The sequence below is a fragment of the Stenotrophomonas sp. 116085_Sma genome, from assembly GCF_056479585.1.
On record NZ_CM151057.1, the window covers coordinates 3,594,291 to 3,820,689 of the forward strand.

At 67.1% G+C, this 226,399-nt stretch carries 191 protein-coding genes, 2 tRNA genes, 1 pseudogene and 2 riboswitches (2 of these 196 only partly in view); of the genes and pseudogenes, 77 read left to right on the forward strand and 117 right to left on the reverse strand.

The annotated features are described in order from the left end of the window. The 3 genes from ACZK0Z_RS16845 to radA all read right to left on the reverse strand — a co-directional run. A protein-coding gene (locus ACZK0Z_RS16845) for a tetratricopeptide repeat protein (protein ID WP_197632046.1) crosses the window boundary here: on the reverse strand, positions 1-1,571 show its 5' portion. It extends 736 nt beyond the left edge of the window; 1,571 of the gene's 2,307 nt are visible here — the first part of the coding sequence; it begins with the start codon at positions 1,569-1,571; the stop codon falls past the left edge of the window. Between the two features lie 49 nt (positions 1,572-1,620). Next, entirely contained in the window at positions 1,621-3,477 is a 1,857-nt protein-coding gene (locus tag ACZK0Z_RS16850) for an ATP-binding protein (RefSeq protein ID WP_197619861.1), read from the reverse strand. A 202-nt stretch (positions 3,478-3,679) separates the two neighbouring features. Beyond that, on the reverse strand, positions 3,680-5,056 hold the full coding sequence (gene radA / locus ACZK0Z_RS16855) for a DNA repair protein RadA (RefSeq protein ID WP_005408586.1): 1,377 nt from the start codon (positions 5,054-5,056) through the stop codon (positions 3,680-3,682). 149 nt (positions 5,057-5,205) lie between these two features. On the opposite strand from radA, the gene ACZK0Z_RS16860 reads away from it, so the two are divergent. After that, positions 5,206-7,263, forward strand: coding sequence for an EAL domain-containing protein (locus ACZK0Z_RS16860; protein ID WP_197632047.1), 2,058 nt, complete (start codon positions 5,206-5,208; stop codon positions 7,261-7,263). A 219-nt stretch (positions 7,264-7,482) separates the two neighbouring features. Here the strand turns inward: ACZK0Z_RS16860 and cyoD are convergent, their stop codons facing one another. The 4 genes from cyoD to cyoA are packed head-to-tail and all read right to left on the reverse strand — an operon-like array spanning position 7,483 to position 11,499. Next, positions 7,483-7,824, reverse strand: coding sequence for a cytochrome o ubiquinol oxidase subunit IV (cyoD, locus tag ACZK0Z_RS16865; RefSeq protein ID WP_197632048.1), 342 nt, complete (start codon positions 7,822-7,824; stop codon positions 7,483-7,485). Then, on the reverse strand, positions 7,824-8,462 hold the full coding sequence (gene cyoC, locus ACZK0Z_RS16870) for a cytochrome o ubiquinol oxidase subunit III (protein ID WP_005408583.1): 639 nt from the start codon (positions 8,460-8,462) through the stop codon (positions 7,824-7,826). Before cyoC ends, cyoD begins: the two co-directional genes overlap by 1 nt. Further along, a complete protein-coding gene (cyoB, locus tag ACZK0Z_RS16875; protein ID WP_005408582.1) occupies positions 8,459-10,456 on the reverse strand; it encodes a cytochrome o ubiquinol oxidase subunit I in 1,998 nt (665 codons plus the stop codon). The genes cyoC and cyoB overlap by 4 nt, the downstream gene beginning before the upstream one ends. A 2-nt stretch (positions 10,457-10,458) precedes the next feature. Then, positions 10,459-11,499: a ubiquinol oxidase subunit II gene (gene cyoA / locus ACZK0Z_RS16880; RefSeq protein ID WP_049431185.1), complete on the reverse strand. Its 1,041-nt coding sequence runs from the start codon at positions 11,497-11,499 to the stop codon at positions 10,459-10,461. Positions 11,500-11,851: 352 nt separating this feature from the next. Between cyoA and ACZK0Z_RS16885 the strand changes: the two genes are divergently transcribed. Continuing rightward, on the forward strand, positions 11,852-12,487 hold the full coding sequence (locus ACZK0Z_RS16885; protein ID WP_049428525.1) for a GyrI-like domain-containing protein: 636 nt from the start codon (positions 11,852-11,854) through the stop codon (positions 12,485-12,487). 70 nt (positions 12,488-12,557) lie between these two features. On the opposite strand, the gene ACZK0Z_RS16890 is transcribed toward ACZK0Z_RS16885, so the two are convergent. The 3 genes from ACZK0Z_RS16890 to ACZK0Z_RS16900 form a co-directional block, all read right to left on the reverse strand. Further along, a tRNA-Thr gene (locus ACZK0Z_RS16890) sits at positions 12,558-12,633 on the reverse strand. A 50-nt stretch (positions 12,634-12,683) separates the two neighbouring features. Further along, complete coding sequence (locus tag ACZK0Z_RS16895; protein ID WP_049428528.1) at positions 12,684-13,688, reverse strand: 2-hydroxyacid dehydrogenase; 1,005 nt, start codon at positions 13,686-13,688, stop codon at positions 12,684-12,686. Positions 13,689-13,785: 97 nt separating this feature from the next. Further along, positions 13,786-16,656, reverse strand: a complete 2,871-nt coding sequence (locus ACZK0Z_RS16900; RefSeq protein WP_197632098.1) for an autotransporter domain-containing protein — start codon at positions 16,654-16,656, stop codon at positions 13,786-13,788. A 285-nt stretch (positions 16,657-16,941) separates the two neighbouring features. On the opposite strand from ACZK0Z_RS16900, the gene ACZK0Z_RS16905 reads away from it, so the two are divergent. From ACZK0Z_RS16905 to ACZK0Z_RS16925, 5 genes are read left to right on the forward strand one after another with little or no spacing between them, the layout of a single operon-like run. Beyond that, positions 16,942-17,421 carry an RNA polymerase sigma factor gene (locus ACZK0Z_RS16905; protein ID WP_238378640.1) on the forward strand — a complete coding sequence of 160 codons (480 nt, stop codon included), beginning with the start codon at positions 16,942-16,944 and terminating at the stop codon, positions 17,419-17,421. Continuing rightward, a complete protein-coding gene (locus tag ACZK0Z_RS16910; RefSeq protein WP_049428532.1) occupies positions 17,418-18,386 on the forward strand; it encodes a FecR family protein in 969 nt (322 codons plus the stop codon). The genes ACZK0Z_RS16905 and ACZK0Z_RS16910 overlap by 4 nt, the downstream gene beginning before the upstream one ends. A gap of 14 nt (positions 18,387-18,400) precedes the next feature. Continuing rightward, on the forward strand, positions 18,401-21,187 hold the full coding sequence (locus ACZK0Z_RS16915; RefSeq protein ID WP_049428534.1) for a TonB-dependent receptor: 2,787 nt from the start codon (positions 18,401-18,403) through the stop codon (positions 21,185-21,187). A gap of 46 nt (positions 21,188-21,233) precedes the next feature. Beyond that, the gene (locus ACZK0Z_RS16920; protein WP_049428536.1) at positions 21,234-22,190 is read left to right on the forward strand and encodes a hypothetical protein; all 957 of its coding nucleotides are present in this window, start codon (positions 21,234-21,236) and stop codon (positions 22,188-22,190) included. Further along, complete coding sequence (locus ACZK0Z_RS16925) at positions 22,187-22,906, forward strand: hypothetical protein (RefSeq protein ID WP_197632099.1); 720 nt, start codon at positions 22,187-22,189, stop codon at positions 22,904-22,906. Before ACZK0Z_RS16920 ends, ACZK0Z_RS16925 begins: the two co-directional genes overlap by 4 nt. A 52-nt stretch (positions 22,907-22,958) precedes the next feature. Here the strand turns inward: ACZK0Z_RS16925 and ACZK0Z_RS16930 are convergent, their stop codons facing one another. From ACZK0Z_RS16930 to murJ, 9 genes are all read right to left on the reverse strand, one after another. Continuing rightward, a complete protein-coding gene (locus ACZK0Z_RS16930) occupies positions 22,959-23,624 on the reverse strand; it encodes a lysoplasmalogenase (protein WP_197632100.1) in 666 nt (221 codons plus the stop codon). Further along, positions 23,621-25,504, reverse strand: a complete 1,884-nt coding sequence (locus ACZK0Z_RS16935; RefSeq protein WP_049428541.1) for a M61 family metallopeptidase — start codon at positions 25,502-25,504, stop codon at positions 23,621-23,623. The genes ACZK0Z_RS16930 and ACZK0Z_RS16935 overlap by 4 nt, the downstream gene beginning before the upstream one ends. Before the next feature lie 205 nt (positions 25,505-25,709). Beyond that, positions 25,710-26,288, reverse strand: a complete 579-nt coding sequence (locus ACZK0Z_RS16940) for a hypothetical protein (protein WP_152906559.1) — start codon at positions 26,286-26,288, stop codon at positions 25,710-25,712. Beyond that, the gene (locus ACZK0Z_RS16945) at positions 26,269-26,865 is read right to left on the reverse strand and encodes a hypothetical protein (RefSeq protein ID WP_197632101.1); all 597 of its coding nucleotides are present in this window, start codon (positions 26,863-26,865) and stop codon (positions 26,269-26,271) included. The genes ACZK0Z_RS16940 and ACZK0Z_RS16945 overlap by 20 nt, the downstream gene beginning before the upstream one ends. 610 nt (positions 26,866-27,475) lie before the next feature. Beyond that, positions 27,476-28,426, reverse strand: a complete 951-nt coding sequence (gene ispH / locus ACZK0Z_RS16950; protein WP_049428543.1) for a 4-hydroxy-3-methylbut-2-enyl diphosphate reductase — start codon at positions 28,424-28,426, stop codon at positions 27,476-27,478. A gap of 27 nt (positions 28,427-28,453) precedes the next feature. Next, positions 28,454-28,978 carry a signal peptidase II gene (gene lspA, locus ACZK0Z_RS16955; protein ID WP_049428546.1) on the reverse strand — a complete coding sequence of 175 codons (525 nt, stop codon included), beginning with the start codon at positions 28,976-28,978 and terminating at the stop codon, positions 28,454-28,456. Continuing rightward, complete coding sequence (ileS, locus tag ACZK0Z_RS16960) at positions 28,978-31,809, reverse strand: isoleucine--tRNA ligase (RefSeq protein WP_197632102.1); 2,832 nt, start codon at positions 31,807-31,809, stop codon at positions 28,978-28,980. Before ileS ends, lspA begins: the two co-directional genes overlap by 1 nt. Continuing rightward, positions 31,806-32,753, reverse strand: coding sequence for a bifunctional riboflavin kinase/FAD synthetase (locus tag ACZK0Z_RS16965; protein WP_049428550.1), 948 nt, complete (start codon positions 32,751-32,753; stop codon positions 31,806-31,808). The genes ileS and ACZK0Z_RS16965 overlap by 4 nt, the downstream gene beginning before the upstream one ends. A gap of 75 nt (positions 32,754-32,828) precedes the next feature. Next, entirely contained in the window at positions 32,829-34,433 is a 1,605-nt protein-coding gene (gene murJ / locus ACZK0Z_RS16970) for a murein biosynthesis integral membrane protein MurJ (RefSeq protein ID WP_336339834.1), read from the reverse strand. Between the two features lie 117 nt (positions 34,434-34,550). On the opposite strand from murJ, the gene rpsT reads away from it, so the two are divergent. Then, complete coding sequence (gene rpsT, locus ACZK0Z_RS16975) at positions 34,551-34,820, forward strand: 30S ribosomal protein S20 (RefSeq protein ID WP_005408560.1); 270 nt, start codon at positions 34,551-34,553, stop codon at positions 34,818-34,820. A gap of 217 nt (positions 34,821-35,037) precedes the next feature. On the opposite strand, the gene cgtA is transcribed toward rpsT, so the two are convergent. The 3 genes from cgtA to rplU all read right to left on the reverse strand — a co-directional run bounded on the left by cgtA (position 35,038) and on the right by rplU (position 36,874). Then, positions 35,038-36,090: an Obg family GTPase CgtA gene (gene cgtA, locus ACZK0Z_RS16980; protein WP_100443651.1), complete on the reverse strand. Its 1,053-nt coding sequence runs from the start codon at positions 36,088-36,090 to the stop codon at positions 35,038-35,040. Positions 36,091-36,283: 193 nt separating this feature from the next. Beyond that, on the reverse strand, positions 36,284-36,547 hold the full coding sequence (gene rpmA, locus ACZK0Z_RS16985; RefSeq protein WP_005415704.1) for a 50S ribosomal protein L27: 264 nt from the start codon (positions 36,545-36,547) through the stop codon (positions 36,284-36,286). 18 nt (positions 36,548-36,565) lie between these two features. Further along, complete coding sequence (rplU, locus tag ACZK0Z_RS16990) at positions 36,566-36,874, reverse strand: 50S ribosomal protein L21 (protein ID WP_006424709.1); 309 nt, start codon at positions 36,872-36,874, stop codon at positions 36,566-36,568. A 318-nt stretch (positions 36,875-37,192) separates the two neighbouring features. Between rplU and uvrA the strand changes: the two genes are divergently transcribed. The 3 genes from uvrA to ACZK0Z_RS17005 all read left to right on the forward strand — a co-directional run bounded on the left by uvrA (position 37,193) and on the right by ACZK0Z_RS17005 (position 41,417). Continuing rightward, the gene (gene uvrA, locus ACZK0Z_RS16995) at positions 37,193-40,186 is read left to right on the forward strand and encodes an excinuclease ABC subunit UvrA (protein WP_197632103.1); all 2,994 of its coding nucleotides are present in this window, start codon (positions 37,193-37,195) and stop codon (positions 40,184-40,186) included. Continuing rightward, positions 40,186-40,593: an acyl-CoA thioesterase gene (locus ACZK0Z_RS17000; RefSeq protein WP_049427655.1), complete on the forward strand. Its 408-nt coding sequence runs from the start codon at positions 40,186-40,188 to the stop codon at positions 40,591-40,593. Before uvrA ends, ACZK0Z_RS17000 begins: the two co-directional genes overlap by 1 nt. 98 nt (positions 40,594-40,691) lie before the next feature. Continuing rightward, positions 40,692-41,417, forward strand: a complete 726-nt coding sequence (locus ACZK0Z_RS17005; protein ID WP_049427656.1) for a hypothetical protein — start codon at positions 40,692-40,694, stop codon at positions 41,415-41,417. Positions 41,418-41,488: 71 nt separating this feature from the next. On the opposite strand, the gene ACZK0Z_RS17010 is transcribed toward ACZK0Z_RS17005, so the two are convergent. Beyond that, entirely contained in the window at positions 41,489-41,935 is a 447-nt protein-coding gene (locus ACZK0Z_RS17010) for a copper chaperone PCu(A)C (protein ID WP_049427658.1), read from the reverse strand. A 34-nt stretch (positions 41,936-41,969) separates the two neighbouring features. On the opposite strand from ACZK0Z_RS17010, the gene ACZK0Z_RS17015 reads away from it, so the two are divergent. From ACZK0Z_RS17015 to ACZK0Z_RS17030, 4 genes are all read left to right on the forward strand, one after another. Then, positions 41,970-42,746 carry an enoyl-CoA hydratase/isomerase family protein gene (locus ACZK0Z_RS17015; protein ID WP_197620193.1) on the forward strand — a complete coding sequence of 259 codons (777 nt, stop codon included), beginning with the start codon at positions 41,970-41,972 and terminating at the stop codon, positions 42,744-42,746. 176 nt (positions 42,747-42,922) lie between these two features. Continuing rightward, positions 42,923-43,843, forward strand: coding sequence for an acyl-CoA thioesterase II (gene tesB / locus ACZK0Z_RS17020; RefSeq protein WP_005408551.1), 921 nt, complete (start codon positions 42,923-42,925; stop codon positions 43,841-43,843). Between the two features lie 4 nt (positions 43,844-43,847). Next, on the forward strand, positions 43,848-44,357 hold the full coding sequence (locus ACZK0Z_RS17025) for a pathogenicity-like protein (RefSeq protein WP_100443652.1): 510 nt from the start codon (positions 43,848-43,850) through the stop codon (positions 44,355-44,357). 224 nt (positions 44,358-44,581) lie between these two features. Further along, the gene (locus ACZK0Z_RS17030) at positions 44,582-45,799 is read left to right on the forward strand and encodes an RNA polymerase sigma factor (RefSeq protein ID WP_049427811.1); all 1,218 of its coding nucleotides are present in this window, start codon (positions 44,582-44,584) and stop codon (positions 45,797-45,799) included. A gap of 51 nt (positions 45,800-45,850) precedes the next feature. Here the strand turns inward: ACZK0Z_RS17030 and ACZK0Z_RS17035 are convergent, their stop codons facing one another. Then, on the reverse strand, positions 45,851-46,417 hold the full coding sequence (locus tag ACZK0Z_RS17035; RefSeq protein ID WP_049427813.1) for an EF-hand domain-containing protein: 567 nt from the start codon (positions 46,415-46,417) through the stop codon (positions 45,851-45,853). 157 nt (positions 46,418-46,574) lie between these two features. Between ACZK0Z_RS17035 and ACZK0Z_RS17040 the strand changes: the two genes are divergently transcribed. Both ACZK0Z_RS17040 and ACZK0Z_RS17045 read left to right on the forward strand, forming a co-directional pair. Further along, a complete protein-coding gene (locus ACZK0Z_RS17040) occupies positions 46,575-47,330 on the forward strand; it encodes an arginyltransferase (protein ID WP_049427815.1) in 756 nt (251 codons plus the stop codon). A 37-nt stretch (positions 47,331-47,367) separates the two neighbouring features. Next, the gene (locus tag ACZK0Z_RS17045) at positions 47,368-48,576 is read left to right on the forward strand and encodes an endonuclease/exonuclease/phosphatase family protein (RefSeq protein WP_049427817.1); all 1,209 of its coding nucleotides are present in this window, start codon (positions 47,368-47,370) and stop codon (positions 48,574-48,576) included. 141 nt (positions 48,577-48,717) lie between these two features. On the opposite strand, the gene purT is transcribed toward ACZK0Z_RS17045, so the two are convergent. Then, the gene (gene purT, locus ACZK0Z_RS17050; protein WP_197632917.1) at positions 48,718-49,905 is read right to left on the reverse strand and encodes a formate-dependent phosphoribosylglycinamide formyltransferase; all 1,188 of its coding nucleotides are present in this window, start codon (positions 49,903-49,905) and stop codon (positions 48,718-48,720) included. A 137-nt stretch (positions 49,906-50,042) separates the two neighbouring features. Here purT and ACZK0Z_RS17055 point away from each other — a divergent pair, with 137 nt between their 5' ends. The 7 genes from ACZK0Z_RS17055 to ACZK0Z_RS17085 all read left to right on the forward strand — a co-directional run bounded on the left by ACZK0Z_RS17055 (position 50,043) and on the right by ACZK0Z_RS17085 (position 56,430). Next, a complete protein-coding gene (locus ACZK0Z_RS17055; RefSeq protein WP_019659308.1) occupies positions 50,043-50,924 on the forward strand; it encodes an SPFH domain-containing protein in 882 nt (293 codons plus the stop codon). 44 nt (positions 50,925-50,968) lie between these two features. Next, on the forward strand, positions 50,969-51,148 hold the full coding sequence (locus ACZK0Z_RS17060; RefSeq protein ID WP_005408543.1) for a type II toxin-antitoxin system antitoxin: 180 nt from the start codon (positions 50,969-50,971) through the stop codon (positions 51,146-51,148). After that, on the forward strand, positions 51,145-51,324 hold the full coding sequence (locus tag ACZK0Z_RS17065) for a DUF4177 domain-containing protein (protein ID WP_106549423.1): 180 nt from the start codon (positions 51,145-51,147) through the stop codon (positions 51,322-51,324). Before ACZK0Z_RS17060 ends, ACZK0Z_RS17065 begins: the two co-directional genes overlap by 4 nt. A gap of 2 nt (positions 51,325-51,326) precedes the next feature. Then, a complete protein-coding gene (locus ACZK0Z_RS17070) occupies positions 51,327-52,616 on the forward strand; it encodes an alpha/beta hydrolase (RefSeq protein ID WP_336339832.1) in 1,290 nt (429 codons plus the stop codon). Next, positions 52,613-53,206, forward strand: coding sequence for a PH domain-containing protein (locus tag ACZK0Z_RS17075; protein ID WP_197632916.1), 594 nt, complete (start codon positions 52,613-52,615; stop codon positions 53,204-53,206). The genes ACZK0Z_RS17070 and ACZK0Z_RS17075 overlap by 4 nt, the downstream gene beginning before the upstream one ends. 9 nt (positions 53,207-53,215) lie before the next feature. After that, positions 53,216-54,025 carry a M15 family metallopeptidase gene (locus tag ACZK0Z_RS17080; RefSeq protein ID WP_197632914.1) on the forward strand — a complete coding sequence of 270 codons (810 nt, stop codon included), beginning with the start codon at positions 53,216-53,218 and terminating at the stop codon, positions 54,023-54,025. A gap of 440 nt (positions 54,026-54,465) precedes the next feature. Beyond that, positions 54,466-56,430, forward strand: coding sequence for a M2 family metallopeptidase (locus tag ACZK0Z_RS17085; protein ID WP_197632912.1), 1,965 nt, complete (start codon positions 54,466-54,468; stop codon positions 56,428-56,430). Positions 56,431-56,554: 124 nt separating this feature from the next. Here ACZK0Z_RS17085 and ACZK0Z_RS17090 read toward each other — a convergent pair whose 3' ends face one another. The 3 genes from ACZK0Z_RS17090 to ACZK0Z_RS17100 form a co-directional block, all read right to left on the reverse strand. Further along, positions 56,555-56,947, reverse strand: coding sequence for a hypothetical protein (locus tag ACZK0Z_RS17090; RefSeq protein WP_008265644.1), 393 nt, complete (start codon positions 56,945-56,947; stop codon positions 56,555-56,557). A gap of 69 nt (positions 56,948-57,016) precedes the next feature. Next, positions 57,017-57,913: a siderophore-interacting protein gene (locus tag ACZK0Z_RS17095; RefSeq protein ID WP_197620197.1), complete on the reverse strand. Its 897-nt coding sequence runs from the start codon at positions 57,911-57,913 to the stop codon at positions 57,017-57,019. A 139-nt stretch (positions 57,914-58,052) separates the two neighbouring features. After that, positions 58,053-59,279 carry a multidrug effflux MFS transporter gene (locus ACZK0Z_RS17100; RefSeq protein WP_049429961.1) on the reverse strand — a complete coding sequence of 409 codons (1,227 nt, stop codon included), beginning with the start codon at positions 59,277-59,279 and terminating at the stop codon, positions 58,053-58,055. A 301-nt stretch (positions 59,280-59,580) separates the two neighbouring features. Next, positions 59,581-59,683: riboswitch (glycine riboswitch) on the forward strand. A 62-nt stretch (positions 59,684-59,745) separates the two neighbouring features. Between ACZK0Z_RS17100 and gcvP the strand changes: the two genes are divergently transcribed. Further along, positions 59,746-62,613 carry an aminomethyl-transferring glycine dehydrogenase gene (gene gcvP, locus ACZK0Z_RS17105; protein WP_049429962.1) on the forward strand — a complete coding sequence of 956 codons (2,868 nt, stop codon included), beginning with the start codon at positions 59,746-59,748 and terminating at the stop codon, positions 62,611-62,613. A gap of 92 nt (positions 62,614-62,705) precedes the next feature. On the opposite strand, the gene ACZK0Z_RS17110 is transcribed toward gcvP, so the two are convergent. From ACZK0Z_RS17110 to ACZK0Z_RS17120, 3 genes are all read right to left on the reverse strand, one after another. Continuing rightward, positions 62,706-63,116 carry a VOC family protein gene (locus tag ACZK0Z_RS17110; protein ID WP_005418291.1) on the reverse strand — a complete coding sequence of 137 codons (411 nt, stop codon included), beginning with the start codon at positions 63,114-63,116 and terminating at the stop codon, positions 62,706-62,708. 140 nt (positions 63,117-63,256) lie between these two features. Then, positions 63,257-64,624, reverse strand: coding sequence for an amino acid permease (locus ACZK0Z_RS17115; protein WP_197632910.1), 1,368 nt, complete (start codon positions 64,622-64,624; stop codon positions 63,257-63,259). An 82-nt stretch (positions 64,625-64,706) separates the two neighbouring features. Next, a complete protein-coding gene (locus ACZK0Z_RS17120; RefSeq protein WP_049429965.1) occupies positions 64,707-65,429 on the reverse strand; it encodes a helix-turn-helix transcriptional regulator in 723 nt (240 codons plus the stop codon). A gap of 105 nt (positions 65,430-65,534) precedes the next feature. On the opposite strand from ACZK0Z_RS17120, the pseudogene ACZK0Z_RS17125 reads away from it, so the two are divergent. Continuing rightward, positions 65,535-65,744: pseudogene (locus tag ACZK0Z_RS17125) on the forward strand (hypothetical protein); the annotation flags it as partial. Positions 65,745-65,906: 162 nt separating this feature from the next. Next, a complete protein-coding gene (locus ACZK0Z_RS17130) occupies positions 65,907-66,542 on the forward strand; it encodes a hypothetical protein (RefSeq protein ID WP_197620203.1) in 636 nt (211 codons plus the stop codon). Between the two features lie 59 nt (positions 66,543-66,601). Here the strand turns inward: ACZK0Z_RS17130 and ACZK0Z_RS17135 are convergent, their stop codons facing one another. Next, positions 66,602-68,731, reverse strand: coding sequence for a methyl-accepting chemotaxis protein (locus tag ACZK0Z_RS17135; RefSeq protein WP_197632906.1), 2,130 nt, complete (start codon positions 68,729-68,731; stop codon positions 66,602-66,604). A 235-nt stretch (positions 68,732-68,966) separates the two neighbouring features. Here ACZK0Z_RS17135 and ACZK0Z_RS17140 point away from each other — a divergent pair, with 235 nt between their 5' ends. After that, positions 68,967-69,926, forward strand: coding sequence for a L,D-transpeptidase family protein (locus tag ACZK0Z_RS17140; RefSeq protein WP_197620205.1), 960 nt, complete (start codon positions 68,967-68,969; stop codon positions 69,924-69,926). Positions 69,927-69,930: 4 nt separating this feature from the next. Then, a complete protein-coding gene (locus tag ACZK0Z_RS17145) occupies positions 69,931-70,605 on the forward strand; it encodes a M23 family metallopeptidase (RefSeq protein ID WP_197620206.1) in 675 nt (224 codons plus the stop codon). Here ACZK0Z_RS17145 and ACZK0Z_RS17150 read toward each other — a convergent pair. The 5 genes from ACZK0Z_RS17150 to hflK form a co-directional block, all read right to left on the reverse strand. Continuing rightward, the gene (locus ACZK0Z_RS17150) at positions 70,541-71,203 is read right to left on the reverse strand and encodes a hypothetical protein (protein ID WP_197632905.1); all 663 of its coding nucleotides are present in this window, start codon (positions 71,201-71,203) and stop codon (positions 70,541-70,543) included. The genes ACZK0Z_RS17145 and ACZK0Z_RS17150 overlap by 65 nt on opposite strands. A gap of 127 nt (positions 71,204-71,330) precedes the next feature. Further along, entirely contained in the window at positions 71,331-72,623 is a 1,293-nt protein-coding gene (locus ACZK0Z_RS17155; RefSeq protein ID WP_142806544.1) for an adenylosuccinate synthase, read from the reverse strand. Positions 72,624-72,941: 318 nt separating this feature from the next. After that, positions 72,942-73,127 carry a DUF2065 domain-containing protein gene (locus tag ACZK0Z_RS17160; RefSeq protein ID WP_049427618.1) on the reverse strand — a complete coding sequence of 62 codons (186 nt, stop codon included), beginning with the start codon at positions 73,125-73,127 and terminating at the stop codon, positions 72,942-72,944. 69 nt (positions 73,128-73,196) lie between these two features. Then, positions 73,197-74,060, reverse strand: a complete 864-nt coding sequence (hflC, locus tag ACZK0Z_RS17165; protein WP_010482785.1) for a protease modulator HflC — start codon at positions 74,058-74,060, stop codon at positions 73,197-73,199. Next, positions 74,057-75,190 (reverse strand): FtsH protease activity modulator HflK, encoded by a 1,134-nt coding sequence (gene hflK, locus ACZK0Z_RS17170; protein ID WP_197632903.1) that lies wholly within the window; start codon positions 75,188-75,190, stop codon positions 74,057-74,059. The genes hflC and hflK overlap by 4 nt, the downstream gene beginning before the upstream one ends. 153 nt (positions 75,191-75,343) lie before the next feature. Between hflK and ACZK0Z_RS17175 the strand changes: the two genes are divergently transcribed. Continuing rightward, positions 75,344-76,339 carry a YhdH/YhfP family quinone oxidoreductase gene (locus tag ACZK0Z_RS17175; protein WP_049430077.1) on the forward strand — a complete coding sequence of 332 codons (996 nt, stop codon included), beginning with the start codon at positions 75,344-75,346 and terminating at the stop codon, positions 76,337-76,339. A gap of 88 nt (positions 76,340-76,427) precedes the next feature. Continuing rightward, positions 76,428-76,799 (forward strand): twitching motility response regulator PilH, encoded by a 372-nt coding sequence (gene pilH, locus ACZK0Z_RS17180; RefSeq protein ID WP_005410644.1) that lies wholly within the window; start codon positions 76,428-76,430, stop codon positions 76,797-76,799. Between the two features lie 88 nt (positions 76,800-76,887). Here the strand turns inward: pilH and ACZK0Z_RS17185 are convergent, their stop codons facing one another. Further along, entirely contained in the window at positions 76,888-77,781 is an 894-nt protein-coding gene (locus ACZK0Z_RS17185) for a DnaJ C-terminal domain-containing protein (RefSeq protein WP_043399085.1), read from the reverse strand. Positions 77,782-78,042: 261 nt separating this feature from the next. On the opposite strand from ACZK0Z_RS17185, the gene ACZK0Z_RS17190 reads away from it, so the two are divergent. Beyond that, positions 78,043-78,525: a peroxiredoxin gene (locus ACZK0Z_RS17190; RefSeq protein WP_049430076.1), complete on the forward strand. Its 483-nt coding sequence runs from the start codon at positions 78,043-78,045 to the stop codon at positions 78,523-78,525. 29 nt (positions 78,526-78,554) lie between these two features. Next, positions 78,555-79,130 (forward strand): ferritin-like domain-containing protein, encoded by a 576-nt coding sequence (locus ACZK0Z_RS17195; protein ID WP_049430075.1) that lies wholly within the window; start codon positions 78,555-78,557, stop codon positions 79,128-79,130. Between the two features lie 154 nt (positions 79,131-79,284). On the opposite strand, the gene pbpC is transcribed toward ACZK0Z_RS17195, so the two are convergent. The 9 genes from pbpC to prpB form a co-directional block, all read right to left on the reverse strand. Then, positions 79,285-81,666 (reverse strand): penicillin-binding protein 1C, encoded by a 2,382-nt coding sequence (gene pbpC / locus ACZK0Z_RS17200; RefSeq protein WP_197632901.1) that lies wholly within the window; start codon positions 81,664-81,666, stop codon positions 79,285-79,287. Positions 81,667-81,715: 49 nt separating this feature from the next. Continuing rightward, entirely contained in the window at positions 81,716-86,623 is a 4,908-nt protein-coding gene (locus tag ACZK0Z_RS17205) for an alpha-2-macroglobulin family protein (protein ID WP_049430073.1), read from the reverse strand. Between the two features lie 178 nt (positions 86,624-86,801). Further along, complete coding sequence (locus ACZK0Z_RS17210) at positions 86,802-88,262, reverse strand: bifunctional 2-methylcitrate dehydratase/aconitate hydratase (RefSeq protein ID WP_197632899.1); 1,461 nt, start codon at positions 88,260-88,262, stop codon at positions 86,802-86,804. Between the two features lie 124 nt (positions 88,263-88,386). After that, entirely contained in the window at positions 88,387-89,565 is a 1,179-nt protein-coding gene (gene prpF, locus ACZK0Z_RS17215) for a 2-methylaconitate cis-trans isomerase PrpF (protein ID WP_197632898.1), read from the reverse strand. Between the two features lie 3 nt (positions 89,566-89,568). After that, complete coding sequence (locus ACZK0Z_RS17220; RefSeq protein WP_049430070.1) at positions 89,569-89,931, reverse strand: type II toxin-antitoxin system RelE/ParE family toxin; 363 nt, start codon at positions 89,929-89,931, stop codon at positions 89,569-89,571. Further along, entirely contained in the window at positions 89,928-90,170 is a 243-nt protein-coding gene (locus tag ACZK0Z_RS17225) for a type II toxin-antitoxin system ParD family antitoxin (RefSeq protein WP_049430069.1), read from the reverse strand. Before ACZK0Z_RS17225 ends, ACZK0Z_RS17220 begins: the two co-directional genes overlap by 4 nt. Before the next feature lie 100 nt (positions 90,171-90,270). Then, complete coding sequence (acnD, locus tag ACZK0Z_RS17230) at positions 90,271-92,889, reverse strand: Fe/S-dependent 2-methylisocitrate dehydratase AcnD (protein WP_197632896.1); 2,619 nt, start codon at positions 92,887-92,889, stop codon at positions 90,271-90,273. Positions 92,890-92,986: 97 nt separating this feature from the next. Next, on the reverse strand, positions 92,987-94,144 hold the full coding sequence (gene prpC / locus ACZK0Z_RS17235; protein ID WP_008265338.1) for a bifunctional 2-methylcitrate synthase/citrate synthase: 1,158 nt from the start codon (positions 94,142-94,144) through the stop codon (positions 92,987-92,989). A gap of 36 nt (positions 94,145-94,180) precedes the next feature. Next, entirely contained in the window at positions 94,181-95,074 is an 894-nt protein-coding gene (prpB, locus tag ACZK0Z_RS17240; protein WP_010482769.1) for a methylisocitrate lyase, read from the reverse strand. A gap of 153 nt (positions 95,075-95,227) precedes the next feature. Here prpB and prpR point away from each other — a divergent pair, with 153 nt between their 5' ends. After that, complete coding sequence (gene prpR, locus ACZK0Z_RS17245; RefSeq protein WP_197632894.1) at positions 95,228-96,811, forward strand: propionate catabolism operon regulatory protein PrpR; 1,584 nt, start codon at positions 95,228-95,230, stop codon at positions 96,809-96,811. 74 nt (positions 96,812-96,885) lie between these two features. On the opposite strand, the gene ACZK0Z_RS17250 is transcribed toward prpR, so the two are convergent. Together ACZK0Z_RS17250 and pdxH are read right to left on the reverse strand one after the other, a co-directional pair. Continuing rightward, positions 96,886-97,347 carry a DoxX family protein gene (locus ACZK0Z_RS17250; RefSeq protein ID WP_049430066.1) on the reverse strand — a complete coding sequence of 154 codons (462 nt, stop codon included), beginning with the start codon at positions 97,345-97,347 and terminating at the stop codon, positions 96,886-96,888. Between the two features lie 187 nt (positions 97,348-97,534). Beyond that, the gene (gene pdxH / locus ACZK0Z_RS17255; protein WP_049430065.1) at positions 97,535-98,134 is read right to left on the reverse strand and encodes a pyridoxamine 5'-phosphate oxidase; all 600 of its coding nucleotides are present in this window, start codon (positions 98,132-98,134) and stop codon (positions 97,535-97,537) included. A gap of 40 nt (positions 98,135-98,174) precedes the next feature. Here pdxH and ACZK0Z_RS17260 point away from each other — a divergent pair, with 40 nt between their 5' ends. After that, entirely contained in the window at positions 98,175-99,002 is an 828-nt protein-coding gene (locus ACZK0Z_RS17260) for a kinase (protein ID WP_049430064.1), read from the forward strand. Between the two features lie 6 nt (positions 99,003-99,008). Here the strand turns inward: ACZK0Z_RS17260 and ACZK0Z_RS17265 are convergent, their stop codons facing one another. Beyond that, a complete protein-coding gene (locus tag ACZK0Z_RS17265; protein ID WP_005410663.1) occupies positions 99,009-99,212 on the reverse strand; it encodes a dodecin family protein in 204 nt (67 codons plus the stop codon). 98 nt (positions 99,213-99,310) lie between these two features. Here ACZK0Z_RS17265 and ACZK0Z_RS17270 point away from each other — a divergent pair, with 98 nt between their 5' ends. The 5 genes from ACZK0Z_RS17270 to mdtD all read left to right on the forward strand — a co-directional run bounded on the left by ACZK0Z_RS17270 (position 99,311) and on the right by mdtD (position 103,932). Next, positions 99,311-99,853, forward strand: a complete 543-nt coding sequence (locus ACZK0Z_RS17270) for a shikimate kinase (protein WP_049430063.1) — start codon at positions 99,311-99,313, stop codon at positions 99,851-99,853. Next, positions 99,850-100,962, forward strand: coding sequence for a 3-dehydroquinate synthase (gene aroB / locus ACZK0Z_RS17275; RefSeq protein ID WP_197632893.1), 1,113 nt, complete (start codon positions 99,850-99,852; stop codon positions 100,960-100,962). The genes ACZK0Z_RS17270 and aroB overlap by 4 nt, the downstream gene beginning before the upstream one ends. 119 nt (positions 100,963-101,081) lie before the next feature. Then, positions 101,082-101,321: a WGR domain-containing protein gene (locus tag ACZK0Z_RS17280; protein WP_032127800.1), complete on the forward strand. Its 240-nt coding sequence runs from the start codon at positions 101,082-101,084 to the stop codon at positions 101,319-101,321. Positions 101,322-101,347: 26 nt separating this feature from the next. Continuing rightward, the gene (gene hemE, locus ACZK0Z_RS17285) at positions 101,348-102,430 is read left to right on the forward strand and encodes a uroporphyrinogen decarboxylase (protein WP_197632891.1); all 1,083 of its coding nucleotides are present in this window, start codon (positions 101,348-101,350) and stop codon (positions 102,428-102,430) included. A gap of 92 nt (positions 102,431-102,522) precedes the next feature. Continuing rightward, the gene (gene mdtD / locus ACZK0Z_RS17290) at positions 102,523-103,932 is read left to right on the forward strand and encodes a multidrug transporter subunit MdtD (RefSeq protein ID WP_197632889.1); all 1,410 of its coding nucleotides are present in this window, start codon (positions 102,523-102,525) and stop codon (positions 103,930-103,932) included. Between the two features lie 505 nt (positions 103,933-104,437). Here the strand turns inward: mdtD and ACZK0Z_RS17295 are convergent. Both ACZK0Z_RS17295 and ACZK0Z_RS17300 read right to left on the reverse strand, forming a co-directional pair. Beyond that, positions 104,438-107,965: a hybrid sensor histidine kinase/response regulator gene (locus ACZK0Z_RS17295; protein ID WP_459018357.1), complete on the reverse strand. Its 3,528-nt coding sequence runs from the start codon at positions 107,963-107,965 to the stop codon at positions 104,438-104,440. 95 nt (positions 107,966-108,060) lie between these two features. Next, positions 108,061-111,603, reverse strand: coding sequence for an ATP-binding protein (locus ACZK0Z_RS17300; RefSeq protein WP_197633360.1), 3,543 nt, complete (start codon positions 111,601-111,603; stop codon positions 108,061-108,063). Positions 111,604-111,767: 164 nt separating this feature from the next. Between ACZK0Z_RS17300 and ACZK0Z_RS17305 the strand changes: the two genes are divergently transcribed. Genes ACZK0Z_RS17305 through ACZK0Z_RS17315 form a run of 3 tightly spaced genes read left to right on the forward strand, consistent with a single transcriptional unit; the run spans position 111,768 to position 113,559 of the window. After that, the gene (locus tag ACZK0Z_RS17305; protein ID WP_106551025.1) at positions 111,768-112,400 is read left to right on the forward strand and encodes a YceI family protein; all 633 of its coding nucleotides are present in this window, start codon (positions 111,768-111,770) and stop codon (positions 112,398-112,400) included. A gap of 10 nt (positions 112,401-112,410) precedes the next feature. Further along, on the forward strand, positions 112,411-112,983 hold the full coding sequence (locus tag ACZK0Z_RS17310; protein ID WP_197633361.1) for a cytochrome b/b6 domain-containing protein: 573 nt from the start codon (positions 112,411-112,413) through the stop codon (positions 112,981-112,983). A gap of 3 nt (positions 112,984-112,986) precedes the next feature. Further along, positions 112,987-113,559: a YceI family protein gene (locus ACZK0Z_RS17315; RefSeq protein ID WP_197633363.1), complete on the forward strand. Its 573-nt coding sequence runs from the start codon at positions 112,987-112,989 to the stop codon at positions 113,557-113,559. Positions 113,560-113,664: 105 nt separating this feature from the next. Here the strand turns inward: ACZK0Z_RS17315 and ACZK0Z_RS17320 are convergent, their stop codons facing one another. Further along, positions 113,665-113,892 carry a glutaredoxin family protein gene (locus tag ACZK0Z_RS17320; RefSeq protein ID WP_197620555.1) on the reverse strand — a complete coding sequence of 76 codons (228 nt, stop codon included), beginning with the start codon at positions 113,890-113,892 and terminating at the stop codon, positions 113,665-113,667. Positions 113,893-113,992: 100 nt separating this feature from the next. Here ACZK0Z_RS17320 and ACZK0Z_RS17325 point away from each other — a divergent pair, with 100 nt between their 5' ends. Beyond that, positions 113,993-115,375 (forward strand): L-serine ammonia-lyase, encoded by a 1,383-nt coding sequence (locus tag ACZK0Z_RS17325; RefSeq protein ID WP_024956918.1) that lies wholly within the window; start codon positions 113,993-113,995, stop codon positions 115,373-115,375. Positions 115,376-115,567: 192 nt separating this feature from the next. Then, a complete protein-coding gene (locus ACZK0Z_RS17330; protein ID WP_197633365.1) occupies positions 115,568-116,563 on the forward strand; it encodes an alpha/beta fold hydrolase in 996 nt (331 codons plus the stop codon). Between the two features lie 105 nt (positions 116,564-116,668). On the opposite strand, the gene ACZK0Z_RS17335 is transcribed toward ACZK0Z_RS17330, so the two are convergent. From ACZK0Z_RS17335 to metX, 3 genes are read right to left on the reverse strand one after another with little or no spacing between them, the layout of a single operon-like run. After that, on the reverse strand, positions 116,669-117,736 hold the full coding sequence (locus tag ACZK0Z_RS17335; protein WP_197633367.1) for a homoserine dehydrogenase family protein: 1,068 nt from the start codon (positions 117,734-117,736) through the stop codon (positions 116,669-116,671). Then, the gene (locus ACZK0Z_RS17340; RefSeq protein ID WP_197633369.1) at positions 117,733-118,968 is read right to left on the reverse strand and encodes an O-succinylhomoserine (thiol)-lyase; all 1,236 of its coding nucleotides are present in this window, start codon (positions 118,966-118,968) and stop codon (positions 117,733-117,735) included. The genes ACZK0Z_RS17335 and ACZK0Z_RS17340 overlap by 4 nt, the downstream gene beginning before the upstream one ends. After that, entirely contained in the window at positions 118,965-119,996 is a 1,032-nt protein-coding gene (gene metX / locus ACZK0Z_RS17345; protein WP_197633371.1) for a homoserine O-succinyltransferase MetX, read from the reverse strand. Before metX ends, ACZK0Z_RS17340 begins: the two co-directional genes overlap by 4 nt. Before the next feature lie 77 nt (positions 119,997-120,073). Continuing rightward, a riboswitch (SAM riboswitch) is annotated at positions 120,074-120,192 on the reverse strand. Between the two features lie 148 nt (positions 120,193-120,340). On the opposite strand from metX, the gene ACZK0Z_RS17350 reads away from it, so the two are divergent. The 4 genes from ACZK0Z_RS17350 (at position 120,341) to ACZK0Z_RS17365 (ending at position 125,780) form a co-directional block, all read left to right on the forward strand. Then, positions 120,341-121,237, forward strand: a complete 897-nt coding sequence (locus ACZK0Z_RS17350) for a peptidoglycan DD-metalloendopeptidase family protein (protein ID WP_197633372.1) — start codon at positions 120,341-120,343, stop codon at positions 121,235-121,237. Positions 121,238-121,303: 66 nt separating this feature from the next. Beyond that, a complete protein-coding gene (locus ACZK0Z_RS17355; RefSeq protein ID WP_049428108.1) occupies positions 121,304-122,908 on the forward strand; it encodes a peptide chain release factor 3 in 1,605 nt (534 codons plus the stop codon). Between the two features lie 177 nt (positions 122,909-123,085). Next, the gene (gene trhA, locus ACZK0Z_RS17360; protein ID WP_010482744.1) at positions 123,086-123,724 is read left to right on the forward strand and encodes a PAQR family membrane homeostasis protein TrhA; all 639 of its coding nucleotides are present in this window, start codon (positions 123,086-123,088) and stop codon (positions 123,722-123,724) included. 82 nt (positions 123,725-123,806) lie between these two features. After that, complete coding sequence (locus ACZK0Z_RS17365) at positions 123,807-125,780, forward strand: AsmA family protein (protein ID WP_197633374.1); 1,974 nt, start codon at positions 123,807-123,809, stop codon at positions 125,778-125,780. Between the two features lie 492 nt (positions 125,781-126,272). Here ACZK0Z_RS17365 and ACZK0Z_RS17370 read toward each other — a convergent pair whose 3' ends face one another. From ACZK0Z_RS17370 to mtgA, 3 genes are read right to left on the reverse strand one after another with little or no spacing between them, the layout of a single operon-like run. Next, on the reverse strand, positions 126,273-126,704 hold the full coding sequence (locus ACZK0Z_RS17370) for a CBS domain-containing protein (RefSeq protein WP_012511858.1): 432 nt from the start codon (positions 126,702-126,704) through the stop codon (positions 126,273-126,275). Beyond that, positions 126,664-127,683, reverse strand: a complete 1,020-nt coding sequence (locus tag ACZK0Z_RS17375; protein ID WP_197633376.1) for a glycosyltransferase family 2 protein — start codon at positions 127,681-127,683, stop codon at positions 126,664-126,666. Before ACZK0Z_RS17375 ends, ACZK0Z_RS17370 begins: the two co-directional genes overlap by 41 nt. Before the next feature lie 46 nt (positions 127,684-127,729). Then, on the reverse strand, positions 127,730-128,479 hold the full coding sequence (gene mtgA / locus ACZK0Z_RS17380) for a monofunctional biosynthetic peptidoglycan transglycosylase (RefSeq protein ID WP_197633378.1): 750 nt from the start codon (positions 128,477-128,479) through the stop codon (positions 127,730-127,732). 77 nt (positions 128,480-128,556) lie between these two features. On the opposite strand from mtgA, the gene hslO reads away from it, so the two are divergent. After that, positions 128,557-129,450, forward strand: a complete 894-nt coding sequence (gene hslO / locus ACZK0Z_RS17385) for an Hsp33 family molecular chaperone HslO (protein WP_099555274.1) — start codon at positions 128,557-128,559, stop codon at positions 129,448-129,450. A 150-nt stretch (positions 129,451-129,600) separates the two neighbouring features. Continuing rightward, the gene (locus ACZK0Z_RS17390) at positions 129,601-130,413 is read left to right on the forward strand and encodes an XOO1806 family protein (RefSeq protein WP_024956328.1); all 813 of its coding nucleotides are present in this window, start codon (positions 129,601-129,603) and stop codon (positions 130,411-130,413) included. A 188-nt stretch (positions 130,414-130,601) separates the two neighbouring features. Here the strand turns inward: ACZK0Z_RS17390 and ACZK0Z_RS17395 are convergent, their stop codons facing one another. Then, positions 130,602-133,559 (reverse strand): TonB-dependent receptor domain-containing protein, encoded by a 2,958-nt coding sequence (locus tag ACZK0Z_RS17395; RefSeq protein ID WP_197633380.1) that lies wholly within the window; start codon positions 133,557-133,559, stop codon positions 130,602-130,604. 231 nt (positions 133,560-133,790) lie between these two features. Then, positions 133,791-134,390 (reverse strand): TetR/AcrR family transcriptional regulator, encoded by a 600-nt coding sequence (locus ACZK0Z_RS17400; RefSeq protein ID WP_005410690.1) that lies wholly within the window; start codon positions 134,388-134,390, stop codon positions 133,791-133,793. A gap of 141 nt (positions 134,391-134,531) precedes the next feature. Between ACZK0Z_RS17400 and ACZK0Z_RS17405 the strand changes: the two genes are divergently transcribed. The 5 genes from ACZK0Z_RS17405 (at position 134,532) to ACZK0Z_RS17425 (ending at position 140,065) form a co-directional block, all read left to right on the forward strand. Next, positions 134,532-135,449, forward strand: coding sequence for an alpha/beta fold hydrolase (locus ACZK0Z_RS17405; RefSeq protein ID WP_049428119.1), 918 nt, complete (start codon positions 134,532-134,534; stop codon positions 135,447-135,449). After that, on the forward strand, positions 135,446-137,923 hold the full coding sequence (locus ACZK0Z_RS17410; RefSeq protein WP_049428122.1) for an acyl-CoA dehydrogenase: 2,478 nt from the start codon (positions 135,446-135,448) through the stop codon (positions 137,921-137,923). Before ACZK0Z_RS17405 ends, ACZK0Z_RS17410 begins: the two co-directional genes overlap by 4 nt. Positions 137,924-137,999: 76 nt before the next feature. Further along, on the forward strand, positions 138,000-138,467 hold the full coding sequence (locus ACZK0Z_RS17415; RefSeq protein WP_197633382.1) for a hotdog fold domain-containing protein: 468 nt from the start codon (positions 138,000-138,002) through the stop codon (positions 138,465-138,467). Positions 138,468-138,941: 474 nt separating this feature from the next. Further along, positions 138,942-139,235 carry a transposase gene (locus ACZK0Z_RS17420; protein WP_019338990.1) on the forward strand — a complete coding sequence of 98 codons (294 nt, stop codon included), beginning with the start codon at positions 138,942-138,944 and terminating at the stop codon, positions 139,233-139,235. Further along, positions 139,232-140,065, forward strand: a complete 834-nt coding sequence (locus tag ACZK0Z_RS17425) for an IS3 family transposase (RefSeq protein WP_404830271.1) — start codon at positions 139,232-139,234, stop codon at positions 140,063-140,065. The genes ACZK0Z_RS17420 and ACZK0Z_RS17425 overlap by 4 nt, the downstream gene beginning before the upstream one ends. A gap of 135 nt (positions 140,066-140,200) precedes the next feature. On the opposite strand, the gene ACZK0Z_RS17430 is transcribed toward ACZK0Z_RS17425, so the two are convergent. Together ACZK0Z_RS17430 and ACZK0Z_RS17435 are read right to left on the reverse strand one after the other, a co-directional pair. Further along, positions 140,201-140,551 (reverse strand): DUF1304 family protein, encoded by a 351-nt coding sequence (locus tag ACZK0Z_RS17430; protein WP_197633559.1) that lies wholly within the window; start codon positions 140,549-140,551, stop codon positions 140,201-140,203. Positions 140,552-140,627: 76 nt separating this feature from the next. Continuing rightward, the gene (locus tag ACZK0Z_RS17435) at positions 140,628-141,956 is read right to left on the reverse strand and encodes an MFS transporter (RefSeq protein WP_197633558.1); all 1,329 of its coding nucleotides are present in this window, start codon (positions 141,954-141,956) and stop codon (positions 140,628-140,630) included. Positions 141,957-142,242: 286 nt separating this feature from the next. Here ACZK0Z_RS17435 and ACZK0Z_RS17440 point away from each other — a divergent pair, with 286 nt between their 5' ends. Continuing rightward, the gene (locus ACZK0Z_RS17440) at positions 142,243-143,643 is read left to right on the forward strand and encodes a serine hydrolase (RefSeq protein ID WP_197633557.1); all 1,401 of its coding nucleotides are present in this window, start codon (positions 142,243-142,245) and stop codon (positions 143,641-143,643) included. Positions 143,644-143,808: 165 nt separating this feature from the next. Here ACZK0Z_RS17440 and ACZK0Z_RS17445 read toward each other — a convergent pair whose 3' ends face one another. Then, on the reverse strand, positions 143,809-144,567 hold the full coding sequence (locus ACZK0Z_RS17445) for an SDR family NAD(P)-dependent oxidoreductase (protein ID WP_049431750.1): 759 nt from the start codon (positions 144,565-144,567) through the stop codon (positions 143,809-143,811). A gap of 114 nt (positions 144,568-144,681) precedes the next feature. On the opposite strand from ACZK0Z_RS17445, the gene ACZK0Z_RS17450 reads away from it, so the two are divergent. Continuing rightward, positions 144,682-145,575, forward strand: a complete 894-nt coding sequence (locus ACZK0Z_RS17450; RefSeq protein WP_197633556.1) for a LysR substrate-binding domain-containing protein — start codon at positions 144,682-144,684, stop codon at positions 145,573-145,575. A 120-nt stretch (positions 145,576-145,695) separates the two neighbouring features. Here ACZK0Z_RS17450 and ACZK0Z_RS17455 read toward each other — a convergent pair whose 3' ends face one another. The 10 genes from ACZK0Z_RS17455 to nudE form a co-directional block, all read right to left on the reverse strand. Continuing rightward, a complete protein-coding gene (locus ACZK0Z_RS17455) occupies positions 145,696-146,349 on the reverse strand; it encodes a histone (protein WP_197633560.1) in 654 nt (217 codons plus the stop codon). Positions 146,350-146,961: 612 nt separating this feature from the next. Continuing rightward, complete coding sequence (gene gcvH, locus ACZK0Z_RS17460; RefSeq protein WP_005410701.1) at positions 146,962-147,357, reverse strand: glycine cleavage system protein GcvH; 396 nt, start codon at positions 147,355-147,357, stop codon at positions 146,962-146,964. 93 nt (positions 147,358-147,450) lie between these two features. Continuing rightward, positions 147,451-148,563: a glycine cleavage system aminomethyltransferase GcvT gene (gene gcvT / locus ACZK0Z_RS17465; RefSeq protein WP_049431756.1), complete on the reverse strand. Its 1,113-nt coding sequence runs from the start codon at positions 148,561-148,563 to the stop codon at positions 147,451-147,453. A 144-nt stretch (positions 148,564-148,707) separates the two neighbouring features. After that, positions 148,708-149,151, reverse strand: coding sequence for an NfeD family protein (locus ACZK0Z_RS17470; protein ID WP_049431759.1), 444 nt, complete (start codon positions 149,149-149,151; stop codon positions 148,708-148,710). A 1-nt stretch (position 149,152) separates the two neighbouring features. Then, entirely contained in the window at positions 149,153-150,112 is a 960-nt protein-coding gene (locus tag ACZK0Z_RS17475) for an SPFH domain-containing protein (RefSeq protein ID WP_049431762.1), read from the reverse strand. 67 nt (positions 150,113-150,179) lie between these two features. Then, on the reverse strand, positions 150,180-150,482 hold the full coding sequence (locus tag ACZK0Z_RS17480; RefSeq protein ID WP_049431766.1) for an Mpo1-like protein: 303 nt from the start codon (positions 150,480-150,482) through the stop codon (positions 150,180-150,182). A gap of 137 nt (positions 150,483-150,619) precedes the next feature. Continuing rightward, entirely contained in the window at positions 150,620-150,949 is a 330-nt protein-coding gene (locus ACZK0Z_RS17485; protein WP_049431769.1) for a YnfA family protein, read from the reverse strand. After that, the gene (gene mazG / locus ACZK0Z_RS17490) at positions 150,946-151,785 is read right to left on the reverse strand and encodes a nucleoside triphosphate pyrophosphohydrolase (protein WP_197620583.1); all 840 of its coding nucleotides are present in this window, start codon (positions 151,783-151,785) and stop codon (positions 150,946-150,948) included. Before mazG ends, ACZK0Z_RS17485 begins: the two co-directional genes overlap by 4 nt. Before the next feature lie 13 nt (positions 151,786-151,798). Next, positions 151,799-152,602, reverse strand: a complete 804-nt coding sequence (cysQ, locus tag ACZK0Z_RS17495) for a 3'(2'),5'-bisphosphate nucleotidase CysQ (protein WP_049431778.1) — start codon at positions 152,600-152,602, stop codon at positions 151,799-151,801. Further along, positions 152,599-153,162 (reverse strand): ADP compounds hydrolase NudE, encoded by a 564-nt coding sequence (gene nudE, locus ACZK0Z_RS17500; protein ID WP_005418435.1) that lies wholly within the window; start codon positions 153,160-153,162, stop codon positions 152,599-152,601. Before nudE ends, cysQ begins: the two co-directional genes overlap by 4 nt. A gap of 77 nt (positions 153,163-153,239) precedes the next feature. Between nudE and bioA the strand changes: the two genes are divergently transcribed. Together bioA and ACZK0Z_RS17510 are read left to right on the forward strand one after the other, a co-directional pair. Continuing rightward, a complete protein-coding gene (gene bioA, locus ACZK0Z_RS17505) occupies positions 153,240-154,631 on the forward strand; it encodes an adenosylmethionine--8-amino-7-oxononanoate transaminase (RefSeq protein WP_478449207.1) in 1,392 nt (463 codons plus the stop codon). After that, complete coding sequence (locus tag ACZK0Z_RS17510) at positions 154,622-155,359, forward strand: 16S rRNA (uracil(1498)-N(3))-methyltransferase (RefSeq protein ID WP_197633555.1); 738 nt, start codon at positions 154,622-154,624, stop codon at positions 155,357-155,359. The genes bioA and ACZK0Z_RS17510 overlap by 10 nt, the downstream gene beginning before the upstream one ends. A 212-nt stretch (positions 155,360-155,571) precedes the next feature. On the opposite strand, the gene ACZK0Z_RS17515 is transcribed toward ACZK0Z_RS17510, so the two are convergent. The 7 genes from ACZK0Z_RS17515 to pilG form a co-directional block, all read right to left on the reverse strand. After that, complete coding sequence (locus tag ACZK0Z_RS17515; protein WP_005410712.1) at positions 155,572-156,036, reverse strand: chemotaxis protein CheW; 465 nt, start codon at positions 156,034-156,036, stop codon at positions 155,572-155,574. Continuing rightward, entirely contained in the window at positions 156,033-157,367 is a 1,335-nt protein-coding gene (locus ACZK0Z_RS17520; RefSeq protein WP_197633554.1) for a chemotaxis protein CheB, read from the reverse strand. Before ACZK0Z_RS17520 ends, ACZK0Z_RS17515 begins: the two co-directional genes overlap by 4 nt. Further along, positions 157,354-163,941, reverse strand: coding sequence for an Hpt domain-containing protein (locus ACZK0Z_RS17525; RefSeq protein WP_197633553.1), 6,588 nt, complete (start codon positions 163,939-163,941; stop codon positions 157,354-157,356). Before ACZK0Z_RS17525 ends, ACZK0Z_RS17520 begins: the two co-directional genes overlap by 14 nt. Positions 163,942-164,041: 100 nt before the next feature. Next, positions 164,042-166,078, reverse strand: a complete 2,037-nt coding sequence (locus ACZK0Z_RS17530) for a methyl-accepting chemotaxis protein (protein ID WP_197633552.1) — start codon at positions 166,076-166,078, stop codon at positions 164,042-164,044. 41 nt (positions 166,079-166,119) lie between these two features. Beyond that, on the reverse strand, positions 166,120-166,650 hold the full coding sequence (locus ACZK0Z_RS17535) for a chemotaxis protein CheW (RefSeq protein ID WP_049431795.1): 531 nt from the start codon (positions 166,648-166,650) through the stop codon (positions 166,120-166,122). After that, positions 166,650-167,012: a response regulator transcription factor gene (locus ACZK0Z_RS17540; RefSeq protein ID WP_014648093.1), complete on the reverse strand. Its 363-nt coding sequence runs from the start codon at positions 167,010-167,012 to the stop codon at positions 166,650-166,652. Before ACZK0Z_RS17540 ends, ACZK0Z_RS17535 begins: the two co-directional genes overlap by 1 nt. 18 nt (positions 167,013-167,030) lie before the next feature. Further along, positions 167,031-167,432, reverse strand: a complete 402-nt coding sequence (gene pilG, locus ACZK0Z_RS17545; protein WP_005418455.1) for a twitching motility response regulator PilG — start codon at positions 167,430-167,432, stop codon at positions 167,031-167,033. Positions 167,433-167,672: 240 nt separating this feature from the next. Here pilG and gshB point away from each other — a divergent pair, with 240 nt between their 5' ends. Further along, on the forward strand, positions 167,673-168,620 hold the full coding sequence (gene gshB / locus ACZK0Z_RS17550; protein ID WP_012511876.1) for a glutathione synthase: 948 nt from the start codon (positions 167,673-167,675) through the stop codon (positions 168,618-168,620). After that, positions 168,620-169,504, forward strand: coding sequence for an energy transducer TonB (locus tag ACZK0Z_RS17555; RefSeq protein ID WP_049431798.1), 885 nt, complete (start codon positions 168,620-168,622; stop codon positions 169,502-169,504). Before gshB ends, ACZK0Z_RS17555 begins: the two co-directional genes overlap by 1 nt. Positions 169,505-170,079: 575 nt before the next feature. Here ACZK0Z_RS17555 and tsaB read toward each other — a convergent pair. The 8 genes from tsaB to ACZK0Z_RS17595 all read right to left on the reverse strand — a co-directional run bounded on the left by tsaB (position 170,080) and on the right by ACZK0Z_RS17595 (position 182,324). Beyond that, complete coding sequence (gene tsaB / locus ACZK0Z_RS17560) at positions 170,080-170,793, reverse strand: tRNA (adenosine(37)-N6)-threonylcarbamoyltransferase complex dimerization subunit type 1 TsaB (protein ID WP_049427805.1); 714 nt, start codon at positions 170,791-170,793, stop codon at positions 170,080-170,082. A gap of 9 nt (positions 170,794-170,802) precedes the next feature. Further along, positions 170,803-172,863, reverse strand: coding sequence for a DNA repair helicase YoaA (locus ACZK0Z_RS17565; RefSeq protein WP_197633806.1), 2,061 nt, complete (start codon positions 172,861-172,863; stop codon positions 170,803-170,805). Between the two features lie 566 nt (positions 172,864-173,429). Beyond that, positions 173,430-173,966: a hypothetical protein gene (locus ACZK0Z_RS17570; RefSeq protein ID WP_049430084.1), complete on the reverse strand. Its 537-nt coding sequence runs from the start codon at positions 173,964-173,966 to the stop codon at positions 173,430-173,432. Beyond that, the gene (gene mrcB / locus ACZK0Z_RS17575) at positions 173,963-176,401 is read right to left on the reverse strand and encodes a penicillin-binding protein 1B (protein WP_197620740.1); all 2,439 of its coding nucleotides are present in this window, start codon (positions 176,399-176,401) and stop codon (positions 173,963-173,965) included. Before mrcB ends, ACZK0Z_RS17570 begins: the two co-directional genes overlap by 4 nt. A gap of 84 nt (positions 176,402-176,485) precedes the next feature. Next, on the reverse strand, positions 176,486-177,538 hold the full coding sequence (locus tag ACZK0Z_RS17580) for a glycosyltransferase family 2 protein (protein ID WP_049430082.1): 1,053 nt from the start codon (positions 177,536-177,538) through the stop codon (positions 176,486-176,488). Positions 177,539-177,612: 74 nt separating this feature from the next. Then, complete coding sequence (locus ACZK0Z_RS17585) at positions 177,613-178,503, reverse strand: NAD-dependent epimerase/dehydratase family protein (RefSeq protein ID WP_049430081.1); 891 nt, start codon at positions 178,501-178,503, stop codon at positions 177,613-177,615. A gap of 62 nt (positions 178,504-178,565) precedes the next feature. Then, positions 178,566-180,137 (reverse strand): tetratricopeptide repeat protein, encoded by a 1,572-nt coding sequence (locus tag ACZK0Z_RS17590; RefSeq protein WP_100443657.1) that lies wholly within the window; start codon positions 180,135-180,137, stop codon positions 178,566-178,568. Positions 180,138-180,167: 30 nt separating this feature from the next. Further along, positions 180,168-182,324 (reverse strand): RelA/SpoT family protein, encoded by a 2,157-nt coding sequence (locus ACZK0Z_RS17595; protein WP_197633716.1) that lies wholly within the window; start codon positions 182,322-182,324, stop codon positions 180,168-180,170. A gap of 130 nt (positions 182,325-182,454) precedes the next feature. Here ACZK0Z_RS17595 and ACZK0Z_RS17600 point away from each other — a divergent pair, with 130 nt between their 5' ends. Further along, on the forward strand, positions 182,455-182,991 hold the full coding sequence (locus ACZK0Z_RS17600; protein WP_005410728.1) for a hypothetical protein: 537 nt from the start codon (positions 182,455-182,457) through the stop codon (positions 182,989-182,991). Positions 182,992-183,102: 111 nt separating this feature from the next. Here ACZK0Z_RS17600 and hrpA read toward each other — a convergent pair whose 3' ends face one another. Beyond that, a complete protein-coding gene (hrpA, locus tag ACZK0Z_RS17605; RefSeq protein WP_197633718.1) occupies positions 183,103-187,185 on the reverse strand; it encodes an ATP-dependent RNA helicase HrpA in 4,083 nt (1,360 codons plus the stop codon). Positions 187,186-187,271: 86 nt separating this feature from the next. Here hrpA and ACZK0Z_RS17610 point away from each other — a divergent pair, with 86 nt between their 5' ends. The 6 genes from ACZK0Z_RS17610 (at position 187,272) to ACZK0Z_RS17635 (ending at position 194,269) form a co-directional block, all read left to right on the forward strand. After that, positions 187,272-187,820: a DNA starvation/stationary phase protection protein gene (locus ACZK0Z_RS17610; RefSeq protein ID WP_197633719.1), complete on the forward strand. Its 549-nt coding sequence runs from the start codon at positions 187,272-187,274 to the stop codon at positions 187,818-187,820. 570 nt (positions 187,821-188,390) lie between these two features. Continuing rightward, positions 188,391-190,196 (forward strand): DNA helicase RecQ, encoded by a 1,806-nt coding sequence (recQ, locus tag ACZK0Z_RS17615; RefSeq protein WP_295547137.1) that lies wholly within the window; start codon positions 188,391-188,393, stop codon positions 190,194-190,196. A gap of 165 nt (positions 190,197-190,361) precedes the next feature. Then, positions 190,362-190,745, forward strand: a complete 384-nt coding sequence (locus ACZK0Z_RS17620; protein ID WP_197633798.1) for a CopL family metal-binding regulatory protein — start codon at positions 190,362-190,364, stop codon at positions 190,743-190,745. Positions 190,746-190,820: 75 nt separating this feature from the next. Further along, positions 190,821-192,629 carry a copper resistance system multicopper oxidase gene (locus tag ACZK0Z_RS17625; protein WP_197633797.1) on the forward strand — a complete coding sequence of 603 codons (1,809 nt, stop codon included), beginning with the start codon at positions 190,821-190,823 and terminating at the stop codon, positions 192,627-192,629. Beyond that, the gene (locus ACZK0Z_RS17630) at positions 192,626-193,675 is read left to right on the forward strand and encodes a copper resistance protein B (protein WP_197633796.1); all 1,050 of its coding nucleotides are present in this window, start codon (positions 192,626-192,628) and stop codon (positions 193,673-193,675) included. Before ACZK0Z_RS17625 ends, ACZK0Z_RS17630 begins: the two co-directional genes overlap by 4 nt. An 81-nt stretch (positions 193,676-193,756) precedes the next feature. Then, positions 193,757-194,269 carry a GNAT family N-acetyltransferase gene (locus tag ACZK0Z_RS17635; protein ID WP_197633795.1) on the forward strand — a complete coding sequence of 171 codons (513 nt, stop codon included), beginning with the start codon at positions 193,757-193,759 and terminating at the stop codon, positions 194,267-194,269. Between the two features lie 88 nt (positions 194,270-194,357). Here ACZK0Z_RS17635 and ACZK0Z_RS17640 read toward each other — a convergent pair whose 3' ends face one another. Further along, on the reverse strand, positions 194,358-194,687 hold the full coding sequence (locus ACZK0Z_RS17640) for a zf-TFIIB domain-containing protein (RefSeq protein WP_197633019.1): 330 nt from the start codon (positions 194,685-194,687) through the stop codon (positions 194,358-194,360). Positions 194,688-194,837: 150 nt separating this feature from the next. On the opposite strand from ACZK0Z_RS17640, the gene ACZK0Z_RS17645 reads away from it, so the two are divergent. Beyond that, positions 194,838-195,605: a CPBP family glutamic-type intramembrane protease gene (locus ACZK0Z_RS17645; RefSeq protein ID WP_197633021.1), complete on the forward strand. Its 768-nt coding sequence runs from the start codon at positions 194,838-194,840 to the stop codon at positions 195,603-195,605. A 92-nt stretch (positions 195,606-195,697) separates the two neighbouring features. Next, positions 195,698-196,120: a response regulator gene (locus tag ACZK0Z_RS17650; protein WP_049428703.1), complete on the forward strand. Its 423-nt coding sequence runs from the start codon at positions 195,698-195,700 to the stop codon at positions 196,118-196,120. Positions 196,121-196,135: 15 nt separating this feature from the next. On the opposite strand, the gene ACZK0Z_RS17655 is transcribed toward ACZK0Z_RS17650, so the two are convergent. From ACZK0Z_RS17655 to ACZK0Z_RS17665, 3 genes are all read right to left on the reverse strand, one after another. Then, positions 196,136-197,074, reverse strand: a complete 939-nt coding sequence (locus ACZK0Z_RS17655) for an alpha/beta hydrolase-fold protein (protein WP_197633023.1) — start codon at positions 197,072-197,074, stop codon at positions 196,136-196,138. Between the two features lie 86 nt (positions 197,075-197,160). Next, positions 197,161-198,012: an alpha/beta hydrolase-fold protein gene (locus ACZK0Z_RS17660; protein ID WP_197633025.1), complete on the reverse strand. Its 852-nt coding sequence runs from the start codon at positions 198,010-198,012 to the stop codon at positions 197,161-197,163. A gap of 193 nt (positions 198,013-198,205) precedes the next feature. Then, positions 198,206-198,502 (reverse strand): hypothetical protein, encoded by a 297-nt coding sequence (locus ACZK0Z_RS17665; protein ID WP_152906565.1) that lies wholly within the window; start codon positions 198,500-198,502, stop codon positions 198,206-198,208. A 266-nt stretch (positions 198,503-198,768) separates the two neighbouring features. Between ACZK0Z_RS17665 and ACZK0Z_RS17670 the strand changes: the two genes are divergently transcribed. Further along, positions 198,769-199,125, forward strand: coding sequence for a hypothetical protein (locus ACZK0Z_RS17670; protein ID WP_049428708.1), 357 nt, complete (start codon positions 198,769-198,771; stop codon positions 199,123-199,125). An 83-nt stretch (positions 199,126-199,208) separates the two neighbouring features. Then, positions 199,209-199,526 (forward strand): hypothetical protein, encoded by a 318-nt coding sequence (locus tag ACZK0Z_RS17675; protein WP_049428710.1) that lies wholly within the window; start codon positions 199,209-199,211, stop codon positions 199,524-199,526. 71 nt (positions 199,527-199,597) lie between these two features. Here the strand turns inward: ACZK0Z_RS17675 and ACZK0Z_RS17680 are convergent. After that, positions 199,598-199,673: transfer RNA gene (locus ACZK0Z_RS17680), tRNA-Lys, on the reverse strand. A 178-nt stretch (positions 199,674-199,851) separates the two neighbouring features. Between ACZK0Z_RS17680 and ACZK0Z_RS17685 the strand changes: the two genes are divergently transcribed. Beyond that, positions 199,852-200,850 (forward strand): DUF2268 domain-containing putative Zn-dependent protease, encoded by a 999-nt coding sequence (locus ACZK0Z_RS17685; RefSeq protein ID WP_049428711.1) that lies wholly within the window; start codon positions 199,852-199,854, stop codon positions 200,848-200,850. Positions 200,851-200,914: 64 nt separating this feature from the next. Here the strand turns inward: ACZK0Z_RS17685 and queC are convergent, their stop codons facing one another. The 18 genes from queC to aspS form a co-directional block, all read right to left on the reverse strand. Continuing rightward, on the reverse strand, positions 200,915-201,580 hold the full coding sequence (queC, locus tag ACZK0Z_RS17690; RefSeq protein ID WP_043400548.1) for a 7-cyano-7-deazaguanine synthase QueC: 666 nt from the start codon (positions 201,578-201,580) through the stop codon (positions 200,915-200,917). A 78-nt stretch (positions 201,581-201,658) separates the two neighbouring features. After that, the gene (gene queE, locus ACZK0Z_RS17695) at positions 201,659-202,360 is read right to left on the reverse strand and encodes a 7-carboxy-7-deazaguanine synthase QueE (RefSeq protein ID WP_100443661.1); all 702 of its coding nucleotides are present in this window, start codon (positions 202,358-202,360) and stop codon (positions 201,659-201,661) included. 206 nt (positions 202,361-202,566) lie between these two features. After that, positions 202,567-203,385: a tol-pal system protein YbgF gene (ybgF, locus tag ACZK0Z_RS17700; RefSeq protein WP_033832980.1), complete on the reverse strand. Its 819-nt coding sequence runs from the start codon at positions 203,383-203,385 to the stop codon at positions 202,567-202,569. 3 nt (positions 203,386-203,388) lie between these two features. Next, positions 203,389-203,907 carry a peptidoglycan-associated lipoprotein Pal gene (pal, locus tag ACZK0Z_RS17705; protein ID WP_005410748.1) on the reverse strand — a complete coding sequence of 173 codons (519 nt, stop codon included), beginning with the start codon at positions 203,905-203,907 and terminating at the stop codon, positions 203,389-203,391. A gap of 64 nt (positions 203,908-203,971) precedes the next feature. Continuing rightward, a complete protein-coding gene (gene tolB / locus ACZK0Z_RS17710; protein ID WP_032128528.1) occupies positions 203,972-205,291 on the reverse strand; it encodes a Tol-Pal system beta propeller repeat protein TolB in 1,320 nt (439 codons plus the stop codon). A 284-nt stretch (positions 205,292-205,575) separates the two neighbouring features. Next, on the reverse strand, positions 205,576-206,631 hold the full coding sequence (tolA, locus tag ACZK0Z_RS17715; protein ID WP_049428717.1) for a cell envelope integrity protein TolA: 1,056 nt from the start codon (positions 206,629-206,631) through the stop codon (positions 205,576-205,578). Further along, positions 206,621-207,049, reverse strand: a complete 429-nt coding sequence (gene tolR, locus ACZK0Z_RS17720; protein ID WP_005410751.1) for a protein TolR — start codon at positions 207,047-207,049, stop codon at positions 206,621-206,623. Before tolR ends, tolA begins: the two co-directional genes overlap by 11 nt. 24 nt (positions 207,050-207,073) lie before the next feature. After that, positions 207,074-207,853 carry a protein TolQ gene (tolQ, locus tag ACZK0Z_RS17725; protein WP_006438802.1) on the reverse strand — a complete coding sequence of 260 codons (780 nt, stop codon included), beginning with the start codon at positions 207,851-207,853 and terminating at the stop codon, positions 207,074-207,076. Positions 207,854-207,863: 10 nt separating this feature from the next. Further along, positions 207,864-208,295 (reverse strand): tol-pal system-associated acyl-CoA thioesterase, encoded by a 432-nt coding sequence (gene ybgC, locus ACZK0Z_RS17730; RefSeq protein WP_049428719.1) that lies wholly within the window; start codon positions 208,293-208,295, stop codon positions 207,864-207,866. Further along, complete coding sequence (gene ruvB, locus ACZK0Z_RS17735) at positions 208,285-209,325, reverse strand: Holliday junction branch migration DNA helicase RuvB (protein WP_005410754.1); 1,041 nt, start codon at positions 209,323-209,325, stop codon at positions 208,285-208,287. The genes ybgC and ruvB overlap by 11 nt, the downstream gene beginning before the upstream one ends. Before the next feature lie 482 nt (positions 209,326-209,807). After that, on the reverse strand, positions 209,808-211,658 hold the full coding sequence (locus tag ACZK0Z_RS17740; protein WP_180848865.1) for a potassium transporter Kup: 1,851 nt from the start codon (positions 211,656-211,658) through the stop codon (positions 209,808-209,810). A 118-nt stretch (positions 211,659-211,776) separates the two neighbouring features. After that, positions 211,777-212,370 (reverse strand): Holliday junction branch migration protein RuvA, encoded by a 594-nt coding sequence (ruvA, locus tag ACZK0Z_RS17745; protein ID WP_010481591.1) that lies wholly within the window; start codon positions 212,368-212,370, stop codon positions 211,777-211,779. Positions 212,371-212,383: 13 nt separating this feature from the next. Beyond that, on the reverse strand, positions 212,384-212,905 hold the full coding sequence (ruvC, locus tag ACZK0Z_RS17750) for a crossover junction endodeoxyribonuclease RuvC (RefSeq protein WP_006386268.1): 522 nt from the start codon (positions 212,903-212,905) through the stop codon (positions 212,384-212,386). A 105-nt stretch (positions 212,906-213,010) separates the two neighbouring features. Next, positions 213,011-213,742, reverse strand: coding sequence for a YebC/PmpR family DNA-binding transcriptional regulator (locus tag ACZK0Z_RS17755; protein WP_049429571.1), 732 nt, complete (start codon positions 213,740-213,742; stop codon positions 213,011-213,013). Between the two features lie 174 nt (positions 213,743-213,916). Further along, positions 213,917-214,549, reverse strand: coding sequence for an esterase/lipase family protein (locus ACZK0Z_RS17760; RefSeq protein WP_043035110.1), 633 nt, complete (start codon positions 214,547-214,549; stop codon positions 213,917-213,919). A gap of 75 nt (positions 214,550-214,624) precedes the next feature. Next, the gene (locus tag ACZK0Z_RS17765; protein WP_005410760.1) at positions 214,625-215,146 is read right to left on the reverse strand and encodes a GNAT family N-acetyltransferase; all 522 of its coding nucleotides are present in this window, start codon (positions 215,144-215,146) and stop codon (positions 214,625-214,627) included. A gap of 31 nt (positions 215,147-215,177) precedes the next feature. Next, on the reverse strand, positions 215,178-215,504 hold the full coding sequence (locus ACZK0Z_RS17770) for a DNA primase (protein ID WP_197633027.1): 327 nt from the start codon (positions 215,502-215,504) through the stop codon (positions 215,178-215,180). A 16-nt stretch (positions 215,505-215,520) separates the two neighbouring features. Next, complete coding sequence (aspS, locus tag ACZK0Z_RS17775) at positions 215,521-217,272, reverse strand: aspartate--tRNA ligase (RefSeq protein ID WP_197619932.1); 1,752 nt, start codon at positions 217,270-217,272, stop codon at positions 215,521-215,523. 158 nt (positions 217,273-217,430) lie between these two features. On the opposite strand from aspS, the gene ACZK0Z_RS17780 reads away from it, so the two are divergent. Next, positions 217,431-218,174: a DUF3011 domain-containing protein gene (locus ACZK0Z_RS17780; protein ID WP_049429568.1), complete on the forward strand. Its 744-nt coding sequence runs from the start codon at positions 217,431-217,433 to the stop codon at positions 218,172-218,174. Between the two features lie 134 nt (positions 218,175-218,308). Here the strand turns inward: ACZK0Z_RS17780 and ACZK0Z_RS17785 are convergent, their stop codons facing one another. The 3 genes from ACZK0Z_RS17785 to blaL2 all read right to left on the reverse strand — a co-directional run bounded on the left by ACZK0Z_RS17785 (position 218,309) and on the right by blaL2 (position 221,217). Next, a complete protein-coding gene (locus ACZK0Z_RS17785) occupies positions 218,309-218,950 on the reverse strand; it encodes a hypothetical protein (RefSeq protein WP_197633029.1) in 642 nt (213 codons plus the stop codon). A gap of 54 nt (positions 218,951-219,004) precedes the next feature. After that, positions 219,005-220,219, reverse strand: a complete 1,215-nt coding sequence (locus ACZK0Z_RS17790) for a cation:proton antiporter domain-containing protein (RefSeq protein WP_197633031.1) — start codon at positions 220,217-220,219, stop codon at positions 219,005-219,007. An 86-nt stretch (positions 220,220-220,305) separates the two neighbouring features. Next, complete coding sequence (gene blaL2 / locus ACZK0Z_RS17795; protein ID WP_197633033.1) at positions 220,306-221,217, reverse strand: L2 family extended-spectrum class A beta-lactamase; 912 nt, start codon at positions 221,215-221,217, stop codon at positions 220,306-220,308. A 175-nt stretch (positions 221,218-221,392) separates the two neighbouring features. Here blaL2 and ampR point away from each other — a divergent pair, with 175 nt between their 5' ends. After that, positions 221,393-222,256 carry a LysR family transcriptional regulator AmpR gene (gene ampR / locus ACZK0Z_RS17800; protein WP_197633035.1) on the forward strand — a complete coding sequence of 288 codons (864 nt, stop codon included), beginning with the start codon at positions 221,393-221,395 and terminating at the stop codon, positions 222,254-222,256. Positions 222,257-222,370: 114 nt separating this feature from the next. On the opposite strand, the gene ACZK0Z_RS17805 is transcribed toward ampR, so the two are convergent. Further along, positions 222,371-224,236, reverse strand: coding sequence for an ABC-F family ATP-binding cassette domain-containing protein (locus tag ACZK0Z_RS17805; protein WP_043400521.1), 1,866 nt, complete (start codon positions 224,234-224,236; stop codon positions 222,371-222,373). Positions 224,237-224,571: 335 nt separating this feature from the next. Here ACZK0Z_RS17805 and ACZK0Z_RS17810 point away from each other — a divergent pair, with 335 nt between their 5' ends. After that, a protein-coding gene (locus ACZK0Z_RS17810) for a TonB-dependent receptor domain-containing protein (RefSeq protein ID WP_197633036.1) crosses the window boundary here: on the forward strand, positions 224,572-226,399 show its 5' portion. It continues 560 nt past the right edge of the window; only the first 1,828 of its 2,388 coding nucleotides appear in the window; the start codon lies at positions 224,572-224,574; the stop codon falls past the right edge of the window.

Below are 226,399 nucleotides of genomic sequence, written 5' to 3' on the forward strand. Positions count from 1 at the left end.
TCGCTGAAGCGGCCGGTTTCCATGTACATCCGCGCCAGCGTGCCACGCGCGCCGTGCGAGCCCGGAGACAGCTCCAGAAGCGATCGGGCCGCCTGCTCCAGCGCCGGCCAGTCGGACACACGGCGTGCACGCTGCACCTCGCACCAGTGCGCGAACACCGGCACGCTGCCGCGATAGAGATCGGCCAGCTGGCGCAGTCCGTCGTCATCGCCCTGTTCGGCCAGCCAGCGCATCAGCGTGTAGGCCGCGGGGCCATCGTGCTGGGTATGGCCGCGTACGAACCGCCACAGCAGCGACCGCGCCTCGGCCTGCGCGCCGCAGGCATTCAGTGCCGAGGCGGCCATGTCAGCCAGCGCCTCGTCATCGGGCAGCTCGGCATGCGCCTGCAGCAACCACTGCGCTTCGCGCTCGGGATCGCGCGACTGGTTCTGTTCGCCCTGCGCGTCCAGCCATGCCAGCAGCTCGCCCGCCGGCACCGGTAGCGGCGCGACGTCCGGTAATGCCTCGATGCGCGCGGCCAGGCCTGCCACCAGCGCCGCAGCACCCCGATCCTGGCGCAGCTGCGCCAGATGGGTGCGGGCAAGTTCCAGCTGCCGCAGTGCCACCCAGCGCGCGCCACGCTGCAGCGCCAGCTCCAGGCTCAGCGCCGCGACTTCGATCAGCAGGCGGTGCGAACCGACCCGTGCGAAGTGCTCGATGATGGTGTTGAAGCGCGTGCCCAGATCCCAGGTGTTGCGCGCAGGATCCCGCTGACAGAGCGCGGCGGCGGTGTTGGCCCACAGGCGCCAGTAGTTCGGGGTCAGCTCGCTCCACGGCACCAGCTGCTGCAGCGCCTCTTCGTCGCGGCCCAGCTGGGCCAGCGCCCAGGCCTTGGACAGGCGGCGCGGCACCGTGCAGTTGGCCGGCTCGTACTCCCCGGAGGCTGCCACTTCGGCCTCGCGCTTCTCGATCAGCGCCAGTGCCTCGTCGGCACGGCCGACAGCGAGCAGGATCTTGATCTGCATCTCGGGGAAGCTGTCGAACACTTCCTTGCCACAGGCTTCCACGGCATCGGCCTGCACCTGCAGGTAATCCAGCGCCTCCTGGCCACGGCCATCATCGAGCAGCGCATCGGCCTTCTCGCAGCTCAGGCACTGGAAACAGGCCCAGCTCGGGTCGATGCGGCCAAGGGTTTCGTCGCAGACCTCGATGCGCTCGGGCACCCAGCCCGGGCCGTCGATGTTGCCGTAGCAGGCGGCCAGGTCCTGGGTCACGCAGATCGACTGCGGGCATTCCAGGGTGTCCTCGCGGTGCGCGCGCTCGAACAGCGCTACGGCTTCGCCGAGTGCGCTCTCGCCTTCCACGCGGTTGCCGACGCGGTTGCGCAGCGCCCAGTGGCCGACGTAGACGTCAACCCAAGGGTTGTCCAGCGCCTTGCCCAGGGCGCGTGCTTCGGGCAGCAGGGCATCGACGCGGTCGATCTGCAGTTCACTGACCTCGTCGGCGAGACGGTTCAGCAGGTGCGCGTTCTGCGCCTGGCCGGCCTGGCGCAGGTCACCCTGCAGCTTTTCGACCCAGTTCCAGATGTCCATGGGGGTAATTGCTCCTGTCTAGCGAAGGCTGGATGAGAGGGTGCGGTGCTCAGCGCAGCATCTGCTGCAGGGCACCGGCGATATCGGTGAAGGCACCATTGAGATCCGGGCCCGGCGTAGCAGTCGCGCGTGCCAGCGGGCGGCCCTGCGCGGCGACGATGACTTTCAGCGAGCGCAGCAGGCGGGCTGCGGCCTCGGCCTGTGGGTGGCCCTCGCGCTGGGCGCGCAGCAGTGCCTGCACCGCCGGGTTGTCGAGGTTGAGGTACAGCCGCGACGGTGCACGCGATTCGATGCGTGCGGTGAACTGCCGGGCCAGGCGCAGCGCGGCCATCGAGACGCGCTTGTCGTTCTCGTCGTCTTCCAGCCGCTGCTTCAGCTCGGCCTCGCGGTCGGGCACCACCACCACCGGCAGCGCCTCCGGGCTGAAACGTGCGGGCAGCAGCTGCTCGCCGTCGCCCAGTTGTTCGCGCAGCCACGCCAGCTGCGCCTCGTCGAGGCTGTCATCACTGCGGAACAGTGCGCGGTTGCCCTGCTCGGTGCCGAGCTCGACCAGGCGCAGGCCCTTGGCCTGGGCCCAGCGCCGCAGGAATGGCACCACCGCATAGCGATGGCCGTGCGCGACCGGTACGCCCATCGCGCGGAACAGCATCTCTTCAAAACCACCGCCGTTGTCGAGGATGACATGCACGGCACCGCGCGCCGGCAGCGCACTGGCCGGCAGGTCGCCCTGCGAGGTCGGTACCCGCACATGCTCCATCAGCAGTTCGAACAGGCGGTCATCACACAGCGCCGCGCCCAGCAAGGCCTCATTATGGCGCGTGAGAACGCGTCGCCAGGCTTCCGGCTGCTGCTTCGCAACGTCGGCCAGGCCGTCGATCAGCGCTTCCAGCAGTGCATGCTGCACGGCTCGGTACTGGTCGTCGCGCTGCAGGTCTTCGCGGCTGGCGGTAGGCGTGAGACGCGAGGATTCGATCACCCCGCCGATGAAGCCGGCCCAGGGCGGCAGCAGGTCGCGGGCGTCGTCGTCCAGCAGCATGCCGCGCACGAACACCGACAGGTTGCGGTTGTCGCTGGTGCCGTAGGTAGCACCGTCCTGCACCCACAGCAGGCCGGTGGCATCGCTGTTGCCATCCGCGCGCAACGGCACGGTGACGATCGGCTCGAAATCGTGCTCGAAGCGCGCTGCGAACTGCAGCGCCTGGCGCCGCGCCTGCACCGGATGCACAGCGACGTCGCCCTGGCCGCGCCACGGCGGCGGCTCGGGGTTGAGCGCCTCGGCCGCAGCACCGATGAAGATCGGTTCGGACAGCAACGCGCAGTAGCGGCCCAGCACCTCATGCAGGCGCGCCTCGTTGGCCAGCGGCAGGAAGTCCGGATGCAGCTCCAGCTCCACCTCGGTACCGACCGACCGCGCCGGCACTTCACTGACGGTGTATTGCTCGGCATTGCTGGACACGTACAGATGCCCCAGCTCCGGCGTCTGGTACGAGGTGGTACGCACGCTGACCCGGCGCGCCAGTACGAAGGCCGACAGGAAGCCGAGGCCGAACATGCCGATCAGGCCTTCGTCGTCCTCGCCGCCCTGGCGCAGGCCACGGGTGTAGCCGACGCCGACGGTGGCCAGGTAGTCGTGGATTTCCTGGCGGGTCAGGCCGGCACCGGTATCGGTGATGCGCAGCACGCCGGCAGCGGCATCGACCTGTACCGAAATGCGCGAAGGCACTTCGATGCCCGGCTGTTCGATGCGACGGCGGATGATCGAGTCGTGCGCGTTCTGCACCAGCTCACGCAGCGCCACCACCGGGGTGGAGTACAGGTGCTTGCCCAGCACCGTCATCAGTCCATTGAGATCGACCCCGGCACGACGGATTTCGGCGTTGGGGGCGGTGAGCGCGTTGTCCTGCATGTAATCGTTTACTCCTGGGCACGGAAAGACGCCAGAGGGTGTCTTCGTCGAGCGGGAAAAACTAGCACAAGGAAGCTGACCGTTACTGCATTGGACACGTGTAGAGCCGAGCCGATGCTCGGCTGCTGTTCGACCACCCGTCGAGCATGGCTCGACTCTACAAGAAGCAGCCGAGCGTGGGCTCGGCCCTACAGGACGGGCATCACGCCGCGTCGATGGCCTCGGACAGGCGTTCCACCGCAATCACTTCCATGCCCTTCACCGAACCACCCTTGGGCGCATTGGCCTTGGGCACGATGGCGCGCTTGAAACCATGGGTGGCGGCCTCGCGCAGGCGGTCCTCGCCATTGGGCACCGGGCGGATCTCGCCGGACAGGCCAACCTCGCCAAAGGCAATCGTCTTTTCCGCCAGCGGCCGGTCCTGCAGCGAGGACAGCACCGCCAGCAGCACCGGCAGGTCGGCCGCAGTCTCCTGTACGCGGATACCCCCGACCACATTGACGAACACGTCCTGGTCGCCGACCAGCACGCCACCATGACGGTGCAGCACGGCCAGCAGCATGGCCAGCCGGTTCTGCTCCAGGCCGACCGCGACACGGCGCGGGTTCGACAGCGGCGAAGCATCTACCAGCGCCTGCACCTCCACCAGCAGCGGCCGGGTGCCCTCGCGGGTGACCATCACGCAGCTGCCCGGCTGATGGGTGCTGCCGCCGGACAGGAAGATCGCCGAGGGGTTGGAGACTTCCTTCAGGCCCTTGTCGCCCATCGCGAACACGCCCAGCTCGTTCACCGCGCCGAAGCGGTTCTTGAACGCGCGCAACAGGCGGAAGCGGCTGCCGCTCTCGCCTTCGAAATACAGCACCGCATCGACCATGTGCTCGAGCACGCGCGGGCCGGCGATGCCGCCCTCCTTGGTCACGTGGCCGACCAGGAACACGGCGGTGCCGGTCTCCTTGGCAAAACGCACCAAGCGCGCCGCGCTCTCGCGCACCTGGCTGACCGAACCCGGCGCGGCGGTCAGGCTCTCGGTCCACAGGGTCTGCACCGAATCGGCCACGATCAACCGCGGGCCGGCCCTGGAGGCATGCTGCAGGATCGACTCGACGCCGGTCTCGGCCAGCGCGTTGACGCCATCCAGTGGCAGTTCCAGCCGGTGCGCGCGGCCGGCCACCTGCGCCAGCGACTCCTCGCCGGTGACGTACAGCACCGGCAGTTCGGCCGCCATCTTCGCCACTGCCTGCAGCAGCAGGGTGGACTTGCCGATGCCCGGGTCGCCGCCGACCAGCACCACCGCGCCCTCGACCAGGCCGCCGCCCAGCACGCGGTCGAACTCACCGATGCCCGTACTGACCCGTCGGTGCTCGGTCTGCTCCACGTCCTTCAGGGCGGTGATCTTCGGCGGATCGATCTTGCCCGCCCAGCCCGCCCGCCGCGACGCCGGCGCCTTGGCCGCCGCCGCGCTCTCCAGCACGATTTCCGACAGCGAGTTCCAGGCATTGCACTCGGTGCACTGGCCCTGCCACTTGCTGAATTCGGCGCCGCATTCATTGCAGACGTAGGCGGTGCGGGCTTTTGCCATTGGATGATTTCCAGCAACGGGAACAGGCGTGGCAGGATAGCCGAGCCGGGTCGCAGGTGCTGCGACCGCTCAAGTCCCACCCACCCGCGCCGATAGGGGTCGCGGGCGTGCGCCTTGCGGGCGCCCCTCCCTCCCCCACTGGATTCAACATGACTGGCAGTTACAGTCAGAGCCTGGTCATCATCTCCCTGCTGGTGGCCATTCTTGCTTCGTACACGGCGCTGGACATGGCCGGACGCCTGGCCACGGCCGAGGGGCGCGTGGCCCGCTGGTGGCTGGCCGGGGGTGCGGCGGCAATGGGCCTGGGCATCTGGTCGATGCACTTCATCGGCATGCTCGCCTTCGACCTGCCGATCCCGGTCGGCTACGACCTCGGCATCACCCTGTATTCGCTGGCGGTCTCGATTGGCGCTTCGGCCTACGCACTGTGGCTGGTGTCGCGACCCAGCCTGCCCTGGCGGCGCTTGCTGGCTGGCGCGGTACTGATGGGGCTGGGCATTGCCACCATGCACTACCTGGGCATGGCCGCGATGCGCATGCAGCCGGGCATCGACTACCACCCCGGCTGGTTCGCCGCCTCGATCGCGGTGGCCATCGGTGCCGCCGGTGCTGCGCTGTGGATCGCCTTCCGCCTGCGTGCCGAACAGCGCAACACCCTGCGCCTGCGCGTGCTCGCCTCGCTGGTGATGGGCGTGGCCATCGTGGGCATGCATTACACCGGCATGGCTGCGGCGCGTTTCCCCGCAGGCAGCATCTGTGGCGCGGTGGGCAGTGGCGGCATCGATACGCGCTGGCTGGCAGTGCTGGTGATCGTCACCACCGTGGCGACCCTGGGCATCGCCCTGGTGGCCTCGCTGTTCGACCGGCAGATGCGCGTGCGCACCGGGCTGCTGGCCGACTCGCTGGCGCACGCCAACGACAAGCTGATCCAGGCCGCCCTGCACGACCCGCTGACCCAGCTGCCCAACCGCATGCTGCTGCAGGACCGCATCGAGCAGGCCATCGAGAAGGCGCGGCGGCGCAACCAGGCGGTGGCGGTGATGTTCTGCGACCTGGACGGCTTCAAGGCGGTCAATGATGCCTATGGTCACCAGCTCGGTGACCGCCTGCTGGTGGCGGTGGCACAGCGTATCGGCGGCCTGCTGCGCCCGCAGGACACCTTCGCCCGCCTCGGCGGCGACGAGTTCGTGATCGTGCTGGCCATCGACATTCCCGACGATGCCGTGGTCGTGGCCGAGCGCATCATCGCTGCTGCGGGCGAGCCGTTCACCCTGGACGCGGCCGAACTGCAGGTCAGCGCCAGCCTCGGCATCGCCCTGTATCCAGATGATGCCGTCAACGAACGCGAGCTGATGGCACACGCCGATGCGGCGATGTACCACACCAAGGAAACCGGCCGGAACGGCTATACCTTCTTTACGCCGTCGATGCAGCTGAGCGCCAACCGCCAGCTGCGCCTGCTGCAGGACCTGCGCAAGGCGATCACGCGCAACGAACTGGTACTGCATTACCAGCCCAAATTCCCCGCGGCGGGTGCACCGGCCACCGGCGCCGAGGCCCTGCTGCGCTGGCAGCACCCGGAGCTGGGCCTGCTGGCACCGGATGTGTTCATTCCCATCGCCGAGCGCAGCGGCCTGATCCTGCCGATCGGCGACTGGGTACTGGACCGCGCCTGCGCGCAGCTGCGTGCGTGGCACGATGCCGGACATGCCGAATGGTCGATGGCGGTGAACCTGTCGCCACTGCAGTTCTCCTCGCCGGCCCTGTTGGACAGTGTGCGCGAGGCACTGGAGCGGCACCGCATCAAACCGGCGTGCCTGACCCTGGAGATCACCGAGACCACCGCGATGAAGGACGTGGACGCCAGCCTGGCGATTCTCAACGACCTGACCGCGATGGGCGTGCACATTGCCATCGACGACTTCGGCACGGGCTATTCCAGCCTGCTCTACCTGAAGCGCATGCCCGCCACCGAACTGAAGATCGACCGTGCATTCGTGCACGACCTGGAGTGCAACGCCGAAGATGCCGCCATCGTCTCGTCGATCATCGCGCTGGGCCGCACCCTGCAGTTGCAGGTGGTGGCCGAAGGCGTGGAGACGCAGGCGCAGCGTGAATACCTGAGCGAGCTGGGCTGCGACCAGTTGCAGGGCTACCACCTGGGCCGGCCGATGGACGCCGACGAGTTCCTGCGCCGGGTGGGGTGAGGTCCCGGTTTCGAGGTCGGGCCCCTTGCCGCAGGCAAGGGCTCTGCCCCCGGATGGATCGTGCGCGCGGTTCATCCACGCATGGCGTGGATCTACGGGTAGAGCCGGCCGCTGGCCGGCTTCCCGCGGTTGCCGGCCAGCGACCGGCACTACCGGACGACGGAAAAACAGAAAGGCCGCCCGAGGGCGGCCTTTCTGCGTGGCAACGTCGCGAAGACGTCAGTGCATCATGTGCACGTTCATGTTGTGCATGACCCACAGGGTGCCGACCACGATGATGCCGATCACCACCACGGTGAAGGCCGCAGCGTTGACGTTCCAGCGGCTTTCCGAGGAGCGGTCCAGGTGCAGGAAGAACACCAGGTGGACCAGCATCTGCAGCACCGCGGTGATGGCGATGACCACACCGTTGACGGTGCGCGAGAAATCGCCCGACATCACCATCCAGAACGGGATGACGGTCAGCACCACCGCCAGCCCGAAGCCGATCAGGTACGACTTCACGGTGCCATGGCTTTCGCCGCCGGTGCCGTGGTCGTGTGCATGGTTGTCATGTGCCATTACAGGGCTCCATTGAGGTAGACGACGGAGAACACGCCGATCCAGATCAGGTCCAGGAAGTGCCAGAACAGGCTCAGGCACGCCATGCGGGTCTTGTTGGTCGGGGTCAGGCCGTACTTCTTCAGCTGCACGAACATCACCAGCAGCCACAACAGGCCGGCGCTGACGTGCAGGCCGTGGGTACCGACCAAGGCGAAGAATGCCGACAGGAAGGCACTGCGGTCCGGACCGTAGCCTTGGTGGATCAGGTGCTGGAACTCCCACACTTCCATGCACATGAAGCCGAAGCCCAGCAGCCAGGTGATGCCCAGCCACAGGTACATCTGGCCCATCTGCTTGCGGTGCATGGCGATCATGCCCAGGCCGAAGGTCAGCGACGAGGTCAGCAGCAGCGCGGTTTCCCATGCCACGAACGGCAGTTCGAACAGGTCCTTCGCGGTGGGGCCACCATCGGTGCCGCCTGCCAGCACCACGTAGGTGGCGAACAGCGAGGCGAAGATGAGGCAGTCGCTCATCAGGTACACCCAGAAACCGAAGACGGTGTTGCCGCCGGTGTCGTGGTGCTCGTGGTCGTCATGGCCATGGGCCGCCGCATGCGCGGCGTGCCCGTGGCTCAGGGTCGAGGTATTGGTGCTCATGCCTTCAGCTCCGACTTCACCAGGCCCTGGGCTTCCAGGTGCTTGCGGTGTTCGTTCTCGATGCGTTCCACCTCGGCGGCCGGGACCCAGTAGTCCACGTCCTGGTCGAAGGTGCGGTAGATGAACGTGGCGATCATGCCGACGAAGCCGACGATGGCCAGCCACCAGATGTGCCAGATCATCGCAAAGCCGAACACCAGGCTGAAAGCACCGATGACAACGCCCGTGCCGGTGTTGCGCGGCATGTGGATGTCGGTGTACTTGGCCGGCTTCGGCCAGGCTTCACCACGCTGCTTGCGCTCCCAGAAATCGTCCAGTTCGGTGACTTCCGGCAGGGTGCCGAAGTTGTAGAAGGCCGGCGGCGAAGAGGTTTCCCACTCGAGCGTACGGGCATCCCACGGGTCGCCGGTCAGGTCGACGGTCTTCTTGCGGTCGCGGATCGACACGGCCACCTGGATGATCTGGCACAGGATGCCGGCACCCACGATGAAGGCACCTGCGGCGGCGATCAGCAGCAGCGGCTCATAGGCCGGGTTGACGGTGCTCTGCAGGCGGCGGGTCATGCCCATGAAGCCCAGCACGTACATCGGCATGAAGGTCACGTAGAAGCCGATGAACCAGCACCAGAACGCGCACTTGCCCCAGAACTCATTGAGGCGGAAGCCGAACATCTTCGGCCACCAGTAGGTGATGCCGGCGAACATGCCGAACACCACGCCGCCGATGATGACGTTGTGGAAGTGGGCGATCAGGAACAGGCTGTTGTGCAGCACGAAGTCGATGGCCGGGATTGCCAGCATCACGCCGGTCATGCCGCCGATGACGAAGGTGACCATGAAGCCGATGGTCCACAGCACCGGGGTGGTGAAGTGCACGCGGCCGCGGAACATGGTGAACAGCCAGTTGAAGATCTTCACGCCGGTCGGGATCGAGATGATCATCGTCGTGATGCCGAAGAAGGCATTGACGTTGGCACCCGAGCCCATGGTGAAGAAGTGGTGCAGCCACACGATGAACGACAGCACGCCGATGCAGGCGGTGGCGTAGACCATGCCCTTGTAGCCGAACAGCGCCTTGCGCGAGAAGGTCGCGATGACTTCGGAGAACACACCGAACGCCGGCAGGACCAGGATGTACACCTCCGGGTGACCCCAGATCCAGATCAGGTTGATGTACAGCATGGCGTTGCCGCCACCGTCATTGGTGAAGAAGTGCGTGCCCAGGTAGCGGTCCAGGGTCAGCAGCACCAGGGTGATGGTCAGCACCGGGAAGGCGGCGACGATCAGCACGTTGGTCACCAGGGCGGTCCAGGTGAACACCGGCATCTGCATCAGCTTCATGCTGGGGGTACGCATCTTCAGGATGGTGATGAAGAAGTTGATACCGCTCAGCGTGGTACCCAGGCCTGCGACCTGTAGACCCCAGATGTAGTAGTCCATGCCTACGCTTGGACTGTATTCGATGCCTGACAACGGCGGGAACGCCAGCCAGCCGGTGGCGGCGAATTCACCGATCCACAGCGACAGCATGATCAGCACCGCGCCGGACACGAACAGCCAGAAGCTGAGCGAGTTGACGAACGGGAACGCGACGTCGCGAGCACCGATCTGCAGCGGCACGGCCAGGTTCATCAGGCCGGTGATCAGCGGCATCGCCACGAAGAAGATCATGATCACGCCGTGGGCGGTGAAGATCTGGTCGTAGTGGTGCGGCGGCAGGTAACCCTCGGACCCGCCGACGGCGAGCGCCTGCTGGGTACGCATCATGATGGCGTCGGAGAAGCCGCGCAGCAGCATGACGAAGGCGACGATGAGGTACATCACGCCGATCTTCTTGTGGTCCACCGAGGTGAACCACTCCTTCCACAGATAGCCCCACAGCTTGAACTTGGTGATCAGGGCCATGACGCCCAGGCCACCCAGCACCGCGCCGACCAGGGTGGTCAGCACGATCGGATCGTGGGGGATCGACTCAAGAGAGAGTTTTCCCAACATGTTCATTCTCCCGAACCCGCATGGCCAGCATGGCCAGCGTGTTCGTGTTCGGTGGCATCCAGGTTTTCACCCGATTCCTTGGAATCATGCGCGTCACTGGGGGCGTGGCCCTCGTGCGCTTCATGGCTGGCGGCATCGGCAGCGGCGGCACCGGCATGTTCGTGCTTCATGCCGTAGTGCTTGTTGTCGCCCATGTGCTTGGCGATGACCCAGTTGAACAGGCCTTCTTCGGTCTTGCCGAAGTAGGTGACCGGGTACCACTCCGCGTTGCGTGCTTCACCCAGCGCCTTGAACGAGGTCTTGTCCAGGGTCTGCTCGCCGGCACGGACCTGGTCCAGCCACTGGCGGTATTCGGCATCGGTGACCGAGTAGGCAGTGAAGTGCATCTTGGCGAAGCCCGCGCCGCTGTAGTGCGAGGACATGCCCGGGAATTCACCGGTCTCGTTGGCGATCAGGTGGAGCTTGGTCTCCATCGCAGCCATCGAGTAGATCATGCTGCCCAGGTGCGGGATGAAGAAGGCATTCATCACCGAATCGGACGTGATCTTGAAGTTCAGCGGCGTGTTGACCGGGAACTTGATTTCGTTGACGACCGCCACCTTCTCTTCCGGATAGATGAACAGCCACTTCCAGTCCAGCGAGATCGCCTCGATGGTGACCGGCTTGACGTCCGATTCCAGCGGCTTGTACGGGTCCAGCGCGTGCGACGAACGCCAGGTCAGGACCGCCAGCACCAGCACGATCATGCAGGGAATGGACCACACCACCACCTCGATCGCCGTCGAGTGGGACCACTTCGGCTCGTAACGGGCCTTGGTGTTGGAGGCGCGATACTTCCACGCGAAGGTCAGGGTCATGATGATGACCGGGATGACGACCAGCAGCATGAGCACGGTGGCCGTGATCAGCAGGGTCTTCTCATCCTGGCCGATCTGGCCCTTCGGACTGAGGATGGCCACGGCATCGCAGCCGGTGAGCATCACCAGCAACGACAGCAGCAGGCCCGGGCGCAACCAGCGCCCAAGGGTTTTCAACGGAATCATCGGTCGATCCAATTGCGAGGGAATGCCGTTCCCCGTCCTGCCTGTTCCGGCAAAAGCCGGTCCCGCCGGTCCGGAAGACAGGCAGGGAGGTGGGGTCGAGTCAGCCTTTCAATTTTAGGCCGTCACCCACCATTTAAGAAAGGCATTGACAATGATCAGGCGCAGGAAAGGCCCGTTTCAGGCTGCGACACGTTGTCGCAGTGCGCGGCCACGGCGGGCAGAGCGCTCGCGGGCGGCATCCTGGCATCGGGCGATGGCGGCTGCTCCGCCCGTGCCCGGAAAGGTCGCCTGAACATGTTCAGGCATGCCCGCGAAGGTAATGCATGGGATGCTTGGCGTTGGAGGAAGCCCCATGGACAAGATCAACTTCAAGAAGCGTGATCGCGCGTTGTACCAGCCCCCGGCGGGCCGGTTCGTAACGGTGGACGTACCGCCCCTGCCCTACCTGATGATCGACGGCCGCGGTGACCCGAACACGGCCCCGGCCTACCAGCTGGCCGTGCAGTGGCTGTACGCGGTGAGCTATGCGCTGAAGTTTGCACTGAAGAGCGAAGGCCAGGACTACGTGGTGCCACCGCTGGAAGCGCTGTGGACCGCCGAGGATCCGTCGAGCTTTGTGGCACGCCGCAAGGATGAGTGGAGGTGGACGGTGATGATCCGCACGCCGGACGGGATCAGTCCAGCGCAGTTGGAGGCTGCCATTGCCAAGGCAGTGAAGAAACTGGGCGACGTTCCGGCCAGCCTCCGCCACGAAATTCTCGAAGAAGGCCTCTGCCTGCAGACCCTGCATATTGGTGCCTACGATGAGGAGGGCCCGATCCTGGCGAAGTTGCACGATGAACTGATGCCTTCGCTGGGCTACACCTTCGCCGGCCCCCATCACGAGATCTACCTGGGCGACCCGCGCAGGACCGACGCTGCGCGGTTGAAGACCGTACTGCGGCAGCCGGTGCGGGCGCTTGAGCCTGTTAAGGGTTCGCGCTCATGACACAAGGCCCGTGATTGCTTCAAATGCCCAAACAAAAAGCCCCGACCAAGGCCGGGGCTTTTCATGCAACTGGTGCCGGAAACAGGAGTCGAACCTGCGACCTACGCATTACGAATGCGCCGCTCTACCAACTGAGCTATTCCGGCGTAGCCCGCGATTTTAAGGGCTTGACGCCCCGGCGGTCAATCCATCCGACTCAGCTAACCTCTACCCGGTTGGCGCACACCCGCCCGGCGGCGAAATCCTGCAGGTTCCCCAGCGTGATCGCCGAGATCTCCTGCAGCGCCTCCACGGTGAAGAAGCCCTGGTGGCCGGTCACCAGGACGTTGGGGAAGGTCATCAGGCGCTGGAAGGCCTCGTCGTCGATGATCTCGCCGGACAGGTCCTGGAAGAACAACGCGCTTTCCTGTTCGTACACGTCGATGGCCAGGTGGCCGAGCCGGCGCGACTTCAGCGCGCGGATCACTGCATGGGTGTCCACCAGTGCGCCGCGTGAGGTGTTGACCAGCATTGCACCGGGTTTCATCCGCGCCAGAGAGGCGTCGTTGATCAGGTGCTGGGTACCGGGTGTCAGCGGGCAGTGCAGCGAGACGATGTCGGCGCGCGCCAGCAGTTCATCCAGCTCCACCATCTCGCCGACACCCGCGAAGGCGGCCGACGGATACGGGTCATGCCCCAGCACGGTGCAGCCTATGCCCTTGAATATGCGCGCGGTGGCCAGCCCGATCTTGCCGGTACCGACGATGCCGACGGTGCGTCCATGCAGGGTGCGCCCCAGCAGGCCATCGAGCATGAAGTTGCCTTCGCGCACGCGGTTGTAAGCGCGATGGGTCTGGCGGTTGAGGGTCATCACCAGCGCCAGTGCATGCTCGGCCACGGCCTCGGGCGAATACGCAGGCACCCGGGCGACGAACAGGTCCAGTGCTTCCGCAGCGGCCAGGTCCACATTGTTGAAGCCCGCACAGCGCAGCAGCACCGCACGCACGCCCAACACGTGCAGCGCGCGCAGCACCGCCGCATCCAGCCGGTCGTTGACGAACACGCAGACGGCGGCGCAATCCTGTGCGAGTGCTGCGGTATGCACATCCAGCGCGGCATCGAAGTAGACGAACGTGTAACCCTGCCCCGCTGCATCGCGCAGGTTGGCGTCGTCCAGGAAGCGACGGTCGTAGGGTCGGGCGCTGAAGACGGCGATCTGCATGGAAGAACCTGGGTGGAATGCCATGCCGACCATACCGCAGCCACGCGTCCGTGGGGATGGCACCGGCGATGCGAACGTCGCCGGTGCCCTGTACCACTTAGAACCGGTAGCCCAGGCCCAGCATCACGCCGTTCTGGATCTGCCCGTCACGACGCTCGCCCACGTAATCGGCCATGATCGACAGGCGTTCGCTGGCGCGGCTGGTCACGCCCAGGTTCCAGGCCAGTACCTGCTCGCCCACGGCCTGGCTGCTGGCGCCGAACACCAGGTCCGGTGCTGCGGCGAAGCCGGTGCTGTAGCGGGCCTGCGAATCGCCCAGCTCCTTCTGCCAGACCACGCGCGCACGCGGGGTGATGCGCTCGCCGTTGTTGCCCTCGAAGGTCCTGAACAGCTGCAGGCCCGCACCCACGCGGATGCTCTCCAGGCTGCCGCTGCGACCCACCAGCGCACCCGCGCCCTGCCCTTCATTGAAGCGGGTGGCCGAGGTCCGCGCGTAGTCCACCACCGGCAACAACGGCTGGATCACCAGGCCCTTGCCAGTGGTGAACGAGAACGCGTGTTCCACCCGTGCCGAGATCGCATCGTTGTTGTACTTGGCGCGCAGCGGCTGCTGCAGGCCGTCGATGCCGCTCACGCTGCGCCGGGTGTCATGACGCAGGTCGGTATAGCGCACCGCCGCCGACAGATAGCCGCGCGAATAGGTCGCGTCCAGATAGCCGCCCACGTCCAGCGCGCGCACGTCACCGCTGAAGTCGGAACCATCGCGGCCCTTGGTCGACATATCTGCCGCTGCCACGCTGACGCCCAGGGTGACGCGGTCATCGGCAACGCGGGTATCGGCACCGACGACGACGCCGCCGATGTTATGGCTCAAGCCGGCCACGCCACCGTCGGCATCGATGCGGCCGTGGCTGGCGAAACCTCGCGCCCACAGGCCATGGTTGCGACCAGAGCCACTGCCTTCACCGCCACCCGCCGCCGGCTCGACCAGATGCATGGCCAGCTGGTTGAACAGGCTGCCGTGGCGCATGCCCGGCTGCGCCGAGACCGACTGCGCGGCCTGCGAGGCCAGGCCGTCGGCATCGCCGCCACTGCGCATCGCCGCCTGGTGCTGCTGCACCACGTTGCCAATGCTGCCCACCAATGCATTGTCGGCCAGGCGCAGGCTCGCGTGCGCGTCACCGCGCAGGGCACCGGCCTGCTGTGCGATCACATCACGGTCGGCGAACTGCAAGGCGCCGAGCAGCGACTTCAGGCCACCATCCTTGCGATCGGAAGCGGTCGCCAGCGCACGGCCAAGGGCATCGCCCGAAACAGCATTGGCAAACAGCCCCAGCTGGTCGAAGCCCGGGTTGGCGGTCAACCACAGGCCGTCCGCGGTCTGTTTCACGTTGAAGCTCAGCAGCGAGTTGTGGCGTGGGCGGAACACTTCGCCGCCGGTGATGTTGGCGCTGTAGCCGGTGTCGCCCAGGCGCACGACGTCTTCGAAGCCGCCCTGGTAGATCGGGCCCTGCACGAGATCGCGACGGAAATCCTGGCCGTAGTAGTCCTGCGCCACGTTCAGTTCAAGGAAGGCACCCTTGGAGATCACCAGCGCGCCGTCGGTCTGCTTGCTGTCGAAGAAACTGCCTACGCGCAGGCGGCCACTGCCGGCGCCGCCGTTCTCTGTCACGTCGAACAGCACCTTGCCGCCCGGCATGATGTTGACGTAGCCATGGGTGACCAGGTCGCCACCGCGCGGCATCAGCGTGCCGTAGACGCGCAGGCGGTTGAAGCCATCCTCGCGCCAGGACGGGCGGGTGCCGCTGGCCAGCGCACTGAGATCCATCGCGGTGCCCGCCACATCACCATTGCCGACCAGCATGCCTGCGCCCATCACCCGCACCTCCGAAGCGCGCAGGGCGCCGCCTTCCAGCGCGATGGTGCCGTTGTCGACCAGCATGAAGTCGGCACCGGTGGTCGCGGAGGTTCGCCAGGTGGCACCGTTGGTCACGCGGATCACGCCCATCGAGTCGTCCAGCGTGGACACGTCCAGGTCGCCCAGGCGCAGCTTCGACAGCAGCAGGGCCTTGTAGTACGGATCTTTCTGGTAGTCCTGTACCGAGTTCGCGCCGATGCCCTGCGGACCATTGCTGGACGCGTTGTAGATGCTTTGCGCCAGGTTGATGTAGCTGGACTGCCAGTTGGTGTTCCACCGCGCGAAATCATCATCGACGAAGGTCTGCAGCTGGCGACCGGTGCGCAGGTAACCCGGGTTGATGTCGCCGCTCACGTTGGCGGTAACACTCAACGTATCGCCCGGATCGCGGTAACCCTTCGCAGTGATGATCCTGTTGTTGTAGATGTCCTGGCCCGGGAACGACTCCAGCTTGCTGCCGCTGCCATCAGGGTCGAAGGTGACCGAGGTACCCGTGGTGCGCGCCGGATCTCGGAATACCAGCAAGCCGTTGGGTTGCACGACTTCATACATGGCCTTGTGCAGCAGCCCGGCGTCCATGCCGCCGCCGTAGTTGCCGGTGTAGATCTGGGTCATCCGTGGCGACGGCGTGTAGATCACCTTGCCACTGTTGCTGGCCGCATGGATCTGTACCGAATCGACGATTGGCAGATCACCGGCCAGATAGCGTTCGACGCCACCGGACTGCATGATCGAGCAGGACGAAATGCAGTGGCCGGACACGATGGTGTTCAGGCCGGATGTGCGGATGATGCCCTGCAGCCACTCGCCGGCGATCAACGCGCCGCCATTGGAGGTGCGCAGCACCACTTCGCGGATCGGCCGGCCCTCGGCCTGCGCCTTGGCCAGCAACGCTGGCAGCGATACCACGTCGGCGTAGGTCACCCCGCCGCTCAGGAAGATGCGATCCCCCTGCACGTGATAACTCATTGCCATGACGTCATCAGCCGCCGCGATGGCGCCAACGCCGATCAGCCCGGCCAGGGCCAGGCTCAACTTCGAATGCTTCATACGTTCTCTCTCTCCACCCGCAACACGCGGGTAAGGAGTCAAACGGCAAAGCGCCGGAATCTCCCCCAGCCCGGCAGGCCGGGAAAAATGAATGCATTCACAATGAGAGAGGAGCACCACACACTCTTCCCCATCCGGTCATCGTCGCGTAAAACTCGAAGGCGGATCCGCCAACGTCAGCCGAGGCCAGCCCTGTCCGTCCCGTCCCCCCTGATCCACCACGCGCCGGAGCCACCCGCGCCTGCGGACGCCTTCATCGCGTTCGTACGCGAGGAACGCGCGCCACTGTGTGCGTTCCTGCGCACACGGGGCGTCGGGCCGGAGGATGCAGAGGACATCGCGCAGGACTGCATGGAGCGGCTGATCCGCTATCGCGCGCACGGCACCGACGAACTGCGCCTGCTGCTGTATCGTATCGCGCGCAATCGCCTGGCCGATCGCGGCCGATCGCCGCAGTCGCGACCTCACTTGTCACTGGCCGAGCATGATGGTCACGACGAGCCCACCAGCCCGTCGCCGGACCCCTTGCGCCAGGCAGAGTCCGGGCAGATGTTGTCCCTGCTGCGGCAGGCCCTTTTCAAACTGCCCGAGCGCGCGCGCGAGGTGTACCTGCTCAACCGGATCACCGGCATGAGCTATACGCAGATCGCGCGGCACTGTGGAATTACAGCCAAGACCGTGGAAAAACATATCGCCCGCGCCCTGCAGGGCCTGCGCCAGGAGTTGGGACCGGATCCGCTGCACAACGACAGGGATACCGAATGAGCAGCCACCGGCATAGGGAAGACGCCTCGCTGTTCGCACGCGCCAGCACCTGGGTGGCGCGTCTGGAAGCTCCGGACTGCACCGCAGCCGAACGCGAGTCATTCGAAGACTGGCTTGCTGAAGACCCTGCCCATGTCAAAGCCTGGGTGCAGGCCGAAGACCTTTTCCAGCAGGGCCAGGGCCTGGCTGCGGACCCGTGGCTGCGGACGGCTGCGGCGCGCGCGGCACGGCCTGCCCGGCGCCGCTGGCTGCCTGCTGCGGCCGCAGCCGCGGGTATCTGCGTGGCCATCGGCGTGGGCTGGATGGTAGCGGTGGATGGCAACCCTGCCCCGCAACACTTTGCCAATGACACGCATCAGGCACAGCGGCTGACCCTGCCCGATGGCAGCGTGGCCATGCTCGATGCCGGCACGACGCTGCATGCGCGCTTCGGCTGGCGCCACCGCGAGCTGGACCTCGAACGCGGCCGCCTGCAGCTGCAGGTCGCGCCATCGAGCAAGGCATTGCAGCTGCGCGCCGGCACCAGCACGATCCGCGATATCGGCACGACCTTCCAGGTTGAGCGCCTGCACGATGGACTGGTCGAGGTCGCGCTGCTGGAGGGCGCGGTGGAAGTCAGCAACGGCGCCGCCCAGCACACGCTGGCCCCTGGCCAGCAACTGCAGGTACTGCCCTCCGGGCGCATCCAGCCCGGTCCAGCGCTGTCCTCCACGGCAGCCGCCGAGGGCTGGCTGCATGGGCAGCTGGTCTTCGATGCCACCCCGCTGTCGATCGTGGTCGAACGCATGAACCGCTATGGCCATGCACCGCTGGTGATCGCTGACCCTGAGATCAGTGATCTGGCGGTCAGCGGCACGTTCCGCGCAGGTGACGCACAGGAGTTGCTGTCCGCGCTGGAACTTGGCTGGTCCATTGCTGGCCAGACGCGCCCGGATGGCGCGCTGGAACTGCGCCGCACGTACTGAGGAGGCCTGCGGTGATGGCAGGACCAGGCACGCTGCAGTGGGGGCTGCTCCGCCCTCTGCTGTGCCTGGCGCTGCTGGTCGCCGCGCCGCCTGCCGCCATCGCAGGCGATTCCGCTGCGGCCCATGACTACCGTATCGACGCCGGCCCGTTGCCTTCAGCATTGCAGCAATGGGCACGGCAAAGCGGCATCGCCCTGGTGTTCGATGCCCGGGAACTGGCGGGGCTCCGTGCCAACGGCACCCACGGCCTGGCCGATCCAGCATCGGCCCTGAAACGGCTGGTCGCCGGCATGCCGGTGACCATCCTTCGAACACCGTCCGGAGGCTTCGTGGTCCGCCGCATCCGCGTCGCGCCCGCGGCCGCCCCGCCGGTTCCGGCAGCAGTCGCGCCGCGCCCACGCACGCCCCCGCCATCGCCGCGCCAGGTGGACCTGGCGCCGATCCATGTCACCGGCAGCCGGTTGCCGCGCACCTCCGTGCAGACCACCCTGCCGGTGACTACGATCGATCGCGCAGATATCCTGCGCAGCGGCTACGGCAGCCTGTTCGACCTGCTGCGACACCTGCCCGGCATGAACGGACTGCCCGCGATGAGCAGCGCACGCAGTGGCGATTCGCAGTACCTGCCTGTCGGTGCTGCCGCCACCACCAGCCTGGATGGCATGGGACCACGCGCCACGCTGTTCCTGGTCAATGGCCGGCGCCTGCCCCGCTACCCGATGGTGTCGCTGGAGCAGGGCGGGCTCACCGATCTGGGCGGCATTCCACTCAGCTTTGTCGAACGCATCGAACTGGTTCGCGGCGGTGCTTCAGCCATCTACGGCGCCGATGCCATGTCCGGCGTGGTCAACATCATCCTGCGCGACCAGGCCGACGGCCCGGAGGCGACGCTGCAGACCGGCCTGAGCAGCCGTGGCGACGCTGGCCAGTACCGCGTGCAGGCCGCCACCGGAGGCCTGCGCGGGAACGGGGACCGCTGGTTCGCAGGCATCGACCTGCATCGCGTCGATCACCTGGCGGGGGACCAGCGTGACTGGCACGCAGAGACGTCGCAGTACCTGATCGGCGCCTTCCGCGATGGCGACTACTGGCCCGCTACGCGCTGCGACGGGCCATTGAAACGACGCAATGGCGCCTGCTGGTTCGACAGTTCGCGCCCTCGTTCACTTCAACCGGCCTCCGATACCGCCTCGGCCTATCTGCGCTACCGGCATGAGCGTGGCCAGGGGCGCTACGTCTATGCCGAAGCCCGCGCCAGCCACAACCGGCAGCGCTTCGATCTGGGCCCGACCGCCGTCGCCCTCGGCCTGTACGGCTACACCTTCAACAGCGTCCTGCGGGAAGCCGGCAATGTGCGTCCCCAGGTACGTGCCACCGACGCCGATCTCACCCTGGGCATCGGCCGGGACCAGGGCAGCCACAGTTGGGACGCCGGCATCAGCGCGCAGCGCAGCGACGTCACCCTGTCCACGCCGGGCACCGTGCGCGCCGAACCCTTCATCGAGGCTGCGCAGTCACTCAGGTTCCTGCCAGGCTTCAATGCATTGCCCGCGGATGAAGCAACATCGCTGTTCCCGTCGATCCGCAACCGTGGACTTACCGAGCAGTGGCAGGGCTGGTGGGGCGTACAGCGGATGCTGGTGCCGATGCAGGGCGGCAATGCGCAGCTGGCTACCGGCATCGACCTGCGCCATGAACGCTGGACGTCCCACCCGGACACCCTGCTGAGCCAGGGCGATCTGGCACTGGGGCTGCCGCAGCAGCAGCGGCGCCTGTCGCGGCAGAGTGGCGGCGCGTATGCGGAACTGGGCCTGCCGCTCACATCGGAGCTGCGCATGGACGTGGCCGCGCGCTGGGACTACGACGGCGACTACACGGCATTCTCGCCCCGTGCCGGCCTGCGCTGGACACCCACACCGCACTGGTCGTTCCTGCTGGCCAGCGGCCGCGGCTATCGCGCGCCCAGCCTGTTCGAACAGCGCCGGCCGCCAGGACAGTTCGGCACCCTCACCCTGCCCGCCTCAAGCGCACTGCCGCCCTGTGCACAGAGCGAGCCCGACGGCCGCTGCGTGGTCACTGTGGACGTGGAAGAGAACACCACGCTCAAGGCCGAGAGCTCACGCAGCCATTCGCTGGCGGCGACCTGGTCACCCAGCGATGCGTTCTCGCTGTCGCTGACCCACAACATCGTCGAGCTGCGCAATGAGATCCTTGCGCTGCAGCCGGCCGATGCCGTGTGGAACCGTGACACCTGGCAGCTGGATGAGAATGGCAACCTGAGCAGCCTGCGGCTGTCGTTCGACAATATCGGCCGTACCACCTCACGCAACTGGGTACTGCGTGGCGAATACCGGATCGACACCGGCAGCAACGGCCAGTGGATGTTCTCGCTGGACGCGCTGAAGCAGCAGGAGCTGCGCCGTCGTCGCGACCACGAACCGGCGATCGACCTGCGCGGGCATGTCACCCCCGAGATGGCGGCGGTCCTGAACGTGCAATGGCAGAACAGCAACTGGGACATCGCCCTGCGCGGCAACCAGGTGGGCCGCACCCGTGCATGGCTGCCCGGCGCCGAGTGCCCGCAGCGGCAGATCGAACAGAACCACTGCATGAATCCGCGCCAGCTGCGCTGGAACCTGCACCTGGCGCGCCGCCTGGGCCCGCGCGTCATCGCGGCGCTGGACGTGCACAACGTGCTTGATGCGCAGCCGGTGAACTACCTGGACGGCAATGGCGGGCAGATGCCGGGACTGGACGATCCACTGGGCCGTTACTACCTGCTTACCCTGCAGTTCCGCTGAGCGTAGTACGCTACGCGGCCTGTTCCACCGGCCTGCCACCTCCCCCATGAAAGCCTATCTCTGGTTCTGGGGCGCGTTCCTGCTGTTCTTCGCGTTGCCCTTCCCCTGCATCCTCTATTTCGGCACCTCCTGGCCGGTAGCGCTGGCTGATCGCAGCGCGCCGTGGCTGTCCCTGCTGCTGCTTGTACTGTCGCTGGCTGCATGGCTCTCTCTGCTGTTCGCCTTCCTGCATTTCCTGCTGCTCGGCCCACCGCGCGCCCTGCATCGCGTTCGCTCGATCCTCGCCGATGGCGAACTGCGTGATGCGCTGATCGAACACGCCGAGCAGACCGGTGTGCACGTGCGTGGATTCGCACAATGGAAACTGCAGCTGTCCTTCCAGAATCTGTCGGGCACGCCGATCAGGGAACAGCTGCTGGTGGTCGACAGCAAGCCGCAGCTGCAGCGTTTCGTTGCCGGCCAGCGCCTCGAGGTTCGCCTGAGCCGCGAACCGGGCGCGTTCCCCAATGTGGTGCTGGAGGGGGCGCAGCCCGAACTGGATGTCGCCAGCCTCTGGCGTCGTGGTGTCGGCGCAGCGATCGGCATCGTGGCGGTGGCCAGTGCCTATGTGTTTGCCTACCGGCTGCAGAGCGAGGGGCTGGGCTGGACCTTCCTGTCGTTCGGCCATCCCCTGCTGGTGTGCCCGCTGGTGCTGTGTGGCTATGCGCTGGGCCTGCGCCTGCTCGGCCGGCTGCTGCAGGCCGATGCCCGCGGTGACGCATTGAAGTACCGCGGCATCGGCGTGGAGGCCAGGGTACTGAAGGTGCGCCAGACCGGCACCTACCTCAACGAACAGCCGCAGGTGGAGTTCCAGCTGGAGTACACCGATCGTGACGGCCGCCTACAGCAGGTGAGCGTACGCCGATTCATCCCGCTGATCGACCTGGCCAACATCCCGCGCGAACACGTGACCCTGCTGTACGACCCGGATGACCGCGGCAACGTGCGCCTGGAGGGCATGTGAAGCGGCCTCCTTCCACCCGACGGGTGTTTTCGCTGGTGCTGCTGGTGCTGGCCGGCGTGGCCGTAGCCGGCGGTGCACTGGGAACGATCGCCGAAACGCTGGGACATCCGCTGCAGCCCGACCGTCCGCCGAGGCCATCTGCATCGCAACCGCCGCGCGAGCAGGCCGACTCACTGGCAACGGCGCCCGGACTGCAGTCCGACCCGATACCCCACCGCAGCAACCGGCTGTTCGATTCGGAGTACCTGCTGGGCGCACGCCAGGCACTGGAGCAGTTGCCTGCATTGTCCGGACACCGGCTGACGGTGTTCCACAGCATCCACTTCTACGACGATGGCCGCATCAATCTGGACCTGGTCGATCCGCAGCAGCCGGACCACGTCGACAGCTACCACTTCGAACGTGGCCAGTGGCGCAAGGGCAATCCGGTGAACCCGCAGCAGTTCGCGCCGACCATCAGCCTGCATCGCAGCAGCACACCCCTGGCCAACATCGATTTCGATGCCGTACCACGCGTGGCCAAGGCACTGCAGGAACAACGCAACGCATTGCAGAACCCGGCCTCGGAAGTCGGCCACGTCTACGTGATCGTGCGCAAGGCCGGCAAGCTGGCATGGCTGCCGGACGAGGTTGCAGGCGACCGCGAATCGGCACGCCTGCAGTTCGATGCACAGGGCATCGCGCGCAGCGTCAAAAAAGGGGACGGAGGGAATTAAGTCGCCATCGGCATCAAGGCAGTTACGACTTAATCCCCTCCGTCCCCTTTTTCTATTTTACCGAGCGGGCGATGGCGTACTGCGCGGCGTAGTAGGTGGACAACACCAGCAGGCTGGCCAGCGGCAGGCCGCCAGCAAAGCGGTCCCAGGCCAGCAGTGAATCGCTGGCCACGAACAGCAGGGCACCGGTTGCCGCCCAGCGTGCACTGCACGGTTCCGGCGCGGCCGCCTGAGGACGCGTCCATGCGCGCGCCAGCGCCAGCACCGCCATCGAGGCGAGCACCACCACGTAGGCCAGCACCGGAATGCGCATCGGCGCCGGCAGGTGCGGCCACAGGCCCATCACGTTGAGCACGGCGAAGGCACCCAGCAGCATGCTGGCGCCAACCAGACCACGACCGGCGCGCAGGCCAGCGCGGAAGGCGACGATGTAGCAGACGTGGGCCAGCAGGAAGGCGACCAGGCCCGGCACGAACGCGTCGATCGGCAGCATCAGCGCGATGTCGCCCACGCACGACAGCAGCATGCCGGCCAGCACCGCGCGGCGGTAGAACGGCTGCGCCGGATCACGCACACACCAGGCGATGGCGGCGATCAGCAGCGTGGTTGCCGGCTTGGCCAGCCAGTGCAGCCAACGCCCCTCGCCATCCAGGAACGCGCCGACGATGGCGAGGACCGCCATCAACAGGATCACGCCATCGCGCACCCGCGGCTTCATCGCGCCTTCCACAGGTCGGCCAGGCGGTCGGGCTTGCCGGCAATGCGCTCCAGCACCGGGTACTGCAGGCCACCGCGGTAGTCGATGTTCATCGTCTCGATCCGGTCGAACTGCTTCACCAGCAGCACGATCGGTGCCTTGTCCTTCGCCGCGCCGGCCACCGCGTCCTTCAGCCGCTGGCTGCTGTATTCGCGGCCACCCACCGCGATCACCTTCATGCCCGGCGCGAGCCCAGCGTTGAACGCTGGGCTGTCCCAGATCACGTCGCCGACCACGCCGCTGTCGAGCACGGTCGCGCCCAGCGAGTAGGCCAGCAGCGCCCCCTTGGCGCGCTTTTCCTGCGCCTTGTAGGCATCGTTCGGGGTATCGCGGTAGACCAGCTTCCAGCCGGCCAGCTCCAGGCCTCCGTTCAACGAACCGTGGCCATCCAGGCGGCCGCGCAGGAAGCTCGACCAGTCGTACGGCGCGATGCCGTTCAAGGTCGCCACCACATCGTCGAAGGTGTACGGATTGACGTCCCAGTCGCCCTTGCCGACGCCGAAGAAGGCACGCGCGAAGTCATCCAGGCTGCGGCGGTTGCCGCTCAGCTCGCGCAGTTTGCCTTCCACCTCCAGCCACAGCATCTGGCCGCCGGAGTAGTAGTCCTCGCTCATCTGGTAGTTGCGGTACGGCAGGGTGCGGCGCTGGGCGATGGTCGGGTCGTTGGTGGTGTCCTGCAGCGGGCGCCAGGCGAGGCCCGGGCGACCGCGATCATAGGTGGCGGCCACGTTGGCCAGCATGTCGCGCGCCTGCGCGACCGACCACAGCCCCGAGCGTGCGGCCAGCACCTGGCCCCAGAACTGGGTCTGGCCCTCGTACACCCACAGCAGGCTGTCGCCCATCGGCACGTTGAAATTGGCAGTAGCCAGATCGGCGCCGCGACGGTACTTGCCGTTCCAGGAATGGGTGTACTCGTGCGGCAGCAGGTCGCGCATCCACGCGTTGCTGTCCCACTCGGTGAAATAGCCCGGATCGGCGCTGTTCTCGCTGGAGCGGTGATGCTCCAGGCCGATGCCGCCGAGACGGTCGGTCAATGCCAGCAGGAACTCATAGTGGTTGTAGTGACGCGCACCGTAGAGCTTGTCGGCCTGCTGCACCAGCGCGCGGTGCAAGGTGATCTGCGCGTCGGTGGGCTTCAACGACTTGGCCTCGTCGGCGAACACGTTGAGGTGCACCGGCACCTTCGCACCCGGGTCGAGATCGATGCGCTGGTAGTGCTCGCCGGCGAACAACGGCGAATCGACCAGGTGATCATAGGAGATCGGCTTGAACACCACGGTATCGCCGTCACGGCGCGCAGTCTCCAATGCGGTGGCGAATGACCAGCCCTTGGGCAGCGTCACGCTGGCCTGCGCCTGCAGCTGGCGCGCATCGACACCGGCCGGATACAGCGAGTTGGCGTTCCACTGCAGGTTGAGCATCTCCGGGGTCATCACCACCCGGCCCTGGCTGCCACCCTGCGAGGACAGGAAGTCGAAGTGCGCGACGATCTCGCTGACGCCCTCGGGCACGTTCACCTTGAACGCATAGACGTTGTACTGGTCACGCTGCCAGGCCAGCGGCTTGCCGTTGGCGGTCACGCGCAGGCCGGCCAGCTTGTCGATCGGGCCGGTGGGAGAATGGTTGCCGGGAATCCACTGCGGGTACAACAGGGTCATCGGGCCGGGCTTGGCCGGCACGGTGGCAGTCACCTTGAAGATGCGCCGGGCCAGGTTGCGCGCGTCCACGTCGATGCGCAGCAGGCCGGGCGCCGCCGCGTTGGCCGGTGGCGAGGTCTGCGCCAGTGCAGGCGAGGCCGCCAGCGCGAACAGCAGGGACATCACCAGGGCTCGGGTCTTCATCGGGCAGCATCCAACAGCGGAGAATCCTCCGATGCTAGGCCTGTAGAGTGCCCTGCCCCATGGCCAAAGGTCATGGGAGAGAGGCTTGCTGAAGGCCTCAGGCAGGGAACCCCTCTAGAATCTCTCGGCACCATTGATGCACGTGCCTTCGAGAGTTTGCTTGCCAGGCCCATCGTCGGCTTGGCAAGCCCTCTGGATTGGGAATCTACTTCGACGCTTCTTGCTTGTAAGCGGCTTCAATGGCCCCCTTTAATCTCGCCGGATCCTCGATCCTGACGCCTGTCAAACATCTGGAACCCGTTGCGTCAAAAAATACCGTGGATGCCGAGCCCCCTTGGAAATGTGCGTAACCGAAAACCGGTGCCGGTGAATCGGCCAGCGGCGCCCATACGATCTTGCCAAGTACCAGTTTTGCCTTCGCAAGGTCCCGATCGATACACCCACCCGATGCCCTTACAACGATCGTAGTCTGGCCTGATCGTTGATCAAGTTCGGTAGCTAGCTCAATACCGCCGAAATTCCGGACAGTCCCGAAAGCAGTCGCGACCTCAGCAAGCGAGCCGTTTTTGATGCCCAAAGCATCAGCGGCGGCATCCGGCCCCGCACTTCGCGCCAACTCCAGCTTCTCGATGTAATCGAGTGCCTCGAGCTGCGAAGCTTTTGCCGCGGAACTCCATGCCTGAGGGGGCGAGGTTGCCGCTACAGCGGCGAGCGGAACAATCATAGGCAAGGTCAGCAATGATTTCACTGACGCCCTAGCAAAATCACCAAGGATAGTTGGCATCGTAGTAGTCCTCGTGCTGCTTGGTATACGTTTTTCCCGACGCGACATGATTGTTATCGCAGAAAACTTTCCCGATATCCACCAACGACTCACCACCCGACCACATGCTCCATAGCTTAGCGGAGTTCTCGGAAATCAACGGGACTTCAACAAATCCTTCAGATGCCACGCGAATCTGATCACTCACTACCGCGTTGTTAACTACGGCCTTAGCCTCCCACACGCAATTCCTTTCAACATACTGGGCTTTGGTGATCGGAGCATCAATATTGGGAACACCTGCCTCGTGGTGACCAAGCTCATGACTCAGATAGCCCACAGTTTTATAGAGACCAGGCCAGTCATTGCTTTCGCAAGAGTATGGTGGCACCAATATTTTCGCCGTCAGCGGGTCGTAACTAGGTGGAAGACCGTATGCCCTTACCCCCACATGTGCCTGGATCTGGGAGGTGAGCGTGGTGGAAGCAGCGGAGATGAAGTCTACGCACTGGCCCAAACCAGTTACAGGGAAGGCCTGCGATTTCGCGTAGGTCGGACAAAGAAGTGAGATGATCAAAATCAGGTATTTCCATACCATTTGTTTACCCCTTTCCTTGGATCGCAGCGATCCGACTCAAAAAAATAGCGCCAACAGTCCTTTTTCATCATAGGAAAATTCCTAAAGACTCCGCCATTTGCAGTCAATCACACCCGAAACGAGAACGCGTTAAAACTTTTCGGCATCAGGGCCAAGCGTCGGATTTTGAAGAAAAACCGCCATGCGTTCGCAGAGTGAAAGCCCCCGGGCGAGGCCGTTGATGGAACAGCGCATCAAAGCTCGGAGTGTTCAAGTCGCATGATCGCTCATCTGCTCATCTGCTCAGCCAGCAGTGAGCTGAGTATGGGTCGCGTGTTTATTTGGCAGCTTCCAGCGATGGTACCCTCGATAATCACCATCGCTGCGCCCATCTACTCATGGCGTGAACCTATTTGCGATGCGCAAGCGGGAAAAAGGTCACGCGCGGTGCGCCCATCCACGCATGGCGCGGATCTACTGGGGTGCGTGGGCGGACAAGGTCATGGTCGGTGCCCATCCACGCATGGCGTGGATCTACGGGTGTGCCGACCGGATGCAGTAGATCCACGCCATGCGTGGATGACATGCACCCGGTAGCGCCGGGCCATGCCCGGCGAACAAGCTGCCGCGGTCAGTCGACCAGACGCAGGCGCAGTTCCTTCGGCAGCGCGAATACCATCGATTCCGGCTCGCCATCCAGCTCGCCCACGCCGCTGGCACCCAGCTCGGCCAGGCGTGCCAGCACGCCATCGACCAGCACCTGCGGCGCCGAGGCACCGGCAGTGACGCCGATGTGCTGCTTGCCCACCACCCACGCCGGGTCGATTTCATGCGCGCCGTCGATCAGGTACGACTCCACGCCTTCGCGGCGGGCCAGCTCACTCAAGCGATTGGAGTTGGAGCTGTTCGGCGAACCGACCACCAGCACCAGGTCGCAGCGCTTGGCCAGGTCGCGCACCGCATCCTGGCGGTTCTGCGTGGCGTAGCAGATGTCGTCGTTCTTCGGGCCCTGCATCGCCGGGAAGCGCTCACGCAGCGCATCGATGATGCCGCGCGTGTCGTCCACCGACAGCGTGGTCTGCGTGGTGTAGGCGAAGTTTTCCGGCTGGTTGATGTGCAGCGTGGCGACCTGCTCCACGTCTTCGACCAGGTAGATCTGGCCGGTACCGGCTTCGCGGTTCCACTGGCCCATGGTGCCTTCCACTTCCGGGTGGCCGGCGTGGCCGATCAGCACCACGTCGCGGCCGGCACGGCAGTGGCGGGCGACTTCGAAGTGGACCTTGGTCACCAGCGGGCAGGTAGCGTCGAACACCTTCAGGCCACGGCGCTCGGCTTCCTGGCGCACGGCTTGGGACACGCCATGCGCGCTGAAGATGACCGTGTTGTTGTCCGGCACTTCGTCCAGTTCCTCGACGAAGATCGCGCCGCGCTGCTTCAGATCGTCCACCACGAAGCGGTTGTGCACCACTTCATGGCGAACGTAGATGGGCGCGCCCAGCGTTTCGATCGCGCGCTTGACGATCTCGATCGCACGATCGACACCGGCACAGAAACCACGCGGGTTGGCGAGCAGCACATCCATCAGTTCAATCTCCCGGCAGCGGCCGGCTTACGGTTTCGGGTTGGCATTATCCGCCTTTTTGGCGGACTTGCCTTCGAACAGGCCAAACAGGGCGATGCCGATGGCACCCACCACGATGGCCGAATCGGCGATGTTGAACGAGGGCCAGGTGTAGCTGCCCACGTACCACTGGATGAAATCGACCACGTGGCCGTGCACCTGGCGGTCGATCACGTTGCCGATGGCACCGCCGATGATCAGCGCATACGGCACCGCGGCCTTCCAGTTGCCGCGGGCGGTGCCGCGCAGCCACCAGGCCATCAGGCCGCTGATGGCGATGGCCAGCGCGGTGAAGAAGTACTTCTGCCAGCCACCGGCGTCGCTCAGGAAACTGAACGCGGCGCCGGTGTTGTAGGTGCGGTACCAGTTCCAGAAGCCGTCGATCACAACCACCGGCTGGAACTCCGGCAGGCTCGACAGGACCCAGGCCTTGGACCACTGGTCCAGGCCGATGATGGCGGCCGACAGCAGCAGCCAGACCAGGGCGTTCGGGTGCGGACGGGGCGCGGCCATCAGAACCAGCTCCGCACTTCACCAGCGCCGGTGATGTTGCTCACGCAGCGGCCGCACAGTTCCGGATGGTCGGCGTTGCTTCCGACATCGGCACGGTGGTGCCAGCAGCGCACGCACTTGGCCTTGGTGGTCGGCTGGGCGCTGACGAACACCTCGTCGGTGGTCGCCGGGCGCACCTGCACGTCGCCGCTGATGAACAGGAAGCGCAGTTCATCGGCCAGCGGCTGCCACTTCGCGGCCTGCTCCTCGTTGGCGGCAATGGTGATTTCCGCTTCCAGCGCGGCACCGATCGCGCCGTTGGCACGCATCGGCTCCAGCACCTTGGCCACCTGCTCGCGCACGGCCAGCAGCTGATCGAAGTCGGTGGCGTTGAGCTGGGCATCGGCCGGCAGCGGCGCCAGGCCGTCGTACCAGGTGGTGAACAGCACGTGGCCGGCGCGTTCGCCCGGCAGGTAGCCCCACAGCTCGTCGGCGGTGAAGGTCAGGATCGGCGCGACCCAGCGGGTGAACGCTTCGGCGATGTGGTACATCGCGCTCTGTGCCGAACGGCGACCGTGCGAATCGGTCGGCATCGTGTACAGGCGGTCCTTGGTCACGTCCAGGTACAGCGAACCCAGGTCCACGCTGCAGAAATTCAGCAGCAGCTGCACGATCTCGGCCATGTTGTAGCCGTCGTAGGCCGCCTTGATCTTCTCCTGCAGCTCCCAGGCGCGATGCACGATCCAGCGGTCCAGCGCAACCATCTGGTCGAGCGGTTGCAGGTGCTGGGCCGGATCGAAGCCGTCCAGGTTGCCGAGCAGGAAGCGCGCGGTGTTGCGCAGGCGACGGTAGGCGTCGGCATTGCGCTTTAGGATCTCCTGCGACAACGACATTTCGTTGCTGTAGTCGGCCGAGGCGATCCACAGGCGCAGGATGTCCGCGCCCAGCTTGTTCATGATGTCCTGCGGCTCGATGCCGTTACCCAGCGACTTGGACATCTTGCGGCCGTGCTCGTCCACGGTGAAGCCGTGGGTCAGGCACTGCTTGTACGGCGCGCGCTTGTCGATCGCCACGCCGGTCAGCAGCGAGGACTGGAACCAGCCGCGGTGCTGGTCGGAGCCTTCCAGGTACAGGTCGGCCGGCTTGCCGAAGCCACGCGCGGCGAGCACGCCCTCATGGGTCACGCCCGAATCGAACCAGACGTCGAGGATGTCGGTGACCTTCTCGTAGTCGGCCGCTTCAGCGCCCAGCAGTTCGGCGGCATCCAGCGAATACCACACGTCGATGCCCTCGGCTTCCACGCGGTCAGCGACCTGCTGCATCAGCTCCACCGAGCGCGGATGGATCTCGCCGGTCTGGCGATGGGTGAACAGCGCGATCGGCACGCCCCAGGTGCGCTGGCGCGAGATGGTCCAGTCCGGGCGACCGTCAACCATGCTCTGGATGCGCGCCTTGCCCCAGGTCGGGAACCAGCCCACGGTATCGATGGCGGCCAGCGCATCGCTGCGCAGGTTGGCCTTGTCCATCGAGATGAACCACTGCGGGGTGGCGCGGAACACCACCGGCGTCTTGTGGCGCCAGCAGTGCGGGTAGCTGTGGCGGATCGGATGGAACGCCAGCAGCGAACCGTTGTCGCGCAGCACGCCGACGATGGCCTCCTGCGCCTTCCACAGGTGCTGGCCAGCCAGCACCACGTCACCGGCCGGCGGGGTCGATTCCAGGTACACGCCACGGCCGTCGATCGGCGTGACCTGGCCGGCGTTGTACCTGTCCAGCAGGCCGTACTTCTGGCTGACCACGAAGTCTTCCTGGCCGTGGCCGGGGGCGGTGTGCACCGCACCGGTACCGTCCTCGTCGGAGACGTGGTCGCCGTTGAGCAGCGGGATGTCGCGCTCCGGATAGAACGGGTGCGCCAGCAGCTGGTTCTCCAGCGCCGCACCCGTGGTTTCACCGTGCAGCACCACGCTCTCGACGCCGTAGCGCTGCAGCGCACGCTCGGCCAGCGCGGCGGCCAGCACCAGCCAACGGCGCTTGCCGTTGTGGGCCGGACCTTCGGCCAGCACATAGTTGATCTCCGCGCCCAGCGACACCGCCAGCGAGGCCGGCAGCGTCCACGGGGTGGTGGTCCAGATCGGCACGGCCACTTCGACGTCGGCCGGTACGCTCACGCCGAACGCCTGGCCGATGGCCTGCGCATCACGCGCGGCGTAGGCCACGTCGATCGCCGGCGATTCCTTTTCCTGGTACTCGATTTCCGCCTCGGCCAGCGCCGAACCGCAGTCGAAGCACCAGTACACCGGCTTGGCGCCGCGGACCAGGTGGCCGTTGGCCACGACCTTGGCCAGTGCACGGATCTCGTTGGCTTCGAAGTCGAAGCTCAGGGTCTTGTACGGGTTGTCCCAGTCACCGGTCACGCCCAGGCGCTTGAAGTCCACGCGCTGGATGTTGATCTGCTCTTCGGCGAACTCACGGCACTTCTGGCGGAATTCAACGGCGTCGAGCTTGGTACCGACCTTGCCCCACTTCTTCTCGACCGCGATCTCGATCGGCAGGCCGTGGCAGTCCCAGCCCGGCACGTAGGGCGCATCGAAGCCGGCCAGGTAGCGCGACTTGACGATGATGTCCTTCAGGATCTTGTTGACCGCGTGGCCGAGGTGGATGCGGCCGTTGGCGTACGGCGGGCCGTCATGCAGCACGAACAGCGGGCGGCCGGCGGCGTTGTCGCGCAGCTGCTGGTAGAGCCCCTGCGCTTCCCACTGCGCCAGAATGCCCGGCTCGCGCTTGGGCAGGTCGCCGCGCATCGGGAATTCGGTGGCTGGCAGGTTCAGGGTGGTCTTGTAGTCCTGGCTCACGCAGTGGCTCGCAATCTATGTTCGGAAAGGAGGGCGCGCGCCTGTTCGGCGTCGCGGTGCATCTGGTCGGTCAGCGCCGCCAGATCATTGAATTTCTCTTCGTCGCGCAGCTTGGCGACGAACTCCACGTCGATGTGGCGCCCGTACAGGTCGCCCTGGAAATCGAACAGGTGGGCTTCCAGCAGCGGCTCCACGCCCTCCACCGTCGGCCGCGTGCCGAAGCTGGAGACCGACGGCCACGGCTGGTCGAACACACCGTGCACCCAGGTTGCGTAGATGCCCGACAACGCCGGGGTCTTCGGGAAACGCAGGTTGGCGGTGGGGAAGCCCAGCGTGCGGCCGAGCTGGCGCCCGCGCACCACCCGGCCGCTGATCGCATACGGACGGCCGAGCAGGTCGTTGGCACGGGCGAAGTCGCCGTCCTGCAGCAGCTGGCGGATGCGGGTGCTGGAAATGCGCTCGCCATGCAGGTCGACCGCTTCGATCTCGCCAGCAGTGAAGCCCAATTCGGCGCCCATCTTCTGCAGCAGGGCCAGGTCACCACGGCGGCGGTTGCCGAAGCAGAACTCCGGGCCGATCCAGACTTCGCGTGCGCCCAGGCGGTGGGCCAGCAGCTGGTGGACGAACGACTCGGCCGGCATCGCTGCCATGGCCGCGTCGAAGCGCAGCAGGCCGATCGCATCGACGCCGAGCTCGCGCAGGATCTCGACCTTGCTGCGCGCCAGGGTCAGCCGCGGCGGTGGTGTGCCCTGGGCGAAGAACTCACGCGGCAGCGGCTCGAACGCCACGGCCACCGCGGCCACGCCCAAGGCGCGCGCGCGGGCGACCGCGTGGCGGACCAGCGCACGATGCCCCAGGTGGAGGCCGTCGAATGCACCGATACAGACCACGCTTCCGCTGGGGAACAGCTCCCCGCCCTCGACGCTTCTGAACAGCCTGCTCATCAACTCTCGTTCCGGCCCGCCCGGGGCCGCCGCTTCAATGGTGTAACCCTGAAGTATAGCCGCCACAAGCGGTGATCAATGCCCGCGCAGGTCGCGCGGGCGGAAGCCCATCGCCACCATGGCCACTGCGTAGGTGGCACCGCCGCCACCGACCAGCAGCGACAGGCTGCCGATCCGCTCCCATACGCCCATCGCCGAGAACGCCGGCAGCCAGTGCAGCAGGGCCAGCAGCGCAGCAACCATGGCCGCGCAGGCCAGCAGCAGGCGCAACAGATAGCCGCCCCAGCCCGGCCGGCGCTGGTAGACATCGGTCTTGCCCAGCCAGTACCACAGCAGGCCCAGGTTCAGGTAACTGGACAGCGCACTGGCAATGCCCAGTGCCAGATGCAGGCCCGGCTGCTTGCCGATGGCCGCCATCACGCCCTGTGCCTTCAGCTCGTGCGGCACCATCACCTGGTACAGCACCGCCAGCAGGGCGAAGTTGAACACCATGTTGGCCACCAGTGCAGCCACACCCGCGCGTACCGGGGTCTTGGTGTCCTGGCGGGCGTAGAACGCCGGCAACACCACCTTCAGCAGAGCGAACGCCGGCAGGCCGAAGCTCAGGCCGTACACCGACAGCGCGGTCATGCGGGTATCGAAGGCACTGAACTGGCCGTGCTGGAAGATGGTCGCGATCAGCGGCTCGGCCAGCAGCAGCAGGCCGAGCATGGCCGGCACCGAGATCAGCAGGGTCATCCGCAGGCCCCAGTCCAGCGAGCGCGAGAAGCCCTCGCGGTCGGTGCTGACGTGGTGACGGGCCAGCGCCGGCAGGATCACCGTGCCCAGCGCCACACCGAACACGCCCAGTGGCAGCTCCAGGAAGCGGTCGGCCAGCGACAGCCAGGACTGCGAGCCATCGGTCAGCTTGGCCGCGATGACCGTGTCCAGCAGCAGGTTGATCTGCGCCACCGAGGAGCCGAACAGGGTCGGCACCATCAGCGTCATCACCTTGCGCACGCCCGGGTGGCTCCAGCCCCAGCGCGGCAGGGTCAGCAGGTTGATGCCTTTCAGCGAGGGCAGCTGGAACAGCAGCTGCAGGATGCCGGCGGCGAGCACCGCCCAGCCCAGCGCCAGGATCTGCTTTTCCGGGGTGCCGCCCAGCCGCGGCGCCAGCCACAGCGCACCGGCGATCATGCACAGGTTGAGGATGACCGGGGTCAGCGCCGGCATGGCGAAGCGCTGGAAGCTGTTCAGCGCGCCACCGGCCAGCGCGGTGAGCGAGACGAACAGCAGGAACGGGAAGGTCAGGCGGAACAGGTCGACCAGCAGGCCCTGCTTCACCGGGTCGGTATCAACGCCACTGGAGAAGACCGAGGCCAGCTGCGGCGCGAAGATCAGCGCCAGCGCGGTGACCAGCATCAGCACCCCGCCCAGGGTCCCGGCGGTGCGGGCCATCAGTTCACGCAGCTCGGCGTGGCTGCGGGTTTCCTTCACTTCCGTGAACACGGGCACGAAAGCAGTGGCGAAAGAGCCTTCGGCGAACAAACGCCGCAGGAAATTGGGTACCCTGAAGGCGACCCAGAAAGCATCAGTGATGGCGTTGGTGCCGAACGTGGTGGTCACCACGAAGTCCCGGACAAGTCCGAGAACGCGCGAGACCATGGTCATGCTGCTGAACGACAGCAGGCCCCGCAACAACTTGGGTGAACTCACTCAGCGTCCCTCTTGACAATCGACTTGACGTGCATTTCTTACGCCATCATACTAGCTAGCTTGCTGTTCCCATAACACCGATTTTTTCAGGAAACCACCACCGTGGCCAATATCAAGTCCGCCAAGAAGCGCGCCAAGCAGACCGTCGTGCGCAACGCGCGCAACGTGGCTCAGCGCTCGATGCTGCGCACCGCTGTCAAGAAAGTGATCAAGGCGCTGGACGCCAACGATGCCGCCGGCGCCGAAGCCGCCTTCGCCGTTGCCCAGCCGATCCTGGATCGCTTCAGCGCGCGTGGCCTGATCCACAAGAACAAGGCTGCTCGCCACAAGAGCCGCCTGAACGACCGCATCAAGGCCCTCAAGGCCGCCTGATCCGGCGTTGCCGCCCTGCCCCTCGGGGTTGGGCAGCAGACAAAAGCCCGGCCCTGGCCGGGTTTTTTGTTGCCTGCAGTTTCCACCCTGTAGAGCCGAGCCCATGCTCGGCTGGCCGCGCGAACAGCGGCCGAGCATAGGCTCAGCCCTACAGAAGAGCGGCAACCAACAAAAAACCCGGCCGAAGCCGGGTTTTTCGAGCGGAACCACAACACCATTACTGGGCGTCGCGGGCTTCCTGCTCTTCTTCCTTCTGGCGATCGAAGAAGGCCATGATCCGGCTCATGATCGGGAAGGTGCCTTCGCGGCCCAGCGCGGAGACCAGGAACCACGGCTCCTTCCAGCCCAGCTCGGCGACGATCTGCTCGGCCGCGGCCTTGGCCTCGTCCTCGAACATCAGGTCGGCCTTGTTCAGCACCAGCCAGCGCGGCTTGTTCAGCAGCTCCGGATCATGCTTTTCCAGCTCGCGCTCGATCGCACGCACCTGCTCCACCGGCGAAATGCCTTCCACGCCACCTTCCATCGGCGAGATGTCCACCAGGTGCAGCAGCAGGCGGGTGCGCTGCAGGTGACGCAGGAACTGCGCACCGAGGCCGGCTCCATCCGCCGCGCCTTCGATCAGGCCCGGAATATCGGCAATCACGAAGCTGCGGTAGTTCTCCACCTTCACCACACCCAGGTTCGGGTACAGCGTGGTGAACGGATAATCGGCCACCTTCGGGGTCGCCGCCGAAACGGCGCGGATCAGGGTGCTCTTGCCGGCATTGGGGAAGCCCAGCAGACCGACGTCGGCCAGCAGCTTCAACTCCAGCTTCAGCGTGCGCTCTTCGCCCGGCTCGCCCGGCAGCGCCTGGCGCGGCGAGCGGTTGGTCGAGCTCTTGAAGTGCATGTTGCCCAGGCCGCCGCGGCCACCCTTGGCCACCAGCAGGCGATCGCCGTGCTGGGTCAGATCGCCGATGACTTCATCGGTGGCGACGTTGATCACCACGGTACCGACCGGCACGGTGATGGTCAGGTCTTCGCCGCCCTTGCCATAGGCCTGGCGACCCATGCCGTTCTCGCCGCGCTGCGCCTTGAAGATGCGGTCATGGCGGAAGTCGACCAGGGTGTTCAGGTTCTCGTCGGCGCGGATGTACACGCTGCCGCCCGCACCGCCGTCGCCGCCGTCCGGGCCGCCGAGCGGAATGAACTTCTCGCGACGGAAGCCAATGCAGCCGTTGCCGCCGTTGCCGGCGAACACTTCGATTTCTGCTTCGTCTACCAGTTTCATTGTTTCGATGCCTGCGATGGGCGCGGCCTGCCTGCCGTCGCCTTGAATGTCACGCCGGCCGCGGGCCGGCAACCCGGCACAGCCGGTCTTGCGTTCACTCTAACGAAAAGCCCCGCCGAAGCGGGGCTCTCCATGCAGCGTGCTCTTCATCCAGCACGGCCATGCCGGGGCATGGGTGCCGGCGATGCCTGGATCAGGCGTCGGCCGAGACGATGCTGACGGTACGACGCTTCTTGGCGCCCTTGACCGAGAACTCCACCTTGCCGTCCACGAGGGCGAACAGGGTGTGGTCACGGCCCAGGCCAACGCCCGAACCCGGGTGGAACTGGGTGCCGCGCTGACGCACGATGATGTTGCCGGCTTCGATGGCCTGGCCGCCGAAGATCTTGACGCCCAGGTACTTCGGGTTGGAGTCGCGACCGTTGCGCGAGGAGCCTACGCCCTTTTTATGTGCCATGACTGCTTCTCCTGATGCTTAGCCGGCGATGCCGGTGATCTCGATTTCGGTGTAGTACTGACGGTGACCCTGACGCTTCATGTGGTGCTTGCGGCGACGGAACTTGATGATCCGGACCTTGTCAGCACGCCCCTGGGACAGGACCTTGGCGGTGACGGCAGCGCCCTTCAGCGCATCGCCCAGCTTCACGCCATCGCTGTCGCCCAGCATCAGGATGTTGTCAAACTTGATCTCGCTGCCGACTTCGACTTCGAGCTTTTCGACGCGGAGCTTTTCGCCCTGCGCCACGCGGTATTGCTTACCGCCGGTGACCAGTACTGCGTACATGACCAGACTTCCTCTGTAGTTATTGTGGTCTATGGACTGCCGCCGTCGAGGGCGGACAGGAGCGGGATTGTACGCAGATCAGCGGGCGCGGGTCAAGTCAACCCCTGAACGGACCGGGCGCGCGAGCCGGACCGGGGTCAGGTCCCTTTTCACAACGTGAAAAGGGACCTGACCCCTGCCTGTCGGCCCGTCTCACAAGGTGAGACACCGGGCTGGCATTGTCGCCCATTGCCCCCATCTGGTCACCTCGGTAGGCTGACCGATTGCCGTTCCCTGCTGGCCCGGCACCCAGCCAACGCCCCCACAACCGGATTCCCCATGGCGATGGATTTCATCCGCATCCGCGGCGCGCGGACGCACAATCTCAAGAACATCGACCTCGACCTGCCCCGCGACAAGCTGATCGTGATCACCGGCCTGTCCGGTTCGGGCAAGTCCTCGCTGGCGTTCGACACCATCTATGCAGAAGGCCAGCGCCGCTACGTCGAGTCGCTGTCGGCCTATGCGCGCCAGTTCCTGAGCGTGATGGAAAAGCCGGACCTGGACCACATCGAGGGCCTGTCCCCGGCGATCTCGATCGAGCAGAAGTCGACCTCGCACAACCCGCGTTCGACGGTGGGCACGATCACCGAAATCTACGACTACCTGCGCCTGCTGTACGCCCGCGTCGGCACCCCGCGCTGCCCGGACCACGGCTACCCGCTGGAAGCGCAGACGGTCAGCCAGATGGTCGACCAGGTACTGACCCTGGACCCGGAACAGCGCTACATGCTGCTGGCGCCGGTCATCCGCGACCGCAAGGGCGAGCACGCGCAGGTGTTCGACCAGCTGCGCGCGCAGGGCTTCGTGCGCGTGCGCGTGGACGGCGAGCTGCATGAAATCGACGCGGTGCCGCCGCTGGCGCTGCGCCAGAAGCACACCATCGAGGCGGTGATCGACCGCTTCCGCCCGCGCGAGGACATCAAGCAGCGCCTGGCCGAGAGCTTCGAGACCGCGCTGAAACTGGGCGACGGCATGGCCTCGGTGCAGAGCCTGGACACCGCCGATGCCGCGCCGACCCTGTTCTCCTCCAAGTATTCCTGCCCGGTCTGCGACTACTCGCTGCCGGAGCTGGAACCGCGCCTGTTCTCGTTCAACGCACCGATGGGCGCCTGTCCCGGCTGCGATGGCCTGGGCATGGCCGAATTCTTCGATCCTTCGCGCGTGGTGGTGCACCCCGAGCTGTCGCTGGCCGCCGGTGCGGTGCGCGGCTGGGACCGCCGCAATGCCTACTACTTCCAGCTGATCGCCTCGCTGGCCAAGCACTACAGGTTCGACGTCGACGCGGCGTGGAACTCGCTGCCGGAGAACGTGCAGCAGGCCGTGCTCTACGGCAGTGGCGATGAAGCGATCACCTTCACCTACTTCACCGAAGCCGGTGGCCGCACCCAGCGCAAGCACCGCTTCGAAGGCATCATTCCCAACCTCGAGCGCCGCTACAAGGAAACCGAATCGCCGGCGGTGCGCGAAGAGCTGTCCAAGTACATCAGCGAACAGCCGTGCCCGGAATGCCATGGCGCCCGCCTCAACAAGGCGGCACGCAACGTGTTCGTGGCCGACCGCCCGCTGCCGGACCTGGTGGTGCTGCCGATCGACGAGGCGCTGAAGTTCTTCAGCGAGCTGAGCCTGCCGGGCTGGCGTGGCGAGATCGCCTCGAAGATCGTCAAGGAAATCGGCGAACGCCTCGGCTTCCTGGTCGATGTGGGCCTGGATTACCTGACCCTGGAACGCAAGGCCGACACCCTGTCCGGTGGCGAGGCACAGCGCATCCGCCTGGCCAGCCAGATCGGCGCCGGTCTGGTCGGCGTGATGTACGTGCTCGACGAGCCGTCCATCGGCCTGCACCAGCGCGACAACGAACGCCTGCTCGGCACCCTCACCCGCCTGCGTGACCTGGGCAACACGGTGATCGTGGTCGAGCATGACGAGGATGCGATCCGCCTGGCCGACTATGTGCTGGACATCGGCCCGGGCGCGGGCGTGCATGGCGGCGAGATCGTCGGCCAGGGCACCCTGCAGGATATCCTGGAGGCACCACGTTCACTGACCGGCCAGTACCTGTCGGGCAAGCGCACGATCGAGATTCCGGCGCGCCGGCACAAGCCGAACCCGAAGATGACCCTGCACCTGCGCGGGGCCAGCGGCAACAACCTGAAGGGCGTGGACCTGGCGATTCCGTCGGGCCTGCTGACCTGCGTGACCGGCGTGTCCGGATCGGGCAAGTCGACCCTGATCAACGACACCCTGTTCTCGCTGGCCGCCAACGAGATCAATGGTTCCTCGCACCCGATCGCCCCGTACAAGGAGATCGATGGCCTGGACCTGTTCGACAAGGTGGTGGACATCGACCAGTCGCCGATCGGCCGCACCCCGCGCTCGAACCCGGCCACCTACACCGGCCTGTTCACCCCGCTGCGCGAGCTGTTCGCCCAGGTGCCCGAAGCGCGTGCGCGTGGTTATTCGCCGGGCCGTTTCAGCTTCAACGTGCGTGGTGGCCGCTGCGAGGCCTGCCAGGGCGATGGCCTGATCAAGGTCGAGATGCACTTCCTGCCGGACGTGTACGTGCCGTGCGATGTCTGCCACGGCAAGCGCTACAACCGCGAGACGCTGGAGATCCTGTACAAGGGCTTCAACATCAACGACGTGCTGGAAATGACCGTCGAGGATGCGCTGAAGCTGTTCGAGCCGGTGCCGTCAATCGCCCGCAAGCTGGAAACGCTGGTGGACGTGGGCCTGAGCTACATCAAGCTGGGCCAGAGCGCGACCACGCTGTCCGGTGGTGAAGCGCAGCGCGTGAAACTGTCCAAGGAGCTGTCGCGCCGCGATACCGGCCGTACCCTGTACATCCTCGACGAGCCGACCACCGGCCTGCACTTCCACGACATCGAAGCGCTGCTGGGCGTGCTGCACAAGCTGCGCGACGAGGGCAACACGGTGGTGGTGATCGAGCACAACCTCGACGTGATCAAGACCGCCGACTGGATCGTCGACCTGGGCCCGGAAGGCGGCCATCGCGGTGGCACCATCCTGGTCACCGGCACGCCGGAAGACGTGGCGGCCTGCCCGCAGTCGTACACCGGCCAGTTCCTGGCCCGCATGCTGCCCTCCACCAGCGCGCGCCCGGAACAGCCGGCCGCGGTGGCCAACAAGCCCGATGCCCGGCCGCCGCGCAAGGTGAAACCTGAGAAGCCGGCCAAGGTGGCGAAGAAGGCGGTGGCCGCCAAGAGCACCGGCAAGGCCAGCAAGAGCACGACGAAGAAGAAGGACGCCTGATGAGCAGCGAACACAAGATCCTGGCCCGCATCCCGATCAGCGTGCGCTGGCGCGACATGGACAGCATGGGCCACGTCAACAACGCCAAGTACATTTCCTACCTGGAAGAAGCGCGCGTGCGCTGGATGCTGGGCGTGGACGGCGTATCGATGACCGACCGCATCGCACCGGTGGTGGCCGCGACCAACGTCAATTACAGGCTGCCGATCGTGTGGCCCAACGACATCCTGGTCGAACTGTTCGTCGAGCGCCTGGGCAACAGCAGCGTGACCATCGGCCACCGCATCGTCGACCAGCAGGACGATTCGAAGCTGTATTCGGACGGCAACGTGGTGGTGGTCTGGATGGATACGCAGACCGGCAGGAGTGCGCCGCTGCCGGAGGCGATCCGCAGCGCGTCGACCTGACGCGCATCGGGGAGTGCCGGCCGCTGGCCGGCAACCTCCAGATGTATCACGGATGCCGGCCAGCGGCCGGCACTCCCGATCCAATTCAAAGGACTGACATGATCCACCAGACTGAACTGCGCGACCTGCTGCCCGGCATGGTCCCTTTCCCCACCGACGTCTTCCCCGCTGACCAGGCGTGGCTCGGCCAGCACCTGCTGCCGCTACTGAAGATCGACCTGGGTGTGCTGCGCCCGGAACTGGCCGGCCAGGTGGCAACGATGCTGTGCCCGATCGAGCCGTATGACGGCTGCATCGGTGAGACCACCGAAGCGCACCACAACGATTTCACCGGCACCAACTGGATCGCCTTCGAACTGACTGCCGACAACGAGATGCGTTTCCTCGGCAACGAGGGCTATTTCATCGGCGACCAGGTGGATGACAAGTACACGCGCGAACACATCGCACAGATGCGCGAAAGCTATGCCAAGGCGCGTGACTACCATGCCGCCCATGGCCGCCTGGCCTGCTACTCGCGCTTCGGCAAGGGCGAGCCCAGCGAGCGTGACTACCTGGATACGCTGGGTGGCCCGATCGGTTTCGGCAACTGGACAGAGACTGCAGAGATTCCTGCCGCCTTCGAGCTTGGCTTCACCGAGGCGGCCGATGACCCCGACGCACCGGACGATGCCGAAACGGTGATCATCACCCGCAATGGCAACAAATTCTTCGCCGTGGCCGACGTAGCCGGCTACAACTGGTGCGCCACCGGTGCCGACGCGATCGTGATGCTCTACGAGCCGATCAGCCGCACGGTGCTGTTCTCGTACGACTGGTCGTAAGCCTGTTTGGTAGTGCCGGCCGCTGGCCGGCATACCCGAGTTGCCGGCCAGCGGCCGGCACTACCATCCCGCTACGGCGTGGCCTTGCGCACGGTCAACGTTGCGCTCGCTTCGCTCCCCCCTTCCAGCTGCAGCCGCAGCGGCAGCGCCTGCCCTTCCTTCAACGCGCCCTTGCCCTGCATCAGCATCAGGTGCAGGCCACCGGGCTTGAGCTCGGCACGCGCGCCCGGTGCCAATGGCAGGCGTTCAATGGCCCGCATCCGGCTGACCCCGTCGACGATCGTGGTCTCGTGCAGCGACACATCTCCGAAGCCACTGCTGGCCGCGCCAGTGATCACCACCGCCTTGCTGCAGCCGTTGTGGATCACGCCGTAGCCGGCGGTCATCGGCATCGCCGGATTCGGTGGCAACCGCGCCCAGCCCTGCTCCACCGTGACGCAGCCAGATTCCGCGGCCGAGGCCGATGCTGCGGCCGCACACAGAACCAACAGTACGCCAACGAATGGTTTGGTTATCATCGCCCAGGTTCCTTCTTCGCAACGAGACCGCAGCATGACGACGCTCATCGAGGTGATCAACCATGGCCCCATCCGCGAACTGCGCCTGGCGCGGCCGCCGGTCAACGCACTGGACACCGAACTGTGCCGGCAGTTGATCCATGCCATCGAGCTGGCCATGGCCGAAGACGCGCACGGCATCGTGCTGTCGGGCAGCGAGCGCATCTTCACCGGCGGCATGGACGTGCCGCACCTGCTCTCGCATGGCGATGACAAGCACAAGCTGCAGGACACCTGGAACGCCTTCTTTGGCGCCGTGCGCACGCTGGCCGAAAGCCGCATCCCGGTGGTCGCGGCGATCACCGGCCACGCCCCGGCCGGCGGCTGCGTGCTGGCCCTGTGCTGCGACTACCGGGTGATGGCGCGCAGCGCCGATCCGTCGCGGCCGTATGCCATCGGCCTGAACGAAGTCCAGGTCGGCCTGATCGCACCGGAGGGCATCCAGCGCCTGTTGCGCCGTGCGGTGGGGGTGCACCGTGCCGGCGTGCTGCTGACCACCGGCTCGCTGGTGCCGGCCGAACAGGCGCTGCAGATCGGCCTGGTTGATGAACTGGCCGAAGGCGACCTGGTGGTGGCGCGCGCCATCGCCTGGCTGCAGAACCTGATCAAGCAGCCGCGCCAGCCGATGCTGCTGACCCGCGCCATCGCCCGCGCCGACCTGCACGAAGCGCTGCACCCGGACCTGATCCAGCTGGACCGCTTCGTCGAGGCCTGGTTCGCCCCGGATGCACAGAACGCGCTGCAGGCCCTGGTGGCGCGCCTGGGCAAGTAAATGTAGTGCCGGCCGCTGGCCGGCAACCGCAGGCGCCCCAAGAGGATCATGAGGCTGGTGGCCAGCGGCCGGCACTACCGATGATCGGCCAGCGCGCGGCATCGGGGTCAGATCCCGTTCGCGAAGCGAAAGGGATCTGACCCCTGACCGGTATAATCAGGCCCTCTTTCACTGCTTTGGCCGCCCCCTTGAACGACACGCCCGAACCCGTCGTCTCCGAGCTGATCGACCTGCTCACGCTGGAGCGGCTGGAGGACAACCTGTTCCGCGGGCAGAGCCGCGACATCGGCACCAAGTACGTGTTCGGCGGGCAGGTGCTGGGCCAGGCGCTGGCCGCCGCGCAGGCCACGGTCGACAACGGCCGCCACGTGCATTCGCTGCACGCCTATTTCCTGCGCGCCGGCAACATCGACCACCCGATCGTCTACGACGTGGACCGCACCCGCGATGGCGGCAGCTTCTCGGTGCGCCGGGTCACCGCGATCCAGCACGGCAAGGTGATCTTCTTCTGCGCGGCCTCGTTCCAGCAGGCCGAAACCGGCGCCGAGCACCAGCACAAGATGCCTGAAGTGCCGCAGCCGGAAGACATCGAACCGAACCGGCCGCTGCCGGCTGAAGTGCTGGAACGGCTGCCTATCAAGGTGCAGCGCTGGCTGTCGCGTGGCGGTCCGTTCGAGTTCCGCCACGTCTACCCGCGTGACGAACTGAACCCGCCCAAGCGCCCGCCCTACCACCAGGTGTGGCTGCGCCTGAGCGAACCGGTTGGCGATGCACCGGAGCTGCACCAGGCGCTGCTGGCCTATGCCTCCGATTTCCACCTGCTGGGCACGGCGACCTTCCCGCACGGCATCAGCTACTACCACCCGCACGTGCAGATGGCCTCGCTCGACCACGCCATCTGGTTCCATCGCCCGTTCCGCGCCGACGACTGGCTGCTGTACTCGCTGGACAGCCCCAGCGCGCAGGATTCGCGCGGCCTGGCCCGCGGCCAGTTTTTCACCCGCAACGGCGTGCTGGTGGCCAGCACCGCGCAGGAAGGCCTGATCCGCGTCGTTCCCGACCAGGCTGCGGCCGCCGCCGTGCCGGCCAAGGAGTAAACCCATGCGCCAGATCTTCAGCAGCCAGCGCGTGGAAACCGTCGAGGGCGTGGCCGAGCTCCTGCGCGAGCACGGCATCGAGGTCAAGGTGACCAACGGGCGCTCGTACAAGACCCGCCGCCGCGGCCAGTTCAGCTACACCGACCTCGGCAACGCCAATGCCTATCCGGCGGTGTGGATCGTGCGCGCCGACGATCAGCCGCGCGCGCGCGAAATCCTGCGCGAGGCGCGCCTGCTCGACACCACCCGCCGCGACCACCCCACGGCCGAGTTCGCCTTCCGCGACGCGCCTGAAGCGGGCAGCGGCGGCCGCAGCTGGGCCTGGCGCATCCGCATCGCGCTGCTGGTGGTGATCGCCGGCGTGGCACTGGTGATCGGCCTGCGCCACCGCGGCGCCCCGGCGCCTGCGGCACCGGCCCCTGCCCCGCAGGCCCAGCCTCAGCAGGCGCAACCGGCCCCGGAGGCCGCGCCGGAAGAGGAAGAAGTGCGGGTCCGCATCCAGCCGTCCAAGTAAGGGGCGGTAGCGCCGGGCCATGCCCGGCGAGCACAGCGACCTGGCAGCGGGGCGGCGATTTCACCGTAACCCGTCAGGATTGGAGCCCCCTTGTTGTTCAAGGGGGTGCGCCAACGGCGCGGCGATGAAGTGGAATGCGCGGACCGCAGATGCATCAGCATCTGCGGTCACATTGGGCGCGCAGCTCCGTCTTGGGACACAATCCCAGCAGGAGTGCCGCCGCCATGACGACGTTCGCCGCATCGATCGACCAGACCCTGGAACGCGAACTGCCGGCCGCCGCCAGCGGTTGCCAGCACGCCTATGGCCGAATCGTTCTGGCCTGCCAGAACACGGTCACTGCCATCGCGCTGGCCATCACCCGCGACCGCCAGGCCAGCGAGGACATCGCTCAGGAAGCCTTCGTGAAGGGCTGGCAGCAGCTGCACCAGCTGCGCAGCTCGACCAGCTTCCTGCCGTGGCTGCGGCAGATCACCCGCAACCTGGCCCGTGACTGGTTGCGTGCGCAACGTGGCCGGCCCCTCTCCGGCGAGGCGGCCGAAGTGGCGCTGGGGATGGCCGCCGATCCGTCGCCGAGCACAGCCGACCGGTTGCAGCGTGTGGAAGAAGAGATCGCCGCCGAGGACATCATCTCCGCCCTGCCCGCCGACAGCCGCGAAGTACTGCTGCTGTACTACCGCGAGGGCCAGCGCTCGCAGCAGGTGGCCGACCTGCTCGGGCTCAGCGACGCGGCGGTGCGCAAGCGCCTGTCACGCGCCCGCGCCCTGGTGCGTGACGGCCTGTTGCAGCGCTTCGGCGAGTTCGCCCGCAGCAGTGCACCGAGCGCCGCGTTCGCCACCGCCGTGGTGTCGATGGTGCTGGTCGCAGCGCCGGGTACGGCCAGTGCTGCGATCCTGCTCAGCACTGGTGTCGGCATCGGTGGCAGCAAGCTCGGCCTGGGCGGCGCCAGCGCTGCCGGCGGGACCGCAATGGGCACGCTGACCGCTACGCTGGGCCAGCTGCACGTGATCCCGGCCGAAAACTGGGGGGCGATCGCCGGTGCCGTCATCGGCGGTGCGATCGGCAGCTACCTCGGTGCGCGCTTCCTGATGTCGTACACCGGGACCGAAGACGAACGTACGCAGGTGCGACGCTTTGTGCGTATCAACACCGGCACCGGCCTGGCCTGGTGCCTGGTAATGCTGGTGGCGACGTTGTTGCAGGTGCCGATGTGGAGCCAGTTGCTGCTGTTGGCACTGGGTCTGGCCGTGGTCAACTACCAGTGCCTGGTGCCGCTGCAGCGCCTGATGGCACCGATGATCGCACGTGATTCAGCGAGGCGCGGCCGCAGTGGAACCAACTGGAAATTCGAATCCCTGTATGGCCGCACCGGCATCATCGGCGCGAACGTGTTCGTGATCGCCCTGGTGGTGTATTCGCTGATGCGCAGCGGAAACCTGTAACGAACAACGCCGGCAGTGCGCCGGCGTTGTCGTGGATCATCGCGTTGAAACTCAGCGCTGCGGCTGCGGCTTCGGCACGCTGCCATCGCGCGGACCGCCATGACGCGGGCCGCCGTGCATCGGGCCCTTGGCTGCGTCGAACTCGGCCTTGCTCAACTGGCCGTCCTTGTTGGTGTCGGCGGCAGCGAACCAGGCATCACGGCGCTGCTTCATGCGCAGCTCGCGGTCGGCCTTGTCGAGGTAGCCGTCCTTGTTGAGGTCGAGCTGGTCGAAGCGCGCGGTCAGGCGCGGATCGGCCTTGGCTTCCTCGCGGCTGATGCGCCCGTCCTTGTTGACGTCCAGCTTGGCCCAGCGCTCGCCGCCGTGGCCACGGCGACCATGCTGCCAGCGCGGCAGTTCATCGCGCGAAAGCTTGCCATCCTTGTTCTTGTCCAGCTGGTCGAACTTCGCGGCCAGACGCGGGTTGACAGCGGCCTCGCTGCGATCGATGACGCCGTCGCCGTTGGTGTCCAGCTTGGCCAGGCGCTGTGTCGGCGCGGCCGGGGTATCGGCCGCCAGCGCGATGCCGGAAGCGGAGGTGGCAAGCAGCAGGGCCAGCAACAGGGGGGTACGGATCATGGGGTCACTCCTGGGAATGGGAATTGCGTCGGGGGTGATCACTTCACCCTCGGGAGACAACAACGCCCGGGCGCGACATCGGTTGACGCCGCGGCCGGTTCCATTCATCCGGCGGACAGTCGCCGCCACTGCGACGGGCTGGGGCTATGCTGTGCCCATGGCGATACACGGCGACAGAGACGACGAACTGCGGCTTTTCCAGACCGGCGAGCACCCCTGCGGGTACTGGTCGGACCGGGTGGCGCGCGACCTGGTGCTGGACCCGCACGATCGCCGCCTGGGCGGGCTGTATCCGCTGGCACTGAGCTGGGGCTTCCGCCGCAGCGGCGACCTGGTCTACCGGCCGCATTGTGCGCATTGCCAGGCCTGCGTGGCGGTGCGCATCCCGGTGGCCCGCTTCGCCCCGGACCGCAGCCAGCGCCGCTGTGCCGCCCGCAATGACGACCTGGAGGTGCGGATCACCGCCGCCACCGCCCGTGACGATCTGTTCGCGCTGTACCACCGCTACCTCACCCACCGCCACGCCAATGGCGGCATGGACGACCACGGGCCGCACGAGTTCGAGCAGTTCCTGATCGGCAGCTGGTCACACACCCGCTTCATGGAGATGCGCCTGCCCGGCCGCGACGGCCAGCCCAGCCAGCTGCTGGGGGTGGCAGTGACCGACGTCACCGAGCATGGCCTGTCGGCGGTCTATACCTTCTTCGACCCGGACCACGCCGCGCGCGGGCTGGGCACCTTCGCGATCCTGCAGCAGATCGAGTGGGCCCGCCGCGAGGGGCTGCCGCACGTGTACCTGGGCTACTGGATCCGCGGCCACCAGAAGATGGACTACAAGCGCCGCTTCCATCCGCTGGAGGCGTACGACGGCCGCCGCTGGCACGATTTCGACAACGAACTGGACGGGCGCTGACAAACCGCTGACACCGGGCCGGGTGCAGAATAGGGGGATGAACGCCAAACCCCTGATCTTCGCCCTGGCCCTGCTCTGCGGCGCCACCGCCCCCGCCTTCGCCACGTCCCCCGCGATGACCGAAAAGCCGTCCACTGCGCTGCGCCTGGCCACCTACAACACTTCGCTGTACTCCGACGACGCCGGCGGCCTGATCAAGGAGCTGGAAGGCGACAGCGAACACGCGCGCAAGATCGCCGCGGTACTGCAGCAGGTGCGCCCGGACCTGGTGCTGCTGAACGAGTTCGATTTCGACGACGCCCACCGCGCCGCCGAGCTGTTCCAGAAACGCTACCTGGAAGTGGCCCAGCCCGGCGGCGGCAAGCCACTGCACTTCGCCTACCGCTACCTGGCCCCGGTCAACACCGGCGTGCCGAGCGGCCTGGACCTGGACAACAACGGCGTGGTCGGCGGCGAAGGCCGCAGCCGCGGCAATGACGCCTGGGGATACGGCCTGCACCCGGGCCAGTACGGCATGCTGGTGCTGTCGCGCTACCCGATCGATGAAGCCAAGGTGCGCAGCTTCCAGCTGCTGAAGTGGAGCGCGATGCCCGGCGCAATCCGCCCGGTCGATCCACGTACCGGCCAGAGCTTCTACAACGACCACGTGTGGTCGCAGCTCCGCCTGTCCTCGAAGTCGCATTGGGACGTGCCGGTGAAGACCCCGGCCGGCGTGGTGCATGCGCTGGTATCACACCCGACCCCGCCGGTGTTCGACGGCCCGGAAAAGCGCAACGCTGCGCGCAACCACGACGAACTGCGCCTGTGGCAGGAGTACCTGTCCAGCGGTGACAAGCCGTGGCTGTGCGACGACAAGGGCCAATGCGGTGGCCTGGCGCAGGACGCGCGCTTCGTGATCCTCGGCGACCTCAACAACGACCCGGTCGATGGCGATGGCCGCCATGAGGCGATCGTCGAGCTGATCGAGAACGCCCGCGTGCTGCGCTACCCCACCCCGCGCAGCGTCGGCGGCGAGCAGACCAGCCTGGCTTATGCGGCCAAGGGCATCGAGCGCAAGGGCGCGCCGTTCCACGCCACCGGCGATTTCGGCCCGAAGTCCGGCACCATGCGCCTGGATTACGTGCTGCCCTCGACCGGTTTCGAGTATGTGGGCAGCGGCATCTTCTGGCCGGCCAATGAAAGCCCGGAGGCGAAGATCGCCGACGGCAGCGACCACCACCTGGTGTGGGTGGATGTGAAGCCGTAAGGCAGATTGCGCTGTAGAGCCGAGCCCACGCTCGGCTCCCGCGCGCGGCGCGGATTGAAAAGCAGCCGAGCGTGGGCTCGGCTCTACAGAAGAATCGCTCAGCGCAGGGAAAGCCGCCGGGCGTGGCCCGGCGCTACCGCTTTATGGACGCAGTTCGACGCCGATGGCGTCGGCGGCATCACGCGCGATGGCTCGCGCTTCGTCGATGGTCTCGGCGCGCGCCAGGGTCACGCCCACGCGGCGATGACCATGCACGCTCGGCTTGCCGAACAGGCGCACCGCGGTATCCGGCACCTGCAGCGCAGCTGCGACGTTGTTGAAGTACGGCACGCCCTCACCGTGCGCCAGCAGCGCGCACGAGGCCGACGGGCCGCTCTGGCGGATCACCGGGATCGGCAGGCCGAGGATGGCGCGCGCATGCAGCGCGAACTCACTCAGCTCCTGCGATACCAGGGTCACCAGACCGGTATCGTGCGGGCGCGGCGACACTTCGCTGAACCACACTTCGTCGCCCTTCACGAACAGCTCGACACCGAACAGGCCCCAGCCACCGAGGTCGTCGGTGATCGCGCGCGAGATCTCTTCCGCGCGCGCCAGTGCCGCGCTGGACATCGGCTGCGGCTGCCAGCTTTCGCGGTAGTCACCGTCCTTCTGCAGGTGGCCGATCGGTGCGCAGAACGACGTCCCGCCAGCGTGGCGCACGGTCAGCAGGGTGATCTCGTAATCGAAATCGATGAAACCTTCGACGATGCAGCGGCCAGCACCGGCACGGCCACCGGTCTGCGCGTAGTCCCAGGCCGGGGCGATGTCCGCCTCGCTGCGCAGGGTACTCTGGCCCTTGCCCGAGGACGACATCACCGGCTTGACCACGCACGGCAGGCCAATGGCGGCCACCGCGGCGCGGTACTCGGCCTCGGTATCGACGAAGCGGTACGGCGAGGTCGGCAGGCCCAGGGTCTCGGCGGCCAGGCGGCGGATGCCTTCGCGGTCCATGGTCAGGCGCGCGGCGCGCGCGGTCGGGATCACCCGCAGGCCCTGCTCCTGCTCCAGCTGCACCAGGGTCTCGGTGTGGATGGCCTCGATCTCCGGCACTACCAGGTGCGGCTGTTCCTGGGCGATCAGCGCGCGCAGCGCCATCGCGTCCAGCATGTCGATCACGTGCGCGCGGTGCGCAACCTGCATGGCCGGCGCATCGGCGTAGCGGTCGGCCGCGATCACTTCCACGCCCAGCCGCTGCAGCTCGATGGCCACCTCCTTGCCGAGTTCGCCCGAGCCCAGCAGCAGCACGCGGGTGGCGGAGGGGGACAACGGAGTTCCAAGCTTGGCCATGGCGGTTCCAGCAGCGATGTGAAGGCGGGTGGGCATTCTAGCTGGCCGGGCACCCGGACCATGGCATCCGACGGACGGTAGTCGACAAGTGATATCACTTTGATATCTTAATTCCGAACCCTCAAGGACGTACCGCCATGAAAGAGAAGTCGCTTGCCTCCCTCAACGGCCTCGGCACCCTGGCCGGATCCCTGCTGGCCGCGCTGGCCGGCGGCGCGCTGTTCGTGCTGGGGGTGGCGGCCAAGGCCAGCACCGGCTCGCCCAACCTGCTGCTGATGCTGGCCGGCGTGCTGGTGGTCGCTGCCGCAGTCTTCATCCTGGCCGGCCTGTACACCATCCAGCCCAACCAGGCGGCAGTGCTGAGCCTGTTCGGCAAGTACGTCGGTACCGTCAAGGACAACGGCCTGCGCTGGAACAACCCCTTCTACGCCAAGCGCCGGGTCAGCCAGCGCGTGCGCAACTTCGAGAGCGGCAAGCTGAAGGTCAACGAGCTGGACGGCAGCCCGATCGAGATCGCCGCCGTGATCGTCTGGCAGGTGGTCGACGCCTCCGAAGCGGTCTACAACGTGGACGACTACGAGAGCTTCGTACACATCCAGTCCGAATCCGCGCTGCGTGCGATGGCGACCAGCTATCCCTACGACCAGCACGAGGACGGCCAGCTGGCACTGCGCAGCCATGCCAGCGAGATCTCCCAGCACCTGAAGAACGAGCTGGCCGAACGCTTGGCCGATGCCGGCGTGCAGGTGATCGACGCGCGCATCAGCCACCTTGCCTACGCCGCCGAGATCGCCCAGGCCATGCTGCAGCGCCAGCAGGCCAACGCGGTGATCGCTGCACGCACGCGCATCGTGGCTGGTGCCGTCGGCATGGTCGAAATGGCCCTGGCCGAACTGCAGAAGAACGGCGTGGTTGAACTGGACGAGGAACGCAAGGCGCACATGGTCAGCAACCTGCTGACCGTGCTGTGCTCGGACCGCGGCACCCAACCGATCGTCAACGCCGGTTCGCTGTACTGAACCACCCTCGCAACGGGCGCCCCACCGACCCGCCAGGAGTTTTCATGAGTGAGAAGAAGGCCTATCCGCTGCGCATCAACGCCGAGGTCCTGGCCGCGGCACAGCGCTGGGCTGACGACGAGCTGCGCAGCCTCAACGCGCAGATTGAATACGTGCTGCGCGACGCACTGCGCAAGGCAGGACGCCTGCCAAAACCCACGCCATCGCCGGAGGACAAGGAATGAGCACGCGCTGGAGTTACCAGACGATCGAAGTGAAGACCACGATGATGGGCGTCCTGAAGGCCGAGGACATCCAGAGTGAACTGACCCGCCAGGGCCAGCTGGGCTGGGAACTGGTCAACATCATCATTCCGGCGCCGATGCGCCCGGCCATGCTGGTCTTCAAGAAGGAACAGTAGCCATGTCGCGCCATCGCAGATTGCTCATGCTGTCACTGGCCCTGCTGAGCTGCCCGGCGATCGCCGCCGAACCGCAGCAGATCGCCAACCGCCTGCTCGATCACCTGCAGGCCGGGCGCGTAGCCGAAGCGGAAGCGATGTTCACGCCGCAGATGGCCCAGGCCGTGCCCGCCGAGAAACTGGGCGCCTTGTGGAACTCATTGGGCACACTGCAGGATCGCGGCGCCATCCAGGTGAATACACGACAGGACATGACGCTGGTGGTGGTACCACTGAAGTTCGCCAGCGGCCGCGTCAATGCGCAGGTAGCGGTGGATGCACAGGACAAGGTGGCCGGCCTGATGCTGCGGCCCGCTGCGGCCGACAAGGCACCACCGCCGCCGGCCGATGCCACCTACAGCGAAGTGGACTTCAGCATGCCGCAGGCGCGCGGCGCCCTGCCCGGCACCCTGGCACTACCGAAGGGAAAAGGCCCCTTCCCGGCGGTGGTGCTGGTGCATGGTTCGGGTCCGCAGGACCGCGATGAGACGATCGGTGGCAGTCGCCCGTTCCTGGATGTTGCCCGCGGCCTGGCCGCCCAGGGCATCGCCGTGCTGCGCTATGACAAGCGCACCCTCGCCCGCCCGCAGGATTTCGCCAACGACCACTTCACCGTCGATGACGAAACCACGCTGGATGCCGAGGCCGCGCTGGCCAGCCTGGCTGCGGCCCCGCACATCGACCGCAAGCGCGTGTTCGTGATGGGGCACAGCCAGGGCGGCATGCTCGCCCCGCGCATCGCCACTCGCTGGCCACAGGCACGCGGCGCAATCCTGTGGGCTGCGCCCGCACGCACGCTGCTGGAACTGTTGCCGGAACAGAACCGCTACCTGATGGCACTGGATGGCAGCATCAGCGCGCCGGAACAGGCCTTCCTCGACCGTCTTGACGCGCAGATCGCGGCGGCGCGCAGTGATGCACCCGCGCCAGCGAGCGAACTGCCACTAGGCGTTCCGCAGTCGTTCTGGAAGAGCGTGGAGGCGGTCAACGCACGGGCCGATGCACAGGCCCTGCACAAGCCACTGCTGATGCTGCACGGCGGCCGCGATTTCCAGCTACCCGATGCCGACTGGGCGCTCTGGCAGAAGGCACTGGCCGGCCGCAGCGATGTGCAATGGCGCGCGTATCCGGCACTCAACCACATCGGCATTGCCGGCAGCGGTCCCAGCTCGCTGCAGGAATATGCACAACCGGGCCATGTCGATGCGACGCTGATCGATGACGTGGCCACCTGGATCAAGGCGCAGCGATGAGCGGCAGCGATCCGAATCGCTTCGATGTGGCGGAGAGCTCGCCGTTCCGCGTGCTCTGGGTGGTGCTGCCCCTGCTGCTGGCCTTCGCCATCAGCGTCTACGCGCAGCTGCACACCACCCGGGCCGACGCACCGTGGATGGAGGTGACCCTGTCGCCGCCGTGGTTCCGCATGGGCGGCAGCGCGGCATGGAGCCTGGCGGTGATCGCCGCGCTCGGCATCGGGCTGGGCCTGGCCTTCTTCAGGCGCCGGGTTGAGTTCGATGGCGACATGCTGGACGTGCGTTCAACGATGTACCGGCGACGGGAGCCGGTGGCGCAGCTGCGCCTGGACCAGGCCGAGGTGGTCGACCTCGGCCGCGACCGGCGCTATGGCATCCGCTTCAAGACCAACGGTTATTCGATGCCCGGCTTCCATTCAGGCCACTTCCGCCTGCTGGGCGGCGGCAAGGGCTTTGCCCTGGTCACCGACCGCAGCCGCGTCCTGGTGCTGCCGGTACGCGATGGCAGCGCGCTGCTGCTCAGCCTGGACCGGCCACAGGCGCTGCTGGAGGCACTGCGCAAGGTGGCCGCACCAGCACCACAGCAGTAAGCTGGGGCGATGCAACGACGCCCGCCCCTGCTGATCAATACCGAAGCCATCGAGCTGTGGCCCGCCGATCTGCTGCGCGCACGCAGCAATGCCGATGCACGCCTGCTGGCACAGGCGCAATGGGTGCTGCGGCGCAAGCGTGATGGCCGTTACCTGGCGGCAGTGCTGGCGCGTGGCGTGCATTCGCTGGTACCGCGCCTCCCGCGCGAGCCCGGTGTCGAGGACGCTCTGGCGCTACTGGATGCACGCAATGCGCGGCCGTTCGCCACGTCACTGGAAGATCAATGGCTGCCACTGGCCGGGCTGCAGCAGCGCCTGCAGCAGCTCGGCCTGGACCCGCAGCGTTACGCCGACGACAGTGGCCTGCCGCTCGAACCCGAACCCTGCCTGCTGCACTTCGCCGGCCGTGATCGTTTCGCTCGCCCCCTTTGGCTGCGCCGCGACGCCGCACAGGGCTGGCGACGCATGCGCCTGCACGCAGCGCAGGATGGCATCGCACTGGATGCCATCTCCGGCTTCCGCAGCCACGCCTACCAACTGGGCATTTTCGAACGGAAGCGCGCGCGCGGCCTGAGCGTGGCGGAGATCCTGAAGGTCAATGCGGCGCCGGGCTTCAGTGAACATCACAGCGGCTACGCGCTGGACATCGGAACACCGGGCGATGCGCCGGCCGAGGAATCGTTCGAAGTGACCGCCGCATTCGCGTGGCTGCGGTCGCACGCGGGCGGTCATGGCTTCCAGCTGAGCTATCCGCGCGACAACCCGCACGGCATCGTCTACGAACCGTGGCACTGGTGCTGGAAGCCGGCCAAAGGCTGAGCTCCTCGCGGCGGTCGGAAGGCGAAATTCATGGAGCTGTCCGGGTGGGTGGGCTGCGCAGGGTACGCCGCAAGCACGTCCCTGCAGGCTCGGTTGACGCATCCATGCGGTTCATGCCCCCGTCAGCGGACCCAACCCGCCTTCGACAGTTTTCCGCGGCCTGTTGGGACGACCGTGGGGTCGGATACGTTTATCGAAGGAAAACCGATCCGACACCATTCTTGTTTGTCGATACCTGACAGATGTGTCGACCAAGGTCGACACCTACCCACAGCACACGGAATCTGTCGGAGGTGGGGCAGTGTTGCTGTTGCTTCGGCCTTTGCCGTTGCTTGAAGGCCTCTGCGGGTGCCGGGCGCCGCCCGGCCGACTTCCGCCACTTGCGGTGGCAGCGCCTGCCCACTAGCCTTCGGCCGTCGTTCACCACCCAAGGACCGCCCGTGAAACACCGTCATCTCCTGCTGGCCTCGGCAATCGCCGCCGCCACGCTGGCCCTGGCCGCCTGCAAGAAGGAACCCACCCCAGGCACTGATACCGCCAGCAGCAGCGCTCCGGCCGGCGAAACCGCCGACCAGTTCGTGGCCCGCATCAATGCCGAATTCAAGGCCGCCTACCCGGAGATGACCTCGGCGCAGTGGCTGTCCTCCACCTACATCAACAGCGATTCCGAACGCATCGCGGCCAAGGCCAACGAGCGCTCGCTGACCCAGCTCAACAGCTGGATCGAGCAGGCCGCCAAGTTCGATGGCAAGCCGATGAGCGAAGACAGCAAGCGCGCCATCCACCTGCTGAAGCTGATGTCCTCGATGCCGGCGCCGCGCGACCCGGCCAAGCTGGCCGAGCTGACCCAGATCGCCACCCGCATGGAAGGCAGTTACGGTGCCGGCAAGTACTGCACCGATGCCAATGATCCGAACTCCTGCCGCCAGCTTGGCGAGCTGGAGCAGGTGCTGGCACGCAGCCGCGACTACGACAAGCAGCTCGATGCGTGGCAGGGCTGGCACAGCACCACCAAGAGCATGCGCGGCGACTACCAGAAATTCGTCGGCCTGGTGAACGAAGGCGCCAAGGGTATGGGCTTCACCGATGCCGGCCAGATGTGGCGCAGCGGCTACGACATGCCGCCGGAGCAGATCGGCCCGGAAACCGACCGCCTGTGGGAGCAGGTCAAGCCGATGTACGAGCAGCTGCACTGCTACGCACGCGGCAAGCTGGACAAGACCTACGGCAAGGACAAGGCCGAAGTGGGCAACGGCCTGATCGCCGCGCACCTGCTGGGCAACATGTGGCAGCAGGACTGGTCGAACCTGTGGGACCAGCTGGAACCGTACCCGGGCGCCGGTAGCCTGGACATCACCGCGGCGCTGGAAAAGCAGTACCAGACCAACCTGAGCGCGGCGCTGGCCAAGGCCGGCAAGGACGCCAACGTCACCGCGCAGTACAAGGCGCAGCGCGAGGCCGAACTGCGTACCGCCAAGCAGATGACCGAGCGCGCGCAGGACTTCTACGTGTCGCTGGGCATGCCGTCGCTGCCGCAGTCATACTGGGAAAAAACCCAGTTCATCAAGCCCGATGACCGCGACGTGGTCTGCCACGCCAGCGCCTGGGACATGAACATGGAAGGCGATGTGCGCACCAAGATGTGCATCAAGCCGAACGAAGAGAACTTCACCACCATCTACCACGAGCTGGGCCACATCTATTACGACCTGGCCTACAACCCGCTGCCGCCGCTGTTCCAGGGCGGTGCCAATGATGGCTTCCATGAAGCGATCGGCGACACCATCGTGCTGGCGATGACGCCCAAGTACCTCAGCTCGATCGGCCTGGTCGACGCGCCGACCGAGAGCCGCGAGGCGGTCATCAACAACCAGATGCGCATGGCGCTGTCCGGTGTGTCGTTCCTGCCGTTCGGCCTGATGATTGACCGTTGGCGCTGGGGCGTGTTCGACGGTTCCATCACTGCCGACAACTACAACAAGGCGTGGTGGGACCTGAAGGCCAAGTACCAGGGCGTGGCCCCGGCCAGCACCCGTGGCGAGGAGTACTTCGACCCGGGCGCGAAGTACCACGTGCCCGGCAACACCCCCTACACCCGCTACTTCCTGGCGCGCATCCTGCAGTTCCAGTTCTACAAGGGCCTGTGCGACGCGTCGGGCTACAAGGGCCCGCTGCATGAGTGCACCTTCTACGGCAACAAGGAAGCCGGCCAGAAGTACTGGGCAATGCTGAGCAAGGGTGCCAGCCAGCCGTGGCAGGCCACGCTGAAGGAGCTGACCGGTACCGACAAGCTCGATGCCGGCCCGATGATCGAGTACTTCACCCCGGTCAACGAGTGGCTGAAGCAGCAGAACGAAGGCCAGATGTGCGGCTGGCAGGCCAACGCGGCCCCGGCGGCGAAATGAGGAAAAGGGCGGGTCCGCAAGGATCCGCCCCTTTCCATGTTGTAGAGCCGAGCCATGCTCGGCTGTTTTTCAAGCGTGCTGCATGGCAAGCCGAGCATGGCTCGGCTCTACAGCATGCGTGCGATCAGCTGTTCTTCTTCGCCGCCATCGCCGCGGCCAGCTCGGCCTTGAACTCCTCGAAGGTCTGGCCCTTCTCCTTGGCTTCGGCCTGTGCGGCATCGCGCAGTGCGTCGGAGTACATCAGACGTACTGGCGTGCCATTGCGTTCGTGCAGCTCACCGGCCTGCATGATCAGCGCCAGCACCTGCGCAGCGCTCTCGCTATGGCCGGCAATGCGTCCATCCATGCCCAGCACCCATTCGCCGTCGCGGCGCACGACACCGGCCAGCAGGGTGCGCTGTGCATCGCGCAGTTCCGCATGCGGCTCCACCGGCGAGGCTTGGGCAGCGGCCTTGTTGGCGGCCTGCTTTTCCTGGCGACGGCGCTGGTCGCGGCGGGTCTTGGAGCTGGTGGACATGGTGCGGTACCGCTGCGAAAGGGGGGCGCAAGGATAGCGCACCCCGCCCACCACGCCGCTTCACGCCCCTCAGTCCAGCACTTTGCCGTGCCGCCAGTAGCCCATGAAGGTGATCGCGCGGCGGTCCAGCCCGCAATCGCGGACCAGATGGCGACGGATCGCCATCACCGCTCCCGCCTCGCCTGCCACCCAGGCATACAGCGGCCCGGCCACGCTGGCATCCGCCTGTTCCCAGAGGATCTGCGCGTCGACATCGATCTCCTCCAGTTCGTCACCGACAGACACCGCCGAGACCGCTGCCAGCCGCGCCTGGACCGCCTGCAGCAGCGGCTGGCCGTGGGCCGCCTGACCACGCGGCAACCAGACCAGCTCGGCCGTGGACGGCGCCTTCAGCGGCACCGCGTCGCCGGCCTGCGCCACTTCCAGCAGCGCCAGCGTGCGTGGCGGATCGGCCAGCGCGGCCAGTTCCTCGAGGATGCCAGCCACTGCCGGCAGCGCGGTTTCATCCGCCACCAGCAGCACCTGGCCGACACCCGCCGGCGGTTTCCATTCCCAGCCTTCGCTGCTGTCGGCACAGTCGGCATCGGGGGCCAGCAGCACTACGCGGTCGCCCGGCCGCGCGTGGATGGCCCAGCGCGAGGCCGGCCCCGTCTCGCCATGCAGTACGAAATCAACGTCGACCTCGCCCTGCTCGGCACGCAGCTGGCGGATGGTGTAGGTGCGCATGGGCGGGCGCTGATCGTCCGGCAGCGCCCGGTAGCGCGGATACCAGTCCTCGCCGCTGGGCACCTGCGGCACGTCCTGGCCGGGCAAGGGGAAGAACACCTTGATGCGCTGGTCCGGGCCTTCGGTCTTCATCCGCGCCACGTCGGCACCGGTGAACACCATGCGGTCCAGGGAAGGGGAAAGAACGCGGCGCTCTTTCAGCGCCACCTCGAACAGGCGGTAGGTCTGCTGCGCAGCCATGGGAACCTCATGCAACGACATCGGATCGGCTGGCTGTCGTGCATCCACGCACCGGCTGGCTGGAGTCCCCAGCCTAGTCCGGTCATTCCTCGCCGCAAGCCTTTCGGGCATCGCGGCCCGCCCTACCCCTGCGCGCTGCTCAATGGTCCGTGCAGGCTGCCTGCGCCGCGCGTTCACGCTGGTGTTCCCAGTACCAGAACACGAAGCCGGCAGCGAAGAACGCGGCCTGCCCCAGCGCCAGGTGCAGCGGGCTGGCACTGAGCAGCGGCGACACCACGCCCGCCACCACCGTGCTGATCATCAGCTGCACGAAGGCCTGCAGCGACGACGCCAGGCCACGCTGGTGCGGGTACATGTCCAGCACCGCCAGGGCCAGGATGGGGAAGATCAGCGACATGCCCATGCCGCCCAGGAAGATCGGCAGCACCGCCCACGGCAGCACGAACTGCGGCGACAGCGCCACGTAGCCGACATTCAGCAGCGCCGACAGCGCGCACAGGCTGAAACCGATGGCGACCTGGCGTGTGGGCGTGGTGTGCCCGGCCATGCGCCCGGACAGGAACGAGCCGGTGGTCATGCCGCCGATGGTGGGGATGAACAACCACGCGAAACCGCCCTCGCCCAGGTGCAGGTGCTGCATCACGAACACCGGCGCCGAGGAGATGTACAGGAAGATGCCGCCGAAACCGATGCTGCCGGCCAGCGCCAGGCGCAGGAAGCGCGGGTTGAAGCCGATGCGCACGTAGTCACGCAGCAGCACGCGCGGCGACAGCGGCACCCGCGCCTCGACCGGATGGGTTTCCGGCAGGAAGCGCGCGGTGGCCGCCAGCAGGACCAGTGCGAACACCACCAGGAACCAGAAGATCAGCGGCCAACCTGCGCCACTGAGCAGGATCCAGCCACCGATGATCGGTGCGATGGCCGGGGCGATGCCGAACAGCATCGACACCTGGCTCATCAGCCGCTGGGCATCGTGGCCGTGGTACAGGTCGCGGATCACCGCGCGGCCGACGATCATGCCGACACCTGCCGACAGGCCCTGCAGCGCGCGGAACGCCAGCAGCGTGCTCAGGTCGGTGGACAGCGCACAGCCGACCGAGGCGCCGACGAACACCACCAGGCCGCCCAGGATCACCCGCTTGCGGCCCCAGGCATCGGACAGCGGACCGTGCGCCAGGCTCATCAGGCCGTAGAACAGCAGGTACACGCTGATGGTCTGCTGCACCGCCACCTCGTCCACCGCCAGGCGCTGGGCCAGCTGCGGGAACGCCGGGAAGATGGTGTCGATCGAGAACGGGCCGAACATGGCCAGGCCGGCAAGCAGCAGGGCCATGCGGCGGGTGGAGGGGGCAACAGCGGCGGTCATGGAGGAAACGTCCGGCAGGGCCATGCGGGGCAAGCACGGCGGGCGCCGGTCCCGCAGCAACGGGGACGGCGCCAGATGAATTCGGGTATCCGCCCATCATAGGTGGGGATTGCGCTTGATGCCATGCAGCACTGCACAAAACGCACGGCCGGGCCATCGGCCATTCAGGCGCGGCGGTCAGGGGGCGGAGGCGGCCGCCGCGCCCGCAACGGGCTATAATCAGCGGGCAACACGGTGGGAGAAGCGGAACACCGCTGCCGAAGGCGCAACGCCCGTAATCGCTCAGGCCCGATACCACCCGTAACACAACTCTGGAGAGACCGGTTCGATCCGGCGCCGAAGGGGCACGAAGCTGCGGTTTTCCGCGCTTTTAAACTCTCAGGCAAAAGGACAGAGGGGCGCCCCGCAGACCGCCGACCGGCGGCTTGTGCCCGTGCGTGTGCCCTTTCCTGACGGATCCTTCGCCATGTCCCAGAACACCCCTTCCCTGCGTGAGCTCGAGCACCACAACGCGTTCGTCGAGCGCCACATCGGCCCCAATGACGCCGAGATCGCGCAGATGCTCGACGTCGTCGGCCACGCGTCGCTGGATGCGATGACCGATGCCATCGTGCCGGCCAAGATCAAGTCGCCGGCGCCGCTGGCGCTGCCGGAGTCGATGACCGAAGTGCAGGCACTGGCGAAGATCCGTGCGATCGCCGACAAGAACACCGTGCTGCGCAGCTTCATCGGCCAAGGCTACTACGGCACCCACACGCCGAACGTGATCCTGCGCAACATCCTGGAAAACCCGGCGTGGTACACCGCCTACACCCCGTACCAGGCGGAAATCTCGCAGGGCCGCATGGAAGCGCTGATCAACTTCCAGACCCTGTGCGCCGACCTGACCGGCATGGAAATCGCCAACGCCTCGCTGCTGGACGAAGCCACCGCCGCTGCTGAAGCGATGACCCTGGCCAAGCGTTCGGCCAAGTCCAAGTCGGACACCTTCTTCGTGCACGACGCCGTGCATCCGCAGACGCTGGAACTGCTGCGTACCCGCGCCGAGCCCATGGGCATCGTGCTGCGCGTCGGCACCCCGGCCGAAGCGCTGGAAGCGGAAGCCTTCGGCCTGCTGCTGCAGTATCCGGATACCTTCGGCCAGGTGGGCGACTACAAGGCGCTGGTCGATGCCGTGCACGCACGCGGCGGCCTGGTGGCCGTGGCCACCGACCTGCTGGCCCTGACCCTGCTGGCCGCCCCGGGCGAATGGGGCGCGGACATCGTGGTCGGCAACAGCCAGCGTTTCGGCGTGCCGTTCGGCTTCGGTGGCCCGCACGCCGCCTTCATGGCCTGCCGTGACGCCTACAAGCGCTCGATGCCGGGCCGCCTGATCGGTGTTTCGGTCGATGCCCAGGGCAACCCGGCCTACCGCCTGACCCTGCAGACCCGCGAGCAGCACATCCGCCGCGAGAAGGCGACTTCCAACATCTGTACCGCGCAGGTGCTGCTGGCGGTGATGGCCTCGATGTACGCCGTTTACCACGGCCCGGAAGGCCTGACCCGCATTGCCCGCCGCACCCATCGCCTGGCCTCGATCCTGGCCGCAGCGCTGCGCAATGCCGGCGTGCAGGTCGGTGGCGATTTCTTCGACACCCTGCATGTCACCGGCGTGCATGCCGATGAGATCCATGCCAAGGCGCGCGCCGCCGGCTACAACCTGCGCGCGATCGACAGCGACTCGGTCGGCATCAGCCTGGACGAAACCACCACCCGCGCCGACATCGTTGCCGTGGCGGCCGTGTTCGGTGCCTCGCTGGACGTCGACGCGCTGGATGCCAGCACCGCCGACGCGCTGCCGGCCGGCCTGCTGCGCCAGTCCGCGTTCCTGACCCACCCGGTGTTCAACACCCACCACAGCGAGCACGAGCTGCTGCGCTACCTGCGTTCGCTGGCCGACAAGGACCTGGCGATGGATCGCACGATGATCCCGCTGGGTTCGTGCACCATGAAGCTCAACGCCACCGCCGAGATGATTCCGGTGACCTGGCCGGAGTTCTCGCAGATCCACCCGCTGGTGCCGGCCGACCAGGCGCTGGGCTACAAGGAACTGATCGACACGCTGGAAGCGATGCTGGTCGAATGCACCGGCTACGACGCAGTCAGCCTGCAACCGAATTCCGGCGCGCAGGGTGAGTACGCCGGCCTGCTGGCGATCCGCGCCTACCACCGCTCGCGCGGCGAGGGCCACCGCGACATATGCCTGATCCCGGATTCGGCACATGGCACCAACCCGGCTTCGGCGCAGATGTGCGGCATGAAGGTCGTGGTGACCAAGACCGACGCCAACGGCAACGTTGACGTCGAGGACATCCGCCTCAACGCCGAGAAGTACAGCGACCGCCTGGCCGCGATCATGATGACCTACCCGTCCACGCACGGCGTGTTCGAGGAAGAGGTGGTCGAGATCTGCGAGATCATCCACAAGCACGGCGGCCAGGTGTACACCGACGGCGCCAACATGAACGCCCTGGTCGGCGTCGCCAAGCCGGGCAAGTGGGGTTCGGACGTTTCACACCTGAACCTGCACAAGACCTTCTGCATCCCGCACGGCGGTGGTGGCCCGGGCGTCGGCCCGTGCGCGGTCAAGGAGCACCTGGCCCCGTTCCTGCCGGGCAAGCTGGGTGACAACGGTCCGGTCGGCATGGTCAGCGCCGCCAGCTTCGGCAGTGCATCGATCCTGCCGATCAGCTGGATGTACATCGCGATGATGGGCCGTGAAGGCCTGCGCAAGGCCACACAGGTCGCGCAGCTCAACGCCAACTACATCGCCAAGCGCCTGGCCCCGCACTTCAAGACCCTGTACACCGGCCGCAACGGCCTGGTGGCGCATGAGTGCATCCTGGACGTTCGTCCGCTGGAGAAGACCAGCGGCATCGGCGCCGAGGACGTGGCCAAGCGCCTGATCGACTTCGGCTTCCATGCCCCGACCCTGAGCTTCCCGGTGGCTGGCACGCTGATGGTCGAACCGACCGAGAGCGAGTCGCTGCACGAGCTGGACCGCTTCATCAACGCGATGATCCAGATCCGCGAGGAAATCACCGCGATCGAAGACGGCCGCCTGGACCGCGAGGACAACCCGCTGAAGAACGCGCCGCACACCGCGACCGCGGTGACCGCCAGCGAGTGGACCCACGCCTACCCGCGCGAACTGGCCGCCTTCCCGCTGGCCAGCCTGAAGCAGAGCAAGTACTGGCCGCCGGTGGCCCGCGTCGACAACGTGTATGGCGACAAGAACGTGATGTGCGCCTGCATCCCGGTCGATGCCTACAAGGATGATGAAGTCGAGGCTTGATTCCTCGCTGCATCGGTAAAGAGAACGGCCCGCGCAAGCGGGCCGTTTTCATGAGGGTGTGTGGACCAAGGTCCACACCCACAAGCATCCGATCACGGGTCCGGCATCTGCCCCAGGCTCAGCTGCCACGACACGCCGAAGCGGTCCTGCACCCAGCCGTAGCGGTTGCTGAAGTCATAGTCGCCCACCGGCATCAACCAGTGCCCACCCTCGCCCAGCACGCGCGCGGCGCGCTCGAACTGCTCGGCACCGGAACACTCGACGAACAGCGAGATCGATGGGCTGAAGGTGAAGTCGTGCACGTCCAGGCTGTCGAAGCACAGGTAGTGGGTGCCACCCAGCAGGAAGATGGCCTGGCGGACCTGCCCAGGCACACCGGCACCGGCGCCCTCGGGGTGGCGCTGCAGGGCAAGCAGGCGGAAATCGGCGAAGGCTTCGGCGTACAGGGCCAGGGCGGCCTCGGCCTGGCCGGTGAACATCAGGAAGGGACGGCTGCGCAGCATGCGGTACTCCCGGTCGACGGGCCGGTGACGGCCCACGCAAGCAGGATTACACGCCGAATGTATGCCCTCTGTAGAGCCGAGCCCATGCTCGGCTGACATCTGCCCGAACGGCAGCCGACCGTAGGGTCGGCTCTACGGGATCACGCCTCGCGCATGCGCCGGGCGATGGCACTGCCGGCCGCGATCGTAGCGGTCAGTGCCACCATCGACAGGAACTGCAGGCGGGTATGCGACTCGCTCAGCAGCAGGCCGAAGATCAGCGCCAGGATGCCCAGCGCGCACACCGTCAGCCACGGGAAACCGGCCATGCGGAACGGCAGGCGGGTGCCCAGGCGATCGGCGCGGCGGCGCAGCACCAGCTGCGAGACCAGCGACAGCGTCCACACCAGCAGGCAGGTGGAACCGACGATGTTCAGCAGCACCGGCAGCACCCGGTCCGGGAACAGCAGTTCCATCACCGTGGCGGCGAAACCGAACAGCACGCTGGCCAGCACGGCAATGACCGGCACCTGGCGCGGGTCGGTCCAGCCCAACACCGCCGGCGCTTCACGACGCTGCGCCAGCGAGTACATCATGCGCGAGGCGCCGTAGAGATTGGCATTGAGCGCCGACAGCAGCGCGATCACCGCGATCAGGGTGATGGCGGTGCCCGCGCCCGGGATGCGGGCGATATCCAGCACCGCAGCGAACGGCGATTTCAGCGCCTCGCTGGTCCACGGCACTACGGCGATGATCACGCTCAGCGAGCCGATGTAGAACACCAGGATGCGCCAGGCCACGGTGCGGATGGCGCGGGCGATGCTGCGCTCCGGATCTTCGGTTTCGGCCGCGGCCACGGCCACGATCTCGGTGCCCCCGAAAGCGAACACGACAACCAGCAGCGCCGCACCGATGCCGGCCAGGCCCTTCGGGGCGAAGCCACCATGTTCGGTGAAGTTGCTCAGGCCCGGTGAGGTCACCTGCGGCAGCCAGCCCATCAGCAGCGCCACGCCGATGGCAATGAAGGCCAGGATCGCCGCGACCTTGAGGATGGCGAACCAGAATTCGAACTCGCCGAAGTTCTTCACCCCGAGCAGGTTGATCGCAGTGAAGAACAGCATGAAGGCCAACGCCGCCATCGGTACCGGTACCGCCGGCCAGACCGTGGCCAGCAGCCCGGCCGCGCCCACTGCTTCGGCAGCGATCACGATCACCAGCTGCACCCACCACAGCCAGCCCACGGTGGCGCCGGCGGTGGCGCCCATGGCATCGGCGGCATACACCGAGAACGCGCCACTGGTCGGCTTGGCCGCCGCCATCTCGCCCAGTGCGTTCATCACGATGATCACCAGCGCGCCGGCCACCAGGTAGGACACCAGCACCGCCGGACCGGCCGCCTGCACGCCCACGCCCGAGCCGAGGAACAGCCCGGCGCCGATGGCGCTGCCCAGGCCCATCATGATCAGCTGGCGGGGCTTGAGCGAATGTCCGAGGCGGGACGGCGAAGCGGTCGGAATCGAGTTGGGCATCGGCGGGGCTGGCGGCGGGCTACAGGGGCGACACCTTACCCTGTCCCATGCCCGCGGGGATAGGCACAGCGCAGCAGGCCACTCAGGCCAGTGCGGGCTCGCCGACGTTGCCGCCGATACGGGCGCGGTAGGCGCGCGGCGAGAAACCGGTTTCAGCCTTGAACTTGCGGGTGAAGGCGCTCTGGTCGCTGAAACCGCAGGCCTGGCCGATGCTGGCGATGCTCTCGTCACCGTGCAGCAGGTGCATGGCCATCTGGATCCGCAGCCGGGTCAGCACCTGCTGCGGGGTCATCTGGAACACCTTGCGGAAGCTGCGCTCCAGCTTGGACAGCGAAAAGCCGGTGATGTCCAGCAGGGTCTGCATGCGCACGTTCTCGGCGTAGTGCGCGTTGAGGTGGGCCAGTGCCAGTCGCAGCTGTTCGTACTGGGTACCCAGACTGTCCTTCTGGCCAAGGTCACGGGAAATGCCGATCAGCCCCTCGATGGCCCCATCGACCACCAGCGGGCGCTTGCAGGTCAGGCACCAGCCCGGTTCGCGGTTGGCGAACAGGTGCAGCTCCATCAGGTTCTCGATCACCTCGCCGGACAGCACGCGGGCGTCCTGGTCGACGTAGTCCGCGCTGAGGCCGGTCGGGTAGATTTCGGCCGCGGTGCGCCCGATCACGTCCTTGCGCGCGCGCAGGCCCAGCCGCCGCAGCATGGTCTGGTTGACGTGGGTGTAACGCCCCTGGAGATCCTTGATGAAGAACAGCACATCCGGGATGGCGTCGAACAGGGCTTCGATGTCGGCGGGCTCGACTCGCATGCGGCAAGCATAGCCGAGGCCCCTTGCCGGTGCGATCACCCTTGCGGGACTTGCGCTTAACGCTGCCAGGTCCACCGTGAGGCCAGTTCCTGCCGGAGACCGGTCATGCCCCGCGGTGACAAGTCCGCCTATACCGAAAAGCAGAAGCGCCAAGCCGAGCACATCGAGGACAGCGAGCGCGAGCGTGGTGCCAGTAAAAGCACCGCCGAACGCATCGCCTGGGCCACCGTGAACAAGCAGGATGGTGGGGGCAAGCGCAGTAGCAGTGGGCGCAAGGCGGCGAAGAAGGCGACCACCAAGAAGTCACCCGCCCGTAGTTGACACCCACGATGACCGTTCCGGCCCTTGTGCCCGAACTCGCCGATTGGCTTGCACCACCCGCCGGAAGGTCAAATCATTGGAGACGCCGATCCTGGAGCCCTCAGAAATCCTGAACCTGCACGGGATCGGACCTGCCAACCCGTACTCTTGGTCCACATGAATCCAGAAACGCTGCTTGATGCTTTCCAGAATGCACACAACGAATACTTCCATCTGCTGATGAAGCATTACCCGTCTGGCAGAAAGCAGGGCCATGACGACGAATTCGGGGCACCCCGGCTCTACGAGCTTGCAGTGGAGGTTCATGCATGCTCGATTGCATTGGGCCCAACGCCATTGAAACGATTGTGTGCGCTGGGGCTGGAGCAACTCTACCCATTCGACAATCCCGTGGATATCTACACGTGGCGAGTCGAAGTAAGACAAAAGAAGATCCCGCACACTCTATTCGCATCAATTGCCATTCGGATCGATTCCGAACTTGCCAGAATGCGTCGGCTACTCGAACTGACGCCAGATGCGCTGGTCAACGAGCTTCTGCCCGACCGGCAGTTCCTGCGTCACAGCGGCGAACCATTTTTCCCCGAATCCAAGGCTGAAGCGACGGGTACAGCACCTGCGTCAATGGACAATGCCGCCTTGGGGTCGGTGATGTACGTCGGCAGTATCCACGTGAACTCGGCACCAGAGCATCAAGCCGTGAACAAGCTGGAACGCCTGGAGAAAACCACGGCCATCGGCTCGCACTCATCCACCATCATCAATGCGATTCGGCTGTTCTTCGGCACCTAGCATTGGCATGAACAATCCAAATGCGCGCGCTGGAGCCACTCCAGCGCGCGAGCCATTCATCACGCGGCGGACTTTGACCGCATAGACCTGTCCTGCACTTCACCTTCCACCTTGAACACCGACACCGACGTGGTCAGTGCATGCGCCTGCTCCTCCAGCGCGCGGCTGGCCGCGGTCGCTTCTTCCACCAGTGCAGCGTTCTGCTGGGTCACCTGGTCCATCTGCACCACCACCTGGTTGACCTGCTCGATACCGGCCGCCTGTTCCTTGCTGGCCGCTGCGATGTCGCTCATCAGCTGGGTGGTGCGCGAGCTGGCCTGGGCCACGCGCGCAATGGCGGCTTCGGATTCAACGGTGACCGCCAGGCCACTCTTCACCTTGGCAGCGGCGTCTTCGATCAGTTCCTTGATCTCTTTGGCGGCCACGCCGGCACGCTGCGCGAGCGTGCGCACTTCGCTGGCAACCACGGCAAACCCACGGCCCTGCTCGCCCGCACGGGCGGCTTCCACCGCAGCATTCAGCGCCAGGATGTTGGTCTGGAACGCGATGCCGTCGATCACCGTGGAGATCTCCGAGATGCGTGCCGATGACTGATCGATCTCGCCCATCACCGATGCCATCTGTGCCATGGCCTGCTCGGTCTCGCGCACTGCGGCACCGGCGGCATGCGCTTCGCTGTCGGCCTGACGGGCCAGCTCGGCATTCTGGCGCACGGTGGAGGTCAGCTCCTCCATCGATGCTGCGGCCTCTTCCAGGTTGGCGGCCTGCTGCTCGGTGCGGCGCGACAGGTCGTTGTTGCCGGCGGCCAGTTCCTGCGCTGCGTTGTTGATGCTGTCGGCGGCCACCTGGATGCCCCGCACGATGCCGGTCAGCTGCGCGGTGGTTGTGTTGGCGTCGTCGCGCATGCGCGCGAACACACCGTCGTACTCGCCCTCCATGCGCGCGGTCAGGTCGCCGTGCGAGATTGCACGCAGCACGTCGGAGACGTCGGCGATGCTGGCCTGCGAACTGGCCATCATGCCGTTGAGGTGCTCGACCATCGCCTTGAACTGGTACTGGAACGCTGCGGCATCGCCACGCATGCTGAAATCACCGGCGCGTGCGGCGCGGGCCAGTTCATCGATCTGCGCGTTGATCGCCATCAGGCTCTGCTTCACCGCCGCCAGGGTGCGGGTCAGTGTGCCCTTCTCGCCCGGGTAGTCCGGCAGATCACGGCTGAGGTCACCGATGGCGTAGCGCTGCATCACCTCGGCCATCAGCAGCTCAACCTGCACGTGCGATTCGACCAGGCTGTTGGTGGCCTGCACCATGCGGCCGAAATCACCGGGGAACGCACTGGCATCCATGCGATAGCGGATCGCACCGGCCTCATGCTGTTCGGCCATCTGCAGCTGCGCGCCGATCGCCGCCTGCACGCTCTGCCGCACGCTGGCCATCGCCTCGCCCAGCTGGGTCAGTTCGTCACGGCCACCAAGGCGGAACTCCTGGTCCAGTTGGCCCTTGGACAGGCGCTCGGCCAGGTTCACCGCGCGGGCCAGCGGGCCGGTCAGGCTGCGGCCGATCATCACCGAGGCACCGATGCCCACCAGCAGCGCGACGCCGCCCAGCACCAGCAGCTGCAGCAGGCTGCGCTCGCCCAGCCTGATCGCCTCGGCGGCTGCATCGCGGCTTTCCTTCTCTTCGAAGTCCACGCCATCGGACAGCGCCTTGTTCCAGCCATTGGCGGCTTCCTGCACCGGGCCCAGGGTCAGCGCCACGGCGCCCGGGTAGTCACCCTGCTCCATCAGTTCGCTGGTCTGCTTGTTGAGCGGGCGCGCGACGGCACGCTTGGCCGCGATGGTTTCCGCGATGGCCTTGCCCTGGGCGTCGCTGGGCAGCGCCTGGTAGGCGGTCCAGCTGGCCTCGTAGCGCTTGACCAGATCGGCGATGCGCTGCTCGTCGTGTCCGCGATCTTCGCCCTGGCGGATCAGCATCTCGCGGCGCACCACCATCATCTGGTTGTTGGTATCGAGCATCTGCGACAACAGACGCACCTTGGCCACGCTGATGTCGACCACCTTCTGCATCGCGCGCTTCTGCACGACACTGGCGGTGGCGCCGGTGGCCACCACGGCGGCAACCAGCAACAACAGCAGGCCAAAGCCCAGCCCAAGACGCCAGGCAACCCTGACATTCCTCAAGTAGTTCATCGGTACATCCAAAACGGGGGGATGCGCCCCTATCGGCCGTGCCGCCGGCATTCTTGACCGGCAACATGCACGGGCGTCGGCAGCCGTTCACCTTGGTGATGCCACGCACTACGCTTCTGCGACAAGGGCCCGGGCCACGCCAGGGCTGCCCTGCTCATGCCGGCATCAGGATGCTTTCACGGGGGCTGCGCAGCCTCTGCGGGCAGGGTGGAGCTGCCATCTGCCGGAGACCTCCATGCCCGTACACCGCCCTGCCCTGCTCGCCCTGTCCTTGCTGGTGTCTCCCGCCTTCGCGCAGGTGCCGCCGCCGGCCCAGCTGCCGGAGCCCATTGCCGAGAAGGCCGGACCCGATACCGCGGCGCGCTCGCCGCTGCACGCCCAGGTGCTTCTGGATCGCGCCAATTTCTCCCCGGGCGAGATCGACGGTGAGGTCGGCAGCAATCAGCGCCGCGCGGTGTCCGGTTTCCAGGCCGCACACGGGCTGACGGTGACCGGTGAGCTGGACGATGCCACCTGGAAAGCACTGCAGGCCGATGCGACCACACCGCTTGCCAGTTACACATTGACCGCCGATGACGTGGGAGGCCCGTTCCAGCCGGTCCCGAAAGGACCGGCCGCCCAGGCCAAGCTGAAAGCACTGGGCTACAGCAGCGTCGAGGAATCACTGGGCGAGCGCTTCCATGCCTCGCCGGCATTGCTGAAGGCACTCAACCCCGGCGTCGATCTGGCCAAGGCCGGCAACCGCATCCAGGTGCCCAACATCGCACCGGGGGCGTTGCCGAAGGCGGCCAGGATCGTGGTCGACAAGTCCGATTCCACCCTGCAGTTGCTGGATGCGCAGGGCAAGGTGATCGCGCAGGTGCCGGTCTCTTCCGGCAGCCAGCACGATCCGCTGCCGATCGGCGAATGGAAGATTCTCGGCGTGTATCGCGACCCGCCATTCCATTACAACCCCAAGCTGTTCTGGGATGCGCGCAAGGGCGACAAGAAGGCCACGCTGCCGCCCGGTCCGAACAATCCCGTCGGCCGGGTCTGGATCGATCTGTCCAAACCCCACTATGGCCTGCACGGAACGCCGGTGCCTGGCCATGTCGGCAAGACCGAATCGCATGGCTGCGTGCGCATGACCAACTGGGATGCGCTGCGTGTGGCCGATGCGGTGGATACCTCCGTTCCCGTGGTGATGCAGGAGTGAGCCGATGCGTCTTTCGCAGCTGATCGTGCTGGGCGTGCTGCTGGGTGTGGGAGTGGGCTGGTGGCTGCGCCGCGATGTGGGTGAACCGGTGGCCGTTGTGGCGCCCGCATCGCAACCAGCGGTGGCTGCTGCACCGGCGAAGGCGTCGGCAGTGCCGCACGTGAATGCTCCAGCATCCGCATCCTTGCCAACGTCAGCCAGCGCCAGCGATGCACCCGTGGATCTGCTGCTGCCGGTGCAGGGGGTACTGCCCTCGCAACTGCGCGACACCTTCACCGATGCACGCAGCGAGGGCCGCGTGCACGATGCAATCGACATCATGACCGATGCCGGTACGCCGGTGCTGGCCGTGGCCGACGGCACGGTGGAGAAGCTGTTCGACAGCAAGCGCGGTGGGCTGACCATCTACCAGTTCGAGCCCAGCGGACGCTGGTGCTACTACTACGCGCACCTGCAGCGCTATGCCGATGGCCTGGCCGAAAAGCAGGTGATCAAGCGCGGCGAGGTGATCGGTTATGTGGGCAGCACCGGCAATGCCAGCGCGGAGGCCCCGCACCTGCATTTCGAAGTACACGTACTGGGGCCGGAGAAGCAGTGGTGGAAGGGGGAATCGATCAATCCGTATCCGCTGCTGAAATCGGCTGCTTCGACGCCCGGCGCTGCCAGCGCCGCAAGGTGAACGTGAACACCGCCAACGCGCCCCCAGGAATCAGCAGGAACAGTGCCGCCACCTTCCAGAAGAAGAACGGCCACAGCCAGACGTAGTCCAGGTCGGTCAGCTTCAACAGGTCCAGTGGGGGCTGCAGTTCGATCACGGCCGCCCTGCCCGCCAGCGCCGGGTCCACCTCCAGCACGGTTACCCGCAGCCATGAGCGTCCGCGTGGCAATGCATCGCCGCGGCCATAGCCGAAGTAGGACGCCGTGAGGCCGCTGGATTCAACCGATGCCAGCCTGCGGTTGATGCCCTGCCCGGCCACGCCCGAACGCTCTCCCGCGCGGAAGTCTCCATGATCGGTGGGAGTATCGATGCGCAGCAGAACTTCAGGGTCAGCCTGAGTACCGTCCGCGGCATAGCGCAGTCGCAGCCGCAGTTGGTCATCGATGAAGCGGTAGACGGTGACCTCGGCCGTCGCGCCGGGGCTGAGCAGCAGCGGCAGGGTCTGGGTACGCGAGGCCCGATGGTTGGCGATCGCGCCGAGCGCCAGAACCGCGCAGGCGATGCCCCACAGGCTCCACAACACCCACAGGGTGACCCGCACCACGGTCTCGCCTTTCACGCTGACATCCTGGTCATCGCTTCGCTTCCTCGCCGGCACTGGCGACACAGTAACGAAAAAGCCCCGCGTTCGCGGGGCTTCTTCTTTCTGCGACGCCAGGCATGGCCCAGCGCTACCGGTCACTCACTCAGGCGAACGGATCCTGCAGGACCATGGTGTGGTCGCGGTCCGGGCCGGTGGAGACGATGCTGATCGGGCACCCGGCCAGCTCTTCCAGCGAACGCAGGTAGGCACGTGCGGCCGGCGGCAGGTCGTCCCAGTGGGTGATGCCGTGGGTGTTCTCGCTCCAGCCCGGGAACTCCAGGTACACCGGGGTGCACTCTTCCCAGCCCTGCGCGTCCAGCGGCGCGTACTCGGTGCGCTTGCCGTTGTATTCGTAGGCGATGCAGACCTTCAGCTTTTCCATGCCGTCCAGCACATCCAGCTTGGTGATGCACAGGCCGCTGATGCCGTTGATGGCCACGGCGCGCTTCAGCGCGACGATGTCCATCCAGCCGCAACGACGCGGACGGCCGGTCGAAGCACCGTACTCGGCGCCGCGGTCACGGATGCCCTGGCCGACTTCGTCGTCCAGCTCGGTCGGGAACGGGCCGCCGCCGACGCGGGTGGCGTAGGCCTTGGCGATACCCAGCACATAGTCGATCGAATCGGCGCCGACGCCGGAACCGGCCAGCGCACCACCGACGGTGGTGTTGGAGCTGGTGACGTACGGGTAGGTGCCGTGGTCGATGTCCAGCAGCGCGCCCTGCGCACCTTCGAACAGCACGCGCTTACCCTGCTTGCGCAGGTCGTGCAGGATGCCGGCCACGTCGGACTTCATCGGCTGCACGTATTCGCCGAAGGCCAGCGCTTCGTCGAAGGTCTTCTGGAAGTCGACCGCATCGGTGTTCAGGTACTTGGTCAGCACGAAGTTGTGGTAATCCAGCGCGGTGCGCAGGAGTTCTTCCAGCTGCTTCGGGTAGTGCAGGTCAGCGATGCGGATGCCGCGACGCGCCACCTTGTCTTCGTAGGCCGGGCCGATGCCACGGCCGGTGGTGCCGATCGCCTTGCCGCCGGCAGCGCGCTCGCGCGCCTGGTCCAGGGCGATGTGGTACGGCATGATCAGCGGCGCGGCCGGGGAGATCTTCAGGCGCGAACGCACTTCCACACCGGAGGCTTCCAGCTCGGCGATTTCCTTCTGCAGTGCGGCGGGCGAGATCACCACGCCGTTGCCGATCAGGCACAGCGCATCGTCACGCAGGATGCCCGACGGGATCAGGTGCAGGACGGTCTTCTTGCCGTTGATTACCAGGGTGTGGCCGGCGTTGTGGCCGCCCTGGAAGCGCACGACGGCGCCGATTTCCTCAGTGAGCAGATCGACGATCTTGCCCTTGCCTTCATCGCCCCACTGGGCACCCAACACTACGACAGACTGACCCATGACGGGCTCCTCGATTTGTTGCGGCCATCGGGGCCGCGGACGGGTAAACCGTGGCGGGGCTGGCCAGCACCTGCAAGGCGGCTCCAAACGGGGAGCGGCCGGCGATGGAAGGCCCAGACACGGAAAAAGCCGAACGGGGAGGCCCGTCCGGCTTTTGTGCATTATCCGGGTTTCCGGGGTCGGGTGCCACCTTTCCGACGGACGGCTTCACCGGCCGGTCAGGCCGGCGTCTCATGTAGAGCCGAGCCCATGCTCGGCTGCCTTTCCGCCGCTGCGCGGCGCCGCCCGAGCATGGGCTCGGACGCTACAGGGCGGGGTTCAGTGCCGTGCCCACCACAGCAGGCTCAGGCCGGCCAGCAGCACCAGCCCGCCGAAGCTGCGCAGGGCCGGGCTCGGCATGTCCAGCAGGCGCTCGGCCATGCGCTTCCAGGCGAACGGTGCGACGAACAGGAACAGGCCTTCCAGCACCGCCACCAGGCAGACGGCGGCGAACAGATCTTTCATGGGGGGGACTCCGGAAAAAACACGGGGCCCGGCATTCAGCCGGGCCCCGTGGGGTAACGCCCTGCGACCTCAGCGGTCGTTCTTCAGGTACTGCAGGAACGGGTCGTTCTTGTCCAGCACGATCACGCCGTTGCCGTCGGTCATGGAGCCACGGTAGGCCTCCAGGCTGCGGTAGAACGCGTAGAACGACGGGTCGGCCGAGCCGGCCTTGCCGTAGATGCGGGCGGCGTCGGCATCGCCTTCACCGCGCAGGCGCTGGGCATCACGCTCGGCCTCGGCGATCAGTACGGTGCTGTCACGGTCGGCCTGGGCGCGGATGGTCAGCGACTGCTCCTCGCCCTCAGCGCGCAGCTTGGCGGCTTCCTGCTTGCGCTGGGCGCGCATGCGCTCGTACACGTCGTTGATCACCTGGCTGTCGGTCGGCAGGTCCACCTGCTTGATGCGCAGGTCGATCATCTGCATGCCCAGGCCGGCCACGGCTTCGTTGATCCCCTTCAGCTGCTCGGCGATCAGCTCGCTGCGGTCGCCGGAAACCAGCTGCTGCAGGGTGCGCGAGTTGATCTGGTTGCGCAGCGAGTCGGTGATGATCGGTGCCAGACGGGCATTGGCGATACGCGGATCGCCGCCGGTGGCACGGAAGTAGTCACCCACGTTGGAGATGTAGCCGATGGCGAAGAAGTCGACGCTGACGTCCTTCTGCTCAGCAGTGAAGTAACGCGCCGGGGCGGTGTCGAGCACCTGGAAGCGGCGGTCGAAGACTTTCACCGTTTCCACCACCGGCACCTTGAAGTGCAGGCCCGGCTTGATGTCCGAACGCACCACCTTGCCCAGGTTCAGCACCATGGCGGTCTGGTCCTCACGGACCACGTACACCGAGCCGAGCAGGCCCAGCACCACCGCCACGATCACGGCGATCCAGATAGGACTCTTCATCGGCTGCCCTCCTCACGGCCGCTCGGTCGCCCGGTCGGGCGGCCCACCGGCCGGCCCGGATCACGGGACTGTTCCACCGCTGCGCCCGGCAGCGACGGCATCACCACCTCCGGGTTGGTCACCCCCGGCGGGGCCGAGGTGGTGGGACGGGTATCGCCGGTCATCGGCACGTAGATCAGCTGGCGGCCATCGCCACCGATCACCTTGCGGTTCTCGCTCAGCACCTGCTGCACGGTCTCCAGCCACAGGCGCTTGCGGGTCACTTCCGGGGCGTCCTTGTACTGGGCCTGCAACAGGCTGAAGCGCTGCGCGTCACCCTCGGCCTTGGACACCACGGCCTGCTTGTAGCCTTCGGCGGTGGTACGGGCACGCGAGGCCTGGCCTCGGGCTTCCGGCACGACCTTGGCGGCGTAGGCCTGGGCTTCGTTGATCAGGCGTTCCTTGACCTGCTGGGCGCCATTGACCTCGTCGAAGGCCGGCTTGACCTCTTCCGGCGGACGGGCGTCCTGCAGGGTCAGGCCGGTCACGGTCAGGCCGGTCTTGAACGCCTTCAGCAGCGCCTGCAGGCGCTCTTCGGCGGCCACGGCCAGCGGGCCACGGTTGTTCAGCACGGCGTTGAGGTCGGCGCGGCCGACTTCCTCGCGCACCGCGCTCTGCGCCGACTGCTCCAGCACCTGGTTGGCATCCACGGTGCCGAACAGGTACTGCTGCGGGTCGTCGATGCGGTACTGGACGTTCAGCGAGACGTTGACGATGTTCTCGTCGCGGGTCAGCACCGGCACCTGGATCGAGAAGGTCTTGATCTCGGTGGCATTGACCTTGGTGACCGATTCGATCGGCCACGGCAGCTTGAAGTTCGGGCCGGGCTGCAGGATGCGCGAGAACTGGCCGAAGCGCAGCACCACGCCACGCTGCTGTTCGCCGATCAGCTGGAAGCTGGAGAACAGCACCAGCAGCACCACGGCCGCCACCACCCAACGCACGAAGCCGCCGTCGAACAGGTCCTTCAGTGGTCCGGGCAATCCGCCCCAGCCACCACCATTGCCACCGCCGCGTGACCCGAACGGCCCGCGTCGATTGTCCTCGGGGCCTTGTCCGCCCTTGTTGCCGCCGGGTGTATTCCAGGCCATGCACGCTCCATCAAGATTTGGGCTGCGGCACGGGCCCTTCCCGCACCGCCAGCCGTGAAACCATCACCGATCATACAAGATGGGGCGGATCGGCAGGATCGAAAGGGGGGCTACGGGGTAAGGTGGCGTTTTCCTCGAAGTCAGGCAACGCCGATGGCCCCCACCACCCCGTTCACCGCCTTCCGTATCGAAAACGACGACGCCGGCTACCGCAGCGGCCTGGCCCAGCTGGGTGTCGACGACCTCAACCCCGGCCAGGTGCTGATCCGCGCCCACTGGTCCTCGGTCAACTACAAGGACGCCCTGGCCGGCACCGGCAAGGGGAAGATCCTGCGCCGCTTCCCGCTGGTCGGGGGCATCGACGTGGCCGGCACCGTAGTCGCCAGCGCCGATCCTGACTGGCGTGAAGGCGACGCGGTGCTGGCCACCGGCTGCGGCCTCAGCGAAACCCGCGACGGCGGCTACAGCCAGTACGTGCGGCTGGAGTCGCGTGCGGTGATCGCCCAGCCGGCCGGGCTGACCCCTCGCGAGGCGATGGTGCTGGGCACCGCTGGGTTCACTGCGGCGCTGGCCCTGCTGCGCATGCAGGACAACCGGCAGACCCCGGAACTCGGCCCGCTGGCGGTCACCGGTGCCAGCGGCGGTGTCGGTGCGCTGGCGCTGTCGATCTTCAGCCGTGCCGGCTACGCCGTCCACGCTGTCAGCGGCAAGCCGGACCAGGCCGATTTCCTGCACAGCATCGGCGCCTCCGAGGTACTGCCACGCGAGGCACTGTCCAATACCGGCCCGCTGCAGTCGGCACGCTTCGGCGGTGGCCTCGACAATGCCGGAGGCGACATGCTGGCCAGCCTGCTGGCGCAGACCGTGCCCTACGGCAGCGTGGTCAGTGCCGGTCTGGCCGCCAGCCCGACGCTGGACATGACCGTGATGCCGTTCATCCTGCGCGGTGTCTCGCTGCTGGGCGTGTCCTCGGCCAATGCGCCGCGCGGGCTGCGCGAAGAGGTGTGGTCGCGACTGGGCAGTGACTGGAAACCGCAGCACCTGGACCGCATCTGTACTGCCGAAGTCGGCCTGGATGGCCTGCCCGCCGTGTTCGAGCGGATGCTGGCCGGCGGCTCGCTGGGCCGCACCGTGGTGCGGATCGACTGAACGTCGCAGGCAGGCGACGGACGGCAGGCGGTCCCCTCCCGCCGGTAATGTGCCCGCACTACACTGCGGGCATTACATGGGGAACAACATGGCACGCATTCTGATCGTCGACGACTCACCGTCGCAGCTGTTGGGGATACAGCGCATCGTCGAGAAGCTCGGGCACCAGATCCTGACCGCCACCGATGGCGCCGCCGGGGTCGAAACCGCCAAGGCCGAGCTGCCCGACCTCGTCCTGATGGACGTGGTGATGCCCAACCTCAACGGCTTCCAGGCCACCCGCACCCTCGCCCGCGACGAGGCAACCCGCCACATCCCGGTGATCCTGGTGACCACCAAGGACCAGGACACCGACCGCATGTGGGGCATGCGCCAGGGCGCCAAGGCCTACATCACCAAGCCGTTCTCGGAAGACGAACTGTCCGAAGTGCTGGAACGGGTGTTCGCCGGGCAGGGCTGAAACATTCCGGTGGGTGCCAACCTTGGTTGGCACGCCTTGAACGGCCGAAAAGCGTGTGGCCCCAGGTCCGCCCCCACCAGAATCCACCTCAGATCGTTTCGCCGAACGCCTTGGCCAGGTTCCGGTATGCCTTCTTCTGCGCCTCATCGGTCGCGGCCGGGGCCACGATCTCGATCTCGACGATCTGGTCGCCATCCGGATTGCCCGGCAGGCCACGGCCACGCAGGCGCAGCTTGCGCCCGGCATCGGAATCGGCCGGAATCTTCAGCTCCACCGCACCGCCCAGGGTCGGCACGCTGATGCTGGTCCCCAATGCGGCCTGCCACGGTGTGACCGGCAGCGTATAGAGGATGTTGCGGCCATCGACCTCGAACTGCGGGTGCGCGGCGTACTCCACTTCCAGCAGCAGGTTGCCGCCATGATTGCCCTGCCCGGCCAGCCGTATCACCTGGCCCGGACGGATGCCCTTGGGCACGCGCACGTCCAGCTGCTTGCCGTTGACGGTGATGCGCAGGCTGTCACCGTTGTAGGCCGCCTCCAGCGGTACCGACAGCTTGGCGCGGGTATCGCGATTGGGCGCATGGCCCTGGCTGCTGAAGCCCGGCCCGGGACCAGCGCCGCCACCGCCACGCTGGCGCGCGAACAGGCTTTCGAAGAAGTCGCTGAAGCCGCCGTTGGGGCCGCCGCCGCCGAACACTTCCTCGAAATTGAAGCCCCCGGCGCCGCCGTAGTTCGGCGGCACGTTGAACTCCTCGCCCGGGCGATAGCCCTGCGCGCGCAGCTGGTCGTAGGCCGCGCGCTTCTCCGGATCACGCAGCGCCTCGTAGGCCTCGTTGACCGCCTTGAACTTGTCTTCGGCCCCGGCCTCCTTGCTGACGTCCGGGTGGTACTTGCGTGCCAGCCGGCGGTAGGCGGTCTTGATCTCCGCCTCGCCCGCGCTCGGTTCCACCCCCAGGGTGGCGTAGTAATCCTTGAATTCCATCCATCTACCTCGATTCGCTTCGGCCGCGCCGGTGGCGCCGCCCCGGGTTCATTCTACGCGCCGGCGATGCTACGCCGCCCCTCGTGCGGCCCTGGTGAGGCCGACTGATCCTGCGCAATGCGGCTGCCATCCCCATGCCCCAGGCTGTGACTGGAAGCCTGCCCCGCCAGGCCTGAAGATGGGGCCTGCACGCCGGTTTTCCAATGTCTTGACGCCCCTGTCCCACGCCGGCCTCTAGCCTGCCCCTGCAAGGAGTCCACCATGACCATCCACGTTGGCGACCGCATTCCGGAAGTGACCCTCAAGCGCATCCGCGAGGGCATCGAAACGCTCGATACGCATTCGCTGTTCGACGCGCGCAAGGTGGTGCTGTTCGCCGTGCCCGGTGCGTTCACCCCCACCTGTTCGGCCCGTCACCTGCCCGGCTACGTCGAAAAGTTCGAGGCCTTCCGCCAGCGCGGCATCGACGTCTACTGCGTGGCGGTCAACGATCCGTTCGTGATGAAAGCCTGGGCCACCGACCAGCACGTGCCCGACGGCCTGCTGATGCTGTCCGACGGCAATGCAGAACTGACCCGCGCGCTCGGCCTGGAGCTCGACGCCAGCGCCTCGGGCATGGGCATCCGCTCGCGTCGCTTCGCGCTGTACGTGGTCGATGGCGTGGTGCGCGCCGCCTGGGTTGAACAACCCGGCCAGTTCGAAGTCTCTTCAGCCGAGTACGTGCTGGAGCACCTGCCCACCTGATTCTCCACCGCAAAAGGAAACGGCCAGCCATGTCCAGCAAGCCAGCCAAAGCCCCCAAGCCCGCCGCGAAGGTTCCCGGCATCAGCGACCGCAAGACCCTGCGTGATCGCGCCCGGCGCAACATCGAGGATGGCGCGATCACCGACAGCTACAGCGCCGACCGCAAGGTGGTGATCAAGCTGCTCAACGACGCGCTGGCCACCGAGTACGTCTGCGTGCTGCGCTACTACCGGCACTATTTCATGGCCAAGGGCATGCTGGCCGATGCGGTGAAAGCCGAGTTTCTCGAGCATGCACAGCAGGAACAGGCGCACGCCGGCAAGCTGGCCGAGCGCATCGTCCAGCTCGGCGGCGAACCTGATTTCAACCCCGATACGCTCACCGCGCGTTCGCATGCCGAGTACAAGGAAGGCAGCGACCTGCGCGACATGGTGCGCGAGAACCTGGTGGCCGAGCGCATCGCCATCGACAGCTATCGCGAGATGATCAACTTCATCGGCGACCGCGACACCACCACCAAGCGCATCCTTGAGGAAATCCTGGCGCAGGAAGAGGAACACGCCGATGAATTCGCCGACCTGCTGGATGGGTGGATCGGGGAATAGCGGTTACGCCAAGGGCTCGCGGCCATCTACGGTGTTGTAGGGCCGAGCCCATGCTCGGCTTACCTCTGCATGCACGTCGCAGGAGCAGCCGAGCATGGGCTCGGCTCTACAACAGCGTGGCAGACATACGGGACGTGCCAACCAAGGTTGGCACCTACCGGAGTACGGTGAACCGCACCTGCGTCCACGCGCCGTCGGCCGCCAGTGCGGTCAGGGCATGCGCGCCCGGTTCGGCGAACTCGCGCTGCATCAACTGCGCACCATGAGTCTGCGCGATCCAGCGACCGTCCAGCAGCCAGTCCACCGTCTGCTCGCTGCCCAGCGCGCGCAGCTGCAGGCGTACGCCATGTTCGGCGTTGGGTGCACGCGCCAGTACGGCGCCATCATTGAGGCCATCGATGTGCAACGCGACGCTGGCCTCACGCCCATCATCACGGCAGTCCGGCGACAGCGCCGGCAGCTGGGAGGCCTCGCGCGTGGCCTTGGGCAGCCACGGTGACAGCAACGCTGGCCAGCGCGCGATCTCGCGCGCGACTTCTTCGTGCGGCAAGCGGCAATCGGCTGACACGCGCAGACCGCTGCGGGCGTCTGCCAGGAAACGCTGCCGCCCCGGCTGCCAGCGTCGTGCCTCGCGCTCGGGGAAGGTCGGCGGTGCTGCGCCATCGAGCAGGTAGGCCGACATCCTGCGCTGGCAGAGCGCAGCAGACAGGTCTTCGGCACGCTCACCGGTCGGCCAGCAGACGTCTTCCTGGCTGACGCTGGCCGGCATCGGCGCGGACGCCGAGTCACCGCGTTGGCGTGGCAGGCTGTCCACCACCTCGAACATCAGTGGCAGCGCGGTGACCGCGCCGTACTGGCCCGGCAGAGGCGTGCCGTCCGGCCGGCCCACCCACACGCCCACGGTGTAATGGCGGGTACTGCCGATGGCCCACGCATCGCGGTACCCGTAACTGGTGCCGGTCTTCCACGCCACGCGCGGGCGGCCACCGACATCGAACGTACCGACGCTGTACCCCGGGCGCGGATTCGATTCCAGCATCTCGCGCACGATCCAGCTTGCGCCGGGCGAAGCGAGACGTCGCTCGATCATCGGCTCGTCATCGGTGTAACGCACGCGCCCGGCGATGCCATTGCGGTTGAGCGCGGCGAACGCGCCGACCAGATCTTCCAGCCGCGCGCCGGTGCCGCCCAGGATCAACGACAGGTTGGGCGTGCTGCCCGGCGGAAAGCGCAGCTGGATGCCGGCATGCGACAGGCGTGCGGCAAAGCGCGCGGCCCCGACCCGCTGCAACAGGTCCACCGACGGCACGTTGAGTGACAGCCGCAATGCGCTGGAGGCGCCAACAGGCCCATTGAAGGCCATATCGAAATTGCCCGGGCGATAGCTGCCGAAACTCTGCGGCGCATCGACCAGCAGGCTCTCCGAATGGATCAGGCCATCATCCAGTGCCATCGCGTAGAGAAATGGCTTGAGCGTGGAGCCGGGCGAACGCCAGGCCTGCACCATGTCCACGTGGCCAAGCCGCTGGCGGTCGCCAAAGGACAACGTACCGACATAGGCACGCGCCTGCAGGGTCTGGTTGTCGACCACCAGCAGCGCGGCCGAGGTACGCTCGGGCAGCGTCGAGAAATAGCTGGCCACGCGCTCTTCCAGCGTGCGCTGCAGGCCGATGTCGATGCTGCTCTGGATGCGTGCCTGGCCCGGATGCGCCGAATGCAGGCGCTGCGCCAGCAGCGCGGCATGCAGCGGCGGCCGCAGCGAGCGCGCCACCACGTTCTCGATGCGCGCGTCTTGCACCTCTTCCGGTGTCCACGCGCCCAGTTCGGCCATGCGGGTCAGCACCTTGTCACGCGCCTTCTGCGCCGCTTCCGGGTGACGATCCGGGCGCAGCCGGCTCGGTGCCTGCGGCAGCACCGCCAGCAACGCGGCTTCGGCATGCGACAGCTGCGCCGCCGGCTTGCCCAGATAGGCCCAGCTGGCCGCTTCCACGCCCTCGATGGTGCCGCCGTAGGGCGCGCGCTCCAGGTACAGGGCCAGGATCTGCTGCTTGCTCAGATGCACTTCCAGCTGCACCGCGCGCAGCATCTGCTTGAGCTTTCCCCAGGGCGTGCGCGTATGCGGATCGAGGATGCGTGCGACCTGCATGGTCAGGGTCGAGCCACCGGAGACGATGCGGCCGCCGCGCAGCAGCTGGCCGCTTGCCCGCAGGATCGCCAGCGGATTGATGCCCGGATGGCGCCAGAACCAGCGGTCTTCGTAGGTCAGCAATGCCTGCAGGTACAGCGGCGAGACGCTGTCGATGGAAGCCGGATAGCGCCACACGCCCTCGGCATCGGCGAACGCACGCAGTGGTGTGCCGTCTGCAGCCACCACCAGGGTGCTGGTGTCGCGCTGCTTCGGCAAGGGTGGCGGGAAGGCGAAATCCAGCACCAGCAGCAGCGCCAGCAGCGCCGCGGTACCCCAGCGCAGCCACGGCCACAGCGGCTGCAGCCGGCGGCGCAGGGCCGCCAGCCGGTTTTTCATTGCGTCTTTCATTGCACATTGCCCGCAGGACGGGCCGCGCCTGCGCGGCCCATCCGTGGGATCACGGCTGCACCACCGTGATCGTGGTCGGGTTGCTGCGGCCAACGCCACGCAGCTGCGGCCGGTACATGTCCTCCACCAGCGGCGGCGGCACCGAGTAGGTACCCGGGGTCACCGCACGCACCAGGTAGAACACGTTGGCCTTGCTGCCACGCGAGAGCTTCAGCGCGGCCACGTAGCGATCGTCGCGGAACTCTTCGTGCTTGGTATCGGCTGCTTCACTGCGGTCGCTGATGGTGATGCCATCGACCACCACGTCAGCCCACTGCTTGGCATCACCGAGGTTGAAGTTCTCGATCTCCAGGCCCGCCGGCAGCAGGTCGGTCAGCAGCGCATCCGGCATGGTGGTGTCGGCAGTGACGGTGACGCGCACGATCAGCGCTTCGCCTTCCTTCAGCGGGCGCGGCGTCCACGGCTTGCCATCGGTGCCGAAGTAGCTGCGTTCAACACCCAGCACGCTGTTGTCCGGCGCCGGTGCGCTGCGCGGGATGCCGGCCACGTCGATGCTGGCAAACATCGGCGGCTGGCCCTGCGGGGTGAAGCGCACGCCGCTGGCCAGTTCGGTGGCGCTGAAGTTGCGGCCGAATAGTTTGCGCTCGCCGATGGCTTCGCTGTTGCCGCCGATCACCAGCTCACCGGCCACCAGCGCCTTCTGGTTGGCAGCCAGCGCCTTGCCGAGGCGGGCGATCGCCACCTGTTCCTGCGTGCTCAGCCACATCCAGCCGGCATTGCGGCGCGCATCCAGGCCACGGCCGAGATCGACGGCACGTGCGTCCCAGGCGGGCTTGGCCAGCTTGTTCTCGTGCGTCAGCGCGATCATCAATGCGTCATCGCGGATCGCGCTGCCGTAGTCGCCGAAGTACGACGGGCGCTCGCTGCTGGACTTGGCGAACGCCGCCGCCAGTGCCGCCTGGCCACGCTTGGCATCGCCCTGCAGCGACAGCGCCACACCCAGATGGACCAGCGACAGGCCACCAACCGCCTTGCTGCGCTCGTTGTCATACAGCGTGCGCAGGGTGCCCAGCGGTGCGCGGTTGACCCGCGCCAGCACGTAACCCGAATACGCCTGGTTGGCGAACTTCAGCTTCTCGCGGTCATCCTGGCCGTAGAACTGGTTGCCGCCGGACAGCAGATCCTCGCTCAGGCGGTTGAGCGCCTTCTGCAGCACGTTGTCGGGCACGGCGAAGCCGGCGTCCTTGGCATCGAGCAGGAACTCGGTGATGTACGGGGTCAGCCACGGGTTCACGTAACCGTCGTCACCCCACATCGAGAAGTTGCCATTGGCTACCTGCATCGACGCCAACCGACCGAACGCGCCTTCCATGCGTTCGCGGCGTGTCTTGGCATCCAAGCCATCGGCGCCAAGCATCGACGACGTCGCCTGGTCCAGGATCAGCGCGGCGTAGCCCTTGCTGGTGGTCTGCTCGGCACAGCCGTAGGGGTAGTTCAACGCGCCCTGCAGGGCGCTGGCGAACGGAATCGGCGGCAGCGGGCTGACCAGCAGCCGTGCGTTCACCGACTCGGACATCAGGCCCTCGGTCAGGCTGTTGTCGAGGCTGACCGCGGCCAGCGGATCCAGCGTGCGCACCTGCGAACGCAGCACCTGTGGCCACGCCGCACGTACCGGCAGGTCATAGCGGCGATCGGCCCTGAAACCATTGCCATCGACCCGCACGCGCACCTTGGCCACGCTGTGGCCCTCGCGCGCCGACAGCGGGAAGCTGAGCGTGCTCTTGGCATCGGCGTTCAACTGCACGCTGCGCGTGCCTTCAGCCAGTGCCAGCGGGCCCTCGGTCTCCACTCGCACGTTGAACGCACCCGGCTTGCCGGTGAAGTTCTGCACGTCCAGGGTGACGGTGCTGCGGTCGCCCGGGGCGAGCACGCGCGGCATGCTGGCTTCGGCCAGGATCGGGGCACGCACCACGGTTTCCACATCGCGCTTGCCGTACTGGTCATCGCTGTAGACCAGCGCCGATACCCGCAGCGTGCCGTTGAAGTCCGGCACCTTCAGGCGGATGCGGGCATTGCCCTTGGCATCCAGTTGCACCGGGCCGGAGAACAGGTCCACGGTCTGCACGCGTGCGGTCGGGCGCTTGGCCTGCGGAAGTGCCTGCAGCGCCATGTCGCCGCCGAACTTCAGCTTGCCGGCGCCGCCGTCGAAGCTTTCGATCACCCGGCTGTAGATGTCGTAGGCATCGATGCCGAGGCGACGCTGGGCGAAGAAGTGCGCGCCGGCATCGGGCACCGGGAAACGGGTGATGTTGAGGATGCCCACGTCCACCGCCGAGACGGTGACGTGCGCCATCTTGCCGGCCAACTGTGGTGCGCTGACCGTCACCGGCAGGTCCTGCTCAGGGCGCATCTGCTTGGGCGCCGCCAGGCCGACCGCCACGGTGCGGCCCTTGCGGTCCATCGGCACATGCACCACGCCCACGGCACGGGCCGGGGTGATCTTGCTCGGCGCACTGCCACCACGGAACACCAGCGCGGTGATGTAGACGTCGTGGCGTTCCCAGTCGGCGGTGACCGGGATCTTGAAGGTCGAACCCGGCTTGGCGTCGATGTCCTGCACGTACAGCATGCGGTCGGTCTCGACCATCAGGATGCCCTTGCCGGCATGCGGCGGGGTCACCGTCACCTCAAGCGTGTCGCCTGCCTTGTAGCCGGTCTTGTCCAGGCCCAGCTTGATCTTGTCAGGGCGTGCATCCAGCCCCCGGTTGTCATCCCCCCAGCTCCAGCCCGCACGGAACGGATAGCGGCTGGTCAGACCGGTAGACGGATCGAACACGTCCACCCGGTACTCGCCCCACTCCACCGGGAAATCAAAGGCCACCGCGCTGCCGCCGGCATCGACGGTGCGCGTTTCCTTGTTCTCGAAACGGCGGGTGAAATCGTAGTCCCAACGGTTGTCGTTGAAGGTCCAGTGGTAATCGCGCAGTTCGCGCACCAGAGTGATCTTCAGGCCCTTGGCCGGCTGCGGCTTGCCCGCTGCATCCACGCGCATCAGCTCGAAGCGCGCATTGCCGTTGGCATCGGCACCGTCTTCGGGATTGAACAGCGGGCGCACGCCCACCAGCGCATTGGCCGGCCACATCACCCGCTTCAGGGTGCGGGTGACGGTACGGCCGCCGGTCTCGTACAGGCTGCCGGACAGCACCACCGCGATCGGCGCCTTGGCCTTGGCCGCCTCTTCCGGCAGGGCCACGTCCTCGCGCAGCTGGCCATTGGCCGGCAGCGTGGTGTCGATCACATCCTTGGCTTCGCGCGGCAACTGCAGGGTCGGGTCGCCGAAGAAGTAGCCCGGTAGGCCTTCCACCGGCTGCTGCTCGGCGGCCACCGCCATGCGCGCCGTGAAGCGGTTGCCATCGGCGGGCGCACCGTACAGATAGGCGCCATTGGCCTGCAGGCGCAGCTCCTCGCCCGGCTTCAGCGTCTTCTGCGCGCTGTCCAGGTCCAGCTTCATGCGCTCGGGCAGGAACTCTTCGATGCGCAGTGTCATGCCCTGGATCGCTTCCTTGCTGGCCGGGTCGGTACGGAATTCCACCTGCCAGCGCCCGGTCGGCGCCTCAGCGGGGATGACCTGCTCGAAGTTGATGTAGCCCTGCTCGCCCGGTTGCAGGCGGGTCTCGCGGAAGGTCTTGCCGTCGGGCTGCTTCAGGCGCAGGAACACCGGTTGCGCCTTGACCGGCTTGCCATCGTTGTCGCGCAGCAGCGCGGACAGGCGCACGGTCTCGCCCGGGCGGTACAGGTCGCGGCCGGACCAGGCATAGACATCGAACCAGGCGTTGTCGCGGCCGGCCACGGCGAATTCGCTCAGGTCCAGCGCCGGCTGGTTGAACGGCAGGAAGCTGGTGTCCTTGCCGCTGCTGGCGACCAGCACGTGGGTGGCGTCCAGGGTGTAGTTCAGCAGCGCATTGCCGTTGCCGTCGGTGCTGCCCTTCAGCACCACCTCGCCCTTGGCATCGAGCACGCGCAGGTCGATGCCCTTCAGCGGCGCACCGTCCTTCAGGCCGGCGGTGTGCACGAACAGCTTGTCCTTGTACGCCCGGGTGTGCAGGCCGATGTCGCTGACCGAGAAGAACGCGGTATCGAACTCGCCCTCGTAGTCGCCGGTGCGCTTGAGCAGGGCGAAGTACAGGCCCGGCTCCTGCAGTTCCTTGATGTCCTGGGTCGGCAGGTAGGTCAGCACCCGCTCGTTCTGCTTGCCGCCGAGGATGAAGCGGTTGACGTAGACTGGCTCGGCCAGCTTGTTGATCGGGCTGCGCTCGTAATCGCTGCTCAGTTCCCAGCTGCCGCGGCGGCCGCCGCGCTGGTACTGGCTGAAGAAGGTCGGCAGGTCCTTCTCGCGCACGCGCAGGAACTCGACGTCGACCTCCGGCACGTTCACCGACACCACCGGCAGGCCGCGGCTGTCCTTGGCCGGCAGCACGCTGCCCTGCGAAGCGAAGCCGACCACCGGCTTCAGTTCGCCGCTGAACACCTTCTGCTTCAGTTCCTTGCCCAGGCGGCTGCCATCGGCGGCAAGCAGGTCCGGCGAGACCACCAGGCTGAACTCCTTGCCGGCCTCGACGAACGGGTAGCGCAGGGTCAGGCCGTCATCAGACAGCGTCCAGCTGCTGTCGTCGGTGCCGACCTTCTCCTCGAAGCGCACCAGCGTGTCGAAATCCTGGGTGCCGACCAGCGGGCGCGAGAACTCCAGCGCCAGCGACAGGCCGTCATTCTTCTGGTCCGGGTACGCGCGCAGCAGGGTGAACTCCTTCACCTGCTCGGCCTTGGTGGTGATGGCTTCACCGCTGGCCTTGGGCAGCTGCCCGCTGTCGTTGCGGCAGCCGGCCAGGCCCAGCAACAGGCCTCCTGCCAGCACCGCCGCCGCCCATCCCCACCGCTTCCGCCGTGCCGGACCGCTCATGTCGTCACTCCTTGATCGAGGTGGCCATTATAGGCAGGCCGCGTCAAGGTGTTGACGCGGATTCGGCAGGAATGCATCGGAACGGTAGCGCAGGGCCATGCCCGGCGGTCCCGGTAGCCGCCAACCTTGGTTGGCGTTGGGCCCGTGCCAACCAAGGTTGGCACCTACCAAGGCGCGCCTACCCCGGCAGGTACAGGTCCACGTAGTCGGTCACCGGCATCGCTGCCAGCGCCACCGGGTCCAGCGATGCGGCCAGGATGCGCTGCTGCTGGGCGGTCGGGAAGCGGTGGGCCAGGTGCCGGCGGAACTTGTCCATCAGCAGCGGAATGCCTTCGGCGCGGCGACGGGCGTGGCCGAGCGGATACTCCACCCGCACCTCGGGCAGTTCAGTGCCATCGGTGAAGCGCACGCTCAGGCCGTTGCCGATGCTGCGCTTGTCCGGGTCCAGGTAGTCGGCGCTGAGCTGCGGGTCTTCATGGCAGGCCATCTTCGCGCGCAGTGGGTCGATGCGTGGATCGGCGGCCACGTCATCCTCGTAGTCCTCGGCCACCAGCCGCCCGTGCAGCAACGCGATGGCAACCATGTACTGCACGCAGTGGTCGCGGTCGGCCGGATTATGCAGCGGCCCCTGCTTGTCGATGATGCGGATGCAGGCTTCCTGGGTGCGGATCGCGATATACGCGATGTCCTCGACCCGCCGCCCCATCGCGCGCAGCTGCTGGTGCAGCGCAATCGCCGCCTCCACGGCTGTCTGGCCATGGAATTCGGCCGGGTAGCTGATCTTGAACAGCACGTTCTCCATCACATAGCTGCCCAGCGGTCGCCCCAGCGTCAACGCCTGACCGTGCATGGATACAGCCTCGAAACCCCAGGTCGGTGCACTCAATACGCTGGGATAGCCCATCTCGCCACTGGCCGCCATCAGCGCCAGGCGCACGCCACGGCTGGTCGCGTCGCCGGCCGCCCAGCTCTTGCGCGAGCCGGTGTTGGGCGCGTGCCGGTAGGTGCGCAGGGACTGGCCATCGACCCAGGCCAGCGACAGCGCATTGAGCATGCGTTCGCGATCCAGCCCCAGCAGCTGCGCAACCACTGCGGTGGTCGCGACCTTGACCAGCACCACATGGTCCAGCCCGACCCGGTTGAAGGAATTCTGCAGCGCCAGCACGCCCTGGATCTCGTGCGCCTTGATCATCGCCAGCAGCACGTCGTGCATGGTCGGCGGCGGGCGACGCAGGGCCTGCGCGTTGCGCCCCAGCCAGTCGCAGACGGCCAGGACGCCGCCGAGATTATCGGATGGATGGCCCCACTCGGCGGCCAGCCAGGTGTCATTGAAGTCGAGCCAGCGCACCATCGCACCGAGGTTGAAGGCGGCCTGCACCGGATCCAGCACGTAGTGCGTCCCGGGCACGCGCGCGCCGTTGACCACGCTGATACCCGGCACCAGCGGCCCAAGCAGCTTGCTGCAGGCCGGGAAGGACAGCGCCTCCAGCCCGCAACCGAGCGTGTCGAGCAGGCAATGGTGTGCGGTCTGGAACGCCAGCGGTGAGTCGATGCGGGCGTCGCGTACGTAATCGACGATGTCCACCAGCAGCGCATCCCACGCTGCACGCCCGTTGGATGAGGTGTGGCTGTCAGACATTGTCGATCTCCTCGTTGCGGTGCGCGGTTACCCACGCACCATGCCAACCAAGGTTGGCATCTACCAAAGCAATCGGTCTCTGCGACCCAGTAGTCGCCAACCTTGGTTGGCGTTTACCGGCGCATCATTCGGCCGGCACCCTCACCTTGCCGTCCATCAGCACACGGGCGCTGCGACTCATGATGGCCTTGGTCACCGTCCACTGGCCGTCAACGAGCGCGGCCTGCGCACCCACGCGCAGCGTGCCGGACGGATGGCCGAAGGTCACCGCTTCGCGTTCACCACCACCGGCCGCGCGATTGACCAGGGTGCCCGGAATCGCCGCTGCGGTACCGATCGCCACGGCGGCGGTCCCCATCATTGCGTGATGCAGCTTGCCCATCGACAGCGCACGCGCATGCAGGTCGATCGCCGAGGCCGGAATGGCCTTGCCGCTGGACGACACGTAGTCCTGTGCCGGTGCCACGAAGGCGACCTTCGGTGTGTGCTGGCGGGTTGCCGCGTCTTCCAGGTTCTTGATCAGGCCCATGCGCAAGGCGCCGTAGGCGCGGATCTTCTCGAAGCGCTCCAGCGCTGCCTTGTCTTCGTTGATCGCCGGCTGCAGCTCGGTGCCGGTGTATCCCAGGTCGGCAGCATTGAGGAAGATGGTCGGGATGCCGGCGGTGATCATCGTCACCTCGAAACTGCCCACGCCCGGCACATCCAGGGTATCCACAAGGTTGCCGGTCGGGAACATCGCGCCGGCATCGCCATCGTCGGATGGGTCGATGAATTCCAGCTGGATCTCGGCGGCCGGGAAGGTCACGCCGTCCAGCTCGAAATCGCCGATCTCCTGCACTTCGCCATCGCGCATCGGCACGTGGGCGATGATGGTCTTGCCGATGTTGGCCTGCCAGATGCGCACGGTGCACAGGCCATCGCGCGGCACGCGGGCGGGATCGATCAGGCCATTGGCAATCGCGAACGGGCCAACTGCGGTGCTGAGGTTGCCGCAGTTGCCGCTCCAGTCAACGAAGGCGGTATCGATCGAGACCTGGCCGTACAGGTAGTCCACATCGTGGTCCGGCACCGAAGAAGTGGAGATGATCACGCACTTGCTGGTGCTGGAGGTGGCACCGCCCATGCCATCGGTCTGCTTGCCATACGGATCGGGCGAGCCGATCACACGCATCAGAAGTGCATCGCGTGCGGCGCCCGGCACCTGCGCGGCTTCGGGCAGGTCCTGCAGGCGGAAGAACACGCCCTTGCTGGTGCCGCCGCGCATGTAGGTGGCGGGAATACGGAGTTGCGGGAGGAATGTCATTGATCAGTATCCTGGATGCGACGAACCAATATCGGGGTTGAGCTCCTCGCCTTCGAACAGCGCTTCCATGCCCCGCGAAGCATTCCAGATGCGCACGATGGAAACATGCTCAGGTAGCTCCACGTAATAGACCAGGTAGCCGTCGAAGCGACGAACCGGATGAAAACGCAACGGCGCTGGCAGCGAGGGCAACAGACCCGCATGCAATGCGGAACCCGCACCCGGATGGGCCTCGATCAGCTTGACGACGGATTCCACCGCATCGATGAAGCCGACTTCCAGCACTTCTCCGCCCTGATCTGCATACCAGGCTGCTGCCTGATCAAGATCTCGAACCGCTGAAGGTGACCAATGCGAAGGCTTCACTTGCGGTTCCGTGCGCGCTCACGCAGCTTGTCAAAATGGTCTGGCGCCAAAGGCACGGCAGGCCCCGACGCCAGACCCTCGGCAATCAACTGCCGCAGCAGGTCTTCGGCCTTGCTGCGCTGGCGCTGGCGGATCAGGTCGCGCACGTAGTCGGAGGTGCTGGAATAGCCGCCTTCACGTACTTCCTCGTCCACGAACTGCTTGAGCGGGTCGGTCAGCGAGATGTTCATCGTGGCCATGAGACTCTCCATTGGCAATATTTGCCAAGCAAGTGTGCGCCGCGCCTGTGTGTCGGACAAGCCCGCCCCCAACCGTAGGGGGCAGGCATTCAGCCCACCATCACGCCACCTTGGCGCCTTCCAGGAAGTCCTGGGCGAAGCGCTGCAGCACGCCACCGGCTTCGTAGATGGCCACTTCCTCGTCGCTGTCCAGGCGGCAGGTGACCGGCACGATCACGTCCTGGCCGTCGCGGCGGTGGATGACCAGGGTCAGCTCGGCACGCGGGGTACGCTCGCCGATCACGTCAAAGGTCTCCGTGCCGTCGATGCCCAGGGTCAGGCGGGTGGTGCCCGGCTTGAACTCCAGCGGCAGCACGCCCATGCCGATCAGGTTGGTACGGTGGATGCGTTCGAAGCCCTCGGCCACGATCGCTTCCACGCCCGCCAGGCGCACGCCCTTGGCGGCCCAGTCACGCGAGCTGCCCTGGCCGTAGTCGGCGCCGGCGATGATGATCAGCGGCTGCTTGCGCTCCATGTAGGTCTCGATCGCTTCCCACATGCGCATCACCTTGCCTTCCGGCTCCACGCGCGCCAGCGAACCCTGCTTCACGCTGCCGTCGTCGTTGCGCACCATCTCGTTGAACAGCTTCGGATTGGCGAAGGTGGCGCGCTGCGCGGTCAGGTGGTCGCCGCGGTGGGTGGCGTAGGAATTGAAGTCTTCTTCCGGCAGGCCCATCTTCGCCAGGTATTCGCCGGCGGCGCTGGAGGCCATGATCGCGTTGGACGGCGACAGGTGGTCGGTGGTGATGTTGTCCGGCAGCACCGCCAGCGCGCGCATGCCCGCCAGTGAGCGCTCACCGGCCAGTGCGCCTTCCCAGTACGGCGGACGGCGGATGTAGGTGCTCTGCGGACGCCAGTCATACAGCGGGCTGATCGCGGCGCCGTGCTCGACGCGCACGTTGAACATCGGGTTGTAGACCTTGCGGAACTGCTCCGGTTTCACCGCCGCCTTGACCACGGCGTCGATCTCGGCGTCGCTCGGCCAGATGTCCTTCAGCCGCACCTCGTTGCCATCGGCGTCCACGCCCAGCACGTCCTTTTCGATATCGAAGCGGACGGTACCGGCAATGGCGTAGGCGATGACCAGCGGCGGCGAGGCCAGGAAGGCCTGCTTGGCATACGGATGAATGCGGCCATCGAAGTTGCGGTTGCCAGACAGCACGGCCGTGGCGTACAGGTCACGATCGATGATTTCCTGCTGGATCGTCGGGTCCAGCGCGCCGCTCATGCCGTTGCAGGTGGTGCAGGCGAAGGCGACGATGCCGAAGCCGAGCTGCTCCAGGTCCGGCAGCAGGCCGGATTCTTCCAGGTACAGCTGCACGGCCTTGGAGCCCGGCGCCAGCGAGGACTTCACCCACGGCTTGCGCTGCAGGCCACGCGCATTGGCGTTGCGCGCCAGCAGTGCTGCGGCAATCACGTTGCGCGGGTTGGAGGTGTTGGTGCAGCTGGTGATGGCGGCGATGATCACCGCGCCATCGGGCATCAGGCCCTGCGCCTGTTCGGCCTTGCCCGCTTCCAGCTTGGCTTCGTCGGCGATGCCGCGCTCGGCCAGCTCGGCGGTGGCCACGCGCTTGTGTGGGTTGGACGGGCCGGCCATGTTGCGCACCACGCTGGACAGGTCGAAGTGCAGCACGCGTTCGTACTGCACGGTCGCCAGATCGTCGGCCCACAGGCCGGTGGTGCGTGCGTAGTTTTCCACCAGCGCCACCTGCGATTCCTCGCGGCCGGTCAGGCGCAGGTAATCGATGGTCTGCTGATCGATGTAGAACATCGCGGCGGTGGCGCCGTATTCGGGGCACATGTTGGAGATGGTGGCGCGGTCACCGATGGTCAGTGCCGCCGCACCCTCGCCGAAGAATTCAAGCCAGGCGCCGACCACGCGCTCCTTGCGCAGGAACTCGGTCAGGGCCAGCACCACGTCGGTGGCGGTGATGCCTGGCTGCGGGCGGCCGCTCAGTTCGACGCCGACGGTGTCCGGCAGGCGCATCCACGAGGCACGGCCGAGCATCACGTTCTCGGCTTCCAGACCACCGACACCGATGGCGATCACGCCCAGCGCGTCCACGTGCGGGGTATGGCTGTCGGTACCGACGCAGGTATCCGGGAACGCCACGCCGTCCTGCACGTAGACCACCGGCGACATCTTCTCCAGGTTGATCTGGTGCATGATGCCGTTGCCCGGCGGAATCACATCCACGTTCTGGAACGCCAGCTTGGTCCAGTCGATGAAGTGGAAGCGGTCTTCGTTGCGGCGGTCTTCAATGGCGCGGTTCTTCTCGAACGCCTGCGGATCGAAACCACCGCACTCCACCGCCAGCGAGTGATCGACGATCAGCTGCACCGGCACCACCGGATTCACCTTGGCCGGGTCGCCGCCCTTGTCGGCGATCGCATCACGCAGGCCGGCCAGGTCCACCAGCGCGGTCTGGCCAAGGATATCGTGGCAGACCACGCGCGCCGGGAACCACGGGAAATCGAGGTCGCGACGGCGCTCGATCAGCTGCGTCAGCGAAGCGGTCAACGTGGCCGGATCGCAGCGGCGTACCAGGTTCTCGGCCAGCACGCGCGAGGTGTACGGCAGCGTGGCGTAGGCGCCGGGCTGGAGTGCATCGACAGCGGCGCGCGCGTCGAAATAGTCCAGCGTGCTGCCGGGGAGGTTCTTGCGGTAATCGGTATTCATGGGCTGGCGGAGTACTTGGGGCGGGCCGGGTGCCGGCAATGCGGCGGCGAATGCATCCGGCCGGCGCAGGGCCGGCCGGATGGGTACAGCGGGTGGATCAGACGCGCTTGTCGATGGCGACGAAGTCGCGGTCTTCCGGGCCGATGTAGTTGGCGCTCGGGCGGATGATCTTGCCGTCGATGCGCTGCTCGACGATGTGCGCGCTCCAGCCGGCGGTGCGGGCGATCACGAACAGCGGGGTGAACATCGCGGTCGGCACGCCCATCATGTGGTAGCTGACGGCGCTGAACCAGTCCAGGTTCGGGAACATCTTTTTGATGTCCCACATCACCGACTCCAGGCGCTCGGCAATGTCGTACATCTTCATGCTGGACTGTTCTTCGGACAGCTCGCGGGCCACGTCCTTGATCACCTTGTTGCGCGGATCGGAGACGGTGTAGACCGGGTGGCCGAAACCGATCACCACTTCCTTGCGCTCGACGCGGGCCTTGATGTCTTCCTCGGCCTCATCAGGGTTGTCGTAGCGCTTCTGCACTTCGAACGCCACTTCGTTGGCGCCGCCGTGCTTCGGGCCACGCAGCGCGCCGATGCCACCGCAGATCGCGCTGTACATGTCGCTGCCGGTGCCGGCGATGACGCGGCAGGTAAAGGTCGAGGCGTTGAACTCGTGCTCGGCGTACAGGATCAGCGAGGTGTGCATCGCCTTCACCCACGAATCCTGCGGCTTCTCGCCGTGCAGCAGGTGCAGGAAATGGCCACCGATCGAGTCATCGTCGGTCTCCACGTCGATGGCGCGGCCGTTGTGGCTCCAGTGGTACCAGTACAGCAGCATGGAACCGAGGCAGGCCATCAGCTTGTCTGCGATGTCACGCGCGCCCGGATGGTTGTGGTCATCCTTCTCCGGTGCCACGCAGCCGAGCACGGACACGCCGGTGCGCATCACGTCCATCGGGTGTGCCGACGGCGGCAGTTCTTCCAGCGCCGCCTTCACCGCAGCCGGGATGCCACGCAGCGACTTCAGCTTGGCCTTGTACGAAACCAGCTCTGCGCGGGTCGGCAGCTTGCCGTGCACCAGCAGGTAGGCGATTTCCTCGAATTCGCTGGTGTTGGCCAGGTCCAGGATGTCATAGCCGCGGTAATGCAGGTCGTTGCCACTGCGGCCGACGCTGCACAGCGCGGTGTTGCCGGCGGCGGTGCCGGACAGGGCGACGGACTTCTTCGGCTTGAAGGTCGGGGTTGCGGTCGTATCGTTCATGTTTCCCTCCGAAAACTTGATGGTGCAGGGTACTGCTTATTTCTTGGCGGCGAACAGTGCATCGAGCTGCTGCTCGAACGCGTGGTAGCCGATGCGGTCGTAGAGTTCTTCGCGGGTCTGCATGGTCTCCACCACGTTGCGCTGGTGGCCATCGCGGCGCACCGCCTGGTAGACGTTCTCGGCCGCCTTGTTGGCCGCACGGAACGCCGACAGCGGGAACAGCTGGATGGCGACGCCGGCCGAAGCCAGTTCATCGCGGCTGAACAGCGGAGTGGCACCGAATTCGGTGATGTTGGCCAGCACCGGCACCTTCACCGCGTCGACGAAGCGGCGGTAGGTGTCCAGATCGTAGGCCGCCTCAGCGAAGATGCCGTCGGCACCGGCCTCTACGCAGGCGATGGCGCGCTCGATGGCCTTGTCCACGCCGTCCACCTGGATGGCGTCGGTACGCGCGATCAGGAAGAAGTCCGGATCGGTCTTGGCATCGGCGGCAGCCTTCACGCGGTCGACCATTTCACCCTGCGAGACGATCTCCTTGCCCGGGCGGTGACCGCAGCGCTTGGCGCCGACCTGGTCTTCGATATGGCAGGCGGCTGCGCCGGCCTTGATCAGCGACTTCACGGTACGCGCGATGTTGAACGCGCTCGGGCCGAAGCCGGTGTCGATGTCCACCATCAGCGGCAGGTCGCAGACATCGGTGATGCGGCGCACGTCCACCAGCACGTCTTCCAGCGTGTTGATGCCCAGGTCCGGCAGGCCCAGCGAGCCGGCGGCAACACCGCCGCCGGACAGGTAGATGGCGCGGAAGCCGGCGCGCTTGGCCAGCAGGGCGTGGTTGGCGTTGATCGCGCCGATCACCTGCAGCGGCGATTCGGCAGCCAGCGCCTCACGGAAGCGGGCACCGGCAGAGAAAGGAGTGGAAGCGGTCATGCGGCAATCCAGGTTGGAGAACGTATGGGTGGGCGCAAACACCGTGCCAAGCTGCAAGCCGTTGATTTCACGGGGATGACCGGCATGCAACAGTGAAACATATGAAACACTGAAACAGATGTATCATGAAACACCCCGACCTCACCCGCCGCCATGTACCTGCCCCGCTCGCCCCTGCGCCACACCGATGCCGACCCCGGCCGCCCGGTGATCTGGACGGTCAGTGTCTCGCGACTGACCGGCCTGCTGGGCGACGTCATTCCCGAGTTCGACCGCCGCGCGCGCATCGAGCAGATCAATCTCGGCTTCGAGGAAGCCGTCGAGGTGATCGGCCAGCGCCTGCGCCGCGAACATTGCGACGTGGTGATCGCCGGTGGCTCCAACGCCGCCTGGCTGCGCAGCCGGCTGGAGCTGCCGCTGGTGCCGATCCAGGCCAACGGCTTCGACCTGATGGAGGCGCTGGCGCGGGCACGGCGCATCGCCAGCCGCATCGGCCTGGTCACCCACGCCAGCGACGTACCGGTGTTCAGCAACTTCCAGCAGAGCTTTGGCCTTGATATCGAGCATCGCCGCTTCGTCACCCGCGAAGACGCCCGCGACTGCATTGCCGACCTGCGGGCCAATGGCATCGAAGTGATCGTCGGCACCGGCATGGCCATCGACCATGCCGAACAGGCCGGCCTGCCCGGTGTGCTGCTGTACTCGGCCGACTCGGTGCGGCAGGCGTTCGAACATGCGCTGGAACTGACCCAGGCGCTGGCCCGCTCCAGCGGCAACCGAGCCGCCCCGCGCCGGCGCCCTGCAGCGCGTGCCGATACGCATGAACTGCTCGGCGACAGCGAAGCGATGGCCAAGGTGCGCGCACAGATCGCGCTCTATGCACCGCATGACAGCACCGTACTGGTGACCGGCGAAACCGGCACTGGCAAGGAACTGGTGGCGCGGCAGCTGCACGCCGCCAGTGGCCGTCGCGGACGCTTCGTGGCGCTGAACTGCGGCGCCATCAGCGAATCACTGCTGGAAGCGGAACTGTTCGGGTATAGCGACGGCGCCTTCACTGGTGCACGGCGTGGTGGTCGCGTGGGCCTGGTCGAGGCCGCAGACGGTGGCACCCTGTTCCTGGATGAAATTGGCGAACTGCCGCTGCCATTGCAGACCCGCCTGCTGCGGGTACTGGAAGAACGCGAAGTGCTGCGCGTGGGCGCCACCGAACCGACCCCGGTCGACCTGCGTGTGGTAGCCGCCACGCTGCAATCGCTGGAGCAGCGCGCAGCAGCAGGCAGCTTCCGTCGCGACCTGTATTACCGGCTGGCGGCGCTGCGCATCGCCCTGCCCTCGCTGCGTGCCCGGCGCGGGGACATTCCGCTGCTGGCACAGCACTTCTTCCGCCAGCTGCGCGGCATCGACGCGCCACTGGACGAAGCTGCGATGGCAATGTTGACCGCCGCCGAGTGGCCCGGCAACGTGCGCGAACTGCGCAATCTGGTGGATCGCCTGCGCATCCACTGGCAGCCCAGTGAAGGCCCGATCGATGCTGCGCGACTGCTACAGCTGGCGCCCGAGCTGGCAAGCGAAGGTGCAACGGCACTGCCACTGGAAAGCAACGGCAAGCGCCCGCCGCGTGCACAACTGGAAGCACTGCTGCAGGAACATCGCAATGACCGCGAAGGCATGGCGCAGGCGCTGGGCGTATCGCGCACCACACTGTGGCGCTGGCTGCGCGCGGAGGGCCTGTAGAGCCGAGCCCATGCTCGGCTGCTGTCTCCGTAGAGGCAGCCGAGCAAGGGCTCGGCTCTACAGGATGCGTGCCGTCAGCGCGCCCAGCGCGCCTCTATCGCGAACCGGCCACTGCCCACCGCCGCCACCCACAGCAACAGCACACCCAATGGCACTTCGCTCAGATAGAAGAACCAGCTGAACCAATCCGGCACGCTCAGGCCAGCAGGAATGCGCGCGATACCATCGGTCAGCGCCGCCACCGCGCAGATCGCCGCCAACAGCAGGGCCGAAGGGCGGCTCAACAACCCCAGCACCAGCAGGCCACCCGCAATCCATTCAATCGCACCGAGCACCGGCGCACTGAACACCGGGAACGGGATGCCGGCATCGACCAGCGTATGCACCATGCGCTCGCGCCCGGCATCGGTGAACACCTTGTTCCAGCCGGAGACACAGAACATCACACCGGCGACGATGCGGGCGAGCAGCAACAACAACGCTTCCACGCCGCGGCGTGGTGGCGGCACGGCAAACAGGCAACGCCAGCAGGGCATGGCAACTCCGCAGATCGAGGGCATCGCAGCGAGTGTGCCTGTGGCCGACCTGCTCGCGCATGAAGCGGACCAGTCCGTTCGCGACAAACGCAGGTTTCTGTAGAGCCGAGCCCATGCTCGGCTGATGTTCTCGCAGGAGCAGCCGAGCGTGGGCTCGGCTCTACAGCAACCCCAGCACCACCCCGACTTACGGGTACAACAGGCGCTTGCTCCAGCGGCCTTCGGCACCGGCTTCATAGCACCAGCGTTCGTGCAGGCGGAACTGCGCGCCGTACCAGAACTCGATGCGGTCAGGCACCACGCGCAGGCCGCTCCAGCCGTCCGGGCGCGGCACGTCCTTGCCTTCGAAGCGGGCTTCGACCTCGGCCACGCGCGCATCGAACTCCTCGCGCGTGGCCAGCGTCTTCGACTGCTGCGAGGCCCAGGCACCGATCTGGCTCATGCGTGGGCGGCTGGCGAAATAGGCGTCGGCCACGGCATCGGCCACCTGCTCGACACGACCCTCGATGCGCACCTGGATGCCGGCCTCGCGCAGGCTGCGCCACAGGAACAGCAGTGCAGCCTGCGGATTGGCCTGCAGCTCCCGGCCCTTGTGGCTGTCCAGGTGGGTGTAGAACACGAAGCCTCGCTCATCGAACGCCTTCAGCAGCACGGTGCGCGCCGACGGACGGCCGTGCGTATCTGCGGTGGCCACGGTCATCGCGTTCGGCTCGACCTCGCGGCTCTGCCTAGCCTCTTCGAACAGGCTGGCAAACGTGGACAGGGCTTCGGCGTACAGGTCGCTCATGATTGCGTTCTTCTCACACGGATTGGGCTATTGTGGCTGCATGGCCGCTGCTGCGTATATGCCCCAGGTGAAAGGATTCCCCGAAACATTGGCCGAACAGGTGCTGGACGACGCACTGGGCAGTGGCGCAGCGGTTCCAGTATTGGCGATCAGCGGCCTGCAGGGGAGCGGCAAATCGACGCTGGCCGCGCAGGTCGTGGCCCGCGCCCAGGCACGCGGCCTGAACGCGGCCACGCTGTCGATCGACGACGTGTACCTGACCCGCGCACAGCGCCAGCGGCTGGCCCGACAGGTGCATCCACTGCTGATCACCCGCGGCCCGCCCGGCACTCATGACCTGCCACTGGCCCACGGAGTATTGGACGCCGTAGCCGCACGCCAGCCCTTTGCGATGCCGCGCTTCGACAAGCTGGCCGACGAACGCCTGCCCGAAGCGCAATGGCCACGTATCGAGCAGCCCCTCGACCTGCTGGTGTTCGAAGGCTGGTTCCTGGGCACGCCCGCGCAGGATGACAACGCGCTGGACAGCCCGTTGAACGCGCTGGAGCGCGAGGCCGACGCCGATGGCCGCTGGCGGCGCTGGTGCAACCAGGCGCTGGCCCGCGACTACCCCGCGCTGTGGCAGCGCTGCGACCGCCTGTGGTTCCTGCAGCCGCCGGATTTTTCAGTGGTGCCGCGCTGGCGCTGGCAGCAGGAGCAGAACCTGCAGGCCGCGCAGCCGGGCCGGCACGGCATGAGCCGGCCACAGCTGGAGCGCTTCGTGCAGTACTACGAGCGGGTCAGCCGGCAGGCGCTGCAGGCCTTGCCCGCCCTCGCCGACCACGTGGTGATGCTGGACGGACAGCGACAGGTGCAGGCGCTGCGCTGAACGCGCTTATTCGACCAGGAAAGTCACCCGCAGGTTGACCCGCCATTCGGTGATCTCGCCGCTGCCATTGGTCACCACCTTGGTCTCGTTCACCCAGGCGCCCTGGATGCCCTTGACCGTCTCGGAGACCTTCTTCAACCCACTGCGTACCGCGTCCTCCACGCTTTTCGGCGAGGAGGCGGTGATTTCGATGACCTTGGCGACCGTCATGGCCTGTACTCCGGCTGGCGCGGGAAACCCCGCAGGAACGCCCACCCTGACGTGAAGAACGTAAAGGCCGGGGCACGGAGGTGTTAGCATCAGAGGGCATGAATCCTGCTCCGAACCTGATCCTGATCGGCCCGATGGGCGCCGGCAAAACCTGCATCGGCCGCCGCCTGGCCGAGCGCTTCACGCTGGACTTCGTCGACGTCGACCAGGCCATCGTCGATGCCGCCGGCGCCAGCATCCCGACCATTTTCGAGCACTCTGGCGAAGCCGGCTTCCGCAACCATGAACGCGAGGCGCTTGCGCGCGTACTGGAAGGCCGCGGCAAACTGGTCTCCACCGGCGGCGGCGCGGTGCTGGATCCGGACAACCGTGTACTGATTGCCCAGCGCGGCTTCGTGGTCTACCTGCGGGTCAGCGTGGCCGCGCAGCTGGAACGCCTGGCCCGCGACAAGGGCCGGCCGCTGCTGCAGCGCCCGGACCGCGAGCAGGTGCTGCACGATCTGGCCGCACACCGCGACCCGCTGTACCGCGAACTGGCCGACCTCACCCTTGATACCGACCCGTATACCGCTGCCGACGCGACCGCCCACCTGGTGGTCAAGCTGGCCACGCAATGGCAGCGCCAGGACCTGACCGCATGACTTCCCCCGCCCTGCTGCAGGTCGCCGTCGGCGGCGACCGCCCTTACTCCATCACCATCGGCGCCGGTGCGCAGGCAGACGGCACCGCGCTGGCCTCGCACGTGCGTGGCCGCCACGCGCTTTTGCTCAGCGACAGCGAAGTGGCCCCGCGCTATCTGGATGCCGTGAAGCAGACCCTTCTGACCGCACGCCCCGACCTGATCGTCGGCGAGCACGTGCTGGCCGCGGGCGAAGCCTCCAAGACGCTGGCCGAATTCGGCCGTGCCATCGAAGCGCTGGCCGCGCTCGGCGCCACCCGCGACGCCTGCGTGTTCGCCCTTGGCGGCGGCGTGGTTGGCGATCTGGCCGGTTTCGCCGCAGCCTGCTGGATGCGCGGCGTGGACTGCGTGCAGCTGCCAACCACCCTGCTGGCGATGGTCGATTCGTCGGTGGGCGGCAAGACGGCCGTCGACATCCCCGCCGGCAAGAACCTGGTCGGCGCTTTCCATCCACCGCGTGCGGTCATTGCCGATACCCGCGTGCTGGCCACCCTGCCGCCGCGCGAACTGCGTGCCGGCCTGGCCGAAGTGGTGAAGTACGGTGCGCTGGGCGACGCGGTGTTCTTCGAATGGCTGCAGCAGCATGCCGATGCGCTGGTCGCCGGTGAAGACAACGTGCTTTCCGAAGCCATCGCACGCAGCTGCCGGCACAAGGCCGCGATCGTCGAACGCGATCCGTTCGAGAAGGGCGAGCGTGCCCTGCTCAACCTGGGCCACACCTTCGGCCATGCCATCGAGACCGAACAGGGCTACTCGGCCCCCGGCCGCGACGCACTGAACCATGGCGAGGCGGTGGCGGTGGGCATGGTGCTGGCGGCTCAGCTGTCCACCGACCTGGGCCTGGCCGACGATGCCGACCGCGTGCGCCTGCAGGCGCTGCTGGAACGCCTCGGCCTGCCGGTGACCATCCCGGCCGGACTGGACCCGCAGGCCCTGCTCGGCCGCATGCGGCTGGACAAGAAGAACGTGGCCGGCCGCCTGCGCCTGGTGCTCTGGCGGGGCATGGGCCGCGCCGAAGTGGTGCCGGACGTAGATGAGGCGGCGGTGCTGAAGGTGCTGGGCGCGGGCTGACCCTTCCGTGTTCGCCGGGCATGGCCCGTCGCTGCCGGATTGTGTCTCGGCATGAAGCGCAGCCGAGCGTGGGCTCGGCGCTACAGGTCCGTGCCGCCCCGGAGCGATACAATCGGCCCATGCACGTCTACCTGCAACATCCCGACGCCGGTGCGCAGGCACCGCGCTTCCTGCGCTTGAGCCTGCAGCCGGACCTGTTCGGCGGCTGGGAGCTGCTGCGCGAGAGCGGCCGCGTCGGCAGCCGGTCGCAGCTGCGGCGCGAGCTGTTCCTGCAGGCCGACGAAGCCCGCCATGCCTTCGAGAAAGCCCGCGATGCCGAACTGCATCGCGGCTTCCAGATCCTTTCGCACGGCGACTGACGCCGCTGCCAACTTTCGTCCAAGGAATGCCCATCGTGACCAGCCCTCTCCGCAACGATCGCCTGCTGCGCGCCCTGCGCCGCGAACCGGTGGACTGCACCCCCGTCTGGCTGATGCGCCAGGCCGGCCGCTACCTGCCGGAGTACCGCGCAACCCGGGCCAAGGCCGGCAGCTTCCTGGCCATGGCCAAGAACCCGGAGATCGCCTGCGAAGTCACGCTGCAGCCGCTGCGCCGCTTCCCGTTGGACGCCGCCATCCTGTTCTCGGACATCCTCACCATTCCCGACGCGATGGGCCTGGAGCTCTACTTCGTCGAAGGCGAAGGTCCGAAGTTCCGCCATCCGGTGCGTGACGAGGCGGCCATCGCCCGGCTGGCAGTACCGGACATGGAACAGGACCTGGGCTATGTGATGGACGCAGTGCGCCTGATCCGTCGCGAGCTGGACGGCCAGGTACCGCTGATCGGTTTCTCCGGCAGCCCCTGGACGCTGGCCTGCTACATGGTGGAAGGCGGCGGCAGCAAGGATTTCGCACGTATCAAGGCGATGGCGCTGAACCACCCGCAGGCCCTGCACCGCCTGCTGGAGGTCACCACCGACGCGGTGATCGCCTATCTGGGCGCGCAACGCGCAGCCGGCGCGCAGGCACTGCAGGTGTTCGATACCTGGGGCGGCGTGCTGTCGCCGGCCATGTACCGCGAGTTCTCACTGCGCTACCTGCAGCGCATCGCCGAAGGCCTGGAGCGTGGCGAAGGCAGCGAGCGCACGCCGCTGATCCTGTTTGGCAAGGGTACCGGCCTTCACCTGGAAGCACTGTCGCAGACCGGCGCCGACGCACTCGGCCTGGACTGGACGCTGGACCTGGACGAGGCCATGCGCCGCAGCGGTGGCCGCGTCGCCCTGCAGGGCAACCTCGACCCGACCACGCTATACGCCTCGCCGGATGCGATCGCTGCCGCTGCCGCGCGCGTGCTCGACACCTATGCCGCAGGCAATGGTGGTTCGCGCGAGGGCCATGTATTCAACCTCGGCCACGGCATGTCGCCGGACATGGACCCGGCCCACGTGCAGGTGCTGGTCGACGCGGTGCACGCGCACAGCCAGCGCTGAGCATTCGGCATACGGTTGCGGCGCGATGTTGATCGCGCCGTGACCCGCAGTGCGCGATCATGGCAGCCCCCACGCTGCACCGGCCGCACCCCATGTCCACATCGCCATCGACCTACAACCGCCAGCGCCCCCTGCTGTGGCTGGTGTCCTTGGCGATCTTCATGCAGATGCTGGACTCGACCATCGTCAACACGGCGTTGCCGGCGATGGCGGCCAGCCTGGGCGAAAGCCCGCTGCAGATGCAGTCGGTGGTGTTCAGCTACGCGCTGGCAGTGGCCACCTTCATTCCTGCCTCCGGCTGGGTCGCCGACCGCTACGGCACCCGCCGCACCTTCCTGGTGGCGATCATCCTGTTCACCCTCGGCTCGCTGGCCTGCGCACTGGCCCAGCACCTGCACCAGCTGGTCGGCGCACGCGTGCTGCAGGGCATTGGCGGTGCGATGCTGCTGCCGGTCGGGCGGCTGGCGGTGATGCGGTCGGTGCCGCGCGAGGATTTCCTGCGCGCGATGAGCTTCATCGCCATCCCGGCCCTGGTCGGCCCGTTGATCGGTCCCACACTGGGCGGCTGGCTGGTGGAGATCGCGTCGTGGCACTGGGTGTTCCTGATCAACCTGCCGATCGGCGTGATCGGATTCATCGCCGCAATGAAGATCATGCCCGACCACTACGCCAGCCATCGCACCCGTTTCGACCTGCGCGGCTACATCATGCTGGCCTTCGCGATGGTGGTGCTGTCACTGGCACTGGACGGCATCTCCGGGCTGGGCACGCCGCATGCGCTGGTGATGCTGATGACCGTTGCAGGCCTGGCGGCACTGGTGGGTTACTGGCTGCATGCGGCCAATTCGACGGCGCCGTTGTTCTCGCTGGCGCTGTTCCGCGTACCCAGCTACCGCATCGGCATTCTCGGCAATCTGTTCTCGCGCATCGGCAGCAGCGCCATGCCGATGCTGATCCCGTTGCTGCTGCAGGTCGGCCTGGGCCTGGGCCCGATGAACGCCGGCCTGATGATGGTGCCGGTGGCCGCCGCTGGCATGGTCTCCAAGAAGCTGGCAGTGAAGCTGGTGGAGCGCTACGGCTACCGTCGCGTGCTGATGGTCAACACCGTGCTGGTAGGCCTGGCCATGGCAAGCTTCATCCTGATGACACCCGGCCAGCACCTGGCCTGGCGCCTGCTGCAGCTGGCGTTCTTCGGCGCGGTCAATTCGCTGCAGTTCACCGTGATGAACACCGTGACCCTGCGTGATCTGGACCGCGAATTCGCCAGTTCCGGCAACAGCCTGCTGTCGATGGTGATGATGCTCGCCGCCGGCTTCGGTGCTGCTGCGGCCGGCAGCCTGCTGGCCGCGTTCGGCAATCACCTGGACAGCCACAGCGCGACCGCCGCGCTGCATGCCACGTTCCTGTGCGTGGGCGCGATCACCCTGACCTCGACGATGATCTTCTGGCAGCTGCCCGATACCAAGCCGGAGCCACGGCAGGTCGAGCACGTTGCGGAGTGAGGGTGGTTCGGCAGGGCTGCGCCCTGCACCTGCTGCAAGCCGGAGCAACAGCAACAGCCGAAGCAAAAGCTGGCTTCCTGTGGGAGGCGGGGTGGATCCGGTTGCGGGAGACGCCGTAAACCCATCCATGGGGGCTTGGCCGCGGCATCCATGCCGCGGACACTCCCGCAACCGGCCCCACCCCGCCTTCGACAGTTTTCCGCGATCTGTCGGAGCACAGGGTCGGATCCCGTTGCTGCGCAACGGGCTCTGACCCCAATCTGGAATTCGATATCTGACAGATGTGTCGACCAAGGTCGACACCTACCAACAGCTGTCGGAATCTGTCGGGGGTGGGGCGGCGTGGGCTTGCAGGACCGTTGGCGCCATGGATGGCGCCATTGAGCCCCCATGGACGGGTTTACGGCGTGTCCTGCAAGCCCACCCCGCCCCGCCAACCCACGGAATGCTCGCTGTTGCTGTTGCTTCGGCCTCTGCAGGTGCAGGGCCGCAGGCCCTGCCGAACCTACCTGCCCATCACCCTGGCGATCGCTTCCACCAGCAGCTCACCGGTCACCGGCTTGCGCAGGAAGCCGCCGATGCCGGCCGCCTCCACCTGCTGCTGCAGGTCCGGATCGGTGCGCGCGGTCACCGCCAGCAGCGGGAGCATGTAGCCCTGGTTGCGCAGGTGCTGGGCCAGCTCGAAGCCGCTCAGGCCCGGCAGGTCCAGATCCAGCAGACCGACATCGAAATCACCGGCACTGATCTCGCGCAGTGCCGCCAGCGCATGGCCCGCGTGCACCACTTCATGGCCGCGTGCACTCAACAGCCCGCGCACCACATCAGCCACGGTTGCATCATCCTCGACCAGCAGCACGCGCAACGGCGGCATGTTGGCCGCATCCTCGCGGTGCGCTTCGCCCTCGGCCTCTGCGCTGGCATCGACCACCAGCGGCAACGGCAGGGTCACGCCAAAACACGTGCCGCGGCCAAGCTGGCTCTCCACCTGGATACGCCCCTGCATCGCCTGCGCCAGTTCGCGGCAGATGGCCAGGCCCAGGCCACTGCCACCGTACTGCGCAGCGGTGCGGGCACCGTCGGCCTGCTCGAAACGACGGAACAGGCGCTGCTGCTGTTCCTGGCTGATGCCCGGCCCGGTGTCGCGCACTTCGAAGTGCAGCGCGCGCAGCTCGCCGTCGCTGCGCGCATGCAGGGTGATGGTTCCGCGGCTGGTGAACTTGACCGCGTTGGAGAGCAGGTTGAGCAGGATCTGCCGTACCCGCATCGCATCGCCGGTCGCCTGCAGGCCCGGCGGCAGCTGGTTGTCGAGGGTGAAGCGCAGGCCCTTTTGTGCTGCCAGCGGTCCCATCAGGGCGGCAAGATCCTGCAACAGGCAGCTCAGCGCGAACGGCTTGGACTGCAGTTCCAGCCGTCCGGACTCGATCCGTGCCAGGTCCAGGGCATCGTTGACCAGGTGAAGCAGGTGTTCGCCGGCATGCCGGATCGACTGCGTGTAGCCGCGCTGCTGCGGGTCCAGCGGTGAAGCCAGCAGCAGTTCGCTCATGCCGAGCACGCCGGTCATCGGCGTGCGGATTTCGTGGCCGAGATTGGCCAGGAAGCGGGTCTTGGCCGCCGAGGCCTGCTCGGCCAGTTCCTGTTTGTGCAGTGCCAGCTGATAGGCGTGGCGCCGCTGCAGGCGGCGGCGATACAACCAGGCAAACCAACTGGTCAGCAGAAGCGCGATCGAGGCCAGTACCAGCAGTCCGGACAGGCTGCGCCACCACGGTGGCTGCACGCGGAATTCCAGGCTCTGCACCCGCGACCAGACGTGGTCAGCCGAGCGCGCCTGTACTTCCAGACGGTAGCTGCCCGGCGGCAGGCGCGAGAACAGGCGCTCACCGGCCGGTCCCACTTCCACCCAATCGGGGTCGTAGCCGGCCAGGCGGTAGCGGTAGCTGTTGGAAGCAGAATCGGCGAACGACAACAATCGCGCGACGATGCGCAGGTCACGATCACCATCGGCAATCTGCAACGGCGTGTCGTGGGTCAGGTCGAGTACCTGCTCGTTGCGGCGGACTTCAACCCGCTCGATCACCAACGGCGCGCGCCGTACCGACGGCCGCACCTGCTCCGGGTTGAACACCACCACGCCAGCCGGTGTACCGGCCACCAGATGGCCATCGCCGGACATCGTCAACGTGTGCTCGCGGAACTCCTGGCTGGGCAGGCCGTCGTGCACGCCGTACAGGCGCACACTCTGCCCATCGGCGCCAACGCGGACCAGGCCGCGCGCGCTGGTGGCCCAGGCCACGCCCTGTGCGTCGACCACCAGCCCGGAGACGGAGATCGCCGGATAGCCCTGCTCCGCGCCGACCACGGCCTGCCGCTCCAACCGGCCCTGGCTCCAGCGGTAGCGCGACAAGCGACCATCCTCCGACAACCAGACCTGGCCATCGCGGCCCACGTGCAGCGCATGGATCGCCGTCGCCGGCGCACCCGGCACCGGCTGGAAGCGCTCGCTTTCCGGCAGCCACTGCAGCAGGCCACGGCTGCTGGCCAGCCAGATGTGGTCCTGCGGTCCGCATTCCACGTCGAGGTTGAGCTGGCCCTGCTGCAGGCCGCGCTGGCCGTTGTCCAGCTGGCGGCGCAGGCGACCGTCGAGATCGCGCTGCTGCAGGCCTGCAGGCAACATCAACCACAGACTGTCGCCGTCGCAGGTCATCATCGACTCGATGACCCCTTCCATGGTTGCGTCGGCCCCGGCATCACGGCCCCAGCGACGCAGGTCACGCCGCTTCGGGTCGTAGCGCAGCAACGCATCGGTCGAGCCGATCCAGACCTGGCCACGGCGATCCTCGCGAACCGAGGACAGCCAGTACATGCCGTTGACCCAGGTGCGGTGCTGCTCGATCTTTCCGGTCTTGGGATCGAACCGGTCCAGCGCGCCGTGGCTGCCAACCGTCCAGATGCCGCCATTGCCGGAAGGGCTGGTGCCCAGCACGAAGGCATTGCGCAGCGAACCGGCGTCATCCTCCAATCGCGACAACACCGAGAACTGCCACCAGCGCGGCAGCAGGTGCCACAGGCCGGCATTGGTACTGGCCAACCAGATGCCGCCTTCGCGGTCCTCGTAGGCGCCAGTCCAGTTCGGTCGCACCGGCCCGCGCGCAACAGCGCTGTACAGCGGAACCGTCTGGTACTGCCCATCCACGGCCCGACCCAGCCCGGTACGGGTATCCAGCCAATGCCCGCCCTGTTCATCACGCAGCATCATGCCGAGCACCTGCTCGCCCGGCGGTAGTTTCCATGGCGGCGATTCAAAACGCCCGTCGGGGCGACGCACCGTGGCGCCGGCCATCGTACTGATCCACAGGCTGCCATCGGGTTCGCTGGTCAACCCATTGATCAGCAGGCTGGGAATGACATCCGTGCCGACCCGCTCGAAGTCGGTACCGGTCCAGCGCGCCACGCCATGCTTGGTGCCGACCCACAGGCTGCCATCGGCCAGCGTCGCCAGATACGGCACCGAGGCAGCGGGCAGGCTGCGTGGATTGTTGGCCTCGGGCAGGAAACGCTGCAGGCGATCCTCGCTGTCCAACCGGTACAGCCCACCTTCGTGGGTCCCGAACCAGATCGCACCGTCGGGGGTGGTCGCCAGGCTCCAGACCGTGTTGGTCCCCATCAACGGCTGGCTGCTGCGGTCGTAGAAATGCAGCTGGCGGCGGTCGGCCGACATCCGTACCAGGCCCGCGTTCTCGGTCCCGATCCAGAGCTGGTTGCGCGCATCGACCAGCACCGTCCAGATGCGGTTGTCGCGCAGGCCATCCTCCGAGCGCCAGATCCGGTAGTTGCGCCCGTCGTAACGGGCCAGGCCGTCGTTGGTGGCGATCCACAGGTAGCCGTAGCGGTCTTCGGCCATGCGGTTGACGGTATTGGAGGGCAGGCCGTCGAACACCGTCACCTGGCGCGGGCTGGGTGGCACCGGCTGCGCGGCAGCGGGTGACAGGCCGCACAGGAGGATCAGCAGCAGCATCGCCGCCCGCAGATACACCACCGATTGCCTCCTCACGCTGCCCTGATGATTCCCGCGCCGCGGGCGTCGGCATGGTAAACCGAAAGTCGCGCCGTTCACGCGCGGCGCCGACGTTTTCAAGTTGTGGTCTGTCGTTGGGCGCGAGCCTGGATGATCGCTGCCACCAGCATGTCGCCGGTGACCGGCTTGCGCAGGAAGCCATCGAAACCGGCAGCGAGCACCTGCGATTCGGCATAGGCATCGGAGCGCGCGGTGACCGCCACCAGCGGCAGCTCGTAGCCCAGGGTGCGCAGCTGGCGGGCGATCGCAGTGCCGTCCAGCGCCGGCAGGTCGAGATCGAGCAGGCCAACATCGAAGCCGTCGGTGGCGATCTCCGACAAGGCCCCCAGGCCGTGCAGCACATGCACCACGTCATGGCCGCGGCTGCGCAGCAGGCCGGCGATGACCTCGGCCACGGTGGCATCGTCCTCGACCAGCAGGATGCGCAGTGGCGGCAGCACTGGCTGCACCGGCGTTTCGCCCGCGGCGGCGGCCTGCCGGGTCCAGGGCAGCGGCAACCGCACCCGGAAGCGCGCGCCCTTGCCTGGCTGGCTGTCCACTTCGATGCGCCCGCCCATCGCCACGGCCAGCTCCTGGCAGATCGCCAGGCCCAGCCCGCTGCCGCCATAGCGCGAGGCCGTGCGCGGGCCCTCTGCCTGTTCGAAGCGATGGAACAGGCGATCCTGCTGCTCGGCATTGATGCCCGGGCCACTGTCATGCACTTCGAAACAGAGCCCGCCGCCGTTCTCTTCCAGGTGCACGGCCAGGCCGACATGACCGCGCTCGGTGAACTTGATCGCATTACCCAGCAGGTTGAGCAGGATCTGCCGCACGCGCATCTCGTCACCACTGACGCTGATCGGGCCGGGCGGATCGTCGCCACGCTGGAAATCCAGCTTGCGTTGTTTCGCCATGGGCTGCATCAGCGCCTGCACCTGGTCGAGCAGGCCGGCCAGGTCGAACGGGCGCAGATCCAGCTCCAGCCGGCCTGCCTCGATGCGCGCGAGGTCCAACGCATCGTTGACCAACCGCAGCAGATGGCTACCGGCCTGCTGGATGGAGCCGGCATAGCTGCGCTGCACCGGGTCCAGCGGCGTGGCCAGCAGCAGCTCGCTCATGCCAAGCACGCCGGTCATCGGCGTGCGCACTTCGTGCCCCAGCGTGGCCAGGAACCGGCTCTTGGCCTGTGAGGCCTGTTCGGCCAGCTCCTGCTTGTGCACGGTCAACTGCCATTGCTGGCGACGGCGCAGGCGCGCACGGATCGACCAGACCAGGATGAGCAGCAGCAGCGAACCGATCAGGATGTAGCCGAAGATCGCCATGCCGCTGCGCCACCACGGTGGCAGCACCTTCACCTGCAGCTGCTGTGAAGGCGTCCATGCACCATTGGCGGTGGCCGCCTGCACTTCGATGACGTAGTTGCCGGTGGGCAGTCGCGATAGTGTGCGCTGGCCGTCGCCGCCCTGCTCCACCCAGTTCTGGTCATACCCGCGTACGCGGAAGCGGTAGCGGTTGCCCTGCGGGTTGGCATACGACAGCAGCCGCGCATCGATCTGCAGATCGCGATCATCCGGTCCCAGCAGCAGGGTGCCGGTGTTCGGCAGCGGCTGCCAGCCGCGTGCATCGTCGCGGCGCACGCGCACCTCGGCAATCACCAGCGAAGACCCGGGCAGCACCACGTCGTCGGCATTCACGTCGAAAGCGACCAGGCCGGTCTGGGCCACGGCCAGCACGCGGCCATCGGCATTCACCGCCGGCGGCCGGCTGGTGAATTCGGCATCGGACAGGCCATCGCGTTCATTGAACAACTGCAGGCGTCGTGCTTTCGGGTCCCAGCGTAGCAGGCCGCGCGGCGTGGTCGCCCACACCCGGCCATTGTCGGCCAATGCCAGGCCACCCATGCTGACCGGCGGCACACCGGCGCTTCCATCAATGCGCTGGATCAGGCGCAGGCTCATGCCATCCCACTGGTAGCGCTCCAGCGCGCCCTGGCGGGCCAGCCAAAGCTGCTGCGGATCTACCCACACCAGGTCGTAGATCAGCCCGCGCGAGACCCCCGGCACCGCTTCGAAGCGACCGGCCTGCTCACGCCAGATGCCCATGTCGCCCATCACCCATGCCTTGCCATGGGCATCGAAGCGGATCTGCTCGATGGGTGAATCGGCCGCCTTGCGGAAATCCTCGAGTGGATAGCTGTGCAGCACCCGGCCATCCGCGCTGCGCTGCTGCAGGCCCAGGTTCATCACCGAAAGCCAGACCGTGCCATCGGGCGCCTGCCGCATCAGGTCGATGCGCTGGCGCAGGTCGGCGCCTCCATCGATATGCCAATCGTGCAGCGCGCGGGTGGCCGGGTCATACACGCTGATGCGGCCGGCACGCCCCAGCCACAGGCGCCCGTCCGGCCGCGGTAGTACCGACCACACCGCACCGCTGCCGATCTCGCGGTCGCTGGCCAGCAGGCGCAGCGTGCCGTGCGCATCCAGCTGATACACACCGTGCGCCGAACCCACGTAGTAGTTCTGGCCGTCACTGGCCGCGCCCAGCAGGTACTGGCTGTCCAGCGGCTTGCCATCGAGCTGGTTCCAGATCGAGAAGCGGCGCCAGTCCGGCGGCAGATAGGCCAGCCCCTGGGTCAGCAACGCCACCCACAGTCCGCCCTCATGGTCCTGCAGCAGATCGAGCACACCGCTCTGTGCAGTGAGGAAACCACTGCCGCGGTCACCATCGAGCCGCCACAGCGCACTTGCGTCGCCTCGCAGCAGGCCGTCGGACGTGCCCGCCCAGTAGCCGCCCTGGCGATCGGCCAGCACCAGAGCCGAGCGCAGGCGGGCGCTGTCGCTCCAGCGCGGACGACTGACCCGGTCCTGCGCGTCGATGCGGTACAGGCCGTCGTTCTGGCTGCCGACCCAGATCGAGCCATCCGGATCGCGGCTCATCCGCAGCACGCTCAATGCGCCCAGCTCGTGCGGCGCCACAGGCTCGAAGTCATGGCCATTCCAGCGTGCGACGCCGGCCTCGGTACCGATCCACAGGCGCCCCCGCGCATCCACCAGGCTGCTGTAGATGGTGTTGCTGGGCAGGCCGTCGGCATGGGCCGGGTCGTGCTTGAAGAAACGCAGGCTGCCGTCCTCGCCGAACCGGCAGATCCCCTGGCTGCTGGTGCCGATCCACAACGCATCCCCGGCGTAGGCCAGCGTCCAGAACTGGCCCAGGCAAGGGCCATTGACCGCATCGAAGGTCCTGAAGCGCTCGCGGTCGGCATCCAGGCGGGCCACGCCCTTGCCATTGATGCCCACCCACACCCGGTCCAGCGGATCGACCAGCAGGGTCTCGATCTCGTTGCCGGGCAGCGAGCCGGGCTGTTCCGGATCGTGCTCCCAGACCCGCAGCGAGCTGCCGTCGTAGCGCACCAGCCCGCCATCGGTTGCGGCCCAGACATGGCCCTGGCGGTCTTCGGCCAGTGCCAGCACCATGCGCGACGGCATGCCTTCGGCGGCACCGAAGCGCCGCAAGCGCGGCGTTTCTGCCATGTCCAGGGCTGCAGCCGCCGTGGCAGACGCCAACAGCAGCAGCCCCATTGCCGCGATGCCCATGCACCACAGGCGCCAGCTGCTCGTCATCCTGAACCCCCTGTCCTGCCCCGATTGTCACACAGGGCCGGGGTCATGGCTGCAACAGCCTGTTGCCGGGGCAGGACCACCACGAACTGTTGCAGCCATGCACGCATCCTTGGCAGGGGCCTGTGCGTATGATCACAGCGTCCCCCTTCCGGAGCCCGCCATCGATGCGTCCCTGCCTGGCCCTGCTGCCGATGCTGCTCGCCACCGCTCCCGCCTGGGCGGATGCAGATACCTATCGCCTCGATCCGGTACATACACGTGTGCTGTTCAGCATCGACCACGCCGGCTATTCGCAGGCCATGGGTACGGTGTCTGGCAGCGAGGGCCGCCTGCAGTTCGATCCCGACAACTGGCGCGAGGCCACGCTGGACGTCGAGGTCCCCGTGTCGCGATTGGACCTTGGTGATGCCAAATGGAACCAGGCCACGCTGGCCCGCAGCCTTCTGGATGGCGAGCGTTTCCCGAAGGCACACTTCGTCTCCACCCGGGTCGAACCGATCGATGCCAAGCGCGCCCACGTGATCGGCACGCTGACCCTGCGCGGGGTCAGCCAGGAAATCACGCTGGATGTGACCCTCAACGCCATCAAACGCTACCCGCTCCCCCCGTTCCGACGCACCGCCGGCTTCTCCGCCAGCACCACCCTGAGCCGGCGTGCGTTCGGCATCACCGCCTGGCCGGGCGTCATCGGTGATGCAGTACAGCTGAGGATCGAGGCTGAAGCCACCCTCGACCGCAGCGACGCCCCGGGAACTCCCGCTCCCGTTCCGCACTCCGACCCCAAGACGGCCCCCTAGAGGACCCTTCATGACCGCCAAGAACACCCCCGCCGCCTGGGGGAGTGTCAGCCAGATCCTGCATTGGTTGATCGCACTGCTGATCCTCGCCCTCGGCGTGGTCGGCCTGACCATGGGTGAACTGCCCAAGACCCCCAAGTATTTCTGGGTCTACACCGCACACAAGTCGATCGGCATCACCGTGCTGGCGCTGGTGCTGTTCCGCCTCGGCTGGCGCATGTACGCCGGCGCGCCCAAGCCGGTGCCGGGCATGCCCAGCTGGCAGGAACGCATTGCCAGCGCCACCCACGTGCTGCTGTATGTGCTGATGTTCGCCATCCCGCTGTCGGGCTGGCTGTACGACTCGGCCAGCGGCCTGCGCCCGTTCCGCTGGTTCGGCCTGGTCGACGTGCCCAAGCTGAGCGGCCCCGATCCGCAGGTGGTCGCGGTATCGCACGCCATCCACGAATACGGCTTCTGGCTGTTGATCGCGGTGGTGCTGGCCCATGCCGGCGCTGCCTTCTACCACCACCTGTTCCAGCGCGATGCGACCTTGTCCCGCATGTTGCCGCGCGGCTGGCTTGCCTCCCCTCAGAAGGACTGACCGATGAACCTGAAACTGACCACTCCGGCCGCCGTGGCCGCCGCCCTGGCCGGCATGCTGGCCACCGCCCCGGTGCTCGCCGCCGACTACGCGCAGGCCCCCGGCGCCGGCTCGATCCTGGTGTTCGCCACCAAGTACGACGGCGAAGTGTTCACCGGCAGCTTCCCGGGCTTTGCCACCAGGCTCAGCTTCGACCCGGCCAATCCGGCCGCCGGTTCGCTGGACGTGGTGATCCCGCTGGCCGGCGCCAAGAGCGGCAACAGCGACCGTGACTCGACCCTGCAGACCGCCGATTTCTTCAATGTCGGCAAGTTCGCCACCGCTCGCTACACCGCCAAGGGTTTCCGCGCGGTGGGCAATGACCAGTTCGCCGCCGATGGCACCCTGGAACTGCGCGGGGTCAGCAAGCCGGTCACCCTCACCTTCACCTGGAAGCCGGGCACCCAGCCGGTGCTGACCGGCAAGGCCACGGTCAAGCGCCTGGACTTCGGTGTCGGCGGCGGCGACTGGGCCGACACCAAGACCATTCCGGACGAAACCGCGATCAGCACGATCGTGAAGTTCGACGCGAAATGAGCAATGGGCCGGGGCATGGCCCCTGCCGCATCCTGTAGAGCCGAGCCATGCTCGGCTGCTGCGTGCGGCGCGACCGCGCCTGCCGCCGGGCCATGCCCGGCGGATTCAACCCTCGGCCAGCCAGGCCTGCACACGGGCCGCGTCGAACGGCCAGTCCAGCTCACGACCGCCAGTCTCGTCGCGCAGCACCGGCACCCGCGCGCCATAGCGCGCTTCCAGCGCCGGCTGATCGTCCAGGAACACCGATTCGAACTCCGGTGCCCGCGCCTTGGCCAGCTCGGCCAGGGCCATGTCACACAGATGGCAGTCGTCGCGCTGGAACAGGGTCAACACCGGTTTTGCTCCCTCTGCCGAAATGCTGCGCCGCAGCCATGGAAGTGCGGCATGAACCGCTAGAATAGCGGTCTCCTCCGGTACCCGCAGTACGGCAACCATGGCTGTCAGCACGTTCGACGTTTTCAAGATCGGCATTGGCCCGAGCTCCTCGCACACCGTCGGGCCGATGAAGGCCGCCGAGCGATTCATCCATCGCTGGCTGCTCGACCCGGGTCGCCTGCACGAAGTCGCGCGCATCCGCGCCGATGTCTATGGCTCGCTGGCACTGACCGGCCGCGGCCATGGCACCGACAAGGCAATCCTGCTGGGCCTGGAAGGCCAGCGGCCAAACCTGATCGACCCGGACATCATTCCAGCCACGCTGGAGCGCATCCGCAGCAGCAAGCGCATCCAGCTGATGGGCCAGCACGAAATCGCTTTCGACGAGAAACGCGACCTCGGCATGAACAAGCGCCAGAAGCTGCCGTACCACACCAACGGCATGCGCTTCACCGCGTACAACGCCGAGGACGAAGTGATCGCCACCCGCGACTATTACTCGGTCGGTGGCGGCTTCGTGGTCAACCAGGACGACGCGGCCGATGACCGCATCGTGCCCGACGAGACCCCGCTGCCCTACCCGTTCAAGAGCGGCGACGAGCTGCTGGCGCAGACCGCGCGCAGCGGCCTGAGCATCGCCCAGCTGATGTTCGAGAACGAGAAATGCTGGCGCAGCGAAGACGAGATCCGCGCCAACCTGCGCGAGATCTGGAGCGCCATGCAGTCGTGCGTGGCACGCGGCATCCGCGAGGAAGGCGTGCTGCCGGGTGGCCTGAAGGTGGGCCGTCGTGCGCCGGCGCTGTACCGCGAGCTGTCGTCGAAGCCGGAAGCCGCGATGCGCGATCCGCTGACCACGCTGGACTGGGTCAACCTCTATGCGCTGGCGGTGAACGAAGAGAACGCCGCCGGTGGCCGTGTGGTCACCGCGCCGACCAACGGCGCAGCCGGCGTGCTGCCGGCGGTGCTGCACTACTTCGATCGCTTCTGTCCGGGTGCGAACGAGCAGCGCGTATTCGACTTCCTGCTGACGTCGGCGGCGATCGGCATCCTCTACAAGGAGAACGCCTCGATCTCTGGCGCCGAAGTGGGCTGCCAAGGTGAAGTGGGCGTGGCCTGCTCGATGGCGGCCGGCGGCCTGGTCGCCGCGCTCGGCGGCAACCCCAGCCAGATCGAGAACGCCGCGGAAATCGGCATGGAGCACAACCTCGGCCTGACCTGCGACCCGATCGGAGGCCTGGTGCAGATTCCGTGCATCGAACGCAATGCGATGGGCGCGGTGAAGGCGATCAACGCCTCGCGCATGGCCATGCGTGGCGACGGCAAGCACAAGGTGTCGCTGGACAAGGTGATCAAGACCATGCGCGATACCGGGCGCGACATGCAGGACAAGTACAAGGAAACCAGCCGCGGTGGCCTGGCGGTGAACGTCATCGAGTGCTGAATTGTAGAGCCGAGCCCATGCTCGGCTGATGGGGCAGTGGGTAGAGGCGACCGTTGGTCGACTATCGCGCGCAGCGCGGGATTTTCGCGGTCGGGACGAAGAGCAGTCGACTGACAGTCGACTCTACCCAGTCGCACGACGCCATCACCGGTTTGCGGTTAGGCTCGGGGCTCCCCCGCCCAGGACCACCCCATGCGCGTGATCGCTGCCGCCCTGCTTGCCTGCCTTCCGCTGTCCGCCCTCGCCGCGCCCACCTATGGGCCACGCCTGGAGGGCTTCGACTACGGCTATCAGGTGAAGACCTTCCCATTGGAGTCGCAGCGGCAGTCGCTGGAAATGGCCTATCTGGACATCGCGCCGAAGAAGGCACCGGTCGGCGTCGTGGTGCTTCTGCATGGCAAGAATTTCTGTGCGGCCACCTGGAAGGAATCGATCAAGCCACTGATCGCCGCCGGCTACCGGGTGATCGCCCCGGACCAGGTGGGCTTCTGCAAGTCCAGCAAGCCCGAGCGCTACCAGTACTCGTTCGCGCAGCTGGCCGCCAACACCCATGCGTTGCTGCAGCAACTGCAGCTGGGGGATGTGCCGGTACACTTGGTCGGCCACTCGATGGGCGGCATGCTGGCGGTGCGCTACGCGCTGATGTACCCGCAGGACCTGCGCAGCTTGTCGCTGGTCAATCCGATCGGGCTGGAAGACTGGAAGTCACTCGGCGTGCCTTGGCGCAGCGTGGATGCGTGGTATGCCGGCGAAATGAACATCAGCTATGACAGCATCCGGCGCTACCAGCTGGAGGTGTACTACGACGGCAAATGGAAGCCGGCCTATGAAACCTGGGCGCGGATGCAGTCGGGCATGTACGAAGGCCCAGGCAAGCAGGCCGTTGCGTGGAGCCAGGCGCTGGCCTCGGACATGGTGTTCAACCAGCCGGTGGTGTACGAGCTGAAGAACGTGCGGGTACCGACCACGCTGTTCATCGGGCAGAAGGATCGCACTGCGATCGGCCGCGATCTGGCAGCGCCGGACCTGAAGGCGACGCTGGGCAACTATCCGGCACTGGGCAGGGCCGCGGCGGCGGCGATTCCCGGCGCGACGCTGGTCGAGTTCGCCGAACTGGGCCATTCGCCGCAGGTGCAGGACCCGAAGCAGTTCAATGCGGCGTTGCTGAAGGCATTGAAGGCGCATTGAACGGCAGCCCCTCTGTAGAGCCGAGCCCATGCTCGGCTCATCCGGCAGGAGGGGATCTCGCCAGCAGCAGCCGAGCGTAGGCTCGGCTCTACAGAAGCGGTGCGTTCAGCCCACAATCCGCAACACGTCATCCAGCAGCGCAGCGGCGGTGACTTCCGCGCCCGCACCCGGCCCCTGGATCAACAGCGGCTGGCGTTGGTAGCGATCACTGTGGATGGCCACGCGGTTGTCGGTGCCTGCACCCTGCGCCAGCGGGTGATCCGCAGGCAGCTCACGCAGGCCCACCTGCGCGCCCTCGCCATCAACACGGCCAACGAAACGCAGCACGCGGCCGTTGTCGCGCGCCTGCTGCCAGCGCGCCTGCAAAGGTGCGTCCAGCTGTTCCAGCCCGCCCACCGCTTCCTCCAGCGGCAACGCCGCCAGCGCCGCTGGCACCAGCGAATCCACCTGCACCTGCGCAGCATCCAGCGCCAGCCCGCTGCTGCGGGCGAGGATCAGCAGCTTGCGCCGCACGTCTTCGCCGGACAGGTCCAGGCGCGGATCGGGCTCGGTGTAGCCGGCCGCCAACGCCTCGCGCACCGCCGCCGAGAACGGCGACTGGCCGTCGTAACGATGGAACAGCCAGGCCAGCGAACCGGACAGCACGCCCTCGATGGCATGGATGTGATCGCCACCGGCCACCAGCGCACGCAGGCTGCTCAGCAGCGGCAGGCCCGCGCCCACCGTCGCGCTGTCGCCATAGCGCGCGCCACTGTCGGCGCAGCTTTCGGCAATCGCCTGCGCGCGTGCCAGCTGCGCACCACGCCCCAGCTTGTTGGCGGTCACCACATGCACGCCGCGCGCCAGCCACTGCACGTGGCGCGCGGCCACGTCTTCGCTTGCGGTGGCGTCGACCACCACGTCGCCACGCTCCAGCCCCTCGGCGCTCGCCCACGGCGGCGAACTCTGTCCATCGCGCGGCGCACGCCGTGCCAGCTCCAGCGGCAACGCCAGGTCACGATCAATTTCCAGCGCAGTGCGTGAATTGGCCAGCCACTGCACGCTGGGCAGTTCCAGCCCACGCGCCCGCAATGCCTGGTAACGCTGTACGAAGGCCGAGCCGACCGTGCCGGTGCCGAGCAGCGCCAGGCGTCCCACGCTCAGCGCAGGAATTTCAGCGGCGAGCGCGCTCATGCATCCACCACCTGTTTGCGGCGCGCAGCCGCATCAATCACCGCTTCGGCGCGCTGCAGCGCGGCGCCGAGATCGGCCAGCAGGTCACGCTCGGCCTCGATGCCCACCGACAGGCGCAGCAGGCCTTCGCTGATGCCGGCGGCGGCACGCGCTTCGGCGGTCATCGCCGCATGGGTCATGGTGGCCGGATGCGCGACCAGGCTTTCAACACCGCCCAGCGATTCGGCCAGGGTGAAACAGCGCAGGCCATCGACAAAGGCACGCACTGCGGCATGTGGATCATCACCTTCGCAGTCAGCCAGTTCGAACGACAGCATCGCGCCGAAACCACTCTGCTGGCGGGCGGCGATGGCGTGGCCCGGGTGATCGGCCAGGCCCGGATAATAGACGCGGCCGACCGCCGGATGCTGGTCCAGCAGCGCCACGATCGACGTGGTGTTTTCCTGGTGCACGCGCAGGCGCGCATCCAGCGTGCGCAGGCCGCGCAGGGTCAGGAAGGCATCGAACGGCGAACCGGTCAGGCCCAGCGCGTTGCCCCACCACACCAGCTGCTCGTGCAGTACCGGATCACGCGCGACTACCGCGCCGCCTACCACATCGCTGTGCCCGTTGATGTACTTGGTGGTGGAATGCAGCACCAGATCCGCACCGAACGACAGCGGTTGCTGCAGGGCCGGGGACAGGAAGGTGTTGTCGACCACAACCAGAGCACCTGCCTTGTGCGCGGCATCGATGACGAAGCGCAGGTCGGTGATGCGCAGCAGCGGGTTGGACGGAGTTTCCACCAGCACCAGCTTCGGCTGGGTGGCCAGCGCCTGCGCCAGCGCGCGCGGATCGGTCAGGTCGGCGGTGACCAGCTCGAAGTGGCCCTTCTTTGCCAGCGCATTGAACAGGCGCCAGCTGCCGCCATAGGCATCGTGCGGCACCACCAGGGTATCGCCCGGCTGCAGCAGTGCATTCAGCACCAGGTTGATCGCGCCCATGCCGGTGGCGGTGATCACGCCACCCGCGCCGCCTTCCAGCTCGGCCAGCGCTTCACCCAGCAGGTCGCGGGTCGGGTTGCCACTGCGCGTGTAGTCGTACTGGCGCTTGTTGCCGAAGCCTTCAAAGCTGAAGTTCGACGACAGCACGATCGGCGGCGTGACCGCGCCATGCGCGGTGTCCCGATCGATGCCGGCACGGACGGCGGCAGTGGTGCGGCTACAGGAAGGCTCGTTGGCGTGCAGGCTCATGCGGACTCTCCAGAGGTGCGGAAGGCGGTGGCGAGGATCGCGTCGATGCGATCGGTTTCTTTGAGGAAGGCGTCGTGGCCGTAGGGCGAGCGCAGCACGCGCAGGCTGCCTCGCGGCCCCAACCCCTCGACCAGGCCGACCAGGTCGGCCAAGGGCACCAGGCGGTCACCTTCCACAGCCACCACCACGGTCGGCGGCAGGATGGCAGCGGGGTCGACGCGGTGCAGGTCGATCGATTCGGACAGGCGCAGGTAGGCGGTCACCGGTGTGCGCGCGACGTACTGCGCGCCGGCTGCATCGAGATAGTCTTCGGCGGCCACGCGCACGCGGCCGTTGATCACTTCCGGCGCGGCGTCGAAGCGCTCGCCGAACTCTTCCGGGGTGCGGTAGCTGAGCATGGCGAACTGCCGGGCCAGCGCCAGGCCGTGATCTTCACCGCACTGCAGCTGGCCCAGTGCGACGGCGCGGCGCTGCAACGCGCGCCAGGCGGCGGCATACGGGTGCGGGCGATGCGCACCGCTGGCCAGCACCAGCTGGCGTACGCGGGCACGATGACGGATCGCGAACTGCTGGCCGACCAGCGCGCCATACGAATAGCCGACGAAGGCCTTCAGCGTGCGGATACCCAGATGATCCAGCAGCAGGGCCAACGCATCGGCCTGGTCGGCGGTATCGATCGGCACGTCCAGCGCACCGTCGGCACCGACGAAATCGAACGCCAGCACCCGCAGCTGCTGCGGATCCAGCGTGCGACCACTGCCGACCAGTTCTTCGGCCCAGCCCTTCTCGCTGAACTGCGGGTTGGAGGCCACATGGCGATGCGCGGAAATGCCGCCGGCCAGCACTACCACCGGCGCGTTGGCCGGGCCGACCCACTCATAGCGCAGGCGCACCGGGCTGGGGCCGGCATGACGCATCGACAGCACCGCGGCGAACTCACCGCGCTCGGCATGCACGTGGTCTTCGACCGGCACGCTGACGGGGACAAAGGGTTCGGGGCGAACGGCGGTACTGGCAGCGAAGCTCATGGCGGGATCCGGTTGGGGAATCGGCCATCGAGCCTTCGCGGGGCTCGCGTTCGAGATGCACGTGCGGTGCATGGTTCGAACCATCTTTCGGTGGACGCCACGGTCCCCGCAGGATTTGGCACCTACGCAGACGCTTTCGCATCCGCGGGCTGCCCCGGCTTCAAAGGGCCTGTCCCTCTGCCGGTCTCGATGGTGACGCCACGATGCCAGCCCTTCCGGGCACTGTCAATCCCTTCATGCGGATAAAGCGATGAATATTTTCATCCTCAGTATGCGAGAGGCGTCGCGGTCGCTCCGTTCAGGATCGGGTACAGTCCCGGCGGTCCATTTTTCTGAATCCGCTGATGCCACGCCTGCCCTTGACCTGCCTGCTCCTGCCGCTGCTGGCCAGTGCCTCCGCCGGCGCCAGCGACTGGCGCCAGGGCTGGGGGATGCTGCCGAAGGCGCCCACCACCGCCAGCGCCGACGCGAGGACAGGGGCCGCGAAGGAGGCCCTTCCGATGGCCCAGCTGCGCCTGCAGCCGATCGGCGAGCAATGGCAGGCACGCATCGACAACACCCTGGCCGGCCCGTTGCAGATCGAACTGCGCGCGGCCCCCGGGCACCCGGTCGACGGCCTGCCGGTGCAGTCACTGATACAGGGCGACAGCAGCCTGGTGGTCGGCCACCTCCCCGCGCCGGTCAACGGCCGGATGCTGGACCTGCGCCTGCAGTCGGTACCGGGCAACCCCGCCGCACAGGCCGAGGATGTGGCCTACCGCCTGCCCTTCGATGATGCGCGCCCGCGCGTGGGCCAGGCGCCGCAGGGCCGGTTCAGCCACGATGACGAGGAAAACCGCGATGCGGTCGACTTCGCGCTGCCTGAAGGCACGTTGGTGCTGGCCGCACGCGAGGGCACGGTGATGCAGATCCAGGATGGCTTCCTTGGCAACGGCCAGGACCGCGAACGCGATGGCGGCCGCGCCAACTTCATCCGCGTGCTGCACAGCGACGGCAGCATGGCCCTGTATGGCCACCTGCAGGCGGGCGGCATGCGCGTGCGCCGTGGCCAGGCGGTGGGAGCCGGGCAACCCCTCGGCCTGTCCGGCAACAGTGGCTACAGCAGCGCCCCACATCTGCACTTCGTGGTACAGGTCAACCGCGGCATGGGCCTGCGCTCGGTGCCGGCGCGCATCTTCACCGAGCAGGGCCAGCTGCAGTTCGCCCGCCAGGGCGAGGCCGACGGTGGCACCGGGCGCTGACCGGCCCCGGCCGGTATAATCGGGCGCTTATCTCTTTGAAAAGCGCCCCGGGCGGGCGCCACTGCCATGTCCGAAGTCGCCAACGAAGCGTCGCGTCGCCGCACCTTCGCCATCATCTCCCACCCTGACGCCGGCAAGACCACGCTGACCGAAAAGCTGCTGCTGTTCGGAGGCGCGATCCAGATGGCCGGTTCGGTCAAGGGCCGCAAGGCCGCCCGCCACGCCACGTCCGACTGGATGGCGCTGGAAAAGGAGCGCGGCATCTCCGTCACCTCCTCGGTGATGCAGTTCCCATACGAAGGCAAGATCGTCAACCTGCTCGACACCCCCGGCCACGCCGACTTCGGCGAGGACACCTACCGCGTGCTGACCGCGGTGGACTCGGCGCTGATGGTGATCGACGTGGCCAAGGGCGTGGAAGAGCGCACCATCAAGCTGATGGAAGTCTGCCGCCTGCGCGACACCCCGATCATGACCTTCATCAACAAGCTCGACCGCGAGGGCAAGGACCCGATCGAGCTGCTGGATGAAGTGGAAACCGTGCTGGGCATCCAGTGCGCCCCGGTCACCTGGCCGATCGGCATGGGCCAGCGCCTGAAGGGCGTGGTTCACCTGCTGACCGGGGAAGTGCACCTGTACGAGCCGGGCCGCAACTTCACCCGCCAGGACTCGACCATCTTCCCGTCCATCGATGCACCCGGCCTGGCCGAGAAGATCGGTGCACAGATGCTGGCCGACCTGCGCGACGAACTGGAACTGGTGCAGGGCGCCAGCCACCCGTTCGACCTGGACGCCTACCGCGCCGGCAAGCAGACCCCGGTGTTCTTCGGCTCGGGCGTGAACAACTTCGGCGTGCAGCCGCTGCTGGACTTCTTCGTCGAGCATGCGCCGTCGCCGCAGGCACGCTCCACCACCGGCCGCGAGATTGCCCCGGAAGAGAACAAGCTGACCGGCTTCGTGTTCAAGATCCAGGCCAACATGGACCCGCAGCACCGTGACCGCGTGGCGTTCATGCGCGTCTGCTCCGGCCGTTTCAGCGCAGGCATGAAGACCTTCCACGTGCGTACCGGCAAGGAAATGAAGCTGGCCAACGCCCTGACCTTCATGGCCAGCGATCGTGAAATCGCCGCCGAAGCGTGGCCGGGCGATGTGATCGGCATCCACAACCACGGCACCATTTCCATCGGCGATACCTTCACCGAAGGCGAAGCGGTCACCTTCACCGGTATTCCGAACTTCGCCCCGGAACTGTTCCGCCGCGCGCGCCTGCGCGATCCGCTCAAGCTCAAGCAGCTGCAGAAGGGCCTGGCCCAGCTGTCCGAAGAGGGCGCGACCCAGTTCTTCCGCCCGCTGACCAGCAACGACCTGATCCTCGGTGCCGTCGGCGTGCTGCAGTTCGACGTGGCGGCCTATCGCCTGAAGGACGAGTACGGCGTGGAAGCCACCTTCGAGCCGGTCAGCGTGACCACCGCGCGTTGGGTCCACTGCAGCAACGAGAAGAAGCTGGAAGAGTTCCGCGAGAAGAATGCGCTGAACCTGGCACTGGATGCGGCCGGCCATCTGGTCTACCTGGCACCGACACGGGTCAACCTGCAGCTGGCGCAGGAACGCTCGCCGGACGTGCGTTTCTCGGCCACCCGCGAAGCGGCGCATACCGTTTCGGCAGGCTGATGCCCCGGGGTCGGATCCCTTTCCGCAGGAAAGGGCTCTGACCCCAGCACCCGTCGCCGGTTCATCCGTGCAACCCGGGGATTCATCGACCATACGGTGACAGGCGTGCAGATGCCGCCCATCGCGGCGATGATAGGGGGGGTGCGGGTCCCCCTCCCCGCGAACGATGCCTACGCCATGTCCACGACTTCCGTTGCTTCGATCCGCGAAGAAATCGCCAGCGCCCTGACCCACGGCCTCGGTGCCGTGCTCGCCCTGGGCGCCGGTGCAGTACTGATCACCCTCGCCGCCATCTACAGCGATGGCTGGCAGCTGGCCGGCGCGATCGTATTCGGCATTGCGCTTCTGCTGCTGTACACCGCCTCCACTCTGTACCACGCCATCCAGCACCCGGTCGCCAAGGGCCGCCTGAAGGTGTTCGACCACTGCGCGATCTACGTATTGATCGCCGGCACCTATACCCCGTTCACCCTGATCGGCCTGCGTGGCCCGTGGGGTTGGGGCCTGTTCGCCGCGATCTGGACCCTGGCCCTGGCCGGGGTGGTGTTCAAGCTGTTCTACACTGGCCGCTTCAAGGCGCTTTCCACCGGCATCTACATCGCCATGGGCTGGCTGGTGATCGTTGCGATCAAGCCGATGCTGGCCTCGATCGACGGCTGGACCCTGGGCTGGCTGCTGGCCGGCGGCCTGTCGTACACGCTGGGCACTTACTTCTACCACCGCGAATCGATCCCCTATTCGCACGCGATCTGGCACCTGTTCGTGATCGGCGGCAGCGTCTGCCACTTCGTCGCGGTGACCATGCAGGTGCTGTAACACGGACCAGCGCGCCGCATGTGCACATGATGCACATGGACGCTTCGCGCCCCGTCCACGATGAGGGGGCAACCATGGCGGCGTGAATGATGCCGCTTCCCCTGCCACAACGCGCGCTCCCCGCTGGCGCCTCCGCAGACCTGGCCCGCGCGGCCGGCGCTGGCTGACGGTCCTGGTCTTCCTGCTGGCGGTGATCCTGGTGCTGATCGCGCTGTGGGACTGGAACTGGTTCAAGGGTCCGGTCGAGCGCGCGGTGCAGGCACGCACCGGTCGTGCACTGCACATCGGGCATCTGGATGTCGACCTCGGCCGCACCAGCACCATCCGTGCCGATGCCATCACCTTCGCCAATGCCGGCTGGGCGAAGCAGCCGAACATGGCCACGGCTGACCGCGTCGAGATCGACGTGCGGGTGTGGCCCCTGCTGCGCGGCAGCGTGCAGCTGCCGGAAGTGCGCCTGACCCGACCGGACGTGCTGCTGGAAACCGCCCCGCGCAAGGGCGAGCCGGGCAACTGGGATTTCCTGGGGGACAGTAGCGGCGGGACAAGCCCGCAGCTCAAGCGCCTGCGCATCGACGACGGCCGGCTGCAGTTCCTCGACGCACTGGGCCGCACCGACATCCGCGTGGGCGTGCGCAGCGGCCAACCGAAACAGGCCGATGCCTCGCCGCCGCTGCTGGTGCAGGGCAAGGGCCACTGGCAGGGCAACCCGTTCACCCTGCAGGGCGGTACCGAATCACCGCTGGAGCTGACCGACAGCGACCATCCGTTCCGCATCCACCTCGACGGCCGCGCCGGCGCTACCCACGCGGTGGCCAGTGGCACGCTGACCAATCCGTTCCAGCTGCGGGTGTTCGACCTGCAGTTCGCGCTCAGTGGCCAGGACCTGGCCGATCTCTACCCGCTGCTCGGCATCGCCATCCCGCCCTCACCGCCCTATGCATTGGACGGACGGCTGAAGCGCGACCACAACGTCTGGCGCTACGACAGCTTCACCGGCAAGGTCGGCGACAGCGACCTCGCTGGCAACCTGCAGTTCGAGGTGGGACGCGACCGTCCACGGCTGACCGCAACACTGGAATCCAAGCGCCTGGACTTCGATGACCTGGCCGGCTTCGTCGGAGCGCCACCGAAGACCGGCGGCGGCGAAACCGCGAATGCGGAACAGAAGGCACAGGCCGCCCGTGTCGCCGCCAGCCGCCGGGTATTGCCCGACACGCCCTACAACCTGGGCAAGCTGCGCGCGATGGATGCCGACGTGCGCTGGAAGGCGCACCGTATCAACGCACCCTCGTTGCCGCTGGACGACATGGACGCGCATCTGCTGCTCGATGACGGCGTGCTGCGGCTGGACCCGCTGAACTTCGGCGTGGCCGGCGGTGACATCCGCAGCACGATCCGCATGGATGCCCGCCAACCGCAGATCCGCACCGCGCTGAAAGCCAGCGTGCGCGGCGTGCAGCTGGGCCAGCTGTTCCCCGATGCGAAGCTGGCCGAGCAGGCCAAGGGCGGCATCGGTGGCGAAGTGGACCTGAGCGGACGCGGCAACTCGATCGCCGCGATGCTGGGCAGCAGCAGCGGCAAGGTCGGCCTGGCGATGGGCCGCGGCCATGTCGGCAACCTGGTGATGGAACTGGCCGGGCTGGACATCACCGAATCGCTGAAATTCCTGGTGACCGGCGACAAGCAGATCCCCCTGCGCTGCGCCTTCGCCGACTTCGGCGTGCGCGACGGCCTGATGACCAGCCAGGCGCTGGCGGTGGATACCACCGATACGATCCTCATCGGCGAAGGCACGGTCAGCCTGCGCGACGAGACCCTGGACCTGCTGCTGAAGCCACGCCCGAAGGACAAGAGCATCCTGGTGCTGCGCTCGCCGCTGCACATCACGGGCACGTTCAAGGACCCGTCGTTCCGCCCGGACTTCAAGGCGCTGGGCATTCGAGGCGCCGTGGCACTGGCGCTGGGCAGCATTGCCCCGCCGGCGGCGCTGCTGGCGACGATCGAACTGGGGCCGGGGAAGGATGCCGACTGCGGTGGGCAGTATGCGAAGTAGGGTTACAGCGTTGTTCGCGGCGCCTCTTTTTCCGCGCATAGAGCCGGAGCAAGGCGACAGGCAGGACACGCCGTAAATACGTCCCTGTAGGCTCGGTCGGCGCATCCATGCGCCTCACGGTCCTGCCTGCCGCCTTGCTCCGGCTCCGGACAGTTTCCCGCGCGCGCGGAACGAGAGCGGAAATTCAAAGTCCAAAGAAAAAAGCAAAGTCAAAAGCTGTTGCCAACCAAGGTTGGCAGCTACCAAAGGCGAGGCACCGCGCATGTACGCACCGCGCTCGCGGAAATGTTTCCAGAGGCGGAGGGCATGGGCGTGCAGGACCGTTGGCGCCATGGATGGCGCCATCGAGCCTACAGGGACGTACTTGCGGCGTGTCCTGCACGCCCATGCCCTCCGCCTCCCGACATATCAGGAAGGCGCTGCTCTCAGCTCTGGCTCTGGCTCTGGCTTCGAAAAGCGGGCCGGCGGGCCGCAGGCCCGCCAGCGAACACCTCACCCGGCAACGATGTACTGCTGCAGCTGATCCAGCTCGCGCCGCTGCGCATCGATCACCGACTTCACCAGGTCACCGATGGAGATCACCCCCAGCACCTGCGCGCCCTCCACCACCGGCAGGTGGCGGATGCGGTAGTCGGTCACCAGCTGCAGGCAATGCTCCACTTGCTCGCCCGGCGACACCGTCACCACCTGTGCCGTCATGATCTCCGCCACAGCCGTATCGCGCGAAGAACGATCACGCAGCACGATCTTGCGCGCGTAATCGCGCTCGGACAGGATGCCGACCAGCCTCGGGCCGTCCATCACCAGCACCGCACCGATGCCCTTTTCCGCCATCAACCGGATCGCATCGATCACCGCCGCATCCGGCGCGACCGCATGTACTTCAGGAGACTTGCCGTCCAACAGTTGCCGTACCGTGGTCATCCGCCTGCCCTCCCAGGGTGGGTTGCAGGGCCGAGTCTGCCACGGACGATGCTAGCCACGCGTCAACCAGGTACAACGGCCGCTGCTTGGACTCTTCGTACAGCCGCCCCAGGTACTCGCCAATCAGGCCCAGCGCGATCAACTGCACCCCGCCCAGGAACAGGATCACCGCCATCATCGTCGGCCAGCCCGCCACCCGGTCTCCGTACAGCGCGGCCTTGACGATCACCCACAGGCCGAACACGAAGGCCACCGCCGCGGTTGCCAGCCCCAGGTACGTCGCCGCACGCAGCGGCACCGTCGAGAACCCGGTAATGCCTTCCAGGGCGAAGTTCCACAGCCGCCACAGGCTGAACTTGCTGGTGCCGGCCACGCGTGCATGGCGGTGATAGGGAACCGCCACGCGCTTGAAACCCACCCAGCTGAAAAGCCCCTTCATGAAGCGGTGTCGCTCACGCATCTCGCGGAGCGCACTCAGCGCGCGTGGCGACAGCAGGCGGAAATCCCCGGTGTCGGCCGGAATCGGCGTACGCGACAGGCGCCCCATCACCCGGTAGAACATCGCTGCGGTGGCACGCTTCACCCAGGCCTCGCCGTCGCGCGCCAGCCGCGTGCCATAGACATTGTCATGGCCCTCGCGCCAGCGCGCGACGAACTGCGGCAGCAGTTCGGGCGGATCCTGGCCGTCGGCGTCGAGGATCATCGCCGCACCTTCGCGCACCAGGTCCAGGCCAGCGGTCAATGCCGCTTCCTTGCCGAAATTGCGCGACAGCTTCAGCGCGGAGACCCGCGCGTCGGCCTGGGCCAGGCGGGCGATCACCTCCCAGGTCCCATCATGGCTGCCGTCGTCCACGTACAGGATGTGGCCGTCGATGTCGGGCAGCACATCGAGCACCGCGCACAACCGCGGATGCAGCAACGGCAGTGCCAGTGCCTCGTTGTAGGCGGCGATGACGAAAGTGAGCCGTTCGCGGGTCATGCCCGGATTGTACGTTGCCGCCGCCCACAGATCAGGCGGCGCGCGCTCACTCGTCCGACAGGTACGCGGCCCCACCCAGCTGCCGTGCCTGGCGCTGGATCCAGGCGGCGCGCCGCTGCACGTACGGCCCTGGCTTTGCGGCGTTGTAGCGCCGTGGCGCCGGCAGCACCGCTGCCAGCCGCGCGCTCTCGGCCGGGCTCAGCCGCGCCGCATCCTTGCCCCAGAACGTCTGCGCTGCCGCTTGCGCGCCATAGACACCGTCGCCGAACTCGGCAATGTTGGCGTACATCTCCAGGATGCGTTCCTTCGGCCACAGCGCTTCGATCAGCACCGTGTACCAGACCTCCAGGCCCTTGCGCACCCAGCTGCGGCCCTGCCACAGGAACAGGTTCTTGGCCACCTGCTGGCTGATCGTGCTGGCACCGCGCAGGCGCCCGCCCTTGGCATTGTGGTCACGGGCCTTCTCGATGGCCTGCAGGTCGAAGCCGTTGTGGTCGGGGAAGCGCTGGTCCTCCGCCGCCACCAGCGAGATCGGCAGGCTCGGCGCCATCTGGTCCAGATCGCGCCACTGGTAATGCAGGCGATAGGACCAGTCCGCCTCGCCCAGCGCCTCGCCGTAGCGCCACAGCATCACCGTGGACACCGGCGGGTCGATGAACCGCAGCACCAGGACCTGCAGGCAGCTGAAGGCGGCCAGCAGTACCGGCAGCCACAGCAGCCGTTTCCAGCGCCAGCGCCTGCGGCGCGGGCCTTCTGCCACGGCTTCCACCTTGTGCTGCTCTCCCCCTGCCCCCATTACTGGTGCATCCTTCTTCTATCTGGTTGTCGGCGCATTATCCGGCAACCGCCCCCGTTTACGCGCGATGTGAGCCGATGACCGCCAACCCCGATTCCCTGATCCGCTTCCTGCTCCCCGACGCTGGCGTCCGTGGCGTCCACGTGCGCCTGCAGGCCACCTGGCAGGAAATCCTGTCCCACGCCGAGTACCCGGATACCGCTGCCGAGCTGCTGGGCGAAGCCTGCGTGGCTTCGGCGCTGTTCACCGGCCACACCAAGATCGATGGGCGCCTGTCGATCCAGCTGCGCAGCAGCACCGCCCTGCGCACCCTGTTCGCCGAATGCACCGCCGCCGGTACCCTGCGCGGCATCGCCCAGCTCAGCGAAGGCGCCGATGCGCCGCGCGACCTGTCCAGCCTTGGCGATGACGCCCTGCTCGCGATCACCATCGAGAACCCGGGCCTGGACCCGCGTGAACCACAGCGTTACCAGAGCCTGGTCGGACTGACCGCACCGGAGCTGGACGAAGCCTTCGAGGACTACTTCCGCCAGTCCGAGCAGCTGCCGACCCGCCTGCTGCTGGCCGCCGACCGCAATGGCGCCGCCGGCCTGCTGCTGCAGAAGCTGCCGGGCGACGAAGGCGACGAGGACGGCTGGGCGCGCGCCAGCGCCCTGTTCGAGACCCTGGGCAAGGCCGAACTGCTGGCCACCCCGGCCGAGCAGCTGCTGCACCGCCTGTTCCACGAGGAGAAGCCGGCGCTGATGGGCGAAAAGCCGCTGTCCTTCGCGTGTTCGTGCTCGCGTGAGCGGGTCGCGTCGATGCTGCAGTCGCTGGGTGAGGACGAGGCCCGCGCCGCCGCCGCAGACACCGGCGCCGTCGAGGTGCGTTGCGAATTCTGCGGGCGGGAGTATCACTTTCCGTTGACGGAGTTCGGCATACTGTTCCACGGTGCCGAGGGGACGGTGCCGGCACCTGAACGGCTTCAATAAAACAGCTTGTCTTGCATCTGGGGGGATCAAGGCTTGTTAAGAATTCATAAACACCCTACGATCAAGTTCCCGTATCTGCGGGAACTTCCGTTGCCCTCTCCTGTCTGAACTGGTTCGATGCGTACCTTCCTGCGTCTACCGCTGGCCATGATGATCGCCCTTGGCGCGATCACGGGCGTGCATGCGCAGAGCAAGGATACCCGCACCGTGCTGCCGGTATGGAACAAGGGCAGCGGCAAGGTCGAGGCCCTGCTGTACCTGGAGCCGACCGGTGAACAGGCGGCCGGGGCGCGCTGGCATTTCGGCCGCAACTCGCTGGATGCAGCCTTTGGCCTGTCTTCTGGCGATTCGTTGGGCCTGCTCTGCAGCAGCAGCGGGACCAGCATGAGCGGTCTGGCCAGTCACTGCATGCTGGCCAGCCTCGGCGACGAGGACGACCTCAACAGCCGGCGCTTCACCGGCACCGCCGCCTTGAACCGTGGCAGCAGCCGCCTCGGCATCACCGCCGGAACCGGCCGTGAAACCCTGCCGGCGTGGCTGGCAGGCCCGAACAAGACCCCTTCGCTGCGTGCCGAGCAGAATGACCTGACCGTGTTCGCGCAGAAGAACATCGGCCGCGAAGGCTTCGTTTCCATCGCCGGCACCTACGCCAAGGCTCGCCTGGTACCGCTGGCCGATGCTTCGCCGGCCATCGCCGACCGCTGGGACAGCAAGAGCCTGAGCATCGGCGCCGGCTACGGCAATTTCACCGGCAGCATCATTGGCCGCGTCATCGATGTGCCGGGCAAGCCCGGCAAGTGGGAAGGCCTGGGCATCGGCCTGACCTGGCGCACACCGTGGTCCGGCCAGCTCACCGTGGGCGCCGAGAACGTGATCAGCCGCGGCAAGAATCCGTTCTCGCCGCGCAACGAAAGCAACGACGACGGCACCGTGCCCTACGTCCGTTACGAGCAGGACCTCTAAAGGCCCTGGCTTCGTCGCAGCGGCAACGCTGCCGAACACCTTTTCTTTTTCCGTGGTGCCACCGACACCGGCATTGTGCTGCGTGCAGCTTCCGGCCGCACCCCAACCATGCATCGCCTTCGCGCCCATGAAAAAAGCCACGCCCCTTTCGGGGCGTGGCCATGTCACACGTACGGATTACGCCGCGATCAGAAGCGCTGGGTGTACTTCATGTACAGGAAGCGACCGATGTCGAAGCCACCGTAGTAGGAGACGTTCGCGCTCGGCTGGCTGTACATGGTCGGGCCCACGCGGCCGAACACGTTGTTGGCACCCACGGCCACGGTCGCATTCCACGGTGCGTTCCAGCGCAGCTGGACGTCGTTGAACACGGTCGCGCCACGCTGGTTGGTCGCGCTGCCCACCGCCACGCCCTGGTTGTTCGGCGAAGCGTAGTTCGGCAGGTTGCACTCTTCCGGGAACGTCACGGCGCTCAGGCACGATTCCTTCATGCCGGAGAAGTAACGGACGGTCCAGCTGGCACCGAAGTCACCCATTTCCCAACCCAGGTTCAGGTTCGAACGCACGCGGAAGGCGCCGCCCGCCCAGCCCACGCCGGTGCGGGGATTCGGGTGGGTGACCGGGTTCTTGGTGGTGACCAGGTCGTCACGCGAGGTGTAGGTGCTGGTCCACTGCGCGCTGAAGTTGCCGAAACGATCGGTCGGCAGGCGGTAGCTGACATCCAGGTCGAAGCCTTCCACCTCGCGGTAGCCGGCGTTGATGCCGGTGCGCTTGAGGTTGTTGACGATGCCGGTCACCGGATCACGCGTGAACGCCGAGCAGCGTGCCGCGATATCGTTGATGTAGCAGTCGTTGAGGATCAGGTTGGCCGTGTCCGAGATGATGGTGTTCTCGACGCGGATTTCCCACCAGTCCAGCGACATGTTGAAGTTCTGGATGAAACCCGGGCTCCAGACGAAGCCCAGGGTCTTGGACGTCGAGGTTTCCGGGGTCAGCTGGTCGTTGGAACCGGAGACGAAGGCCAGCGGGGTCTGCGACGATGCAGCGGTGGTCGGGGTGAAGCCCTGCTGCTGCTGGCGGAAGTTGTTGACGTTGACGCCGGCCGGCAGTGCAGCGGCGCAACGGGCACGCACCGCAGCGTTGGTGCGCGCTGCACCGTAGACCGAATCGCACGGATCGGTGAAGAAGTCGAACGACTGCGAACCGCCGCTGTACAGGTCGGCGATGGTCGGGGCACGGAAGCCTTCCGCCCAGGTACCGCGGATGAGCAGCGAGTCGATCGGCTTCCACTTGAAGCCGAACTTGCTGTTCAGCGTCGTGCCGAAGGTGTCGTAGTCCGAATGACGGGTGGCCGCGTTGAGGCTCAGCTCGCGGGCGCCCGGCAGGTCGGCCAGGATCGGCACGTTGAACTCGGCATAGACTTCGTCAACCTTGTAGCCACCACCGGTCGGGAAGTTGGCCAGGCCGGAGGTGTTGCCCGACTGCACCAGCGCGTCCGGGCTGAAGCTGCCCGTTTCCTTGCGGTGTTCGATACCCACGGCGAAGCCCAGGTCGCCGGCCGGCAGGGTGAACAGGCTGCCGGCGAGGTTGGCGGTGACGACCTTGGTGGTGGTCTCGGCGGTGGAGTGCGCAGACGGGAACAGCAGGTTCTGCAGGGCGGTATTGCCGGTCAATGCGCCATTGGCACCGTTGCTCTGGATGCCGGCATGCAGGAACGGGTTGTACGGCACGCACTGGTTCAACCCGATCGGGTTGGCCACGGTACCGCACTGCGCCACGCCGCTGCTGTTGATGAACGACGGACCCACGGCCGCACGCAGCGCGGTCAGGTTGAGGTCGCCGGTGCTGGTCTGGACCAGCTTGTTGTTGTTGTACAGGTAGCCGACATCCCAGTCGAACAGGCGGTCGGAGAACTCGAAGCTGCCTTCCAGGCCGCCGCTGAAGCGGAAGGTGGTCAGCTCGGCGCGGGTGTTGCGCGGTACTTCCGAAGTACGACGCCACCAGTTGGCGATGTCAGCACCCAGCGGATTGAACACACTGCTGGCCGAAATCGGCGAACCGAAGGCCAGTGCGCCGTACGGATAGCCGGCGATCTGGCGGTTCGAATCGCGGAAGCTGTACAGCATGTTGGTGCGCAGGCGCACGTTGTCGGTCAGGTCGTAGATGCCATCGACGAACACCGCACGGCGCTCCTGCGGGGTACGCAGGTCGGTCTGCAGGTTGGTGTTGGTCTTGTCCTGGGTGGAGAAGCTGTTGACGTTCTGCGCGATGTAGTCGGCCTTGTTGCTCGCGTTGCCACCCTCACGCAGGATCACGCGCACTTCGCGGTTCGGGTTGGATGCACTGGCGGCCGGATAGGTGACGCCCGGCAGGCCATCGGCCGGACGGCTGACGAAACCGCCGAACTCGCCGACGGTGGTCCAGCCGAAGTCCGGGTGGTTGGCGCTGCGCGGGAACGCACCGTACGGACGATCCGCCGCCCGCACCTTGTCTTCCTTGGCGTACTCGGCACCGATGGTCAGCGAACCGCGCTCACCCTTCACGCCCATGGTGAAGTCCATGGTGCGGGTGGCACCGTCGCCTTCACTGTACTGGCCGTAGTAGACGCTGCCGGTGGCGCCTTCGAAGTTGGTACGGGTGATGATGTTGATGACGCCGGCGATGGCATCGGAACCGTAGATCGACGAAGCGCCGTCCTTCAGCACTTCGATGCGCTCGATGGCCGAGACCGGCACGGTCGAGATGTCCTGCAGGCCACCGGTGGTGATGCCCAGGCGCTTGCCGTTGAGCAGCACCAGGGTGCGGGTGGCACCCAGGTCGCGCAGGCTGATGTAGGTGCCGCCGACGGCTTCGCCCGAGGACAGCGGCTGGGCACGGCTGATCGGCGGCGTACCCACGGCGCTGATGTTCTGCAGGATGTCAGCGACCGACGAGAAGCCCTGCTTCTCGATGTCGGCGCGGCTGAGGGTCAGGACCGGCTGGGCAGTTTCGACGTCGACGGTACGGATGCGCGAACCGGTGACTTCAATGCGGTCCAGGTTGGTGGCGGTCTGGGCAGACGCCACACCGGTGCCGGCAACGGATGCGGCGCTGGCGGCCAGCGCAACGCACACTGCATCGCGCAGCTTGTTGCTGTTCAACTTCATGGGCTCTCTCTCCATGGATCTTGGGTTGTGTGCTGAGTCCAACCGACGTACCCCAAAAGGGAGGCACAAAAAACGGCTGGTGACCCGATAGTAGCCACACTTGATCTGGAATTAAAGAGTCGTTAAGAAAACGCCCAAATCGCGTGAAACCAGTCTCACTACGACATACGTTGGCGCATTGAGGTCGCCCTGCAAGGCGCATTCGGCACTTGCAGGGCGCCGTTTTCCCATTCAGCTGGGAATGAGCGTCTCGATCAGATGCTCGACATAGGCCTCGAAATCCTCGCGGGCCTGCTTGGGTTGCTGCAGCTGCAGCGAAAGCTGCAGGAAGCCAACGTAGGCTGCATAGGCCAGGCGTGCGCGATGCCGTGCATCGGTGGAGCTGAGCCCGGCCTGGCGGAACGAAGCAACCAGGTAGTCGAGCCGGCGCTGCGACACGCGGTCGATCACCGGGCGCACCATCGGGTGGTCCAGCGCCTTCAGCAGTTCGCTGTAGATGATGTGCGGCTGCACTTCGTGCGCCACCATCTGGAACAACTGGCGCAGGCGCACGCGCGGATCCGGCACATCCTCCAGGCTGCCGAACACCTGTTCCTGTTCGAACAGTTCCCAGCGTTCCAGCGCCGCCTGCAGCAGCGCATCACGCGACGGGAAGTGCCAGTAGAAACTGCCCTTGGTCACACCCAGGCGCCGCGCCAACGGTTCCACCGCGACGGCACCCACACCTTGTTCAGCAATCAGATCGAGAGCTGCCTGGGCCCAGTCTTCGGCACTCAGGCGGCTGTTGCGGCCGGCGCGCGGTTCGCCGGCGGAAGCGTCAGGTTGATTCATGGGCTGATTTAACCATACGCCGGGGTTCGTTGCAGTACGCGGTTGCGGCCGAAACCGTCGCGGCGCCCGCCTCGGCACCTGCCGCAGCGCACCATACCGTGCAGTATTGACTTCCCTCACAAGCGCTCCATACTAGCAAGTATGGTTACGTCCCCTACTCCCGCTGCGTTCCATGATCTTCGCCTGGAGGCCGCCCATGGCGCGCGCCTGGCTGCGACTGCCAGCGACCATGGCCGCCGTGGCCGGGTGCTGTTCGCGCATGGCTTCGGCCAGACCCGGCATGCCTGGAACGCCACCGCGCGGGCCCTGTCTGCGGCGGGACTGCAGACATTGGCCTACGACGCTCGTGGCCACGGCGATTCGGACTGGAATGCCGCCGAACTGCCCTATCACGGCGAACAGTTCGCTGATGACCTCATCGTGCTGGCCGGGGAACAGCCGCGCCCGCCGGTGCTGGTCGCAGCCTCGATGGGTGGCCTGTTCGGCCTGCTGGCCGAATCGCGCTGGCCGGGCCTGTTCTCGGCGATGGTGCTGGTGGACATCACCCCGCGTTGGGATACCGCCGGTGTTGAACGCATCCTGGCCTTCATGACCGCCCATCCCGACGGCTTCGCCTCGCTCACCCAGGCCGCCGATGTGATCTCGGCCTACATGCCGCACCGTCCGCGCAAATCCGAGCAGTCGCTGCGCGCATTGCTGCGCGAGGACGGCCAGGGCCGCTGGCGCTGGCACTGGGACCCGCGCCTGGTGGCCGAACTGGCGCGCGACAGCGAGCAGCACCAGGATGCGCTGGCCGAGGCCGCACGCCAAGTGAAATGCCCGCTGCTGCTGGTCAGCGGCGGCCGCAGCGACCTGGTCACGCCACAGACCGTGGCCGAATTCCTGGCGTTGGCGCCGCACGCGCGTCACGTACAGCTGCCGCAGGCCACGCACATGGTCGCCGGCGATGACAACGACGCCTTTACCGCTACTGTGTTGGACTATCTGGACGTGTTGCCCGCAGCGGATGCTGCGGCTTCGTCCGCCACAAACGAGCACGTCACCGGAGCACGCTCATGAGCATCGTTCTTCCCTTCCTCGCCCTGCTGCTGGCAGGCGCGTTCGTCGCCTACCACCGCATGCGGCTGGTTACCTGGACGCTGATCAGCGTGGCCCTGCTGGTCGCCTGCTGGTTCATCCCCTACGTCAACCAGACCGCCACGATCGTGGCTGCCGCCGTGTTGGCCGTCATCGCCGTGCCGCTGCTGCTGCCGTTCATCCGCAAGCCGCTGCTGACCGGCCCGATGATGAAGGTGTTCCGCAAGGTGCTGCCGCCGCTGTCGCAGACCGAGCGCATCGCGCTGGAAACCGGCTCGGTCGGTTTCGAGGGCGAGCTGTTCACCGGTGATCCGGACTGGAACATCCTGCTCAACTACCCGAAGCCGCAGCTGACCGCCGAAGAACAGGCCTTCCTCGATGGCCCGGTCGAAGAGCTGTGCACGATGGTCAACGACTGGGAAATCACCCACGTCCACGCCGACCTGCCGCCGGAGCTGTGGGCCTTCATCAAGAAGAACAAGTTCTTCGGCATGATCATTCCGAAGGAATATGGCGGCCTGGGCTTCTCCGCGCTGGCCCACCACAAGGTGATCCAGAAGCTGGCCTCGGTGTCCTCGGTGGTCAGCTCCACCGTCGGCGTGCCGAACTCGCTGGGCCCGGGTGAACTGCTGGTGCACTACGGCACCCAGGAACAGAAGGACCAGTACCTGCCGCGCCTGGCCGATGGCCGCGAAGTGCCCTGCTTCGGCCTGACCGGCCCGTTCGCCGGCTCCGACGCCACCTCGATTCCCGACTACGGCATCGTCTGCAAGGGCGAGTGGAACGGCGAGCAGGTGCTCGGCGTCAAGCTGACCTTCGACAAGCGCTACATCACCCTGGCCCCGGTTGCCTCGCTGATCGGCCTGGCGTTCCGCATGTACGACCCGGACGGCCTGATCGGCGATACCCGCGACATCGGCATCACCCTGGGCCTGCTGCCGCGCGACACCGCCGGCGTTGAAATCGGCCGTCGCCACTTCCCGCTGAACTCGACGTTCCAGAACGGTCCGATCCGCGGCAAGGACGTGTTCATTCCGCTGACCCAGCTGATCGGTGGCGCTGCCATGGCCGGCAAGGGCTGGAACATGCTCAACGAGTGCCTGGCCGTGGGCCGCTCGATCACCCTGCCCTCCACCGCCAGCGGCGGTGCCAAGGCCGGTGCTGCCGTGACCGGCGCCTATGCACGCATCCGCAAGCAGTTCGGCCTGTCGGTCGGCCGCTTCGAGGGCGTGGAAGAAGCGCTGGCCCGCATCGGCGGCAAGGCGTACAAGATCAGCGCGCTGTCGCAGGCCACCGCAGCTGCGGTCGACCGTGGTGACGTGCCGTCGGTGCCGTCGGCGATCGCCAAGTACCACTGCACCAACATGAGCCGCGAAGTGATCTCGGACATGATGGACGTGATCGGCGGCAAGGGCATCATCCTGGGGCCGCGCAACTTCGCCGGCCGCAGCTGGCAGGCCGCGCCGATCGCGATCACCGTGGAAGGCGCCAACATCATGACCCGCAGCCTGCTGATCTTCGGCCAGGGTGCGATCCTCTGCCACCCGTGGGTGCTGAAGGAAATGAAGGCCGCGCAGGATCCGGACACCCGTGCCGGCCTGCAGGAGTTCGACCGCAGCCTGTTTGGCCACATCCGCTTCGGCCTCTCCAACGCCGTGCGTTCGTTCTGGTTCGGCCTGACCGGCGCGCGCTTCGGTGCCGCCCCGGGCGACGCTTACACCCGCCGCTACTTCCGCAAGCTGGACCGTTATTCGGCCAACCTGGCGCTGATGGCCGACATCTCGATGATGACCCTCGGCGGCAAGCTGAAGTTCAAGGAATCGCTGTCCGGCCGCCTGGGCGACGTGCTGAGCCATGTCTACATGACCAGCGCCATGCTCAAGCGCTACCACGATGAAGGCGCACCGCAGGCCGACCAGCCGCTGCTGGCCTGGGCCTTCCATGACAGCGTGCACAAGATCGAGGAATCGCTGTCGGCCGCCCTGCGCAACTTCCCGATCCGTCCGATCGGCTGGCTGATGTGGGCGCTGATCTTCCCGCTGGGCCGTCGTGCCGAGGCTCCGGGCGACCGTCTGAGCCGCCGCGTCGCCGCCCTGCTGATGGCGCCGAACGAAGCGCGTGATCGTCTGGCCAGCGGCGTGTTCCTGACCCCGTGCGAGAACAACCCGGGTGGCCGCATCAACAGCTACCTGAGCAAGGCGATCATGGCCGAACCGGTAGAGCGCAAGTTCCTGAAGGCCCTGAAGAGCAAGGGCATCGAAGCTCTGGACTTCAAGGCCCAGCTGGACGAGGCCGTGGCCGAGGGCGTGATCACCCAGGACGAGCGCAGCCTGCTGGAAGAGCTGCGCACGCTGACCTTGGACACCATCACCGTGGACGACTTCGACACCCACGAACTGCGTGCGGCCAGCTACTACGACCGCCAGCACAAGGACCCGCATTCGCAGGCGGCCTGATCGCCCGCGACACGCGTTGCCTTCGACGGCGGGCCTCGGCCCGCCGTCGTTCTATCCGACGACCGGAACACCGACCATGTCCACGCCCCTGCTCTCGCTCTACCACCGGCTGCAACGCTGGCCTGCCGGCACCTGGCTGTTCTCGCGCGCGGTCTGCTTCAAGGCGCCCTACTTCGCCAGCATCGCCCCGCGCATCACCCGCCTGGAGCACGGCCGCTGCGAAGGCACGCTGGCCGACCGCCGCAGGGTGCGCAACCACATCGGCACGGTGCACGCGATCGCGATGTGCAACCTGGCCGAACTGACCGCCGGGCTGATGGTCGACGCGTCACTGCCGAAGGGGATGCGCTGGATCCCGAAGGGCATGCAGGTGCAGTACCTGGCCAAGGCGCGCGGCACGCTGCAGGCGGTGGCGCTGCCGGCGCAGCCGATCGTGGCGGCGGCGCAGGGTTACGCGCTGCCGGTGACGGTGAGTGTGCGGGATCGTGCGGGGACGGAGGTGTTCAGCGCGGTCATCGACATGTGGATGTCACCGGCGAAGTAGTGTGTTTCCGCGAACGGCGCAGCCCCTCGTGGATGGGTCGCCAAATGCGGTTTATCGGCTGGGCCGGAGGGGTGAGGCCGGGCGGGGACGCCGCAAGTACGTCCGTGTAGGCTTAGCCGCGCCATCCATGGCGCGGATACCCCGCCCGGCCCCACCCCTCCGACCTCTGACAGATCTCTGTGGCGTCCACCCACGCAAGAGAAAAAAGAAGAGCAAGAGCAAAAGCAGAAGCGGTCCGCCGGCCGCTTTTTTCGTGCGCGCAGAACCCACGAGCGCAGCGACCCGCTGTTGCTCTTCATCTTCTCTTCTTCTCCGTGGGCTGGCCGCACACGGAACCTGTCAGGGGCCGGGCGGATGGGCTGGGCAGGGGTGTCCGCGGCATGGATGCCGCGGCCAAGCCCCCAAGGATGGGTTGTGGTGGTCTAATCAACTTGGACACTCGATAGGATCAATTTCGAGCATCGAGGTAGACCCATGGCAAAACAGATCACTCAGGGCATGAGGGATGAGGCGGTTCGCCTTGTCGTTGTGGAGGGGCAGACAGTCAGGGACGTCTGCCAGCTGATGGATGTCGGCCCGACGGCGCTGAGGCGCTGGATCGAGCAATGGCGGCGAAAGCATGACCCTCAGGCCGAGGCACCGCCGGTGGATGCCCAGGTCAGAATCGCCGAGCTGGAGGCCCAGAATCGCAGGCTCAAGGAGGAGCGCGACCTGCTAAAAAAATCCATCGCCTTCTTCATTCGGGACAGCGATCACCGGAACAGGTGATCCAGGAATTGGGGAAGGTCGCTCCGATCCGGTTGGTGTGTCAGTTGATGGACTATCCCCGTAGCAGCTACTACGCCTGGCTGCACCGGGAGCCCCGGATTGACCGGGCGCTGCTGGCCCAGGTTGATCTGGTTCGTCGCATTCATCAGTCCCATCGGGGGAGCTGTGGCTCTCGCAAGATGGCCAGGGAGCTGACCAACTGCGGCCTACCCATGGGGCGCTACCGCGCCCGGACGCTGATGCGCCGAGCCGGTGTCAGGGCGCGACAGCACCGGCGGCACAAGTACCACAGCCTTGGGCCGCAGGCACTGACGGCGCCCAACGTGTTGGAACGCCAATTCAACCCGGCGGCCCCCAACCAGGTCTGGGCAGGGGATATCACCTACATCCCGACCCAGCAAGGCTGGCTCTATCTGGCCATCGTGGTGGATCTGTTTGCCCGCCGGATCGTGGGCTGGGCTCACTCTCACGAAGGGGATGCCTGGCTGGCCGTCAGAGCCCTGCGCGGGGCGCTGAAACAGCGTCGTCCCAACGGGCGACTACTTTTCCACTCGGATCAAGGTCGGCAGTACACCAGCCATGCCATGGCCGAAATCCTGCGTGACAACGGCATCACCCAGAGCATGAGCCGGAAGGGCAACTGCTGGGACAACGCGGTGGTGGAACGGGTTTTCGCCACCCTCAAAGGGGAATGGCTTTACTCCAAATACCCCACTCGACAGGAGGCGGCAGCAGACATCGAGCAGTTCGTGGACTGGTACAACCACCGTCGGCTACACAGTGCCAACGGCCTTGTGCCACCTGCGCTTTGTGAAGAGCAGGTGGCCTGAACTCCCTTTGGGAGTGTCCAAAAATACTGGACCACCACAGGTTTACGGCGTCCCCTGCCCAGCCCATCCGCCCGGCCAAACCCACGACCCGCATTCCGCGGCCCACCCACGAGGGGCTGCGCCGTTGGCTGGAAACTACGCCACCGCGCGAAGAACCAGCGCCAGGATCGCCGGCACCGCCTGGATCATGAAAATGCGCCGGCTCACGCTGTACGCGCCATAACACCCCGCCACCACCACGCACGCCAGCGAGAACGTCACCAGCACCGGCTGCTCGATCACCAGCCCCACCACGATGCCCGCCGCCAGGAAGCCGTTGTACAGCCCCTGGTTGGCCGCCAGCACGCGCGTGGTCTCTGCCTTCTGCGGCGTGTTGCGGAACGTCTTCAGGCCCAGCGGGCGGGTCCACAGGAACATCTCAAGCACCAGGAAATAGACGTGCAGCAGGGCGACCAGCAACGTCAGGGCGAGTGCGATCCAGTACATGGGCGGTTCCTTGGACAGGGATGGGGAATGGGGTCAGATCCCTTTCCCTGAGGGAAAGGGATCTGACCCCGGAACATCAGCGGTCGCGCGGCAGTTTCTTTTCTTCGCGCAGCACGCCGAACGCGGCGGCGGTCATGCACGCGGCCACCAGCATGCCGCCGACGAACACCACATGCGAGCCGAACAGGGACAGGCCCTTGTGCACCCAGGCAAAGCTCAGGTCCGCACCGCGGTAGACCACGGTGTCGATGGCTGCGCCGGCCTTGTAACGCCACTGCCGGTCCACGCGGGTGTAGATGGTTTCGCGGGCCGGCTTGGCCAGTGCGAACTCGCTTGCGCGGGTCATCACCTGCACCACCGCCACCAGCAGGGGCATGGGCGAAGCGGCCAGCACCGAGAAGCCGATCAGGATCGCGAAGCCGGGAATCAGCAGCGCCGGTGCGATCCCGTGGCGGGACAACAGCCAGCGGGTCAGGCCCAGCTGCATCAACAGCGCCAGCGCATTCACTGCCAGGTCGATGCGCGAGAAGAACGCGGTGCTCGCTGCGGGGTCGGTGAACGCCGCACGCACGATGGCAGCCTGCTGGTTGTAGAGCAGCGTTCCCACGCCCACGCCGAACACCACCATGATCGCCAGCCAGCGCAGCAGAGGTTCGCGAACAATCAGCTTGAGACCATCCAGCACACTGCCGCCCATCGGCTTTTCGCCCGATACCAACTGCTGCTCCTGCTCGCGAAGCACCGCCCAGTGCCGCAGCCTCCAGATGCTCAACAGGCAGATGGCAAGGAAACCGGCCGACACCAGCATCAGGTTGGCGATGCCCACGCGCTGTACCAGCGCACTGGTGATGATCGGGCCGAGGAAGGCACCGATGGTGCCCGCCGCGCCGATGTAGCCGTAGTAGGCCCGTGCCTGCACATTGGAGAACACGTCGGCCATGAAGCTCCAGAACACCGCCACCGCGAACAGGTTGAAGACGGTGATCCAGAAGAAGAAAGCCATGCCGCGGCCCGGCACGCCGCTGTCGAACATCACGTAGAACCCGAGCAGGGTGACAATGAAGAAGCCGTACACCGCCGGCAGGAACACCCGCCTCGGAAAGCGGCTGACCAGCCAGCCATAGACCGGCTGCAGCACCAGCATGATCACGAACACGCAGGTGAACAGGAACTGCAACACGAAGTCCTTCAGCGCGATGCCATGGCTTCCGAACCAGGCGATCAGCAGCGGTGGGAACACCGTCTCCAGGTCGGCCGACGCGGCCATCGCCTCGCGCACCGGGCGCAGCACGTAGTAGCCGCTGAGCAGGCAGAAGAAGTACAGGAACGACCACCACAGCGCCGGCGACTCGCGCAGCGCCGCCGCCAGCCCCTGCAGCGGCCCTTTCCCCCGTACCGCACTCACGCGGTGTCCCTCGCCTGAAGACGGCGGTTGGACAGCGGCATGGCAGGCTCCGGGGGCGGTGAAGCGCGTACGTTATCCAATGCACTGCAACATCGCCAGCAGGTGGCCGTTTGAAGGCTGCAACGCACTGTCATGGCCGGGCCCGGATGACACGTTCCGATACACGCTTCGGAGGCGTCAAAATTCCAACTTTTTCAACGAGATGCGCATTCATCTTCGCTTTGTTTGTGCACAAGGGAAAAGCGGCGCTAGAATCGCCATCAGCAGTCGCGCACGGGTCACAACGATGAAAAAGAACAGCCTGCGTCGTCCGATCCGTTCGGCGGCCACCGGTTTGCTGGGCATGCTGATGCCTGTTGCCTTGTCCACCACCGCGCAGACACCGCCGGCATTGCCGCCGATGCCGACCAACATCGAATCCGCTGCGGGTCCCACTGTCGCCCACACCCAGCCGGCGGCCTACCGCACCGGTCTGGTGCCGCAGGTGCAGGCGCCCGCCGCAGGCTTCAACGTCGCCAACATCGAATCGATGGCGCAGCAGCTCACCTATGGCGAGCGCGTGCCAGGCATGGCCGTGGCCATCGTGCAGGGCGGCCGCATCCTCAGCGCGCGCGGCTATGGCGTCACCGACGTCAACAATCCGCTGCCGGTCGATGCGCACACCGTGTTCCGCCTGGCATCACTGTCCAAGGCGTTCGCCGGCACCATGGCCGGTCTGCTGGTCAACGACGGCACGCTGCGCTGGGACAGCAAGGTCACCGATTACGTGCCGGGCTTCCGCCTCAACTCGCCCGAAGCCACCGACCGCCTGACGGTGGCCGATGTGCTCAGCCACCGCGTCGGCCTGCCGTACAACGCCTACGACCGCGACATCGAAGGCAACGCCGAGTACTACTCGCTGACCCAGAAGCTGGCCAACACCAGCCTGAAGTGCCTGCCGGGCGACTGCTACGCCTACCAGAACGTGGCCTTCAGCCTGATCGGCGACGTTGTCTACGCCGCTTCCGGCAGCTTCTACGAGCAGTCGGTCGAGCGCCGCATCTTCAAGCCGCTGGGCATGAACGATGCCAGCCTCGGCCTGGCCGGCATCCAGGCCAGCTCGCGCTGGGCGCGTCCGCACGTGCGCAGCCGCAATGGCTGGGTGTCGCTGACGCCGAAGCCGACCTACTACCGCGTCGCCCCGGCGGCTGGCGTCAATGCCAGCGCCAGCGACATGGCGCAGTGGCTGCTCGCCCACACCGGGCACCGCCCTGACGTGCTGCCGGCGCCGCTGCTGGCCACCCTGCACTCCAGCCTGATCAACACCCCCGGTGAGATGCGTTCGGGCTGGCGCCGCGAGCGCCTGCATTCGGCCGGCTACGCACTGGGCTGGCGCACCTTCGACTATGCCGGCCACGACGTGGTGTTCCATGCCGGCGCCGTGCAGGGCTACCGCGGCCTGGTGGCATTGGTGCCGGAACGCGATCTCGGCATCGCCATCATGTGGAATGGCGAAAGCGGCCTGCCCAGCGGCCTGCTGCCGACCGTGCTCGATTCCGCACTCGGCCTGCCGGCACAGCGCTGGCTGGATGTGGACACCGACTTCGGCAGCGACAACCTGATGGCCGAAGGCGCAAGCCCGGCGCAGCAGGACAAGCGCAAGGGCAAGGGTGCCTCGAGCAACCGCGCGGTGGCGTCGCCGCGCTGATCTGGTGGGCTCGACGGTAAGCATGAAGGGCGGCCCATGGGTCGCCCTTTTCGTTCTTTCTGTAGAGCCGAGCCATGCTCGGCTGATTCAAGCAGTCGAGCATGGCCCGACTCTACAGATGCGAAAAGCAGCCGAGCATGGGCTCGGCTCTACAGCTCCGCAGCGCTAGTGCGCGAAGTAGTGCATGCCGCCGTCCACTGGAATCACCGCGCCGGTGATGTAGCCGGCCAGCGGCGAAGCCAGGAAGGCCACCAGCGGCGCCACTTCGTCCGGATCGCCGAAGCGCCCGATCGGAATGTTGCGTGCAATGAACTCGCGCCGGCTTTCCTCGGTGGGATGCAGGCGATCAAGAATCTGCGGGCTGTTGATCCGCCCCGGTGCGATTGCATTCACCGTGATGCCCTGCCCGGCCACTTCGGACGACAGGCCCTTGCTCCACAGATGAAGCGCCGCCTTCGCCGCCGTGGCCGCGTTCACCGTGCGCGGTTCCATCGAACCGCTGAAGTTGATCACCCGCCCCCAGCCCTGCGCCTGCATTGCCGGCAGCAGTGCCTGGCTCAACCGTCGTGCGGCAGAGAAGTTCAGCGCCAATGCCTCCTCCCAGATTGCGTCGGCGGCATCGACGGTCGTTGGCCGCGAGCCGCCAGCTGCGTTGACCAGGATGTCCACCCGCTGCAACGCTGCCAGCGCGGCGTCGGCGATGCGGCGCACGTCCCCGGCGTCGGTGACATCGCCCAGCAGGATGATCGGCGCGAGTGCGCCCGCCGCTTCGATTTCCGCCGCCAGCGCCTGCAGCGGTGCCTGACGCCGTGACGAGATGGCGACACGCACGCCCTGCGCGGCCAGTTGCCTGGCGACAGCGGCACCGATGCCACTGCCCGCCCCGGTGACCAGCGCGGTGCGTCCCTCAAGGTTCAAATCCATGGTGTTCTCCTGTCAGCGCGGCCGGTGGATCCGGCCCGTGCGGTGCATGCTGTTTGATCCCCCCTGATTGATAAACTCCGCACAGGTTTCAGCATTCAACACCCGGAGTGTCAGATGAACCTGCTGGAAAGCATGCAGGTCTACGTGCTGATCGTGGACAAGGGCAGCCTCAGCGCTGCGGCGGCAGCACTGGACATCTCCGCGACGATGGCCGGCAAGCACCTGCGTGCGTTGGAGGCACGGCTCGGCATGCAGTTGCTCAGTCGTACCACCCGGCGCCAGCACATGACGCCGTTCGGCGAGGACTACTACGCCCGCTGCCGGGAGATCCTGCGGCTGGTGGAGGAAACCGATGCGCAGGCCCAGCACCAGCACCTGGCACCGGCAGGCACGCTGCGCGTCAGCGCGCCGGTGATCTTCGGCACGCATGCACTGCTGCCGGCGTTGGCCGATTACATGGCGCACTACCCCGAGGTGCGTGTCGACGCGGTGCTGACCGACCGCGTCGTCAATCTCGCCGAAGAAGGTTTCGAAGCCGCCCTGCGTATCGGTACGCTGGCTGACAGCTGCGCGCTGGTCGCCCGTGCGCTGACACCCTATCGATTGATGATGTGCGCCTCGCCCGGATACCTCGCCCGGCATGGTACGCCTTCCGACCTGCAGGCACTTTCCCGGCACCAATGCCTGTCCTTCGAACCCAGCGCACTGGCGCAGTGGCTGCAGGCCGATGCTGGCGGGCTCGACCATGTGCCCACAGGTCGCCTGCAGATCAACAACGGCGAAGCGCTGCGTACGGCGGCGCTGCATGGGCTGGGCATCGTGCTGCAATCGGCACTGCTGCTGGCTGCCGACGTCGAAGCCGGGCGCCTGGTGCAGCTGTTCCCGGAGCATGGCCGGACCGGCCGGCCGATGCACGTGGTCTATGCCCACGACCGCTACCACTCGACCCGCCTGCGCAGCTTCATCGATTTCCTGGTGGAGCGCTTTCCACCGGCGCCGCACCGCTAGCGTCAACTATCGGAAAGGCAGTCGAGCATGGCTCGACGCGGCAAATGGCCCCATAAAAAAACCCCCTCCCCGCTGGGCAGCCAGGGAAGGGGGTTTCAGGATGCGGCTATCGGGAAGTACTTAGATCAGCGGCGCCGGGGTTGCCGGCAGAGCGACCGGAGCGGCCTTCTTCTTGCGGGCGGCCGGCTTGCGCTTGGCAACCTTCTTCGCTGCCTTCTTCGGGGCAGCCTTCTTGGTGGCCTTCTTCGCGGTCTTCTTTACTGCCTTCTTGGCAGTCTTCTTGACGGCCTTCTTGGCAGGCTTGCGGGCCGTTGCCTTCTTGGCAGTCTTCTTGGTGGCCTTCTTGGCTACCTTCTTGACGGCCTTCTTCGCGGTCTTCTTGACAGCCTTCTTGGCAGTGGACTTCTTGGCTACCTTCTTTGCCGCCTTCTTCACTGCCTTCTTCGCAGTGGCCTTCTTGGCGACCTTCTTCGCAGCCTTCTTCACTGCCTTCTTGGCGGTCGCCTTCTTCGCGACCTTCTTCACTGCCTTCTTGGCAGCGGCCTTCTTCGCGACCTTCTTCACCGCTTTCTTGGCGGCGGGCTTCTTCTTCGCAGCTTTCTTGGTTGCCATGGGATGGCTCCTCGTCAGTGATAGGGAGTTGAAACGCCCAGGTGGATCAAACCCGCGGATGCTGCGTGCGGGGACCGCCGGCGCGTCAGGCGCGCCGTTACGGATACGGCAATGCCCGCCTCGATCGGCGGAGCGGGCATCGGAACGGGAAGTGCCTTGCATTTCTCCGGGGGAAGCGGGGCCATGTCCACCGTCATCAGGGTCGCGGTGGTCTTGAAGGGGCTGCTTCGCATCGGACGATTGATTCTGCGCACTCGGTTGGGCAGGCAAGGTCTGCTGAGGCGAAACCTAATCACGGTTTTTTTTACTGTCAACAACCCCCGCGAAAAATTTTCACATCCGCGCCATCCACGGTGTTGCCTGCACGGTCGCCACGCTCCGCCTTCGACGACCACCAAAGCGCCACGCACGCACGTTACCTGCAACGACAACGACGCAAGCGTTGAACAAAAAGCACTTGAAATAAGCACTCCGCGCAGATGCATTCATGTTGGCGGCCACTGCATGCACGCATCGCCAGCAGCGGTCGCCGCCCCCACCAACGCCAGCACAACGGCACCGCAACGGGGGGCGAAAAGTTTTCACATCCGGACGCGTCGGCGCGGGGTGGAAACGCGGATTTGCGCAAAACTGCGCACGCCCCTCGGTACCGTTCGCGGGTCTGCTGATGCCGCGTCGAGGGCGCGCAGCAAACCCTGCGTCATGAGCCGACGTACTCGCCAAAACAAAAACGGCCACCCGAAGGTGGCCGTTGCAGAACCCGGAAACGACGACTCAGTGGTCGTCGTTCTCCAGGGCTTCGGCGTACGCGTCCGGGTCCAGCAGCTCGTTGACCTCTTCAGCGTTGGTCAGTTCGACCACGAACATCCAGCCTTCGCCGTAGGCATCTTCGTTGATGGTTTCCGGCTTGTCGGACAGGGCCGAGTTGACCTCGACGACCTTGCCGCTGATCGGGCTGTAGACGTCCGAGGCGGCCTTCACCGACTCGACGACGGCGATCTGTTCGCCGGCCTTGGCGTCGGCGCCGACTTCCGGCAGTTCGACGTAGACCAGGTCACCCAGCAGGCCCTGGGCGTGGTCGGAAATACCGACGGTGACGCGGCCATTGCCTTCGACACGGGCCCACTCATGGGACTTGAGGAACTTGAGGTCGCCGGGGATCTCGCTCATGGGACTGCTCCAGAGATATGCAGGGGTGGAAAAAACGGGGCTAGTGTAACCAACCGGCCGCCACTGCTGTCAGTGACGACCGGCATGTTCGGATCAGGCGTCGGCGAGCACGCCGGGCTGGGCCTGGCCTTCGCGCACGAACGGGAACTTGACCACGCGCACCGGCACCTGCCGGCCGCGGATGTCGACGGTGACTTCGCCGAGTTCACCGGCCGGTACACGGGCGAAGGCGATGCCCTTGGCCAGGGTCGGCGAGAAGGTGCCGGACAGGATCTCGCCCTGGCCACCCGCGGTGGTCACCGCTTGGCCGTGGCGCAGCACGCCCTTCTCGTCCATCACCAGGCCGATCATCTGGCGTGCGGTGCCGGCAGCCTTCTGCGCTTCCAGCACGTCGCGGCCGATGAAGTCGCGGCCTTCGTCCAGCGACACCGTCCAGGCCAGCGCCGCTTCGTACGGGGTGATCTCTTCGTCCATGTCCTGGCCGTACAGGTTCATGCCGGCTTCCAGGCGCAGCGTGTCGCGCGCGCCGAGGCCGGCCGGCTTCACGCCCGCCGCCAGCAGGCGGTTCCAGAACGCGACCACGGCATCCTGCGGCAGCAGGATTTCGAAGCCGTCTTCGCCGGTGTAACCAGTGCGGGCGACGAACAGCTCGACGCCGTCGTCGGACTGCACCTGGAGGGCGGCGAAGCGGCCCAGCTTGGTCAGCGCCTCGCGCTCGGATTCGCGGGCCAGGCCGATCACGATCCCGCGCGCCTGTGGGCCCTGCACGGCCAGGATGGCCAGGTCCGGCCGCTGCTCGACGCTGACGCCGAACGGCGCGGCCTGCTCGCGCAGCCAGGCCAGGTCCTTTTCGCGGGTGGAGGCGTTGACCACCATGCGGAAGAAATCTTCGCCCAGGTAGTAGACGATCAGGTCGTCGATGACGCCGCCGCGCGGATTCAGCATGCAGGAGTACAGCGCCTTGCCCGGCACCTTCAGCTTGTCGACCGAGTTGGCCAGCAGGCGGCGCAGGAACGGCTTGACCTGGTCACCGCGCAGGTCGACCACGGTCATGTGGCTGACGTCGAACACACCCGACTCGCGACGCACCAGGTGGTGCTCGTCCAGCTGCGAGCCGTAGTGGATGGGCATGTCCCAACCCCCGAAATCGACCATCTTGGCGCCAAGGGCGCGGTGGGTATCGTTGAGCAGCGTCTTCTGGGTCATGACCGGGTCCGGCAGCAGAGGAAACAAGAATCCCCATTATCCCAGATCGGTCGCCCGCAGGCGCGCCGCAGCGCAGCGGCGGAGCTGTAGAGCCGAGCCTACGCTCGGCTCCCACACGAAGAGCAGCCGAGCATGGGCTCGGCTCTACACGGGGCGGTCTGCCACCTCGACCACCAGCGTGCTGCCCCGTACCGCCACCACCCGCACCAGGCTGCCGGCCTGCAGTTCCGGGCCGCTTACCTGCCAGTACGCATCATCGATGCTGACCCGGCCCTGCCCGCCGACGATGCCCTGCTGCAATGGCACCACCCGTCCGACCAGCTGCTCGGCGCGGCGGTTGAGCAACGGTGCATCGCTGGGTCGCGCCCTTGCCTTGCCCCAGCGCCGGTAGCACTGGATCGAGACCACGCTCAGCACGACGAAGGCAACGACCTGCCACAGCAATGGAATGCCGCTGAACACGGCCACCAGCACGAACACGGCGGCCGCGCCGATGCCGATCCACAGCATGAACGCGCCCGGCGCCAGTGCCTCTGCGGCAAACAGCAGCAGTGCCAGCGCGCCCCAGCCCACGACCTCCCAGCGCATGTCAGCCTCCGATCGGCGGCGGCCGCTTGCCTGCGGCCTTGTTGTTCTGGTCGCCCAGTGCCTGCTTGGCCAGTTCGGCCACGCCAGCGATCGAGCCGATCACACCGCTGGCCTCCATCGGCATCAGCACCAGCTTCTGGTTTGGCGAACTGGCCAGCTCCTTGAACGCTTCCACGTACTTCTGCGCAACGAAGTAGTTGATCGCCTGCACGTCGCCTTCGGCGATCGCCGCCGACACCATCTGGGTTGCCTTGGCTTCGGCCTCGGCCAGGCGTTCGCGGGCCTCGGCATCGCGGAACGCCGCCTCGCGGCGGCCTTCGGCTTCCAGCACCGTGGCCTGCTTCTCGCCATCGGCGCGCAGGATCTCCGACTGTCGCGAACCCTCGGCTTCAAGGATCTGCGCGCGCTTCTCGCGCTCGGCCTTCATCTGCCGCGCCATTGCATCCAGCAGGTCGCGCGGCGGCTGGATGTCACGGATCTCGATGCGGTTGACCTTCACGCCCCACGGGTTGGTGGCATGGTCGACCACGCTCAGCAGCTGGGCGTTGATCACTTCGCGCTGGCTGAGCGATTCATCCAGGTCCATCGAACCGATCACGGTACGGATGTTGGTCTGCACCAGGGCGATCATCGCCACTTCCAGATTGGCTACCTCATAGGCCGCCTTGGCCGCGTCCAGCACCTGGAAGAACACCACGCCGTCCACCCGTACGGCAGCGTTGTCCTTGGTGATCACTTCCTGGCTGGGCACGTCCAGCACCTGCTCCATCATGTTCACCTTGCGCCCGACCCCGTACACGATCGGGATCAGGAAGTGCAGGCCGGGGGTCATGGTGTGCGTGTAGCGCCCGAAGCGCTCGACGGTCCATTCGTATCCCTGCGGCACCATCCGCACCGCCTTGAACAGGATCACCACGGCCACAAAGGCCAGTACCACGGTAAAGAACATGGTCGGGAACATCGCGCTTTCCTTATCGATGACGTCCAGGCCCCAGCATAGCGCGTGAGGGCGGCCCCCAGGGCGGCCGCTACCAGGGTACGCGCCGGCGCAGGATGTCGGCGAACATCACCCAGTCGCCCATGAACGAGTACAGCGGATGCTGGAATGTTGCCGGACGGTTCTTCTCGAAAAAGAAATGACCGACCCAAGCGAAGCCGTAACCGCAGAACAGGGCGGCAAGCACGAGGATGGCTTGCCCGCGCAGGATCGCCGCCGCAACCAGCAGCAGCACTCCGCAGCTGCCGATGAAGTGCAGGCGGCGCGACACCGGGTGGCGGTGCTCGCTGAGATAGAACGGATAGAACTCGCGGAAGCTGGCGAAGCGGGACATGCGCGTGCTCCGGGGACCAGGGGCGCCCCCATCATGCACCTTCCGGGAAGGGAGCGCTGCCCTTGCAGAGCCGAGCCATGCTCGGCTTGCGCGCGCCCGCGCGGCCGGAAGGAAGAGCAGCCGAGCATGGCTCGGCTCTACACTGATGAGGCGCGCGGCCCGAACATGATCACTGCCATGCCGGCCAGGCACAGCGCCGCACCCAGTATGTCCCAGCGACTGGGGCGGATGCCATCGACCAGCCACAGCCAGAACAGCGCGGTGCCGATGTAGACGCCACCGTAGGCCGCATAGACCCGGCCGCTGGCGGTCGGGTGCAGGGTCAGCAGCCAGGCGAACAGCGCCAGGCTGGCGGCCGCCGGCAGCAGCAGCCAGATGCTGCCGCCCTTGCGCAGCCAAAGCCACGGCAGGTAGCAGCCGACGATCTCGGCCAGCGCGGTCAGCAGGAACAGGCCGAGTGTCTTCACGCTTTCTCTGCTGCCTTGGCGTGCTGCCACAGCGCTTCCTGCGCATCCAGGTCCATCGCAGCCAACGCTTCCCCCTGCGCGTCGGCCTGCGCTTCCATCGCACGGAAGCGACGCTCGAACTTGTGGTTGGCCGCGCGCAGCGCCGCGCCCAGGTCGATGTCGGCATGGCGGGCCAGGTTGGCGCAGACGAACAGCAGGTCACCCAGCTCCTCCTGCAGGCGCGCCTTGTTGCCGGCGATGTCGCCGCGCTCGAACTCCTCGCGCAGCTCCTGCAGTTCCTCGGCCGCCTTGTCCAGCACCGGGAGCGGGCCCGGCCAGTCAAAGCCGACCTTGGCCGCGCGCGACTGCAGCTTCACTGCCCGCTGCCATTCCGGCAGGCCGCGCGAGATGCCGGCCAGTGCGGAGGTGTCCTGCTCGCCCTTGGCGGCGCGCTCGGCGCGCTTGATCGCCTCCCAGTTGCGCATCACCCCGTCGGCATCATCGACGCTGACCTCGGCGAACACGTGCGGGTGGCGGCGCTGCATCTTGTCGCTGATCGCGCGGGCCACGTCTGCGAAGGCGAAGCTGCCCTGCTCTTCGGCCATGCGCGCATGGAACACCACCTGCAGCAACAGGTCGCCCAGTTCGTCACACAGGTCGTCGAGGTCGCCGCGGTCGATCGCATCGGCCACCTCGTAGGCTTCCTCGATGGTGTATGGCGCGATGGTTGCGAAGTTCTGCTCCAGATCCCACGGGCAGCCGCCCTGCGGGTCGCGCAGGCGCGCCATGATCGCAAGCAGGCGCTCCAGCTCCTCGGAGGCGGCGCTGCCGGTGGTGGGGGTGTCGTGCGCGCTCATGCGGCCTCCAGGGTCAGTCGGACAACCAGTCGCGCCACGGCAGGCTGGTATCACCAAGGGCAATGAAATCGCCGTTCAACAGGGTTTCGCGGCGGTTGTAACGGAAAGGCTTGCCGGTCGCGGCCGACAGCACCGCGCCGCCCGCGGCATGCAACACGCACTGGCCGGCAGCGGTATCCCATTCGGAGGTCGGGCCCAGCCGCGGGTAGACATCCAGGCCGCCTTCGGCGATCCGGCAGAATTTCAGCGACGAGCCCTGGGCGACTGTCTCGATGCGGCCCATGCGCGCCAGCAGCGCTTCGGTTTCCGGTGAGCGGTGCGAGCGGCTGGCGGCGACGCGCAGCGGTGCGGTGGCCGGCGTGCGGGTGCGCAGCACGGTGTCGTGCAGGCCCTGCCGGCGATAGGCCAGCTCGCCACGCATGGCATGCCAGACGATGCCGGTGACCGGGGCCAGCACCACGCCGAAGGCAGGTGCGCCCTGGTAGATCAGGGCGATGTTGACGCTGAACTCGCCATTGCGCTTGACGAACTCGCGGGTGCCGTCGAGCGGATCGACCAGCCAGTACGCGCCCCAGTGGCGCCGCTGCTCCCACCCCACCTGCGCCGATTCCTCGGACAGGATCGGCAGGTCCGGAGTCAGCTGCTGCAGGCCCTGCTCGATCACGAGGTTGGCGGCCAGGTCGGCGGCGGTAACCGGGCTGTTGTCATCCTTGATCTGCACCTCGAAGCCATCGGCATACACCTGCATGATGGCTTGTCCGGCTTCCTGGGCGATGGCGATGGCGGTCTCGCGCAGGTCCGTGGTCAGTTTGATCATCGCGTTCCCTGCAGCCACTGGCGCGCGATGAACAGCGCCGCCAGCGAGCGTCCCTCGGAGAAGTCCTCGCGCAGCATCAGCTGGTCCAGTTCGGCCAGCTTCCACGGCACCACTTCCAGTTCTTCCGGCTCGTCACCGGCCAGCTTTTCCGGATACAGGTCACGTGCCACCACCAGCCACGACTGATGGCTCATATAGGTCGGGGCCAGGGTCATTGCGCGCAGCACGTCGACCCGGCGCGCACCGTAACCGGCTTCTTCCTTCAGCTCGCGGTCGGCGGCCTGCTCGGGGGTTTCGCCGGCGTCGATCCGGCCCTTGACCAGGCCCAGCTCGTAGCGGTGCATGCCGGCGGCGTATTCACGTACCAGCAGCACGGTCTCGTCATCCAGCATCGGCACCACCACCACCGCGCCGTGGCCACGGCTGACCAGGCGCTCGAAGCGGCGGCGTTCGCCGTTGGAGAACTCCAGGTCCAGGTGCTGGCGCTGGAAGGGGCCGTTCTCCTCATCGGTGATCCGATGGATGATCGGCAAGCGACGGCCGGCACGGTCATCGTTCATGCGGAATCTCCGCGGCGGCCGGCGCCAGCGCCGGGGCCGATAGAATGTGCAGGCAGCAACATGTTCATGAGCCCGAAATGCTAGCAGACCCAACCCCCTCCCCGCTGGCCCAGCACTGGCGGCAACGCGACCTGCAGGTGCTGTGGCACCCGTGCACGCAGATGCGTGAGCACCCGCATACCCTGCCGCTGGTGCCGATCGCCCGTGGTGAAGGCGCATGGCTGATCGACCACGACGGCAACCGCTACCTGGACGCCGTCAGCAGCTGGTGGACCAATCTGTTCGGCCATGCCGAGCCGCGCATCGGCGGCGCCATCGCGGCGCAGGCCGGGCAGCTGGAACAGGTGATGCTGGCGGGCTTCGGCCACGAGCCGGCGATCACCCTGGCCGAGCGCCTGCTGGCGCTGGCGCCACGCCAGCCCGGCCGCGAACCGCTGGCCAAGGTGTTCTACGCCGACAACGGTTCGGCCGGCGTGGAAGTCGCGCTGAAGATGGCGTTCCAGTATTTCCAGAACCGTGGCGAGCCCCGGCGCACGCGTTTCATCGCGCTGGAGAACGGCTACCACGGCGAGACCCTTGGCGCGCTGGCGATGGCGGACATCCCGTTGTACCGCCGCGTCTACGCACCGCTGCTGGCCGAAGGCCTGTTCGCGCCCTCGCCCGATGCCTACCTGGCCGAGCCGGGCCAGAGTGCCGCTGATCGTGCACGCCAGGCTGCCGATGGCCTGGCCACCCTGTTCGACCAGCATCCCGGCGAGATCTGCGCGGTGGTCCTGGAGCCACGCCTGCAGTGCGCCGGCGGCATGCGCATGCATGACCCGGTCTACCTGCAGCGTGTGCGCGAACTGTGTGATGCGCACGGCGCATTCATGATCGCCGACGAGATCGCCACCGGCTTCGGCCGCACCGGCACGCTGTTCGCCTGCGAGCAGGCCGGTGTGATGCCGGACCTGATGTGCCTGTCCAAGGGCCTGACCGGCGGCTTCCTGCCGCTGGCCGCGGTACTGGCCACGCAGGCACTGTACGACGCCTTCCTTGATGACTCGCGCGAGCGCGCCTTCCTGCATTCGCACAGCTACACCGGCAACCCGCTGGCCTGTGCGGCCGCGCTGGCGACGCTGGACATCTTCCGCGACGACGATGTCATCGCCCGCAACCGTGGTATCGCCTCGGTGATGGGCACGCTGGCTGCGCCATTCAGCGACCATCCGCACGTGGCCGACGTCCGCCAGGCCGGCATGGTGGTGGACTTCGAGCTGTCGCGTGATGGCAACAAGCGCACCCCGTTCGACCCGGCGCTGCGACTGGGCCTGCACGCCTACAAGGCCGCGCTGAAGCGTGGCGTGGTGCTGCGTCCGTTGGGCGACGTGCTGTACTGGATGCCACCCTACTGCGTGGATGACGAACAACTGGAGCTGCTGGCACATACCACGCTGGCGGCGATTGACGAGGCGATTGCATGCGCGTGACCCGCTGCCCCATCGACCTGGCGCTGCACAGCGGCCAGACCCTGACCCTGCCGGAAGAGACGGCCAACCATCTGGTGCGGGTGATGCGCCTGCGCGAGGGTGATACCTGCGTGCTGTTCAACGGCGATGGCCACGACTACAGCGCCACGCTGACCGCGGCCGGCAAGCGCGAGGTGCAGGTGCGCATCGATGCGGTGCAGCCGGTGGACAACGAATCGCCGCTGGCGATCACTCTGCTGCAGGGCATTGCCCGAGGCGAGAAGATGGACCTGATCCTGCAGAAGGCCACCGAGTTGGGCGTGAGCGCCATCGTTCCGGTGAATGCCGAGCGCACCGAGGTGAAGCTGGATGCCGCGCGCGCGGAGAAGCGCGTGGCGCACTGGAACAACGTGGTGACCTCGGCCTGCGGCCAGTCCGGGCGCGCACGTATTCCGCAGGTGGGTTCGCCGTTGTCACTGGCGCAGGCTGCGGCGGTACTACCCGCCGATACGTTGCGGCTGACACTGGATCCGCTGGGCGCGCATCGCCTGTTGACGCTGGAGGCCGCGCCGGCCGGTGGCATCGTGATCGCGATCGGCCCGGAAGGCGGCTGGTCGCCGCGCGACCGTGATCAGCTGGCAGCAGCAGGCTTCCAGGGCCTGCAACTCGGCCCGCGCATCCTGCGCACGGAGACGGCCGGCCTGGCCGCGATCGCGGCGCTGCAGGCGCGGTTGGGCGATCTGGGGTAAGGGTGGTTCGTGGTAGTGCCGGCCGCTGGCCGGCATCCACGGGATCATGCGGTTGCCGGCCAGCGGCCGGCACTACCGCGACCAGCGCGTCCAAGGCAGCAGCCGAGCGTGGGCTCGGCTCTACAGGGCCGGCGCCAGATTGCAGTTTCCTTGTGGAGCCGAGCCATGCTTGGCTCGGTGCCGGCCAGCGGCCGGCACTACCGTTTGGTAGATCAGGCCGCCAGCGAATCCAGTGCGGCTTCCAGCGCGTCCAGGTTTGGCAGCAACGCGCTCTGCTCACCCAGCAGCACGCGCATGTGCACGATCTGCGGCAGGGTTTCCTCGGAAGCATCGGCCAGCAGGCCATCGCGCGGCACCGAGATCAACTGCGGGAAATTCTGCGTCAGCAGCGCGTAGTACGGGCGCTGCGCGTTGCCGCTCAGTGCCTTCAGCACCACCACCTTGTTGTGGCCGCCCACCGCTTCCTCGCCCAGCCCGGAAAGCCGCGCGAACGACACCAGCGGTACCTGCCAGCCGTGCCAGCCGATCTCGCCGACCAGCCAGCGCGGTGCATCGGAGACCGGCTGCACCGGCACCCGCGACATCATTTCGGCCACGGTGGCATTGGGCAGCAGCACGCGCTCATTGCCGGCCTGGATCAGGACTCCGCGGATTTCGTCATTGCTGGCATAGCTCATGGTGCGTCTCCGTTGTCGTCCTGCTCGCCCCAGCGCGCGGCAATCGCCTGCGCCAGGTCCTGCGGTTCGCCGGCCACCATGCCGGCAGCCACCACGGCCGTCGCCGCGGCGGGGTCGTAGCAGCCCTCGCCCACCTGGCCGGCCACCCAGGCACCGGCTGCGGCAAGGTCCAGTGCCGGCCCGACATGGGCCAGGTCGGCGCCGCTGAGCAGCACCAGCGCAGTATGTTCCGCCGGCAGCGCGGCCAGCGAGATACCCTGCGCATCGCTTAGGAAATGCAGGCCGTCGGCGGTCACGCTTACGCCGATGTCATCGGCCAGCACGTGCACCTCACCGGGGACGGCCCGCTGGCCGGCTTCGGCCAGCTGCACCGGCAACGGCGACACGCGTGCCATCTGCTTGACCAGGTTGCCGTAGCGGCCGCCATCCAGGCGCATGTGCACCAGCACCGGTACGCTCAGCGACGACGGCAGCGCGCCGAGCAGGCGGCGCAGCGCGTCCGGGCCACCAATGCCGGCCAGCACCAGCAGCGAGCCGGCACGTGCGCCCGCAGGCGCCGCAGCGTCCAGGTCCACCAGGCTGAGGTGATCGGTATCGAAGGATGGCAGCGGCGCTTCCACCGCGGCGCTGTGGCCGGTGGCCGCGGGTACGTCTGCCACGTCATCGACCAGCGACCACGCGGTGTGGTCGAAGGATACCGGCGGCGTAACCGGTGCGGCCGGCGTGGCGACCGGCTGCATCGGCGCTGCCTCCAGCGGCTCCGGCACGACCGGCTGCAGCGCGGCCAGTGCCTGCTCCAGCGCGATCGGTTCGTGCAGGTGCGCCGGTGGCGCATACAGGCTGTCCGCCGGCACTTCGTCCGCCCAGCTCGATGCCTGGTCCAGATGCGGCTGAAGCGCGTCTTCCCGTGGTGCCGGCGGCGGTGCCGGGTGACCCGGTTCCAGCCGCAGGGCGGGTTCGTCTTCCGCACCCGGCGGCAGCACCTGCTGGTGACCGTGCAGCTTGGCGGCCAGGTGGCGGCCCCAGCGCTGTGCCTCCCAACCATCACGGCGCGCCGCGAGTTCGGCCTCGTCGAAGACCAGGGTCAGGCCCGGTGCGGACAGCACCGCTTCAAGCCGTTCCAGAGCATCCTCGATGGCCGCCTCCAGCGCGATCACCACGAACTGTGGACGCGCGTCCTGCAGGAGCTGAGGCTCCAGGACGTTCGGGTCGTCTTCCAGCACCAGCTGCACATCGGCGTGCGACAACGCTTCGCGCAGGCGCTCGCGCGCCGCGCCAGGGCGGGCCAGCAGGGCGACGGCCGGAGCCGCCTGGGCTTCACTCACGGACACGGGCGATCCCCAGCAGGTCGTACACGTTACGCATCAGGTCCAGCTCCTGGTACGGCTTGCCCAGGTAGCGCTGCACGCCGATCTCGAAGGCACGCTGGCGGTGCTTGTCGCCGCTGCGCGAGGTGATCATCACGATCGGCACGTCCTTGTAGCGCGGGTCGGCACGCATCGCGGTGGCAAGCTCGTAGCCATCCATGCGCGGCATCTCGATGTCCAGCAGCATCAGGTCGGGCACACGCTCTTCCAGGCGCTCCAGTGCTTCCACGCCGTCGCGGGCGACACTGACCTCGAAGTTGTGGCGTTCGAGGATGCGCCCGGTGACCTTGCGCATGGTCAGCGAGTCGTCCACCACCATCACCAGCGGCACCTGGCGCTCCTGGCGCGGGGCGTTGGCCAGCACCGGCAGCGTCGGGTTGGCGAGGAAGCGGCGCACCAGCGGTGCCACGTCCAGGATCACCACCACGCGGCCATCGCCGGTGATGGTGGCGCCATAGATGCCCGGCACCGAAGCGATCTGCAGGCCGACCGGCTTGACCACGATTTCGCGGTTGCCCAGCACCTGGTCGATCGCCACGGCGGCACGCAGGTCACCCGCACGGACCAGCAGCAGCGGCACCTGGTCCTGGCCATCGGCACGCGCCGGAGCCTGCCCGACCAGGCTGCCGAGGTCGTACAGCGGATAGTCCTCGCCGCTGTAGCGATAGCTGCTGTCGGCCGCTTCGAAACGCTCGCGCGACAGGCGGCCGATGCCACTGACCGAGGCGACCGGCACCGCAAAGGTGGTTTCGCCGATCTGCACGAACACCGCCTGGGTGACGGCCAGCGTCTGCGGCAGGCGCAGGGTGAAGCGCACGCCCTGGCCACGCACCGACTGGATGTCGACCGAACCACCCAGCTGGCGCACTTCGTTGCGCACCACGTCCATGCCCACGCCGCGGCCTGCCAGCTGGCTGACCTGGTCGGCGGTGGTGAAACCGGAGGCGAAGATCAGGTTGTCCAGTTCCTGCTCGTTCGGCTGCGCATCGGCGGCCAGCAGGCCACGGTCGATGGCGCGGCGGCGGATCGCTTCGCGGTCCAGGCCGGCACCGTCGTCAGCCACTTCCAGCACGATCTCCGAGCCTTCGCGGTGCAGGCGGATGGCGATCTCGCCCTCCTCCGGCTTGCCAGCGGCGCGGCGCTGTTCCGGCGCTTCCAGGCCATGGGCCACGGAGTTGCGCAGCATGTGCTCCAGCGGCGCGACCATGCGATCGAGGACGTTGCGGTCCAGTTCGCCGTGAGTGCCTTCCAGGGTCAGGTGGACCTGCTTGCCGGTATCCATGCCGGATTGGCGGACCACGCGGCGCAGGCGCGGCACCAGGCCATCGAACGGCACCATGCGCGCACGCATCAGGCCGTCCTGCAGTTCCGAGCTGACGCGCGACTGCTGCTGCAACAGCGAATCGTACTGGCGCGACAGATCGTCCAGCACGCCCTGCAGGCCGCCAAGGTCGGCAGCGGACTCGTTCAGCGCACGGCTGAGCTGCTGCAGGGTGGAGAAACGGTCCAGTTCCAGCGGATCGAACTTCTGGTCAGCCTGGTCCTGCTCGCGCTGGTAGCGGGCGACGATCTGCGCCTCGGTTTCCAGGTCGAGGCGGCGCAGCTGGTCGCGAAGACGCGCATTGGTGCGCTCCAGTTCGCCCATGGCGCCACGGAAGGCGCCGAGCTGCTGTTCCAGGCGCGAACGGTAGATCGCCACTTCACCGGCGTGGTTGACCAGGCGGTCGAGCAGGTCGGCGCGCACGCGCACCTGTTCCTGCTGCGGACGGGCCGACGGGTCTTCGTCGGCCACGCCTTCGGCCGGCAGCGGTGCCGACAGCGGGGCATCGGCCGGCGACGCCAGCGGGCCCTCAGCCTGTGCCGGCACAGCCTCGGCCTCGCTGGCCGCACGCGCGGCCACAGCGGCCGCCGCGATATCGGTGGTGGTGCGGACCTCGAAGGCCTCCACCAGATCCTGTGCGGGCTCCACCACGCGGTGGGCACCGGTGCGCGTGAGCAGCTGGTGCAGACGGTCGAAGCCGCGCTCCAGCAGCTGCACGTCGCGGCGTTCGATCTCGGTGCGACCGGCCGCCACGGCTTCCAGCAGGGATTCGATGCTGTGGCCCAGATCGCCGATGGCATTGATGCCGGCCATGCGTGCGCCACCCTTCAGGGTGTGCAGGTCACGCTGCAGGCCGGCCAGTACCTCTCGATCCTGCGGCGCATCGCGCAGTTCGCTGATCAGGCCGTCGCAGTGGTCAAGCAGATCCTTGCCTTCCTCGACGAAGATGTCGACCAGCTCGCGGTCATAAACACTGAAATCGAGCGCATCGGCGCCGTCCGCGTTGTCTTCCAGAGCGGAGGCTTCTTCGTGGAGCGGGGAACGCGCCACGGCGCCGGCCTCGACATCGGCCTGGACCTCGCCCTGCCCCGGTGCATCTTCCAGTTCGAAGAACCGCACCGGCTCGGCGGAGGCCTGCAGTGCTTCGGTCGCGCTCACCTCATTCACCGTCGCCGGGGACGGCTGATCGGCGCTCTCTCCTTCGCCGACCGCCGCCTCCCCGCCGACGTCCGCATCCTCGGCAAAGGCTTCCGCCTCGCCCGGCGCGAGTTCGCTGGCCTGGAGGCCGAGCACGGGCCATTGCCCGTCGTCGTCCAGGGTCTGCTCTTCATCGATCACGTGCAGGCCGGCCTCGAGCGCGGCTGCCAGCGTGACCGGTTCTGCAAAACCCGGCGCAGCCATTTCATCCTGCAGGCTCGACAGCTCGCTGTCGAGTGGCAGTGCAGCAGCGTCGTCGTCGAGGCTGGCGTCGGCATCGCCCAGGCCAGCGGACATCGACGTATTCAGGTCGATTGCGTCAACCTCCACGGACACCGGCATCTCATCGGCGTCGCGGTCATCCACCGGCAGCGCGCGGGCGTCGAGGTAGGGCGACAGGTCGTCCGCGGCGGTCAGATCGGCCTCCGCGACCGGCGTCGCTGCGGCGTCCACGTCGGTCGTCGCAACAACCGGCTCGCTCTCGACGGGCTGGATCGATTCAATCGATCCGATGTCCTCGGCGATGGCTTCGCCTTCACCCGGTACCAATGGCCATCCGGCATCGAAGTATCGCGACAGATCATCGCTGCCGGTCAATTCGCCGACATCGAGGCCTGTGCCGATCGCGCCCGCGGTCCCGGCGGCCTGCGCATCGGCGGCAAGCGGTTCCAGCTCGGGCCCGGCAGGTTCGATCCCGGGCGCAGCAGCTTCGAACGCAGGACCAGTCTCCCCGGCCTCCAGCGCCAGATCCTCGTCGTCGTCCTCCAGCCCGACCATCGGCCAGCGCGCTTCCGGCAGTTCACCGGCCAGCGCCTGCAGGCGCTGCACCAGCGCTTCCTGCGGGGTGATGCGCGGCTGTTCGGCCTGCAGCGCTTCCATGGTCGCGGTGATCGCCTGCGCGGTCGCATCCAGTGCAGCCACGCCCTCGTCGCCCGGCACCACGTCCGCGGCCAGCGCACGCTTGATGTAGGACTCGGCACCGCCGGTAACGGCAGTGATTTCCGGCACTTCGGTCATCGCGAAGGCGCCGTTCATGGTGTGCACCGCGCGCAGCAGCGCGTCGCTGACCGGCTGCGGCGCCTGCTGCGCCGAGCGCAGCCAGTCCTGCAGGGTCGCCTGGTGGACTTCCACTTCGGCTTCCAGGATCTCGCGCAGTACGCTGTCGATGTTGGCCGGCGTGCCCAGTGCTTCGGGCGCCGGGTCCGCATCGGCTTCAGCCTCCACCGACGCCATTGCTTCGGCTTCGAGGATGCGGCTGATCTCGTCCTCGCCATCGACTTCGACCACCGGTGCGGCGGGAGCCGCCGCGACCGGCAGCGGTACGTAATAGGTTTCCTCACCCGCGCCGACGCGATCGGCAATGGCCTGCATCGCCTGCAGGTCCACGCTGATCCGCTGGCCATGGCGCAGTGCGGCGTTCAGCTGCGGCAGCGCGGCATGCGCGTTGTCGACCATGGCCAGCACGGCTGGCGTCGCCGGGCGGCTGCCGTCGAGCACGCGGTTGAGCATGCCCTCGATCTTCCACGCGAATTCACCCAGGGTGCGTGCACCGACCAGTCGGCCACTGCCCTTGAGCGTGTGGAAGATGCGGCGGATAGGACGCAGACGGTCCATGTTGTCCGGCTGCATGCGCCATGCCGGCAGTAACGTACCGAGGTTGGCCAGTTCGTCGTCGAACTCTTCCAGGAACACCTCGCGGATGTCCTCGTCGATGTTCTCGGCATCGTCGTCGAAGCCCGCCTCGAAGCCGGCTTCTGTACCTTCCGCGTCGCCCACGGCGACCGGCGCTTGCGCATCGGCCGGCGTTGGGGTCGCCTGCGGATTGAAGTCCGCGGCCGCAGCGCTCAGCTCGGCAAAGAACTGCGCGTCAGCTTCGCTGAAATCAATCGGCGCGATGGTGTCGATGTCGATCACCGACACCGCCGCTGCCGGCGCATCGGCAAGCGACGCGGGCGCTTCCACCGGCACATCCACAGGGGTGATGTCCGGTTCTGCGGCAACAGGGTTCTCTTCCACCACCACAGGGGCGGTGGCATCGACGCTCTCCAGCAACGGATGCAGCCCGGCAGCGTCGTCCAGCGACAACGTTTCCATCGCGTGCAGCGAGAGCACATCGTCGGCGTTATCCAGCGAGTCGGCGTCGAAACGGAACACCACGTCGTCGCTTGCAGAAACCGCATCATGCTCGGCGGCCACCGGGTCGAACACCGGTGCGGCATGCGTGCCGGTCTCGATGGACAGCGTCGCGTCGGCGGCGTCTTCGACGTCCAGGCCAGCCGTTGCACTGGACTGCACCGGCAGCGTCGCCTCCGGCAGCGTCCACTGCGTGGCGGCCCCCTGCCCTGCATCGACCTGTTCGAAACTGACCGGATCGAAGCTGGCAAACGTCGGGCTGCGCTCATCGTCCGCTGGTGCGAGCGGATCGGCCTCCGGATGGAACGGTGCCAGATCCCATTGCGGGACCTCGGGCGCCGGTGCACTGGAAGCAGCAAAGACCAGCGGTGCATCCGCCTCGTCATGCAGCGACAGCGGCGCGGAGGCGTCGGATCCCAGCCCACCGAACATCAGGCTGTTGTCGACCGTCGCCGGCGAAGGCGTGGCCGGTGGCGGATCGAAGGTGAAGTCCGGCAGCGGTACCGGCACCTCACCGGGTGCCGGTGCCGCCGACTGTACCGGGATCTCGATGTGCTCCGGCTGCAGTGCCGTGGCCAGCAGCGAAACCGGCTCACGCTCGATGGCCTGCGGCGCAAACAGTGCCGGCTCGCCCGCATCGCGGTCCGGCAGCGGCCAGTAGCGCAGCGCCTCGAGGCTGCTGCGGGTGATGTCGAGGATGTCCTCGCGGCCCGGACGACGGTCGCGCAGGGCTTCCAGGTAGTACTCCAGGCTGGCCATGGCGTCGGCCAGGGTGTCCAGCTGGCGGCCGCTCGGCACGCGCTGGCGGCCAATCAGCTCGGCCTCGATGTACTGCTGCACACCGCGCAGGTAGTCGGCAGCGGTACCCAGGTCGAGCATGCGCAGCGCGCCGGAGACGTCGCCCAGCAGGCGCGGCACGTCCTGCAGCTCGGCGTGGTGCCAGCCGGTTTCGATGAACGCGACGAAATGCTCGCGGGCGGCGGCGAAGTTGGCGATGGCCTCATGGGCCAGTACCTCTACCGTGCGCCGGTTCTCCACTGCGCTCGGATCGTCCTCGCCACTGCCGCCGGCGCCCAGATGGGCGACCTGGTCATCCAGCGAGGCATCCACGTAGAGCAGCGCACCGGCGATATCCAGCAGCAGGTTCTCATCGATCTGCTGGCGGCCTTCGACCACGCCACGCAGTGCATCACGCTGCTGCACGACCACGCCGCGGGCCACGCCCAGGCCCATCATGCCCAGCGTATCGGCCACCGCGCCCAGTTCATTGGCCTGGGTCTGCAGCTGTTCCGGCGCACCGCCGGTACGCAGGTGCAGGTCCAGTGCGTCCTTGATGCGCAGCAGTTCTTCCTTCACCGCGCTGCCAACGGTGTCGAGCAGTTCGCGGTTGCGCCCGCTCAGACTGCCACGCGCATGGTCCAGCTCGGCTTCGGTGGCGGTGACGCTGTCCGGCGCGAACGCCAGCAGCACGCTGTCATGCACGCCTTCCTCGCCACGCGCGGCGCGGATCTCGTTGAGCAACGGCATCAACACGATCGGAATGTCGCGATGACCGTTCTGCAGGCGCTCCAGGTAGTCGGGCAGCAGCACGCTGCCGCGCATCAGGGTCGCGCAGGCTTCATCCCGGTCCGCCACGCCACCGGCGCCGATGGCATGGGCCAGCTGTTCAAGCTCCTCGGCCACCATCGCCGGCGCGTACAGCTCGACCATGCGCAGGGTGCCCTGCACCTGGTGCAGGTAGCCGGCGCAGATGCGCATGCGGCTGGCATCGGTCGGGTCTTCCGCGTAGTACTCGACCTCGTTGCGCACCTGGCGCAGGGTCTCGTCCAGCTCGGGCTTGACCCAGCCCAGCGCTGCGTGGCTCATCGCATCGCGCAGACTGCTCATGGACGCGCTCCGTTCGCCGCCGCGCGGAAGCCGCGCGAGTTCTGGCGTGGGGAATGGAAATGCTTCATCGACTGGTTCCTTGCTCGCCGCCCTGCCCGCGTCACGCCGGCAGCTTGAAGTCGGCGACCGAACGACGCAGGTCGGCCGCCAGTTGCGCGAGGTGGCCGATCGATTCGGCGGTCTGCCCGGCACCCTGCGAGGTCTGGCCGGTGATCTGCCGGATCACGCCCATGGTGCGGGTGATGTCCGAGGCCGCGGCCGACTGCTGCTGGGCGGCGATGGAGATGTTCTTGATGAGGGTGTTCAGTGCATTGGACACGCGCTCGATTTCGGTCAGCGCGGTGCCGGCGTCCTCGGCCAGGCGTGCACCGGACACCACTTCGGCGGTGGTCTGTTCCATCGAGGTGACCGCTTCGTTGGTATCGGCCTGAATGGCCTGCACCAGGTTCTCGATGCGTCGGGTCGCACCCGAGGTGCGTTCTGCCAGGCGCTGCACTTCGTCGGCCACGACCGCGAAACCGCGACCCGCTTCACCGGCCGAAGCCGCCTGCACCGCCGCGTTCAACGCCAGGATGTTGGTCTGCTCGGAAATGTCGTTGATCAGTTCCACGATCGAGCCGATTTCCTGCGACGACTCGCCCAGGCGCTTGATGCGCTTGGAGGTTTCCTGGATCTGGTCGCGGATCTGGTCCATGCCCTGGATGGTCTCGCGCACCACGCCGGCACCCTCGGCGGCGATCACCACCGAGCGCTGTGCCACGTCGGCCGATTCGGCCGAGTTGCGCGACACCTGCTCGATGCTCGCCGCGATTTCGCCGATGCGGTCCGACGCCGAGGTGATCTGGTTGGCCTGGTGGCCCGCCGCCTCTGCCAGCTGCATGGCGGTGGCCTGGGTTTCCTGGGTGGACACCGCAACCTTGGCCGAGGTGTCGTTGATGGTGGTCACCAGGTGGCGCAGCTCGTCGACCGCGTAATTGATTGCGTCCGCGATCGCGCCCGTCATGTCCTCGGTCACCGAGGCCTTCACCGTCAGGTCACCCTCACCGAGCGAGGAAATTTCGTCCAGCAGCCGCATGATGGCCTGCTGGTTGCGGCTGTTGAATTCCACCTGGGTCTGGTAACGCAGTTCCTGCTCGCGCGAGCGGCTGCGCACGTTGGTGGAGACAAAGCCGATGATCGCGATCAGCGACAGCGCACCGGACACCACGCCGATCCAGAAATTCGGGAACAGGCGGGTATCGGACACCGAACCGAACGAGGAGAACGCCTCGAACAGCTTGCGGCTATCGTCCAGCATGTGCGCCGAACCCTGGCCCAGCGCGGTGGCCGCCGACTGCGCGGCGAACAGCTGGCGCGAGCTGGCCAGGATCGCGTCGGCGTCCTGCTTCATCGCTTCCCACTTCTGCTGCGACTGCTCCAGCGCGGCGACGGCGGCGGCACCGCGCACGGCGGTGATGCCCAGTTCTTCGTTGCCGTTGCGCAGGCCGTCGAGCACCTGCGAGAACACGGTGATGTCGCGTGCCAGCGCGTCGCCGGAGGTCGCCGCGGCGCTGCCGCCGGCGCGCATTTCGGTCACGCGGCGGGCCATCGAGCCGGCCACCACGACCTGCTGCAGTGCGCTGTACACCTGCGACGACGGCGCACCCGAGGCTGACATCGCGCGCACCAGCTCGTTCAGCTGGGCCTGCAGGCCCGGCACCGCGCCGGTGAAGTTGTTGGCGTTGCCGGCCAGCGCCAGCACCGCGGGCTCGCTGGCGACCAGCTGCCCGGCCTGCTTGCCCAGCGGCGCCCAGGTTTCACCCAGCGTGGTGATCGCGCCAGACACACCCGGCTCCTTGCCGTAGCGCCCCTGCAGGGTCGACACGTTCTGTTCGATCGCGTTGCGGGTCGCCTTGAAGGCGGTGAACGCCTGTGCGTTGCCGCCCACCGCGTCACGGCCCTGGTTGGCCAGCTGCTGCGACAGTACCTGCAGGTCGGCGGCCTTGGAGCCGGCGTCGGCCAGGCGGCTGCCCTGCCAGGTGGCGACGCCGGTGTTGACGCCGAACAGGATCATCGATGCCAGCAGCAGGAACAGCCAGAGGTTGCTGCCGCCCAGCCGCAGCTTGCCGGATTTGGTGGCGTCCGAAGCAGTACTCATCGTTCAACCTCGATCTTCAATGCAGGGGGCGGTGCCCGGCCTCAGGCCGCGGCTTGCCGGAATTCAGGGGTGCGCGACAGCAGCGAGAGCGAGAACACGCCCCAGTCATGGCCGTCGGCGTGGAAGGCGCGATCGACGAAATGGCCGTAGCGCCCTTCGGCCAGCATGCCGGCTTCGATCTGCTGGTCCAGTTCGAAGCTGCGCTGGCCGAACAGTTCATCGATGGTCAGCGCGACGTCGCCGCCGGCCTGGCGCATGATCAGCACGCGCTGGCCTTCCTGCTGCACGGTACGCGTGCCTTCCAGGAAGTACTTCAGGTCGACCACCGGGAACAGGTTACCGCGCAGGTTGCCCACGCCCAGCAGCCACGGCTGTGCGCACGGCACCGGGGTGACCGGCGGCATCGGCACGATTTCCACCACTTCGCGGAAATCGGACACCAGCCGACGCTGGCCGACGCGGTAACCCACGCCACGCCAGAGGTCCTGCGCGAACTGCCGCTCGGGCAGCTGCACCGCGTGGGCCAGGCTGCGCCGTTCGTAGGCTTCGAGGATGTCGAAGGGCGAGCGCATCAGGCCACCAGCTCGTTGATCCGCGCGATCAGTTCATCCTCGCGCGGCGGCTTGACGATGTAGTCGGCCGCGCCCTGGCGCAGGCCCCAGGCCTTGTCGGTTTCCATCGCCTTGGTGCTGACGATGATCACCGGGATGTGCTTGATCGCTGCGTCACGGGCCATCGCCCGGGTCGCCTGGAAGCCGCTCATGCCGGGCAGGACCACGTCCATCAGCACCAGCTGTGGCGCCTGGTCACGCACCAGCTGCAGTCCATCCTCGGCGTTGTCCGCTTCCAGCACCTCGTGGCCGGCACGGCGCAGCCACTGGGTGAACACCGCGCGGTCGGTCGGTGAATCCTCGATCAGAACGATACGAGCCATTGTGCCTTTCCCCCCTGGTCAGGCGTTGACGTATGTGCGGATGGCACCCAGCAGTTCTTCACGCGTGAAAGGCTTCGTCAGGTATTGCTCCGAGCCGACGATGCGTCCCCGCGCCTTGTCGAACAGCCCATCCTTGGACGAGAGCATGATGACCGGGGTCGCCTTGAACAGCTGGTTGCCCTTGATCAGCGCGCAGGTCTGGTACCCGTCCAGGCGCGGCATCATGATGTCGACGAAGATGATCTGCGGTTGCTGGTCTGCGATCTTCGCAAGCGCTTCGAAGCCGTCGGTGGCGGTGACCACCTCGCAGCCTTCGCGCTTGAGCAGCGTTTCCGCAGTCCTGCGGATGGTCTTCGAATCATCGATGACCATCACCCGGAGTCCTGCGAGTTCCCCGCCCGCAGTCGTGTTTTCAGTCATTGCCTATCCCCAAGCGCACGGCCCGATCTCTGGCGGGGGCCGCTACGAAAGCGTATCTATATCGCACTTTCCGCGCCCGCTTCAAGGCCGCCCCACGGCGTGGGGCATGGAGGCCTCCTGAACGTGACGGGTTTCGCAATGACTGCGCGAGCGCCCGGCGGACGCAGCGTTGCAGTACGGCGGGGAGGCGCGCGACCGGCGTTGCCGCTACCATCAACGCCTTGCCTGACAGGTGCGCCCATGCCGTTGAACGTCATCGTGGTGATGGACCCCATCGCCCACATCAAGATCGCCAAGGACACCACCTTCGCCATGCTGCTGGAAGCCCAGCGCCGCGGCCATGCCCTGCACTACGTGCGTCCGGGCGGCCTGGCCCTGGAGGGCGGCGTGGCGGTGGCCCAGACCGCGCCATTGCAGGTGCGCGACGACCCGGCCGGCTGGTATGAGCTGGGCGCATTCAGCCGCACCGAATTCGGCCCCGGCCAGATCGTGCTGATGCGCAAGGACCCACCGGTCGACGCCGAGTACATCTATGACACCCAGGTGCTGGACGTGGCCGCAGCTGCCGGCGCCTGCGTGGTCAACAACCCGCAGGGCCTGCGCGACTACAACGAGAAGCTGGCCGCCCTGCTGTTCCCGCAGTGCTGCCCGCCCACCCTGGTCAGCCGCGACGCCAAGGCGTTGAAGGCCTTCGCGCTGGAGCATGGCCAGGCCGTGCTGAAGCCGCTGGACGGCATGGGCGGCCGCTCGATCTTCCGCAGCGGCCAGGGCGATCCGAACCTGAACGTGATCCTGGAAACGCTGACCGACGGCGGCCACAGGATGGCGCTGGCGCAGAAATTCATTCCCGACATCACCGCCGGCGACAAGCGCATCCTGCTGGTCGATGGCGAGCCCGTCGACTACTGCCTGGCGCGCATCCCGCAGGGCGATGAATTCCGCGGCAACCTCGCCGCCGGCGGTCGCGGCGAAGGCCGCCCGCTGAGCGAGCGCGACCGCTGGATCGCTGCCCAGGTGGGCCCGGAAATGAAGCGTCGTGGCATGCGCTTCGTCGGCCTGGACGTGATCGGCGACTACCTGACCGAGGTCAACGTGACCAGCCCGACCTGCGTGCGCGAACTGGACGCACAGTACGGCCTGAACATCGCCGGCACCCTGTTCGACGCGCTCGAGGCCGGCCTGCGCTGATGCCCTCCGCACCTGCCGTCCTGCCCCCGCCACCGCGCGAAGCGCAACGGCTGGGGGCGACCATCGCGCTGTCTGTGCTGGTCCACGCCCTGCTGATCCTGGGCGTGGGCTTCGCCGTGAAGGGCGATGCGCCGCTGGTGCCGACGCTGGAAGTGATCTTCAGCCAGACCCGCACCGCGCTGACCCCGAAACAGGCCGATTTCCTGGCTGCGGCCAACCAGGAAGGTGGTGGCGAGCACGACCGCGCGCAGCGTCCGCGCGACAACCAGGCCGGCATCGTGCCGCAGGCCCAGTCAGGGCTGAGCCCTGTGCCGCAGCAGCAGCAATCGGCTGCGCCGGTTCCGCCGCCGCAGGCACGGGTGGTCAGCAGCCGCAATGGCGAAGAGGTGGTAGCGCAGGCGCAGGCCCGCCCCACGCCGGATCAGCCCGAACCGGATGCGCCCTTGAGTGCGCGCGAACAGCGCGACGTGGAGATGGCACGGCTGGCTGCCGAAGTGCACCTGCGCTCGGCGCAGTACGCCAAGCGCCCGAACCGCAAGTTCGTGTCGGCCAGCACGCGTGAGTATGCCTACGCCAATTACCTGCGCGCCTGGGTCGACCGTGCGGAGAAGGTAGGCAACCTGAATTACCCGGATGAGGCCAGGCAGCGCCGCCTCGGCGGCCAGGTGGTGATCAGCGTGGGCGTGCGCCGCGATGGCAGCGTGGAGAGCAGCCGGATCCTGCGTTCGAGCGGTACGCCGTTGCTGGATGAGGCAGCGCTGCGGGTGGTGCAGCTGGCGCAGCCGTTCCCGCCGTTGCCGAAGACCGAGGACGAGATCGATATCCTGCAGGTGACCCGTACCTGGGTGTTCCTGCCGGGCGGCACCCTGCACGACGACCGGTAGGGGTTTGTTGCCCGGGCCTGCGGCCCGGGGCCCGCTGCAAGGCTGGAGCAACGGCAACAGCAACGGCAACAGCGGCGGTCGGTGTACTGAGGCTTGGCGGGGCGGTGTCGGGCGGCGGGGACGCCGCAAGTACGTCCCTGTAGGCTTAGCCGCGGCATCCATGCCGCGGATACCCCGCCACCCGACACCGCCCCACCTCCGACAGATCGCGGCGCATCATCGCTTTTGGTAGGTGTCGACCTTGGTCGACACACATCCGCGCCATGCGTGGATGCGAGCGAAGCGATCCGCTTTTGACTTTGATTTTCTTTTTGATTTTCCGTGGCGGACGCGCACGGAAACTGTCCGAGGCCGGGCGGGGTGGGTTCGCGGGGGTGTCGGCGGCATGGATGCCGCGGCCAAGCCCCCAGGGGTGAGGGCGCTTTGGTTGCGAAGCACTGCTTCGCAAGCGCCCGAACGCACAGCCGCCAGCGGCTGGGCCGGTCTGGGGGTTCACGGCGTCCCCCGCGAACCCACCCCGCCCGGCCAAGCGCGGCTTTTGATTTACACGACCAACCAACCCCGCCACGAGGGGCTCAGCCGTTGGCCTTCGCCTTCGCCTCGCGCGCGGCCTGCTGCTCCACCAGGGTCAGTGCCACGTTGTCACGCAGGTACGCGGGCTCGACCTTTTCCGGCGCAATCGCCTCGCCACGCGCGAAGGCCGGCACCGCCAGTGCCAGCACGTCCGACGCCCGCGGCAATGCCGTGGCATCGAATCCGCGAAGGCCGCTGGCCAACTCCGCCACCAGCGCGCCGTCGGCCGCGCCAAAGCCAGTGCCGACGCCGTAGGCCGACAAACCTTCCGGCAACGCCACCGCAGTGGGTGCGCACACGCGCTCGCCATCGCGCGCGACCGGCAGGCCGTCAACACGCTCGAAGCGCGCAACGTACAACTCCCCCATCCGTGCGTCGATCGCCGACAGGATCTGCGTTTCTTCCGCTGGTGCCCGCAGCGCCAGCACCTGCAGCGTCGAGACCGGCAGCAGCGGACGATCCAGCGCCAGTGCGATGCCCTGCGCGATGGCGATCGCCAGGCGCACGCCGGTGAAAGCACCAGGACCGCGGCTGAGCGCGATGCCGTCCAGCTGGCGACGGCTGATGCCGGCCTCGGCCAGCAGTGCCTCGGCCCACGGCAGGCTCAGTTCGGCATGCCGGCGCGGGGCAATCTCGAAGCGTTCCAGCACCTGCCCATCGACATGCAGGGCAACGGAACAGGCTTCGGTGGCGGTTTCAAAGGCGAGCAGTTTCATCGGATCAGGTCAGAACAGGGGGAACGTGGCGCCGGGCGCCGGTTCCGGGCCCACCGGAGGGGCGGTGGCTGGAACGGCATCATCGGCCACGGGCGCCCATTGTGGCGTAAAGAAGGCCTGCACATCGGCCAGGCTGCGGGTACGGCGGAACGGTGGCAGTGAATCGAGGAAAACCCGGCCGTAACCCCGGTTGAGCAGGCGCGGGTCGCACAGCACCAGCACGCCGCGGTCGCTCTCGCTGCGGATCAGGCGGCCGACCCCCTGCTTCAATGCGATCACCGCCTGCGGCAGCTGTTCATCACGGAACGGGTTGCCGCCCTGGCTGCGGATCGCCTCCAGCCGCGCCTCGTAGACCGGGTCGTCCGGGGCGGCAAAGGGCAGCTTGTCGATCATCACCACGCTCAGCGCTTCGCCGACCACGTCCACGCCCTCGCGGAAACTGGCCGAGCCCAGCAGCACACCATTGCCCGATTCGCGGAAGCGTTGCAGCAGCGTCGCGCGCGGCGCCTCGCCCTGCACGAACAACGGCCATGGCCCATCGCGCAGTGCCTCGGCAGCCTCACGCAGGGCGCGATGCGAAGCGAACAGCAGGAACGCCCTGCCCTGCGAGGCCTGCAGCACCGGCCGCAGGGTCTGGATGAGCGCGGTTCCGAAACCACGTGCGGCCGGATCGGGCAGGCCTTCGGGCAGGTAGCACAACGCCTGCTCGGGCCAATTGAAGGGGCTTGGCTGGACCAGCGTATGTGGATCGTCCAGGCCCAGGCGCGTGGCGATGTGATCGAATCCGCCGCCGACGGTCAGCGTCGCCGAGGTGAAGATCCATGCGGCGCGACTGCGTTCGCGATGCTCGCGCAACGGGCCGGACACATCCATCGGCGTGCGCTGGCAGCGGAAACCACGCGGCGTGAGCTCGTACCAGAGCACATCGGCGGCGCTGGCGGTCTCCACCGGATCGGTATCGAAATCGAGGGTGGGCTCATCATCGCCCAGCCAGCGACTGAGCCGCGAGACCGCCTCGCGCGCCCGGGCATGGCAGGCATCCAGGCCCGCCGCCGCTTCGCGCAGCGGCTGCAGCGCCTGTTCCAGCGCCTGTTCCAGCGCCACCAAGGCTGCCATCACCATGTCGAATCCGTCGCGCACCTGTGGCATCGCCAGCGCTCGCCATTGCGTGCCACGCGGCGGCAGCCCTCCCATCGACGAGCGCAACGCCAACAGCGACTGCTGCAACTGGTCGACCGGTTCCTGCAACGCCGACTGCGCCCCTCCTACGCCACGCGCTTCGGCCAGGCAGTCGCGACCCAGTTCCTGCCACGGGCGCATGCCAAAGCCTTCGCCGAAGAACTGCGCAGCCAGCTCGGGCAACTGGTGCGCCTCGTCGATGACGAAGGCCTGCGCACCCGGCAGCAGTTCACCGAAACCGTCCTGCTTCAACGCCAGGTCGGCCAGCAGCAGGTGATGGTTGACCACCACCACGTCGGCGGCCTGTGCGCGCTGTCGCGCACGCACCACGAAGCAGTCGTCCCAGAACGGGCAATCGGTGCCCAGGCAGTTGTCGACAGTGGAGGTGACCATCGGCAGCAGCGGTGAATCGTCGGCCAGCCCGTCGAGCTCGGCGACGTCGCCGAACTCCGAGCGACCGGACCAGGCCAGGATGCGCTGGAACTGCGCCGCTTGTTCACGGCTGGAGAACCGCGGCTCGCCGCGTGCCTGCTGCAGACGGTAACGGCACAGGTAGTTCGAACGTCCCTTCAACAGCGCGCTGCGCAGGCCGACACCGAGCGCCTGGCGCACGCGCGGCAGATCGCGGTGGTAGAGCTGGTCCTGCAGCGCGCGGGTACCGGTGGAGATGATGGTGCGCAACCCCGACAGCAGCACCGGCACCAGATAGGCGAAGGTCTTGCCGGTGCCGGTACCGGCCTCGGCCAGCAGCAGATCACGCTGCTGCATCGCATCGGCGATGGCTTCGGTCAGGCGCAGCTGGGCCGGGCGCGGGACGAAGGCGTCCAGGTGCGAGGCGAGCGCGCCGCCGTCGCTGAGGGCTTCGCGGCTGGCATGGACAAGGTCGGACATCAGAGGGAAAGGATACCCGGCCGGGCGCTGCCCGGCACCCGTTTCAAGCCAGGGCACCAGCAAAAGCAACGGCAACAGCTTGGTTCATGGCTCTGGGTTTCTACATGCTGGGCGGGTCGGGAGGGGCAGGCAGGACACGCCGTAAACCCATCCCTGGGGGCTCGATGGCGCCATCCATGGCGCCAACGGTCCTGCCTGCCCCTCCCGCCCCACCCTCGACAGTTTCCCGGTGACGGAGGGACGCGCTTCGTAGCGTCGAGCTTGCTCGACTGGCAGCTCAGGAGCTGTGGCAGGAACGGGAAAAGAAGATGGATTACTGCGAGAGCGCGCAGCGCGCGACCCGCTTTTGATTTTCTTTTTCTTCTCCGTGGCTGGCCGCACACGGAAATTGTCAGAGGTCGGGCGGGGTGGGTTCGCGGGGGTGTCCGCGGCATGGATGCCGCGGCCAAGCCCCCATGGATGGGTTCACGGCGTCCCCCGCGAACCCACCCCGCCCGGCCAAGCGCGGCTTTTGCTTCACGCGGCCAAACAGCCAGCCACGAGGGGCTGCGCCGTTGGCAGGAAACCTAGTACCGCTTGATCCCAGGCACAGTGCAGCCTTCCAGCTGCGCATGCGCCGACACCGCATTCTCCTTCTCGCCCCGTGCCAGGCGCGACTGCTCGATCGTCGCCCAGTGCCGGCGGCACAGCGGCCCCGTCTTCGAGCCCAGGTCGACCGCCTTGCGTGCGAACGTCTCCGCCTGCGCCCACTGCCCCTGCAGCAGCGCCAGCTCGGCGCGCTCCTGCAGCACCGCCGGATCACCAGCGACGATCTCCAGCGCATGGTCCAGGCTGCTGGCGGCACCGGCCAGATCGTTGGCCTGGCGTTGCGCCTGCGCGGTCACCCGCAGGTCTTCCACCTGCGAATCACGCAGCGGCTGCACCGAAAGCTCCTTGTCGTCCGGGCCAGCGGCTGCGTCCACCGCGGCCAAGCGCTGCGCTGGCGTCGTGGTATCGACCGGCTTGACCACCGGCGGCGCACTGGTCACGCAGGCGGCCAGGGCCAGGCTGAGGCCGGTCAAGGCCAGGGGCTGCAGCAGGGATCGCATGTTCATCGGCATCATCGGCTCGGAGGAGGAGTGGCAGCGGCAGGCGCCGCGGCAGGTTCGGCAGGGGTGTCCGGCTTGCGGTCCAGGCCGAACCAGCTGCGCCAGCCACCACCCTCGCCTTCGGCCTCGCCCTGCCCGTCCGGCGACACCGCCGGTGCGCAGGGCGCATAGGCCGGCGCATAGCCGACCACGAACGGGAAGCGGCGCGCTCCCGGGCAGCCCTCATCGGTCGTGTTGAGGCCGGTGGCGGCCACCGACTGCCAATCCAGGCCCTTGTTGCTGACCCGCAGCGGCGCACTGGGAAGGCGCTGGAAGATGCCCGACCAGACCCGCATCGCGCCAGTGGCGCCGTACAGGCCGGCCTGCTCGTTCTGGTCGTTGCCGATCCAGATCACCGCCAGGTGATCGCCGGTGTAACCGGCATACCAGCTGTCGCGACCATCGTTGGTGGTACCGGTCTTGCCGGCGGGCTGCAGGCGGCTGAGGCCATCGGCGTTGAGGCGCTGCGCGGTACCGCTGGCAACCACCTGCTGCAGGCCCACGCTGATCAGGTTGGCGGCAATCGAGTCGCCCTCCTGCGCCGGTGCCGGGGTCTTGTCGTAACGCTTGAGCAGCTTGCCCTGCGGATCGAGCACGCCACGCACCGCGTGCAGCGGCTGGATCTCGCCACCGGACGCCAGGAACTGGTACAGCTGCGCCATCGCGTACGGGCTCTGGTCGGTCGAGCCGAGGATCACTGCAGGGTTGGCCTCAGCCTTGATGCCCGCCAGCACATGGATCAGCTGGGTCACGCGCTCGGGACCAACCTGCATGCCCACGCGCACCGTGGCCTGGTTGTAGGAATGCGCCAACGCATCGATCAGGCGCACTGTACCGTGGCTGCGGTTGTCCGCGTTGCCGGGGTTCCAGTTGCGGCCGCGGCCGAGCTGCACGGTCACCGGTGAATCATCGACCCAGCTGGCCAGCGAGTAACGATCCGGCTGCGCCAGCGCCAGCAGGTAGACGAACGGCTTGAGCAGCGAGCCGACCGGGCGCTGTGCTTCGATCGCGCGGTTGAAGCCCACCTCGGACACTTCACGGCTGCCGATCACCGCCAGCACGTCACCGTTGTGCACGTCGGTCAGCACCATGCCGGCCTGCAGTTCGGGACGGCGCTTGCTTTCCAGCGACTTGATGGTGCGGGTCACCGCGCCTTCGGCATAGGCCTGCGCGGACGGTGACATGCCTGTCATCACGCTCAGGCCGGCGCCCTGCAGCGCCGATTCCGGATAGTCATGGCCGAGCTGGCGGCGAACCAGGTCCACATAGGCCGGGAAGCGGTTGGCCGCCACCAGGCCCGGCGTCTTGGGCACGCCCAGCGGCGCTTTCAGCGCACGCTGGTACTCGGCATCGTCGATCAGCGTCGCCTCGTGCAGCTTGCCCAGCACGAAATTGCGGCGATCCAGCGCGCGTTCCGGATTGCGCCGCGGGTCGTAGAAGGACGGACCCTTGACCAGGCCGATCAGCAGCGCGATCTGCTCGGTTTCCAGCGACTGCAGGTCACGGCCGAACCAGAACTCGGCGCCGGAAGACATGCCGTGGATGGCCTGGCTGCCACGCTGGCCCAGGTACACCTGGTTGAGATAGGCCTCGAAAATGGTGCGCTTGTCGTAGCGCGCTTCCATGATCAGCGCGTACAGCACTTCGTTGAATTTGCGGGTGACCGTCTGTTCCTTGCCGATCCCGAGCAGACCGCTGCGAGCCAGCTGCTGGGTCAGCGTGGAAGCACCCTGGCGACTCTGGCCACCGGAGCGGATCGTCACCCACACCGCGCGCGCAATGCCGGACAGATCGATGCCGTGGTGGCGGTTGAAGTCCTTGTCCTCCACCGCCTGCAGGCCGGTCACCAGCAGGTCCGGCGCCTCGTCCATGCGGATCAGGCGGCGTTCTTCCTGCTTCTGCCCGTACAGGGTGGCAATACGTGCCGGGTCCAGGCGCGCAGCCTTCAGCGCCTTGCGGTTGTCGGCGTCACGCAGCGAGGCGACCGCACCGTCGGCCAGCGACAGTTCCAGCCGGCGCGGTGCGACGCGGCCATCCACATCGTTGTAGCCACGGCTGGAAATGACGAAGCGCCCGCCGTTCGCCGCATAGGTGGCCGGCTCCTTGCCCTGCCCGTCATCGCGGTAGGCGGATGCGGCGAGCTCGGTCTTCAGGGTCGCCGCGTCCATCGCCTTGCCCGGCGTGAGCACCAGCGGGCGGGCGTACACCCGGGTCGGAATCTGCCAGCGAAGTTCGCCGAAGCGCTGGGTCACCTGTTGGTTCAGGTACAGCGTATAAGGGATCAGGAAGCCCAATCCCAACGCGACCGCAGCCATGCTCCAGGTGATCAGGCGACGCCGCCACAGCGGGCTGTCGTCCTGCTGGTCGTCGTCGAAATCGTCGATGTCGTCGGAATCGTAGCGTCGGGGCACGGGGATGCAGGCAGGTAGGGTCTGGCGAGTCTAACGCAGGCACTGCGGTGGCTGGCAGGCGATGGACCGCGGTTTCACTGCAGTTCAAGCAGCGCGCGGCGCCCGCCACCCGGCCCAGGCGCCCGCAAGCGCCGCCCAGCCCCCTTTCCAGCCGCCCCCCGCCAGGCAGACGTTGGCCAGGCGTGCGATCAACCGCGGCGCATCATGGGCGATCCAGCCTGCCGGCACGTCCGCGCGGCGATACAGCTGCAGTCGCGACCAGGCCATGCGCCAGGCGAGCGCGTGAAGTCCCTGGAAGCGCTCCGGCGCCACCACCACGCCGCGCTGCCCCAGCAGATCGGCCAGGGCAAGCAGGCGCCCGGCAGTGCGCTGGCGTGCCTGCGAATCGAACAGATCGAGATGGCGCAGGCGTTGCAGGAAACCGCGGCGACTGGCTCCGATCTGGTTGTTGCCATGCTGCCGGTAGTCGATGGTCGGTTCGGCCAGCATGTCCAATCCTCCACGCAGCGATGCGTGGACCGCCAACCATTCGTCGTGGCTCCAGCCCGGCGGGACCGGCAGCGATTCGGCCAGCAGCCTACGGCGCAGCGCACAGGTGGCACCGGTGATGAAGTTGCGCAGCAGGATCGCGTCGATCGCAAGGCCCGAGCGTTCCAGCTCGACCTCGGCCGGATGGACCACCAGTACCTCCAGCAGCTGGTGGCCCAGCGGCGCGCCCTGCGCGTCCACCAGCCGCGCATCGCTGTGCAGCAGCAACAGGCCCGGGTCGGCGTGGAAGCGCTCCACGTAGCTGCGGACACGCCCCGGATGCCAGACATCATCCTGGTCGCAAAGGAACAGGATGTCGGCCTGGCAACGCATCAGTGCGTCGGCGAAATTGCGCACATAGCCGAGATTGCGCGCGTGCTGGACGATCTCGACACGGATGCCCAGCGCCTGTGCGCGCGGTACGAAGGCCCGCAGCAGCGGTAGCGTCTGGTCGCTGGAACCGTCATCGCCGATCATGACTTCGTTCACCGGAAGATCCTGGTCCAGGATGCTGTCCAGCTGCGCCTGCAGGTAGCGCGCACCGTTGTAGGTGCACAGCGCGACGCCAATGCGCTCGGCAGGGGCCGATCGGGATGGCGCGTCAGGCATCGAACGTACTCGCGGAAACAGGGGCCGGGGGATGGTAGCAGAGCCCCCACTTGGCGGATGGATACGGTGGCTGGCTAGCCGTTGCCGGGATACGCAGCGATCCGCTGCAGGGCCTGGGCCGCGCTCATCGGTCGCCATGTGTTCGCGTCAGGCTGGAACGGCCGCGGATGTACGCCCAGCAGCGCCTGAAGCGGGCCGTTGTCCGCAATCAGATCCTGCTGCAGGCGTGACACCGGACCACGCGCTCGCGGCAGCACCGCAGCGAGGCCTCGCAGTGCAGCGCCCGGCAACGGCAGCGCCAATGTTGGCTGTGCCAGGCTGGCGTGCACGCGGCGGAACATCACGTGGTACGGCAGGCGCTCGCCACCGCCGATTTCCAGCACGCGCGCCGACGCTGCTCCGGTGGCGATGCAGGCCACCACGGCGCGGGCGATATCGTCGGCATGCACCGGTTGGCGCAGGCCTCCCACCAGCGGTATAGGAAACAGGCGCAGACGCAGTGCACGCTGCACGATCGGGGTGATGCTGCGGTCGATGCCGGCCCCATAGATCAGGGTTGGCCGCAGGATCGTCCACGCCATGCCAAGTCGCTCGGCCTGTGCGATCAAGCCCGCTTCGCCCCGCTGCAGCATCGCCACGACGTCCTGCTCATCGGCCTGCTCGGAATTCTGCTTGCTCAACACGCTCATCGAACTGGTGGCGATGACCTGCCGCGCCGGAGCTGCCGTCTGCCGCGACAACCACTGCGCCAATGCTTCAAGGGGGCCGAAGCTGGCGATGGCCTGCCAGTCCGGAGACGGCACGCTGTCCAGCGCAGCCGCCAGGTCCCCGCACAGCCACTGCACGCCGTCCTGTACCGGTTGCGGTTGCCGGCTCACTGCCTGTACCCGCCCATGCGCCTGCACCAGGCGTGGCAGCAGGAACCGGCCGATCTGGCTGGTGGCTCCGGAAACAAGGACGGTCATCGGCACTCCGTGGGGATGTTGCGAGGGGGGCTACTATAGCGGTCCCTGCGGCAGTGGCGGGCTCAGGGCGACGACACCCCGATGTCGCGCAGGCGCTGCCGCAGCTGCTGGTACTCGCTGCTGGAAGTGCCAACGCCAAGTTCGCCCGCCTGCTGGAGCGCACGTTCGGCAAAGGCAACATCGCCATTGCCCAGTCGCTCGCTGCCGATCGCCAGCCAACGCTGGGCGAGGCGCTGGCGGGCCGCGGGCAGGCCCCCGGCAGTGGGAGCCAGCGTCTGCCAGGCCTGCAGGCAGGCACCTGCAGCCTGCACCCGGTTCTGCCGCAGGTTGTCGTCGAAGCAACGGCGACTGGCAGGCAACAGGCGCGCGGCAGCGGCCTTCACCCGTGAATCGCGCGGTGCCAGCGCCTGAGCTTCGCGCAGGGCATCAAATGCGCTGTGTCCCGGCGGGCTGATCCACTGGCCTGCGCGCTCTGCGCGTTCGATCCGGCGCAGGTGATCGCGCAGCTCGCGTTCACGCTGCGCGTTGCTCACTGCGGGCTGCTGCAGTGCCTCCCGGGCCTGCCGTGCACGCTGCAGGCGCTGCGCCAGTTGCTGTTGTGCCGCCAGCGAAGCGCTCAGTGCTTCCGCCAGCGCGGCATCACGCTGCGCCGCCTCGAACTGGAAATCGTCGGCCTGGACCTGGCTTCGCGCCAGTACCGCCTGCAGCACCTGCTCGCGGCCCCGCTGGGCAGTGGGATCATCCGGCGCCACCGCCAGCACGGCCAGGAACCCCTTTGCGGCACTCTCCAGCTGCTGTCGCTGCAGTGCGCGCTGCGCCTGCCGCAAGCGCTCATCGACCGCCCGTGCCAGCGCCTCCTGGCTGGCGGGCAGATCGGCGTGGCCTGCGTCGAACAGTCGCGCGCGCTGCAACGTCGCAGCGGCTTCAGCCAGTTCCCCGCGTCCGGCCAGCGTGCGCGCGTGCTGCAGCAGATCGCTCAGTGCGTCCTCGCGACCCTCCAGTGCAGGCAGGTTGTCCGGCTGCAGTGCCAGGATGCGCTGGAACAGCGGCAACGCACTGCTGTCGCCATCGTCCAGCCGGCCGGCTGCGAACGCGTTGCGGGCTTGGGCCAGCAACGCGCCGATACCGGCGCCGGCACTACGCCGCGCCTGCAGTTGCCGGGCAACGGCGTCGGCGTCGCCCTGCGGCACCTGCAGCTCGCGGGCCAGCGCCAGTGACTGCGCGCTGCCCTCAAGATCGTCGCCCTGCAGCTTGTCGCGGGCCTGCTGCAGGGCCGCCGCTGCGGTTCGTGCAAGGCCCTGGCGGGCCTGCGGCCGATCACCATCCAGTGCCAGCACCGCCTGGTAGCGCTCGCGCGCACCGCTGCCGTCGGCCGCACTCAGCCGGCCGGCGGCGAGCGCACGATCACCTTCGACCAGCAGCTGTTCGATCTGCGGCTCATCCCAGAACCAGTCGGCCAGCGGCTTGCGCAGCAGCACCAGCAGCACGAACACCGCCAGCGCCGCGACCAGCGCCCAGCGCCAGACCCGCCGCGCATGGCGTGCCTGCAGCCACCACCATCGGCCTTCGCGGCGGACGCGATCCAGCGCAGGGTGTTCAGCGCCATGCGGGCGATGCGGGGGCTCGCGTTCCATGCGTGCAGGGTAGCCGGGGCAGCGTGAAGCTCAGCCGAGGCGACGCGCCTCGCTCACGCCCGGCAGCGCGTCCAGCTTTCCCAGCAGGTTCGACAACTGGTCGTAGTCGCTGACCTTCAGGCGCAGGCGCAGATGGGCACGGCCACTGTTGCGCACGTTGTCACTGTGAATGTCCAGCACGTAGGCGTCATCCTGGGCGATCAGGTTGGTGATGTCCTTCAGTAGCCAGCGGCGGTCGACCGCATCGACCACCACGTCCACCTCGTAGCCGCCCCCGGCCTGGCCCCATTCCACCGGCAGGATGCGCTGCGGGCTGGTGGCCGCCAGCCGGGCCAGCGCGGCACAGTCTGCCCGGTGCACGGTGACACCGCGGCTACGGGTCAGGTAGCCGACGATCGGTTCGCCAGCCACCGGCTGGCAGCAGCGCGCCAGCTGCACCAGCAGGTTGCCCACGCCCTGCACCGTGAACTTGGACTTGCCCAGGTTCTCGCGGCGGGCGGTCGGGCGCGGAAGCGTCGGCGCAGGGGCCGGCTGGCTGGCCGCGCGCTCTGCTTCCAGCAGGGTACGGCTGACCTGGTTCGGGCCGGTATCGCCCAGCGCCACCTGGATGTAGAGGTCATCAACGCTGTCGGCGTGGAACTTCTTCGCCGCCACCGCCAGGTCCGAATGCTGCAGCCCCAGGCGCTTCAGCTCGCGCTCGAGCAGTTCGCGCCCGGCCTGCACGTTGCGCGCGCGGTCCAGCTTGTGGAACCAGCTGCGCACCTTTTCGCGCGAGCGGTTGCTGGCCAGAAAGCCCAGCGCCGGCATCAGCCAGTCGCGACGTGGATCGGCCTCCTTGCCGGTGAGGATCTCGACGCGGTCGCCGCTGCGCAGGCGGTAGGTCAGCGGCACGATGCGGCCGTTGACCTTGGCGCCACGGCAGCGGTGGCCCACCATCGTGTGTACCTGGTAGGCGAAATCGAGCGGCGTGGCCCCCTGTGGCAGGTCCAGCACCTCGTCCTTCGGGCTGAGCGCATAGACCCGGTCCTCGGTCAGCTCAGCGTCGAGTGCCCCGGCCAGCTCATTGCCCTGCCCGTCCTGCGCCTGCTCCAGCAGCTGGCGCATCCAGGTGATCTTGCGATCGAACGACTTTTCCGCGCCCTTGCCGCCTTCCTTGTACTTCCAGTGCGCGGCCACGCCCAGCTCAGCCTGCGAATGCATCTCGTGGGTGCGGATCTGCACTTCGATCGTGCGCCCTTCCGGACCGACCACGGCGGTGTGCAGCGAACGGTAGTCGTTGGCCTTCGGGCGTGCGATGTAGTCGTCGAACTCGCTCGGCACCGGCGCCCACAGCGCATGCACCACACCCAGCGCGGCGTAGCAGGCGGCGACGTCGTCGACCATCACCCGCACCGCGCGGATATCGTACAGCTGGTCGAACGCCAGCCGCTTCTTCTGCATCTTCCGCCAGATGCTGTAGATGTGCTTCGGGCGGCCACTTACTTCGGCATGGATGCCCTGTGCGGCCAGCTCGCGCGACAGCTGCTTCTTCACGTTCTGCACGTAACGCTCGCGCGCCACGCGGGTTTCGTCCACTTCACGCGCGATGCGGCGGTAGGTCTCCGGCTCCAGGTGGCGGAACGCCAGATCCTCCAGTTCCCACTTCAGCTGCCAGATGCCCAACCGGTTGGCCAGCGGCGCGTGGATGTCGCGGGTCAGCTGGGCCAACGCCCGGCGCTGTTCGTCGTCCAGCTTGTCGGCAGCGCGCATCCTCGCCAGCTGCCGGGCCAGCAGGATCGGCACCACGCGCAGGTCGCGGATGATCGCCAGCAGCAGGCGGCGCAGGCCCTCGCTGTTGCGCCCGGCCTCCCGGCCAGCATGCAGCGCCCAGACCGGATCGGCGGCGTCCTGGCCGTCGAGCAGGCCGATCACCGCCGCCTTGTGGTTGCCCAGCGGCAGCCGGTCCAGGCTGGCACGCAGGCCGGGCAGGTCGAACAACAGCGCGGCGACCACCGCGCCTTCGTCGGCCGAGAGCATCGACAGCGCATCGAGGGTATCGCCCAGCACCGACCAGCTGGCGCGCATCTGGTGGTCGCACTCCGGTGCTTCCCAGTGCTCGCGCAGGGCCTGGCGCAGCGGAGCGGGCAGCACCGCTGCGGAGGGACGGTTCAACAAGGCATCCAGGCCGGGGACAGAAGCGCGGTTCACAGCATCGAGCAGGCAAGACAGAGGTTCCTACACTAGCGCCGGCGCCGTTCAGGGACAATCACCGCGGCCACCATCACCTGGCATGAAGACATGCCGCTACACTCGCGGGCAAACCCAGGAGAGTTCCGCCATGCCCTCGATCGCCCCGCGTTTCCGCCCACGGCTGCTGGCCTGCGCCGCACTGCTGCTGTCCCTGTCGGCGCCTGCGCTGGCCCAGCGCGTGGTGGACGGTGACCTGCAGCAGCAGATGTCTCCGACCGAGTTCAAGGCGGCCGGCCTGGACAAGCTGAGCGCGCAGGAACTGGCCACGCTCAACCGCTGGCTGCAGGGCAAGGTCGAAGCGGCGACGACCCAGGCGGTAGCGGCGGTACGCGAAGAAGCCCGCGAACAGGGCCGCCAGGAAGTGATCGTGAAGAACCGCGGTTTCTTCGATTTCGGCAGCAGCGAGCCGATCACCGGCGTACTGCAGGGCGAGTTCCGTGGCTTCGGCAAGGGCCGTGTCTACGTGCTGGACAACGGCCAGGAATGGGAGCAGACCGACAGCACCAGCGTGGTCGGTGTGCGCAAGCAATCACCCAAGGTCAGCATCAAGCCCGGCGTGATGGGCGTGTGGTACATGAAGGTGGAAGGCGTGAACAGCCAGCCCAAGGTGCGCCGCTCCAAATAACGCCGCGGCTTTACCTGTAGAGCCGAGCCCATGCTCGGCTGCTTTTCGATGCACCGTCATCATCCATCGCGGGAAGCAGCCGAGCATGGGCTCGGCTCTACAGGAGGGGGGCTACGCCTGGCGCAATGCGGTCACCCGCTGCGCCAGCTTCTTCGCCGAAATGCCGGTGCGCGCGCCCAACTCCTGCGCAAACAGCGACACCCGCAGCTCTTCCAGATCCCAGCGCAGCGCCTGCCATTGCGGGCGATCGCGCAGGCCCTGCTGCTCGCCCACCTCCAGCGCTTCCAGGAATGGGTGCAGCTCCAGCATGCGCGCCTGATCACGCGGCGGATCACGCTTGGCACGCTCGGTGCGCAGGATCATCGCCTTCAGGTAGCGCGGATACTGCGCCAGCGCATCGGCCGGCGTATCGCGCAGGAAGCCAGGATGGATCAAGCCGGCCAGCTGCGCCTCCATGTCGTCCAGGTTGCCGCGCGCCCAGCCCATCAACGGCGCCTCCAGCATCGGCTTCAGTTCCGCCACCAGCGCCAGGATGGACTCGGCCAGTTTAAGCCGCGACATCGCCTCGCCGAACAGGGCCTTGGCAGCATGCTCGCGTCGATGCTCAAAGGCAGCCGCATCGCGGATGTCTTCCAGGCCCTCGGCCAGCACTGCGTTCATCGCCGCATCGACCAGGTCGCCGCGCAGGCGTTCCTGTGATTCGATCGCGGCATACAGCAGGCCGGTCTTGGCCCCAACCGGCAACTGCTTGCGTGCCTGCTTCACCTTCTCGGCCAGGGCGATTTCCAGCAGGCGGCGCACGCCCAGCGGGTGGGCCTCCTGTGCCTGCTGCCGATCGGCGAAGATGCGCAGCGCCACGCTGTCGCCCTCGTCCAGCAGCGCCGGATAGGCCGGAACGCCGGCTTCACCGGGCACCTGCAGCGGGATCGGCGTGGCCGGGAACGTGCGCAGGCCGTCAGCCGCCATCTCGCGCCCGGCACGCGCCGCGAAGGCATCGCCGGCACGGCCGCCAAACTTCCCGCGCAGCGCGTCCAGATCACGCGAGGTGGCCAGCACCTTGCCCTGTTCGTCGCGCAGGCGCAGATTCATGTGCAGGTGCGGTTCGATCGAACCCGGCTCGAAATCGAGCGCGGTCACCGTGGCGCCGGTCGCGCGTGACAGGAAACGCGCCAGTTCGCCGGTGATGGCATCGGCGCTGGGCTGCGGGAACGCCTCGAAGAACGCGCGTCCGAAATCCGGGGCCGGCACATAGTTGCGGCGCATTGCCTTGGGCAGGCTGCGGATCAGTGCCGAGGCCTTGTCGGCCACGAAGCCCGGCGCCAGCCAGCCCAGCTGCACCGGATCCAGTGCATTGAGCAGGTGCAGCGGCACGTCCAGGGTCACGCCGTCGTCGTCTGCACCCGGCTCGAAGCGGTAGTGCAACGGCAACCGCGCCTGGCCCAGCGCCAGGTACTTCGGGTAGCGCTCCTGCTCGCTGCCTTCGCCGGGCAGCAGGTCGGCCAGCGACCAGTGCAGGGTCTTGCGCTGTTCCAGCGCCAGCCCCTTCCACCAGGAATCCAGGCCCGCGGCCGAATGGATCTGCGGCGGTACGCGGTCCAGGTACCAGCGTGCCTGCCAGTCCTCGTCGGCAACGATGCCGGCGCGGCGCAGCTTCGCTTCTTCCTCGCGGGCGATCTCCAGAACTTTCTGGTTGTCGGCCACGAAACTGGCGCGGGTATTGATCTCGCCGGTCACCAGCGCCTGGCGCACGAAAATGTCATGCGCCTCGCCCGGTTCGATGCGGCCGTAGTGCACAGGTTTCTTTGGTGCCAACACCAGGCCGAACAGGCTGATCTGCTCGGACGCCAGCACCTGGCCCTGCGCGCGCGACCAGTGCGGGTCAAAGTGCTTGCGCAGCAACAGGTGAGGCAGCTCGGCGATCACCCAGTCCGGCTCGATCGCGGCCAGGGTCATGCCCCACACCTTCTGCGTATCCAGCAGGTTGGCCACCAGCAGCCACGGCGGCGGGCGCTTGGACAGCGCCGAGCCCGGGAACGGCAGGAAGCGACGCTGGCGTGGCGCCTGGAAATCGCCCTTCTCGGTGCGGTGACCGATCTGCGTCGGCAGGCCCGCCACCAGTGCACGGTGCAGGGTCTGGTAGGCAGTGGCACGCACGCGCTCGCTGAAACCGCCGCCAGCCGGCGCCTGTTCCTTCTGCGCACGCACCGCCACCGGGGCCGTTGCGGCCTCGGCCTTGCCTTCGCGGGCCAGGCGTGCCGCGCGATGCAACTGGCCACGGGTGGCCTTCACTGCGGCGGCGTCATCACGCGCTGGCGCCGGCGCGCTGCTGCCGGCCAGCAACGGCGCCATCGACGCCTCGTTGGCTTCTTCCTTCCAGCCCAGTTCCTCGCACAGCAGGCGCAGCTGGCGATGCAGCTCGCGCCACTCGCGCATGCGCAGGAAGCCGAGGAAATGGCGGCCACACCAGTCGCGCAGCTTGGACTGGGTCAGGTCTTCGTGGGCCTGCCGGTAGGCATCCCACAGGCGCAGCACGCCAACGAACTCGGAGCGGCCATCGGCGAACTGCGCATGCGCGCTGTCGGCCGCACCCCGCGCCTCCGGCGGGCGCTCGCGCGGGTCCTGGATGCCCAGGAACGAGGCGATCACCAGCATCGGCCGCAGGCAGCCTGCGGCCTGCGCGGCCACCAGCATGCGCGCAAGCTTCACGTCCACCGGCAGGCGTGCCATCTGCTTGCCGATGGTGGTCATGCGCCGCTCGGCATCAATCGCGCCCAGCTCGGTCAGCTGCTGCCAACCGTCGGCAACGGCACGCTCGTCCGGTGCTTCCAGGAACGGGAACTCCTCGATGCGGCCCAGGCCCAGCTGCAGCATGCGCAGGATCACCCCAGCCAGGCTGGAGCGACGGATTTCCGGATCGGTGAACTCTGGCCGCGCCTGGAAATCGGCCTCGGCGTACAGGCGGTAGCAGATGCCCTCGGCGATACGGCCGCAACGGCCCTTGCGCTGGTTGGCGCTGGCCTGCGAGATCGGCTCGATGTGCAGGCGGTCCAGCTTGTTGCGCGGGCTGTAGCGCTTGACGCGGGCGAAGCCCGGATCGACCACGTAGCGGATGCGCGGCACCGTCAGCGAGGTTTCGGCCACGTTGGTGGCCAGCACGATGCGCCGGTTCGGCCCCGGGTTGAACACCCGGTCCTGGTCCTGGTTGGACAGGCGCGCGTACAGCGGCAGCACCTCGGTATTGCGGTACTTGCGTCGCTCCAGCGACTGGTGCGCATCGCGGATCTCGCGTTCGCCCGGCAGGAAGATCAGCACGTCACCGCGCGAATCCAGGCGGGTGATCTCGTCGATGGCCGACACGATGGCATCGTTGACCGTGCGTTCGCCCTGGTCTTCGCCCTCGCCTTCCAGCGCGCGGTAGCGCACTTCGACCGGGAAGGTACGCCCTTCCACGCTGATCACCGGCGCATTGTCGAAATGCTGGGCGAAGCGTTCGGTGTCGATCGTGGCCGAGGTGACGATCAGTTTCAGGTCCGGGCGCTTGCGCAGCAGCTGCTTCAGGTAGCCCAGCAGGAAGTCGATGTTGAGGCTGCGTTCGTGCGCCTCGTCGACGATGATCGTGTCGTAGTTCGACAGCCAGCGGTCGCTGGCGATCTCCGCCAGCAGGATGCCGTCGGTCATGAACTTGATGCGGCTGTCTTCGCTGACCTTGTCATTGAAGCGCACCTGGTAGCCGACCAGCTGGCCCAGTTCGCTCTGCAGTTCCTGCGCCACGCGGCTGGCCACCGCACGTGCGGCAATCCGTCGCGGCTGGGTGCAGCCGATCATGCCGGCCTGGCCGCGACCCGCGGCCAGGCACAGTTTCGGCAGCTGGGTGGTCTTGCCCGAGCCGGTTTCACCGGCGATCACCACCACCTGATGATCGCGGATCAGCTCGATGATCGCGTCGGCTTCACGCGCAATCGGCAGCTGCGGGTCCAGAGTAATGGACGGCTGCTGTTGCGCCCGCACCTTGCGGCGCTGCACCGACGCCTGCAAGGCCTGCTCGAAGGTGGCGGCCAACGCCGCATCCTGTGGCTTGGCCTGGCACCGCGAGAGCATCCCCAGCAAACGGCCCCGGTCGCGGCTCATGGCGCCGTCGATGGCGGCGCGCTGTTGGCGCAGGCGGGGCGATGGATTTTTATCGATAGAGTTCATCAATCGGTTCGTTCAAAACTTTGAAAGCGACCAGTCATCACGACCGGTTTATTGTGAAGGCCAACGATTCCACAAGGAGGAACCCCATGGCGAAGACCAAGAGCACGACCAAGGCCAAGACCGGCAAGCAGAAGCTTGCGGCGGCGGCACCGTCGGCACCGAACATCGATATCGGGATCACCCAGGGCGACCGCAAGAAGATCACCGACGGTCTGTCGCGCTTCCAGGCTGATGCGTTCACGCTCTACCTGAAGACGCACAACTTCCACTGGAATGTGACCGGGTCGATGTTCAACTCGCTGCACACCATGTTCGAGACGCAGTACACCGAGCAGTGGGCGGCACTGGACGACGTGGCCGAGCGCATCCGCGCGCTGGGCTTCAATGCCCCGGGCTCCTACCGGGAATTCGCTGCGCTGACCTCGATCGCCGAGGAACCGGGCCTGACCGACAGTGCGGACTGGCGTGAAATGGTACGCCAGTTGGTGGTCGCCAACGAAGCGGTCTGCCGTACGGCACGTGAAGTGCTGGACGTGGCGGCCAAGGGCGACGACGCTCCGACCGAGGATCTGATGACCCAGCGCCTGCAGACGCACGAGAAGTACGCCTGGATGCTGCGTTCCCTGCTGCAGTAAGGGTTGGGGGGGTTCGGCAGGGCTGCGCCCTGCACCCGCAGAAACCTTGAAACCAAGGCCAGAGCCAGAGCAAAAGCTGGTTTCCTGTGGGTTGGCGGGGTGGGTCCGGTTGCGGGAGACGCCGTAAACCCATCCTTGGGGGCTTGGCAGCCGCATCCATGCGGCTGACACTCCCGCAACCGGACCCACCCCGCCCTTGACAGACCTCCGCGATCTGTCGGGCCAGCGCTTGGGGTCAGATCCGTTTTCCGCAGGAAAACGGATCTGACCCCATTTTGTTTGTCGATATCTGACAGATTTCATCCACGCATGGCGTGGATCTACGAGCCGCCGGCCAACTGTCGAAGGCGGGGCGGTGTCGGAGTGCGGGGTGTCAGCCGCATGGATGCGGCTGCCAAGCCTACAGGGACGTACTTGCGGCGTCCCCGCACTCCGACACCGCCCCGCCAAACAAGCAGACACCCCAGAGCCGGCTGTTGCCCTTGACGTTGCTCTGGCTTGAAGGCTTCGGCGGGTGCAGGGCGCAGCCCTGCCGAACCCCTACCCCTCCCGCCGGGGTAAACTAGCCGGATGGCTTCCCGTCCCGCGCACGACCTGCTCCAACGCGTCTTTGGTTACGACGATTTCCGTGGTCCGCAGCAGGACATCGTGGAGCATGTGGCTGCCGGTCACGATGCCCTGGTGCTGATGCCCACCGGCGGCGGCAAGTCGCTGTGCTACCAGGTGCCGGCCCTGCTGCGTGACGGTTGTGGCATCGTCATCTCGCCATTGATCGCCCTGATGCAGGACCAGGTCGAAGCCCTGCGCCAGCTCGGCGTGCGTGCCGAGTACCTGAACTCCACTCTGGATGCCGAGACCGCCGGTCGCGTCGAGCGCGAGCTGCTGGCCGGCGAGCTGGACATGCTCTATGTCGCCCCCGAGCGACTGCTGACCGGCCGCTTCCTGTCACTGCTGTCGCGCAGCCACATCGCGCTGTTCGCCATCGACGAAGCGCATTGCGTATCGCAGTGGGGCCACGACTTCCGCCCTGAATACCGGCAGCTGACCGTGCTGCACGAGCGCTGGCCACAGATTCCACGCATCGCGCTGACCGCCACCGCCGACCCGCCGACCCAGCGCGAGATCGCCGAGCGTCTCGACCTGCAGGAAGCACGCCATTTCGTCAGCTCTTTCGACCGCCCCAACATCCGCTACACCGTGGTGCAGAAAGACAACGCCCGCAAGCAGCTGACCGATTTCCTGCGCGGCCACCGTGGCGAGGCCGGCATCGTCTACTGCATGTCGCGGCGCAAGGTCGAGGAAACGGCCGAGTTCCTGTGCGGCCAGGGTTTCAATGCCCTGCCCTACCACGCCGGCCTGCCGCCGGAAGTGCGCGCGAACAACCAGCGCCGCTTCCTGCGCGAGGACGGCATCGTGATGTGCGCCACCATCGCCTTCGGCATGGGCATCGACAAGCCGGACGTGCGCTTTGTCGCACATACCGACCTGCCCAAGTCGATGGAAGGCTACTACCAGGAGACCGGCCGCGCTGGCCGTGATGGCGAAGCCGCTGAAGCATGGCTGTGCTACGGCCTGGGCGACGTGGTCCTGCTCAAGCAGATGATCGAGCAGTCCGAGGCCGGCGAAGAACGCAAGCAGCTGGAGCGGGGCAAGCTCGACCACCTGCTGGGCTACTGCGAATCCATGCAGTGCCGCCGCCAGGTGCTGCTGGCCGGTTTCGGCGAGACCTATCCCCAGCCCTGCGGCAACTGCGACAACTGCCTGACGCCGCCAGCCTCGTGGGACGCGACCATTCCAGCGCAGAAGGCGCTGAGCTGTGTCTACCGCAGCGGCCAGCGCTTCGGCGTCGGCCACCTGATCGACGTCCTGCGTGGCAGCGAGAACGAGAAGGTGAAGCAGCAGGGCCACGACAAACTCAGTACCTATGCGATCGGCCGCGACCTGGATGCACGTACCTGGCGCAGCGTGTTCCGGCAACTGGTCGCCGCCAGCCTGCTGGAAGTGGACAGCGAGGGCCACGGTGGCCTGCGCCTGACCGATGCCAGCCGTGACGTGTTGACCGGCCGTCGCCAGATCAGCATGCGCCGCGATCCGGCCAGCAGCACAAGTGGCCGCGAGCGCAGTGCGCAGCGCACCGGCCTGTCGGTGCTGCCGCAGGATCTGCCCCTGTTCAACGCCCTGCGCGGCCTGCGTGCCGAACTGGCGCGCGAACAGAATGTGCCGGCCTTCGTGATCTTCCACGACAGCACCCTGCGCAACATCGCCGAGCAACGCCCGACCAGCCTGGACGAACTGGCACGGGTCGGCGGCATCGGCGGTACCAAGCTGAGCCGCTACGGCCCGCGCCTGGTCGAAATCGTGCGTGAAGAAGGGTAGCGCCAACCGTACGCTGATGCCCCTGTAGAGCCGAGCCCACGCTCGGCTGCCGTTCGTGCAGACGCAGCCGAGCGTGGGCTCGGCTCTACACTGGAGCAGGTCCAACCTTGAACCAGCCATTCAGCCGGAAGTGCATCCACGCCCGCTTGCAGCTAGATTAGCGCCATGTCCCTCGCCTCGACCCTTCTCCGTGTCGTGCTCATGCTCAGCCTGTTGCTCAACGGGCTGAACGCGGCCATGGCCAGCGGTCATGAGGAAATGGGGCGGATGGCCCATGCCGTGGCCGCCACGGTTGAGGGCGGCGATGCCGACTGCCACCACCACGCCGCCATGCAGGCCGACGAGACCCCGCAGGCCAAGGCTCCCGCCCACGACGCCCACTGCCAGATCAAGGACTGCGTGCGCAGCTGCGCCCAGCACCCGTTGCTGGTGGTGCAGCCGCTGCCGTACCTGGCCGCTCCCGGCCTGTCGCTGGCACCGCAGCCGATGCCGGCCAATGGCCGCCCGGCGCCGCCGCTGCCGCCGATCTCACGCCCTCCCATCGGCTGATTCCCCACGAACCGTGCGCCCTGCGCACCGGAGCCGGCCGCCTGCCGGCGTCTTTCCGTGTCTGGAGTCTCCACCATGAATACCCGCAATCCCCCCGGTCCGGGCGCCGTGCCCATGCCGTCGCGACGCCTGTTCGTACAGGGTCTTGCCGCCGGTGGCGTGGTCGCCGGCATCGCTGCCGTCGGCGTGCCGCAGCGCGCGCTTGCCGCGGCCACTGCCACCCCACGCCTGGCCGGTGCCCCGGCCGTGCTCAGCGATACCCGCATCGAACTGGCCATTGGCGAATCGCTGGCCAATTTCACCGGCCGTACCCGCCCGGCGATCACCGTCAACGGTTCGCTGCCCGCGCCGATCCTGCGCTGGCGCGAAGGCCAGACGGTGGATCTGTTCGTACGCAACACGCTGGAACGCCACCCGACCTCGATCCACTGGCACGGCATCCTGCTGCCAGCCAACATGGATGGCGTGCCCGGGCTGAGCTTCAACGGCATCGGCCCCGGCGAGACCTACCACTACCACTTCGACCTCAAGCAGTCGGGCACCTACTGGTACCACAGCCACTCGATGTTCCAGGAGCAGGCCGGCCTGTACGGTGCACTGATCATCGACCCGGCCGAACCGGCGCCGTACCACCACGACCGCGAGCACGTGATCATGCTGTCGGACTGGACCGACATGGACCCGGGCGCGTTGTTCCGGCGCATGAAGAAGCTCGCCGAGCACGACAACTACTACAAGCGCACCCTGCCCGACTTCCTGCGTGACGTGAAGCGCGACGGCTGGTCGGCGGCGCTGTCGGACCGTGGCATGTGGGGCCGGATGCGAATGACGCCGACCGATATCTCCGACATCAACGCCCACACCTACACCTATCTGATGAACGGCACCGCCCCGGCCGGCAACTGGACCGGGCTGTTCCGCAGCGGCGAGAAGGTGCTGCTGCGCTTCATCAATGGCGGGTCGATGACCTATTTCGACGTGCGCATCCCCGGTTTGAAGATGACCGTGGTCGCCGCCGACGGCCAGTACATCCACCCGGTCAGCATCGACGAATTCCGCATCGCTCCCGCCGAAACCTACGACGTGCTGGTCGAACCCACCGGCCAGGACGCCTTCACGATCTTCTGCCAGGACATGGGCCGCACCGGCTACGCCGCCGGCACGCTGGCGGTTCGCCATGGCCTGCAGGCACCGATTCCCGCACGCGACCCACGCCCGTTGCTGACGATGAGCGACATGGGGCACGACATGGGCAGTGGTGGGCACGGTGGCCACGACATGGCCGCGATGAAGGGCATGGAAGGCGGCTGCGGTGCCAGCATGGGCCACGGCGCGCACGGCGGCGATACCGCCAGCAAGGCACCGAAGCATCCGGCCAGCGAACGCAACAACCCGCTGGTGGACATGCAGAGTTCGGCCACCGAACCGAAGCTGGACGACCCCGGCATCGGCCTGCGCGACAACGGCCGCCAGGTGCTGACCTACGGCGCGATGCGCAGCCTGTTCGAGGATCCTGATGGCCGCGAGCCGAGCCGCGAGATCGAGCTGCACCTGACCGGTCACATGGAGAAATTCTCCTGGTCGTTCGACGGCATCCCGTTCGCCAGCGCCGAACCGCTACGGCTGAACTACGGCGAGCGCATGCGCATCGTGCTGGTCAACGACACCATGATGCAGCACCCGATCCACCTGCACGGCGTGTGGAGCGATCTGGAAAACGCGCAGGGCCAATTCCAGGTCCGCAAGCACACCATCGACATGCCACCGGGCACCCGCCGCAGCTACCGCGTGCGCGCCGATGCACTTGGCCGCTGGGCCTACCACTGCCATCTGCTGTACCACATGGAAGCGGGCATGATGCGCGAAGTGAGGATCGAAGAATGAGCCGCTCACTGCTTTCCCCCAGCCTGCTGGCGCTGGGCCTGGCCACCGCACTGCCGGTGTTCGCGCAATCGCACGCCGGCCATGACATGGGCGCGATGAACGTGCCTGCGAAGGCCGCGAAGACCGCGAAGACCCCGGCCGAACCGGTCGATCATTCAACGATGGATCATTCGAAGATGGACATGGACGCGGCAGATCACGCCGGCATGGACCACTCAACGATGGACCACTCGAAGATGGACCATGGCGCGATGCAGCCGGCGACGATGGGCCATTCCAAGATGGATCACTCCAGCATGGATCACGCGGCGATGGGCCACGGCACGCCTGCACCGACCGAACCGCGCGAACCGATCCCGGTCCCGACCGATGCCGACCGCGCCGCCGCGTTCCCGCCGATCGCGCACGGCGCGATGGAACACGCGCCGGAGATCAACAGCCTGCTGCTGATCGACCGCCTCGAACATTGGGACGGCAAGAGCAGCAACGGCCAGGCCTGGGAGGCTACCGGCTGGATCGGCGGCAACATCAACCGCCTGTGGCTGCGCACCGACGGCGAACGCAGCCGTGGCCGCACCGAGTCTTCATCGCTGGAGGCCCTGTACGGCCGTAGCGTGTCGCCGTGGTGGGACGTGCTGGTCGGCGTGCGCCAGGACTTCCGCCCCGCCGACTCGCGCACCTGGGCGGCCCTTGGCATCCAGGGCCTGGCGCCGTACAAATTCGAGAGCTCGGCCACGCTGTACATGGGCTCCGGTGGCCAGGTGCTGGCCAAGGCCGAAGTCGAGTACGACGTGCTGCTGACCAACCGGCTGATCCTGCAGCCGCTGCTGGAAGCCACGGTGGCGGCCAAGGACGAGCCGGAGTACGGCATCGGCCGCGGCCTGAACAAGGTCGAAGCCGGGCTGCGCCTGCGCTATGAGTTCAGCCGCCGCTTCGCGCCGTACATCGGCATCAGCCACGAACGCAGCTTCGGCGACACCGCCGACTATGCCGGCGACCACGCACGCGATACGCGCTGGGTGGCCGGCGTCCGCATGTGGTTCTGATCAGCGTATTGTGAGCAACCGCCAGCCCCGGCAGCCGCCGGGGCCGGCTACACTGCGCCACGTTCCAATGCAGGCTCCGCCATGTCGCTGCAGATCCGCCGCGCCACCCTCGCCGATGTCGACGCGCTGTCGGCCATCGCCATCACCACCTACAACGAAACCTGGGGCGACTCCTACCCGGCGCAGGAGCTGCAGGATTTCCTGCAGGCGCACTACAGCAGCGAACCGCAGCGCGCCGAACTGTCCGACCCGCGCAGTGCGATCTGGCTGCTGATGGACGGCGACGCCGTGGTCGGCTATCTGGCGGCCGGTGCCAACACCCTGCCACACGCCGAGGCGCGCGAGGGCGACATCGAACTGAAGCGTTTCTACATCCTGGCCGACCATCAGAACGGCGGCCACGGCGCGCGCCTGATGCAGGCGTTCATGGAGTGGCTGGACCAGCCGCAGCACCGCACCCTGTGGGTGGGCGTATGGGAAGAAAACTTCGGCGCGCAGCGCTTCTACGCGCGCTATGGCTGCAGCAAGGTTGGCGAGTACGAGTTCATCGTCGGCGACACCCACGATCGCGAGTTCATCCTGCGCCGCCCGTGATCATGCGGCCCCTGTAGCGTCGAGCCATGCTCGACTGCTTTGGCAACAGCCCGTCGAGCATGGCTCGACGCTACAGAAAGCGCAGCGGCTAGAAGTCGAACAGCTCCGACAGGAAACTGTCCTTCTTCTTTTTCTTGTAGCCGTGACCGTACTGCTGGCCACGGTTGTCCTCGTAGCGCTGGCCAAGATGGCGGGTATCGCGGTGCATCACCGGCGGCTGCGGAGGCGGCGCGGCAGCCGGCTGTGCCTGTACAGGTGCAGGCGGCGGCACCGCTGCACCGGCACCGGCGCGCTCGATGATCTTGTCCAGCTCGCCACGATCCAGCCACACGCCGCGGCAGCTCGGGCAGTAATCGATCTCGATGCCATGGCGCTCGGCCATCTGCAGGGTCTGGGTCTTGCACACGGGGCACAGCATCGGCATTGCTCCTGTCGGTCTGGCTTCGACTCTACCTGCACTGCGATGACTGTGCGGCAACGCATGACCGATGGCACAGGGACTTCCGGCGCGTGCCAGCGTCCCTCGCCACCTTCCACACTGCACGCTGGTTCCGCAGGGAGTGCGCGCATGACCATTCTTTCGCGCCTGCCCAACGCCGTGCGATGGGTGCTGGTGCTGCTCGGCGTCGGCGTTGGCCTGAATCTGCGCGATATCGCGGCTGCCGCAGGCACGCCAATTCCCGCCTTGCCCATTGCCTACGGCGGCAGCCTGCTCGACAACGCACTGGCCGCGCTCATGGCGCTGCTGCTGGCCGCGCTGCTGCGTCCGCGCGGGATGGGCCTGATGGCCAGCCTGGGGCTGCACGGCAACGGCTGGCGCGGCCCGTTGTGGGTGCTGCTGGCCAGCCTGGCGTGCTGGCTGGGCCTGGCGCTGCTGGGCACGCCCAACACCGCACTGACCGCACTGGATGCAATGATGCTCGCCGTGCTGTTCCCGCTGGCCGAGGAAGTGCTGTTCCGCGGCCTTGGCTTCGTGCTGCTGGTGAAGCTCATGCGCGGGCCATGGCCCCTGCTCGCGCTGCCGCAGGCGCTGCTGTTCGGCTGGGTGCACTGGCTGGGCTTCGGCGGCTTCGACGGCGGCGGCACCGCTCTGTTCGTCGGCGCGGTCATCGCACTGGGCGGCTTCATCTTCGCCTGGCTCGACCATCTGGATGGCGACACCCTGTGGTGCGGCCTGGTGCTGCACGTGTCGATGAACCTGGCCTGGAATGTGTTCAGCCTCGATGACACCGTCGCGCTCGGCTGGCAGGCCACCAGCCTGCGCATAGGCACCGCGCTGCTGGCGGTAGCGGTACTGGCCTGGCAGGTACGCCAGCGGCGCCAGCGCCCGCTGTAACGCCCACTTAGCCTGGCGTGCACGCCGGGATCACCCCCGGCTTGCGCATACTTGCGCGCCTTTTCATTGCTGCTTTCCGGAGCTGTAGCGTCATGTTGCTGTCCAAGCGCCACGTTGAACCCCGCGTCCTGCTGATCGAGGACGCCGAGGAAACCCGCGAGCTGAGCCGTCTTGCGCTGGAAAGCCAGGCCTGCCACGTGGTGGGCGTGAGCTCTGCCGAAGCGGCATTGGGCCTTCTGGCCGCTGGTGAGCGTTTTGACCTGCTGTTCACCGACGTCAACCTGGGTGCGATCAGCGGTATTGAAGCTGCCAACCAGGTGCGCGGGCTATATCCGCAACTGCCGATCCTGGTGACCTCGGGCATGGACCAGCATCAGGTGCTGCCGCAGCTGCGCGATGGCATCCATTTCCTGCCCAAACCGTACAACATGAGCGAGCTGCTCGACGCCATCCGGCTGTGCTTCCGGCACGCCGATGTGGGCGTGTTGACCCGGCCGGATGCACAGGCGGCGTGAGGCGTTCATCCACCATCAACCGCTGCTGTACGGTCCGGTACCCGGGAACACCTTCAGCAGCGCGCGGGTGATCATGTCCGGGTAGACCGTGAAGTGGTCCTCGTCATCGATCACCATGTTCTCCACCTTCAATGATCGCCCGCTGTTGCGCAGCTGCTCGGCGAATTCGGCGTTGTGGCGCAGCATGTCGTTGCGGGTGAAGTAACGCGGTTCGGGCTTGACCGTTTCAAAGCTGCCCACCGACAGCACCACCGTGGTCGGCTGCGCCGGCGCCTTGGCTTCGGCCTGCATGCGCGGCACCCGATGGTCATCGAACCACAGCGACGGACTGGACAGGATGTAGGTGCGGAACATGTCCGGGCGCGTGGTCAGCACATAGGCGCCGAACAGGCCACCATAGGAATGACCCGCATAGGCGCGCCGCGCCGGATCAGTGCGGTAGCGCGCATCGATCATCGGCAGCACCTGCTCAGCGAGGAAATCGCGGTAGTGCGCCGCGCCGCCGTAGCTGACGTCATCGCTGTAGTCACGCGGATCGGTACGCGCCGGGTCGCTGGGCGTGTAATCGCGCGAGCGGCTCTGCTTGGACGTCAGGCCTTCCTGCGGCGGCAGCCCGACCAGGATGAAATCCTCCAGGTTGACGCCCTTCTGCCCCACCAGGTTGCGCACGCTGCGTACCAGCGGGAAGCTGTACAGCGCGTCGGTCACGTACAGCACCGGATAGTGCTTTTCCGGATGTGCGGCGTAGTCGGCCGGCAGTGCCACCCAGACCGGATAATCGCGGCCGACCGGATCGTGCACACGCAGCGCCTCGGTATCCGGCAATACCACGCCCGACACAGCGGCGGCCGGGCTCTCCTCCGCTTCACTCTGCGTTGCCGGTGGCGCCACCGACATCGCACAGCCACTGACGGCCAGGCAGGCCGCCACACTCCATCCACGCACACGCTGCATCCACACGCTCCCGTTACGGGCGGCGCACCGGATGGCGCCGCTGCCGCATCCTCACATGGCATGCGGCTGCACGCCAATCCTTCGGTTTACGGCGAGGCCGGCGGCGGCGGCGGGAACAGCGTGCGCAGCGCCTGCAATGCGGCCGGGTGATAGATCGTGGCGTGGGTTTCCTCCGGCAGCGGCAGGTACTTCACCAGCGGCGATGGCGACGCCTGTTGCAGCACGGCCGCCAGCTGCGCGGCAGAAGCAGCCAGCTGAGGCTGCCCGCTGCTGGCCAGGAACACGCGCGGCTGCGCACGCGTCACCGCCGGCAGTTGCTTGGCCGCAGCGCCGAGCATCGTGCCCCGGTTCCACCACAGGCTCGGGTCCAGCGCGATGTAGCTGTTGAACAGCGTCGGCTCCTGCAGCAGCGTTTCCACCACGAACAGGCCGGCCAGCGACTCGCCGATCAACGCACGCTCGTCGGTGGTCGGGTAACGCTGGCGCACCTGCGGCATCAGTTCATCGCGCAGGAACGCGCGGTAGGCCGCCGAACCGCCGATGCGCGGCGCGATCTTCTGGTCCTGCGGGTCCTTGCTGGGGCCGGTCATGTCGCGGCGGCGCTCGGTGTTCTCGATGCCGACCAGCAGGAACGGGCGCATGCTGCCATTACCACTCAGCACCTGCACCAGCCCGGCCACATGCAGGAAGTCCTCGCCGATGCCGCCGTCGGGCATGTAGAGCACCGGCAATGGCGTTTTCGGGTCCAGGCCCCACGGCTGCGGGCGGTAGACGTTGATGCGGCGGGTCTCGCCCAGCGCCTTCGACTGCACGGTGAAGGTCTCGCCGATGACCAGCGGCGTGGCCGGCGTTGTCTGCGCGGACGGCGCCGGTTCGGCGGCCATCAACGGCGCGACGGAGACGGCGGACAACAACAGCGACAGCACGATGAGGCGCATGGGGAAAACCCATCCTGGGAAAGAGACCGAGGATACCGCCCTGCCGCAGGCATTGGCGGCTTCGGCACGCTCACCACCCCTGCCAGATGCGTAGATCCACGCCAAGCGTGGATGGACCACTGTAGAGCCGAGCCCACGCTCGGCTAGGCCTTGGTGCAAACCGCAGCCGAGCATGGCTCGGCTCTACAACACCTCACCCAGGCGCGGACGCCAACACCTCGTTCGTCGCAAATGCACCGATATTTGAGGACATGACTCGCGGGTCGTGCCACCACTTCAGGCGATAATCACGCCAACTATCCACGTGATACATCACGGCATTGTCGCCGCCGCCAGCAGATTTCGACATTTTCCAACGCGATTGACTGAGCACTAGAACGAACACGTCGCGTGCTGTCGCTTGCTGCATCAGATGTGTCTGCGCCACCATCGCCGCGCGCCTGGGTACTGCATTTCTCTTCGGAGAATCCTCATTGAAATCCAAGCGCATGCGTAAACACCATGCTGCGCCACCGACAACGGGTGGCACCGGGCCTGCAAGCCCGTGATGACTGTAAGCATGTTGTTTGCGCTCACCCGCCGACACTGTCTCTGGACCGTGCCGGCGGGTGATCCGTCGGCCTTCATGGCGGGCGGTGCGTGGGGGTTTTCGGACCCGCCGGTTAACTGCTTACTGTCATCCCGGCTTGCAGCCACGCATCGCCCGCCACCCGCCCTGCGCGGTGGCATTCCCACCCCAGCGCCGAGGAAGCCGACATGACCCAGCGTCCGCCCTATGCTTCAGATGCCGCCAGCGTCAACGATGACGACGACAACCCTTCGCCCGAACTGAGCACCTTCCTGGGCTGCCTCAGACGCATCCGCGCGGGCGAAGGCGCCGATGGCTTGCCCTGGCCTGAAACCAGCCTTTCCGCAGGGCGCGGGGTTGCCCTGTCGCGGGTGGAACGGGCCGCCATCGGCATGCTGACCGTGGCGGAAATGCTGCACGCAGCCGACCGTTGTCGGTCGATGGCAACACCGGAACGCCATCTGGATGAGGGCGTGGTCGAGGGGCTGTTCTTTGGCTGCCGCAGCCTGGCCGAGCTGGTGTGCCGGGATGTGCGGCCGGAGTAGCCTCACCCTGCACCGCAAACCGGGCCATACTGGGGCCGGACCGGCCGGTACCGGGTCCCATCGAAACCTACAAGGAGGTTTGTATGTTGAATGTTGTGATCGTTGCCGCGCTGGCTGCTGGCCCCGCTGCGTCCGTACCGTATGCCGATTGCCTGCTGGGCAATATCCAGCCCGGACTGTCCGATCATGCAGTGCAACTGGTACAGCAGGCGTGTGCCGCAAAGCATCCAGACAGTTTCCTTGCCTCGCTGGAACTGGAACGCACCTACAGCGCCCAGCGGCAGGCGCGGTTCGATGCGGATCGTGCCGCGGCGGAGCGGGCCGCCAACGCCGCAGCCTCTGCCGCACAGGCAGCGGCGGAGCGCGAGACGGCGCGAGCGCAGGGTGCCAAGGCCAAGTAGGAGTTGGCACAAGCAACAAAAAAGGCACCGCTTGGCGGTGCCTTTTTGAATGACCTGGATCATTGATGCAATGGTGGGCCGTGTAGGATTCGAACCTACGACCAAAAGATTAAAAGTCTTCTGCTCTACCGACTGAGCTAACGGCCCATTGCACTGCCCCAGCCTTTCGGCGGGGTGGGCATTCTACCCTACTTTGGCCGATCGCGTGAAACCCCGGTGTGTCGAGGTTGCCGGCCAGCGGCCGGCTCTACCTCGATCTGGGCCGCGGGCTTAAACCTTCCGGGCCAACGTCGCATCTCAGCTGTGATCCATCGCGGAACTCCGGATGCGCCTGCCCTTCAGCCTCATTGCCGCCCTGCTGCTGCCCTGCGCGGCCCTGGCCGCCCCGTCCCAGGTGGTCACCGACGACATTGCCCGCTTCTGGGCCACCTACGATGCGGTGCGCGCCGAACCCGACGCCGAGCGCCAGGTGGCGCTGGTCCAGCAGCGCTACATCGATCCGGGCAGCCCGGGACTGCATGCGCTGATGCAGGTGCGCAACTACACCGCCCGCGAATACGCCGAGGCCATGAACGCGTGGCCGCGCTTCTGGACATCGGTGCGGCCGCTCACCGCCAACGCACAGCAGGCCAGTGCCTCGCTGGAGCGCGATCTGGCTGCGTTCCGTGCGCTCTACCCTGCCCTGCGCCCGGCCACCATCACCTATGCGGTGGGCGTGCTGCGCACCGGTGGCACCACGCTGGGCGACAAGGTGCTGCTTGGAGCGGAGATGGCGCTGGGCGATGAGCGCGTGGACGTGAGCGAGCTTCCGGAGAAGATGCGCGACCGCCTGCGGATCTTCTACGACAGCCGGCCGGGCGCGAACAACGCGCAGAACAACCTGCACGAGTACGTGCACACGCAGCAGCGTGAGACCACCGGCAGCCTGGCCCAGTACGCGGTGCGCGAGGGTGTGGCCGAGTATGTAGCAGAGCGGTTGAGTGGGCGTCGGCCGGCGTTGCCGCTGTACAGCTACGGGCCCGCGCATGAGGCGGACATCCGCACGCGTTTCATTGCCGAGATGGACGGCGGTAACCTCGACAACTGGCTCTACAACAGCGCCCGCAATCCGTTCGGGGTGAGTGATCTGGGGTACTACGCCGGGTATCGCATCGCACAGGAGTACATGCGGCGGCAGAAGGATGAGAAGGCTGGGATCGCGCGGATGATCGAGTTGGACTATGCCGATCCGAAGTCGGTGCGGGCCTTCATCGAGGCGTCGGGGTGGTTGCCTGATGAGGCTGCCGGCCAGCGGCCGGCACTACCAGACTCCAGCCGCCGGTAGCGCCGGGACAGAGAGTGCGACCCAACGGTTCGCACCCACCATCGGGGGCATCAGCCCCATCACCTCAGGCGTACAACGTGGGGTCCGGCACGCCGGCTTCGGTGAAGCCCTGCGCGCGCAGGCGGCAGGCGTCGCAGTGGCCGCAGGCGGCGCCGTTGGCGTCGGCGTTGTAGCAGGACACGGTCAGGCCGAAGTCCACGCCCAGGCGCACGCCTTCGCTGACGATCTGGCCCTTGCTGAGGAACTGCAGCGGGGCATGCACCTTGATGCCCGCGCCTTCCACGCCCGACTTGGTGGCCAGGTTGGCCAGCGCCTGGAACGCGGCCACGAACTCGGGGCGGCAGTCCGGGTAGCCGGAGTAGTCCACGGCGTTGACGCCGCAGAAGATGTCATTGGCACCGAGCACTTCGGCCCAGCCCAGGGCCAGCGACAGCATGATGGTGTTGCGCGCCGGCACGTAGGTGACCGGGATGCCGGCACCGCCGGCTTCGGGCACGTCGATGTCGTCGGTGAGTGCCGAGCCACCGATGCTGCGCAGGTCCACGTCCACGGTCTTGTGCGCGACCACGCCCTGGGCCTTGGCCACGCGGGCGGCGGCGTCCAGTTCGGAGGTGTGGCGCTGGCCATAGCGCACGCTCAGGGCATGCACGGCGAAGCCCTGTTCCTGGGCCATGGCGATGACGGCGGCTGAATCCATGCCGCCGGAGAGAAGCACGACTGCCTTCTTCATGGGTAAAACATCCGGTTGGGAGGGGAAAGCCAGCACGCTGTCCCGCGCCGGAGTTACATCAGGGAACGTTGCCTGGCCTCATCGGCCCGGCTCGTCGTTCCACAGGATTTTATGCAACTGCATCTGGAAGCGCACCGGCAGGCGGTCTTCGACGATCCAGTCGGCCAGCTGGCGCGCGGTGATCTCGCCCTTGCTGGGCGAGAAGAACACGGTGCAGCGCTTGACCAGATCGTGCTCGGCCAGCAGGGCCTTGGCCCAGTCGTAGTCTTCGCGGCTGCAGATGACGAACTTGATCTGGTCGCGGGCGGTCAGCAGCGGCAGGTTTTCCCAGCGGTTGCGCGCCACTTCGGCCGAACCCGGGGTCTTGATGTCGACTACGCGCGATACGCGCGGGTCCACCGCGCTGACATCCAGCGCGCCGGAGGTTTCCAGCGAGACGTCCATGCCGGCGTCGCACAGCTTCTGCAGCAACACCAGGCAGCGCTTCTGCGCCAGCGGCTCGCCGCCGGTCACGCAGACGTGGCGCACGCCCTGGGCCATCACCTCGGCCACGATGTCGTCGATGTCCCACCAGGTGCCGCCGTGGAAGGCGTAGGCGGTGTCGCAGTACTGGCAGCGCAGCGGGCAGCCGGTCAGGCGCACGAACACGGTCGGCCAGCCGGCGGTATCGGCTTCGCCCTGCAGCGAGGTGAAGATCTCGGTGATCTTCAGGCGCGGCAGCGGCGACTGCACGATGTCGCTGGGGGTGGCGACGGCGTTGGACGGGGTAACGGCGGTCATGGCGGGCACTTCTTGGTGGGACACGTGGCGGGTGGGCTACCGTGGCCGGTAACGAAAGCAGCCGAGCATGGCTCGGCTCTACAACTGCAACCGGACGGGCATGGCCCGGCGCTACCGGATCCGGGCGGGTTTGCCGATCCGGAAACGAAAGCAGCCGAGCATGGGCTCGGCTCTACAGGGCATCTATTGTACGCCCGGTCAGCGGATCAGCGGATCTGCTTGCCGAGGCGGATGGACTGCAGCCGGTCCTGGGCGGTGCGCGCGGCGTCCGAGCCCGGGTACTGCGCCACGACGGTCTCCAGCGTCTGCTGGGCCTGGTCGACCTTGCCCTCGCCATACTGCGAGAGGCCAACCTTGAGCAGGCCACCAGCGGCCTTGTCGTGGGTCGGATAGCGCGCGAGCAGTTCACGGAACTGGGTCTCGGCCATCGGGAAATTGCGGGTGGCGTAGTAGCTCTCGCCCAGCCAGTACAGCGCGTTCGGCGCGTAGACGCCGTTCGGGTACAGCTGCAGGAAGCTCAGGAACAGCTGCGCCGAATCATCGTACTTGCCGGCCTTCAGCGAATCGAAGGCGACGTTGTAGGAGGTGCGCTCGTCGCCGGTGGCGGCAAGGCTGCCGGCATCACCATGGACGGAAGGCGGCCGCTCGGAAGTGGCCGCCGCTGCGGGTTTTGCCGGGGCCGGTGCGGCCTTCGGCGCGCTCGCCGGAACGGGCGGCAGGGCCGGGGCGGCATTGCCCCCTTCCAACCGGTTCAGGCGGCTGTCCAGATCCAGGTACTGGTCCTGGGCGGACTGCTTGAGCTGGGCGTTGTCGTGCTGCAACTGCTCGATCGAGGCCTGCAGGCTGGTGACCTGCTGCCGCAGCTGGTTGATCTGGTTCAACAGGTCCTGGTTGGCACTGTTGTTGTACATCTGCTGCTCGAGCGCGCCGACACGGTCAGCCAGGCTTTGTCGCTGTGCATGCGCCGGTGCGGCAGCCACGAGGGCTGCCGCAACGACCAGCATCAGTTTGATGCCAATGCGCATGGATTACTGCGCGGTGTAGACGATTTCGACGCGACGGTTCTGCGACCAGCAGGACTCGTTCGACTCGGTGCAGACCGGACGCTCTTCACCGTAGGACACGACGGTCAGCTGCGAAGCCGAGCCACCGTTGGCCTGCAGGGCCGAGTTGACGCCGTTGCCACGACGCTCGCCCAGGGCCTGGTTGTACGCGCGCGAACCGCGCTCGTCGGTGTGACCCTGCAGGGTGATGCGCGAGGACGGACGGTCACGCAGGTACTTGGCGTGGCAAGCCATGATGGCCTGGAATTCCGGCTTCACGTCTTCCTTGTCCAGGTCGAAGTAGACAACGCGCTGGCGCAGGCAAGCGTCGGTGTCCAGGTCGCCCGGGCCGTACAGGCCCGAGGTCGACGGACCGGTCGGGGTGGTGGTCGAGGTGCCGGTGTCGACCGGGGCTGCCGGCTCTTCCTTCACCTTCTTCGAGCAACCGGCCAGGACGGCCACAGACAGCAGGGAAACAAGCAGAACGCGGGTGGACTTGTTCATGGCGATACCTTTGTGGCTCCTAGGCCGATGAGGGGTTCAAGACAACGAAAATATTAACACTCTTTTAGCGCTGGGTACGGTATGGGGACCATGCCGGTTCGCGCACATCACCATCGGCCAGGACCAGACGCTGGCGAACCCGCGCATCGGCCGAGACGGCATACAACACGCCACGCCCACCTTCGCGGGCGGCGTACAACACCATGCTTGCGTTGGGCGCAAAGCTCGGCGACTCATCCAGCGAACCCGGCGACAGCGTGCTCCAGCGCGGCGAACCCAGCGAGCTGTCCATCATCGCGATCTTGTAGCTGTTGCCCGAGCCCTGGGCGACGGCGATCTTCTTGCCGTCGTAGGACACCGAGGGCTTGGCATTGTAGTTGCCCTGGAAGGTCACGCGCTCGGCGCTGCCGCCGCCCGCACCCACCTTGTAGACCTGCGGACGGCCGCCGCGGTCGGAGGTGAAGTACACCGCGCTGCCATCCGGCGCCCAGGTCGGCTCGGTATCGATGGCGAAGTGGTTGGTCAGCTGGGTCAGCTGCTTGCTGCCCAGGTCCATCACGTAGATTTCCGGGTTGCCCGAACGCGACAGGGTCAGGGCCAGCTTGCGGCCGTCCGGCGAGAACGCCGGGGCGCTGTTGATGCCGCGGAAGCTGGTGACCAGCTCACGCGCGCCGGTGCCGATGTTCTGGATGTAGATGGCCGAATTGCCACGCTCGAAGCTGACGTAGGCCAGCTTGCTGCCATCCGGGCTCCACGACGGCGACAGCAGCGGCTCGGCCGAACGCACGATGGTCTGCGGGTTGTAGCCGTCGGAGTCGGCCACCATCAGCGCATAGCGCATGGCATCGCCCTTGCCGCTGGCGGTCACGTAGGCGATGCGGGTCCAGAAGGCGCCGCGCACACCGGTGATCTTTTCGTAGATGGCGTCGGCCATCTGGTGGGCAACGTCGCGCATGGCGTTGCCACGGGCGGTCATCGCCAGGCCCAGCAGGCGCTCCCCCTTGGGCACGTCGAACAGTTCGTACTCGACGCGGTAGGCGCCAGCCCCGGCGTCGAGCACGCGGCCGACCACGATGTAGTTCTGCTTCAGCGCGCGCCAGGTGGCGAACTGGATGTCGCCGCCGCGCACCGGCTTTTCGACGATCTGCGCTTCGGGCAGCGTACGGAACTGGCCCGAACGCTCCAGGTCGGCACGGACCACGCCAGCGACGTCGGTCTGCGGTGCAGCCGCCGAACCCTGATAGGGCATCGGCACGATGGTGATCGGCAGCGCGGAGGCATTGCCGCCGATGATGTCGATATCCAGCCCCTTCTGCTGCGCGACGGCAGCAAAGGGCAGCAACAGGGCCGCAAACACGGCAAGCCAGCGAGGCATCTTTTTCATGGAGCGCTCAATAGGGGGAAACCGGAACGAGGGATAACAAAGCGGAAGTGAACCGCTTCGCAATCATGAACCAAGGGTACGTGAATTCCGGGTCAGTTCCAGCCCGTCCTCTCACGCACCGTTAACGTCGTGGCTAACATCGCGCCCGCCTGCCCCGTCACGCCGCCCAGCGGGGCGGTGTTCGACAGCAGTCCACAGACTGCCCGACCGGAACCGGGCCGACCAGAGGCAGGCACGACAAACGTGGGCACGAGCGGCCGTGCTGGCCGCCCTGCCCGGCCGCCTCAGCGATCCTGGGCGGTAAAGGTGAAGTTGAGCGTGCGCGCGAATACCGACTCAAAGCCGCGATACGGCAGCGGCTGCGCGTTGAGCACAGCGGCCTCGATCGAACGCTTGCCGGCCTCGTCGTACGGGCAGTTCGGGCTGACCTTGGCCTGCATCACCGTGCCACCCGGAATCTGGGTAATGGTGATCTGGCAGCGCTGGCCCAGCGGCACCGTATCCGGGCGCACCCACTGCGACAGTACCTTGGCCTGGATCGCGGCTGCGTACTTGGCCGAAAGATCGTCGCTGTTGCCTCCACCACCGGCGGCCGGCTGGGACGCACCGCTGGCACCGGCGGCGGCACTGCCGGCAGCGTTGCGCGCGGCGGCCACCTGGCGCAGCTTCTGTTCGGCCAGCTTGGCTTCCTTCTCGGCCTGCTCGCGGCGGGCACGGATCTCGGCGATCTTCTTCTGCTTCTCGGCCTCGGCCTTGTCAGCGGCCACGCGCTCCTGCTCGGCCTGCTTCTTCTTCTCGTCCGCTTCCTGCTGCTTTGCCAGGCGCAGCTTCTGCTCCGCTTCTTCCTGGCGCTTGCGTTCGGTCAGGTCGATCTGCTCCTGGCGGCGCTTGGCTTCCTGCTCCTGCTTGGCCTTCTCCTGCGAGATGGCCAGCGCGCTCACCGCTTCCTGGTCCTTGGTGTCCGGCTGCGCGACGCGCTCCTGCGCCTGTTGCTGCTGCGGCGTGGGGGCGTCCTGCGGGCGCGGCTCGGGGATCGGCTGCGGCGGCGGAATGGTGTCTTCCGGCACCGGGACCGGCTCGGCCACCGGCGGCGGCAGGTCTTCCAGCTTTTCCGACTGCCGCAGGGCCTGGCGCGCAGCGGAGGCCTCGGACGCAGACAGCGCCAGGCTGGCCTCGACCGACGGATCACCGGCGGCGGCGTCGGTGTTGCGCTCGGGCGACCAGAACCAGGCCACGATGAAGACCAGCGCGACCAGCAGGTGCACCAGCAACGCCAGCGCCAGGGGCAGGCCCCAGCCGGGTTCGCGCTGCTGCGGGGGTGGCAGGGCGTCAGCGTGCATCGGTGGCCAGGCCTACCTTGTCTACCTTGGCGCGCTTGATCACATCCATCGCGGCGATGACCTTTTCATAGGCCACGGCACGGTCGGCGGCGACGATCACGCGCACGCCCTTGTCCTGGGCGGCGATGCCGGCCAGGCGGCCTTCCAGTTCCTCGGCCGACACGGCAGTCGGTTCCTTGGCATCGGGCAGCTTCAGGCTGAGCTGGCCGTCCTGGCGCACCGAGACGATCACCGGGTCCTGCTTGCTTTCCAGCGCCTTGGCGTTGGACTGCGGCAGGTCGACGTCGAAGCTCAGCGTGAGCAGCGGCGCAGTGACCATGAAGATGATCAGCAGCACCAGCATGACGTCGATGTAGGGAACGACGTTGATTTCCGATTTCAGCTTGCGGCGCTTGCGGCGACCGATGGCAGCGGACATGGCTTGGACTCCCGGGTCAGGCGCTTACTCGTCGCCAGCGCTCTGGCGCTGCAGGATGGAGCTGAACTCTTCGGCAAAGGTCTCGAACCGCACCGACATGCGCTCAACGCGGGTGGTGAAGCGGTTGTAGGCCCACACTGCCGGGATGGCCACGAACAGGCCGATGGCGGTGGCGAACAGCGCTTCGGAGATGCCCGGGGCAACGGCGGCGATGCCGGCCTGCGCACCGCTGCTGATCATGTCGTGCATGGTCACCATGATGCCGAACACGGTGCCGACCAGGCCTACGTACGGCGCGGTCGAGCCGATGTTGGCCAGCAGCTCCAGGTTACGCTCGAGCTGGTCCACTTCGCGGGTGTAGGTGGTGCGCATGGCACGCTGTGCGCCTTCCAGCTGCGCGCGGCCGTCCAGCCGGCGCTTGTCGCGCAGGCGGGTGTATTCGCGGAAACCGGCTTCGAAGATCGCTTCCAGGCCACCGACATTGCGGCTGCGGTCGGTGGCCGAGCTGTACAGCTTGCCCAGGTCGGCGCCGGACCAGAAGCGGTTCTCGAACTCGTCGGCTTCACGGGTGGCCTGCTTGAACACGCGGGCCTTGCGGAAAATGATCACCCAGCTGACGAACGAGCCGACCAGCAGCAGCAGCACGATGATCTTCACCGGCAGGCTGGCCTTGGCCATCAGCTCGAGGTAGTTGATGCCGCCGCCGGTGGTGGCCTGGGCAAGGGTCTGGGTCGCGGCGTTGCTGACATCGGCCGGCAGTGCCTCGGTGACCGTGGCCTGCAGGGCCAGGAGCGTTGCGATCATCCGTTGTTCCTCAAAGTTCGGATTCGGGGTGGAGGTGGGGTTGCAGCATGGCAAGGACGGCCTCGTCCATGCCACGCGGGCGGAAACTGGCCGCTTCCAGTGCGGCGATGCGGACCTGGGCCGACAGCAGCAGTTCGCCATCGCGCAGGATCTGCTGCTCGAAGACCATGCTGGCCTTCTTCAGCTGGACCAGGCGGGCGCTCACCTGCAGGGTGTCATCCAGCCGTGCCGGCCTGATGAAATCCATCTGCATCGAACGCACCGCGAAGATCATGCCGTGCTCGATGCGCATGCGCTCCTGGCCGTAGCCCAGCGCGCGCATCCATTCCGTCCGGGCCCGTTCCATGAAGGCCACGTACCGGGCGTGGTAGACCACGCCACCGGCATCGGTATCTTCCCAGTAAATGCGTGTCGGCCAACTGAATCGCGGCTCAACCGACATCGGGAACCTCGGCGAACAGGTCCTGCGGCGGGTTCTTGGGTTTCAGGCCCATGTGCCGGTAGGCCTTGTGCGTGGCCATGCGGCCACGCGCAGTGCGCACCAGGAAGCCCTGCTGGATCAGGTAGGGCTCGACCACGTCTTCCAGCGTGCCGCGCTCTTCGGACAGCGCCGCAGCCAGCGATTCGATGCCGACCGGGCCACCGTCGAAGTAGTCCACCATCGTTTTCAGCAGGCGCCGGTCAAGCTCGTCGAAGCCTTCCGGGTCGACCTTGAGCATCTTCATCGCGGCCTGGGCCACCGGCTCATCGATGTGGCCACCTGCCTTGACCTGCGCGTAGTCGCGCACGCGTCGCAGCAGGCGGTTGGCGATACGCGGGGTACCCCGCGCGCGGCGCGCGATCTCCCCTGCCCCATCGGCGGTGCAGTCGATGCCGAGGATGCTGGCGGAGCGGCGCACGATACGGGTCAGCTCCTCGACGCTGTAGAACTCCAGGCGCTGGACGATGCCGAAGCGGTCGCGCAGCGGCGCGGTCAGCAGGCCGGCGCGGGTGGTGGCGCCGATCAGGGTGAACGGCGGCAGGTCGATCTTGATCGAGCGCGCCGCGGGGCCCTCGCCGATCATGATGTCGATCTGGAAGTCTTCCATCGCCGGGTACAGCACTTCCTCGACCACCGGCGACAGGCGATGGATCTCGTCGATGAAGAGCACATCGTGTGGCTGCAGGTTGGTCAGCAGCGCGGCCAGGTCGCCGGCCTTCTCGATCACCGGGCCGGAGGTCACCCGCAGGGCCACGCCCAGTTCATTGGCGATGACATGACTGAGGGTGGTCTTGCCCAGGCCCGGCGGCCCGAAGATCAGCACGTGGTCGAGGGCGTCGCCACGCCCCTTGGCCGCCTGGATGTAGATCTCCATCTGCTCGCGCACCGGCACCTGGCCGAGGTAATCGGCAAGGCGCTTGGGGCGGATGCTGGCGTCGGCGGCGTCATCCTCGCGGGTGGCGCCGGCGCCGATGATGCGGTCGTCGGTCATGTGCTGATTATGCGGCAAAAGTACGGGTTTCGGCCGGGCTGCGCCCGGCACCCGCAGAGGCCGAAGCAACGGCAACAGCCGAAGCAAGAGCAGAAGCAGGGTTGCTGAGGGATGGCAGGGTGGGTCCGGCTGCGGGGGGGCCGTAAATACGTCCATGTAGGCTCGGTCGCCGCATCCATGCGGCTCACGCCCCCGCAACCGGACCCACCCCGCCTTCGACAGATTCCCGCGATCTGTCTGGATGGCGTGGCCTGCTCTGCCCGCTCTTGGTGGGTGTCGACCTTGGTCGACACGGTAGATCCACGCCATGCGTGGATGGAACGGTGCAGCCGAGCAATGCCCAGCTGCTGGCGCGGAACACTTCGGGAAGCCCAGCCCCCTTGTTGTTCAAGGGGGCGCGCCGATAGGCGGGGGGATAAGGTGGAATGCGCGCGGGGCCCACGGTTTGCGCAGCAAATCGTGGGACGTAGCGCAGGTGGAGATTAAATCTCTACCTGCGCGCCCAGCTCGACCAAACGGTTGCCTGGAATCCGGAAGAAGCCCGTGGCCGGCGCGGCATTCCGATGCATCAGCGCGAACAGCTTGTCGCGCCAGATCGGCATGCCGCGGTTGGCGGTGGCCACGATGGTCTCGCGGCTGGCGAAGAAGGTGGTGTCCATCGGGTCGAAGTAGATGCCGCCGTGGTCGCACGAGCGCATCAGCGCCAGCGGCACGTCCGGGGTCTCCATGAAGCCGAAGCGCACGTAGACCCGGTAGAACTCGTCGCCCACCGATTCGATCTTCAGCCGCTGTCCCTCCGGCGCGTACGGCACCGGCAGCGTCACCACGTGCAGGAACACGTTGCGCTCGTGCAGCACCTTGTTGTGCTTGAGGTTGTGCATCAGCGCGTGCGGGGCCACGGTCGGGTCGGCGGTGAGGAACACGGCGGTGCCCGGCACGCGTACCGGCGGTGCCAGCATCAGGCCCGGCAGGAAGGTATCCAGGCGGATGCCGTCCTTGCGGATCTCATCGCGCAGCAGTTCGCGGCCACGGCGCCAGGTGCGCATCATGGTGAACAGGAAGATGCCCAGCACCACCGGGAACCAGGCGCCCTGCAGCAGCTTGGCGCCGTTGGCGATGACGAAGCCGAGGTCGATGATGAAGAACACCACGCACAGCGGCAGCAGCCAGGCGCGCGCCTTCGGCCACAGCGAGCGGGCGACCAGGGCCAGCAGCAGGGTATCGATCAGCATGGTGGCCGACACCGAGATGCCGTAGGCCACGGCCAGGTTGGACGAGCTGCGGAAGGCCAGCACCAGGCCGATCACCATCACCGCGATACCCCAGTTGATCCCCGGGATGTAGATCTGGCCGATGGTGTCGTGCGAGGTGTGCTTGATGCGCATGCGCGGGATGTAGCCCAGCTGCATGGCCTGGCGCGAGACCGAGAACGCGCCGGTGATGACCGACTGCGAGGCGATCACCGCCGCCATCGTGGCCAGGATGATCATCGGGTACAGCGCCCACGACGGCACGGCCTCGAAGAACGGGTTCTTCAGCGCCTCGGGATGGTTGAGCACCAGCGCGCCCTGCCCCAGGTAGTTCAACACCAGGCACGGCAGCACGAAGAAGTACCAGGCGTGGCGGATCGGCTTGGCGCCGAAATGGCCCATGTCGGCGTACAGCGCTTCGCCGCCGGTCACTGCCAGCACCACCGCACCGAGGATGAAGATGCCGTGCCAGCTGTGCTCCATGAAGAAGCGGATCGCCCACCACGGGTTGAAGGCTTTCAGCACTTCCGGCGCGTCGACGATGTTGTAGATGCCGATCGCCGCCAGCGAAATGAACCAGACCGAGGTGATCGGGCCGAACGCCTTGCCGATCTTCTCCGTACCGAAGCGCTGCGCGGCGAACACCATCAGCAGCACCACCACGGTGATCGGCACGATGAACGCATGCAGGCCGGGGGCCGCCACCTCCAGGCCTTCGACCGCGCCCAGCACTGAAATGGCCGGGGTGATCACGCCGTCGCCGAAGAACAGCGAGGCGCCGAAGATGCCCAGGATGCCCACCACATAGGCCGAGCGCGACCCGTTGCGCAGCGTGCGCTGGGTCAGCGCCATCAGCGCCATGATGCCGCCCTCGCCGTCATTGTCGGCGCGCATGATGATGGTCACGTACTTCAGCGTAACCACGATGTTCAGCGCCCAGAACGCCAGCGACAGCACGCCCAGCACGGTGTCGTGGTCGCTGTTGAGCCCATAGTGCGGCGAGAACGCCTCCTTCAGGGTGTACAGCGGGCTGGTACCGATATCGCCGAAGACCACGCCGATCGCACCGATGATCAGCGCCATGCCTCCGGCTGGAGGAGCGTGACCGTGGCCGCCGGGGGCAGCTGCGTGCGGGGTTTGACTGCTGGACATGGGACTCCTGGCGAAGCTCAGGCGGTTCGTTGAAGGAAAGGAAGGCGGATCAGCGCAGCGCCGACTGCAGCGCCTTGCGGATCACGGTGGCCACTTCGTCGCCTTCATTGAAGGCGTCCCGGGCCATGCGGGCGGCTTCAGCCGGCTTGTAGCCCAGCTGCTGCAGCGCCACGGTGGCATCGGACAGCGGGTCGGCCGGGGCCGGGCCACTGCCGGTGGGCAGCGCGCCGCCGGCACCGAACTGGGCGGCGCGGTCACGCAGCTCCAGCACCATGCGCTCGGCGGTCTTCTTGCCGATGCCCGGAATGCGGGTCAGCGCGGTGATGTCGCCGGCCTGGACCATGCGCGCGAATTCCTCGACGGTGACGCCTGACAGCACGGCCAGCGCGATCTTCGCGCCGATGCCGCTGACCTTCTGCACGTCGCGGAAGAGGCGCCGCTCGCCCTCGCGCAGGAAGCCGTACAGCGAGACGCTGTCTTCCTTCTGTGCGTAATGGGTGTACAGGGTGACCTCGCGGCCGAGCTCGGGCAGGTCATAGAAGGTGCTCATCGGCGCCTCCAGCTCGTAGCCCACTCCGTTCACGTCCACCACCAGCCACGGCGGCGCCTTGTAGGCGACGATGCCGCGCAGTCGACCGATCATTGCGTGCAGCTCCTCATTTGCGGCCCCACGCCTGGCGGGCACTGAGCCCCAGGCGGTTGGCCGTCGCCCTTACGTGGGCATGGGTGATCGCCACCGCCAACGCGTCGGCCGCGTCGGCCTGCAGCTTGGTTTTCAGGTTGAGCATGAGCCCGACCATGTGTTGAACCTGTTGCTTTTCGGCGCCACCGCGGCCGACCACCGCCAGCTTGATCTCGCTGGCCGCATATTCGTGCACCGGCAGGTCGCGCAGCACCACGGCCGAGATCGCCGCGCCACGGGCCTGGCCCAGCTTCAGCGCTGAATCGGGGTTGCGGGCCATGAACACGCGTTCGATGGCCACTTCCTGTGGCTCGTATTCGCGGCACAGGTCGGCCAGGCCCAGCACCAGCAGCTTCATGCGCTGCGGGAAGTCGTCGGCGCCCAGCAGCACCAGCGGCTGGTGGTGCACGTGGCTGACGCGGCCGGTGGCGTCGACATCGATGATGCCGACCCCGGTCCGCTGTGAACCGGGGTCGATGCCGAGGATGCGGGTCATGCCGCACTCCTGGCGGGGCGGAACGGGATGCGCTGGCAGGCGTATGGGCTCATGACTGTCCGCGGTGACCGTTCAACGGCCCGCGCCCAGGCCGTCGAAGACGGCTCAGGCGTAGGCGTCGGCGCCGAGTTCGGCGTTGGAGTACACGTCCTGCACGTCGTCCAGGTCTTCCAGCATGTCCAGCAGCTTCTTGACCTGCAGGGCAACGTCGCCTTCGACCTTGATGTCGTTGTCGGCGCGGAAGGTGATCTCGGCGTGGTCGGCGACATGGCCCGCAGCGGTCATTGCATCCTTGACCGCGTTGAACGCGTCAGGGCTGGTGACCACATCGATCGAGCCGTCGTCCGGATAGACCACGATGTCATCGGCGCCGGCCTCGATGGCCGCTTCGGTGATGGCTTCCTCGTCGGCACCCGGGGCGAAGCTGAGCACGCCCAGGCGCTTGAACATGAAGGCCACCGAGCCTTCGGTGCCCATGTTGCCGCCGCACTTGCTGAACGCATGGCGGACATCGGCCACGGTGCGCACGCGGTTGTCGGTCAGGCAATCGACGATCACGGCCACGCCACCCGGGGCGTAGCCCTCGTAGCGGATTTCCTCGTAATCGACGCCTTCCAGTTCACCGGTGGCCTTCTTGATGGCGCGCTCGATCACGTCCTTGGACATGTTCACGGCCAAGCCCTTGTCCACCGCCACGCGCAGACGCGGGTTGTTGTTGGGGTCGCCTCCACCGCCGCGCGCGGCAACGCCGATCTCGCGGATGATCTTGGTGAAAATCTTGCCGCGCTTCGCGTCGGACGCGTTCTTGCGGGCTTCGATGGAGGGGCCTCTACCCATGGGTGCTACCGTCTGGCTGCTTCAGGATCAAGGCGCGGATTCTACCTGATCGGGGGCGGCAACCGTGTCTAGGCCCGTATTGTTGTAGAGCCGAGCCAATGCTCGGCTCAATGGGCCCGACGGAATGCAGCCGAGCGTGGGCTCGGCTCTACAGAACGGTCCCACCGCCGGGCCTTACGCGGCGGCCGCGTCGCGGCTGTGGTCGAACTGGCCGTGGCGCAGGAAATGCGCGGTCTGCCGGGCAGCGTCGGGCGACACCACCAGGCCACTATGGCTGGTACGCACCACGCAGTGGTCAGCCAGCCCCGGCAGGCGGGTCTCGGCCAAGGCCACGGTGCCATCGGAGGCGTCGTCCATCGCGCCCAGCAGGCTGCCCAGCCCATGCGGCACTGAGCCGGCGATCAACCCAACCTCGGCCTTGCCCTGCCAGTCCGGCAGGCCATCCAGCAGCAGCTCGCTGCTGCGGCCCAGCGCCAGGCCCCAGCCATGATCGGACAACGAGCGCGCGGTGCCACTGCCGCGCAGCGGCGAGCCCAGGCAGACCACGCGCTGTACCGGCAGCTGCGGATTGCGCCGCAGCGCTTCCAGCGCCAGCAGCCCGCCCAGGCTGTGGCCGACCAGCGACAACGGGCCGGCATCGGCCAGCCGCTCCAGCAGCTGCGGCACGGCCACGTCCGGGCCACCGAACACCGAGGAATAACCAAACGCGTGCACCTGGAAGCCACGCGCGCGCAGGCGCCAGGCCAGCGGCCCGACCCAGGCGCGGGCATTCCAGATGCCATGCAGCAGCAATACGGGGGGAGTCATGCAAACAGCCTGGCAGTCAGCGGGGCAGGAACGTACGGTGATTGAACACGCGCGCGCAGCAAGCGGCGGTGAACATCAGGCCGCGCGCGGTGCGCGGCGCAGGATGAATTCGAGATCGTTCGTGTCGCCCACCGGGAACAGGTATTCGCCGGCCTTCTCGAAACCGTAGCGGGCGTAGAAGCGCTGTGCGCCGAAGTTTTCCGACCACACGCCCAGCCACAGGGTGCGCGGGCCTTCGTGTTCCAGCCAGGCCAGTGCGGTTTCCAGCAGGCGGCTGCCCCAGCCACAGCTCTGCTGGGTCTTGATCAGGTACAGGCGCTTGAGCTCGCCGTCACCGGGCTTCACGTCCGGGTGCGGCAGGCCACAGGGACCGGCGGCGGCATGGCCGACCGCCTCCCCGTCCAGCTCGAGCAGCCACACCGCGTAATCCGGGTGGGCCAGGATCACGCGCTGGCGCTCGACCGTATAGGCCTCCTCAAGGAAGGCCTGGAGGTCCTGCGGCGGATACAGATGGCCGAAGGTTTCGGTGAACGTGCGGGCCGCCAGCGCCGACAGGGTCGGCGCGTCGTCCACAGTGGCGCGGCGGATCGAATACATGCAGGAAGTTGACGTCAGGGCGAAGGGCGGGTCAAGCCTTTTCAGGCGATTCCGCTTCTTCTTCCTCGTCCTCTTCCTCGTATTCCTCTTCGTCCTCGTCCTCGTCCTCTTCTTCCTCGCCTTCCTCGTCCTCGTCGTACTCTTCCTCTTCGTCGTCCTCGTAATCCTCGACGCCGAAGTCTTCACCGTCCCAACGGCCTTCGCCGTCGGCGACGAAGGTCAGGGCCATCGCCGCCGGGTTGGTACCCACACGAACCAGCCACCCCCCGAACACGCGTGCACGCTCGGTGACCAGATTGGCCTCGGCGCCTTCATTGCCCAGCTTTTCCCACTCCAGCGAAAACGCGAACTCGGTCATTGCCTGGATCTCCTGATCAGTTGGTCTTGGGGCGAACCTGGATGTGCACTTCGGCCAGCTGCGCGTCGACGATCGGCGACGGCGCGTCGGTCATCAGATCCTGTGCACCGGTGGTCTTCGGGAACGGGATCACGTCGCGGATCGACTCGGTGCCGGCCATCAACGCGGCGATGCGGTCGATACCGAAGGCGATGCCACCGTGCGGCGGCGCGCCGTAGTTCAGCGCGTCGAGCAGGAAGCCGAACTTGGCACGGGCCTCCTCGGCACCGATGCCGAGCAGCTCGAACACCGCGCTCTGCATGTCCGGACGGTGGATACGGATCGAACCGCCGCCGATTTCATTGCCGTTGAGCACCATGTCGTAGCCGCGCGAAACGGCGGTACGGGCGTTGGCGCGCAGGTCGGCAATGTCGTCCACGGCCGGTGCGGTGAAGGGGTGGTGCAGGGCGACGTAACGCTGTTCTTCCTCGTCCCACTCGAACATCGGGAAGTCGGTGACCCACAGCGGCGCCCAGCCCTCGGCGACCAGGCCGAAGTCTTTGCCGGCCTTCAGGCGCAGGGCGCCCATGAAGTCGGAGACCTTGTTGTAGCCACCGGCGCCGAAGAACACGATGTCACCGTTGCCGGCACCGACGTGGGCGACCAGCGCGGCGAAGGACGCTTCGCTGAAGAACTTCTGGATCGGCGAGCTGACTTCGCCGTTGTCGGCGATCTTGATGTAGGCCAGGCCCTTGGCGCCGTACTTGGCGGCATGCGCGGCGTATTCGTCGATCTGCTTGCGCGACAGCGACGCACCGCCCGGGATGCGCAACGCAGCCACGCGGCCCTCGGCATCATTGGCCGGGCCGGTGAACACCGGGAACTCGCTGTCCTTGACCAGTTCAGCCACGTCCACCAGTTCCAGCGCGATGCGCAGGTCCGGCTTGTCCGAACCGTAGCGACGCATCGCCTCGGCCCAGGTCATGCGCGGGAAGCTGGCATCCAGCTGCACGTCCACCACTTCCTTGAAGATGGCGCGGATCATGTCTTCGACGAAGTCCTGCACGTCGCGCTCGCGGACGAAGGCGAACTCCATGTCCAGCTGGGTGAATTCCAGCTGGCGGTCGGCACGCAGCGCTTCGTCGCGGAAGCAGCGCGCGATCTGGTAGTAGCGGTCGAAGCCGGCCACCATCAGGATCTGCTTGAACAGCTGCGGGCTCTGCGGCAGGGCGTAGAACTCGCCCGGGTGCATGCGCGCCGGCACCAGGAAGTCGCGCGCACCTTCCGGGGTGGCCTTGGTCAGGATCGGGGTTTCGATGTCCTGGAAGCCCTTCTCGTCCAGGTGGCGGCGCAGGGCCTGCACCAGCTTGATGCGGGTGCGCTGCATGCGCTGCATTTCCGGGCGGCGCAGGTCCAGGTAGCGGTACTTCAGGCGGGTTTCCTCGCCCGGGTTCTCGTGGGCGTGGAACGGCAACGGCGCGGCCTTGTTCAGCACGGTGATGGCGGTGGCGATCACTTCCACCTTGCCGGTGCGCATCTTGTCGTTCACCGCGTGGCGGGCGCGCACGACGCCTTCCACCTGCAGCACGTCCTCGTAGCCCAGCGACGCGGCCACGGCGAACACTTCGGCATTGTCGACCTCCACCGTCACCTGCACGATGCCTTCATGATCGCGGAGATCGATGAAGCAGACGCCGCCCTGGTTACGGGCCACGTCGGTCCAGCCGGCGAGGGTGACAGTCTGGCCAATCAGGGTCTCATCGACCAGGCCGCAGAAGTGGGTACGCATGGGGGGAAGCTCCGCTGGAGAACGCCGGCACCGGATGGGGGCCGGAAAGCCTCGTATTCTGCGGCCGAGGCCCCGGCCGGGGCAAATCCGGCCAGTCACACCGGCTTGATCGCCCCCCTCCCTATAGTCGGGCACCTGCCACCGTATGGGATGCCGCCATGAAACCGCTGTCCCTGGCCAGCCTGGCCGTAACCCTCAGCCTGGGTGCCCTGGGCACCCTCACCCTGCCCGCCCCATCCGCCTCTGCGCAGAACGGGGTGATCCGCTGCGAAAGCCAGAGCAACCGCGAACGGGTCTGCAACACCGGCTGGCGCGGCGCGCAGCTGGTCCGCCAGTTGTCTGGCAGCCCCTGCGAGGAAGGCCGCACCTGGGGCAGCCGCAACGGCACCATCTGGGTCACCGGCGGCTGCCGCGCCGAGTTCGTCGAGTCGCGCGGCGGCTGGGGCGGTGGCAATGGCGGCGGCTGGGGTGGCAACAACGGTCGACCCGGCGAGACCATCCGCTGCGAAAGCCAGAACAATCGCGAGCGCAGCTGCCCGGTCGGCTGGCGCAATGCCCGCCTGGTCCGCCAGTTGTCCGGCAGTCCTTGCGAGGAGGGCCGTACCTGGGGTGTGCGCAACGGCGCGGTGTGGGTCAGCAATGGCTGCCGCGCCGAATTCGCCGAGGCCCGCGGCTGGGGCGGTGGTGGTGGCGGCTGGGGCGGTGGCAACAGCAACTATTCCGTCACCTGCAGCAGCAACAACAACCGTTCGCAGACCTGCGACTGGGATGATCGCCAGGGCCGGCCAGTGCTGCAGCAGCAGCTGTCCGGCAGCGCCTGCCAGGAAGGCCGCAGCTGGGGCTACTCGCGCGGCCAGGTGTGGGTGAGCAACGGCTGCCGCGCGCGCTTCGGTACGCGCTGAGTTGCGGGGGCGGATCCCTGGCCAGCGGCCAGGGCTCTTACCCCGGCCAGGCATCCCGCATCCACGCATGGCGTGGGTCTACTGGCGGTCTTTCCGGGGTCGGAGCCCTCCGCAGGAGGGATCCGACCCCGCGATCACGGTGCGGGCGCTTTGTCGTCGCCCCACGGCGGTGGCGGCAGTTCGACCGGCTTGCTCAGGTCGAACTGCACGCGGAAGCGGCGGCCCTCCGGGCGGGTCAGCTCGTAGACGAACGTCTGGTCGGGATCGATCTCCATCGCCCAGGTGTTGTGCGTGGAAGCCAGCATGTCGGCCCGGCGGAACATCGCCACCGAATCGGCATCGGCCGGGAACTGCTGGCGTTCGGCAGTTCCTGGCGGCGTGCTGTCGCCACCGTACAGGGTGATTGCGTCGGGGCTGCCGTCTTCGTGGCGATGGTCGTGTTTCAGGCGCAGCCCGTTCGGCGTGCGGGTCAGCACCCAGGTCCGCGAGTGGTCATCACCGACATGGAACGGGATGCGCAGCTCATGCGCCGGATCGGCGCAGCCGCGCACATGCATCACCAGGCGCTGCCCGGCGAACGGGTCCTTGCCGGTTGGTGCCGGCGTGTCCTCCACCACCTTGCCTGCGTAGGCCTGGCCGCAATGTGCGGCGATGGCGGCCATGAACGCATCGGCCGGTGCGGTCGCCAGGTCATGGGCGACCGTATCGGAGCGCTGCGTGCACGCAGCGAGGCTGAGCAGGAGGGCGGCGGTAGTGGCAACGGCAATCGGTCTCATGCCCCCAACCCTAACGGCCATGGCCGATGGGCGCAAACCGCGCGCCGCGCCTGCTCAACGTTCGGCGGGCGGTGCTGCCGGCACCGCTTCGGTCGCCGCGACCGGTGCTGCTTCGCCCTCGCCCGCCGGCTCCTGCTCCACCGGGTCGACATCGAACGGGGTGCGGAACACCAGCGACGGCAGCAGCGTAGTCAATGCCGCATACAACAGCAGCGCACCAAACAGCACGGCCGGAATCTGGAAGCGCTCGCGCATGATCGCTGCCAGCACCAGGGTGAAGATCAGCGTCGGTGCCAGCGCCAACGAGACCCGCAGGCTGCTGCGGAAGCTTTCGCCGAACATCACCCGGCGCTGCAGCCAGACCACGCCGATGCGCAGCGGCAGCACCACCAGGGTGATCATGATGCCCAGCCCCAGCGCCTCGAAGCTGAGTGCTTCACTGGGCACCTTGGTGCCAGCATTGAAGAAGTAGAACGGCACGAAGAACGACGCGAACAGGCGCAACGCGTGCAGGTTCTCGTGCGAGGCCAGCAGCGGCATGCGCTGGTGCAGCAGGCGCGCGACCAGCCCGGCGATGAACGCGCCGACCAGGTAATACACGCCCAGCAGGTAGGTGATGTAGGCCGCCACCATGCCCACCATCACCAGCAGCGAGAATTCCGAGCCGGGCGCGTGCGGCGCCACCCAGCGTCCCAGCGCGATGAACAGCAGCGGCAGGCCGACCATCATCGCCAACAGGGCCAGGCTGGACAGCGCCATGTGGCCCGGGTCACCAGCCTGCAGCACGATGAACAACGCCGCCAGCGCCAGCAGTTCGCCGGCAATGGCCTTGCTGGTCACCCAGAACCGCTCGTCTTCGCTCAGGCCCAGCCGCGACAACGAATCCATGATGAAACCGGTGGAGGGCGTCAGCAGCGCCAGCGCCAACAGGCCCGCGGCCTGCCACGGCAGCCCTGCGTAACGCCAGGCCAGCCAGCCAACGCCGAACAACGTCGCACTGCGGATCACCAGGTGCGCCAGCAGTGGCCACATGCCACGACGCAGCGCCTGCAGGTCCACTTCCAGGCCGGCGAACAGGAACAGCGAGGAAATACCCAGCGTGGCCAGCAGGCCGATCACCGCATCGTGGGCCTGGTCGCCCAGCCAGAGCATGCCGATGATGCCGAACAGCAGGCAGGTCAGTGGTGCGGGCAGGCTGAAGCGCTGCAGCGCGCGCGGGATCACCAGCAGCGCGAAGATCAGCAGCAGGTAGATCAACTCATGGCTCATCGGGGGTCTTCCGTGGGGTTCGAACGCGCGCAGGATGCGCGCGCCGAACCGATCCGGCAAGCCACGATTGAATGACCCCGGTTACCTCATCCAATCAGTCGATCGGCGATCCGGCCCACCTGGGCCAGCACCAGGGCACGCTGCTCGTTGCTGATCGCGCCGGCCTGCAGATAGGCCGTCAGTACCCACGGTGCGCCGCCCGCGCGCGGCCACAACACGGCGATGTCGTTGCGCGCGTCCTCGCCATTGCTGCCAGTCTTGTCGCCCACCCGCCAGCGCTTGCCCAGGCCCGCCCGCAGGCAGGCATCGCCGGTTTCATTGTCGATCAACCAGTCGGCCAGCTGCTGGCGCGATGCCGGCTGCAGCACTTTCCCCAGCACCACGCGCTGCAGCGAACCAGCCATCGCCGCCGGCGTGGTGGTGTCGCGCGGGTCACCTTCGGCGAAGCTGTTCATTTCCGGCTCCAGCCGGTCGCTGCGGCTGACCGCATCGCCGCTGGCACGCAGGAACGCGGTGACCGCTGGCGGCCCGCCGACCACACCGAACAACAGGTTGGCAGCCGTGTTGTCGCTGGTGATGACCGTGGCCCGGCACAGGTCGCGCACGGTCATGTCCTTGCCGACGTGGCGCCGGGTCATCGGTGCGTGCGAGAGCAGGTCGGCCTCGCGCACCGGCACGCGCCGGTCGAGCAGCGCGGGTGCGCGCTCGGCCTGGCTGAGCACGGTCGCGGCCAGCATGCTCTTGAAGGTGCTGCACATCGGGAAACGCTCGTCCTGGCGATGGCCGACGCGGCGACCGCTGGCGGAATCGAGCAGGGTCACCCCCAGACGGCCGGCGCAGGCCTTCTCCAGTGCGGCGAAATCAGTGGCGGCACTAATGGCGGCATCGGCCGGGGCGGCGGCGGTCGTGGCGCCCACCGCACGTGCCAGCAACGGCAGGGCAAGCGAGGAAGCAACAGCGGCACCACTGAACTGCAGGAATCGGCGACGGGCGAGCATGCGGGGTTCTCCTGGGGACCGTTCGATTATTGGCGTCGCCCACCAGGGCGACCAGCGCAAAAAATCAGCGCAAGCCATTAGCTGAACTCATACCTGTCGCATTCAACCCCTTAATTTTCCGAAATCACCCATTGCCACGCTAGGATCATCCATCACTCCAGCTCACGACTGCGCCATGCTGCACCCGACCCTGCCGCTGAACGCCCTGCGCGCCTTCGAGGCCGCCGCGCGCCACCAGAATTTCACCCGTGCCGCGCTGGAGCTGTGCGTCAGCCAGGCCGCGCTGAGCCACCAGATCCGCGGCCTGGAGGACCGGCTCGGCATCCGCCTGTTCCATCGCCTGCCGCGCGGCGTGGCCCTGACCGATGAGGGTGCCGCGCTGTACCCGGTGCTCAGCGAATCGTTCGAGCGCATTTCGGCCAGCATCGCGCGTTACACCGGTGGACCTGCGCGTGAGGTGCTGACCCTGGGCGTGGTCGGCACTTTCGCCACTGGCTGGCTGCTACCACGACTGGCTGCGTTCGAGAGCGCGCATCCAGACATCGAGCTGCGCCTGCAGACCCACAACAACCGTATCGATCTGGCGGGAGAAGGGCTGGACCTGGCGATCCGCTTCGGTGATGGCGACTGGCAGGGCCAGCACTGCACGGCGATCCTCGACGCGCCCTTCGCACCGCTGTGTGCGCCGGCGCTGGCGCGGCGCCTGAAGCAACCGCGTGACCTGGGCACGCTGCCACTGCTGCGCTCCTACCGCAGCGACGAGTGGCCGCGCTGGTTGCAGGCGGCCGGGGTCAGCGGCGTGGAAGCGCGCGGGCCGGTATTCGATTCCTCGTTGACGGTCGCGATGGCGGCCGCCGGTGGCGCCGGCGTGGCACTGCTGCCGTTGCGCATGTTCGAGCAGGAACTGGCCGAGGGCCGTTTGTTGCAGCCGTTCGGCACCACGCTGGAGCTGGGCCGCTACTGGCTGACACGGCTGCGCTCGCGCGCCGAACGTGAGCCGGCCAAGCGCTTCCGCGAGTGGCTGCAGGCGCAGTCATGATGTAGAGCCGAGCCCACGCTCGGCTGCTTCATGTCCAATACCGCGCTGCGCGCGCAAGCCGAGCAGGGCTCGGCTCTACAAGAAAGCCAGCCGGCCAGCGGCCGGCACTACCGGTCAGGACTCCAGCAGTTCCATCCAGGCCGCTTCGGCTTTTTCAAGCTGCGCGGCAGCGGTTTCGCGGTCACGGCCGATCACCGCCATGCGCGTGGCATCGGCGTAATTGGCCGGGTCGGCCAGCTGCCGGTCCAGTTCGGCCAGGGCGCCTTCCAGCTCGGCCACCTTGGCTTCGGCGGCGGCCAGCTTGTGCGGGTTCACCGGCTTCTTCTGCACCACCTGCGCCACCGGGGCGGTCTTGACCACCACCGGCTCTTCCACCTGCTCCATGCGCGCCTTGGTGCCCTGCGCCTGCGGGCGGGTACGCAGCCAGGCGGCGTAGGCATCGAGGTCGCCGTCGAACGGCTCGACCACGCCATCGGCCACGCGCCAGTAGGTATCGCAGACCAGGCCGATCAGGTGGCGGTCGTGCGAGACCATCACGATCGCGCCTTCGAAGGTGGCCAGTGCTTCGGCCAGCGCTTCGCGCATTTCCAGGTCAAGGTGGTTGGTCGGTTCGTCCAGCAGCAGTACGTTCGGCTGCTGCCAGGCGATCAGCGCCAGCGCCAGGCGTGCGCGCTCGCCACCGGAGAAGCCATCGACCGGCTCGAATGCGCGGTCGCCGGGGAAGTTCCACTTGCCGAGGAAGTCGCGGAACGACTGGTTCGGCGCATCCGGGGCGATCTCGCGGAAGTGCTCCATCGGCGACTGGCCTTCGTGCAGCGACTCCACCGTGTGCTGGGCGAAGTAGCCGATCTTCAGGTCCGGGTGCGCCATGCGCTCGCCGACGATCGGTGCCAGCTCGCCCACCAGGGTCTTCACCAGGGTGGTCTTGCCGGCGCCGTTCGGGCCGAGCAGGCCGATACGCTGGCCCGCTTCCAGGCCGAAGCCGACGTTGTGCAGGATCACCGCGTCCTTGCCGTAGCCGGCCTCGACGTGGTTCAGGCGGATCAGCGAGAACGGCAGCTTGGCCGGCGGCGCGAATTCGATGCGGAACTCACGCTCGGCGCGCACCGCTTCGGTGCCGGCCAGCTTGGCCAGGCGCTTCATGCGGCTCTGCGCCTGCGCGGCCTTGCTGGCCTGCGCCTTGAAGCGGTCGATGAAGCTCTGCAGGTGGGCGCGCTCGGCCTGTTCCTTCTCGTGCGCGATCTGCTGCTGGCGCAGCTGTTCGGCGCGCTGGCGCTCGAAATCGGTGTAGCCACCCGGGTAGAGCTTGGCGCCACCACCGTGCAGGTGCAGGGTGTGGGTGGCGACGTTGTCGAGGAACTCGCGGTCATGCGAGATCAGCAGCAGCGTACCCGGGTACTTCAGCAGCCACTGTTCCAGCCAGTACACCGCGTCCAGGTCGAGGTGGTTGGTCGGTTCGTCCAGCAGCAACAGGTCGCTGGGCATCATCAGCGCGCGCGCCAGGTTCAGGCGCACGCGCCAACCGCCGGAGAACGAGGACACCGCGCGGTGATGGGTCTCGGCCGGGAAGCCGAGGCCGTGCAGCAGCTTGCCGGCGCGCGCTTCGGCATCGTAGGCATTGAGCTCGGCCATCTTCGTGTGCGCCTCGGCCACCGCTTCCCAGTCTTCACGGGCGGTCGCCTCGGCCTCCGCGGCCAGCACCGCGGCCACTTCGATGTCACCGCCCAGCACGAAGCTCAGCGCCGGGTCCGGCAGCGACGGGGTTTCCTGCGCCACGCTGGCGATACGGACCTTGCCGGGCAGGTCGACGTCACCCTTGTCGGCCTCCAGCTCGCCCTTCACCGCCGCGAACAGGCTGGACTTGCCAGCACCGTTGCGGCCGACCACACCCACCCGGTAACCGGCGTGCAGGGTCAGGTCGACATTGGACAACAGCAGCCGCTCGCCGCGGCGCAAGGCGAAATTACGAAGGGAGATCATCGGGGGAGGGGTCCATATAACCGGATGGAATGTGCTGGTAAGCACTGTTCCTGCGACGCAATTCTAGCGTTAACGAATACTTGACGCGTCCCGGGATGCGCAGTGGCCGACGTTCCTCTCTCCCACGTCCTCGCCGCGCGCGTCCCGGGCTCCCTTCCCGCCAGCGCTGATCCGGGCTAAATGGTTGCTGCTGCAACGTTTTTTCTGACGCCCGGCATTTGACAGGCACTGAATATCCCGTTAATTGCTGTATTGCGCACCGCAACAACCGCCGTCCGCCTCACCCCCGTGATGTCGATTCCGGTGCCGCCCCTGCCAACCGGAGCCCCATCCCGATGACCCGCAAGACCAGCCTGATCGCCGCCGCCGTCGCTGTCGCACTCGGTGGCTCTCCGTTCGTCGCCGCTGCCCAGCAGGCCGGCACCGCCGCCAACACCCTGGACACAGTGATCGTCACCGGCACCCGCGTGGCCGACCGCACGGTGGCCGAATCGCAGTCGCCGATCGACATCATTACCCCCGAAGCACTGCAGTCCACCGGCACCAGCGAACTGGCCACGGCGCTGTCGCGCGCGCTGCCCTCGCTGAACTTCCCGCGCCCGGCCCTGACCGACGGCACCAGCGGCGTGCGCCCGGCGCAGCTGCGCGGCCTGTCGCCGGACCAGGTGCTGGTGCTGGTCAACGGCAAGCGCCGCCACACCTCGGCGATGATCAACGTCAACGGCAGCATCGGCCGTGGCTCGTCGGCGGTGGACATCAACGCGATCCCGATCGCCGCGATCGAGCGCGTGGAAGTGCTGCGCGACGGCGCGTCGGCGCAGTACGGCTCGGACGCCATTGCCGGCGTCATCAACATCGTGCTCAAGGGCAGCGGCCGTGGCGGCAGCCTGGCGGTGGATTACGGCCAGTACTCGGCCGGTGACGGCAACAAGTACCAGCTGTCCGGCGATACCGGCGTCGAGTTCGGCAACGGCCGTGGCCGCGTGCACGTGGCCGGCCAGATCAGCCAGCAGGACGAGAGCAACCGCGCCGGCCCGTACCGCGGCACCACGCCGAACACCGGCAACTTCCCGAGCATCGGCCAGAAGACCTTCATCGTCGGCGACCCGCGCGTGGATGCCACCGCCGCCTCGGCTAACGCCAGCTTCGACTTCAGCGACCACGTGACCGGCTACGCCAGCGCGCTGCTCAGCAACCGCGACATCACCTCGTTCGCGTTCTACCGCTCGCGCAACCACAGCGGGCAGAGCGCGCTGCTGGCGCAGACCTACCCGGATGGCTACGTGCCGGAGATCAACCAGTATTCCAAGGACCGTTCGCTGGTGGCCGGGGTCAAGGGCAACACCGACAGCGGCTGGACCTGGGACCTGAGCCTGAACCACGGCGAGAACACCCTCGATTTCCACACCCGCAACAGCATCAACTACAGCCTCGGTGCGACCAGCCCGCGCTCGTTCTACGACGGCACGCTGAAGTACCAGCAGGACATCTTCAACGCCGACCTGACCAAGTCGCTGGACTGGGGCCTGGCCTACCCGGTCACGCTGTCCTTCGGTGGTGAGTACCGCAAGGAGAAATGGGACCAGAAGCCGGGCGAGCTGAACTCGTACACCGGCAGCGGCGCGCAGGGCTTCGCGGGCTTCACCCCGACCAATGAAGTGCATGCCGACCGCCACAACTACGCGGTCTACGCCGGCCTGGAAGCGGACCTGACCGAGAAGTTCTCGGCGGGCATCACCGGCCGCTACGAGGACTACTCGGACTTCGGCGACCGCTTCTCCGGCAAGCTGTCGGCGCGCTACGCGTTCACCGACAAGGTCGCGCTGCGCGCTACCGCGTCCAGTGGCTTCCGCGCACCGTCGCTGGCGCAGCAGGGTTACCAGGCCGTCACCAGCCAGTTCCTCAATGGCGTGTTCGTTGAACGCGGCACCTTCCCGACCACCAGCCCGGCCGCGCAGGCGCTGGGCGCCTCGCCGCTGAAGGCCGAGACCTCCACCTCCTACAGCCTGGGCCTGGTGCTGCAGCCGGTGGACCGCCTGTACATCACCGTCGATGCCTACCAGATCGACATCGATGACCGCATCGCGCTGTCGTCCAGCATCACCACCAACGCCGCCACCAGCGCGCTGCTGGGCACCCTCGGCCTGCCGCAGGTGACCGCGT

What these genes read in the sequence shown, in the direction of transcription:
- ACZK0Z_RS17175 (WP_049430077.1), top strand. Translation starts at nt 75,344, where the DNA reads ATGGCCCCCACCACCCCGTTCACCGCCTTCCGTATCGAAAACGACGAC.
- ACZK0Z_RS17780 (WP_049429568.1), top strand. Translation starts at nt 217,431, where the DNA reads ATGAAACCGCTGTCCCTGGCCAGCCTGGCCGTAACCCTCAGCCTGGGT.
- tsaB (WP_049427805.1), bottom strand. Translation starts at nt 170,793, where the DNA reads ATGAAACTGCTCGCCTTTGAAACCGCCACCGAAGCCTGTTCCGTTGCC.
- ACZK0Z_RS17045 (WP_049427817.1), top strand. Translation starts at nt 47,368, where the DNA reads ATGAACGCCAAACCCCTGATCTTCGCCCTGGCCCTGCTCTGCGGCGCC.
- recQ (WP_295547137.1), top strand. Translation starts at nt 188,391, where the DNA reads ATGGCTTCCCGTCCCGCGCACGACCTGCTCCAACGCGTCTTTGGTTAC.
- ACZK0Z_RS17570 (WP_049430084.1), bottom strand. Translation starts at nt 173,966, where the DNA reads ATGATGCCGATGAACATGCGATCCCTGCTGCAGCCCCTGGCCTTGACC.
- ACZK0Z_RS17095 (WP_197620197.1), bottom strand. Translation starts at nt 57,913, where the DNA reads ATGGCTGCGCAGCAGACCTACCGCCTGTTCGAGGTGGCGCTGAAAGAG.
- pilH (WP_005410644.1), top strand. Translation starts at nt 76,428, where the DNA reads ATGGCACGCATTCTGATCGTCGACGACTCACCGTCGCAGCTGTTGGGG.
- trhA (WP_010482744.1), top strand. Translation starts at nt 123,086, where the DNA reads ATGTCCACGACTTCCGTTGCTTCGATCCGCGAAGAAATCGCCAGCGCC.
- cyoC (WP_005408583.1), bottom strand. Translation starts at nt 8,462, where the DNA reads ATGAGCACCAATACCTCGACCCTGAGCCACGGGCACGCCGCGCATGCG.
- ACZK0Z_RS17405 (WP_049428119.1), top strand. Translation starts at nt 134,532, where the DNA reads ATGGTTACGTCCCCTACTCCCGCTGCGTTCCATGATCTTCGCCTGGAG.
- uvrA (WP_197632103.1), top strand. Translation starts at nt 37,193, where the DNA reads ATGGCGATGGATTTCATCCGCATCCGCGGCGCGCGGACGCACAATCTC.
- hflC (WP_010482785.1), bottom strand. Translation starts at nt 74,060, where the DNA reads ATGAAGAGTCCTATCTGGATCGCCGTGATCGTGGCGGTGGTGCTGGGC.
- ACZK0Z_RS17310 (WP_197633361.1), top strand. Translation starts at nt 112,411, where the DNA reads ATGACCGCCAAGAACACCCCCGCCGCCTGGGGGAGTGTCAGCCAGATC.
- ACZK0Z_RS17475 (WP_049431762.1), bottom strand. Translation starts at nt 150,112, where the DNA reads ATGTTCCCGACCATGTTCTTTACCGTGGTACTGGCCTTTGTGGCCGTG.
- ispH (WP_049428543.1), bottom strand. Translation starts at nt 28,426, where the DNA reads ATGGATGTGCTGCTCGCCAACCCGCGTGGTTTCTGTGCCGGTGTCGAT.
- ACZK0Z_RS17400 (WP_005410690.1), bottom strand. Translation starts at nt 134,390, where the DNA reads ATGAATCAACCTGACGCTTCCGCCGGCGAACCGCGCGCCGGCCGCAAC.
- ACZK0Z_RS17655 (WP_197633023.1), bottom strand. Translation starts at nt 197,074, where the DNA reads ATGCAGCGTGTGCGTGGATGGAGTGTGGCGGCCTGCCTGGCCGTCAGT.
- ACZK0Z_RS16965 (WP_049428550.1), bottom strand. Translation starts at nt 32,753, where the DNA reads ATGAGCAGGCTGTTCAGAAGCGTCGAGGGCGGGGAGCTGTTCCCCAGC.
- ACZK0Z_RS17580 (WP_049430082.1), bottom strand. Translation starts at nt 177,538, where the DNA reads ATGCCTGACGCGCCATCCCGATCGGCCCCTGCCGAGCGCATTGGCGTC.
- ACZK0Z_RS17160 (WP_049427618.1), bottom strand. Translation starts at nt 73,127, where the DNA reads ATGAAAGATCTGTTCGCCGCCGTCTGCCTGGTGGCGGTGCTGGAAGGC.
- ACZK0Z_RS17665 (WP_152906565.1), bottom strand. Translation starts at nt 198,502, where the DNA reads ATGCGCTTGGATTTCAATGAGGATTCTCCGAAGAGAAATGCAGTACCC.
- ACZK0Z_RS17035 (WP_049427813.1), bottom strand. Translation starts at nt 46,417, where the DNA reads ATGATCCGTACCCCCCTGTTGCTGGCCCTGCTGCTTGCCACCTCCGCT.
- radA (WP_005408586.1), bottom strand. Translation starts at nt 5,056, where the DNA reads ATGGCAAAAGCCCGCACCGCCTACGTCTGCAATGAATGCGGCGCCGAA.
- ACZK0Z_RS17440 (WP_197633557.1), top strand. Translation starts at nt 142,243, where the DNA reads ATGAAAAAGAACAGCCTGCGTCGTCCGATCCGTTCGGCGGCCACCGGT.
- ACZK0Z_RS17205 (WP_049430073.1), bottom strand. Translation starts at nt 86,623, where the DNA reads ATGAGCGGTCCGGCACGGCGGAAGCGGTGGGGATGGGCGGCGGCGGTG.
- ACZK0Z_RS17620 (WP_197633798.1), top strand. Translation starts at nt 190,362, where the DNA reads ATGTCCCTCGCCTCGACCCTTCTCCGTGTCGTGCTCATGCTCAGCCTG.
- cyoD (WP_197632048.1), bottom strand. Translation starts at nt 7,824, where the DNA reads ATGGCACATGACAACCATGCACACGACCACGGCACCGGCGGCGAAAGC.
- ACZK0Z_RS17430 (WP_197633559.1), bottom strand. Translation starts at nt 140,551, where the DNA reads ATGTACTGGATCGCACTCGCCCTGACGTTGCTGGTCGCCCTGCTGCAC.
- ACZK0Z_RS16915 (WP_049428534.1), top strand. Translation starts at nt 18,401, where the DNA reads ATGGCAGGACCAGGCACGCTGCAGTGGGGGCTGCTCCGCCCTCTGCTG.
- ACZK0Z_RS17330 (WP_197633365.1), top strand. Translation starts at nt 115,568, where the DNA reads ATGCGCGTGATCGCTGCCGCCCTGCTTGCCTGCCTTCCGCTGTCCGCC.
- ACZK0Z_RS17280 (WP_032127800.1), top strand. Translation starts at nt 101,082, where the DNA reads ATGCACGTCTACCTGCAACATCCCGACGCCGGTGCGCAGGCACCGCGC.
- ACZK0Z_RS17565 (WP_197633806.1), bottom strand. Translation starts at nt 172,863, where the DNA reads ATGTCCGACCTTGTCCATGCCAGCCGCGAAGCCCTCAGCGACGGCGGC.
- ACZK0Z_RS17740 (WP_180848865.1), bottom strand. Translation starts at nt 211,658, where the DNA reads ATGGCGCTGATCATCGGTGCGATCGGCGTGGTCTTCGGCGATATCGGT.
- ACZK0Z_RS16940 (WP_152906559.1), bottom strand. Translation starts at nt 26,288, where the DNA reads ATGCCAACTATCCTTGGTGATTTTGCTAGGGCGTCAGTGAAATCATTG.
- hslO (WP_099555274.1), top strand. Translation starts at nt 128,557, where the DNA reads ATGACCGCCAACCCCGATTCCCTGATCCGCTTCCTGCTCCCCGACGCT.
- ACZK0Z_RS17685 (WP_049428711.1), top strand. Translation starts at nt 199,852, where the DNA reads ATGCGCCTGCCCTTCAGCCTCATTGCCGCCCTGCTGCTGCCCTGCGCG.
- ACZK0Z_RS17630 (WP_197633796.1), top strand. Translation starts at nt 192,626, where the DNA reads ATGAGCCGCTCACTGCTTTCCCCCAGCCTGCTGGCGCTGGGCCTGGCC.
- ACZK0Z_RS17130 (WP_197620203.1), top strand. Translation starts at nt 65,907, where the DNA reads ATGAATCCAGAAACGCTGCTTGATGCTTTCCAGAATGCACACAACGAA.
- ACZK0Z_RS16860 (WP_197632047.1), top strand. Translation starts at nt 5,206, where the DNA reads ATGACTGGCAGTTACAGTCAGAGCCTGGTCATCATCTCCCTGCTGGTG.
- ACZK0Z_RS17325 (WP_024956918.1), top strand. Translation starts at nt 113,993, where the DNA reads ATGGCTGTCAGCACGTTCGACGTTTTCAAGATCGGCATTGGCCCGAGC.
- purT (WP_197632917.1), bottom strand. Translation starts at nt 49,905, where the DNA reads ATGGCCAAGCTTGGAACTCCGTTGTCCCCCTCCGCCACCCGCGTGCTG.
- ACZK0Z_RS16900 (WP_197632098.1), bottom strand. Translation starts at nt 16,656, where the DNA reads ATGAAGCATTCGAAGTTGAGCCTGGCCCTGGCCGGGCTGATCGGCGTT.
- ACZK0Z_RS17055 (WP_019659308.1), top strand. Translation starts at nt 50,043, where the DNA reads ATGAAAGAGAAGTCGCTTGCCTCCCTCAACGGCCTCGGCACCCTGGCC.
- ACZK0Z_RS17335 (WP_197633367.1), bottom strand. Translation starts at nt 117,736, where the DNA reads ATGAGCGCGCTCGCCGCTGAAATTCCTGCGCTGAGCGTGGGACGCCTG.
- ACZK0Z_RS17785 (WP_197633029.1), bottom strand. Translation starts at nt 218,950, where the DNA reads ATGAGACCGATTGCCGTTGCCACTACCGCCGCCCTCCTGCTCAGCCTC.
- aspS (WP_197619932.1), bottom strand. Translation starts at nt 217,272, where the DNA reads ATGCGTACCCACTTCTGCGGCCTGGTCGATGAGACCCTGATTGGCCAG.
- mazG (WP_197620583.1), bottom strand. Translation starts at nt 151,785, where the DNA reads ATGAGCGCGCACGACACCCCCACCACCGGCAGCGCCGCCTCCGAGGAG.
- nudE (WP_005418435.1), bottom strand. Translation starts at nt 153,162, where the DNA reads ATGAACGATGACCGTGCCGGCCGTCGCTTGCCGATCATCCATCGGATC.
- ACZK0Z_RS17040 (WP_049427815.1), top strand. Translation starts at nt 46,575, where the DNA reads ATGGCGATACACGGCGACAGAGACGACGAACTGCGGCTTTTCCAGACC.
- ACZK0Z_RS17610 (WP_197633719.1), top strand. Translation starts at nt 187,272, where the DNA reads ATGGCGAAGACCAAGAGCACGACCAAGGCCAAGACCGGCAAGCAGAAG.
- ACZK0Z_RS17060 (WP_005408543.1), top strand. Translation starts at nt 50,969, where the DNA reads ATGAGTGAGAAGAAGGCCTATCCGCTGCGCATCAACGCCGAGGTCCTG.
- queE (WP_100443661.1), bottom strand. Translation starts at nt 202,360, where the DNA reads ATGACCGCCGTTACCCCGTCCAACGCCGTCGCCACCCCCAGCGACATC.
- ACZK0Z_RS17530 (WP_197633552.1), bottom strand. Translation starts at nt 166,078, where the DNA reads ATGAGTACTGCTTCGGACGCCACCAAATCCGGCAAGCTGCGGCTGGGC.
- ACZK0Z_RS17250 (WP_049430066.1), bottom strand. Translation starts at nt 97,347, where the DNA reads ATGCCCTGCTGGCGTTGCCTGTTTGCCGTGCCGCCACCACGCCGCGGC.
- ACZK0Z_RS16935 (WP_049428541.1), bottom strand. Translation starts at nt 25,504, where the DNA reads ATGAAGACCCGAGCCCTGGTGATGTCCCTGCTGTTCGCGCTGGCGGCC.
- cyoB (WP_005408582.1), bottom strand. Translation starts at nt 10,456, where the DNA reads ATGTTGGGAAAACTCTCTCTTGAGTCGATCCCCCACGATCCGATCGTG.
- ACZK0Z_RS17470 (WP_049431759.1), bottom strand. Translation starts at nt 149,151, where the DNA reads ATGCGCTGGGAGGTCGTGGGCTGGGGCGCGCTGGCACTGCTGCTGTTT.
- ACZK0Z_RS17115 (WP_197632910.1), bottom strand. Translation starts at nt 64,624, where the DNA reads ATGCCCAACTCGATTCCGACCGCTTCGCCGTCCCGCCTCGGACATTCG.
- cysQ (WP_049431778.1), bottom strand. Translation starts at nt 152,602, where the DNA reads ATGATCAAACTGACCACGGACCTGCGCGAGACCGCCATCGCCATCGCC.
- ACZK0Z_RS17030 (WP_049427811.1), top strand. Translation starts at nt 44,582, where the DNA reads ATGACGACGTTCGCCGCATCGATCGACCAGACCCTGGAACGCGAACTG.
- ACZK0Z_RS17190 (WP_049430076.1), top strand. Translation starts at nt 78,043, where the DNA reads ATGACCATCCACGTTGGCGACCGCATTCCGGAAGTGACCCTCAAGCGC.
- pal (WP_005410748.1), bottom strand. Translation starts at nt 203,907, where the DNA reads ATGAACAAGTCCACCCGCGTTCTGCTTGTTTCCCTGCTGTCTGTGGCC.
- metX (WP_197633371.1), bottom strand. Translation starts at nt 119,996, where the DNA reads ATGAGCTTCGCTGCCAGTACCGCCGTTCGCCCCGAACCCTTTGTCCCC.
- ACZK0Z_RS17770 (WP_197633027.1), bottom strand. Translation starts at nt 215,504, where the DNA reads ATGACCGAGTTCGCGTTTTCGCTGGAGTGGGAAAAGCTGGGCAATGAA.
- ACZK0Z_RS17355 (WP_049428108.1), top strand. Translation starts at nt 121,304, where the DNA reads ATGTCCGAAGTCGCCAACGAAGCGTCGCGTCGCCGCACCTTCGCCATC.
- ACZK0Z_RS17145 (WP_197620206.1), top strand. Translation starts at nt 69,931, where the DNA reads ATGCGTCTTTCGCAGCTGATCGTGCTGGGCGTGCTGCTGGGTGTGGGA.
- ACZK0Z_RS17455 (WP_197633560.1), bottom strand. Translation starts at nt 146,349, where the DNA reads ATGCAAGGCACTTCCCGTTCCGATGCCCGCTCCGCCGATCGAGGCGGG.
- ACZK0Z_RS17155 (WP_142806544.1), bottom strand. Translation starts at nt 72,623, where the DNA reads ATGGGTCAGTCTGTCGTAGTGTTGGGTGCCCAGTGGGGCGATGAAGGC.
- prpF (WP_197632898.1), bottom strand. Translation starts at nt 89,565, where the DNA reads ATGACATTCCTCCCGCAACTCCGTATTCCCGCCACCTACATGCGCGGC.
- ACZK0Z_RS17350 (WP_197633372.1), top strand. Translation starts at nt 120,341, where the DNA reads ATGCCACGCCTGCCCTTGACCTGCCTGCTCCTGCCGCTGCTGGCCAGT.
- ruvC (WP_006386268.1), bottom strand. Translation starts at nt 212,905, where the DNA reads ATGACCCGCATCCTCGGCATCGACCCCGGTTCACAGCGGACCGGGGTC.
- ACZK0Z_RS17650 (WP_049428703.1), top strand. Translation starts at nt 195,698, where the DNA reads ATGTTGCTGTCCAAGCGCCACGTTGAACCCCGCGTCCTGCTGATCGAG.
- acnD (WP_197632896.1), bottom strand. Translation starts at nt 92,889, where the DNA reads ATGAATACCGATTACCGCAAGAACCTCCCCGGCAGCACGCTGGACTAT.
- ACZK0Z_RS17300 (WP_197633360.1), bottom strand. Translation starts at nt 111,603, where the DNA reads ATGACGAGCAGCTGGCGCCTGTGGTGCATGGGCATCGCGGCAATGGGG.
- pbpC (WP_197632901.1), bottom strand. Translation starts at nt 81,666, where the DNA reads ATGAAAGACGCAATGAAAAACCGGCTGGCGGCCCTGCGCCGCCGGCTG.
- ACZK0Z_RS17590 (WP_100443657.1), bottom strand. Translation starts at nt 180,137, where the DNA reads ATGGAACGCGAGCCCCCGCATCGCCCGCATGGCGCTGAACACCCTGCG.
- cyoA (WP_049431185.1), bottom strand. Translation starts at nt 11,499, where the DNA reads ATGATTCCGTTGAAAACCCTTGGGCGCTGGTTGCGCCCGGGCCTGCTG.
- prpR (WP_197632894.1), top strand. Translation starts at nt 95,228, where the DNA reads ATGTACCTGCCCCGCTCGCCCCTGCGCCACACCGATGCCGACCCCGGC.
- ACZK0Z_RS17525 (WP_197633553.1), bottom strand. Translation starts at nt 163,941, where the DNA reads ATGAGCAGTCTGCGCGATGCGATGAGCCACGCAGCGCTGGGCTGGGTC.
- ACZK0Z_RS17625 (WP_197633797.1), top strand. Translation starts at nt 190,821, where the DNA reads ATGAATACCCGCAATCCCCCCGGTCCGGGCGCCGTGCCCATGCCGTCG.
- cgtA (WP_100443651.1), bottom strand. Translation starts at nt 36,090, where the DNA reads ATGAAACTGGTAGACGAAGCAGAAATCGAAGTGTTCGCCGGCAACGGC.
- ACZK0Z_RS17005 (WP_049427656.1), top strand. Translation starts at nt 40,692, where the DNA reads ATGATCCACCAGACTGAACTGCGCGACCTGCTGCCCGGCATGGTCCCT.
- tolR (WP_005410751.1), bottom strand. Translation starts at nt 207,049, where the DNA reads ATGTCCGCTGCCATCGGTCGCCGCAAGCGCCGCAAGCTGAAATCGGAA.
- ACZK0Z_RS16945 (WP_197632101.1), bottom strand. Translation starts at nt 26,865, where the DNA reads ATGGTATGGAAATACCTGATTTTGATCATCTCACTTCTTTGTCCGACC.
- ACZK0Z_RS16850 (WP_197619861.1), bottom strand. Translation starts at nt 3,477, where the DNA reads ATGCAGGACAACGCGCTCACCGCCCCCAACGCCGAAATCCGTCGTGCC.
- lspA (WP_049428546.1), bottom strand. Translation starts at nt 28,978, where the DNA reads ATGGCCGCGCCCCGTCCGCACCCGAACGCCCTGGTCTGGCTGCTGCTG.
- ACZK0Z_RS17065 (WP_106549423.1), top strand. Translation starts at nt 51,145, where the DNA reads ATGAGCACGCGCTGGAGTTACCAGACGATCGAAGTGAAGACCACGATG.
- hflK (WP_197632903.1), bottom strand. Translation starts at nt 75,190, where the DNA reads ATGGCCTGGAATACACCCGGCGGCAACAAGGGCGGACAAGGCCCCGAG.
- ACZK0Z_RS16895 (WP_049428528.1), bottom strand. Translation starts at nt 13,688, where the DNA reads ATGCAGATCGCCGTCTTCAGCGCCCGACCCTACGACCGTCGCTTCCTG.
- ACZK0Z_RS17100 (WP_049429961.1), bottom strand. Translation starts at nt 59,279, where the DNA reads ATGACCGCCGCTGTTGCCCCCTCCACCCGCCGCATGGCCCTGCTGCTT.
- ACZK0Z_RS17415 (WP_197633382.1), top strand. Translation starts at nt 138,000, where the DNA reads ATGTCCACGCCCCTGCTCTCGCTCTACCACCGGCTGCAACGCTGGCCT.
- ACZK0Z_RS17090 (WP_008265644.1), bottom strand. Translation starts at nt 56,947, where the DNA reads ATGTCCACCAGCTCCAAGACCCGCCGCGACCAGCGCCGTCGCCAGGAA.
- ACZK0Z_RS17025 (WP_100443652.1), top strand. Translation starts at nt 43,848, where the DNA reads ATGCGCCAGATCTTCAGCAGCCAGCGCGTGGAAACCGTCGAGGGCGTG.
- gcvT (WP_049431756.1), bottom strand. Translation starts at nt 148,563, where the DNA reads ATGACCCAGAAGACGCTGCTCAACGATACCCACCGCGCCCTTGGCGCC.
- ACZK0Z_RS17070 (WP_336339832.1), top strand. Translation starts at nt 51,327, where the DNA reads ATGTCGCGCCATCGCAGATTGCTCATGCTGTCACTGGCCCTGCTGAGC.
- ACZK0Z_RS17670 (WP_049428708.1), top strand. Translation starts at nt 198,769, where the DNA reads ATGACCCAGCGTCCGCCCTATGCTTCAGATGCCGCCAGCGTCAACGAT.
- tolB (WP_032128528.1), bottom strand. Translation starts at nt 205,291, where the DNA reads ATGAAAAAGATGCCTCGCTGGCTTGCCGTGTTTGCGGCCCTGTTGCTG.
- ACZK0Z_RS17535 (WP_049431795.1), bottom strand. Translation starts at nt 166,650, where the DNA reads ATGCGCTCGCCCTTCGACATCCTCGAAGCCTACGAACGGCGCAGCCTG.
- ACZK0Z_RS17260 (WP_049430064.1), top strand. Translation starts at nt 98,175, where the DNA reads ATGGCCGCTGCTGCGTATATGCCCCAGGTGAAAGGATTCCCCGAAACA.
- ACZK0Z_RS17075 (WP_197632916.1), top strand. Translation starts at nt 52,613, where the DNA reads ATGAGCGGCAGCGATCCGAATCGCTTCGATGTGGCGGAGAGCTCGCCG.
- blaL2 (WP_197633033.1), bottom strand. Translation starts at nt 221,217, where the DNA reads ATGCTCGCCCGTCGCCGATTCCTGCAGTTCAGTGGTGCCGCTGTTGCT.
- pdxH (WP_049430065.1), bottom strand. Translation starts at nt 98,134, where the DNA reads ATGAGCGACCTGTACGCCGAAGCCCTGTCCACGTTTGCCAGCCTGTTC.
- tolA (WP_049428717.1), bottom strand. Translation starts at nt 206,631, where the DNA reads ATGCACGCTGACGCCCTGCCACCCCCGCAGCAGCGCGAACCCGGCTGG.
- prpB (WP_010482769.1), bottom strand. Translation starts at nt 95,074, where the DNA reads ATGACCGCTTCCACTCCTTTCTCTGCCGGTGCCCGCTTCCGTGAGGCG.
- bioA (WP_478449207.1), top strand. Translation starts at nt 153,240, where the DNA reads ATGCTAGCAGACCCAACCCCCTCCCCGCTGGCCCAGCACTGGCGGCAA.
- ACZK0Z_RS17120 (WP_049429965.1), bottom strand. Translation starts at nt 65,429, where the DNA reads ATGCGAGTCGAGCCCGCCGACATCGAAGCCCTGTTCGACGCCATCCCG.
- prpC (WP_008265338.1), bottom strand. Translation starts at nt 94,144, where the DNA reads ATGAACGATACGACCGCAACCCCGACCTTCAAGCCGAAGAAGTCCGTC.
- ACZK0Z_RS17185 (WP_043399085.1), bottom strand. Translation starts at nt 77,781, where the DNA reads ATGGAATTCAAGGATTACTACGCCACCCTGGGGGTGGAACCGAGCGCG.
- ACZK0Z_RS17140 (WP_197620205.1), top strand. Translation starts at nt 68,967, where the DNA reads ATGCCCGTACACCGCCCTGCCCTGCTCGCCCTGTCCTTGCTGGTGTCT.
- ACZK0Z_RS17110 (WP_005418291.1), bottom strand. Translation starts at nt 63,116, where the DNA reads ATGCTGCGCAGCCGTCCCTTCCTGATGTTCACCGGCCAGGCCGAGGCC.
- ACZK0Z_RS16910 (WP_049428532.1), top strand. Translation starts at nt 17,418, where the DNA reads ATGAGCAGCCACCGGCATAGGGAAGACGCCTCGCTGTTCGCACGCGCC.
- ACZK0Z_RS17305 (WP_106551025.1), top strand. Translation starts at nt 111,768, where the DNA reads ATGCGTCCCTGCCTGGCCCTGCTGCCGATGCTGCTCGCCACCGCTCCC.
- ACZK0Z_RS16920 (WP_049428536.1), top strand. Translation starts at nt 21,234, where the DNA reads ATGAAAGCCTATCTCTGGTTCTGGGGCGCGTTCCTGCTGTTCTTCGCG.
- ACZK0Z_RS17480 (WP_049431766.1), bottom strand. Translation starts at nt 150,482, where the DNA reads ATGTCCCGCTTCGCCAGCTTCCGCGAGTTCTATCCGTTCTATCTCAGC.
- hemE (WP_197632891.1), top strand. Translation starts at nt 101,348, where the DNA reads ATGCCCATCGTGACCAGCCCTCTCCGCAACGATCGCCTGCTGCGCGCC.
- gcvH (WP_005410701.1), bottom strand. Translation starts at nt 147,357, where the DNA reads ATGAGCGAGATCCCCGGCGACCTCAAGTTCCTCAAGTCCCATGAGTGG.
- ampR (WP_197633035.1), top strand. Translation starts at nt 221,393, where the DNA reads ATGCTGCACCCGACCCTGCCGCTGAACGCCCTGCGCGCCTTCGAGGCC.
- aroB (WP_197632893.1), top strand. Translation starts at nt 99,850, where the DNA reads ATGACTTCCCCCGCCCTGCTGCAGGTCGCCGTCGGCGGCGACCGCCCT.
- ACZK0Z_RS17195 (WP_049430075.1), top strand. Translation starts at nt 78,555, where the DNA reads ATGTCCAGCAAGCCAGCCAAAGCCCCCAAGCCCGCCGCGAAGGTTCCC.
- mtgA (WP_197633378.1), bottom strand. Translation starts at nt 128,479, where the DNA reads ATGGGGGCAGGGGGAGAGCAGCACAAGGTGGAAGCCGTGGCAGAAGGC.
- ruvB (WP_005410754.1), bottom strand. Translation starts at nt 209,325, where the DNA reads ATGACCGACGACCGCATCATCGGCGCCGGCGCCACCCGCGAGGATGAC.
- ACZK0Z_RS17660 (WP_197633025.1), bottom strand. Translation starts at nt 198,012, where the DNA reads ATGCGCCTCATCGTGCTGTCGCTGTTGTTGTCCGCCGTCTCCGTCGCG.
- ACZK0Z_RS17755 (WP_049429571.1), bottom strand. Translation starts at nt 213,742, where the DNA reads ATGGGTAGAGGCCCCTCCATCGAAGCCCGCAAGAACGCGTCCGACGCG.
- ybgC (WP_049428719.1), bottom strand. Translation starts at nt 208,295, where the DNA reads ATGTCGGTTGAGCCGCGATTCAGTTGGCCGACACGCATTTACTGGGAA.
- ACZK0Z_RS17375 (WP_197633376.1), bottom strand. Translation starts at nt 127,683, where the DNA reads ATGACCCGCGAACGGCTCACTTTCGTCATCGCCGCCTACAACGAGGCA.
- gcvP (WP_049429962.1), top strand. Translation starts at nt 59,746, where the DNA reads ATGTCCCAGAACACCCCTTCCCTGCGTGAGCTCGAGCACCACAACGCG.
- tolQ (WP_006438802.1), bottom strand. Translation starts at nt 207,853, where the DNA reads ATGATCGCAACGCTCCTGGCCCTGCAGGCCACGGTCACCGAGGCACTG.
- ACZK0Z_RS17675 (WP_049428710.1), top strand. Translation starts at nt 199,209, where the DNA reads ATGTTGAATGTTGTGATCGTTGCCGCGCTGGCTGCTGGCCCCGCTGCG.
- ybgF (WP_033832980.1), bottom strand. Translation starts at nt 203,385, where the DNA reads ATGCGCATTGGCATCAAACTGATGCTGGTCGTTGCGGCAGCCCTCGTG.
- ACZK0Z_RS17450 (WP_197633556.1), top strand. Translation starts at nt 144,682, where the DNA reads ATGAACCTGCTGGAAAGCATGCAGGTCTACGTGCTGATCGTGGACAAG.
- ACZK0Z_RS17645 (WP_197633021.1), top strand. Translation starts at nt 194,838, where the DNA reads ATGACCATTCTTTCGCGCCTGCCCAACGCCGTGCGATGGGTGCTGGTG.
- ACZK0Z_RS17135 (WP_197632906.1), bottom strand. Translation starts at nt 68,731, where the DNA reads ATGAACTACTTGAGGAATGTCAGGGTTGCCTGGCGTCTTGGGCTGGGC.
- ACZK0Z_RS17015 (WP_197620193.1), top strand. Translation starts at nt 41,970, where the DNA reads ATGACGACGCTCATCGAGGTGATCAACCATGGCCCCATCCGCGAACTG.
- ACZK0Z_RS17540 (WP_014648093.1), bottom strand. Translation starts at nt 167,012, where the DNA reads ATGGCTCGTATCGTTCTGATCGAGGATTCACCGACCGACCGCGCGGTG.
- ACZK0Z_RS17805 (WP_043400521.1), bottom strand. Translation starts at nt 224,236, where the DNA reads ATGATCTCCCTTCGTAATTTCGCCTTGCGCCGCGGCGAGCGGCTGCTG.
- rpmA (WP_005415704.1), bottom strand. Translation starts at nt 36,547, where the DNA reads ATGGCACATAAAAAGGGCGTAGGCTCCTCGCGCAACGGTCGCGACTCC.
- ACZK0Z_RS17640 (WP_197633019.1), bottom strand. Translation starts at nt 194,687, where the DNA reads ATGCTGTGCCCCGTGTGCAAGACCCAGACCCTGCAGATGGCCGAGCGC.
- gshB (WP_012511876.1), top strand. Translation starts at nt 167,673, where the DNA reads ATGCCGTTGAACGTCATCGTGGTGATGGACCCCATCGCCCACATCAAG.
- hrpA (WP_197633718.1), bottom strand. Translation starts at nt 187,185, where the DNA reads ATGAACTCTATCGATAAAAATCCATCGCCCCGCCTGCGCCAACAGCGC.
- ACZK0Z_RS17315 (WP_197633363.1), top strand. Translation starts at nt 112,987, where the DNA reads ATGAACCTGAAACTGACCACTCCGGCCGCCGTGGCCGCCGCCCTGGCC.
- ACZK0Z_RS17555 (WP_049431798.1), top strand. Translation starts at nt 168,620, where the DNA reads ATGCCCTCCGCACCTGCCGTCCTGCCCCCGCCACCGCGCGAAGCGCAA.
- ACZK0Z_RS16885 (WP_049428525.1), top strand. Translation starts at nt 11,852, where the DNA reads ATGGACAAGATCAACTTCAAGAAGCGTGATCGCGCGTTGTACCAGCCC.
- ACZK0Z_RS17420 (WP_019338990.1), top strand. Translation starts at nt 138,942, where the DNA reads ATGGCAAAACAGATCACTCAGGGCATGAGGGATGAGGCGGTTCGCCTT.
- ACZK0Z_RS17000 (WP_049427655.1), top strand. Translation starts at nt 40,186, where the DNA reads ATGAGCAGCGAACACAAGATCCTGGCCCGCATCCCGATCAGCGTGCGC.
- ACZK0Z_RS17765 (WP_005410760.1), bottom strand. Translation starts at nt 215,146, where the DNA reads ATGTATTCGATCCGCCGCGCCACTGTGGACGACGCGCCGACCCTGTCG.
- ACZK0Z_RS17760 (WP_043035110.1), bottom strand. Translation starts at nt 214,549, where the DNA reads ATGACTCCCCCCGTATTGCTGCTGCATGGCATCTGGAATGCCCGCGCC.
- ACZK0Z_RS17225 (WP_049430069.1), bottom strand. Translation starts at nt 90,170, where the DNA reads ATGGCCACGATGAACATCTCGCTGACCGACCCGCTCAAGCAGTTCGTG.
- ACZK0Z_RS17210 (WP_197632899.1), bottom strand. Translation starts at nt 88,262, where the DNA reads ATGTCTGACAGCCACACCTCATCCAACGGGCGTGCAGCGTGGGATGCG.
- ACZK0Z_RS17585 (WP_049430081.1), bottom strand. Translation starts at nt 178,503, where the DNA reads ATGACCGTCCTTGTTTCCGGAGCCACCAGCCAGATCGGCCGGTTCCTG.
- ACZK0Z_RS17340 (WP_197633369.1), bottom strand. Translation starts at nt 118,968, where the DNA reads ATGAGCCTGCACGCCAACGAGCCTTCCTGTAGCCGCACCACTGCCGCC.
- ACZK0Z_RS17790 (WP_197633031.1), bottom strand. Translation starts at nt 220,219, where the DNA reads ATGAGCCATGAGTTGATCTACCTGCTGCTGATCTTCGCGCTGCTGGTG.
- ACZK0Z_RS17270 (WP_049430063.1), top strand. Translation starts at nt 99,311, where the DNA reads ATGAATCCTGCTCCGAACCTGATCCTGATCGGCCCGATGGGCGCCGGC.
- pilG (WP_005418455.1), bottom strand. Translation starts at nt 167,432, where the DNA reads ATGACTGAAAACACGACTGCGGGCGGGGAACTCGCAGGACTCCGGGTG.
- mdtD (WP_197632889.1), top strand. Translation starts at nt 102,523, where the DNA reads ATGTCCACATCGCCATCGACCTACAACCGCCAGCGCCCCCTGCTGTGG.
- ACZK0Z_RS17445 (WP_049431750.1), bottom strand. Translation starts at nt 144,567, where the DNA reads ATGGATTTGAACCTTGAGGGACGCACCGCGCTGGTCACCGGGGCGGGC.
- ACZK0Z_RS17080 (WP_197632914.1), top strand. Translation starts at nt 53,216, where the DNA reads ATGCAACGACGCCCGCCCCTGCTGATCAATACCGAAGCCATCGAGCTG.
- rplU (WP_006424709.1), bottom strand. Translation starts at nt 36,874, where the DNA reads ATGTACGCAGTACTGGTCACCGGCGGTAAGCAATACCGCGTGGCGCAG.
- ACZK0Z_RS17410 (WP_049428122.1), top strand. Translation starts at nt 135,446, where the DNA reads ATGAGCATCGTTCTTCCCTTCCTCGCCCTGCTGCTGGCAGGCGCGTTC.
- ACZK0Z_RS17635 (WP_197633795.1), top strand. Translation starts at nt 193,757, where the DNA reads ATGTCGCTGCAGATCCGCCGCGCCACCCTCGCCGATGTCGACGCGCTG.
- ACZK0Z_RS17010 (WP_049427658.1), bottom strand. Translation starts at nt 41,935, where the DNA reads ATGATAACCAAACCATTCGTTGGCGTACTGTTGGTTCTGTGTGCGGCC.
- ACZK0Z_RS17510 (WP_197633555.1), top strand. Translation starts at nt 154,622, where the DNA reads ATGCGCGTGACCCGCTGCCCCATCGACCTGGCGCTGCACAGCGGCCAG.
- ACZK0Z_RS17265 (WP_005410663.1), bottom strand. Translation starts at nt 99,212, where the DNA reads ATGACGGTCGCCAAGGTCATCGAAATCACCGCCTCCTCGCCGAAAAGC.
- queC (WP_043400548.1), bottom strand. Translation starts at nt 201,580, where the DNA reads ATGAAGAAGGCAGTCGTGCTTCTCTCCGGCGGCATGGATTCAGCCGCC.
- ACZK0Z_RS17370 (WP_012511858.1), bottom strand. Translation starts at nt 126,704, where the DNA reads ATGACCACGGTACGGCAACTGTTGGACGGCAAGTCTCCTGAAGTACAT.
- ruvA (WP_010481591.1), bottom strand. Translation starts at nt 212,370, where the DNA reads ATGATCGGTCGACTGCGCGGCATCGTCGCCTACAAGGCGCCGCCGTGG.
- ACZK0Z_RS17600 (WP_005410728.1), top strand. Translation starts at nt 182,455, where the DNA reads ATGCCCTCGATCGCCCCGCGTTTCCGCCCACGGCTGCTGGCCTGCGCC.
- ACZK0Z_RS17390 (WP_024956328.1), top strand. Translation starts at nt 129,601, where the DNA reads ATGATCGCCCTTGGCGCGATCACGGGCGTGCATGCGCAGAGCAAGGAT.
- ACZK0Z_RS17395 (WP_197633380.1), bottom strand. Translation starts at nt 133,559, where the DNA reads ATGAAGTTGAACAGCAACAAGCTGCGCGATGCAGTGTGCGTTGCGCTG.
- ACZK0Z_RS17515 (WP_005410712.1), bottom strand. Translation starts at nt 156,036, where the DNA reads ATGAGCTATGCCAGCAATGACGAAATCCGCGGAGTCCTGATCCAGGCC.
- ACZK0Z_RS16930 (WP_197632100.1), bottom strand. Translation starts at nt 23,624, where the DNA reads ATGAAGCCGCGGGTGCGCGATGGCGTGATCCTGTTGATGGCGGTCCTC.